Annotated in this window: 184 protein-coding genes and 4 pseudogenes (1 of these 188 cut by a window edge); 124 read left to right on the forward strand and 64 right to left on the reverse strand. The window is 72.7% G+C overall.

Annotated features, from left to right (window positions below; translation table 11 throughout):
• Nucleotides 1-906, forward strand: a 906-nt coding sequence (locus LG396_RS12765; protein WP_225794859.1) for a polysaccharide lyase family protein, incomplete at its 5' end; no start/stop codon positions are given.
• A 200-nt stretch (nt 907-1,106) separates the two neighbouring features.
• Nucleotides 1,107-2,021, forward strand: a complete 915-nt coding sequence (locus LG396_RS12770) for an NAD-dependent epimerase/dehydratase family protein (protein ID WP_225794860.1) — start codon at nt 1,107-1,109, stop codon at nt 2,019-2,021.
• 31 nt (nt 2,022-2,052) lie between these two features.
• Here the strand turns inward: LG396_RS12770 and pspAB are convergent, their stop codons facing one another.
• The 6 genes from pspAB to LG396_RS12800 form a co-directional block, all read right to left on the reverse strand.
• Nucleotides 2,053-2,631 carry a PspA-associated protein PspAB gene (gene pspAB / locus LG396_RS12775; protein ID WP_225794861.1) on the reverse strand — a complete coding sequence of 193 codons (579 nt, stop codon included), beginning with the start codon at nt 2,629-2,631 and terminating at the stop codon, nt 2,053-2,055.
• A 17-nt stretch (nt 2,632-2,648) separates the two neighbouring features.
• Nucleotides 2,649-3,563, reverse strand: a complete 915-nt coding sequence (gene htpX / locus LG396_RS12780; RefSeq protein WP_225794862.1) for a zinc metalloprotease HtpX — start codon at nt 3,561-3,563, stop codon at nt 2,649-2,651.
• Nucleotides 3,563-4,333 (reverse strand): PspA/IM30 family protein, encoded by a 771-nt coding sequence (locus LG396_RS12785; RefSeq protein WP_100299072.1) that lies wholly within the window; start codon nt 4,331-4,333, stop codon nt 3,563-3,565. The genes htpX and LG396_RS12785 overlap by 1 nt, the downstream gene beginning before the upstream one ends.
• A 292-nt stretch (nt 4,334-4,625) precedes the next feature.
• Entirely contained in the window at nt 4,626-5,297 is a 672-nt protein-coding gene (locus LG396_RS12790) for a hypothetical protein (RefSeq protein ID WP_225794863.1), read from the reverse strand.
• Between the two features lie 183 nt (nt 5,298-5,480).
• Nucleotides 5,481-6,683 carry a PP2C family protein-serine/threonine phosphatase gene (locus LG396_RS12795; RefSeq protein WP_225794864.1) on the reverse strand — a complete coding sequence of 401 codons (1,203 nt, stop codon included), beginning with the start codon at nt 6,681-6,683 and terminating at the stop codon, nt 5,481-5,483.
• Between the two features lie 277 nt (nt 6,684-6,960).
• Nucleotides 6,961-7,875, reverse strand: coding sequence for an AraC family transcriptional regulator (locus LG396_RS12800; RefSeq protein ID WP_225794865.1), 915 nt, complete (start codon nt 7,873-7,875; stop codon nt 6,961-6,963).
• Between the two features lie 73 nt (nt 7,876-7,948).
• Here LG396_RS12800 and LG396_RS12805 point away from each other — a divergent pair, with 73 nt between their 5' ends.
• A complete protein-coding gene (locus tag LG396_RS12805) occupies nt 7,949-9,094 on the forward strand; it encodes an SDR family NAD(P)-dependent oxidoreductase (protein WP_225794866.1) in 1,146 nt (381 codons plus the stop codon).
• Here LG396_RS12805 and LG396_RS12810 read toward each other — a convergent pair.
• A complete protein-coding gene (locus LG396_RS12810) occupies nt 9,061-10,554 on the reverse strand; it encodes a DUF4246 domain-containing protein (protein ID WP_225794867.1) in 1,494 nt (497 codons plus the stop codon). The genes LG396_RS12805 and LG396_RS12810 overlap by 34 nt on opposite strands.
• A 156-nt stretch (nt 10,555-10,710) precedes the next feature.
• Between LG396_RS12810 and LG396_RS12815 the strand changes: the two genes are divergently transcribed.
• Nucleotides 10,711-11,139: a DUF5959 family protein gene (locus tag LG396_RS12815; RefSeq protein WP_037740588.1), complete on the forward strand. Its 429-nt coding sequence runs from the start codon at nt 10,711-10,713 to the stop codon at nt 11,137-11,139.
• 18 nt (nt 11,140-11,157) lie between these two features.
• On the opposite strand, the gene LG396_RS12820 is transcribed toward LG396_RS12815, so the two are convergent.
• Both LG396_RS12820 and LG396_RS12825 read right to left on the reverse strand, forming a co-directional pair.
• Nucleotides 11,158-11,577: a nuclear transport factor 2 family protein gene (locus tag LG396_RS12820; RefSeq protein ID WP_225794868.1), complete on the reverse strand. Its 420-nt coding sequence runs from the start codon at nt 11,575-11,577 to the stop codon at nt 11,158-11,160.
• A gap of 119 nt (nt 11,578-11,696) precedes the next feature.
• Nucleotides 11,697-15,089 carry a CHAT domain-containing protein gene (locus LG396_RS12825; RefSeq protein ID WP_225794869.1) on the reverse strand — a complete coding sequence of 1,131 codons (3,393 nt, stop codon included), beginning with the start codon at nt 15,087-15,089 and terminating at the stop codon, nt 11,697-11,699.
• Nucleotides 15,090-15,258: 169 nt separating this feature from the next.
• On the opposite strand from LG396_RS12825, the gene LG396_RS12830 reads away from it, so the two are divergent.
• The 8 genes from LG396_RS12830 (at nt 15,259) to LG396_RS12865 (ending at nt 30,162) form a co-directional block, all read left to right on the forward strand.
• Entirely contained in the window at nt 15,259-15,660 is a 402-nt protein-coding gene (locus LG396_RS12830) for a hypothetical protein (protein ID WP_225794870.1), read from the forward strand.
• Between the two features lie 93 nt (nt 15,661-15,753).
• A complete protein-coding gene (locus LG396_RS12835) occupies nt 15,754-16,197 on the forward strand; it encodes an RrF2 family transcriptional regulator (RefSeq protein WP_100299063.1) in 444 nt (147 codons plus the stop codon).
• A gap of 87 nt (nt 16,198-16,284) precedes the next feature.
• Nucleotides 16,285-17,481, forward strand: a complete 1,197-nt coding sequence (locus LG396_RS12840; RefSeq protein WP_225794871.1) for a globin domain-containing protein — start codon at nt 16,285-16,287, stop codon at nt 17,479-17,481.
• 158 nt (nt 17,482-17,639) lie between these two features.
• Nucleotides 17,640-19,661, forward strand: coding sequence for an N-6 DNA methylase (locus tag LG396_RS12845; protein ID WP_225794872.1), 2,022 nt, complete (start codon nt 17,640-17,642; stop codon nt 19,659-19,661).
• 40 nt (nt 19,662-19,701) lie between these two features.
• Nucleotides 19,702-20,637 carry a serine/threonine-protein kinase gene (locus tag LG396_RS12850; protein WP_225794873.1) on the forward strand — a complete coding sequence of 312 codons (936 nt, stop codon included), beginning with the start codon at nt 19,702-19,704 and terminating at the stop codon, nt 20,635-20,637.
• Between the two features lie 92 nt (nt 20,638-20,729).
• Complete coding sequence (locus LG396_RS12855; protein WP_225794874.1) at nt 20,730-22,391, forward strand: serine/threonine-protein kinase; 1,662 nt, start codon at nt 20,730-20,732, stop codon at nt 22,389-22,391.
• Nucleotides 22,392-22,528: 137 nt separating this feature from the next.
• Complete coding sequence (gene drmD / locus LG396_RS12860) at nt 22,529-25,804, forward strand: DISARM system SNF2-like helicase DrmD (protein WP_225794875.1); 3,276 nt, start codon at nt 22,529-22,531, stop codon at nt 25,802-25,804.
• Nucleotides 25,801-30,162 carry an Eco57I restriction-modification methylase domain-containing protein gene (locus LG396_RS12865; protein ID WP_225794876.1) on the forward strand — a complete coding sequence of 1,454 codons (4,362 nt, stop codon included), beginning with the start codon at nt 25,801-25,803 and terminating at the stop codon, nt 30,160-30,162. The genes drmD and LG396_RS12865 overlap by 4 nt, the downstream gene beginning before the upstream one ends.
• A gap of 19 nt (nt 30,163-30,181) precedes the next feature.
• On the opposite strand, the gene LG396_RS12870 is transcribed toward LG396_RS12865, so the two are convergent.
• Nucleotides 30,182-30,571, reverse strand: coding sequence for a hypothetical protein (locus LG396_RS12870; RefSeq protein WP_225794877.1), 390 nt, complete (start codon nt 30,569-30,571; stop codon nt 30,182-30,184).
• A gap of 113 nt (nt 30,572-30,684) precedes the next feature.
• Here LG396_RS12870 and LG396_RS12875 point away from each other — a divergent pair, with 113 nt between their 5' ends.
• The 7 genes from LG396_RS12875 to LG396_RS12905 all read left to right on the forward strand — a co-directional run bounded on the left by LG396_RS12875 (nt 30,685) and on the right by LG396_RS12905 (nt 40,345).
• The gene (locus LG396_RS12875; RefSeq protein ID WP_225794878.1) at nt 30,685-31,494 is read left to right on the forward strand and encodes a helix-turn-helix domain-containing protein; all 810 of its coding nucleotides are present in this window, start codon (nt 30,685-30,687) and stop codon (nt 31,492-31,494) included.
• A complete protein-coding gene (locus LG396_RS12880; RefSeq protein ID WP_225794879.1) occupies nt 31,487-31,711 on the forward strand; it encodes a DUF397 domain-containing protein in 225 nt (74 codons plus the stop codon). Before LG396_RS12875 ends, LG396_RS12880 begins: the two co-directional genes overlap by 8 nt.
• 192 nt (nt 31,712-31,903) lie before the next feature.
• Nucleotides 31,904-34,393 (forward strand): hypothetical protein, encoded by a 2,490-nt coding sequence (locus tag LG396_RS12885; RefSeq protein WP_225794880.1) that lies wholly within the window; start codon nt 31,904-31,906, stop codon nt 34,391-34,393.
• Nucleotides 34,368-34,610, forward strand: a complete 243-nt coding sequence (locus LG396_RS12890) for a hypothetical protein (RefSeq protein ID WP_225794881.1) — start codon at nt 34,368-34,370, stop codon at nt 34,608-34,610. Before LG396_RS12885 ends, LG396_RS12890 begins: the two co-directional genes overlap by 26 nt.
• A gap of 200 nt (nt 34,611-34,810) precedes the next feature.
• Nucleotides 34,811-39,370: a DUF6531 domain-containing protein gene (locus LG396_RS12895; RefSeq protein WP_225794882.1), complete on the forward strand. Its 4,560-nt coding sequence runs from the start codon at nt 34,811-34,813 to the stop codon at nt 39,368-39,370.
• Nucleotides 39,371-39,447: 77 nt separating this feature from the next.
• The gene (locus tag LG396_RS12900) at nt 39,448-39,819 is read left to right on the forward strand and encodes a hypothetical protein (protein ID WP_158693835.1); all 372 of its coding nucleotides are present in this window, start codon (nt 39,448-39,450) and stop codon (nt 39,817-39,819) included.
• Between the two features lie 97 nt (nt 39,820-39,916).
• Nucleotides 39,917-40,345, forward strand: a complete 429-nt coding sequence (locus tag LG396_RS12905) for a DUF7919 family protein (protein ID WP_225794883.1) — start codon at nt 39,917-39,919, stop codon at nt 40,343-40,345.
• Between the two features lie 307 nt (nt 40,346-40,652).
• On the opposite strand, the gene LG396_RS12910 is transcribed toward LG396_RS12905, so the two are convergent.
• Complete coding sequence (locus LG396_RS12910) at nt 40,653-42,893, reverse strand: UvrD-helicase domain-containing protein (protein WP_225794884.1); 2,241 nt, start codon at nt 42,891-42,893, stop codon at nt 40,653-40,655.
• 198 nt (nt 42,894-43,091) lie between these two features.
• On the opposite strand from LG396_RS12910, the gene drmA reads away from it, so the two are divergent.
• The 6 genes from drmA (at nt 43,092) to LG396_RS12940 (ending at nt 51,547) form a co-directional block, all read left to right on the forward strand.
• A complete protein-coding gene (gene drmA, locus LG396_RS12915; protein WP_225794885.1) occupies nt 43,092-46,976 on the forward strand; it encodes a DISARM system helicase DrmA in 3,885 nt (1,294 codons plus the stop codon).
• A complete protein-coding gene (gene drmB, locus LG396_RS12920) occupies nt 46,973-48,880 on the forward strand; it encodes an MrfA Zn-binding domain-containing protein (protein WP_225794886.1) in 1,908 nt (635 codons plus the stop codon). The genes drmA and drmB overlap by 4 nt, the downstream gene beginning before the upstream one ends.
• Nucleotides 48,881-48,887: 7 nt before the next feature.
• The gene (gene drmC / locus LG396_RS12925) at nt 48,888-49,658 is read left to right on the forward strand and encodes a DISARM system phospholipase D-like protein DrmC (RefSeq protein ID WP_225794887.1); all 771 of its coding nucleotides are present in this window, start codon (nt 48,888-48,890) and stop codon (nt 49,656-49,658) included.
• Between the two features lie 416 nt (nt 49,659-50,074).
• Entirely contained in the window at nt 50,075-50,626 is a 552-nt protein-coding gene (locus tag LG396_RS12930; RefSeq protein ID WP_225794888.1) for an RNA polymerase sigma factor, read from the forward strand.
• A complete protein-coding gene (locus tag LG396_RS12935) occupies nt 50,623-51,318 on the forward strand; it encodes a hypothetical protein (protein ID WP_225794889.1) in 696 nt (231 codons plus the stop codon). The genes LG396_RS12930 and LG396_RS12935 overlap by 4 nt, the downstream gene beginning before the upstream one ends.
• Before the next feature lie 55 nt (nt 51,319-51,373).
• Nucleotides 51,374-51,547: a hypothetical protein gene (locus LG396_RS12940; protein ID WP_225794890.1), complete on the forward strand. Its 174-nt coding sequence runs from the start codon at nt 51,374-51,376 to the stop codon at nt 51,545-51,547.
• An 84-nt stretch (nt 51,548-51,631) separates the two neighbouring features.
• On the opposite strand, the gene LG396_RS12945 is transcribed toward LG396_RS12940, so the two are convergent.
• Nucleotides 51,632-52,414, reverse strand: a complete 783-nt coding sequence (locus tag LG396_RS12945; protein ID WP_225794891.1) for a M23 family metallopeptidase — start codon at nt 52,412-52,414, stop codon at nt 51,632-51,634.
• Nucleotides 52,415-53,027: 613 nt separating this feature from the next.
• On the opposite strand from LG396_RS12945, the gene LG396_RS12950 reads away from it, so the two are divergent.
• Nucleotides 53,028-54,443: an MBL fold metallo-hydrolase gene (locus LG396_RS12950; RefSeq protein WP_225794892.1), complete on the forward strand. Its 1,416-nt coding sequence runs from the start codon at nt 53,028-53,030 to the stop codon at nt 54,441-54,443.
• 40 nt (nt 54,444-54,483) lie between these two features.
• Nucleotides 54,484-55,230, forward strand: coding sequence for a sulfite exporter TauE/SafE family protein (locus LG396_RS12955; protein WP_225794893.1), 747 nt, complete (start codon nt 54,484-54,486; stop codon nt 55,228-55,230).
• 18 nt (nt 55,231-55,248) lie between these two features.
• Here the strand turns inward: LG396_RS12955 and LG396_RS12960 are convergent, their stop codons facing one another.
• Nucleotides 55,249-55,536: a metal-sensitive transcriptional regulator gene (locus LG396_RS12960; RefSeq protein WP_018839344.1), complete on the reverse strand. Its 288-nt coding sequence runs from the start codon at nt 55,534-55,536 to the stop codon at nt 55,249-55,251.
• Between the two features lie 82 nt (nt 55,537-55,618).
• Here LG396_RS12960 and LG396_RS12965 point away from each other — a divergent pair, with 82 nt between their 5' ends.
• Nucleotides 55,619-56,200, forward strand: a complete 582-nt coding sequence (locus LG396_RS12965; RefSeq protein ID WP_037740632.1) for a rhodanese-like domain-containing protein — start codon at nt 55,619-55,621, stop codon at nt 56,198-56,200.
• Nucleotides 56,201-56,225: 25 nt separating this feature from the next.
• Here LG396_RS12965 and LG396_RS12970 read toward each other — a convergent pair whose 3' ends face one another.
• The 3 genes from LG396_RS12970 to LG396_RS12980 form a co-directional block, all read right to left on the reverse strand.
• Nucleotides 56,226-56,885: a response regulator gene (locus LG396_RS12970; RefSeq protein ID WP_037740635.1), complete on the reverse strand. Its 660-nt coding sequence runs from the start codon at nt 56,883-56,885 to the stop codon at nt 56,226-56,228.
• Nucleotides 56,882-58,033 (reverse strand): sensor histidine kinase, encoded by a 1,152-nt coding sequence (locus tag LG396_RS12975; RefSeq protein ID WP_225794894.1) that lies wholly within the window; start codon nt 58,031-58,033, stop codon nt 56,882-56,884. The genes LG396_RS12970 and LG396_RS12975 overlap by 4 nt, the downstream gene beginning before the upstream one ends.
• A gap of 89 nt (nt 58,034-58,122) precedes the next feature.
• A complete protein-coding gene (locus LG396_RS12980) occupies nt 58,123-59,079 on the reverse strand; it encodes an alpha/beta fold hydrolase (protein ID WP_225794895.1) in 957 nt (318 codons plus the stop codon).
• Between the two features lie 219 nt (nt 59,080-59,298).
• Between LG396_RS12980 and LG396_RS12985 the strand changes: the two genes are divergently transcribed.
• Nucleotides 59,299-60,540 (forward strand): hypothetical protein, encoded by a 1,242-nt coding sequence (locus LG396_RS12985; RefSeq protein ID WP_225794896.1) that lies wholly within the window; start codon nt 59,299-59,301, stop codon nt 60,538-60,540.
• 27 nt (nt 60,541-60,567) lie between these two features.
• Here the strand turns inward: LG396_RS12985 and LG396_RS12990 are convergent, their stop codons facing one another.
• Nucleotides 60,568-61,575, reverse strand: coding sequence for a glycoside hydrolase family protein (locus tag LG396_RS12990; RefSeq protein WP_225794897.1), 1,008 nt, complete (start codon nt 61,573-61,575; stop codon nt 60,568-60,570).
• Nucleotides 61,576-61,827: 252 nt separating this feature from the next.
• A complete protein-coding gene (locus LG396_RS12995) occupies nt 61,828-65,019 on the reverse strand; it encodes an AfsR/SARP family transcriptional regulator (protein ID WP_225794898.1) in 3,192 nt (1,063 codons plus the stop codon).
• Between the two features lie 190 nt (nt 65,020-65,209).
• Here LG396_RS12995 and LG396_RS13000 point away from each other — a divergent pair, with 190 nt between their 5' ends.
• The 9 genes and pseudogenes from LG396_RS13000 (at nt 65,210) to LG396_RS13040 (ending at nt 73,718) form a co-directional block, all read left to right on the forward strand.
• Nucleotides 65,210-66,373 carry a helix-turn-helix domain-containing protein gene (locus LG396_RS13000; RefSeq protein ID WP_225794899.1) on the forward strand — a complete coding sequence of 388 codons (1,164 nt, stop codon included), beginning with the start codon at nt 65,210-65,212 and terminating at the stop codon, nt 66,371-66,373.
• Between the two features lie 417 nt (nt 66,374-66,790).
• A complete protein-coding gene (locus LG396_RS13005; RefSeq protein ID WP_037740651.1) occupies nt 66,791-67,642 on the forward strand; it encodes an SAM-dependent methyltransferase in 852 nt (283 codons plus the stop codon).
• A gap of 185 nt (nt 67,643-67,827) precedes the next feature.
• On the forward strand, nt 67,828-70,092 hold the full coding sequence (locus LG396_RS13010; protein WP_225794900.1) for a glycosyl hydrolase: 2,265 nt from the start codon (nt 67,828-67,830) through the stop codon (nt 70,090-70,092).
• A 279-nt stretch (nt 70,093-70,371) separates the two neighbouring features.
• Nucleotides 70,372-70,452: pseudogene (locus LG396_RS39240) on the forward strand (hypothetical protein); the annotation flags it as partial.
• A 321-nt stretch (nt 70,453-70,773) separates the two neighbouring features.
• Nucleotides 70,774-71,004: pseudogene (locus tag LG396_RS40020) on the forward strand (transposase); the annotation flags it as partial.
• A gap of 33 nt (nt 71,005-71,037) precedes the next feature.
• On the forward strand, nt 71,038-71,535 hold the full coding sequence (locus LG396_RS13025) for a DinB family protein (protein WP_225794901.1): 498 nt from the start codon (nt 71,038-71,040) through the stop codon (nt 71,533-71,535).
• Nucleotides 71,536-71,834: 299 nt separating this feature from the next.
• Entirely contained in the window at nt 71,835-72,116 is a 282-nt protein-coding gene (locus LG396_RS13030; RefSeq protein ID WP_263979091.1) for a polymorphic toxin-type HINT domain-containing protein, read from the forward strand.
• Between the two features lie 389 nt (nt 72,117-72,505).
• A complete protein-coding gene (locus tag LG396_RS13035; protein WP_037740666.1) occupies nt 72,506-72,865 on the forward strand; it encodes a hypothetical protein in 360 nt (119 codons plus the stop codon).
• A 544-nt stretch (nt 72,866-73,409) separates the two neighbouring features.
• Nucleotides 73,410-73,718, forward strand: a complete 309-nt coding sequence (locus LG396_RS13040; RefSeq protein WP_225794902.1) for a hypothetical protein — start codon at nt 73,410-73,412, stop codon at nt 73,716-73,718.
• A gap of 53 nt (nt 73,719-73,771) precedes the next feature.
• Here LG396_RS13040 and LG396_RS13045 read toward each other — a convergent pair.
• Nucleotides 73,772-74,319, reverse strand: a pseudogene (locus tag LG396_RS13045) (site-specific integrase); the annotation flags it as partial.
• A gap of 42 nt (nt 74,320-74,361) precedes the next feature.
• Here LG396_RS13045 and LG396_RS13050 point away from each other — a divergent pair.
• A pseudogene (locus LG396_RS13050) lies at nt 74,362-74,529 on the forward strand (transposase); the annotation flags it as partial.
• A 145-nt stretch (nt 74,530-74,674) separates the two neighbouring features.
• Here LG396_RS13050 and LG396_RS13055 read toward each other — a convergent pair.
• The 6 genes from LG396_RS13055 to LG396_RS13085 form a co-directional block, all read right to left on the reverse strand.
• Nucleotides 74,675-75,883, reverse strand: coding sequence for an NAD(P)/FAD-dependent oxidoreductase (locus tag LG396_RS13055; RefSeq protein ID WP_225794903.1), 1,209 nt, complete (start codon nt 75,881-75,883; stop codon nt 74,675-74,677).
• Nucleotides 75,880-77,265, reverse strand: coding sequence for an FAD-dependent oxidoreductase (locus LG396_RS39680; protein WP_308190099.1), 1,386 nt, complete (start codon nt 77,263-77,265; stop codon nt 75,880-75,882). The genes LG396_RS13055 and LG396_RS39680 overlap by 4 nt, the downstream gene beginning before the upstream one ends.
• Nucleotides 77,266-77,411: 146 nt before the next feature.
• The gene (locus LG396_RS13065; RefSeq protein WP_225794905.1) at nt 77,412-79,535 is read right to left on the reverse strand and encodes a molybdopterin oxidoreductase family protein; all 2,124 of its coding nucleotides are present in this window, start codon (nt 79,533-79,535) and stop codon (nt 77,412-77,414) included.
• 229 nt (nt 79,536-79,764) lie between these two features.
• Nucleotides 79,765-82,068 carry a protein kinase domain-containing protein gene (locus LG396_RS39255; protein WP_308190100.1) on the reverse strand — a complete coding sequence of 768 codons (2,304 nt, stop codon included), beginning with the start codon at nt 82,066-82,068 and terminating at the stop codon, nt 79,765-79,767.
• Nucleotide 82,069: 1 nt separating this feature from the next.
• Entirely contained in the window at nt 82,070-84,499 is a 2,430-nt protein-coding gene (locus tag LG396_RS13080; protein WP_225794906.1) for a protein kinase domain-containing protein, read from the reverse strand.
• Nucleotides 84,500-84,649: 150 nt separating this feature from the next.
• The gene (locus tag LG396_RS13085; RefSeq protein ID WP_225794907.1) at nt 84,650-85,132 is read right to left on the reverse strand and encodes a hypothetical protein; all 483 of its coding nucleotides are present in this window, start codon (nt 85,130-85,132) and stop codon (nt 84,650-84,652) included.
• A gap of 197 nt (nt 85,133-85,329) precedes the next feature.
• Between LG396_RS13085 and LG396_RS13090 the strand changes: the two genes are divergently transcribed.
• From LG396_RS13090 to LG396_RS13145, 12 genes are all read left to right on the forward strand, one after another.
• Nucleotides 85,330-86,166 (forward strand): IclR family transcriptional regulator, encoded by an 837-nt coding sequence (locus LG396_RS13090; RefSeq protein WP_037740682.1) that lies wholly within the window; start codon nt 85,330-85,332, stop codon nt 86,164-86,166.
• Nucleotides 86,167-86,336: 170 nt separating this feature from the next.
• Complete coding sequence (locus tag LG396_RS13095) at nt 86,337-87,080, forward strand: maleate cis-trans isomerase family protein (RefSeq protein ID WP_018839369.1); 744 nt, start codon at nt 86,337-86,339, stop codon at nt 87,078-87,080.
• Nucleotides 87,081-87,145: 65 nt separating this feature from the next.
• Nucleotides 87,146-88,129, forward strand: a complete 984-nt coding sequence (locus LG396_RS13100) for a membrane dipeptidase (RefSeq protein ID WP_037740684.1) — start codon at nt 87,146-87,148, stop codon at nt 88,127-88,129.
• A gap of 82 nt (nt 88,130-88,211) precedes the next feature.
• The gene (locus LG396_RS13105; protein ID WP_225794908.1) at nt 88,212-89,951 is read left to right on the forward strand and encodes a phytoene desaturase family protein; all 1,740 of its coding nucleotides are present in this window, start codon (nt 88,212-88,214) and stop codon (nt 89,949-89,951) included.
• Nucleotides 89,948-91,609 (forward strand): ABC transporter substrate-binding protein, encoded by a 1,662-nt coding sequence (locus tag LG396_RS13110; protein ID WP_225794909.1) that lies wholly within the window; start codon nt 89,948-89,950, stop codon nt 91,607-91,609. The genes LG396_RS13105 and LG396_RS13110 overlap by 4 nt, the downstream gene beginning before the upstream one ends.
• Before the next feature lie 50 nt (nt 91,610-91,659).
• A complete protein-coding gene (locus tag LG396_RS13115; protein WP_018839373.1) occupies nt 91,660-92,649 on the forward strand; it encodes an ABC transporter permease in 990 nt (329 codons plus the stop codon).
• The gene (locus LG396_RS13120; RefSeq protein WP_018839374.1) at nt 92,643-93,590 is read left to right on the forward strand and encodes an ABC transporter permease; all 948 of its coding nucleotides are present in this window, start codon (nt 92,643-92,645) and stop codon (nt 93,588-93,590) included. Before LG396_RS13115 ends, LG396_RS13120 begins: the two co-directional genes overlap by 7 nt.
• A 12-nt stretch (nt 93,591-93,602) precedes the next feature.
• Complete coding sequence (locus LG396_RS13125) at nt 93,603-94,607, forward strand: ABC transporter ATP-binding protein (RefSeq protein ID WP_027766548.1); 1,005 nt, start codon at nt 93,603-93,605, stop codon at nt 94,605-94,607.
• On the forward strand, nt 94,604-95,656 hold the full coding sequence (locus tag LG396_RS13130; RefSeq protein WP_225794910.1) for an oligopeptide/dipeptide ABC transporter ATP-binding protein: 1,053 nt from the start codon (nt 94,604-94,606) through the stop codon (nt 95,654-95,656). The genes LG396_RS13125 and LG396_RS13130 overlap by 4 nt, the downstream gene beginning before the upstream one ends.
• A complete protein-coding gene (locus tag LG396_RS13135) occupies nt 95,653-97,149 on the forward strand; it encodes an aldehyde dehydrogenase family protein (RefSeq protein WP_225794911.1) in 1,497 nt (498 codons plus the stop codon). Before LG396_RS13130 ends, LG396_RS13135 begins: the two co-directional genes overlap by 4 nt.
• Before the next feature lie 34 nt (nt 97,150-97,183).
• Nucleotides 97,184-97,474, forward strand: a complete 291-nt coding sequence (locus LG396_RS13140; RefSeq protein WP_225794912.1) for a muconolactone Delta-isomerase — start codon at nt 97,184-97,186, stop codon at nt 97,472-97,474.
• Nucleotides 97,475-97,590: 116 nt separating this feature from the next.
• Entirely contained in the window at nt 97,591-98,181 is a 591-nt protein-coding gene (locus tag LG396_RS13145) for a Uma2 family endonuclease (protein WP_225794913.1), read from the forward strand.
• A gap of 26 nt (nt 98,182-98,207) precedes the next feature.
• On the opposite strand, the gene LG396_RS13150 is transcribed toward LG396_RS13145, so the two are convergent.
• Nucleotides 98,208-100,640: an ABC transporter permease gene (locus tag LG396_RS13150; protein WP_372483501.1), complete on the reverse strand. Its 2,433-nt coding sequence runs from the start codon at nt 100,638-100,640 to the stop codon at nt 98,208-98,210.
• 14 nt (nt 100,641-100,654) lie between these two features.
• Nucleotides 100,655-101,500 (reverse strand): ABC transporter ATP-binding protein, encoded by an 846-nt coding sequence (locus LG396_RS13155; RefSeq protein ID WP_225794915.1) that lies wholly within the window; start codon nt 101,498-101,500, stop codon nt 100,655-100,657.
• A gap of 252 nt (nt 101,501-101,752) precedes the next feature.
• Here LG396_RS13155 and LG396_RS13160 point away from each other — a divergent pair, with 252 nt between their 5' ends.
• From LG396_RS13160 to LG396_RS13170, 3 genes are all read left to right on the forward strand, one after another.
• Nucleotides 101,753-103,330 (forward strand): histidine kinase, encoded by a 1,578-nt coding sequence (locus tag LG396_RS13160; RefSeq protein WP_225794916.1) that lies wholly within the window; start codon nt 101,753-101,755, stop codon nt 103,328-103,330.
• Nucleotides 103,331-103,338: 8 nt separating this feature from the next.
• Complete coding sequence (locus tag LG396_RS13165; protein ID WP_026276574.1) at nt 103,339-103,797, forward strand: RrF2 family transcriptional regulator; 459 nt, start codon at nt 103,339-103,341, stop codon at nt 103,795-103,797.
• Nucleotides 103,798-103,877: 80 nt separating this feature from the next.
• On the forward strand, nt 103,878-105,104 hold the full coding sequence (locus tag LG396_RS13170) for a hypothetical protein (protein ID WP_225794917.1): 1,227 nt from the start codon (nt 103,878-103,880) through the stop codon (nt 105,102-105,104).
• A gap of 100 nt (nt 105,105-105,204) precedes the next feature.
• Here the strand turns inward: LG396_RS13170 and LG396_RS13175 are convergent, their stop codons facing one another.
• Nucleotides 105,205-106,056 carry an NAD(P)H-binding protein gene (locus tag LG396_RS13175; protein ID WP_225794918.1) on the reverse strand — a complete coding sequence of 284 codons (852 nt, stop codon included), beginning with the start codon at nt 106,054-106,056 and terminating at the stop codon, nt 105,205-105,207.
• A gap of 226 nt (nt 106,057-106,282) precedes the next feature.
• On the opposite strand from LG396_RS13175, the gene LG396_RS13180 reads away from it, so the two are divergent.
• From LG396_RS13180 to LG396_RS13190, 3 genes are all read left to right on the forward strand, one after another.
• Nucleotides 106,283-107,278 carry a M64 family metallopeptidase gene (locus LG396_RS13180; RefSeq protein ID WP_225794919.1) on the forward strand — a complete coding sequence of 332 codons (996 nt, stop codon included), beginning with the start codon at nt 106,283-106,285 and terminating at the stop codon, nt 107,276-107,278.
• Between the two features lie 138 nt (nt 107,279-107,416).
• A complete protein-coding gene (locus tag LG396_RS13185) occupies nt 107,417-108,277 on the forward strand; it encodes an ABC transporter ATP-binding protein (protein ID WP_225794920.1) in 861 nt (286 codons plus the stop codon).
• Nucleotides 108,278-108,280: 3 nt separating this feature from the next.
• A complete protein-coding gene (locus tag LG396_RS13190) occupies nt 108,281-109,615 on the forward strand; it encodes an ABC transporter permease (RefSeq protein ID WP_225794921.1) in 1,335 nt (444 codons plus the stop codon).
• Between the two features lie 103 nt (nt 109,616-109,718).
• On the opposite strand, the gene LG396_RS13195 is transcribed toward LG396_RS13190, so the two are convergent.
• The 3 genes from LG396_RS13195 to LG396_RS13205 form a co-directional block, all read right to left on the reverse strand.
• Nucleotides 109,719-110,477: a MerR family transcriptional regulator gene (locus tag LG396_RS13195; protein WP_037740716.1), complete on the reverse strand. Its 759-nt coding sequence runs from the start codon at nt 110,475-110,477 to the stop codon at nt 109,719-109,721.
• 94 nt (nt 110,478-110,571) lie between these two features.
• The gene (locus LG396_RS13200) at nt 110,572-111,348 is read right to left on the reverse strand and encodes a PIG-L deacetylase family protein (RefSeq protein ID WP_225794922.1); all 777 of its coding nucleotides are present in this window, start codon (nt 111,346-111,348) and stop codon (nt 110,572-110,574) included.
• 167 nt (nt 111,349-111,515) lie between these two features.
• The gene (locus tag LG396_RS13205) at nt 111,516-112,907 is read right to left on the reverse strand and encodes a glycoside hydrolase family 18 protein (protein WP_225794923.1); all 1,392 of its coding nucleotides are present in this window, start codon (nt 112,905-112,907) and stop codon (nt 111,516-111,518) included.
• Between the two features lie 182 nt (nt 112,908-113,089).
• On the opposite strand from LG396_RS13205, the gene mgtE reads away from it, so the two are divergent.
• The 5 genes from mgtE (at nt 113,090) to LG396_RS13230 (ending at nt 119,235) form a co-directional block, all read left to right on the forward strand.
• Nucleotides 113,090-114,424 (forward strand): magnesium transporter, encoded by a 1,335-nt coding sequence (mgtE, locus tag LG396_RS13210; RefSeq protein WP_037740721.1) that lies wholly within the window; start codon nt 113,090-113,092, stop codon nt 114,422-114,424.
• 250 nt (nt 114,425-114,674) lie between these two features.
• A complete protein-coding gene (locus LG396_RS13215; RefSeq protein ID WP_018839392.1) occupies nt 114,675-115,427 on the forward strand; it encodes a GntR family transcriptional regulator in 753 nt (250 codons plus the stop codon).
• Between the two features lie 213 nt (nt 115,428-115,640).
• Entirely contained in the window at nt 115,641-115,835 is a 195-nt protein-coding gene (locus LG396_RS13220) for a hypothetical protein (protein ID WP_018839393.1), read from the forward strand.
• A gap of 243 nt (nt 115,836-116,078) precedes the next feature.
• Complete coding sequence (locus LG396_RS13225; protein WP_225795062.1) at nt 116,079-116,510, forward strand: ATP-binding protein; 432 nt, start codon at nt 116,079-116,081, stop codon at nt 116,508-116,510.
• Nucleotides 116,511-116,727: 217 nt separating this feature from the next.
• Nucleotides 116,728-119,235, forward strand: a complete 2,508-nt coding sequence (locus tag LG396_RS13230) for a SpoIIE family protein phosphatase (protein WP_225794924.1) — start codon at nt 116,728-116,730, stop codon at nt 119,233-119,235.
• 118 nt (nt 119,236-119,353) lie between these two features.
• On the opposite strand, the gene LG396_RS13235 is transcribed toward LG396_RS13230, so the two are convergent.
• Complete coding sequence (locus LG396_RS13235) at nt 119,354-120,103, reverse strand: PspA/IM30 family protein (RefSeq protein WP_225794925.1); 750 nt, start codon at nt 120,101-120,103, stop codon at nt 119,354-119,356.
• Between the two features lie 85 nt (nt 120,104-120,188).
• On the reverse strand, nt 120,189-122,306 hold the full coding sequence (locus tag LG396_RS13240) for a TPM domain-containing protein (protein WP_225794926.1): 2,118 nt from the start codon (nt 122,304-122,306) through the stop codon (nt 120,189-120,191).
• Nucleotides 122,307-122,486: 180 nt separating this feature from the next.
• On the opposite strand from LG396_RS13240, the gene LG396_RS13245 reads away from it, so the two are divergent.
• Both LG396_RS13245 and LG396_RS13250 read left to right on the forward strand, forming a co-directional pair.
• The gene (locus LG396_RS13245) at nt 122,487-123,482 is read left to right on the forward strand and encodes an ArsR/SmtB family transcription factor (protein WP_225794927.1); all 996 of its coding nucleotides are present in this window, start codon (nt 122,487-122,489) and stop codon (nt 123,480-123,482) included.
• Nucleotides 123,483-123,587: 105 nt separating this feature from the next.
• On the forward strand, nt 123,588-124,049 hold the full coding sequence (locus tag LG396_RS13250) for a hypothetical protein (RefSeq protein WP_225794928.1): 462 nt from the start codon (nt 123,588-123,590) through the stop codon (nt 124,047-124,049).
• Between the two features lie 102 nt (nt 124,050-124,151).
• Here LG396_RS13250 and dacB read toward each other — a convergent pair whose 3' ends face one another.
• From dacB to LG396_RS13275, 5 genes are all read right to left on the reverse strand, one after another.
• Nucleotides 124,152-125,726, reverse strand: a complete 1,575-nt coding sequence (gene dacB, locus LG396_RS13255; RefSeq protein WP_372483494.1) for a D-alanyl-D-alanine carboxypeptidase/D-alanyl-D-alanine endopeptidase — start codon at nt 125,724-125,726, stop codon at nt 124,152-124,154.
• An 85-nt stretch (nt 125,727-125,811) separates the two neighbouring features.
• Complete coding sequence (locus LG396_RS13260) at nt 125,812-126,597, reverse strand: succinate dehydrogenase/fumarate reductase iron-sulfur subunit (RefSeq protein WP_018839401.1); 786 nt, start codon at nt 126,595-126,597, stop codon at nt 125,812-125,814.
• Nucleotides 126,594-128,582 (reverse strand): fumarate reductase/succinate dehydrogenase flavoprotein subunit, encoded by a 1,989-nt coding sequence (locus LG396_RS13265; protein ID WP_225794929.1) that lies wholly within the window; start codon nt 128,580-128,582, stop codon nt 126,594-126,596. The genes LG396_RS13260 and LG396_RS13265 overlap by 4 nt, the downstream gene beginning before the upstream one ends.
• 41 nt (nt 128,583-128,623) lie before the next feature.
• The gene (sdhC, locus tag LG396_RS13270) at nt 128,624-129,457 is read right to left on the reverse strand and encodes a succinate dehydrogenase subunit SdhC (RefSeq protein WP_018839403.1); all 834 of its coding nucleotides are present in this window, start codon (nt 129,455-129,457) and stop codon (nt 128,624-128,626) included.
• Nucleotides 129,458-129,575: 118 nt separating this feature from the next.
• Nucleotides 129,576-129,866 carry an Rv0250c family protein gene (locus LG396_RS13275; protein WP_018839404.1) on the reverse strand — a complete coding sequence of 97 codons (291 nt, stop codon included), beginning with the start codon at nt 129,864-129,866 and terminating at the stop codon, nt 129,576-129,578.
• A 356-nt stretch (nt 129,867-130,222) separates the two neighbouring features.
• Here LG396_RS13275 and LG396_RS13280 point away from each other — a divergent pair, with 356 nt between their 5' ends.
• From LG396_RS13280 to LG396_RS13320, 9 genes are all read left to right on the forward strand, one after another.
• Nucleotides 130,223-132,472: an ABC transporter family substrate-binding protein gene (locus LG396_RS13280; RefSeq protein WP_225794930.1), complete on the forward strand. Its 2,250-nt coding sequence runs from the start codon at nt 130,223-130,225 to the stop codon at nt 132,470-132,472.
• Between the two features lie 172 nt (nt 132,473-132,644).
• Nucleotides 132,645-132,923 (forward strand): hypothetical protein, encoded by a 279-nt coding sequence (locus LG396_RS13285; RefSeq protein ID WP_225795072.1) that lies wholly within the window; start codon nt 132,645-132,647, stop codon nt 132,921-132,923.
• A gap of 183 nt (nt 132,924-133,106) precedes the next feature.
• A complete protein-coding gene (typA, locus tag LG396_RS13290; RefSeq protein WP_225794931.1) occupies nt 133,107-134,978 on the forward strand; it encodes a translational GTPase TypA in 1,872 nt (623 codons plus the stop codon).
• Nucleotides 134,979-135,191: 213 nt separating this feature from the next.
• The gene (locus LG396_RS13295; protein ID WP_225794932.1) at nt 135,192-136,835 is read left to right on the forward strand and encodes a peptide ABC transporter substrate-binding protein; all 1,644 of its coding nucleotides are present in this window, start codon (nt 135,192-135,194) and stop codon (nt 136,833-136,835) included.
• 67 nt (nt 136,836-136,902) lie between these two features.
• Nucleotides 136,903-137,826, forward strand: coding sequence for an ABC transporter permease (locus LG396_RS13300; RefSeq protein WP_018834953.1), 924 nt, complete (start codon nt 136,903-136,905; stop codon nt 137,824-137,826).
• Complete coding sequence (locus tag LG396_RS13305; protein ID WP_225794933.1) at nt 137,819-138,781, forward strand: ABC transporter permease; 963 nt, start codon at nt 137,819-137,821, stop codon at nt 138,779-138,781. The genes LG396_RS13300 and LG396_RS13305 overlap by 8 nt, the downstream gene beginning before the upstream one ends.
• Before the next feature lie 7 nt (nt 138,782-138,788).
• A complete protein-coding gene (locus LG396_RS13310) occupies nt 138,789-139,796 on the forward strand; it encodes an ABC transporter ATP-binding protein (RefSeq protein WP_018852991.1) in 1,008 nt (335 codons plus the stop codon).
• A gap of 15 nt (nt 139,797-139,811) precedes the next feature.
• On the forward strand, nt 139,812-140,933 hold the full coding sequence (locus LG396_RS13315) for an ABC transporter ATP-binding protein (RefSeq protein ID WP_225794934.1): 1,122 nt from the start codon (nt 139,812-139,814) through the stop codon (nt 140,931-140,933).
• 130 nt (nt 140,934-141,063) lie between these two features.
• Nucleotides 141,064-141,972: an LPXTG cell wall anchor domain-containing protein gene (locus LG396_RS13320; protein WP_225794935.1), complete on the forward strand. Its 909-nt coding sequence runs from the start codon at nt 141,064-141,066 to the stop codon at nt 141,970-141,972.
• 99 nt (nt 141,973-142,071) lie between these two features.
• On the opposite strand, the gene LG396_RS13325 is transcribed toward LG396_RS13320, so the two are convergent.
• From LG396_RS13325 to LG396_RS13345, 5 genes are all read right to left on the reverse strand, one after another.
• Nucleotides 142,072-144,237 (reverse strand): peptidoglycan binding domain-containing protein, encoded by a 2,166-nt coding sequence (locus LG396_RS13325; protein ID WP_225794936.1) that lies wholly within the window; start codon nt 144,235-144,237, stop codon nt 142,072-142,074.
• Nucleotides 144,238-144,398: 161 nt separating this feature from the next.
• On the reverse strand, nt 144,399-145,073 hold the full coding sequence (locus tag LG396_RS39685; protein WP_225794937.1) for a DUF6113 family protein: 675 nt from the start codon (nt 145,071-145,073) through the stop codon (nt 144,399-144,401).
• Nucleotides 145,070-145,987 carry an N-acetyl-1-D-myo-inositol-2-amino-2-deoxy-alpha-D-glucopyranoside deacetylase gene (gene mshB, locus LG396_RS13335; RefSeq protein ID WP_225794938.1) on the reverse strand — a complete coding sequence of 306 codons (918 nt, stop codon included), beginning with the start codon at nt 145,985-145,987 and terminating at the stop codon, nt 145,070-145,072. Before mshB ends, LG396_RS39685 begins: the two co-directional genes overlap by 4 nt.
• A gap of 39 nt (nt 145,988-146,026) precedes the next feature.
• Nucleotides 146,027-146,221, reverse strand: coding sequence for a hypothetical protein (locus tag LG396_RS13340; protein ID WP_018834960.1), 195 nt, complete (start codon nt 146,219-146,221; stop codon nt 146,027-146,029).
• 195 nt (nt 146,222-146,416) lie between these two features.
• Nucleotides 146,417-147,385, reverse strand: coding sequence for a hypothetical protein (locus LG396_RS13345; RefSeq protein WP_225794939.1), 969 nt, complete (start codon nt 147,383-147,385; stop codon nt 146,417-146,419).
• Between the two features lie 486 nt (nt 147,386-147,871).
• Here LG396_RS13345 and LG396_RS13350 point away from each other — a divergent pair, with 486 nt between their 5' ends.
• The 16 genes from LG396_RS13350 to LG396_RS13425 all read left to right on the forward strand — a co-directional run bounded on the left by LG396_RS13350 (nt 147,872) and on the right by LG396_RS13425 (nt 169,335).
• On the forward strand, nt 147,872-148,924 hold the full coding sequence (locus tag LG396_RS13350) for an ABC transporter permease (protein ID WP_225794940.1): 1,053 nt from the start codon (nt 147,872-147,874) through the stop codon (nt 148,922-148,924).
• A 122-nt stretch (nt 148,925-149,046) separates the two neighbouring features.
• Nucleotides 149,047-150,813, forward strand: coding sequence for an ABC transporter substrate-binding protein (locus LG396_RS13355; protein ID WP_225795064.1), 1,767 nt, complete (start codon nt 149,047-149,049; stop codon nt 150,811-150,813).
• Nucleotides 150,814-150,912: 99 nt separating this feature from the next.
• Nucleotides 150,913-151,890 carry an ABC transporter permease gene (locus tag LG396_RS13360; RefSeq protein ID WP_225794941.1) on the forward strand — a complete coding sequence of 326 codons (978 nt, stop codon included), beginning with the start codon at nt 150,913-150,915 and terminating at the stop codon, nt 151,888-151,890.
• 10 nt (nt 151,891-151,900) lie between these two features.
• Nucleotides 151,901-152,962, forward strand: coding sequence for an ABC transporter ATP-binding protein (locus tag LG396_RS13365; RefSeq protein WP_037740780.1), 1,062 nt, complete (start codon nt 151,901-151,903; stop codon nt 152,960-152,962).
• Nucleotides 152,963-152,978: 16 nt separating this feature from the next.
• Nucleotides 152,979-154,109: an ABC transporter ATP-binding protein gene (locus LG396_RS13370; protein WP_225794942.1), complete on the forward strand. Its 1,131-nt coding sequence runs from the start codon at nt 152,979-152,981 to the stop codon at nt 154,107-154,109.
• 163 nt (nt 154,110-154,272) lie between these two features.
• On the forward strand, nt 154,273-157,482 hold the full coding sequence (locus LG396_RS13375) for an AfsR/SARP family transcriptional regulator (protein ID WP_225794943.1): 3,210 nt from the start codon (nt 154,273-154,275) through the stop codon (nt 157,480-157,482).
• 216 nt (nt 157,483-157,698) lie between these two features.
• Nucleotides 157,699-157,857, forward strand: coding sequence for a hypothetical protein (locus LG396_RS13380; protein ID WP_158693838.1), 159 nt, complete (start codon nt 157,699-157,701; stop codon nt 157,855-157,857).
• Nucleotides 157,824-159,242, forward strand: coding sequence for a YcaO-like family protein (locus tag LG396_RS13385; RefSeq protein WP_078572657.1), 1,419 nt, complete (start codon nt 157,824-157,826; stop codon nt 159,240-159,242). The genes LG396_RS13380 and LG396_RS13385 overlap by 34 nt, the downstream gene beginning before the upstream one ends.
• Nucleotides 159,221-159,844, forward strand: coding sequence for a TOMM precursor leader peptide-binding protein (locus LG396_RS13390; protein ID WP_225794945.1), 624 nt, complete (start codon nt 159,221-159,223; stop codon nt 159,842-159,844). The genes LG396_RS13385 and LG396_RS13390 overlap by 22 nt, the downstream gene beginning before the upstream one ends.
• Before the next feature lie 19 nt (nt 159,845-159,863).
• Nucleotides 159,864-161,564, forward strand: coding sequence for a nitroreductase family protein (locus LG396_RS13395; protein WP_225794946.1), 1,701 nt, complete (start codon nt 159,864-159,866; stop codon nt 161,562-161,564).
• A 154-nt stretch (nt 161,565-161,718) separates the two neighbouring features.
• A complete protein-coding gene (locus LG396_RS13400) occupies nt 161,719-162,192 on the forward strand; it encodes a hypothetical protein (RefSeq protein WP_225794947.1) in 474 nt (157 codons plus the stop codon).
• A gap of 31 nt (nt 162,193-162,223) precedes the next feature.
• Nucleotides 162,224-163,201, forward strand: coding sequence for a JmjC domain-containing protein (locus tag LG396_RS13405; RefSeq protein ID WP_037740791.1), 978 nt, complete (start codon nt 162,224-162,226; stop codon nt 163,199-163,201).
• Nucleotides 163,202-163,246: 45 nt separating this feature from the next.
• The gene (locus LG396_RS39690) at nt 163,247-164,200 is read left to right on the forward strand and encodes a 2OG-Fe(II) oxygenase family protein (RefSeq protein ID WP_158693839.1); all 954 of its coding nucleotides are present in this window, start codon (nt 163,247-163,249) and stop codon (nt 164,198-164,200) included.
• A 398-nt stretch (nt 164,201-164,598) separates the two neighbouring features.
• Nucleotides 164,599-165,855 carry an FxsB family cyclophane-forming radical SAM/SPASM peptide maturase gene (locus LG396_RS13415; RefSeq protein ID WP_225794948.1) on the forward strand — a complete coding sequence of 419 codons (1,257 nt, stop codon included), beginning with the start codon at nt 164,599-164,601 and terminating at the stop codon, nt 165,853-165,855.
• A 25-nt stretch (nt 165,856-165,880) separates the two neighbouring features.
• Entirely contained in the window at nt 165,881-168,376 is a 2,496-nt protein-coding gene (locus tag LG396_RS13420; RefSeq protein ID WP_225794949.1) for a lantibiotic dehydratase family protein, read from the forward strand.
• Nucleotides 168,373-169,335, forward strand: a complete 963-nt coding sequence (locus tag LG396_RS13425; protein ID WP_225794950.1) for a thiopeptide-type bacteriocin biosynthesis protein — start codon at nt 168,373-168,375, stop codon at nt 169,333-169,335. The genes LG396_RS13420 and LG396_RS13425 overlap by 4 nt, the downstream gene beginning before the upstream one ends.
• Before the next feature lie 39 nt (nt 169,336-169,374).
• Here LG396_RS13425 and LG396_RS13430 read toward each other — a convergent pair whose 3' ends face one another.
• Both LG396_RS13430 and LG396_RS13435 read right to left on the reverse strand, forming a co-directional pair.
• Nucleotides 169,375-170,274 carry a transglutaminase-like domain-containing protein gene (locus tag LG396_RS13430; RefSeq protein WP_225795065.1) on the reverse strand — a complete coding sequence of 300 codons (900 nt, stop codon included), beginning with the start codon at nt 170,272-170,274 and terminating at the stop codon, nt 169,375-169,377.
• A 162-nt stretch (nt 170,275-170,436) separates the two neighbouring features.
• The gene (locus LG396_RS13435; protein ID WP_225794951.1) at nt 170,437-171,435 is read right to left on the reverse strand and encodes a GNAT family N-acetyltransferase; all 999 of its coding nucleotides are present in this window, start codon (nt 171,433-171,435) and stop codon (nt 170,437-170,439) included.
• Nucleotides 171,436-171,546: 111 nt separating this feature from the next.
• Between LG396_RS13435 and fdxA the strand changes: the two genes are divergently transcribed.
• Together fdxA and dapC are read left to right on the forward strand one after the other, a co-directional pair.
• A complete protein-coding gene (gene fdxA, locus LG396_RS13440) occupies nt 171,547-171,873 on the forward strand; it encodes a ferredoxin (RefSeq protein WP_026276100.1) in 327 nt (108 codons plus the stop codon).
• A gap of 99 nt (nt 171,874-171,972) precedes the next feature.
• Nucleotides 171,973-173,079, forward strand: a complete 1,107-nt coding sequence (dapC, locus tag LG396_RS13445; protein ID WP_225794952.1) for a succinyldiaminopimelate transaminase — start codon at nt 171,973-171,975, stop codon at nt 173,077-173,079.
• Nucleotides 173,080-173,272: 193 nt separating this feature from the next.
• Here dapC and LG396_RS13450 read toward each other — a convergent pair whose 3' ends face one another.
• Both LG396_RS13450 and LG396_RS13455 read right to left on the reverse strand, forming a co-directional pair.
• Nucleotides 173,273-173,641 (reverse strand): hypothetical protein, encoded by a 369-nt coding sequence (locus tag LG396_RS13450; protein ID WP_037740808.1) that lies wholly within the window; start codon nt 173,639-173,641, stop codon nt 173,273-173,275.
• Between the two features lie 284 nt (nt 173,642-173,925).
• A complete protein-coding gene (locus tag LG396_RS13455; protein WP_225794953.1) occupies nt 173,926-174,867 on the reverse strand; it encodes a heavy metal transporter in 942 nt (313 codons plus the stop codon).
• Between the two features lie 169 nt (nt 174,868-175,036).
• On the opposite strand from LG396_RS13455, the gene dapE reads away from it, so the two are divergent.
• Entirely contained in the window at nt 175,037-176,110 is a 1,074-nt protein-coding gene (dapE, locus tag LG396_RS13460; RefSeq protein WP_100300775.1) for a succinyl-diaminopimelate desuccinylase, read from the forward strand.
• A gap of 160 nt (nt 176,111-176,270) precedes the next feature.
• Nucleotides 176,271-177,011, forward strand: a complete 741-nt coding sequence (locus tag LG396_RS13465) for an LOG family protein (protein WP_018834974.1) — start codon at nt 176,271-176,273, stop codon at nt 177,009-177,011.
• Between the two features lie 28 nt (nt 177,012-177,039).
• On the opposite strand, the gene folP is transcribed toward LG396_RS13465, so the two are convergent.
• Nucleotides 177,040-177,900 (reverse strand): dihydropteroate synthase, encoded by an 861-nt coding sequence (gene folP, locus LG396_RS13470; RefSeq protein WP_225794954.1) that lies wholly within the window; start codon nt 177,898-177,900, stop codon nt 177,040-177,042.
• A gap of 221 nt (nt 177,901-178,121) precedes the next feature.
• On the opposite strand from folP, the gene LG396_RS13475 reads away from it, so the two are divergent.
• A complete protein-coding gene (locus LG396_RS13475; protein WP_225794955.1) occupies nt 178,122-178,694 on the forward strand; it encodes a DivIVA domain-containing protein in 573 nt (190 codons plus the stop codon).
• Nucleotides 178,691-179,272, forward strand: a complete 582-nt coding sequence (locus LG396_RS13480) for a DNA-3-methyladenine glycosylase I (protein ID WP_308190101.1) — start codon at nt 178,691-178,693, stop codon at nt 179,270-179,272. Before LG396_RS13475 ends, LG396_RS13480 begins: the two co-directional genes overlap by 4 nt.
• Before the next feature lie 161 nt (nt 179,273-179,433).
• Here the strand turns inward: LG396_RS13480 and chcB are convergent, their stop codons facing one another.
• A complete protein-coding gene (chcB, locus tag LG396_RS13485; RefSeq protein ID WP_100298995.1) occupies nt 179,434-180,237 on the reverse strand; it encodes a 2-cyclohexenylcarbonyl CoA isomerase in 804 nt (267 codons plus the stop codon).
• Between the two features lie 340 nt (nt 180,238-180,577).
• On the opposite strand from chcB, the gene LG396_RS13490 reads away from it, so the two are divergent.
• A complete protein-coding gene (locus LG396_RS13490; protein ID WP_018834979.1) occupies nt 180,578-180,745 on the forward strand; it encodes a DUF3117 domain-containing protein in 168 nt (55 codons plus the stop codon).
• A 170-nt stretch (nt 180,746-180,915) separates the two neighbouring features.
• Here the strand turns inward: LG396_RS13490 and LG396_RS13495 are convergent, their stop codons facing one another.
• A complete protein-coding gene (locus LG396_RS13495) occupies nt 180,916-181,491 on the reverse strand; it encodes an O-methyltransferase (protein WP_165440377.1) in 576 nt (191 codons plus the stop codon).
• A 354-nt stretch (nt 181,492-181,845) separates the two neighbouring features.
• Between LG396_RS13495 and sigE the strand changes: the two genes are divergently transcribed.
• The 5 genes from sigE (at nt 181,846) to LG396_RS13520 (ending at nt 188,053) form a co-directional block, all read left to right on the forward strand.
• Nucleotides 181,846-182,649 (forward strand): RNA polymerase sigma factor SigE, encoded by an 804-nt coding sequence (gene sigE / locus LG396_RS13500; protein ID WP_199787587.1) that lies wholly within the window; start codon nt 181,846-181,848, stop codon nt 182,647-182,649.
• Nucleotides 182,646-183,455 (forward strand): anti-sigma factor family protein, encoded by an 810-nt coding sequence (locus tag LG396_RS13505; RefSeq protein ID WP_225794956.1) that lies wholly within the window; start codon nt 182,646-182,648, stop codon nt 183,453-183,455. Before sigE ends, LG396_RS13505 begins: the two co-directional genes overlap by 4 nt.
• Nucleotides 183,456-183,674: 219 nt before the next feature.
• On the forward strand, nt 183,675-186,608 hold the full coding sequence (locus LG396_RS13510; RefSeq protein WP_308190102.1) for a trypsin-like peptidase domain-containing protein: 2,934 nt from the start codon (nt 183,675-183,677) through the stop codon (nt 186,606-186,608).
• Between the two features lie 156 nt (nt 186,609-186,764).
• The gene (locus LG396_RS13515; RefSeq protein ID WP_037740845.1) at nt 186,765-187,241 is read left to right on the forward strand and encodes a sec-independent translocase; all 477 of its coding nucleotides are present in this window, start codon (nt 186,765-186,767) and stop codon (nt 187,239-187,241) included.
• 164 nt (nt 187,242-187,405) lie between these two features.
• Nucleotides 187,406-188,053, forward strand: a complete 648-nt coding sequence (locus LG396_RS13520; RefSeq protein ID WP_018834985.1) for a hypothetical protein — start codon at nt 187,406-187,408, stop codon at nt 188,051-188,053.
• A 127-nt stretch (nt 188,054-188,180) separates the two neighbouring features.
• Here LG396_RS13520 and LG396_RS13525 read toward each other — a convergent pair whose 3' ends face one another.
• Nucleotides 188,181-189,317, reverse strand: coding sequence for an Mrp/NBP35 family ATP-binding protein (locus tag LG396_RS13525; protein WP_078523852.1), 1,137 nt, complete (start codon nt 189,315-189,317; stop codon nt 188,181-188,183).
• A 95-nt stretch (nt 189,318-189,412) separates the two neighbouring features.
• Here LG396_RS13525 and LG396_RS13530 point away from each other — a divergent pair, with 95 nt between their 5' ends.
• A complete protein-coding gene (locus LG396_RS13530) occupies nt 189,413-190,132 on the forward strand; it encodes a hypothetical protein (RefSeq protein ID WP_100298991.1) in 720 nt (239 codons plus the stop codon).
• Between the two features lie 141 nt (nt 190,133-190,273).
• On the opposite strand, the gene LG396_RS13535 is transcribed toward LG396_RS13530, so the two are convergent.
• Together LG396_RS13535 and LG396_RS13540 are read right to left on the reverse strand one after the other, a co-directional pair.
• Nucleotides 190,274-190,792 carry a hypothetical protein gene (locus LG396_RS13535; protein WP_225794957.1) on the reverse strand — a complete coding sequence of 173 codons (519 nt, stop codon included), beginning with the start codon at nt 190,790-190,792 and terminating at the stop codon, nt 190,274-190,276.
• Between the two features lie 115 nt (nt 190,793-190,907).
• Nucleotides 190,908-192,017, reverse strand: a complete 1,110-nt coding sequence (locus tag LG396_RS13540; protein WP_027744300.1) for a magnesium and cobalt transport protein CorA — start codon at nt 192,015-192,017, stop codon at nt 190,908-190,910.
• 483 nt (nt 192,018-192,500) lie between these two features.
• On the opposite strand from LG396_RS13540, the gene LG396_RS13545 reads away from it, so the two are divergent.
• The 4 genes from LG396_RS13545 to LG396_RS13560 all read left to right on the forward strand — a co-directional run bounded on the left by LG396_RS13545 (nt 192,501) and on the right by LG396_RS13560 (nt 195,588).
• Nucleotides 192,501-193,109 carry a suppressor of fused domain protein gene (locus LG396_RS13545; RefSeq protein ID WP_225794958.1) on the forward strand — a complete coding sequence of 203 codons (609 nt, stop codon included), beginning with the start codon at nt 192,501-192,503 and terminating at the stop codon, nt 193,107-193,109.
• A gap of 190 nt (nt 193,110-193,299) precedes the next feature.
• Entirely contained in the window at nt 193,300-193,935 is a 636-nt protein-coding gene (locus LG396_RS13550) for a DUF6758 family protein (RefSeq protein WP_063610476.1), read from the forward strand.
• A 110-nt stretch (nt 193,936-194,045) separates the two neighbouring features.
• Nucleotides 194,046-194,891 (forward strand): PHP domain-containing protein, encoded by an 846-nt coding sequence (locus LG396_RS13555; protein ID WP_225794959.1) that lies wholly within the window; start codon nt 194,046-194,048, stop codon nt 194,889-194,891.
• 91 nt (nt 194,892-194,982) lie between these two features.
• Complete coding sequence (locus LG396_RS13560; protein WP_018842390.1) at nt 194,983-195,588, forward strand: MarC family protein; 606 nt, start codon at nt 194,983-194,985, stop codon at nt 195,586-195,588.
• Between the two features lie 16 nt (nt 195,589-195,604).
• On the opposite strand, the gene soxR is transcribed toward LG396_RS13560, so the two are convergent.
• The 3 genes from soxR to LG396_RS13575 form a co-directional block, all read right to left on the reverse strand.
• Nucleotides 195,605-196,060, reverse strand: a complete 456-nt coding sequence (gene soxR / locus LG396_RS13565; protein WP_018834994.1) for a redox-sensitive transcriptional activator SoxR — start codon at nt 196,058-196,060, stop codon at nt 195,605-195,607.
• Between the two features lie 52 nt (nt 196,061-196,112).
• On the reverse strand, nt 196,113-196,976 hold the full coding sequence (locus LG396_RS13570) for an alpha/beta fold hydrolase (protein ID WP_225794960.1): 864 nt from the start codon (nt 196,974-196,976) through the stop codon (nt 196,113-196,115).
• A 339-nt stretch (nt 196,977-197,315) separates the two neighbouring features.
• Nucleotides 197,316-198,776 carry a DEAD/DEAH box helicase gene (locus LG396_RS13575; RefSeq protein WP_372483495.1) on the reverse strand — a complete coding sequence of 487 codons (1,461 nt, stop codon included), beginning with the start codon at nt 198,774-198,776 and terminating at the stop codon, nt 197,316-197,318.
• A gap of 472 nt (nt 198,777-199,248) precedes the next feature.
• On the opposite strand from LG396_RS13575, the gene LG396_RS13580 reads away from it, so the two are divergent.
• The gene (locus tag LG396_RS13580) at nt 199,249-200,022 is read left to right on the forward strand and encodes a ferritin-like fold-containing protein (RefSeq protein WP_037740857.1); all 774 of its coding nucleotides are present in this window, start codon (nt 199,249-199,251) and stop codon (nt 200,020-200,022) included.
• A gap of 126 nt (nt 200,023-200,148) precedes the next feature.
• On the opposite strand, the gene LG396_RS13585 is transcribed toward LG396_RS13580, so the two are convergent.
• From LG396_RS13585 to LG396_RS13600, 4 genes are all read right to left on the reverse strand, one after another.
• A complete protein-coding gene (locus LG396_RS13585) occupies nt 200,149-200,421 on the reverse strand; it encodes a hypothetical protein (protein WP_372483496.1) in 273 nt (90 codons plus the stop codon).
• Between the two features lie 160 nt (nt 200,422-200,581).
• Nucleotides 200,582-200,809, reverse strand: coding sequence for a DUF3107 domain-containing protein (locus tag LG396_RS13590; RefSeq protein WP_018834999.1), 228 nt, complete (start codon nt 200,807-200,809; stop codon nt 200,582-200,584).
• A gap of 123 nt (nt 200,810-200,932) precedes the next feature.
• Nucleotides 200,933-201,574, reverse strand: a complete 642-nt coding sequence (locus tag LG396_RS13595; RefSeq protein WP_026276101.1) for a TetR/AcrR family transcriptional regulator — start codon at nt 201,572-201,574, stop codon at nt 200,933-200,935.
• Nucleotides 201,575-201,736: 162 nt separating this feature from the next.
• Entirely contained in the window at nt 201,737-201,988 is a 252-nt protein-coding gene (locus tag LG396_RS13600; protein ID WP_225794961.1) for an Rv3202a family protein, read from the reverse strand.
• Between the two features lie 160 nt (nt 201,989-202,148).
• Here LG396_RS13600 and LG396_RS13605 point away from each other — a divergent pair, with 160 nt between their 5' ends.
• From LG396_RS13605 to moeZ, 7 genes are all read left to right on the forward strand, one after another.
• Nucleotides 202,149-203,156, forward strand: a complete 1,008-nt coding sequence (locus tag LG396_RS13605) for an alpha/beta fold hydrolase (protein ID WP_225794962.1) — start codon at nt 202,149-202,151, stop codon at nt 203,154-203,156.
• A 419-nt stretch (nt 203,157-203,575) separates the two neighbouring features.
• Nucleotides 203,576-204,979 carry a DUF3152 domain-containing protein gene (locus tag LG396_RS13610; RefSeq protein WP_372483497.1) on the forward strand — a complete coding sequence of 468 codons (1,404 nt, stop codon included), beginning with the start codon at nt 203,576-203,578 and terminating at the stop codon, nt 204,977-204,979.
• 155 nt (nt 204,980-205,134) lie between these two features.
• Complete coding sequence (locus tag LG396_RS13615) at nt 205,135-206,829, forward strand: DUF3492 domain-containing protein (RefSeq protein ID WP_225794964.1); 1,695 nt, start codon at nt 205,135-205,137, stop codon at nt 206,827-206,829.
• Nucleotides 206,830-207,401: 572 nt separating this feature from the next.
• On the forward strand, nt 207,402-208,526 hold the full coding sequence (locus LG396_RS13620; protein ID WP_225794965.1) for a hypothetical protein: 1,125 nt from the start codon (nt 207,402-207,404) through the stop codon (nt 208,524-208,526).
• A complete protein-coding gene (locus LG396_RS13625) occupies nt 208,523-209,602 on the forward strand; it encodes an SDR family oxidoreductase (RefSeq protein WP_225794966.1) in 1,080 nt (359 codons plus the stop codon). Before LG396_RS13620 ends, LG396_RS13625 begins: the two co-directional genes overlap by 4 nt.
• Nucleotides 209,590-210,420 (forward strand): spherulation-specific family 4 protein, encoded by an 831-nt coding sequence (locus tag LG396_RS13630; protein WP_225794967.1) that lies wholly within the window; start codon nt 209,590-209,592, stop codon nt 210,418-210,420. Before LG396_RS13625 ends, LG396_RS13630 begins: the two co-directional genes overlap by 13 nt.
• Before the next feature lie 61 nt (nt 210,421-210,481).
• Nucleotides 210,482-211,660, forward strand: coding sequence for an adenylyltransferase/sulfurtransferase MoeZ (moeZ, locus tag LG396_RS13635; RefSeq protein ID WP_018835008.1), 1,179 nt, complete (start codon nt 210,482-210,484; stop codon nt 211,658-211,660).
• A 75-nt stretch (nt 211,661-211,735) separates the two neighbouring features.
• Here moeZ and LG396_RS13640 read toward each other — a convergent pair whose 3' ends face one another.
• Nucleotides 211,736-213,307, reverse strand: a complete 1,572-nt coding sequence (locus LG396_RS13640; protein WP_225794968.1) for an alpha/beta hydrolase — start codon at nt 213,305-213,307, stop codon at nt 211,736-211,738.
• Between the two features lie 129 nt (nt 213,308-213,436).
• Here LG396_RS13640 and LG396_RS13645 point away from each other — a divergent pair, with 129 nt between their 5' ends.
• Nucleotides 213,437-213,712 (forward strand): YciI family protein, encoded by a 276-nt coding sequence (locus LG396_RS13645; protein WP_018835010.1) that lies wholly within the window; start codon nt 213,437-213,439, stop codon nt 213,710-213,712.
• Nucleotides 213,713-213,735: 23 nt separating this feature from the next.
• On the opposite strand, the gene LG396_RS13650 is transcribed toward LG396_RS13645, so the two are convergent.
• On the reverse strand, nt 213,736-216,558 hold the full coding sequence (locus LG396_RS13650) for a lysylphosphatidylglycerol synthase transmembrane domain-containing protein (RefSeq protein WP_225794969.1): 2,823 nt from the start codon (nt 216,556-216,558) through the stop codon (nt 213,736-213,738).
• A 161-nt stretch (nt 216,559-216,719) separates the two neighbouring features.
• Between LG396_RS13650 and LG396_RS13655 the strand changes: the two genes are divergently transcribed.
• The 5 genes from LG396_RS13655 to nudC all read left to right on the forward strand — a co-directional run bounded on the left by LG396_RS13655 (nt 216,720) and on the right by nudC (nt 225,986).
• A complete protein-coding gene (locus tag LG396_RS13655; RefSeq protein ID WP_225794970.1) occupies nt 216,720-217,097 on the forward strand; it encodes an MGMT family protein in 378 nt (125 codons plus the stop codon).
• 228 nt (nt 217,098-217,325) lie between these two features.
• Nucleotides 217,326-220,685 carry an ATP-dependent helicase gene (locus LG396_RS13660; RefSeq protein WP_372483498.1) on the forward strand — a complete coding sequence of 1,120 codons (3,360 nt, stop codon included), beginning with the start codon at nt 217,326-217,328 and terminating at the stop codon, nt 220,683-220,685.
• Between the two features lie 91 nt (nt 220,686-220,776).
• Nucleotides 220,777-221,487: a hypothetical protein gene (locus LG396_RS13665; protein ID WP_018835014.1), complete on the forward strand. Its 711-nt coding sequence runs from the start codon at nt 220,777-220,779 to the stop codon at nt 221,485-221,487.
• A 110-nt stretch (nt 221,488-221,597) separates the two neighbouring features.
• On the forward strand, nt 221,598-224,930 hold the full coding sequence (locus LG396_RS13670) for an ATP-dependent helicase (protein WP_225794972.1): 3,333 nt from the start codon (nt 221,598-221,600) through the stop codon (nt 224,928-224,930).
• A 105-nt stretch (nt 224,931-225,035) separates the two neighbouring features.
• On the forward strand, nt 225,036-225,986 hold the full coding sequence (gene nudC, locus LG396_RS13675) for an NAD(+) diphosphatase (RefSeq protein ID WP_027744320.1): 951 nt from the start codon (nt 225,036-225,038) through the stop codon (nt 225,984-225,986).
• A 72-nt stretch (nt 225,987-226,058) separates the two neighbouring features.
• Here the strand turns inward: nudC and LG396_RS13680 are convergent, their stop codons facing one another.
• Nucleotides 226,059-226,316, reverse strand: coding sequence for a mycoredoxin (locus LG396_RS13680; protein WP_018835018.1), 258 nt, complete (start codon nt 226,314-226,316; stop codon nt 226,059-226,061).
• Between the two features lie 272 nt (nt 226,317-226,588).
• On the opposite strand from LG396_RS13680, the gene LG396_RS13685 reads away from it, so the two are divergent.
• The 4 genes from LG396_RS13685 to LG396_RS13700 all read left to right on the forward strand — a co-directional run bounded on the left by LG396_RS13685 (nt 226,589) and on the right by LG396_RS13700 (nt 230,004).
• Nucleotides 226,589-228,724 carry an ATP-dependent DNA helicase UvrD2 gene (locus tag LG396_RS13685; RefSeq protein ID WP_225795068.1) on the forward strand — a complete coding sequence of 712 codons (2,136 nt, stop codon included), beginning with the start codon at nt 226,589-226,591 and terminating at the stop codon, nt 228,722-228,724.
• 169 nt (nt 228,725-228,893) lie between these two features.
• Complete coding sequence (locus LG396_RS13690) at nt 228,894-229,217, forward strand: hypothetical protein (RefSeq protein ID WP_037740911.1); 324 nt, start codon at nt 228,894-228,896, stop codon at nt 229,215-229,217.
• Between the two features lie 113 nt (nt 229,218-229,330).
• Complete coding sequence (locus LG396_RS13695) at nt 229,331-229,696, forward strand: WhiB family transcriptional regulator (protein ID WP_018835021.1); 366 nt, start codon at nt 229,331-229,333, stop codon at nt 229,694-229,696.
• Nucleotides 229,693-230,004, forward strand: a complete 312-nt coding sequence (locus tag LG396_RS13700; protein ID WP_026276104.1) for a putative WhiB-interacting protein — start codon at nt 229,693-229,695, stop codon at nt 230,002-230,004. Before LG396_RS13695 ends, LG396_RS13700 begins: the two co-directional genes overlap by 4 nt.
• A gap of 121 nt (nt 230,005-230,125) precedes the next feature.
• On the opposite strand, the gene LG396_RS13705 is transcribed toward LG396_RS13700, so the two are convergent.
• Nucleotides 230,126-230,686, reverse strand: partial view of an ABC1 kinase family protein gene (locus tag LG396_RS13705; protein ID WP_225794973.1) — the 3' portion only. The gene runs 840 nt beyond the window's last position; only the last 561 of its 1,401 coding nucleotides appear in the window; the start codon falls outside the window, past its right edge; it ends in the stop codon at nt 230,126-230,128.

The raw sequence follows: 230,686 nt of genomic DNA on the forward strand, positions 1-230,686 counted from the left end.
TCCGGGCTGCACCGCATCGCGATCTCCGGGCAGGCCGCCGACGGCACCGAACTGCCCGACGCCATCGCGTACGTCAACGTCGCACCCGTGCTGTCGATCGAGACCGTCCCGGAGCGGCTGATCCTGCTCCAGGACACCCCGTCGACCGTCCAGGTACGGGTGAACAGCAACGACGTCGACCGGGCCCACACCGCCGACGTCGGGGTGCGGGCACCGGAGGGCTGGACCGTCGAGCCCGCGACCCGGTCGGTCGACGTGCCCGCCGGCGCCAGGACCACGACCACGTTCACCCTGACCCCGCCGGCGGACGCGACCGGCGAGCAGACCCTGACGCTCACCGCCGGATGGGAGGGCGGCGACTTCAGCAGCGAGCTGACGGCGACCGTGAGCCGGAAGGTGGCCCTGATCGGCGCCGTCGACCTGGCCACCGGGGAGTTCGCGCTGGCGCCGGCCCGCTACGGCGACTTCCCGGAGACCTTCCCCGACGGCGTCGACTTCACCGTCGGCAGCAGCGACCCCGCCACCGACTGGAGCTACATCCACCCCGGCCCCAGCGACGGCTGGGCCGGCGCCCGGCCGCACACCTTCACCCTCCGCTTCGACCTCGACCGGGCGCCCGCCGCCGGCCTCGCCCTCACCGCCTGGCTCATCGACACCCACGAGTCCGGGCCGCCGACCGTCGAGCTCGCCCTCAACGGCGAGCCGGCCGCCACCGTCACCGTTCCCAAGGGCGGCGGCCAGGGCTACCACTGGGGCGACGGAGAGGACGGCCCCATCCGCCCCGGCACCCTCGACGTCACCCTCCCCGCCGACCGGCTCCGTACCGGCCGGAACACCCTCACCCTCACCACCGCGGCAGGCTCCTGGATGGTCTACGACGCCCTCGCCCTCCGCGAACTCCCGTGACCGGCTGAGCCGGCGGTCCCCGGCGCCCGCCCCGCAACGGGCGGGCGCCCCTCGCCGGGGCCCGCCGCGGGAACCGCCGCGCCCCGCCCCGCCGTGGGCATAGTCTGAGCCACCCAGGTGTCCGGCGACCGGGCCAGTGCCGTACGTCCAGAGGTTGCCGCACCCTGGCACCGAGCCCGCCCGGAGCCCTGGAGAAGCCCATGTCCCTCGCCGTCGTGGTCGGTGCCGGTAGCACCGGCGTGGCCACCGCACGCCTGCTCGCCGACGCCGGCCACCGCGTCCGCCTGGTCACCCGCGGCGGCGGCGGGCCCGAGCACCCGTCGATCGAGCGCGTCGCCGCCGACGCGTCCGACGCCGACCGCCTCTCGGAGGTCGCCTCGGGCGCCGACACCCTCTACAACTGCGCCGCCCCGCCGTACCACACCTGGACCAAGGCCCTCCCGCCCCTGGCCCAGGGGCTGCTCACCGCGGCGGAGCGCACCGGCGCCGACTACGTCATGCTCGACAACCTCTACGCCTACGGGCCGGTCGACGGACCCATGACCGAGGACCTGCCCCTGGCCCCCTCCAGCGTCAAGGGCCGCGTCCGGGCGGAGGTCTGGCGGCAGGCCGACGCCGCGCACTCGGCCGGGCGGGTGCGCCTGACCACCGTCCGCGCCTCGGACTTCATCGGCGCCGGCGCGGTCTCCGTCTTCACCCTCGCCGTCGCGCCCAAGGTGCTGGCCGGCAAGCCCGCGCTGGTGCCCGCCGACCTCGACGCCCCGCACAGCTGGACGGCCACCCGCGACGTCGCCCGGGCGCTGGTGACGGTCGCGCAGGACGAGCGCGGCCGGGGCCGGGTCTGGCACGCGCCCACCCCGCCGCCGCTGTCCGTGCGCGAACTCGCCGTCCGCCTGGCCCGGCGGGCGGAGGTACGCGAGCCGCGGCTGCGCGCCATGCCGGGCTGGATGCTCCGGGCCGGCGGGCTGTTCTCGCCCGCGGTACGGGAGTTGCCGGAGATGCAGTACCAGTTCCAGCGGCCGTTCGTCCTGGACTCCTCCGCGATCGAGGAGACCTTCGACCTCCGCCCCACGCCGCTGGAGGAGGTGCTCCAGGAGATGATCACGGCCGGCTGAGCGCCGCCGCGGCCACCGCCGGCCCCGTTCCTCACAGCCCGGGGGCGCCCCACAGGGGGAACCAGCGGGTCAGGTCCTGCTCGACCCGCAGGTCGTCGTCGACCACCGCCTTGACCTGGAGTTCCAGCGGGTTGTCGCGCTTCTGGCCGGACAGCGGGGCGAACGGGTAGAAGGTGCCGCGCTTGTAGAGGTAGACCAGCGCCAGGGACCGCGAGTCGGCGTCGCGGAAGGTCACCAGGGAGCAGAGGAGCTGCGGCCCGAACCCGCTGTCCTGCAGCGCCGAGTTCACCGCGTGCAGGTCGCCCACGAGCGCGGGCAGGTCGCCGGGCTCGCGGCGGGAGAGCAGCCACGAGTACCCGTAGTCGTCGCGGCTGAACTCCACGGGCACGCCGACCCGTTCGGAGTCCGCGTCCAGCAGGGCCCGTACCTCCCGCTGGACCTCCGCGAAGGCCCCGCCCTCGATCGAGGCGAAGCACACCGAGCCCGCGCCGGTCGGCGTGAAGCCGACGGCCGCCTGGAGCGTGATCGCCGCCGAGGGCAGGCCGAAGAGCTGGTCCAGGTCGGGCTTGACCGGCTTGGACCGGCCGAACAGGGAATCCAGGAATCCCACGTGGTCTCAGCTCCTTCTCACGGCGTCCCGCCGCCCGGTTCGCCCAGCTCGGCGGAGATCTCCGCGAGGGCCTCCAGACGGCGTTCCAGGCTGGGGTGGGTGGAGAACAGGTTGGCCACGACGGTGCCGGGGCCGAGGGCGGGGGTGAAGAAGAACGCGTTGAACGCCTGGGAGGTGCGCAGATCCTGCGTGGGGATACGGGCGATGTCCCCGCTGACCTTGGTCAGGGCCGAGGCCAGCGCGGCGGGCTTCGCGGTCAGCATGGCTCCGGCGCGGTCGGCGGCCAGTTCGCGGTAGCGGGAGAGCGCGCGGATGAGCAGGAAGCTGATCGCGTAGACCAGCGCGGAGACCGCCATGACGGCGGCGAGGACGACGACGGTGTTCTGGTCGCGGCTGCGGCCGCCGAAGAGCTGGGAGTAGAAGGCGAAGCGGACGACGAGTCCCGCGATCACGCCCAGGAACGAGGCGATGGTGATCACCGCCACGTCGCGGTGCGCGACGTGGGACAGCTCGTGGGCGAGGACTCCTTCGAGCTCCTCGGTCGTCAGCCGGCGCTGCAGTCCCGTGGTGACGCAGATGACGGCGTGGTCGGCGTTGCGGCCGGTGGCGAACGCGTTCGGCAGGTCCATCTCGGAGACGGCCACGCGGGGTTTGGGCATGTCCGCGGTGGCGCACAGCCGGTCGATGATGCCGTGCAGCTGGGGCTCCTCCTCGGCCGTGACGAATCTGCCGCGCATGGCGTACAGCGCGATCCGGTCCGAGTACCAGTACTGAGCGACCAGCAGCCCGCCGGCGATGACGATCACCAGGACCACGGACTTGAGCAGCACGATCAGCGCGCCGACGAACACCACGTACACGAGACCGAGCAGGAACATCGTGACCACCATGCGCATGGTCAGCTGCCGGTCGGGTTCGAAGCGGCTGCGCATCAGTCCTCCTCTCCCGAGCCGTCCTTCGGGGCACCGGACTCCCGCGCCGCCTCCGTACCGGAGCCCGCGGGCAGCTGCGCCTTCATCCGGGCCAGCTCGATCTCCACGTCCTGATCCGCGCTCACCCGCTCCAGCTCGGCGTGGATGTCGTCCTCGCCGGCCGGCTGGGTGGCGTCCTCCAGTGCCCCGGAAGCGATCAGCTCGTCCAGCGCACCGGCGCGCGCCTGCATCTGCTCGGTCTTGTCCTGGGCGCGCTGCACGGCGTAGCCGACATCGCCCAGCTCGTCGCCGATGCCGCTGACGGACTCGGTGACCCGGGTCTGGGCCTCGGCGGAGGTGTACCTGGCCTTGATCGTCTCCTTGCGGGTGCGGAACGAGTCGACCTGCTGCTGAAGGCGCTCCGCGGCCACCGTCAGCTTCTCCTCCTCGGCCCGCAGCGACGTCTGCTGCTCCTCCAGGCCGTCGACCTGCGAGGCGGCGGCCGTCCGGCGGGTGAGCGCCTCCCGGGCCAGGTCTTCCCGGCCCGCCGCGAGCGCCTGCTGCGCCTGGTCGCCCAGCTTGTCCGCGGACTGCCGCAGCTGGTCCGCCTGGAGCCCGACGCGCTTGCGGCTGGTCGCGACGTCCGCCAGCCCGCGGCGTACCTTCTGGAGCATCTCCAGCTGCTGCTCGTAGGAGTAGTCGAGGACTTCGCGCGGGTCCTCGGCCCGGTCGAGGGCCTTGTTGGCCTTGACCCGGAACAGGTCGGCGACACGTTGAGTGATCCTGGCCATGACGACCGCCTTCCTCTCGCCTGTCGACTCTTGCTGATGCGCGAGGGACCGGCCGGGCGGTTGCGGTTACGTGCGCGGCAGAACCTGCCACGTAGGGTCACAACCCCGACCTGGCACTTCCATTGTCCCGCACCCGCGCGGTCCGGCACGTCCGGCGGCCGGGAGGCAGGCAGACGGGCGGCCGCGGAGGGCCCGGACCCCGGCAGCTCGCGGACCGCGCGGCTTCGCCTGGGGCGGTGAACCGCTCACTCGGAGTGACATCGGTTCTCCGGCCGGAAGGGGGTGAAGCCGGTCACGACGCGGCCCTGGGCGCGCGCGTGCGGACGGTGCCCGTACGGCGCCTCCGCCAGTACGCGAAGCAGACCGCGGCCAGCAGCGGGCCCCACAGCAGGAGGGGGGCGTAGGTGGCGTTGAAGAAGGCGAGTTGCCAGCCGTGCATCATCTCCATGGGGTGGTCGTCCGGGAGTTGCCTGCCCTGGATGGTGAGCCCGGCCAACGAGGTGACGAAGGCGGTGGTCCACAGAGCGGTCAGGACCACGGCGCCGAGGGCGGCGGGCAGGACGGCGGCCAGAGGCGGCACTCTGCGTCCGCCCAGCAGCGGAATCCAGCGCGGGACGACCTCTCCCCACGAGGCGATCAGCCCGATGGCGGTGAAGGCCAGCAGCTCGGAGACCACGGACAGGGCGACGACGTACACCGGAGCCGGCAACCACGACGGGAGCTGGCCCGCGCCCTGTCCGGCGTCGTCGCCGACGTGGAAGACGACCGTCATGATCCGCCACAGGCCGGAGGGAAGCACGGCGAGGGGGACGGCGTACGCGGCGACCCGGGCCCACCGGGGGACGCCGGGCACGGGGGCGTGCGCGCTGTTCCAGGCGGCGCGCAGTCGCTCGGCTGCGGTGGGCGCGGTGCGCGCGGGGGGCGCGGGTGCCGCGGCGGGCGCCGCGGCATGGTGGGCGGTCATGCGTGCTCCTCGGACCATCAGATGTCGCTCGCTTGAGCGGTATCAACGGTCACAGCCGTCCCCGCCCGACGAGTCGCCCACCGGATTGAACCCCCGTACGCTTCGCGGGGGAGAAGGCCACTGGTCCCGTAGGCCCTGGGACTGAGCACGCAGGGGACGGGTCCGCCGCGCCCGGGCGGGCGGTCAGATGGGCGGGTAGGTGGCGTCGGGGAGGCGGTCGATGTTGCCGTGCCACTGGCAGAGCAGGACGGTCGCGTCGTCGTCGAGCTTTCCGTCGTGGTAGTCGAGGACGGCGTGGATGAGGCGGCGCAGCGTCTCCGGCACGGGCAGCGCGTCGCTCTGGTGGCGGATGACGAAGTCGACGAAGCGATCGCGTCCGAACTCCCGGCCTTCGGCGTCGCGCGTCTCGGTGATGCCGTCGGTGTACAGCAGAACCCGGTCTCCCGGCTCCAGTTGCACCTCGCACACATGGACGGGGAGGCCGAGGGCGGTTCCCAGGGGGTGCGAGGGCGGACACGTCAGCTCCGACGTCCAGCGTCCGCCGCGGACCAGGACCGGCGGGTGGTGACCGCAGTTGACCCAGGTCAGTACCCCCGTGACCATGTCGAGTTCGGCCAGGATCCCGGTCGCGTAGCGGGTGTGGGTGTAATGGGTGATGAGCACGTCCTCGATGGCCGCGCAGGTGTCGGGCAGGGCGGCGCCCTGGCGGCGCTGGTTGCGGAACGTCGCCATGGCCAGGTTGGCGGCCAGGCCGGCGGCGGTGTCGTGGCCCATGGCGTCCAGGATCGCCAGGTAGGTGGTCTCGCCGGCGATCCCGTAGTCGAAGGCGTCCCCGGCGGCGGCGTAGGCGGGTTCCATGGCCGCGGCGAGGGTGACCCGGTCGTTGGAGAAGCTTCGGGGCGGCATGACGGGCCACTGCATCTCTGCGGACACCGTCATCCTCGTGGTCCGGATGAGCCGCGCGTAGGCGTCGCTGTTGGTTCGCTTGCCCGCCAGCAGCAGGGACACCAGCGAGGTCAGGTCCTGGATCGCCTCCCGGGACGCTTCGTCGCTGTGGTCGGTGTCGACACTCAGTACCCCCAGGCGTTCGGCGCCGTTCAGCAGGGGGATCCAGTGCCGGAAACGGCCCTCCTCCTCGGCCCGGACCGTGATCAGCCTGGTCTCGGTGTAGGCGGTCCCCGGCACGGTGGTCAGGATCCGGAACTCCTGTCCGCCCCGCCCCGCGTCGGAACCGCGCCCGGTCACCTCCCGCAGCACTTCCCCCTGGAGGTCGGTCACGAAGATCCTCGCCTGGTGCAGGTCCGCGGTCTCGGCGTGCCGGGCGACCAGGAGGGGCATCTGCTCGAAGGTGGCCAGGTGGCCGGCGCGCAGGAGCGCACGCTGCATCCGCGCGGTGGGCTGAGAAATCAAAGCAGGAACCCCGGAGAACAGGGACGCCCCGCGTCCGTCCACCCGCGGTCTCGCCGAGTGTACGAGGTACGTTCCCCTCTGTCGGGTCACGCGGAAACGAGGAGCCCGGGCGGCCATTACCCTGGCCAGGGTACGGACCGTATGCCCTTGATGGGCGTTTTCGGGCTATTTAGCATGGCTACGGTCGGCATGAGGAAGTGGGATCGGTGCTGACAACTGCTGCTGAGGCCCTCGCAGGCCTGCCCCCGGCCCGTCACGTCCCTCGTGCGCGGTGTCGGTAGCGCAGGGGGGATTCGCCCGCCTCCCGTTTGAACGCCGTGCTGAACGCGCTCGCCGAGGCGTACCCCAGCTCCGCGGCCAGTGCGGCGACCGGTGCGTCGCCGTCGCGCAGGGCCCGTTGCGCCAGCAGCATCCGCCAGCGGTGGAGATAGGTCAGCGGCGGTACGCCCGCCACCGTACGGAAGCGTTCCGCGAACGTCGTCCGCGACATCGCCGCCGCGTGCGCCAGTTCCCGGAGCCCCCACGGCCTTCCCGGGTCGGCGTGGATGAGGTCGAGCGCCGGCCGCAGCCGTTCCTCGGTCAGCAGCCGCAGCCACCCCGGGGGCAGCCCGGCCTGGCCGGCGTAGGCGCGCAGCACTTCGAGGAGCAGTAGCTGGCCGTGCTGGCGGATCGCGAACGCGGCCCCCATGCGGTCCCCCGTCACCTCGTCGAACAGCCGGTGCAGGCTGCCGCGCAGGTTGGCCCCCGCGGCGGCCGACCCGCGGACGTGCGCCAGCGGCGGGAGCGAGTGCACGAGCAGCGCCCGCCCCGCCGGGTCGAGGTCGACATGGCCGCCGACGACGATGTCGGTGCCGCGGTCGCCGCCGAGCAGTCGGGCTGAGGTGAAGTCCGCGTCGGGCACGATCTCCTGCCGGGGCCCGTCGCCGGTGCCGCCCTCGATCCGCAACCACGACCGGTCGTTGAGTACCGCGACGTCGCCCGGCTCCAGCTCCACCGGGTCCTCGACGCCGTCGGTGGTCAGCCGGGCCCGGCCGCTCACCACCGCGGTGAACTTCAGCCCCTCGACCGCGGCGCGGGACACCCACGGGCCCCGTACGGCGAAGCCGCCCGAGACCACGCCGCGGACCTCGATGAGATCGAACGCCTCCGAGAGCCGATCAGCTGCCATGCCCGTACTCTCACGCAAGAAAGGCGGACCGACAAGTATTCATCGTCCGGCAGATCGCGCACAGAGTGGACGTATGACGGACCACACCGCACACAGGCAGCACCCCATCGGCACCGGCTTCACGGCCGCGTCGACGACCGCCGACGTACTGGCGGGCATCGACCTCACGGGTACGAACGTCGTCGTCACCGGTGGCCACAACGGCCTCGGCCTGGAGACCACCCGCGCACTCGCCGGGGCGGGCGCGTCCGTGACCGTCGCCTCGCGCAACCCCGGCCGCGCCGCGGCGAAGCTCGCCGGGATCGCCCGCGTCGAGACCGCCCGGCTGGACCTGCTCGACCCCGGGTCGGTCGACGCCTTCGCCGCCCGGTACGTCGACTCCGGGCGCCCGCTGCACGTGCTCCTCAACAACGCCGGCCTCATGGGCGGCCCGCTCGTCCGGGACGCGCGCGGCTACGAGTCGCAGTTCGCGACCAACCACCTGGGCCACTTCCAGCTGACCCTGGGCCTGCTGCCCGCGCTGCGCGCCGCCCGCGGCGCGCGGGTCGTCAACCTGACGTCCGGCGGCCACCGCCTCTCCGGCATCCGCTGGGACGACCCGCACTTCACCGCCGGCTACGACGACATGGGCATGCTGGCGTACGGCCAGTCCAAGACCGCGAACGTGCTGTTCGCGGTCGAACTGGACCGCCGCTGGGCCGCGGAGGGCATCCGCGGCTACGCCGTCCACCCGGGCATCGTCGTCGGTACGGAACTGGGGCCCTGGCGCGCCGCCGACGGCGACGGCGACGGCGCCGACGGCGCGCCCCGGGCGCCGTGGATGGGCGACGAGGCGCTCCGGGCGATCGGGCTCATCGACGACTCCGGCCGCCCCGTCATCGACCCCGGCCGCGAGAAGAAGACCCTGCAACAGGGGGCCAGCACCAGCGTGTTCGCGTCGACCAGCCCCGCGCTCGCGGGGATCGGCGGCGTCTACCTCAAGGACAACGACATCTCAGAACTGGACGAGGACCCCGAGCCCATCGACTTCGCCACCGAACAGCACCCCCGGGCCACCGTCGTACCCCACGCCGTCGACCCCGGGTCGGCACGGCGGCTCTGGGACCTGAGCGAACGCCTGCTCGCACGCCAGGCCGCCGAGGTGCCGCCGGCCGCTCACGGGGATGCGTGCGACCCCGGAGGGCGTCAGTGCTCGCAGAGGGAGAACTCCCGTTCGTAGAGCTGCTCGTTGTGCTCGTCGACGAAGAACTTCCTTTCCTGCATGAGCTGCTCGCGGTAGTCCCTGGCCTGTTCCAGCGTCATGGTCGACGTGTCGGACCACGGCTGCTGCGGCGGCACGTCGGAGGTCGAGACGATGTTCTTCGACGGGTCGATGAGGAAGAACACGAGTATCTTCCGGTGCCCCGGGCGCGTGGGGTCCGCGAGGCGGAACTCGCCGACGCGGTGCTGGAGGATGTTCGGGAACGCCAGGCACCGGCCCGCCGGGGTCGGCGCCGATCCCAGCACCTGGTTCAGGGCGTCCTCGTTCTCCAGGCCGTAGACGTCGCGTACGCCGTTGTCGTCGTTCTGCTCGTACCGCGGCTCGGTGAGTGCCGTGCGGAAGCTCAGGGTGCTGTCGGTGATGTTCTCGCTGTCCCAGTAGTAGATGCCGGTCGAGACGATCCGCTCGTTCATCATCCCCTCGACATGCCAGGACCCGCCGGCGTACTCGGGCCTGTCGGGGGTGAGGTGGATGGAGGCGAGCTTGACGATGACCTGGAGGCGGCGGCCGCGCAGGTCGACCCGGGCGGTCTCGTCGGGCGGCTCGGGCGGGGTGAAGTCCGGGGCGTCGGGGAGGACCGGGCTGCGGTCCTCCTCCCAGGTCATGACGGCCTCTTCGTACGCGTCCTCGTCGCTGTAGTCCTCCTCCTCGGGATAGGCGTCCTCGACCGACTCGTCGTACCAGCTGTACGGGTCCACCTCGATGCGCGGCGGCCGCGGATGGCGCAGGTCGGTCAGCACGTTCTCCAGCAGCGGGCGCAGCCGGGCGAACATGTCCGGCAGCACGGCGGAGAGTTCGCTGTGCTTCCCGGGGTGGACGTTGTTGACGTACGAGCGGAAGGCGACCTCGCCGTCCCCGCTGACGTCGACGTCCGTGGGCAGCCACTGGAACTTCTCCGAGAACTCGTACTTCGACCAGCGGTCCGTCGGGTTCTCCCAGGCCCGCTCCGGCCCGCCGCTCGCCTCCCGTACGAGGCAGAAGAGCGACGGGTGCACCAGATCCAGCACCTGCCCGCCGGACCCGGGATGCCAGTCCAGCTCCGCCTCGGGGACCTCCTCCAGCACCCGGACCGCCTCCCGCAGCCGGGACCGCAACGCGTCGTCGACCAGCGTGTCCGACTGCCACACCCCGTCGACGGCGGACACCTCGATGCCGGTGCCCGCGTCCCGGAGCGCGGCGTAGTGCGCCAGCTCGGCGAGCACGTAGCGGACCTGCGCTTCCGTGAGGCCCTGGGCGACCGCTTCCTCCGTCCACCTGGCGACGATGCCGGAGTCGTTCATCTTGTCGAACCACTGCGGCTTCGCCCGTATATGGGCGCTGCACTGCATCATCTGGAGTTCCCGCAGGGTCCGGGGCGTCGCGAACGTGTGGGAACGCGCCGCCTGGAAGGGCAGCGGGAACGTGGTCAGGCGGCTCAAGTCTCTTGGTCCTCCCGGTCGAAGTGCGATGGCCGGGAAGGCTACTTCAGCGCACTGACACCCCCGCCCGTGCGCCTCGTCGGGCTCCCCGCAGCCGGCCGCTGTCAGTGGCGGCCATTAGTCTGCGGCGACACGCGTGAGCCGGGAGGGCTAGTCATGGCTGAGGATCCGATCGACCTGATCCGCCTGGAAGGGGAGGGCAACAGCGTCATCCTGCGGATCGCCGGGAAGGAGGAGCGGAAGCGTCCCGACGAGGACGATGTGCTGGTCGGCGAGTTCGTGGTCGACACGGGGTTCGTCCGCGGCACGCTGAAGACCTGGGTCTTCCCCGAGGACCTGACGGAGTGGCAGCAGGCTCTGGACGCGCTCGACGCGGGCCACGACATCGCCTGGCGCGAGGGATCGCGTGCTCCCTGGTTCTTCATCGAACTGGACGACGACGAGCGGTGCCGTGTCAGGATCAGGGACCACGCCATGTCCCTGACCTCGGTGACGGTCACCGTCCCCCTCGCCGACGACTGGTTCGACGACGCCTACCGACGCCTGGACCTCGTCTGGGAGACCTGGCCCACGAGCGAGGAGTGAACCGCGGCCGGCGGACCGTCAGTCGGCGCGCGTCCCGTCGCCGGTGTCCGGGGATCCTTCGGCTACGAAGCTGGCGTGTGCCGCGATGATCCTCCAACCCGTCGCCCGGTCGCGATGCCAGGTGCGGGTGTAGCGCATCCGCGCGCGCATCGGCTGCCCGCCCACGGAGCCCTCCAGCGTGCCGAGGAACCAGGTGACGCCGGTGTCCGCGGTGGCGAAAACCTGGACGTCTTCCTCTTTGAGGCTCGTCAGGATCTGCTGGCCCGTCTCGTGGGCGCGCAGGTCGTCGTCCTTCGTGTACACGCTTCCGTCCGGGCCGGTGAACCGCATCGCGTCGTCGATCAGTTCGTCCAGCGCGGCGGTGTCGGAGGCGAGCTGGGCGGCCTGGAGGCGGCGTTCGGCGGTGCGGAGGCTGTCGGTGGCGTCGTCGTTCGGCATGGGGCCAGCATGGCAGCCCGGTCGCCGGTGCGGTATCCCGTCTGCTCCGGGCAGACCGCCTGGCCAGGGTCCGCGGGTCAGATGTCGCTGCTCAAGTGCCCCGGCTCGGCTGCCCTGGGTCAGGTGCCTGCCGGGCCCGGGTGGCCCTGGTGGGTGAAGGCGGCCCAGGCCGCCGGGTGGTCCAGTCGCGGGACCTTGCCGAGTTCGTGGAGGAGCCTGCCGCCGAGCGACTCCAGCTTCCGGCGGTCCGGGTCGAGCATCCACCGCTGGGCGGCCCTCAGGGCGTCGACCGGGCTGTGGCCGTCGACCCGCAGATAGTGGTGGAAGGCGGCCATCATCAGGGCCGCGGCCGAACTCTGCACGGCCCAGCGCGACCCGACCACGTCGCGTGCCCCGCGCGAGAGGAACGCGGTCGTGAGCGTGAGGGCCTCGTCGTGGTCGCGGTTGCTGAGGTCCGTCTCGCAGGCGCTGAGTACGACCAGGGGGCCGTCGGCTGCGTCGTCTTCCCGGCCCCGGCCCCGGTCCTGGCTCCCGCCGTGCTCCCCGTCCCGGTGCTCCAGCAGCCGGGCCACCGTGAGGTTCTCCGCGGCCGGCCGCGTGCCGGTGCCCGGTTGCGCGAGTTGCAGCGCGGAGGCCGTCGGGCTGGTGCCGGCGGAGCCGTGGCAGGCCACGTGGAGCAGGGACGGGGTGCCGTCGAGGGCGTGCAGGACGTCCTCGGGGGTGCCGGACGCCTCCGGTTCGACGGGCGGCTCGTACAGCTCCCCGAGGAGGCGCGCCCGCGGGTAGCAGGCGTCGTAGAGCGCGGTCACCTCCAACTCGACGTGGGGCAGGGTCAGGCTGGGGTCCGCCACGAGCACGGGATCGGCTTCGGGCGCCCTCCGCGCGCGCCGCACCGAGTCGGCGAACTGGCGGCCGGATGCCGCGTAGCTGATCACCACCGCCTCGCAGGCGTACCTCCGCGTCGCTCCGGAGGGGATGCGGGCCGCGTGCCACGGGACGATGCCGAGGCGGCCGCACGGCACCAGGACGAGCCGGGCGGGACCGGGCCGGCCGCGGCGGCGGGCCCCGTCGGCGGCGAGCCGTTTCGCGACGCCGGTCAGGACGGGGACCACGGCCGCTCCGGCCGCCCAGTCGCAGAGTTCGACGAGCGCGTCCTCCCAGGCCCGTACGGCGGACTCGGCGCCCGTGCGCTGCCGCTCGGCGGCCGCGTCGAGGTAGCGCTCCAGCGGGCCGCTCGCCTTGCGGGACAGCTGCGGCAGCGCCCGTACCTGCGTGCCGTCCGGGCCCACGACCACCGCCATGCCGGGCAGGTCGTCCTGCCCGGCGAGGAGGTACACCAGCGCGTCGGCCCCGCCCTGCGCGACCGCGGCACCGAGTTCGCCGACCGTCGGCGTACGGAACAGCTCGCCCTCGGGGTCCCGGTGGCCGAGGGCCCTCAGCGCCCGGTGGCGCAGCGAGCTGGGCAGTTCGCGGGGGAGCGCGCGGGAGTCCGGGTCGCCGTCCGCGCCGTCCGCGCCGGCCGAGCGCCAGGCCCGGGCCAGCTCCGGATGGCCGCGGTCCTCGAGAAGCTCGGGTACGGCACGAGAGGTGGAGGCCGCCTGGAGCACGAGGGCACGGCCGAGTTCCAGCGCGGCCACGGCGTCCGCGACGCGCCCCTGCGACGCCGCCCAGATGGCGGTCCGTACACCCAGGTCGGCGCCCTCGCGCGCGGTGAGCAGCCCGTGCTCGGGGCCGGTCTGCAGGACGACGTCGCCGGCGAGCGCCTGCAGGGACTCCAGCGCCGCCTGTGTGGCGGCCTCGCGGTCGGCGGGGTCGTGGGTGAGCGACAGGCGGGTCCGGTAGTTCTCCGCGAGCTGCCGGAGGGCGTCGGCGGCGAGGTGCGGGCTCCGGCCCTGGCGGACGGCGTGGCGGACGTGCTCCAGGCCGCCGATGGCGGCGTCCAGGTCGGCCGGTTCGCGGGTGAGGGAGTAGCGCACGGCGGCGGCGAGGGCGGCGCCGTAGTGGGACTCCGTGGAGGCCTCCGGCGGCACCGGGGTCTGCGCGGGCAGGAGGCCGCGGTCCTGGCCCAGCCAGGCGTCGGCGGTACGCAGCCCGTTCTGCAACTGCGCCGTCAGGTCGCCGGGGAGGCCGAGGTGCGCGGCGCGGGCGAGGCCCTCCTCCTGCTGGGCGATGCCGCGCCGGATCTGGTCCTTGTCGCCGGTGCGCACGGCGAGCGTGCTGCGCGTGGAGCCGAGGGCGAGCAGCGCCATCCAGCGGAAGGGGTGGTCGGCGGGGACGGTGCGTTCCAGGGCCTCCAGTTCGGCCGTCAGCCTCTCCAGGTCGGGCTGCGAATCCGCCTGCTCCGCCCGGTGCGCCTCGGTGAGGAGGGCTATGAGCCGTGCCCCGACGCCGAGTTGGGCGGCCGGGTCGAAGTCCGGTCCCTCTTCGAAGTAGCCGACCATGCGGCCCAGGTGGTCGCCGGCGACCTCCTCGTCCTGGCGGCTGGCGCTGAACATCCGGCCCATCTGCAGCACCAGGCGCATGAGGTTCTGTATCTGCGCCCGGTCGCCGGGGTCCGCGGGCTGGTCGAGTTCGGTGCCCAGCCGGCCGAGGGTGCGGTTGAGGGACTCGGGGTCGCCGGTGCGGAGGGTCTCGACGGCGCCCACCATGGAGGAGAGCCACGAACTCAGGACCGGGTCGAGGGGCACGTCCTTCTGCTCCGCACCGGCGTCCGCGTCGGGCTCCGTACCGGCGTACGCCGCTGGGTCCGCATCGGTCGCCGGGTCCGCGTCCGTCGCCCGGTCCGCGTCCGGCTCCGGGGCGGGGCCGGCGGGCGGCGGTGCCGTACCGGGCACGCCTGCGAGGATGCCGATGATGCTGCGCAGCTCGTCCCGGAAAGGGAAGTCCGGCGGCAGCATCGCCAGGAGCGCCTGCGGGTCGGACAGCCCGCCGTTCTGCACGGACGAGACGATGCCGTGCATCTGCCGCAGCTTCGCCACGGCGTGCGGGGGCAGCGGCAGCTCTGCGGCCTCCTCCGTCAGTGCGACGAGTTCCGCCCCGCCGGCCGCGATGGTGCCGGGCTCCGCCTGCCGGATCTGGTCGAAGACCGGCCAGAAGCTCGCCGGCACCCCCGGGCTGCCGCCGGGAGCGGCGAGGTCCGAGGCCATCAGCAGGAAGAGTGCGGCCCACCGCTTCTCCTCCGCGGGTACGTCCTCGCCGGCCGGCGCCGACGGGTCCCGTACCTCGCGGAGCAGGAGTTGAGCCCGCTTGCGGTCCTCCCGGGTGCCCTGCCCGGTGGCGTGGCGCAGCGCGAGCAGCGCGCCGAGCCGCGCGGTGACCAGGCCCAGGAGGCGGCGGTCGCCGCCCTCCAGGAGCGTACGCAGCGCCGACAGCTCGGCGACCGCCTCCGCCACTTCCCCGGGGGGCGCCGAACCGCTCCGCATCTCCTCGACCAGTACGGCCGTGCGCCGGCTCGCCCGTTCGACCCTGGCCCGCAGCTCGGGCGGGCCGCCGCTCGTTTCGCCACCCACCACGTCCCCGCTCCCGTCCGCCGTCGAACGACTCCGCTCGGTGGCTTCATCATGGCGCCGGACCGGTCGTTTCCGGGGCAGTCGTCCCGTAATTCCCGGGCTATGACCGGAAGTCGACCCGGAAGCGACCTGCCGGCTTGCTTTGCTGGAACGGGGAGGGAGGAGGCATCCCATGAACGACGGAGACGACCCCGCCGGATCGGCGTACCGCCTGCTCATCCTGATCTGCGAGCACGCCGACGGCCTCCGCGACGCGCTGGACCCGGAGCAGTACGCGCTGCTCCACGCCCGGCTGACGGAGCTCGTGGAGACGGACCCGGAGGACGGCAGAGGCATGCGCAGGGCGCTGAGGGATGTGCATCTGGCCCTGCTGCCGCTGCCCCTGGACCACCGGGTGTACCGGGCGCTGGACGCGGTACGGTCCGTTCCGCCGGGGCCGCCCGGCCGGGCGGCGGCCGTCACCGGGGCGCGGGAGCTGCTGGCCCGGCTGCCCCGGCCGCGCCCGGCAGACCCGGCGCCCGCCGCCGACGAGGCCAGGGCGGGACGCTGCGGCCAAGCCCCGCCGGGCGGTTGACCGGACCGCGGAGCCCGTACGGCCGCGGCGGAGTCGGCACTTCCCCAGGGGGGTGAATCGGAATCACCAATGCGTATTTGTTAGCGTGGCGCCGTGCGGTTGACGAAGTTCACTGATGCCGGCCTGCGGGCCGTGATGTACCTGGCCGTCGCGGACGAAGGCGTGTCCCTGACCACCCGGGAGGTCGCGGAGACCGTGGGCATCACCTACAGCCACATGGCGAAGGTGATCAGCCGCCTGCGGCACCTCGACGTCGTCGAGGCCAGGCGCGGGCGCAGCGGCGGGCTCGGCCTCACCTCCCTGGGGCGGCGCGCATCGGTCGGCTGGCTGGTCCGCGAGCTGGAAGGGGGCGGGGAGGTCGTCTCCTGCGAGGGGGACACGCCCTGTCCCTTGCGGGCCGCGTGCCGGCTGCGGCGGGCGCTGCGCGACGCGCAAGAGGCCTTCTACGCCTCCCTCGACCCCCTCACCGTCGGCGACCTGGTGGCCGCGCCCACCGGCCCGGTCCTCGTCAGCCTGACCGGCCCCCGCCCCGGCTGACCGGCCCCCGCCCCCGCGGACCCTCCCTCCGCCTTGGGGATTCGTCCCGTCCATAATTGGAATCCCAAACGACAATTTGGAGGTCCTGTGCTCTCCGAGCAGGCCACCCCCGTCATCCGCGAGACCCTGCCCGCCGTGGGCGGCGCCATCGAAGAGATCACCGAGCTCTTCTACGGGAAGCTCTTCACCGCCCACCCCGAGTTGCTCCGCGACCTGTTCAACCGCGGCAACCAGGCCAACGGCGAGCAGAAGAAGGCGCTCGCGGGGTCGATCGCCGCCTTCGCCGGCGTACTCGTCGAACACCCCGGCACCCGCCCCGACGCGATGCTCGCGCGCATCGCGCACAAGCACGCCTCCCTCGGTGTCACCGCCGACCAGTACAAGATCGTGCACACCCACCTCTTCGCCGCCATCGCCGACGTCCTCGGCGACGCCGTCACCCCGCCGGTCGCCGCCGCCTGGGACGAGGTCTACTGGCTGATGGCGAACGCGCTCATCGCCCTCGAATCCCGCCTCTACCAGCAGGCCGGCGCCGCCGACGGCGAGGTCTGGCAGGAGATGGCCGTCACCGAGCGGCGGACCGAGACCCCCGACGTCGTCTCCCTCGCCCTCCGCCGCGCCGACGGCCGCCCCCTCGCCGTCCCGCGCGCCGGGCAGTACGTCAGCGTGCGGGTCGAACTCCCCGACGGCGCACGGCAGATACGGCAGTACAGCCTCACTTCCGCCCCTGACGAGGCCGCGTGGCGGATCACCGTCAAGCGCGTACGCGACGAGGGGCTCCCCGACGGCGAGGTCTCCTGCCACCTCCACGAGCACGCGCAGGCGGGCGACACGCTCACCGTCTCCGCCCCCTTCGGCGACCTCGTCGTCGCCCCCGGCGACGGCCCCCTCCTGCTCGCCTCTGCGGGCATCGGCGTCACCCCCATGCTGGCCATGCTCAAGGACATCGCCGTCAGCGACCCCACCCGCCCGGTCACCGTCGTCCACGCCGACCGCAGCCCCGCCGACCACGCCCACCGCGAGGAGCTGCACAAACTGGTGGCGGCCCTCCCCGACGCCACGCTCCACCTCTGGTACGAGCACGTCGACGGCCCGCCGCCCGCCGGGACATCCGCCGGCCACGCCGACATCGCGGCACTCGACATCCGCGCGCACACCACCGCGTACCTCTGCGGCCCGCTGCCCTTCATGCGCACCGTCCGCGGCGACCTCCTGCGCCGCGGCCTGCCGGCCGAGGCCGTCCACTACGAGGTCTTCGGCCCCGACCTCTGGATCGCCGGGTAAACCCCCAGGCCGACGGCCGCGGCCCCGCAGCCACCACTCCTGCACGTATCCGCTGCGATCGGCGTCTTGGCGTTCATGAACACAGTCAAGACATCCACTGGTGTGTGATCCCCACGGCGACTAGCCTGACTGCGCGACCCCCCAGCCATGGAGCGATCATGCCGAGAGCCAGGAGCGATGCCACGGTGACCCTGGCCGGCATCGCGCGGATCGCCGGTGTGGGACGGGCGGCTGTGAGCAATTGGCGCCGTCGCCACGACGGCTTCCCCGCTCCCGTGGGCGGGTCCGACGCCAGTCCGCAGTTCCCGCTCGGCGAGGTCGAGCGGTGGCTACAGGAACAGGGCAAGATCCGGTCGGCCGGTGGACCGGCCCTGCTGTGGCCCCAGATCGAGGCACTGGGCGACCGGGACGCCGCGGGTACGGTGATCGCCGCCGTCGGCGCGCGCCTCGCCGGGGCGGACGCCCGCCGGGATCTTGGCGTCTCGCCGTCGCGCGAACAGCGCCAACTGGTCGGCCGTGCAGCGGATCTCGCGGCGCGGGAAGGCTCGAAGGAAACGTTTGAGCGACTGCTGAGCCGTTGGCTTCAGACGCACGTTCGTCAGATCGCGACGACGCCTGAACCGCTTGCCGACCTCATGGTGCAGATCGCCGACGTCGCCGGCTCTCCGCACCCCCGCACGGTCCTGGACCCCGCCTGCGGCACGGGCACCCTCCTGCGCGCCGCCGCCCGGCAATGGGGCGATGCGAACGCCGTACGCCTCCGGGGCCAGGATCGTGACCCCGTGCTCGCAGCGATCGCCGCCGCGCGGCTGCTGCTCGCCGGTGCCGTCTCCGCCGACCAGGCAGGTACGTCGGTGACCGCCGCCGACACACTCCTGGAGGACGCCCATACGGGCCTCGAAGCCGATGTTGTCCTCTCCAACCCTCCCTCCAACGAACGCGACTGGGGCCACGCCGAACTTGCCACCGACCCGCGGTGGGCCTTCGGCCAACCACCCCGCACTGAGCCCGAGCTGGCCTGGGTGCAGCACGCCGTCTCGGCCCTCGCGCCTGGCGGCACCGCCGTCCTGCTGCTGCCCCCCGGTGTGGCCACCCGCCGCGCCGGCCGCCGGATCCGAGCCGCCCTGCTTCGCTCCGGCACGCTGCGCGCCGTCGTCGCGCTCCCGCCGGGCGTGGCACCCCCGTACGGCCTCGGACTGCATCTGTGGGTGCTGTGCAACCCCGCTGAGCCACCCGCCGACACCGAGCTGCTGGTCGTCGACGCCAAGGACCGCACGCTGCCGACCACTTCCGGGCGGCCGGAGATCGACTGGCCCGGTCTGCACGACCAGGTCCTCCGTGCGCTCGCAAGCAAGGGCGCATCGGTGCGGGGCGCCAACTCCCTCCCGGTCATCGACCTGCTGGACGAACAGGTCGACCTCACGCCCGCCCGCTACGTACCCGCCACCGCCGAGGCACTGGGGAGCGATCTTCGGGCTGGATGGAAGCGCCTGGGCGCCATGCTCGACGAGTTGAGCGGGCTACGCGCCGCACTCGCGGCGGTTGAACCGGGCCCCGCCGACGGCCCGGCCGCCGAGACCGGCACCACGACCCTCGCCGAGCTGGAACGCGCCAACGCCGTCGAGCTGCGCGCCGGCCAGGCCGTCGACGAGGATCAGTTGCGCAGGGGAGACCGGCCGCGGACCGGTGTTCCGGTCCTGCTCGTCGCCGACCTGCTGCTCACCGGCACGCCCGGCCAGTGGATGGCAGCCAAGGCGGTGTCTGCCGGCTCCCGCGCGGGGGCGGTGACGACGGCACGTCCCGGGGACATCGTCGTCAGCGGTGCCGCGCGCAGCTTCGACGCCTGGGTCGTGACTGACGAGTCCGTGGTGCTCGGCCCTCAGCTTTACGCAGTCGGCATCGAGTCGGCAGTCCTGGAGCCCTGGTTTCTCGCCGGCTGCATGCGCGCCCCCGCCAACAAGAGGCAGGCGGGCACCCACGCCTCCACCTCTTCCCGCGTGGACGTGAGAAGGCTGCGGGTACCGCGCCTCGGCCTGGCGGAGCAGCGATCCTACGGCGAGACCTTCCGCAAGATCCACGCGTTCGAGCGACTGCTCCGCGACCTCGGTGCCGAGGGCACCGAGCTGCTGCAGTCGATCAGTGACCTGCTCGCTGCTGGGCGGGCCGTTCCGACGCGTTGACGGGGCCCGCTCCAGGATCAACAGAACCTCAGGGAGTGCCATGCATCCGGTCACCCGCGGCACCCTGCTGCGTGGGCGCTACCGCCTACTTGCTCCCCTCGGCCGCGGCGCTATGGGCCAGGTCTGGGAAGCGGTCGACACACACCTGGACCGGCCGCTGGCCGTGAAGCTCGTGGCCGCCGACCTGACTGGGGACGAAAGGCAGCGTGCCCGCGCCCGCCGCCGGTTCGAGCGTGAGGCAAAGGCCGCAGCGGCACTCGACCACGCCAATATCGCCACCGTTTACGACGCCGACATCACCTCCGGCACGTACTGGCTCGCCATGCAGCTCATTCGTGGCGCCACCCTTGCCGACTTGGTCGCGGAGCGCGGCCCGCACTGTGTCGAAGCCGCAGCGGCCGTCGCTGCCCAGCTCTGCACCGGGCTGGCCGCCGCCCACGCCGCGGGCCTGGCACACCGGGACCTCAAGCCCGCCAACGTCATGGTCCGCACCGACGGCGTCGTCACGATCCTTGACTTCGGACTCGTCAAGCCGCTCGCCGCCGACGCCACCCGCCTGACCGCAACCGGTGAGGGCCTCGGCAGCGCCGCATACTCCGCGCCCGAAGTCCTCATGGGGGAGCGGGAGACGGACGGCCGCGCCGACCTCTACAGCGTGGGCTGCCTGCTGTACCACCTGCTGACCGGCGCCCCGCCGTTCCCGGCCCCGGAGCCCGCCCTGCTGTTACGGCGCCGGCTGACCGAACCGCCGCCGACCCCCGCGGACCACGGTATCGACGTCCCTGCCGCGCTGACCGGTCTCCTCACGGGCCTCCTCGCCCCGGCAGCCCACGACAGACCGGCTTCCGCGGCCGCCGTACACGGCGCGTTGAGACCCTTCCTGCCGCGCCCCGAAGACGGTGCCGCCCCGTGCGGCCCGGAGGATCCCCGCCGCCCGTTCGTCCTGCCCATGAGCCCGTACCCGTATCCGACTTGACGACTCCCCGCCACATCGCGGTCACGCAGTGACAGGATGTGGTGGCATCACACACCGGGTCGGAACGACCAAGCCCGAGGCGGGGGCAGCGGATGACGCAGACGGCACAGACGATCCTCGAACGCTACGAGCTGACGCACCTCCTCGGTGCCGGCGGCATGGGCGAGGTCTGGGCCGGCTACGACAACCGGCTGGATCGCCGCGTCGCCGTCAAATTCCTCCGCCCGCACGGCTCCCCGGAGACCCTGCAGCGGCTGGAGCAGCGCTTCATGCGCGAAGCCCGGCTGACCGCCCGCCTGGACCATCCCGGCGTGCCCGTACTGCACGACGCCGGCCGGCTCCGGGACCGCCGCCTGTTCCTGGTCCTGCAACTCGTCAACGGCCACAGCCTGGGGCATGTCCTCCGGCACGCCGGCAGGCTCCCACCCGGCTGGGCCATGGGCGCCGCCGCCCAGATCGCCGAAGCCCTGGCGCACGCCCACGCGGGCGGTGTCATCCACCGGGACCTCAAGCCGGCCAACCTCATGCTCACCCCGGCCGGCACCGTGAAACTCCTCGACTTCGGCATCGCCGCCGCACTCGATCCCGGCCCGGGCGAGCCGCGGCTGACCGCGGTCGGCGAGATGGCCCCGGGCACCCCCGGCTACGTCGCGCCCGAGCAGATGCTCGGCCACCGCGCCTCCGCCCGCAGCGACCTCTACGCCCTGGGCTGTGTGCTGTACCAACTGCTCACCGGGGCCGAGGTGTTCACCGGGGCCACTCCCTGGGTGCTCTTCGACCGGCACCTCAACGAGACGCCCCGCCCCGTGACAGACCTGGCACCGCAGACCCCGGTGGAGATCGCCGGCCTGGTGGCCCGGCTGCTCGCCAAGAACCCTGACGACCGCCCCGCCTCGGCGGAGCAGGTCGCCCGGGAAGCCGCCCGCCGGGCGGCGGCGCTGCGCGCGACCGAACGGCAGGCGGCCGGTGAGGTGGGCGCGTTGATCGCCGCGCTGCCCCCGCCTCCTGCACACGGCGGCGCGGCGCAGGATCCCCCGACGCACCCGTACGATCCGACACGCCCCTTCACCCGCGGCACCCCGGAACCACAGCCCGCGACAAGCCCCGGCGTCGTGCCCCGCTCCAGGCACGCCCCCGCCCCGCCACCCGCGGCCGGGGCGCCTCTCCCGACCGAGCGGCAGCAGCAGTGGGCCGCGGCCCGCGCACGCGCCGGCGGGCTGGCCGCCGAAGGCCGCTACTCTCAGGCTGCGGAACTCCTGGAAGAGTTCCTGGACCGCGAAGCCCCGGACACCACAAGCCTTCTCGACGCTCCCCATGCCGTTCCGATGCGGCTCCAGCTCTACGGCATCCTCGCCAAGGCCGGTTCCCCGGCACGCGCCCGCGACGGCTTCGCCGCCCTCGGCGCAGCCCTGCGCCGCACCCGGCCCGCCACCGACCGTGACGTCCTCGTCTGCCGCGCCGGTGAGGCCCGCGCGCTGGCCGGCCTGGGGCGCACCACGGATGCGCTGCGGGAGTACGACCAGCTCCTGCCCGACCTCGTGGCCGCGCTGGGACCCGCACACGAGAAGGTCTTCGACGTCCGGTACGAGATCGCGGCGCTGCGCGCCGGTGCCGGTGAGCACCGCACGGCACGAGCACTCCTGGCCGGGCTCCGCGACGACCAGCGCGACGGCCTCCCGGTGGCAGACGACCCGCGCCACGCCGCGGTGCAGAACCTGCTGGAGCGCCTCGATCGTCTCCTGGCCGACTCCTGACCGACCAAGATAATAGTCGTGAACTATGTTCACGATCCAAGCGGGCGTACTACAGTAACCCTCTCGTCCGGGGGGAGCACGACCTCCCGTATTGTCTCTTCGGCCCGGAGTGCGTATCCAGGGAAGGCGGGTCATCGATGACGACCACAGCGCGGCGCGACCACTCCGGAACCGCACAGACCACGCACCCCGCGACCGACCCGCTGCCGGAAGAGGGCCGCCTGGTAGAGGTCCGTGGCCAGACTTGGGCAGTCGCGCGCGTCGAGCCCACTCCGCCCCGTACGGACGGCGGCGGGAACACCGTCGATGCCCCAGGTGCGCCCCGGGCCACGCTGGTCCACCTCCAGTCAGTCGCCGACGGCCGCTTCGGTGACACCCTCACCGTCATCTGGGAGGTCGAGCCCGGGCGCCGTCTGCTGCCCGCCGGCTCCCTCCCCGATGCCTCCGCCGGCGCATACGACACGCCGGCCCGGCTCGCCGCCTTCCTCGACGCCATCCGCTGGTCCGCCGTCGCCTCCGCCGACACGAGAACCCTCCAGGCCCCCTTCCGCTCCGGCGTCGCCGTCGAGCCCTACCAGCTCGAACCCGTCTCCCGAGCTGTCGGCGCCCCCCGGGTCAACCTCCTCCTCGCCGACGACGTCGGCCTCGGCAAGACCATCGAAGCGGGCCTCGTCGTCCAGGAGCTGCTGCTGCGCGGCCGGGCCCACCGCGTGATGGTCGTCTGCCCCGCGGGCCTCACCCTCAAGTGGCGCGACGAGATGGCGGAGAAGTTCGGCCTTGACTTCACGATCGTCAACGCCGAGCACTGCGCCCGGCTGCGCCGCACCCACGGCAGTGCGGCCAACCCCTTCCGCGTCCACCCGCTGACCATCGTCTCCCTGCCCTGGCTGCGCGGCCCGAAGGCACAGCGACTCCTCGACGAGATCATCCCCACCGGCTCAGGAGCCGCCGACGACGAGAGCGAAGGCACCCACGGGCGCTTCTTCGACCTCCTCGTCCTCGACGAGGCGCACCACGTCGCACCGGCCGCCCCCAAGCAGGTCTACGCCGTCGACTCCCACCAGACCAAGCTCATCCGCCGCATCGCCCCCCACTTCGAGCACCGCCTCTTCCTCTCCGCCACCCCTCACAACGGCTACCCCGAGTCCTACACCGCCCTCCTCGAACTCATCGACAGCCAGAAGTTCCTCCGGGGCATCGAACCCGACAAGGAGGCCCTCGGCGGCACCGTCGTCCGCCGCCTGAAGTCCCAGGTCACCGACGACGACGGCAACCCCCGCTTCCGGAGCCGCGTCACCCGCACGCTCGACGTCGACTACACCCCGGCGGAGCGCGAAGTCCACGAGCTGCTCACCGAGTTCGCCCGGCTGCGCAAGACGCGCATCGCCCGCGGCGCCCGCGGCGGCCGACGCGCCGCCGACCTGGTCACCCTGCTGCTCAAGAAGCGTCTCTTCTCCTCACCGGCCGCTTTCCTGCAGACCGTACGCGTCTATCTCTCCCATCTCGACGACACCGCCGGCCGCCGCCGCGCCGCCGCCGACGAGGTCCCGGAGTGGCTGGCGGACTACGCCGACGAAATCGCCGATCTCGACGACACCGGCCTCGCCGACGCCGAGGACGCCGCCCTCACCCGCTCCACCAGCCTCACCCCCGAGGAAGACGGCCGGGAGCTGGCGCTGCTACGGGACATGGAGAACTGGGCGATCACCCACGAGGCCGCCGCCGACTCCAAGGCCCGGGCGCTGCTGGACGAACTCAAGGCCGTCTGCCGCCCCGGCGGGTTCTGGAGCAACGAGCGCGTCATCGTCTTCACCGAATACCGCGACACCCAGCGGTGGCTGCTCGACCTGCTGCGCCAGGAGGAGCTGACCGACGGCGGCCGGGTCGCCCTGCTGCACGGCGGCCTCAGCGCCGAGGAGCGCGAGCACATCCGCCTCGGCTTCCAGGCCGAACCCGCAAGCGACGAGGGCAGAGTACGCATCCTGCTCGCCACCGACGCCGCCGGCGAGGGCATCGACCTGCAGAACCACTGCCACCGCCTGATCAACTACGACATCCCGTTCAACCCCAACAAGATCGAACAGCGCATCGGCCGTGTCGACCGCTGGGGCCAGCGCAAGGACCCGGTCGTCGCCCACTTCATCGGCACCGGCTGGGAGCACGCCGCACCCGGTTCGTATGAGGACGACCTGGAGTTCCTCTCCCGTATCGCCGCCAAGGTCGCCCGTATGGAGGCCGATCTCGGTGCCGTCAACGCCGTCCTCGCCGACGCCGTGCAGCGCCGCATGACCGGCGACACCACCCCCGTCGACCTGGAGGACACCGCACCGCGGCAGATCCCCGGCCGCCGCACCGGCGGCAGCGTGGCCCCCGAACAGAACGTCACCGGCCAGGTCCAGCGCCTCGCCGGCCAGTACCGCGACACCGTAGACGCGCTGGGCCTGACCCCCGCCAACATCAAGCGGGTCGTCGACACCGCGCTGGCCCTCGACCACCAGCCGGCCCTCACGCCCCACCACAGCGCGGACTTCGACGGCGGTCTGTACAACGTGCCGCCGCTCTCCGGCACCTGGGAACAAGCCACCCAGGGCCTCGCGCACAAACTCCGCCCCGACGAGCCACGGCCGGTCACCTTCGAGCCCCTCGTCGCCGCGCAGGGCCGCGAGAACGTCGTCCTGGCCCACCTCAAGCACCCCCTCGTCGCCCTCTCCACCCGGCTGCTGACCGCGGCCGTCTGGAACGCCGACTCCGTCGGCCTGCACCGGGTCACCGCCGTCGTGACCGACGATCCGGCCGTACGCACCACCTTCGTCTCTGCCTACGCCCGGTTCGTTCTGGCCGGTGCGGACGGCACACGGCTGCACGAAGAAGTCCTGTACGCGGGCGGTCTGTTCGGTGACACCGGCCGCTTCCGCCGCTGGGAGTCCGTACGCGACCAGGGCGCCGTCCTCGCCCGCGCCCTCACCGACGGCACCGAGGCGGCCCCCCACCTGCGCGCGGAACTCACCGCAGCCTGGCCGGAGCTGCAGCAGAAGCTCTACGACTCGCTGGCCGCCCGCGCCCGCGAACGCAGGGACTCGCTGAAGAAGGCCCTCGCCGACCGCCGCGCCGAGGAGGAGCGCCGTATCCACGCCACCCTCGACCGCTTCGCCGCCACCGTGCGCGCCAAGCTGAAGGAGGAGGGCGACGGGGCCGGCGAGCAGATCGCCATGTTCGCCGAACGCGAGGTCAGCGCCGTCGAACAGCGTCAGTACCGCGAGGACCGCGAACGCTGGCAAGCCCGCCTTGAGGCTCTGGAAGCCGAGCGTGCCCGCGAGACCGCCGCCATCGCCGCCCGCTACCGCGTACTCAACCCCCACCTCTTCCCCGTCGCCGTCGTTTTCGTCATCCCCGCCCGGGAGGCCCGCCGATGAGCCGCCGCCGCTCCTCCTCCCTTCCGCCCGGCCTCGCCGCCGCCCGCGCCCACGCCCTCGACGGCCGCGCCCGGCACCAGGAGTGGCTGGACCTCACGGAGGTCTCCGGGCCGTTCCTGACGATGCCGGTGCTGTTGGCGGCCTGGCCCCAGCTCGACTCCCTGGAGAAGACCGAGCGGACCCGGCTGCGTGCCCGCCACGCCGACTGGCAGGCGGATCCGGTTGCTTCGGATGTACGCGACGAGTGGATCGCCTACGTGCTCGGCTCGCTGCTCGAATGGGGCGACGCCCTGATCCTGCGCCGGGGCGAGGACGACGACCTGGCCCTGGACCACTTCACGCTCGACCTCCCCGAGCACGGAGCCCGCCTGCGTGCGGCATTCGCCCTGGGTGAGCCGGGCGGGGACGGGAGCGCAGCCGACCATGTCGGGGCCGAGCCGGATGCCGAGTCGGCCGCCAAGCGCGTACGTGTCCTGGGCATGACCCTGCCCGCCGGCACCGTCCCCACCGTCCGCACCGACCCGGGCGACGGCTGGCTCACCACCCCCGCCGACCGCCTCGCCAAGCTCCTGCGCCATCACCGCATCCCGCTCGGCCTCGTCACCGACGGCCGCTGGTGGTGCCTGGTCTGGGCCCCGCACGGCGGCGTGACGACAACGGCTCTCTTCGACGCCATCACCTGGAACGAGGCCGCCGAACGTGTCGTCGTACGCGCCTTCGCCTCGATGCTGTGCCGCCGCCGCTTCTTCGAGTACCCGGAGGATCAGACCCTTACAGGGCTGCTGAAGAAGAGCCTGGAGGCCGGCGAAGAGGTCACCGAGGCGCTGGGCGTCCAGGTGCGCCGGGCGGTGGAGTTGCTGGTCGACGCGATCGGGCGGGCGGACGCCCGCGCCATGGAGCACGGGGCGGCGGGGCTGCGCGCTGACGACGTATCGGCTTCGGAGGTCTACCGCGCCGCTGTCTCGGTGATGATGCGCGTCGTCTTTCTCTTCTTCGCCGAGGAACGCGGCCTTCTGCCGGCGGACCGTGAGGTCTACGCCCGCGCTTACTCGGCCCGTACGCTGCGCACGGAGCTGAGGGCCCGGGCCGACGCGGAGGGCGAGGCGTCGCTGGAGCACACCACCTCCGGCTGGCACCGGCTGCTCGCCCTCTTCCACGCCGTCCACGGCGGGGTGGCCCATCCGGAGCTGCCGCTCCCCGCCTACGACGGCTCGCTTTTCGACCCGGACACGTACCCCTGGCTGGAACGGCGCACGCCGCTGCTGGCCATCGACGACCGCACGGTGCTCCACATGCTCCAGGCGGTGCAGGAGGTGCGCGTCGGTGCGGGGAGGCACCGGGAGACGCGGACGCTGTCGTTCCGCGCGTTGAGCGTGGAGCAGATCGGCTACGTCTACGAGGGCCTGCTGTCGTTCGACGGCGAACGGGCGACGGAGACGATGGTCGGCCTCATCGGCCCCGAGGGCTACGAGCACGAGGTGCCGCTGCGGGAGCTGGAGGGGCTGGCGGCAAGGGCGGGCGCGGGTGCGGGCTCGTCGTCGGTGAAGACGCTGGCGAAGAAGATCCACGAGACGTGGAAGGACCCCAAGCCGCCGGCGTCGGCCGCCCGGCTGGAGAAGCTACTGACCCCCCTGACGGGCGAGGCCCAGGCGGAGGCGCGTCGGCTGCTGGGCGCGGCGGCCCGGGATGTGGCGCTGGTGGAGCGGCTGCTGCCGTTCGCGGGGCTGATCCGGCCGGACCTGCGCGGGCTGCCGACGGTGATCCCGAACGGCTCGCTGTTCGTCACGGAGTCGTCGCTGCGGAAGAACACGGGGACGCACTACACGCCGCGGGAGTTGGCGGAGACGCTCGTCCATCATGCGCTGGAGCCGCTGGTCTACGTGCCGGGGCCGTTGCAGACGGCGGACACGGATGCGTGGGTGCTCCGGCGACCGGAGGAGATCCTGTCGCTGAAGGTCGCCGATGTGGCGATGGGGTCGGCGGCGTTCCTGGTCGCGGCCTGCCGCTACCTGGCGGACAAGCTGATCGAGTCGTGGGACCGGTACGAGGGCCGGGAGGCTGCGGTCAAGTACCGGGCGGAACGGGCGGGAGGCGCGGCTCCGGCGGGGGACGTGGACTCGGACGGGGTCGTGATCGAGGCCCGCAGGCAGATCATCGAACACTGCCTGTACGGGGCGGACATCAACCCGATGGCCGTGGAGATGGCCAAGCTGTCGCTGTGGCTGGTGTCGATGGACCCGGAGCGGCCGTTCACGTTCCTGGACGACCGGCTGGTGACGGGGGACTCGCTGCTGGGGGTCACGTCGGTGGAACAGTTGGGGGCAGTGCATCTGGATGTGGAGGCGTCGGACCTGGGTGCAGGGCTCGCGGACATCGATTCGTTGGTGGCAGCGCTGGCCGCAGAGCGGCGGGCGATTGCGGAGCTGGGCGACGACCTGGCGGGGGTGGAGGAGAAGCGGGCGCGGCTGGCCGAGGTGCGCAAGCACACGGAGCGGTTGCGGTTGATCGGGGATCTGGTGGCGGGGGCCGGGCTGGCGACGTGCGCGTCGGGTCGGGTGGCCTGGTACGAGGAGGACGGTGGGGAGCGGCTGCGGGATCTGTTCCCGCGGGCGGCGGAGCTGGCGCGGCGGATCACGCCGGATGTGGGGCAGGAGCAGGACGGGGAGGCGCTGGCGGAGGCGGAGACGGCGGCGCGGGAGTGGCTGGCGAGCGAGTTGCCGGACGGGGCGTTGGAGCGGGTGCCGCTGCACTGGCCGCTGGAGTTCCCGGAGGTGTTCACGGACCGGGGCGGGTTTGATGCGGTGGTGGGGAACCCGCCGTTCTTGGGCGGCCCTAAAGTCTCAGCGGCGTTCGGACCTTCTTACCGAGGTCAGCTTGTTGACTATATTGCCAATGGCGTAGGTCGAACGAATGCAGACCTTGTAGCGTACTTCTTGCTGCGAATCGCACAGCTGACGCGCGAGGGAGGTCAGGCGGGGGTAATTGCAACGAGCACGGTGGCGCAAGGTGACACGCGGGAAGTGGGCTTGGACCAATTGGTTCGCCGCCATGAAATCCGCAGAGCGATTAAGAGTGCGCGATGGCCATCAAGATCTGTATCCCTCGAATATTGCGCCGTCTGGTTTTCTCAGGGTGAGGTCTTGCCGGAGATTCCTCGGAATCTGGACGGTGCTGATATCAATGCCGGAATCACAGCGGCGCTGAACCCGGAAACTCGCACGAAGCCGTGGGTTGAGAGATTGGAGAGCGCGAAGGGCGTCTCATTTAACGGCGCCAACCTCATTGGCGAAGGGTTCCAAGTGTCAGGCGAGCAGGCGCGGTCCTGGCTGTCTACCGGGCGGGGCTACGAGCGAATCATTTTCCCGTACCTGAACGGGCGGTCACTGAACTCCGACTCAAGGCAAGGGACGGACCAATGGGTAATCAATTTCGGGGAGATGGGGGAAAGTGAGGCGCGTGAATACGTAGAAGCTTTTCGCCACCTGGAGCAGACGGTGAAGGAGGAGCGTGCCCAGAACAGTCCTTCCGCCTATCCGGGACTCATGGAGCGGTGGTGGCAATATTGGCGCCCAAGGGGGGCTATGTTTCGCGCCCTTAGAGGCTTGGATAGCTGTCTCGTGATGGCGCTTGTCAGTAATTCCGCGATCCCAGTCCGGGTTTCCGCGAAGCAGGTTTTTACGCACGCTCTTGCGGTCTTTGCGGAAGATGGTGTCGCACTGCTCGCACTGCTGAGCAGCGCACCGCACTACTGGTGGGCAGTTGAAAACTGCTCCACAATGAAACGCGACCTTCGTTATGCGCCGACGGATGCTTTCGAGACTCTTGTACGGCCTCAACTGACCACTATGCTCGATCGGCTGGGCGGGAGGCTCGATGAGTTCCGCCGCGAGTTGATGCTGACCCGCGACATCGGCCTTACCGCCACCTACAACCTCGTCCACAACCCCGACTGCGACGAACCCGACATCGTCGAACTCCGCCGGATCCACACCGAGATCGATCGCGCCACCATCGCCGCCTACGGCTGGGATGACCTGCTCGACGACACCGGCGGCACCCCGCCGGCCGATCCGACCCACCGGACCGTGCCGCTCGATCACGGCTTCCACGACACCGACCAGGGCACCCGCTACACCATCGGCCTCCTCGCCCGTACCGAGATCATCGACCGGCTGCGGCAGCTCAATCATCAGGCGTACGCCGACGAGGTGCTCCTGGGCCTGCACAAGAAGCCCAAGGCGCACCCTGAGATGCCCGCGGCGTCTGCAGAAGCGCATCGCCTCAAGGCCGAACAGCGGCGCATTGGCGGCAACGCAGAGGGCGACTTCGGCCCTCCGCCCGAAGACGCCATCTGGTGACGTCGCCGTTCCTCCTGCCTCAGACGCCGTAGTGCCGCGCGTACCTATCAAGGCTTCGGCCTCCGTCGAGTAGGAACTGCAACCGCGCACACAACTGCTCGGCGTCGCTACGGCTCAACTCCAGGTTGCTGGTCTGGCCCGGTTCTCCCCGGAGGGGGACGACCACCCGTGCGCCGTCGTCGGCGGTGAAGGGCAGGAGCCTGGCGTCGCGTCGGAGGACGTGGCCCAGGACGACGTCGGTGCGGACCTCGTCCTCGGGCCCGTAGCCTTCCGCTGAGTGCTCCTCTCGCTTGTGGCGCTTGACAAGCACACGGGCGTCCGTCTCCTTGGAGCCGTCCCGCGTGGTGATGGCGTTGCGCAGATGCACGGCGAGTCGCAGGCATTCCCTGCACTGGCTTTCCTCAGCCATGAGTTCGCTCTTTCTGTCGAATTACCGCTTTCCGTGCATCAAGCATGACTTGGTGCGACTACGGTGCACCAGAGTTGTTCGGCTGACGATGCGTTGTTCAAGTGGGAGGCAAGATGGAGACGTGCAAGACCCCGCGTCAGAAGTACGGCGAGGAGCTGAGGCTCCGGCGGCTGGCGAAGGGGATGACACAGGAGGCACTGGCTGAGGTGGTGGTGTGTTCTCCCACGCTGATCAGCCATTTCGAGGCGGGGCGGAGGCTGCCTCGGATGGACGATGCCCACCGGATCGACCAAGCCCTGGGTACCGATGGCTTCTTCGCGCGCTGGCTCGTGAATCTTGAGAGCCCGTACGCCGACCACTTCTCGGAAGCAGCGGAGCTAGAGCAACTGGCAGTTGTCATTCGCGAGTTCGCTGTATCGGCGGTGCCTGGGCTGCTCCAGACGGCCGACTACGCTCGCGCGATCTTCATGTCCGGTGAGCCAAACGACACGGGGGAAGGGCTTGAAAGGCGGGTCGTCAACCGACTTCAGCGTGCCCGGATCCTCGACAACCCGTTGTCGCCAGCCGTGTGGACCATCCTCGATGAGGCGGTCATCCGGCGGCCGGTCGGTGGGTCCATGGTGATGGCTGAACAACTGGAGCACATCGTGACGTTGGCCGAGGCCAGGCGCATCCGGCTGCACGTGCTTCCCTTCTCTGCGGGGGCATACGCGCTGATGGAGGGCATGCTGAGCCTAATGTCGTTCGACGACATGGCACCGGTGGCTTACATTGAGGGCGTAACCACAGGGCAGTTGCTCGACGACCCGGCGCGGGTGGCTACGTGCCACACCTACTACAGCCTCGCGCTGGGGGACGCACTGTCGCATCGTGCGTCGATCGCTCTCCTACAGGCGACAGCAGAGGAATTACGAAATGCGTGATCATGTCATCGCCGTGGCGTCCACCCTGTCGTCGTGGCGCAAGTCCAGCTACAGCGGGGCCAGTAACGGGAGCTGCGTCGAGATCGCCGACGGCCACCACCCCACCGTCCCCGTACGCGACTCCAAGGACCCCCACGGCCCCGCCCTCGTCTTCACCGGCGACGCCTGGCGGTCCTTCGTCGCGGCGGTCAAGGCGGACGAGTTCCCCACCGCCTGACCGGCTCATCCACCCACCAACACGGCCCCGGAACCGCTGGCGGAACGCCACCGGCCGGGGCCGACCCGTGGTCATCCGCCAACAGCCCGGCACGGCCCCATGCCTCAAACGCCGATTGTCCTCGTCTCGTAAGCCCCTCTAATCTCGTGTGTCACTTTGCCGTAGCGCACAGTGACGCCAGGGGGAGCGCTCGTGACGTTCATCATGGTCGCATCCGCGCTCTACGGCGTCCTCCAACTCGCACTGCTCTCGTGGCCGCTGAGGTCCACCGGCTGGGGTGCCGTCCTGGCGTCGTTCGTCGTCGGGATCTACGGCAGCGGCGTCGCCGCGGTCGCGGCGGAGTACGCCGCGGTGCGCGGGTACACCGCCGCCTCCGGCGAACGGACGCTCGATCCGGCGGTGGATGCGCTCTCGTACACCTTCGTGCCCGTCGTCGAGGAGCTGGCGAAGATCGCGCCCCTCCTCATCGCCGCCATCAGCGTCAAGGTCCGCCGCCAGCTCGGCCTATCCGACTACGTCGTCCTCGGCGCCGGCGCCGGGGCGGGGTTCGGACTGCTGGAGGTACTGCTCGCGCGGGTCACCGACGCGCAGAAGGCGGAGGTCTTCCCCGGCGGCGGGTGGATGATCCCCGGCGGCATCAGCCTGGACCTCACCTACGTGCCCGACTTCAGCGAGGTACTCACCGCCTGGCTGCCCGCCTCGATCGGCACCGTGAGCATTGGTGCACTGAACCCCCAGCTCGACGCCTCTCTCCATCTGGTGTGGGGCGCCCTCGCGGGCCTCGGCGCAGGTCTTCTGCTACGCGGGCCGGGCGCGACGCGGCGCCTGGCCGGGCTGATACCGCTCGGGCTGGCGATCGGGCACCACGCGCTGTTCAACTACTCCGGCTACGCCGCCCGCCGCGACGGCGATCCGCCGGGCTGGGCGACGGACGTGCTGGAGCGGCTGGGCGATGTCCTGGGCTGGCTGCCCGTGGTCGCGCTGGCGGTCGCGATGACGCTCGACTACAGCCAGGTCCGCCGCGGACGCCGGGCACTGCCGTACACCCTGCTCACCGCCGAACACCAAGGCCGCACCGGCACCATGGCGCTGGCGAGCTTCGCGGCCTACTGCCTGCCCTGGACCGCGACGATCGCCGTCCGCTTCGCCCGCGCCCGCCGCGCCCTCCTCTACACCGCACCCCACGAGTCCGACGCCCTCCACCAGACGGTCGCCGAGGTGGCCCAGCGCATCAATGAGGTCAACCGCGACGAAGCCTGGGACGCCAAGCGTGTACGAGCCCACCTCCGAGCCGATCCGGCCACCCGGACCGTGCGACACCGACGTTGGCTGTACCTGATAACCCTCCTGCTCGCCGCCCCGGCGGTGCTGGCCCTCGGCGTCGGCTCGTACCCCCAGACCACCGACCTCCAGAACTGGTTCACATCCGGCACCGGCTACACCCTGCTTCTCGCATGCGCTGTCGCCGGACTGGTCTGGCTCATCCTCCAGATGGTCCTGATGCTGCGCACCCGCCGCGCCATCAGCGACCTCCCCCAGGGCGAACCGCTCACCCTGCTACGCCTGCGGCTGTACGGCATGGCCGGCGCCCTCGTCGTCAGCGCGCTGCTGCTCGCCCTGCGACTGAAGGGCTACGAGGCCGACGACAGAGTCGTCGACCCGGTCGTGGCGGCCGCCCTGTTCGCGGCGCTGATGGAAGCCCTGATGTGGGCCGGTATCGCCCTCGCCCTCGCCTCCGTGTTCCTCTTCCCGCCCGCGGGCGGTGCCCTGGCCTTCGTCACCATCGGTGGCGCCATGCGCGTCGGGACCTTCGCCCTGTCCATGGAGGGCCGTGCCCTCCTCGGCAGCAGTGCCGTCGCCCTCGCCGGCGCCGCCGGCGGCGGGGACGCGGCCGGGCGGTCGGGACAGGCGCCATCGAGTGGTGAGGGCGGGAAACCGCGTTCCGACCGTGTGGGCGCGCGGCGCGAGGAGAAGGTTGCCGAGCTGGCGAACGGCCGCGTCACGGCCACTGAGCCGGGCAAGCGCGGCATGGTGGTCAAGCAGCCCAATTGCCCGCAGCACGGACGTCGACGTCATCGCAGGGGACGGGTCCTACGTCGCCGTGGGGGGTCCCGCCAAGGCGAAGGATCTGGCGAAGCTCGGGCAGAAGCTGAACATCTTGAAGTATGCGGCCCAGCAGCGGGGCGTGGGTGCGCAGGCATATTTCGAGAGGGGGACTCCGGATGCCGCTGTGAACCTGGCGAAGAGAATACTCGGGGACGGCAATGTACGTATATTCGGTTGAGGGTGGTGCGCGGTGAGCGACGGATTCTATTACTGGTACCGGCAGGCGTGGGACACCTCGCGAGCCCTGCACCTGATCGACACCCTCGACCGCCTGGAGCTGCGGACGGTGAACCCTGGCACCGGTCTCATCACCAGCCTCACCAGTGGACCCGATTCGTGGGGAGAGCAGGAACCGATCACCATGCGGGAACTGGGTCCTGCCGCCGGCCTGGTCCACGGCGGGACCTTCAGCCTCCAGCTGTGGATCGATTCGGGCGCAGACGTCTACGTGCGATTTCGAGCTCTGCCCTACGGCGGTGCCACCATCGAGTTCGGACTGGACGGGCTCGGAGAGCGGCAAGACCGGGTAGTGGATTCCCTCTCCCGCGTCGTGCACAACTCTTGGCAGGAGACTGAAGGCTACGTCATCGACCGCTCCGGGCGCACCGAAGAAACGGACTGGGACGGAGTGATCCTCGACGGTGCGGAGCGTATCGGCACGTGGCCCGATGAAATCGCCGTCCGGGAACCGATCGCCGCTCGTCATGTGCAGTTGGCCGGGGCAGGAGGAGTGTCGCATCCACCGCTGGTCGTGTTCGAGCAGCCGATCTCGACCGACGGCACGTCAGGCTGAGAGCGTGCCTCACGTGGTGTCAACTGATGCGGCAAGATGCCATGGCGTCGCTACGGTCCCGTTGCGACGGTCGGTCCCCGCGGCCTCGCACCTGGCAGCAATCGCCTCTGCGCCCCCCGTCGTTCGACCGTGGCGGCGGCGGGCAGCAGGCCGTCAGATAACTTCGATGGAGACCACCTACCGCCGCCCGTGGAGGAACTGTGGGTAACCGTCCCACCGACTGGCACGTCCTCGACCTGGATGAGGACCCCACGCCGGGGAATCCGGACCGGGTAAAGCAACTTGCGCGTGAGTTACATGACTTTGCGGAAGACGTAGGGGACGCGTTACGCCAGATCAAGGGGATGGCCGGCGAGGATGCGCTGCTGCGGTGGGCGGGAAAGACGGCGCAGGCGTTCCAGGACGAGTTCGATGAGGTTCCGAAGAACCTCAGGAAACTGCAGCGCTCCTACGACCTGGCGGGCGACGCCCTGGCGGCGTACTGGCCGAAGCTGGAGCGTGCCCAGTCGCTGGCCGACAAGGCGTTAGCCAGGGGTCGCGAGGCTCGTAGCGAACTGACGTCCGCGACCGGCCGGCTGGACTCGGCCACCTCCTGGGTCGAACGCGCCACAGCGAAGACCGAGGAGTACGACGAGAAAGAGGGCAAGGACAAGCCCGACGAGTCCGAAGTACGGGCCGCCACCCGCAACGCCACGGATGCCAAGTCCGCCCAGACCAGCGCGCAGACGGCGGTGGACAACGCCGAAGGCGGTCTGGAAGCGGCGAAGAAGATGGCCGCGGACGCGAAGAAGATGCGTGAGGACGCGGCGTCCGAGGCGAAGGACAAGCTGGAGGACGCGTCCGACGCGGGGATCCAGAACCGTAAGTGGTGGGAGAAGGCGGTCGACTGGGTCAAGGACAACTGGGACACCATCGTCAACGTCTGCAAGGTCATCGTCGCGGTCCTCGGGATCGTCGTCTTGATCATCGGCGGCCCTCTGGCATGGGTTGTTTTGGCCGCCGCCCTCGTCGTCCTCGCCGACACCCTCGTGAAATACCTGAACGGCGAAGCGAGTCTGTGGGACGTGGCCTTCGCCGCCCTCGACTGCATCCCGGGGATGAAGGGGCTGACCACCCTCGGCGGACTGGCGAAGATGGCCAAGGGCGGCATGAAGGCCATGAAGGGCCTCAAGGCCATGAAGGCCGGCGTGCTGGGCCTCGCCAAGCGCGGCCGCACCGTGCTCAACGACGCGGCGCGAGGCGCCCGTGACCGGTTCAAGAGCGTCGTCAACAAGCTCACGGACCCGATCGACCTCGCCACCGGCGAGATGTACCTCCCCCAGACCGACATCGAGTTACCCGGTCTCCTGCCCCTGTCGTTCAACCGCCGTGTCGGGTCGGCGTATCGGTGCGGGCGGTGGTTCGGCCCCACCTGGACCTCCACCGTCGACCAGCGGCTGGAAGTCGACGAGCAGGGTGTCGTCTTCATCACCGAAGACGGACGACTCCTGGCCTACCCCCACCCCTCCGGCCCCGACGAAGCTGTTCTGCCCGCCTCCGGGCCTCGCTGGCCCCTGGCCCTTCTGGAGACGGGCGCCTACACGATCACCGATCCGGCCACCGGGCGTACCCGCTGTTTCACCGGCCCGGACGGCGACGGTCTCGCCCTGCTGCACCAGATATCCGACCGCAACGGCCACACCCTCACCTTCGCCTACAACGACGCGGGCGCTCCGACCGGCATCCGCCACTCCGGCGGCTACCACCTCCGCCTGACGACGGAGGACGACCGGGTCACCGCCCTCCACCTCGCCGGTGCCGCGGCGGACGGCAGCGATGTGGAGATCAAGCGCTTCGGGTACGACGCGGACGGCAACCTCACTGAGGACTACAACTCCTCCGGCCTCCCGCTGACCTTCAGCTACGACGACCGCTTGCGCGTCACTTCCTGGACAGACCGCAACAACCACTCGTACGCCTACACCTACGACGAACATGACCGCTGCGTCGCCGAGGGCGGCGAAGCCGGTCACATGGCGCTCACCCTCACCTACGGCACCACCGACCCCGACTGGCCCGGCTGCACCCTCACCACCCTCACCGCGACCGACGGCTCGACCACCCGCTTCGTCATCAACGACAACTCCCAGGTCGTCGCCGAAATCAACCCGCTGGGCGCGATCACGCGCACCGAGTACGACCCCCACCACAACCTCATCGCCTTGACCGACCCCCTCGGTCACACCACCCGTTACGCCTACGACGCCGACCACCGCTGCACCACCGTCACCCGCCCCGACGGAAGCGAGACCCGCGCGGTCTTCGACCGCCACCCCACCCCCGTCGAACTCGTCAGTGCAGACGGCACGAGCTGGCGGCAGACCCTCGACGAGCGGGGCAACCGGACCGCGCTGTCGGACCCGGCCGGCCACACCACCCGCTACGCCTACGACGACGCCGGCCGACTGGCATCGGTGACCGATCCCCTGGGCGCAACCACCGCCGTGGAGTGCAATGCCGCCGGCTTGACCACCCGTATCACCGATCCCACCGGCGGCATCGCCGCCTACGAGTGGGACGCCTTCGGCCGCCTGATCTCCGCCACGGATCCCACCGGCGCCACCACCCGGGTGGAATGGACCGTCGAAGGACAGCCCGCCCGCCAGACCGGTCCCGACGGCGCCGAGCGGCGGTGGACCTACGACGGTGAAGGCAACTGCCTGACCCTCACCAACCCCGCCGGGCACACCACAGGGTTCACGTACACCCACTTCGACCGGGTCGCCACCCGGACCGACCCCGACGGCACCACCCACACCTTCACCCATGACCACCACCTGCGCCTCACCCAGGTCACCAACCCCCAAGGACTGACCTGGGACTACGCCTACGACCCCGCCGGCCGGCTCGTGGCCGAATCCGACTTCGACAACCGCCACGCCACCTACGAACTCGACGCCGCCGGCCGGCTCAGCACCCGCACCACCCCCCTCGGCGCAACTCTCACCTACCGGCGTGACGCTCTCGGCCGTCTCACCGCGAAAGACACCGGCGACACAGTCACCCGCTACACCTACGACGAGGCCGGCCGACTCGCATCAGCCACCGGCCCCGACGGCGAACTCAGCGTGCAACGCGACCTCCTCGGACAGATCACCGCGGAGGTGTGGAACGGAAAAACGGTCGCCTTCGCCTACGACCCCGCAGGCCGCCGCACGCACCGGACCACTCCGTCCGGCCACGTCAGCACGTACGCCTACGACACCGCGGGCCGCCGCACCAGGCTGACGACCGGCAGCCACGCCGTGGACTTCGCCCACGATGCCGCCGGCCGTGAGACCGAACGCAGCATCGGCGCCCTCACCCTCGCCTCGGACTGGGACCCGGCTGGCCGCCTCGCCCGGCAGACCCTCACGGCGGGGGTCGCTCCTGTCCAATCCCGCGCCTACACCTACCGCCCGGACGGTTACCTCCTCGCCCTGGACGACCTGGTATCCGGCCGGCAGACCTTTGACCTCGACCCGGTGGGCCGCGTCACCCAGGTCTCCGCCGCCAACTGGACTGAGACCTACGCCTACGACTCCCTCGGGGCCCAGACCACCGCCACCTGGCCGGCCCAACACGCCGCCCCCGATGCGACAGGGCCGCGCACCCACACCGGCACCACCCTCACCCGCGCCGGCCGCTACAGCTTCCAACACGACGACGCCGGACGACTCATCCGACGCACGCGGTCCCGCATCTCCAAGAAGCCCGAGACCTGGCGATTCGCTTACGACACCGAAAGCCGCCTCACCCACGTCGCCACCCCCGACGGCACCGAATGGCGCTACACCTACGACCCCCTCGGCCGCCGACGCAGCAAGACCCGCCTCGCCCCCGGCACCGACGATGCGGCCGAAACGATCACCTTCGCCTACGACGGCCCCACCCTCGCCGAACAGACCACGCACGCCCTCGACCTCCCCCACCCCGTTACCCTCACCTGGGATCACGACGGCATCGCCCCGATCTCCCAGACCGAGCGCATCACCGACGCCACCACCCAGGACGAGATCGACGCCCGCTTCTTCGCCATCGTCACCGACCTCGTCGGCACCCCCCGCGAACTCGTCACCCCCGACGGCGACATCGCCTGGCGCACGCGTACCACCCTCTACGGCACCACCGCGTGGAACCGCGAAGCGACGGCCCACACCCCACTCCGCTTCCCCGGCCAGTACGCCGACCCGGAAACCGGCTTCCACTACAACCTGCACCGCTACTACGACCCCACCACCGCCCACTACACCACCCCCGACCCCCTCGGCCTCGAACCCCACCCCAACCCCACCACCTACGTCCACAACCCCCACACCTGGGCCGACCCGCTCGGGCTTGCCCCATGCATTGCTCTCGGTCTGAGTCAAGGTGGCGGCTTGGTTGAATTCGCCAGACGGAATTCCTTTGAACACTTCATGGGGTTGTCCCTTGAGGACGCGCTGGCCAACGTCAGACACGTCGCCCACGAGGAACCGCAGAGAAGGATCCATGTCCTGCTCGACGGGTTCCAGACCAGGAATATGAACCCGTCGCCACAAGAGCAGTTCGAGCACTTCTACCAAGAGGGCATGGCGGGTGCGAACTGGATCACGACTCAGCGGGAAATGAACATCGTTGGTGAATCTATCCGACGCGGCAGTAGAGAATGGTCGTCCATCACGTTCTGGCGCGATGGGGAGATCCAGGATCTAGTGGAGCCCAACTTTGACGAACTCCGCAGATCCTCTGGGCTGGGGTAGCTCGACGCCATGTCGAAGATGGGTCATACTTCAAGGCGGGGTCATCCCGAGAATTCAGGTGAAAGGATTTGTCATTCATGATGCTCGCCAGTTGGGAGCGAAACTTCAAGGTCTGGCATTACACCTTCAGTTGGTCTCGGCTACTGCTCAGGAGTGGGCGCCGGAATGAAGATGAGACAAGGGTCGAGGTTCTCTTTTCGAATGTCATCTACCTGCAGATTCCTATGGTGCTGAGCAGGTTGGAAATCTCAGAAACCCCCCTCTCCGAAATTGATCTCCCGGAGGGGGTGAGTGAAGAGCCTGGTCGGCCATGCAAGGTATTCCATCTCAATCAGGGTGCGGGCACGGTGATCGCGACGCATTGTGAATGGCGCGAGGATAACGAATTTTTGGACGGCCCTACCTCTTTCAGTCCCATGCGCGGAGTTCCGGGAAATGAGGTTGACTGACTTTCCGTCGGGTGGACTCTCGCGCAGATTCAGAAAGTCTGCGCCGCTTCTCGTGCACTGGGCGGCGTGTGGAAGTGTCTTCTGGCGGAGTGGTGACATGACAGAATTCGACGATCTTTCACCGTACTCTTACCTTCCTGACAGCGTCCCATCGGGCGTTTCCGTCCTCAACGTGGGCTGGCTGGACCCAGGTCAAGAATTTCCGATGGGGAAGGTGCCCGAGGGTTTCCTTGATAAACTTGGCGCCCTCTGTGCGGACCATACGCAAGCCAGAATGCGGGGCTGGTACTCGTGCCAACTGCCTCATGCGAGCGGTGCCCCTCTATATCCGATCACCATCGAGGTCGGAGATCAACCGGTGGCGCTAGGGAGGGCTGAGATTCGCGTCGTCGGTCGCAATGGCGCCTGGCTGGCCGCTCCAGATCTGATCTACCACTACGTGGAGGCGCATGGTTACCTTCCTCCGGACGCGTTCATCGACGGGGTGATGTCTGACAGATTGCCCGACGAGGTGCACAACCAGTGATTCCAGCATCGCGCAGACGGCGCCCAGCCTCGGCTTGAGTGGCTGCCGATCTCGTTGCGGCGACGCACTGCCGAATGCCCGAGATCAGCTTCATCCACAGCAGGTCCGGCACGTCCGCGTCGATCCGCTGCGGGTCGAGTCCGCGGGCCGCCGCGGACGCGGGCTCGCGGCGCGGCGCGGGGAGGGGAGCCCGCGCCAGCTCGGCGAGGAGCCGGTGCTGCGAGGACGTCAGAGAGAAATGGGGGACGGACATGCGGCATGCCTAGCACACAGGGGCGCCGTGCATTCTCCCAGTTGACCGGCCGTGTCACTGCACGGTGCTGTCCCCCGACGTGCCTGATTCGGCGTTCCCCTCCGCCACATGCCGCAGGAACGGGCTCGGCGTCCCGTGGCAGGAAACCAGCAGTGCCTCCCGTGCCCGGGTGCAGGCGACGAAGAGCAGGCTCAGCTCGCTGAGCACGTCCTCCTTGTGCTGCTGCGGGTCGATGTCCGCGGGGGCGAGGGCGCTGCGCATCGGCAGGACGCCCTCGTTGGCGCCCGCGACCGCCATGCAGCGGAACTCCAGCCCTTTCATCCGGTGCATCGTGGCGATCCGTACGCCGTTTTGCTCTTCGCTGTGCCCGCGCACGCCACCTGTCCTGGGCGCGGGGGCGCCAAGCACCGTCGCGGGGATGTCTGCGTGCTCCAGTGCCCGCGCGAGGTCCCGGCCGAGTTGCAGGAACCGGACCGCCACGCCGATCTCCGCCGGTGCCACGCCCTGCGCGAGCCACGTGGCGATCTGGTCGGTGACGGCGGCCAGTTCCGCCGCCTTGGACGCGGTGCGGACCAGTCGGGGCGGGTCGCCGTGGACGTCGGAGCGGTAGCCGGAGAAAGTCTCGGCGCCGCCGTCCATGTCGTCGACGATCTCGCCGGAGAGGAGGCCGACGGCCCAGGTCAGGATCTCACCTGTCGTGCGGTAGTTGATGCGCAGACGGGTGGAGCGGCCCGTCACACCGATGCCGAGGCTGCGCAGCGACACCTTGTTGCCGTAGATCCGCTGGTGCGGGTCGCCGGCGATGAAGAGGTCGTCGGGGCCCGGGGCGACGAGCGCACGCAGGAAGCGCCACTGTGCGGGGTGGAAGTCCTGGGCCTCGTCGACGATGACGTGACGGTACGGGCGGCCCTCGCCCGTACCGGAGCCGTCCGCGGCGTCCAGTGCTCGGGCAGCTTCGGCGCAGACCTGGAGGAACGTCCGCTCGCCCGCCGCGCGCAGCTCCTCGGTGAACGCGCTGACGGCACGCCATATGTGCGCGCGCTTCAGTGGGCCGAGCGCCGTGCCGCGGCCGGTGCGGGCTGCCTGAAGGTAGTCCTCGGCCGAGCCGAGGTCCTGGGCGAGAACGACGTGGCGCCACTCCTGGTCCAGGAAGGAGTCGGTGACGTCCAGCTCCAGGCGGCGAGCGATGCGCCCCCAGCGCACGAGGAGATCGCGCCGGTCGGGAACGATCTTTATCGGCCCACCGCCGAGGTGTTGGCGAAGCGAGTGGTTGGCGAGCGCGTCGACATTGGTGATGTGCACCTTTGCCCGCAGGGCCGGGTCGGGGACCAGGATCTCCAGGCTGCGCTGCAGATCGGTGGCGAGATCCCGGGTGTACGTAGTGAGCAGGATGCTGCCGTCCGGGGCGCCCGCCGGCAGGCGGCCCGCCAGATACGCCGCGCGGTGCAGGGCGACGACCGTCTTCCCCGTGCCTGGGCCCCCGCTGACGCGGGCGGGGCCCGAGTAGGAGGGGCGGTAGGCGACGCGGTGCTGACTGGGGTGGAGGAAGACGCGCCACGCGTCGAAGGGGCGGGCGAGGATGTCCTGCAGCTCGTCCGGGCCGGAGACCAGCGCGATGCGTCCGCGGGAACGGGCCATGGCCGCCGCCAGATTCTCCGCCGCCGCGGCCGGCACGTCGGCCGGGGAGGGTTCCGCCGCCAACTGGGCTTGTACGACCTCCCGCCAGACCTCTTCGGGGGACAGCCCGGCGGCGAGGCCCGCCAGCACGTCGTACTGCTGCTCGGGCAGGTACTTGCGCAGTCCGTCCAACTGCGCCTCGTCGGTGAAGGACCGCACGACGGGCAGCACGTCGGCGTCCACGCCCAGCCGGGTCAGGTCGGCATCCGAGACATCGCCGAAGAGCCGTCGTCGTTCCGGCGCAGCCTCCGCAAGTGCGCGGAAGCCTGCCGTGGCCCGCTCCAGCGTGTCGTCGTCGCGCAGTTCGATGCCCTGCGTGGCGCTGTTGTACGTCGCCCGGCGCCTGACCGCCCAGTCGATGGCGTCGTCGTGCGGCAGCACCTTGAGCAGCAGATACGCGTCCCCGGCGGCGGGTGCGAGGACCACGCCGCGCCAGAACCTGTCGACCCGCACGGTACGGATGCGGTCGTCGCGGGCGCCCGCCAGCTTCTCCAGGTGAAGTCCGGCGTGCCGGTGCTGCCTGAACTTGTCGAACATCTCGGCCACCCGCCGCTGCACGGGCTTCTCCAGGGCGGCGAACTCCAGCAGAAAGTCCCGATGCAGCCCCAGCGTCGCCATGGAACGGGATGCTACCGGGGCTGGAGCGGAGGGTTCAGGCCGTTGGCACCGACGTGCGGCCGTATGGCGAACCGAAGTTGATTGTGAACGCAGTCAACGAATGCAATACTCTTCCTTCCGACGCGAACTCCGCACTCGACCGGTAATCTGAACGACCGGTCTCATCCGGGACGAAGCCATCCCGAGAGGGACGAACGCATGACGCCTCCGCCCACCCCGGCCCCGACCGTGCCGCATCCGCTCGACGTGCCCCAGACCTTCCTGCCCGGCCCGTCGCACGACGTCCGCGACGCTCTCGGGAGCTACATCAGCAGGGATCTGCTGGGCCCCTGGGACGGTCCGGCCGAGAAGCTGCCGCACCACTCGGCCGGACCGGGCGACCGCTATCTCGTCGGCAGGCTCGGCCCGCGCGGCAGCGATGCGCGCACCCGCGAGGAACTGCAGCGAAGTGCCGCCCAGGAGGCCGACGTCGAGCCGGGGAGCGACGCCGACGGCCACGACCCCGCACCGGCGGACCAGCTCACCCCGCAGGCCGCGGGCAGCATGTTCGCTTCATCGATGGGGTTGTCCTTCGTGGTGCCCGCCGCCATCGGCACCCTGACGGTACGGGCGAGTTGGGGCCGCTACGCGCTGAGCCAGTCGGCCGGCGACGAAGGCCGGCCCGTCAGCGTGTGGGCCCGCGAGCAGGTCGACCGCGAGTGTGACGTCGACGTCACCGCCCCCGGCGACCACCGGCGGGTGCTGGACGGGGGCGACTCCCAGGGACCTGACACGCCAGGTGTCAAGCTCCACGTCCAGGTGCGCCGGCGGCAGACCGGCAGCGACGGCGAGGACCTGCGGGTCCTGGAGGTCACCCTCGTCAACGCCCTGCCCGAGGCCCGCGACCGGCGCGACGCGAACTGGCTCTTCCAGACCCGGCTGGAGGTCACCGCGTTCCCCGACGAACGGGCCGCGGTGTTCCTGCCGATCGACGACCCACTGAGCCCGGGCGCGGGCCCAGCACCCGACGATCCGGAGGAGCAGCGTCTTCGCCTCCTCTACCGTGACAGCCTCCGCCACGCCATCGGCCGGAATGTCGCCGTCCACGCACGCGTACGCGACGGCGAGCGCCGGGCGCACAAGCTGGAGACGACCTGGCTGCCCGAGTACGACGTGCCGGTCACGACCGCGCCCACCGCCGCCGACCAGCAGCTGCTGGCCGGGCTCGAACTCGGCATGGACGAACTGGCGGAACTCGCAGTCCCGGACCGTACCCGCGAACTCGCCGCGGCCCTCGCACCGCTTGCCGACGGCTACCACGCCTGGCTGCAGGAGCAGCGGAGCAAGGCGCAGAGTCTGCCCGAAGACCTGCGGAAGGTGGCCGACGCGGCCGTCGACGAGGCCGAAAAAATCTGCCACCGCATCACGCTGGGCATCGACCATCTGCGCGTGGATCCCGACGCGCTGGAGGCATTCCGGTTCGCGAACCGGGCAATGGCGCTGCAGCGCCGCAACACCTCGATCGCGGCCATGAGGGCCGGCCACGAGCACGACCCCGCCTCGTACGCCGAGGCCCGGGCGCAGGTGTACGGGGAGAACGAGCCCGACGACGCCGCGCGCGCCGCGGTGAAGAAGCAGGCGGCGAGCTGGCGGCCGTTCCAGCTCGCGTTCGTTCTCCTCAACGTCGCCTCTCTCGCGCAGCCGGGCCACGAACACCGCGGTACCGGCCGCGAGGCCGTGGTGGACCTGCTGTTCTTCCCTACCGGCGGCGGCAAGACCGAGGCGTACCTGGGCCTGGCTGCGATGACGTTCGCGCTGCGCCGGCTGCAGGGCACCCTCGGCACCGGCGAAGACGCGCGCAGCGGTGCGGCCGGTGTGGCCGTGCTGATGCGGTACACCCTGCGGCTGCTGACGGCACAGCAGTTCCAGCGTGCCGCTGCCCTGGTATCCGCGGCCGAGGTGCTGCGGCGTGAGGAAGTGGCAGCCGGTGACGAGCGGTGGGGTAAGACCCCATTCCGTATCGGTCTGTGGGTCGGTACCTCGGTGTCGCCGAACTGGTTCGGAGAGGCGCGCGAGCAGGTCGCCGCAGCCGTGGACTCCGCCGATGACAAGTACGCCCGGGTCATCCAGGTGCTGAGCTGCCCGTGGTGCGGCCAAGGGCTGACGGCACATCGCAACATGGAGGCGGACGAGGGCCGGCGGCGGGTGCTGCTTTACTGCCCGCGCGGCGAAGGCGAGGACCGCTGCCCCTTCTCCCGGCTCGCCGCGCCGGAGGAGGGCATCCCCGTGCTGACCGTCGACGAGGAGATCTACCGGCTGGCCCCGGCCATGCTGATCGCCACCGTCGACAAGCTCGCCCAACTCCCCTGGAACGGCTATGCGGGACTGCTTTTCGGGCGGGTCACCGAGTGGTGTCCCCGCCACGGCTTCCGGCACGACGACCTCGACGCCGAGACCGGCTGCGGCCGACGGCACAACGCCAAGGCGCGACTTCCGGCCGTAAGGTCCCAGCCAGTCCCGCGGCTGCGCCCGCCGGACCTCGTCATCCAGGACGAGCTGCACCTCATCTCCGGCGCGCTGGGCACCACGGTCGGTCTCTTCGAGGCGGCGGTTGACCAGCTGTGCACCTGGAGCGTCATCGGGGCAGACGGCACCCGCCGCGAGGTCGGGCCGAAGATCGTCGCTTCCACCGCGACCACCAAGCGCGCGGCCGATCAGGTCCGGGGAGTCTTCGGCCGCAAGGTCGCCGTCTTCCCACCACAAGTGGTGGACGTCGGTGACACGTTCTTCTCGCGCCAGGTCGAGCTGAGCCGCGACCACCCCGGGCGTCGCTACCTCGGTGTGTGCGCTCACGGCACGCGGCTGAAGGCAGCCGAGATCCGTGTCGCCGAGATCATGCTCCTCGCCGGGCAGCAGCTCTTCGACACGTACGGCGAGGCCGCCGATCCGTACATGACGCTCGTCGGGTACTTCAACGCCACCCGTGAACTCGCGGGCATGCGGCGCTACCTGGACGACGACATCACCACCCGGATCCGGCAGAACGGGTCCCGCAAGGGACACGAGACCATCGCCGACCGCCTGATCGGCCCGTCCGACATGTTGACCATCCAGGAGCTGACCTCCCGGATCTCCTCGTCGGACATCAGCGCCGCGCTCAAGCGGCTGGAGACCGGTTTCGACGCCGAATGGAACACCTCGGTGCGGCGGCGGGCACGGCTGGAGGAGGTCAGGGAGGCGGCGCGGGACAAGCGTGAGCCCCGCGTCCCGTCACGGAACAAGGTGCAGAGCGCCGTGGACGTGGTGCTGGCCACGTCGATGCTTCAAGTCGGCGTCGACGTCTCGCGGTTCGGGCTTATGCTGGTCGTCGGCCAGCCGAAGAACACCGCAGAGTACATCCAGGCGTCCTCGCGTGTCGGCCGCGACGTGCGCCGCCCCGGTCTGGTCGTCACCCTCTACAACTGGTCGCGGCCCCGCGACCTCGCCCACTTCGAGGACTTCGAGCACTACCACGCCACCTTCTACCGCCAGGTCGAGGCGCTGTCCGTGACTCCCTTCACCCGCCGTGCGCTGGACAGAGGCACCGCACCCGCGTACGTGGCTGCGCTGCGGCAGGCGGCGTACGAGCACTCGCGCAACACCGACGCCGACGGCCTCGACCTGGAGGGCCCGGTGGCCGCGGAAGTGGAGCGGCGTCTGCTGGAGCGCGCCGAGACCGTCGGTGGAGTTCGGGCCCGCGGATACCTGAGCGAGCGCCTCGAAGCCCTGAAGGACCGGTGGGCGGAACGGCGCGAGATCGCCGGCGCCCTGCTCGGCTACCGCGCGGAGAAGAAGGACGGCGTCCAGGTCACCGGTCTGCTCAACCGGGCCGACGGCGGCCGGTGGGACGAACTCACCGTGCCGATGTCGATGCGCGAGACCGAGAACGAGATCAACCTGCTGTTCTCCGCCGGAGCCCTGGTCGACCAGCCTTCAGGAAGCGGCCCGGCATGGACCTTCGGAACGCCTGACGACTCCGGCCCTGCCGCAGCCGACGCCGTCATCGACCCAGATGCGGACAGCGACGAACTCGGCCCCAGCCCTGCCGGAAAGGGACAGTCGTGACCAGCTACTACAACCGGCGCGTGGGCTCCGTACGCCCCAGCCACCTGATGTTCACCGCGGGCATCGGCTCCCTCGTCGACCTGCCCAATTTCTCCGTCCTCGTCAAGGGTCTGGACTCCTGGACGTACGAGGGGCTGCCAGGCGACTACGTCATCGACGAACCCCGGCTGCGCACCGCCGTCAACCGCTCTCTGCAGCTCTACGGCAACGCGCAGGTCACCGAACTCCGTTCCGCGCCCTGGGCGGAAGGCGCGGACACCCGCCCCAAGGACTGGCCGGCGCAGGGCGTAGGTGTGCCCGTCACCCCTTTCCCGCAGTGGCTGCGCTGCACCGCCTGCAACGTGCTGGCTGCCGTCGACTCCGACACCTTCGAGTTCCGCAACGGAAACCCGCGGGCGCCCCACGAGGCGAAGTTCATCCACGACTGCCGCCGCGGGCGGTTGAAGCCGCTCGCCGTCGCGGCCCGCTTTACGCTGGCCTGCACGGACGGGCACCTCGACGAGTTCCCTTACATTCCCTTCGTGCACCACGGAAATCCCTGCACCAAGGCGCCCCGCCCACAGTTGCGGATGCGTGACCACGGCGGTAACCAGGCAGCCAACGTCACTATCCAGTGCATCAGTTGCAAGAAGAAGCGGAACATCCGCGATGCCATGGGCGAGCGCGGTGCCGCGAACCTGCCGCGCTGCCGGGGACGTCACCCCCACCTCGGGACCTACGCAGACGGCGGCTGTGAGCAGGAGGCGACTCTGATGGTCGCCGGCGCCTCCAACCAGTGGTTCCCCGTCACCCTCAGCGCCCTCGCCCTGCCGCCCAACAGGACCGCGGACGTGGTCAGGCTGGTGGAAGAGCGCTGGGAAGAGCTGAAGGCCATTACGACGCGCGAACTCTATGACGCCATCTCCAGCCTCCCCCAGTACAGATACCTCAAGGAGTACGAGGCGCAGGACCTCATCGATGCGGTCGCCGCTCGCAAAGCCGCGCTAGACGGCCGGCCCTCCGAGGCGCCCGCCGGGCCCGTCGACCTGCTGAGCCCGGAATGGGCCGTGCTCTCCGCTCCCCGCCCGCCGCAGGCCACTTCGGACTTCACCCTGGTCGAGGTCGATGACGTGCCCCCGGCGGTCACCGGGCTGTTCTCCCACGTACGCCAGGTGGAGCGGCTGAGGGAAGCCCGCGCCCTCGTCGCGTTCACTCGCCTCGACGCACCCGACCGCGAGTCGCCGGAGATCGCCGAGGAAGTGCGGCTGTTCCGCTCGTCCCCCGGGTGGGTGCCTGCAAGCGAGGTGCGGGGCGAGGGGATCTTTCTGCGCGTACGGCAGGACCTGCTGGCGGACTGGGTGGCGCGGGTGGAGAAGACGCCGGTGCTGGCGGCGCACCGGGAAGCGTTCGCCAGGTTCCGCACGAACCGTAAGTCCGACCGCATCACCGGAGAGTTCGAGCCGATGGCGGGTTGGCCCGGCGAGGCCTACCTCGCCCTGCACACGCTCTCGCATGCGCTGATCCGCACCATTGCGCTCGAGTGCGGCTACAGCTCCGCCAGCCTCGCCGAGCGCATCTACGCGGACACCGCAGAGGAGCGTCGCAGCGGCATTCTGATCTACACGGCGGCGCCCGACTCCGAGGGCACACTCGGCGGGCTCGTCACCCTCGCCGAAAGCCCGGACTTCGAACGCATCCTGCGGCGCGCGCTACGGGACGCGGCGCACTGTTCGTCGGACCCGCTGTGTGCGGAACGGCTGCCCAAGTACCCGGCGGACTACCTGCACGGCGCGGCGTGCCACGTCTGCATGTTCGTCTCGGAGACCACCTGCGAGCGCGGCAACCGGTTCCTCGACCGCCGCTTCCTCGTGCCCTTGGAGGACGATTCCGACCTGGTGCTGACGCCGGCCGGTCTTCTCGCGTGAGCCGGCCGTGAGCCGACGCCGGTTCGAAGCCGCGGCGGCGACCGCCGTCGCGGCCCTCGGTTACGCCCGCACCAAGGACCTCGCAGGTCTGCTGGCCCGTGGACGAGGTCTGGAGCACGTGCTTCTCGCGTTGCAGGATTCCACGGCAACGGAGGCGGTCACGGCACTCTACGCAGCCGCGGAGCGGGAGCGGGTTCCCCATCCCGAGGCCGCCGCGTACCTGCGCGGCTACGTCGCCGGAGCACCGCGAACCCCGGACGAGACGGAGGTACGCACCTTCTGGAGCGGCCCCGCTACTCCCGCCGTGCCCGCCCGGGCAGCGGCCAGGGTGCTCATGCAGGTGGTGACAGAAGCCCGTACGGAGCTGCTGGCCATGACCTACTCGGCTCGTGCGTACGCACCGCTCGTCACCGCCCTCCGGGAGGCCCTGGCCAGAGGAGTCGATGTGCACGTGGTGGTGGAGACCCTGGAGGGCGCGGCCGGCCTCCTCGTCGGGCGCGAGCCTGCCCGGGCGTTTACGTCGATACCCGGCGTCAAGCTGTGGCACTGGCCTCCGGCCCATCGCCCTGACCACCGGGGGCTGCAGCACGCGAAGCTCGCGGTTGCCGACGGCACCCTGCTCTGGCTGGGCAGCTCGAACCTGACGGAGTCAGGGGTGCGGCGGAACCTCGAAGCCGGGCTCCTGGTGCGCGGCGGATCAGCTCCGCGGCGGGTGGCGGAACACATCCGGGACCTTCAGCGCAGAGGGATTCTGGAGCGTCTGGAGTATGGCGATTGATTCGCCGTATACACCCGGACTTCACGTGGCATGATTCCGTGCTGCGTTTTGCGCGGTGCATGCGTCGGCCCGGCAGATTCGGTCTGCAAGTGGGCAATGGCGGGCGCATGGTGGTCTGGTTTGGTCTCCGGCTCTGGCTGAAATTTCAGGGCTCAGGGCACAGGTTGCACTGTGAGGCACATCACGCTGTCGGAGAGGTGTAGACCGCCGTACCGCCGGATTCCCGAACATGCAGTTCGTGTGGCGTTACCGCGAGGTAAGTATCCGGCCGTGGCGCGGAATCCATGATCGCCACGTGAAATTCGTGAGCTGCTCATGCGTGTTCGCTCAGGTGGTCGGGTTGGGTGGGTGCAGAAAGTTCATCGGGTGACACAGGTGTCACCCGATTCGTATCCGCCCCCGCCCGAAGAGGATTCATGACCGAGGAAGCCCCCGCAGAGGATCACAGCAGCCCGGTGACGCACGCCATGCTGGACGTCCCGCCCGTGTGCGAGGCGCTGTACCTTGCCAACGCGGACGCCTACTTCAGCTATGCCCAGCACTGGCTCGACGACGAGACCGCGGAAGAGGCAGTTCACCTGGCGTTCCATCAGATCCGCAACCGCTGGGAGGAGTTGGGGCGGCACGGCGACCTGCGGCAGCAGGCGTGGGCGATTCTGCGCCGGGTGGTCGCCTCGTACGTCGAGGAGTCGGCGGTCCGGCGCGAGATCGCGCACGTGCTGGCCGTGTACCAGGAGCTGCTGGAGCAGCAGAACGCGGGCGTCGGGCTGTACGAGGCGATAGCGAAGCTCTCGCCGCGGCAGTTCGACGTGGTGGTCCTGCGCTACCTGTGCAAGTTCCCCACCGACCGGATCGCCTGGTACCTGGGTGTCACGGCCAGCACCGTCGACTACCACTGCCGCCGCGCCACGAGGCGCCTGGAGCGGGATCTCGCGCAGTTGCTGAAGACGGACGGTGGCACGAAGTGAGCGATCAGAGCGCGACGGTGGAGCAACTCCTCGCGGGGGCGGGGGAGATGATGCTCGCGGGCCGTCGGCGGTTCGACGTGGCTGCCGGTCTGCGGCGGCTGCGGGAGGGGCCGGCCGGGTACACGGGGCCCGGTACGGACGCCTCGCCCGTGGTGCAGGCGCGGGACGAGCTGTCGGTCCTGGTGCGCTGGACCGTCAACCGGGCCGGGGCGACCGGGTTCGTCGGCCGGCTGGCCAGCCTGCTCAGCGACCACGGGCCGCAGTGCCACGAGGTGTGGCTGGAGGTGCCCGACATAGACGGGGCGATCCACGGGATGCAGGTCTTCGCCTGCATGCTGTACCAGGCCGATCACCGGGAGAGCGCGCAGTTCTGGTGGCAGCTCGCCGCCGGCGCCGGCAGCGGTGCCGCCGCGTACTGCCTGCACCTGCACCACCTCGGCCTGGGCGAGCCCGCCGAGGCCGGCCACTGGCGTACGCAGCTCCAGCAGGACGGCGGACCCGACGACGAGTTCATATCCGGCGTGCGGCTCTTCGCCGACTACGTCGACCGCAACTGCACACCCGGCTGGGAACCGCACATGCACCGGGAGATACAGCGTCTGGCTTCCCGCGCGGACGTCCGCGACGCGCTGGTCTGCCGGCCGGAAAGCGAGATCGCCGACCGCTTCGAACGCTACTGCGAGCAGCACTGAACGGAAGAAGGGTGTCCCGGTGCCGAAACCCACGCGCCCGCCGGTCAATTCCGCCATGCGTCCGAGGAACGGGCAGCCCTGTGCCCACCACGCTCCCGCCTGCCGGCGGAGCTGCCGGTGCCGCAGCCGCGGCAGCGGTGCCGACACGCACCTGCTGCACGGCCTGTACTACGGCCTCGGTACCGGGCTGGCGGGCCTGCTCTTCTGGTGGATACAGCAGATGATCTAGCCCAATCCCCCCGCCACACCGGGCGGCGCCGCGCCGCAGACCTCCGTGCGCGGTGCCGCCCGGCTGCCTTTCCGGGACGGGTGTTCAGGTGGGGTTCGAGACTGTTACGCCGTGGTTCTCCAGCCAGGTGACCGGGTCCTTCGCCGATCCGTACTCCGGTGTCGTGCGGACCTCGAAGTGCAGGTGCGGGCCCGTGACGTTGCCGGTGGCGCCGGACTTGGCGATGGCCTCGCCCATGCCGACCGAGGTGCCCGCGGAGACGTCGATCTGCGAGAGGTGGGCGTAGTGGGTGTAGTCCCCGTCGCCGTGCTTGACGACGATCTGGTAGCCGAAGGAGTCGTCCCAGCCGGCGGTGACGACCGTTCCCTTGGCCGCGGCCTTGACCGTCGTGCCGGTGGGTACTGACCAGTCCTGGCCGGTGTGGCCGTTCTCCCAGTTCGCGCCCGACGCCTCGTACCCCGCCGTGGGGGTGCTGCCGTCGACGGGCATGACGGCGGTCGGGTCGTCCGCTGTGGTGTCCGTGCCGTACGAGGCGTTGTCGGCGTCCGTGCTGCCGGAGCCGTCGGCCGCGGGGCCGTCGAGGGAGAGCTCCGTGCCGGGGGCGATCAGGTTCGGGTCGTCGCCGATGACGGACTTGTTGTTCTCGTACAGCGTCTGCCAGCCGCCGTCCACGTCCTGCTCCGCCGCGATGACGGAGAGGGTGTCGCCGGAGGCGACGGTGTAGGTGGTGTCCTCCTCGGCGAAGGCACCGGACGCGCCGATGACGGGCAGGGCGAGCGTGGCGCCGGCTGCCGACGCGCGGGTGGCGAGCTTGCGGGCGCTGCCGGGGCGGCGCCGCCCTCGGTGGCGGCCGTGAGGGGATGACATCTGTCGGGCCTCTTTCTCCGGACGCCTGCGGGGTGAGCTGTCGGGTTCGGGCTGGAGCTGCCCGGCCGCCGGCTTCGGCGGGCCTCACCCCTAGCCGTCCGGAGGGACGGCGCGGTCCGGTGGTGGCCGGACCCGTGGGTCCCCCGCTCCTGCCCTGCGGTGGGAACTGATCGGCGGGTACCGCGGCGCCGGGGGCAGGACTCGGCGGTCCGGCGCACGTCGGGCGTTCGACTTCCGAACGGGCAGTCACGCTAGGGGGCTCGTGTGTTCGATGACAAGGTCATCGCGCATTCCGGCGGAACAATTGACTCCGCGTCGCGGTGAGTTGACCTGGCGCAGCCGCCGGACCCGGGCAAGGGCTGATTTGCCCGCGGCGATCCGACAAAGGGCGCCCCTGGTGGCGATGCGCCGACATGCCTGAAGCGCGCTCCCGCCATCCGCGTCCGGTCCCGTCGCGCCTCGCTCCGGTCCGTCCGGCCCGTCGGGCCCCGGCGCTGTACGGGGGATTCCCGGCCGCGGGCCGTGTCCGAAAAAATACCCCCCCGGGTAATTGTGTTACGGTCGGCTGTATACCCCCCGGGGTACTCAGTCAGCCACTGGAAGGGAGCACGGCGTGTTCTTCCTCGACACCATCGAGGTGCCCGGCCTCGGCAATCGCAGCTATCTCGCCGGCGGCGAGCACACCGCCGTCGCCGTCGACCCGCCGCGGGACGCCGATCGCATGATCGCCGCCGCCGCGCGGCGCGGGGTGCGGATCTCGCACGTCGTCGAGACGCACGTGCACAACGACTACGTCACCGGCGGGCTGGAGCTGGCCCGGATGACCGGCGCCGCGTACCTCGTGCCCGCCGGGGCGCGGGTCGCCTTCTCGCGCGTGCCCGTGCGCGACGGGGACCGTACGGAGGTCGATGCCGCCTCCCGCCTCGTGCTGCGCGCGCTGGCCACGCCCGGCCACACCCCCCACCACACCTCGTACGTGCTGGAGGAGGACGGCGTGGCCGTCGCGGTGTTCACCGGGGGTTCCCTGCTCATCGGGACCGTCGGCCGGCCCGACCTGGTCGAGCCGCGGCTCACCGAGTCGCTGGCCCGGGCGCAGCACGCCTCCGCGCGGCGCCTCGCCGACGAGCTGCCCGAGGAGACCGCCGTGCTGCCCACCCACGGGTTCGGCAGCTTCTGCTCCTCCGGCCAGGCCACCGGCGGCGACACCACCATCGGGCGGGAGAAGGCCGTCAACGACGCCCTGGTCCGCGACGTCGACGCCTTCGTCGCCGACCTGCTCGCCGGGCTCGACGACACCCCCGCCTACTACGTCCACATGGGCCCCGTGAACGCCGCGGGACCCGCCCCCGTCGACCTCACCCCGGCCGCGCCCGCCACCGCCGCGGAGATCGCCGAGCGGCTCGCCGCGGGGGAGTGGGTCGTCGACCTGCGCAACCGCGTCGCTTTCGCCGAGGGCCACGTCGCCGGCTCGGTCAACTTCGAGGCCGCCGGGCAGCTCGCCACGTACCTCGCCTGGCTCATCCCGTGGGGCAAGCCCGTCACCCTGCTCGCCGAGTCCGCGGAGCAGCTCGCCGACGCCCAGCGCGAGCTCGTACGGGTCGGCATCGACCGCCCCGCCGCCGCGGCCACCGGCACCCCCGCCGACTGGGTACGCGACGGCGACACCCCGGACTCCTTCCCCCGCGGCACCTTCGCCGACCTCGCCGGGAGGGCCGGGCAGGCCGCGAAGGCCGGGCAGGCGGACGAAGCCTCCGCCACCCCCGCCGGCACCGTCGTCCTCGACGTACGCCGCGACGCCGAGCGCCGCGCCGCCGGGTACGTCGAGGGGTCGGTCCACATCCCCATCCACACCCTCCCCCAGCGCCTCGCCGACGTCCCCGCCGGCGAGGTGTGGGTGCACTGCGCCGGCGGCATGCGCGCCGCCATCGCCGCCTCCCTGCTGGACGCCGCCGGCCGCGACGTCGTCGCCGTCGACGACTCCTTCGACTCCGCCGCGCAGGCGGGGCTCACCGTACGGACCACCGCCTGATGGGCGCCCGGGGAGGCCGGGCACGCCCGGGTGCCGTGCCGTGACCGGCGTCATACTCGCCGTCGCCGCCGGGGCCCTCATCGGCCTCGCCCTCGGCGCCCTGGGCGGCGGCGGCAGCGTGCTGGCCGTGCCCGCGCTGATCTACCTGCTCGGCTTCGGCCCCATCGGGGCGACCACCGCCGCTCTGGTCATCGTCGCCCTCACCTCCGCCACCGCGCTCGCCGCGCACGCCCGCGAAGGGCAGGTGCGGTGGCGTACGGGGCTGCTGTTCGCGGCGGCCGGAGTGCTGCCGGCGATACTCGGCGGGGCGCTCGCCGCACACGTCCCCGGGGCGCTGCTGACGGCGGCCTTCGCCGTGGTCGCGGGGGCGGCGGCGGTGTGCATGCTGCGCTGCCGCCGCCGCGCCGGGGCCGCCGGGGCGGTACGCCCCGGGCGTGCCGTCGCGGCCGGGGCGGGGCTCGGCGGGGTCACGGGGTTCGTCGGCGTCGGCGGGGGCTTCCTCGCCGTACCGGCGCTGGTGCAGGTGCTCGGCATGCGGATGAGGGCGGCGGTCGGGACCAGCCTGCTGGTGATCACCGTCAACTCGCTCGCCGCGCTCGCCAGCCGGGCCGGCACGGTCGCGGACCTCGACTGGGCGGTCGTCGGCCCCTTCACCGGCGTCGCCGTCCTCGGCGCCTCGGCCGGCAAGCGGCTGGGCGCCCGGGTCTCCGGGGACGCGCTGCAGCGGATCTTCGCCGTCGTACTGCTCGCGGTGGCCGCGTTCATGCTCGTCGACGCGGTGGCGTGAGCCGGCCGCGAGGAGTGATCATGCCAGCGACAGGAACAGCTTCTCCAGCCGGGCGCGCATCGCCTCGGGGTCCTCCCCGTTCCTGCGGCCGGACTCCATGTCGGTCACGCACTGCTGCAGCCCGGTCGCGATGATCGCGAACCCGGCGCGGTCCAGCGCCCGTGAGGCGGCGGCGAGTTGCGTGACGACGTCCTCGCAGTCGCGCCCCTCCTCGATCATCCGGATCACTCCGGAGATCTGGCCCTGGGCCCGGCGCAGGCGGTTCAGCACGGCCTTGAGGTCCGCGCCCTCCAGCTCCAGTTCCACGCTCACTCCTCGGAATAAATACCCCTAGGGGTACTGTACGTCCCGGCCCGGGACGTAGTCGAACAGTAAGGACAACACCGCCATGACCAGCATTCCCGCCACCCTCGCCACGGACCAGGCCCGCACGCGGCTGGACCGGCTCGTCGTCATCGACGTGCGCACCCCCGCCGAGTACGCCTCCGGGCACCTGCCCGGCGCCGTGAACATCCCCCTGGACCACGTCCGCCGCGCGCTGGACGACATACGCCACGCCGCCGAGCGGCGCGACCTGCTCGTCGTCTGCGCCTCCGGAGCCCGCTCCGAGAACGCCTGCAAGCTCCTCGCCGAGGAGGGCATCACCGCCGCGACCCTGGTCGGCGGCACCGGTGCCTGGGCCGCGGCCGGGCACGACCTGCACACCCCGGCGGCCTGCGACACCCGGGCCGGCTGGAGCATGGAGCGCCAGGTGCGCTTCACCGCGGGCAGCGTGGTGCTCCTCGGCCTCCTCCTGGGCGTCCTCGTCCACCCGGCCCTGCTGCTGATCCCGGCCGGCATAGCGGGCGGCCTGGTCTTCTCCGCGCTGACGAACACCTGCGGCATGGCGGCCGTCCTCGGCAAGCTCCCGCACAACCGCCCGCGCACGGCCGACCTCGACGCCGCCCGGACGGCGCTGCGCGGCAGCTGAGCGCGGGGGCGCCGAGGGCGCGCCGTCAGGTCACCAGGCCCTGGCGGTACGCGTAGACGACGGCCTGCACCCGGTCCCGCAGATCGAGCTTGGTCAGGATGCGGGACACGAACGTCTTGACCGTCTCGTGGCTGAGCTGGAGGGACGCGGCGATCTCGCCGTTGGACAGGCCGTCGGCGATGAGGCGCAGGACTTCGAGTTCGCGCGGCGTCAGCGGGATGTCGCGCGGGGCGCCGTCCGCGGGGCGGATGCGAGCGGCGTAGCGGCCGACGAGCTGCCGGGTCACCTCGGGGTCCAGCAGGGCCGCGCCCCTGGCCACGGTGCGGATGCCGTGCAGCAACTGGGCCGGCGGCGCGTCCTTGAGGAGGAAGCCGGCGGCGCCGGCGCGCAGGGCCTCGTACACGTACTTGTCCAGGTTGAACGTCGTCAGGACGAGCACCTTCGCCGGGCGCGGCACCCGGGCGCCCGCCAGCAGGCGGGTGGCCTCGATGCCGTCGAGCACCGGCATGCGCACGTCCATCAGCACGACGTCCGGGCGCAGCCGGCCGGCGAGGTCGACGGCGCTCTGCCCGTCGCCGCACTCCCCGGCCACCTCCAGGTCCGGCTGGGCGCCGATGATCGTCACCAGGCCGGTACGGACCAGCACCTGGTCGTCGCAGATCAGAACCCGGATCGGCGCGGTCACGAGGCGCTCCCCGCCGGGATCCGGGCCCGTACGACGAAGCCACCGCCCGTCCCGCCGCCCGCGCTGAACTCGCCGCCCAGCACGTCCACCCGCTCGCGCAGCCCCGCCAGCCCCCGGCCGCTGCCGCCGGGGGAGGGGGACGGGGCGGCGGCGGCCGTGCTCACCTCCACGGTGATCTCACCCGCGCCGTGGTGCACCGCGACCGCCGTGGCGCTGCCGCGCGCGTGCTTCAGGGCGTTCGTCAGCGCCTCCTGGACGACGCGGTACGCGACGAGGTCGGCGCTGCCCGTCGACTCCGGCGGCGTGCCCTTCTCCGTGAACTCCACCGGCTGCCCTGCCAGCCGCGTCTGCTCCACCAGCGTCAGCAGCCTGCCGACGGACGGGATGCCGCCGTCGCCGTCGTAGCCGGGGTCGAGCACGTCGAGCAGGTGCCGCAGGTCCGTGAGGGCGCGGCGGCCGGTGTCGGTGACCGCCCCCAGGGTCGCGTCGAGGCGGTCGGGCGCGGCGGACAGATAGCGGGCCGCCTCGGCCTGCACGACCATCGCGGTCACGTGGTGGGTGACGACGTCGTGCAACTCCCGGGCGATGCGGGTGCGTTCCGTGGTACGGGTGTCCTCGGCGACCCGGCGCCGGTGCGCGGCCTCCGCCGCCCGGGTCGAGCGCAGCCACGAGCCCATGCCCCACACCAGGGCCATCGCCAGGTAGTACATGACGAACTCGCTCGGCCCCTCGGTCCCGCCCACCGCGACGAGCGCAACGGCCAGTGCCGCGTACGCGGCGGAGAACAGCAGCGCCAGGGGGCGCCGGTGGCGCTCCAGGTGGGCGCCCGCGCTCATCAGGGCGATGGCCTGCGCGGTGCCGGCGAGGGAGTGGTAGCCGCGGAGCTGGTCGACGGCGAAGCCGGCCGTCACCAGGGTGAGGCAGAGCAGCGGCGCCCGGCGGCGGATCGCGAGCGGCAGGCACTGGAACGCGACCGCGGCGACGGCGAGGGCGTCGAACTCGCGGCCCGGGAGGCCGCCGAGCTGGGTGCCGTGGGTGTGCGACGCCGGGAGGAGGGCGGCGAGGAGGATGAGGAGCCCGAGCGGGAGGTCCCGGACCGTGACGTCGAACCGGTGCCACAGCTCCGGGAGTTGCCGAGGACTCGTCACCGCTGGAGTGTAGCCGCGGCGGCGCGGGCCGCCGCGGCCCCGTGGTCCCGGCACGACCGGCTTCCGCCCGCCCCGCCCCGTACCGGCGCCTAGCCCTCGGCCGCGATGTCCTCGGCCGCCTCGTCCGCGACCTTGCGGATCGCCGCCACCGCCACGTCGGGCTCGTCGGCGTAGATGTAGTGCTCGCTGTTCTGCGCCGTGCTCAGCTCGCTCCGCTCCGACACCGCCAGCCACTTGCGCTGCCCGGCGAGCCACGCGCGCTCCAGCCCCGGCCCGTACTCGGGCACCGTCGCGAGGTGCTCCTTCCCGTGCCGGACCACCTCGACCGGGATGTCCCCCGCGGACCGCACCTCGCCGTCGGTCACCGTCAGCTTCTCCGCCCCCTGCCCGCCGAGGACCGCCAGCGTCTTCTCGCGCAGGTCGACCGCCGGGCCGGTCGCCGACTCGGGTATCTCCTCGGCGAGGTCGGCGTTCTGCGTCGGCGAGGTGGCGTCCATGAGGACGAGCCCCCTGACCCGGTGGGTGTGGTCGGGCGCGTAGCGGGCGGAGATCAGCCCGCCCAGCGAGTGCCCCGCCAGCACCACGGGCCGGTCGCCGGCGACCTGCTCGATCACCCCGGTCAGCACCGTGCCCGTGCTCTCGATCGTCTGCGGCCCGGCCGGCTTGTCGCTGGCGCCCTGGCCCAGCCGGTCGTACGCGCACACGCGGTCCTTCTCGCTCAGCGTCTTCTGGATGCCGGCGAGTTTCGTCAGGTCGTCGCCGCCCCCGGAGAGCAGGACGACCACCGGGCGGCCCTCGGCGGCGGTGCCGGAGCAGGAGACGTTCACCGACTGCCCGTCGACCTCGATCTTCTCGGCGCCGGTGGGCGGTTCGCCGTCCGCCGTACGCTCCTGGGCGGCGGCGCCCGCCCCGTCGCCGCCGCCGTCGGCCGGGTCGGAGGAGTCCGAGCAGCCGACGAGCCCTGCGCCGGCCGCCGTGCAGCACAGCCAGACCAGTGCCGTCGCGGTGGCGTTGCTGCGGAAGCTGCGGAACACGTTGTCCTCCAAGGAGCGGGAATCCGGGCCCGGACCGGCGGGTCCGCCGCGCTCCGGGTCCCCAGAACGCTAGGGACCCGGCGGCCCCGGAATCGTCACCGCAGGGAGGACACCTGCGCGTAGCTCGCACGGGGGACAGCGGCGGGCGCGCGCGGCCGGTCCCGCGCGGCGGCGGGGGGTGTGCGGACGTTTCCCGGTGCGGCGGTGCCGCGCACGGCTACGCTCGCGCACATGAGCGCTGGGAGCGGTGCGAGCGGATGGATACGTGCCGCCGGCGGGTCGCTGCGCAGGCGGCTGCCCGCGGTGGCGGGGATCGCCGGGCTGCTCGTCGGGGCGGCGGCGACGTGGCTGGTCGCGGACTCCGGCGGCGACGACCCCGACCCCGTTCTCGACTACGCGGACGCGGACGAGGGCCTGGTGCGTACCGCCGCAGACGCCTGGCGCGCCGCGCCCCCCGAGGACCGCCCGCGCGGCGGGATCTCCGTCGTCCACGCCGGCCGCGCCGGCGACCGCGACGTCGTCGTCCTGCTCGACGAGACCGGCCTCGGCAGCGCCTACGTGCGGCCAGCGGAGGGCGACGGGGCCGTGGAGTGGGTCACGCCGATCGGCTCGGCCGCGGACGACGAGGAGCCCGCGCGGGTCGCCGCCCGGTCGCTGCTGCTCGGACCCGCCGACGGGCCGGGCGACATCTGGGTGGGCGGCGGCTCCTCGCCCGGGCGCTACGAGGCCGCGGTGCTCGACGGGGACGGCGTGCGGTGGCGGCCCGTCGACGTCGAGGACGGGGTGGCGCTCGGCGTACCGGAGGCCGGCCCGGATGGCTGCGGGCTGCGGGTCGTAGCCGACCGGGGCCGCGGGCTCCTGCACGCCGTACGGTCCGGGCGCAGCCCCGTCGGGGCCGTGCTCCAGGGCGACGTACGGCCGCTGGACGGCTCCGGGCGCCGGCCGCCGGCGGACCGGCCGCGCGTGGGGGAGCGGGAACTCGACGCCGCGCAGCTGCGGTTGCTGTCCCGCTTGGCCTGCGTCGACACGAACGACACGCGGGAGCCGCTTACCGGCCTGTGGTATGTCTCGGAGCTGTGGCGCGGCGAACTGCCCGCGGGCGGCACCGGTTCGCTGCTCACCCTGGGCGCGGTCGAGGAGAACCTGCTGCTGCTCGCCTCGGACGACCGCGACCGGGGCGGCTTTGTGCGCCGCGGCGGCGTGGAGGGCACGCAGTGGCGCGACGCCGCGGTGGCGTCCTGGTACGACTCGACGGACCCGGCCGAGGACGGCCCGTACCGGCACTGGATCGTGGTCGCGGGCACGCAGGAGGTCGAGCGGATCGAGGTCGTCCTCGGCGACGGCAGGCGGATCACCGGGCAGGGCAGGTATCTGACCGTCGACCTGGAGGAGTACGGGATCGACAGCGGCACGACCGCGTACGAGGTGACGGCGGTGGACGGGGACGGGGACCCGGTGCGGGTGCTGCGGTAGCCGGTCGCCGTCCCCGCGCGCCGCGCGTCAGCCGCGGGCCATGGCGATGACGCCGGAGAGGCGTTCGCCGGCCTCGTAGATCATGTACGGCACGCCGCGGTCGGTGCCGAACGCGGGTGCGGCCGCGCGGCCGTTCTCCGGGCCCGCGGCGCGGGAGTCGTAGAAGACGCCGAGGTGGTTGCGGTGGGAGAAGTCGGCGCCGACCTCCGTGATGAGGATGTTCCCGCCGCTGCCCTTGTCGGTGTGGTAGACGACGTACGCGCTGCCGCCGCGCTCCAGCAGGTGGGCGCCGGAGACGTCGGAGGCGCCGACGGCGGCGTGGTCGATGAGCGGCGCGGGGTCGAACGTCCAGCTGCGCCCGTCGGCGGACCAGCCCCAGCCGATGTCGCGGTGGTTGCTGCGGTCGTTGCGCATGAACAGCATGACGTAGTGGGCGCCGCGGCCCGGGAGTTCGTACGGGAAGACGCGCGCGTAGGACGTCTCGGTGGTGCCGGCCGGGAGCATGGCGGTGGTCAGCACGGTCTTGTCGTACGTGAAGCCGATGCCGTCCTTGGAGCGGGCGAGCCGGGTGGTGTTGTTCTCGCCGTGGAAGTAGAGCCACAGCTCGCGGCGTCCGGCGTGCCACATGACGTGCGGCGAGGAGACGTGGCTGACGCTGTAGTGCGGGGCCCACACGTTCTTGACGACCGGGTTGCGCGGGAACTCGGTGAACGGCCCCTCCAGGGAGTCGCCGTAGGCGAGGCAGATGCCGCCGGGGTTCTCGTGGGGGGCGTAGTAGAGGTAGTAGCGGCCGAGGGGGGCGGGGAGGCGGTCGTAGACGCCGCGGACGCAGGGGAAGATGATCTCGCCGCTGGGGTTGTAGGAGAGCTGCCCGGGGACGAGCAGGGTGCGCACGTAGCGGTAGTCGGGGAACCCGCCGGGCGCGGCGGCCGCGGGGGCGGCGGCGGGCCCGCCGAGGGCGAGCACGCTCCCGCCGGCGGTGACGGCGGACGCGGCGGAGGCGGTGCGCAGGAAGCGGCGGCGGTCGAATGCCATGGCGTGGGGGCTCCTTGTCGGCGACGCGTGCTAATACGTATTAGCTCAAGGGCGTGAACCCAGAGGGCAAGTGCCTGTGCGGATGCCAGGACTGTGCCGCCGCCCCCGGACCCCGTCAACCCGGCCCGCAGGCTAATCACGGGTAATAACGGCCGGCCCCGGTGGAGACGGCGGAACCGTGCTGCGGCGGAACCGTGCTGCGGCCGGACCGGCTCGGCCGGACCGGCCGCGGCCGGACCCGCTGCGGCGGGACTATGTGTCCGGGCAGGGGCGGTAGCGCGTCTCCTCTTCGATGCGGCGGGCCTCGGCCCTGTGGCGGGCGGCCCGTTCGGGGTCGTCCGCCTCGGCTATCGCCGCCAGCGCCGTCAGGGCGCGGTGCTCCGTCAGCGGCAGGTCGAGTTCGCGGGCCGTGGTCAGCGCGAGGTCCGCGTGGTCGGTCGCCGTGGCCGCCTCGCCGGCGGCCAGGTGGAGGGACGCGAGGGCCGCGTGCGCCTCGGCCTGCTGGTGGCGGAAGCCGTAGCGGCGGGCGATGGCCATGGCCGCCGTGAGGTGGCCGGCGGCCGGGGCGAGGCGGCCGCGCAGGCGGTGCAGTTCGCCGAGGGTGAGCAGGGAGTCCGCCTCCTCGCTGGGGTCGCCCACCTCGCGTGCGGTGCGCAGCGCCTGCTCCGCGTGCGGCTCGGCGAGGTCGGGGCGGCCGCTGCCGAGGCGGGCGCGGGCCAGCGCCCCGTGGGCGCCGGCGTCGTGCTGGCGCGTGCGGTGCTCGCGGGCGAGCCGCATCGCCTCGTCGGCGTCCGCGAGCGCCGCTTCGTACTGCCCGAGGCAGGTGTGGATCAGCGACCGGTTGATCAACGGGCTGATGGTGCGCGGCGGCTGCCCGTGGGCCAGGCAGACCTCGATCGACTCGGTGGTGCGCTCCAGTCCGCGGTCGAGCTGGCCGAGGTAGGCGTGGACCAGGCCCAGGGTGTTGAGCGACCCGCCCAGCTGTACGGGCTTGTCCAGGCCGCGCAGCACCTCCATGCCGAGCTGCTGCCAGTGCAGCGCCCGGCGCATGTCGCCGCGCTGGCCCGCGTGCACCGCGAGGTTGCTGAGGATCGCCGCCTCGCCCGCCTCCAGGCCGGTGTCGCGGTAGTCGTCCAGCGCGCGGTGCAGGGCATCGAGCGCGGCGGCGGAGTCGCCGCTGTTCTGCCCCAGCAGCCCCAGGCTGTGGTACATCGCCCCGCGCGCCTGCACCTCGCCGTGCTCCTCCGCCGCCCGCAGCCCCGCGGTGGCCGTCGCCTTCCACTCGGGCTGGTGGCCGCAGTAGTAGAAGAACATCCGCAGCTGGTCGGCCAGTTGCCAGGACAGCTCGTACGGGCCGGCCGCCGCGGCGCGGATGGTGACGGCGACGAGGTTGGCCCGCTCCTCGTCGAGCCAGGTGAGCGCCTGCTGCCGGTCGCGGAACCGGCCGGAGGTGTGCCGCGGCCTGGGCAGCTGGGCCAGGCCCGTGAAGTCGAAGGCCGTGGCGGCGTCCGCGGAGGCCAGATACCAGTCGCCCAGCCGCCGCCACGCCGCCTCGCCGTCCGGGTCGGCGGCGGCCCGCTCGGCGGCGTACAGCCGCAGGAGGTCGTGGAAGAGGAACCGGTCCGCGCCCGTGTGCTGCACGAGGCCCGCGGTGGCCAGCCGGTCCAGCGGCTCCTCCGCCTCGGCGGGGGCGCAGCCGAGCAGCGCGGCGGCCGACGCCGCCGTGAAGTCCGGCCCCGGGTGCAGCCCGAGGAGGCCGAACAGCCGCGCCGCGGCCGGCTCCAGGGCGGCGTAGGAGTGGTCGAAGGCGGTACGGACCGCGGCCTCGCGGTCGCCGGCGATGGACAGCTTCGCCAGCCGCCCGTCGTCCGCCAGCTCGTCCGCGTACGCGCCGAGGGAACGCCCCGGCCGCGCCGCCAGGTTGGCCGCGCCGATCCGCAGTGCCAGCGGCAGCCGGGCGCACAGCTCCGCCAGCCGGCCCGCCGCCGCGGGCTCCGCGGCGACCCGCTGCTCGCCGAGGATGCCGGCGAGCAGGTCGGTCGCCTCGCCGGGGCGCAGGACGTCCAGCCGTACGGGGTGCGCCGCGTGACTGGCCGTCAGCCCCCGCAGGTCGGAGCGGCTGGTGACGAGCACCGCCACGCCCGCGGTGCCGGGCAGCAGGGGGCGTACCTGCTCGGCGTCCGCCGCGTCGTCGAGCACCAGCAGGACGCGGCGGTCGGCGACCCGGCCGCGGAACGCCCCGGCCCGGTCCTCCAGCGACTCGGGGATGGCGGCGGCGTCCTCGCCGGAGACGCGCAGCAGGCCGGCGAGGACGTCGGCGGGCTCCCGGGGGCGTTCGCGGGTGCCCTGGAGGCGTACGTACCACTGGCCGTCGGGGAACGCCCGGCGCAGCCGGTGGCCGAGGTGGACGGCCAGCGCCGTCTTGCCGACGCCGGGGGAGCCGGAGACGACGACGGGCGCGGCGTCGGGGGACTCCAGCAGCTCCGCGAGGCGGTCGACGAGGCCGGTCCGGCCGGCGAAGCCCCGTACGGCGGGCGGGAGCTGGCACTGCGCGAGCCAGGCGGGCGGGGCGGACGACGGCCCGCGTACGGCGGCGGACCGCACCGACTGCGGGCCGCCCGGCCCGGGCCCGCCCGGCCCGGGCCCGCCCGGCCCGGGCCCGCCCGGCCCGGGCCCCCTCGTCCCTGGCCCTCCCGGCTCCGGGCCGCTCAGCTCCGGGTCGCCGCCCAGCACCGCCAGGTGCAGCTGCTGGAGCTGCCGCCCCGGGTCGATGCCCAGCTCCTCGGCGAGCAGGCCGCGGACGCGCCGGTAGTGGTCGAGCGCGTCGGCCGGGCGGCCGCAGCGGTACAGGGCGGTCATGTACTGGGCGGCCAGCCGCTCGTCCAGCGGGTGGACGGCGCTGCGCTCGGCGAGCGCGGCCAGCAGCGCGGCGTGGTCGCCGAGGCGCAGCCGTACGTCGGCGCAGTCCAGCTCCGCGGCGAGCAACTCCTTGGCGAGGCCGTCGCGTACGCCGTTGAACCACGGGGTGTCGACGCCGGGGAACGGCGCGCCGCGCCAGAGCGCGAGCGCCTCGCGGAAGAGGCCCGCCGCCCCGGCGTCGTCCTGCGCGGCCCGGCCCAGGGTGAGCAGCAGGCGGAAGCGGTGTACGTCCACGGTGTCGGCGGGGCCGACGGCCAGTCCGTAGCCGTCCGAGCCGCGGGCGAGGGTTGCCTGCGAGCCGGAGAGGGTACGGCGTAGGCGGGACAGGTAGCTGTACAGCGTCTCCCTGGCCCGCTGCGGCGCGGTGTACCCCCAGACCCGGTGGACGAGCTGCTCCGTGGGCACCGCGCGGCCCGCGTCCAGCAGCAGCGCGGCGAGAACGCTCCGCTGCCGTGCGGGCCCGAGATCGACCGGACGGCCGTCGTCCGCCACGGCCTCGATCCCGCCCAGCAGTCGAAACTCCATGCACGTCCCTCGTCTGCCCGGCCGCCCGCCCGGCGGCGCCACCAGCGGATTCTAGGTGCCTGCAAGGTTCTTGCCAGGTCGGTTCCGCATCGTGGATGTCATCACCGGCCGCGGGGCCGTCACACGGGGGGACGGCCGCGTGATCGACGATGCTCGCGCGGGGCCGGGTGCCATCGATCGGGGGACGATCATGCTCCGCATTCACTTCCGCGACGCCGACCTGGTCAGGACGCGCGTCGCCGACGCGCCCGACCCGCTCTGGGAGATCGTCGTCAGCCTGCACCGGCTGCAGACCCGCAGGGGCCGGTACGTGCACGCCGCGTGGTACCGCATGGCCCGCCGGATGCTCCGCGAGAAGGGCCTGGAGCGCGCGGTGCGCGAGACCCTCGTCCCGCTGTACCCGCGCGCGCGGTACTTTCCGGACTTCCTGACGCCCGGTCAGGCGCCCGGCGAGGCCGTGACGTCGTTCCGCGACGGCGCGGAGCTGCTGCTCGCGGCGCCACCCCGCCGGGTACGCCGCGAAGTCGGCCGCCTCGCCCGTACGGTCGGCGCCCCCGCGTGGGCGCCGCGGCTCGCGGAGACGGCGGAGCGCAGGGATTTCGTACGCCTCCTGCGCGCCTACTACGAAGCCGTCGTCGCCCCCTGGACCGACCACATGCAGGCCCGGCTGGAAGCCGAGCGCACCGCCCGCCTGCGCGGGCTGCTGCACGGCGGCGCCGACGGCATGCTCGCCGGCCTCGCCCCGGCGATGCACTGGCGCGCGCCGGTGCTCCAGGTGCGCTACCCCGCCGGGGTGGACCGGGACCTTCGGCTGGACGGGCGGGGTCTGACGCTCGTGCCGTCGTACTTCGCGGACGACGCCCCCGTGAGCCTCGCCGACCCCGAACTCCCGCCTGTCCTCTGGTACCCGGTCCACCACCGGCAGGCCCCCGTACCCCCCGACCGCGGCCGACCGCCGGAGGAGCGACTCGGAGCACTCCTCGGCAGGGCCCGGGGGGCCGTTCTGCACGCCGCCGCGTACGGCGCGACGACGGGCGAACTCGCCCGCGCCACCGGCGTCTCCGCCTCCGCGGCCAGCCGCCACGCGGGCACGCTGCGCGACGCGGGGCTGATCACCACGGTCCGCGACGGCAGCTCGGTCCTGCACACCCTGACCCCGGCCGGCGCGGCGGTGCTGCGCGCGTCAGGTGCGTCGGGTGCGTCCGGTGCGTCCGGCGCGGTGCCCGCCCGGCGGGCCGGGGACGGGAGCGGGCCCGCCGGCCCGGCCCCCGGCCCGCCGCGGTGCGGCTGCGGTGCGGGCGGTCAGCAGACGGTCAAGGAATCCGCCTTGTCGTTCTTGGAGTTGCCGACGTAGGAACTCGACGACGGGGCCGTGGAGATCCACAGGGTCGACCAGCCGCTGCTCGTCCAGTTGTAGACGTAGGTCTTGGTGCCCCTGGACTGCCCATGATGTGAATCCTCCATTCCTGCACTCCCCGCACCCCCTGCGCGGGGCCCGCAACCGGAGGACCGGGCCGTGTCCACCCGGCCCTCCGTGTTGCGGCCACCACGATCACCCGCCGGGCCCCGCGCGGACCACCCCCTTGCTCCCCACCGCAAACCCCCCGGCCACGGCCCCGCGCCGGCCGCGTACGGCCGCGGCGAGGTGCCCGGCCGGGTAGGGGCCCGGGTGCCGCATTGGCCGTATGGTTCCGGGAAGTCGGCAGTGGATAGGCTCAACTCTCCGCGTACGTAAGCAAGTTCGACCGTTGCGAGACGAGGAGTGTGGGCAGTGACGCCTGACGAAGGACCCGCGATACCCGGCATCCCGACCGACCGTCCGACCTCGGCCCGCGTCTACGACTGGATGCTGGGCGGCAAGGACAGCTACGAGGTCGACCGCGACATGCTCCGGGTCGGGCTGAAGCGGTTCCCCGAGGGCGTGGACATCACCCGGCAGAACCGGCAGTTCCTCTACCGTGCGGTGCGCTACCTCGCGCGCGAGGCCGGGATCCGCCAGTTCCTCGACATGGGCTGCGGCCTGCCCACGAACAACAACGTCCACCAGGTCGCCCAGGAGTACGGCGAGTCCCCCAGGGTCGTCTACGTCGACATCGACCCCATCGTCCTGGCCCACGGCCGCGCGCTCCTCGCCGACGACGACTCCACCGTCGTGATCACCGCCGACATGCGCGACCAGGAGGTCGTCCTCGGCCACCCGGACCTCCAGCGGCTCATCGACTTCGACGAGCCGCTCGCCGTGCTCTTCCTCTCGGTGCCCCACCACCTGACCGACGCCGACGACCCGCGCGGCATCCTGCGTACCGTCATCGACGGCGCCGTGCCGGGCAGCTATCTCGCGCTCTCCCAGGTCGTCTCCGAGGACGAGGAGTACGCCAGGGCCACGACCGAGTACATGAACACCACCCGCGTCCCCTGGGTGACCCGCACCCCCCAGCAGATCGACGCCTTCACCGACGGCCTGGAGCCGGTCGACCCCGGCATGGTGAACCTCGTGAACTGGCGCCCGGACCCGACCCAGCCGCCGCTGCCGCCGGTCTCGCCGGAGCTGGAGGCGTACGTGGGCGTCACGAAGAAGAGCGACAAGCTGTACGAGTACGGCGGCGTCCTCCGCAAGCCCTGACGCAGGCCGGGGGCGGTACGGCCCTCCGGAGTGCGTTCAGAAACTGAACGCGGAAGAGCAGACCTCGGGTTGAGTCCTGACGAGAGGTGTTGACAGCGGTTTCGGGCGGCTCTAGTTTCCTGCACGCCCCTCTGAGAGCGCTCTCACCCTCCTCTGTCCCCCACTCATTGCGAGGTACGCAGCTCGTGGGACCACATCCGAAGCGCAGGCGCACCCTCCTGGCCCTCACCGCCGCCACCGTCGCCGTCGGGGCCGCACTGCCCGCCGGGTCGGCCAGCGCCGCCGAGATACCGGTCGGGCAGGGGAGTTACTCCGACACCCGGCCGCCCGGCACCTCCGGGCCCGTCGACAACGCAGGGCAGCCGGTGTCGCCGAAGGTGACCGAGCGGGTCGCGGACCGGCCCGTACCGACCAACGACTGGTGGTCGTCGCTCGCGTTCCAGCGGGCCGCCGACAACCCGTACTCCCTGCCCATGTTCGGCCACCCGCTCAGCTACCGCGCCGTGGCCGGCGGGCTGGAGGTCGGGTACGCCACCGAGCACGTCGTCGTCGGGGGCGGCGCGCAGTACGAGTTCCAGCACAAGGCCGACCTGACCCTCGGCGTCGACGGCCTCAACTCGCCCGACGCGAAGGCGGACGGCTGGTCCGACTGGACCGTCAGCCCCTACTGGTCCGGCGGCGGCCGCACGCTGCGCGCCACCATCGGGCACGGCAGCCCCTTCGTCTACGCCGAGGCCACCGGCGGCGCCGCGCGGATCACCGCCGCCGCCGCGCCCGAGGTCTTCGCCGACGACGGCAACGCCCTCGGCATCACCGTCGGCGGCAAGCACTACGCGCTCTACGCCCCCACCGGCAGCGACTGGACGGTCTCCGGCAGCACCCTCAGCTCCGACCTCGGCGGCAAGGACTACTACTCCGTCGCCGTCCTGCCGGACACCGGCGCCTTCGAGACGTACGGCCGCTACGCCTTCAGCTTCGTCACCGGCTCCCGCGTCGACTGGGACTACGCGCCGGACCAGGGGCGGATGAACGCCACGTACACCCTTCAGACAGAGGCCCGCGAGGGCACCGAGACCGGCACCCTCCAGGCGCTCTACCCGCACCAGTGGAAGCACACCTCCGACCAGCTCACGGCGTACGAGTACGTCTCGCCGCGCGGCACCATGAAGGTCCGCGAGGGCGCCTCCTTCACCACCTCCCAGGACGTCACCGGCGTCCTGCCCGCGCTGCCGGAGTCTGACGGCGTGGACCGGGGGCAGCTGACGGCCTTCGTGAACGAGGTCGCGGACACCGCCTCGATCGGCCGCGCGGACACGTACTGGACGGGCAAGGCCCTCGGCCGCCTCGCCCAGGTGGTGCCGATCGCCGACCAGATCGACGCGACCGCGGCGCGGGACAAGATCCTCGGGGTGATGAAGTCGCGGCTGGAGGAGTGGTTCACGGCGGGCGGCGAGACGGAGTTCTCGTACGACGCGGTGTGGAAGACGCTCACCGGCTACCCGGCCTCGTACGGCAGCGACACCGAGCTGAACGACCACCACTTCCACTACGGCTACTACGTCATGGCCGCCGCCGTCGTCGCCCAGTACGACCCCGCCTGGGCGGCGGACTCCGCCTGGGGCGGCATGGTCCGCGAGCTGATCGCCGACGCCGCCAACCCGGCCCGCGACGGCGACCGCTACCCGTTCCTGCGCGGCTTCGACGTCTACGCCGGCCACAGCTGGGCCGCCGGCCACGCCGGCTTCGCGGCGGGCAACAACCAGGAGGCGTCCTCCGAGTCGGTCAACCTCAGCGCTGGCCTGATCATGTTCGGCGCCGCCACGGGCGACACCGAACTGCGCGACCTCGGCGTCTACCTGCTGACGACGGAGTCGGAGGCCGTACGCAACTACTGGTTCGACGCCGACGAGGACGCCTTCCCCGCGGACTTCCAGCACAACACGCTGGGCATGGTGTGGAGCGCCGGCGGCGCGCACGCCACCTGGTGGACGGGCAACCCGGAGGAGATCCACGGCATCAACGTCCTCCCGGTCACCGGTGGTTCACTGCACCTGGCCCGCGACAAGGCGGCGATCGACCGCAACCTCGCCGAGATGGAACGCGAGAACGGCGGCCCGGCGGTCGAGTGGCGCGAACTGCTCTGGGAGTTCCAGGCCCTCAGCGACCCGGCCGCGGCCCGCCAGGCGTACGCGGCGGGCGGCGGCGGCACGTACGCGCCGGAGGCCGGCGACTCGTGGGCGCACATCTACCACTGGATCCACACCCTCGCGGCGACGGGCGCGCCGGACACCGCGGTGACGGCGGACAGCCCGACGGCGGCGGTGTTCGCCACGGGCGGCACGAAGACGTACACGGCCCACAACTACGGCTCCACGGACCAGACGGTGACCTTCTCCGACGGCAAAACCCTCACGGTCCCGCCCCGCTCCTCGACCACAGAACAGGGCTGACCCACCGGCCCCCCACCCGTGCCCCGCGCCGCCCTCGAACCCCGACCCCGCGGGGCGGCGCGGGGCGCACCTTTGGGCGGAGGAGGCGGCCGGGGGAGATCGCACGCGTGTGACCGGATCTCTCCCGAAGTGTTCTGACTCAGGCCACCCGCTACTTCGGCCTCGGCGGCGGCCACCAGGCGGTCGAGGAGGACGACGGCAGCGTTTCGTTCACCCTGGCCGGACACCCGCGGCTTCGTCGGCGGCACCGACGACACCGCCAGCACAGGACTGCAGCACCTGGGCGCCCGCGAGTACGACCCGAAGCTGGGCCGCTTCATCAGCGTCGACCCACTCCTCGAACTCGACAAACCCCAAACCCTGAACGGCTACACCTACGCCGCCCAGAACCCCCTCACCTTCAAGGACCCCACCGGCCTGGGACTCGACTGCGGCAGGGGCTCCCCGAGCGACGTGACCTGCGGAAGCGCGCAAACCCGCGCGGACGGCAGCCGCGGTGGCCCGAAGGGGAGACAAACGGGCGGCGGTGTCATGGGCCCACCGGCTGTGAGCCACCCCTGCAACAGCAACTGCTCCTCCCAGAGCCCGGCCCAGACGATCGACTTCGAAGTGAAGGACAACGAACTCTGGATCGAAGGAATCCGCCTGCCCGCCGCCCAGGAACTGGAATTCCGCTACATCCACCGAGACCGGCTGCGCGAGCGAGGCATCGTGCCGGCCATCGCCCGCCGCGGCACCCGGCACGGCAGCGGTCTGGGCACCTATCGGTGGGTGGTCGAGCGGACATTCGCCTGGCTCCACGGCTTCCGACGCCTACGAATCCGCTGGGAACGCAGAGCCGACATCCGCGAAGCCTTCCTCAAACTCGCCTGCTGCCTCATCACCCACCGACAACTCAGCTCATTGCATTAGCGGATATCAGTGGGGCCGCATAGGGTCCGGCCCATGGCTGACACTGAACTGACGACGCTACTCGGCGTCCTGAACAGCAAGCGCAAGCATGTCCTGGGCATCTTGGAGGGCCTGGACGAGGAGGCGCTGCGGCGCCCGGTTCTACCGTCCGGCTGGACATGCCTTGGGCTGGTGCACCATCTCGCTCTGGACGACGAGAAGTTCTGGTTCCGCGCGGTTGCTGCCGGGGAACAAGCCGCGATCGAAGAGATCCTCGGGTCCGGGGAGAACGCGTGGCAGCCCGCCCCGGAGAAGACAGCCGAGGAGGTCTTCGCTCTCTACCGCAAGGAAGGGGAGCTTGCCGACGCCTTCCTTGCCGGCGCCGACCTGAAGGCGGCCCCGAGCTGGTGGCCGGATTTCTTCGGTAACTGGCGCCTCGACAACCTGCGCGAGGTCATCCTGCACGTGATCACCGAGACCGCCACGCACGCCGGCCACCTGGACGTCGTGCGCGAACTCATCGACGGGAGGCAGAGGTTGGTTCTCCCTTGACGGACAAGCCACTCCGCTGTGCCCACCAAGACCGTCGAACGCGAGGTCCAGAGCTCAACTCATTCTGAAACGATCAGCTAAGGCGGCGAAGAAGTGCCACAGCTTCGTCCCTGGCACGCGGGTGTTGCTGGCTGACGGCAGTTACAAGCCATCGAGGACCTCGAGATCGGCGACAAGATCACCGTCACCGATCCTGAGACAGACAAGACCACGATTCGCGAGGTCGTGGCAGCGATCACCACGGAAGACGACAGGACTTCGTCGACCTCACCATCACAGCAGACGGCAGCACCACCACCCTGACGTCCACCACCCACCCGTTTTGGGTACAGGAGAACCACGGCTGGGCGAACGCCGGCGACCTCACCCCCGGCCACACCCTCCGCACCCCGGACGGCACCACCGCCACCATCCAGGACGTCCGCCACTGCACCAAGCGCCAACGCACCCACGACCTCACCATCAATGACATCCACACCTACCACGTCCTCGCTGGCGAGACCCCTGTCCTCGTCCACAATCAAGGTGCACCGCCACCGGGGCCGTACGACGACAAGAAATTCTACGGAGATTACTCATAGCGCCTTGATCCGGTTCCGGGAAATTCTGGACAGTTCGAGATTCACGTGCACCACAGGGATGTCGAGGTTGGGTTTTGTGGAAGTAACGGGTGGTTCGACAAGCACGGACTGAAAGGCTCGTCCGCTGTCAGGTCTGCTGACCTCCCACAAGTGGAAAGCATCCTCAAGGGAATCTCCGTCGACTGCATGCGTAGGTCTGGGGCGCTGGGCAAGGGGGATAGGATCAAGGGTGACAACTGGAAGCGCCCTCGATATTAGGTGGCTAGTAGATGGAGCTCCGTTACAGTCGTATCGATCGGCTCTCGGATGGATTTCGAGTCGACTCTCGACCCTATGTCAGTGCACTTGTCGACCTGAGAGGTTCCTTGCCTGACGGTGCATATAGATTTGTGAGTGATCCGGAACACTATGACTTTCATTCGGAGCGGTCGGTCAAGGATCTGAAGGTCGAGCGGCTCACGATGGTGGACAGTTTTGCTGCGCTTGGTATCAAGTTGGACCTTGCGTACAACGACCTGCCGAACGTTCCTCGATTGTCGATCGACTACAGTGAGGTGTTTGATCTGTCGATTCAGGTCAGGTCCGGATATGAAGCGCGACGCGATTGGATCGGCGCTCACACCAAACGCTTGGGGGACATCTTGACGGACGAAGTCCACCCTGACGAAAAGGGCTGCGTGCATGTAATCGAAATGATTCATGGCACACTTTGTGTCACGTGTCGGGACCTTGAGGCGTCGTGGAGCTGAATTGATACAGTACTCCACGGCGTCCACCCCGCACACCCGTGTTCTGGAAGCAGGAGTAGAACGATTGTGCGAACGTCACGACCCGGCTTCTAGCTAGATCCTGCGCACCCCGGACGGCGCCACCGCCACCGTCCAGGACGTCCACCACTATACGAAGCGCCAGCGCATCCACGACCTCACCATCAACGACATCCGCACGTACTATGTGCTGGCGGGCAGGCGCCGGTCCTGGTTCATAACTCCGGTGGTTGCATTCCGTGGTCGAGTGGGCGTTTCTAGGGCGTCTAAAAGAGTCGTTCGGAAGCAGAAGAGCTTTTCCTTCGGACGTATCAAGGAGACGGCTACAGAAACGCGTCTGGAATGGACAGTGTTGGGACGAAACAATACTACGGAACTAAGCGCGGAACGTATCACTCGGGTGATCGGCTCGGGGGGGACGGTCGAGTCCTTGGGCGCGGCGCCGGAAATCGCGATGGAGATCTTGCGCACCTTCGAGTCCACACATTTGACGGTCCAATCGTTCGAATCTTCTGGGAGCCCTAACATGCAGATTCAGGCGGTGAACAGGCTTCTCATGTCAAAATCGGAGGTCGGTGCCCGCAGGGCGTCTAGTTCCGCAGAGAGCGAGTCTTGGATCTGGGTCATCCCACTCCGATCCGGAGAATTCAGAGTCCGGGCATTTGAAGTTCTTCGCGATCTGTTGGTCGACGACAACGACATCTGTGATGGGAATATTTCCATCGTTCATGACGAGATCGTCTCGTCGATTGACGATGTTGACGAGTCGGTCATCCGGGCGGGTGTTGATCCCGAAGAGCTGGATGTGCCGTGGAAATGCGACTTTCCGCTTTAGCTGACTCGTGAGATTCTGCAGCCCTGTGGTGAGGTCCTGATGCGAGGTTTTCATCAGGGCCTCACCACAGGGCTTCTGTGGTGCTTGACGGCAACGCTGACGGCAATGTCAGCGGACGACGGCTGCGGCGGGTCGGTCGTCGGGCGGGCCGGGGGCGTTGTGCCTGGTCCCATGAGCAGGGTGGCAGTCGAGTGCCGTAGGTCGTGGAAGCGGATCGGGCGGAGCCCCGCGCTCTGGAGGAGGCGTCGGAAGCGGCGGGTGAGGTCGGTGGGGTCGAGCGGCCTGCCCTGCGGGGTGGTGAAGACGAGGCAGTTGTCCGTCCAGTTCGTTCCTGCCGCCTGGCGCTCTTCCTGCTGCCATTCATGGTGAATCTCAAGGAGTTGATGCATGCGGTGGGGAAAGCGAGGCGCCGTTCGGAGGCGATGGTCTAGGTATTCAGGACCGTCAAGCCGCCGCTGCGGGTGCGCTGGAGGGAGCGGTGGAGGGTGGCGGTGCCGCCGTCGAGGTCGAGGTCTTCCCAGTGGAGGCCGAGGAGCTCGCCCTTGCGGAGTCCGGTGCGCAAGGCGAGTTCGTACAGCGCATGAAGCCGGTCGCCGCTGGCCCGGTGGCCCGGGTGGGGACAACGCCGCCGGCGGTGCCCCCGTTCGCGGTGGTCCCGCGTCGCGGGGTGGTGGAGCGAACGTTCGCCTGGCTGGGACGGTGCCGCCGCCTGTCCAAGGATTACGAATACCCAAGTCTCTGTTCAGAGAACGCCATCTACCTCGCCCTGGCCATGCTCCTGGTGCGTCGCCTCGCAAGTCCAGCCCGCTGAACAGGCATTTCAGACGCCCTCCAGCGTGATTGCGACCTTTCAGAGGTGCGACTTGGGCGCGTCACGCCCTTCCGGCAGACTTGATCAAGGGGCAGATCGAGTGGCTGCGTGAGGCGCAGGACGCCGGGCGGGGGTGAGGTTCCGGTCAGGTGAGGAGTTGTTCTGCGGGGGACGGGAGTTCCCGGCCTATCAGGGCGTGGAGGCGGGGGTAGGCCGTTGGGTGGCCCAGGAGGATGGCTGCCCGGAGGGTGTTCGCTTCCGGGTCCAGGATGAGTTTGGCGTAGCGGGGAGCCGGGGCGGGGTGGGCGTAGGTGAGTTCTATCGTGCCGTCCCCCGCGGCGTGGGGGTCGCCCATGCTGGCCACCTCTACGCCCGGGAGTTTCAGCACCGTTGAGGGTTCCGCCGGGGACAGCGGGGGCGGCGGGGTGGGGTTGCCGGTGAGGTGGCCTGCCACTGTGGCTGCCATGTGGTGGCCCGGGGCCACCGTGCCCGTGCGGCGGCCGTGGATTGCCGCGCAGTCGCCGATGGCCCAGATGGCCGGGTCCGGGGTGCGGCAGTCTTCGTCCACGAGGTAGCCGCCCCGGTCGGCCCGGGGGAGGTCCGCGGTCGCCGCCAGGTCGTCGCGGGGGCGGGTGCCCGCGGTGAAGACCACCAGGTCTGCTCTGAGGCGGGTTTCGTCCGCCAGGGTCACTCCCGTGGCCGCCCCGTCCGGTCCCGCGTCGACGGACCGGAGCGGCAGCCCCGCGTGGAGGTGGATTCCCCTTCTCCCCAGGCCCGTTGCCAGCAGTTCCGCCGCCGCCGGGTCCAGTTGCGCCGGCATCAGGTGGCGGGCCGCCTCCACCACGTGCGGGCGTACGCCCAGGTGGCGGCGGAGCGCCTCCGCCGTCTCCAGGCCCAGGAGGCCCCCGCCCACGATGACCGCCCGTTTCCCGGGTGCGGTCTCCGCCGCCCTGCGGATCGCGTTGACGTCGTCCAGCGTCCGGTAGACGTAACAGCCCCGCAGCTCCGCCCCCGGCAGCGGCGGTCGCGCGGGCGCGGCTCCCGTCGCCAGCACCAGGGCGTCGTACGGCAGGCGTTCGCCCTCCGCCGTCACCACCTCGTGTGCCCGTCTGTCGATCGCCGCCGCTCTCGTGCGCGTACGGACCTGGATTCCCCGGTCGTCCTGGCCCCTCAGCTTCAGGTCCGCTTCCCGTACGCCCCGCAACCTGTCCGTCAGCGCTATGCGGTTGTACGCCTCGTGCCGCTCCTCGCCCAGCACCGTGATCCGCCAGCGGTTCCCCCGGTCCCGCGAGCGCACCTCCTCCACCAGGCGGTGCGCCGTCATTCCGTAGCCGATGACCAACAGGCGGTTCATGCTTCGACCTCTGCGAACTCGCGGCACAGGACCTTGAGGTCGTCCGCGCACGAGCCGCAACCCGTCGTCGCCCTCGTCGCCTCCGCCAGCGCTTCCCGCGTCCGGGCGCCCTCCTCCCACGCCGCCGCCAGCGCCCCCTTCGTCACGTTGTTGCACCGGCACACCACCGCCTCCGGCGGCAGTTCCGGCAGCGGGCCCCCGCGCGGGGCGGGGCGGCCCAGGAGGAGGGCCAGGCGGCTTTCCGGGAGGGGGGTGTCCGTGGCATAGAGCTGGGTCAGGGTGGCGAGGGCCTGGGGGAGGCCCGTGAGGACTCCCGCCCTCAGGCGGCCGGTGGCATCCAGCGACAGCCGGGCGTAGCGGCCGCGGGCCGGGTCCCGGTACGTGACGATCTCGTCCCCCGCATCCCCCTTCCCCTCGCCCAGCACCCCCAGCGTCAGGCCCGGTACCCGCAGTCGGAACACCGGGCGGCGGGCCGCCGTCCCGTGGGGTGCCGACGCGCCCGTCAGCGATCTCGCCACCGTCTCCGCCTGCTCCCAGCCGTCGTACAGCGAACCCCCCGGCTCCGCGCAGTCGCCCACCGCGCGTACGGCCGGGTCGTTCGTCCTGCCCTCCGCGTCGACCAGCACCCCGGTCCGTACCGCCAGGCCAGCCGCCTCCGCCAGCCGGGTGCGGGGGCGGACGCCGGTGCAGCACAGGAGGGTGTCCCAGGGCAGCAGCCACTCGTCGTCCAGCGCGATCTTGCCGGGCCGCACCTCCGCCGCGATCCGGCCCAGCTCCAACCCGACGCCCAGCCCCGCCAGATGCCGCGTCAGCACCTCGCCGGCCCCGGCGTCGAGGCGGTCGTCCAGCGGGTACGGGCCCGGGTGCACCAGCGTGACCCGCCGGCCCGCGCGGCGCAGCGCCGCCGCGGCCTCCACGCCCAGGGGGCCGCCGCCGAGTACGACGATCTCCTCGCCGCGCACGCGCGCGCAGTCCGTACGCGAACGCAGGCCGGTCACGCCGTCGATCAGCCAGCCGGAGGCGTGGCGCAGCCCGGGGACGGGCGGGAGGTGCGGGCGGGCGCCGGTGGCCAGCACGAGGGTGTCGTACGGGAGCCGGTCGTGCTCGGTCGTACGCACCTCCTGCCGCCGGCGGTCGACACCGGCCGCCGAGACGCCGTGGCGGACGGTCACGCCGGGCAGGTCGTTCAAGTCGTTCAAGTCGTTCAGATCGGGCAGGTTCAGGTCGGCGGGGGTGAGGCTGCCGTCGAGGAGGGCGGGGAGGAGGACGCGGTGGTAGGCGGGGCCGGGTTCGGCGTCGAGGAGGGTGACGGGTCCCTCGTGGCCGTGGTGGCACAGCCGTTCGGCGACACGGTGACCGACCGGGCCGCCGCCGACGATCACGATCCGGGCCCCCCTTCCCGTCGACGCGCCGCGCCCCGTCCCTGCCCCCGTCGTCGCGCCGCCTGCGGTCCCCGTCGTCGCGCCGCCCTCCGGCCGCTTCGTCGCGCCGTGTCCCGCGGCCCTCGCCGCGCCCTTCCTCCTGGCCCTCACCCCGCCGCGCTCCGTACCGCCGGTTCCGGCACCGCCGTCTCCAGCACCTCCACCGGCTCCACCCGCACCGCGCTCACCTTGAACTCCGGCATCCTGCTGCGCGGGTCCAGCGCCGTCCCCGTCAGCAGGTTCGCCCGCCCGTGCCCCGGGAAGTGGAACGGCAGGAACACCGTGTCCGTCCGCAGCGTCGCCACCAGCCGCACCCGCGCCAGCACCGCCCCCCGCGCCGAGCGCACCCGCGCCAGCTCGCCCTCCGCGAGGCCCGCCCGCGCCGCCGTGTCGGGGTGCAGCTCCACCGTCGCCTCCGGCGCGGCCCGTACCAGCTCCGGCACCCGGCGGGTCTGCGCGCCGGACTGGTAGTGCTGGAGCTGCCGGCCCGTCGTGGCCCACAGCGGGAAGCGGTCGTCGCGCGCGTCGGCCGGCTCGCGGTGGTCGACGTCCTGGAAGCGCGCCCTGCCGTCCTCGTGGGCGAAGCGGTCGAGGAACAGCCGCGGGGTGCCGGGGTGGGGCGCGGCGCCGTCGGGGGCCTCGGGGCAGGGCCAGTGGAGCGCCTCGCCGGCGTCCAGGCGCGCGTAGCTGATGCCGCTGTAGTCGGCCGGGCCGCCGCGGGAGGCGCGGCGGAGTTCGTCGAAGACGCGGCGCGGGTCGGCCGGGAAGCGGTCGGGCGGTTCGCCGAGGCGGACGGCGAGTTCGCGGAGTACGGCCAGGTCGTCGCGTACGCCTTCCGGCGGCGACAGGGCGCGGTGGCGGCGCAGGACGCGGCCCTCCAGGTTGGTGAGCGTGCCCTCCTCCTCGGCCCACTGGGTGACCGGCAGCACGACGTCGGCCATCGTCGCGGTCTCCGACGGTACGAAGTCCGCGACGACCAGCAGGTCCAGCTCCGCCAGCCGGCGCTGGACCCGCGCGGCGTCCGGCGCGGAGACCACCGGGTTCGAGCCGAAGACCAGCAGCGCCCGCGGCCCGCCGGCCGTGCCCAGGGCGTCCAGCAGCTCCGCCGCGCTCAGCCCCGGACCCGGCAGGCTCTCCGGGGCCACGCCCCACACCTCCGCGACGTGCGCGCGCGCCGCCGGGTCCGTGAGGTGCCGGTAGCCGGGCAACTGGTCGGCCTTCTGGCCGTGTTCGCGGCCGCCCTGCCCGTTGCCCTGCCCGGTCAGGCAGCCGTACCCGGAGCCGGGCCGCCCCGGCAGCCCCAGCGCCAGCGCGACGTTGACGAACGCCGCCACCGTGTCCGTCCCCTTGCTGTGCTGTTCGGCGCCGCGCCCGGTCAGGACGTACGCGCGCCGCGCCCCGCTCAGCAGCCGTACCGCCTCCCGCTGCGCGTCGGCCGGCACCCCGGTCACCAGCTCGACGCGCTCCGGCCACCAGCCGGCGGCATGACGCCACGCGGCGTCGAATCCGGCGGTACGGGCCCTGACGTACTCCTCGTCGACCAGCCCCTCGGTGACGGCGATGTGCAGCAGGCCGAGCGCGAGCGCGAGGTCGGTGCCGGGGGCGGGCGCCAGGTGGAGCGCGGCGCGCTCCGCGGTGGCGGTGCGGCGCGGGTCGACGACGACGAGGGCGCCGGCCTTGTTGAGGTGGCGCATCAACGGGGGCATGGTCTCGGCGGGGTTGGCGCCGGCGAGGAGCACGGTGTCGGCCTCGCCGAGGTCGGTGACGGGGAACGGCAGCCCGCGGTCCAGGCCGAAGGCCGCGATGCCGGCCGCCGCGGCGGAGGACATGCAGAACCGGCCGTTGTAGTCGATCATCCGGGTGCCGAGCGCCACGCGGGCGAACTTCCCGAGCAGGTACGCCTTCTCGTTGGTCAGCCCGCCGCCGCCGAAGACGGCGACGGCGTCGGGGCCGTGCGCGGCGCGTATCTCCGCCAGCCGGGCGGCGACCGCGTCCAGGGCGGTGTCCCAGCCGGCGGGGGCGAGGAGGCCGTCGCGGCCGCGTACGAGAGGGGTACGCAGCCGGTCGGGGGCCCGGAGGACGGCGGGGGCGGTCCAGCCCTTCTGGCACAGGCCGCCCCGGTTGACGGGGAAGCCGGCGTCGGGCTCGACGCGCAGCGGCTCCTCGGGGCCGGCGCCGGGGTGGAGGCGGGTGCCGCACTGGAGCGCGCAGTACGGGCAGTGCGTGGCCACCGCGGCCCCCGGGGCCGCCGCGGCCCCGTCGGCCGCCCCGGGACCGGAAGGCGGGTGCGGGGTCGGCGAGTTCGGTGCGCGCGAGGAGCCACTGCCCATCCGGATACCCCACTTCAGGCGTCACCGCTTCGGAGCCGTACGGGCATCATCGCCCGCGGGCGGCGTCCAGGGGATTGGCAGATTGCTGTCAGTTGCCATATTCCGACTGTGAGGTCGGACATTCCAGGCGTCAGGTCGGGAGGTAGCCGGAGAGCGCGGTGCCGTCGTCGTAGACCACGAAGACGGCTCCGCCGGAGACCAGGACGGCGACCGGCAGGGCCACGTCCTCGGGCTCGCTCCCCTTGAACTCCACCGCGAAGCTCCGCCTGGTGACGGCCCCGTCCGGGTCGCCCGCGGGCGTCGCGTAGACGGTGGCGCCCTGGTACGCCAGCAGCCGGCCGCCCGCCTGCAGCACGGCCTCGGGGGGCGAGTCGGTGATCCCCTCCCTGTCCCACACCCGCTCGCCGGAGGCGAGGTCGTAGCGCGCGAGCCTGCCGTCTTCCTGGTTCAGCAGGAGGGTCCCGTCGTCGTCGAGGACGGGCGGTGTGCGCACGGGCACGTCCGGGGCGATCGTCCGGAGCTTCTCCAGCGTGTCGGCCGTCCGTACCGTCGCGCCCGTCTCACCGGTGAGGTCGGGCGGCTCCCAGCAGACCACCCAGGTGTCCCGGACGGCGAAGTCGCGGCAGCGGGTACGCCCCGTGCGCTCGCCCGAGCGGAGGCCGACGGCGCTGACGTCCGCGGCGTACCCGGCCGACGGGTCGCTCGGGGCCAGCGCGTGGGTGAGGTAGGCGCGGCCGTCGACGGCGGAGACGGTGAAGACCATCTCGTCCTCGAACGACCACAGTTCCTTCCGGTCGCCGGCGGTCCGCAACGCGGTGACCGTCGACATGCCCTCCGGTGCCAGTTGCGACATGACCAGCACACCGTCGAGGACCGCGAGCCCCTGCACCTGCTCGCCCGACCCGGGTTCGTCCCACAGCGGTTCGCCCGACCGGAGCTCCACGGCGGTGACGCCGTCGTGGTGGGGCAGGTAGGCAACGCCGCCTTCGATCACCGGCGGCGGGTACATCGCGGTGTCCTCGTTCTCGCGCGAGCCCGGCGCGGTCCACATCCCCGTGCCGTCGGACGCGTCGAGACCGACGGCGCCGCCCTCGGCGGTGGTGCAGACCAGGACGCGGCCGCCCAGGGCGCAGCCGTTGACGCGGGGCAGGGAGGCGTTCCAGGGGCTCCAGCCCGGCGGGCGGCGCTCCGGCCGCAGGGCGTCGTCGCCGAAGTCTCCCGTGCGGACGGCCGCGCCGCCGTCGGTGACGACGGGCGGCCCGTCCTTCTCGGCGCCGCCGGCGCCGGAGCCCCCGCCGCCGCTCCCGCCCGCGCCGCCGGCACCGGCCCCGCCGCCGCCCGCGGAGCCCCCGCCCTCGCCCCCCGCCGGCAGGGTCGCCAGCAGCACCACCGTGACCACCGCGGCCACGGCGGCCACCGCCGCGAGAGCCCACCGGGCGCTCGCCCCGGGCGGCCTGGCCGTACGGGCGGGCCTCCCGGGCACCGCGGCCGGCCGGTGCGGCGGCGGCGCGGGCGTCGCCGCGGCGATGCCGGCCGCCGTCCGCTCGTACCCGGTGATCAGCTGCCCGACCCGGGGCGGCCACGGGAAGCCGCTGTCCGGCGCCGCGACGGGGGAGTCCGCGCCGAGCACCGCGGCCAGGGTGCCGACGTCGATGCGCTCGTCCGGGTCCCGGCGCAGGCACGCGGCGATGGTCTCGCGCAGCGGTTCCGGCACCCCGCTGAGGTCCGCCTCCGCGCGGGCGATACGGAAGATGACGGCCGCGGCCTCCTCGTCCTCGAACGGGCCGTGCCCGGTCGCCGCGAAGCACAGCACGGAGCCGAGGCTGAACACGTCGCTCGCGGGTCCGATCACCTGCGCGCCGGTGACCTGCTCGGGGGACATGAAGCCGGGGGTGCCGACGACCATCCCGGTGGCGGTGAGCGCTGTCGCGTCGAAGGCCCGGGCGATCCCGAAGTCGATGACCCGCGGACCGCCGGCGGCGAGCAGCACGTTGCCTGGCTTGAGATCCCGGTGGAGCACCCGCGCGGCATGGATGCTCCCCAGCGCCGCGGCCAGTTCTGCGCCCAGCATCCGCACCGCGCCGTACGGCAGCGGCCCGCAGGTCCGCACCGCGTCCGCCAGCGCGGGCCCCGGCACGTACTCCGTGGCCAGCCAGGGGCGCGCCGCCCGCACCTCGGCGTCGAGCACGGCCGCCGTACGGGGGTCCGTGACGGCCCGCGCCGCCTCGACCTCGCGCCGGAACCGGATCCGGAACTCCTCGTCGGCGCCGGCGTCCCGACGGATCGTCTTGACCGCGGCCAGCTCCGGCTCCCGCGCTCCCGCGGCGCGGCGGCGCGCCAGGTACACCTCTCCCATGCCGCCGGCGCCGAGTCGCGCCAGCAGCTGGAAGGGGCCGATGTACCCGCCCCGGCCGGGCGGCAGCGGTTCGAGCACGTCAACTCCCCGCGCGCCGGGGCGCGTCCGGCAGCGGCACCGAGACGATCGTCCCCCGGTCGTAGACGATGTGGACCACGCCGCCCAGCGGCAGCACCCAGGGGTGGCGGGGGATGTCCGACACGGCGAGGCCGTCGCTGATGCTCCACTCCGGCCTGGGCCGGCCGCCCGGGGCGCCGTCGATCCTCACGCGGAGCGGTTCCGCACCGGGGTCGTCGAGCGGCAGCACGTACAGCTCGGAGGCGTCGGCGAAGACGATGCGGTCGTCGGCGATCAGCGGGGGCGGCACCAGGGGATACGGCCCGAGTGACTCCTCGCCGAACGGGAACCGCCGCTGGACCCGGGCGGTTTCGCGGTCCATGACGAGGATGTCGCCGCCGAAGAAGTCGGACGCGATCACCGACGATTCACCGACCGAGCCGATCAGCGTGTTCGTGTCGATGCCGGGCGCCCGGACCGTCGCCTCGGGCCGCAGGGTGCGTGCGTCGTGCCGGACGAGCGTCCACGTCCAGTCGTCCCCGCCCTCCTTCAGGGCCGTCGCGCAGTACGCGCCGTCGCCCTGCACCCGCACCTGGTCGCAGCCGTCGTCGTACGGCGGGGACTCGGCCAGGGTGTCGCCGGATTCCGGGTCGTAGGCGATCAGTCCCAGGTCGGTACGGGCGTAGAGGCGGCCGTGCGCGTACGTCGTCGCCGCGAACGTCTTGACGCGGCGCCCCGCCATGGGGAGGTCCTCGTTGGTGAGGTTGCGGCGCCACAGCTCCCGGCCGCTGTCGAGGTCGTAGGCGACGACCTTCTCGCTCGCGGTGGCGAACACCTTGCCGTCCGCCACCACGGGGCGGCCGAAGTTGTCCCCCTTGTAGCCGCCGACCGCGTCCTTGTGCCGCTTCTGCCAGCGGAGGCGCCCCGTCGCGGCGTCCCGCACCTGGAGGCGGCCGAAGGTGCCGAAGGCGGCGACGCCGTCGCGGACCGTGGGGAACCCGCCGTCTCCCGGCATGAAGAGGTTGCCCGCGGCCCCGGCGTACGTCGCCTCCCTGAAGCTGCCCTTGCTGCCGGGCTCGGCGCCGGTGCGCCACAGGGGGTGCCCGTCCGCCGCGCTCACCCCCTCGTACGAACCGTCGACCAGCTGGCAGACGATGGCGGCCGTGTCGGCGGCGCAGCCCATCGGCGGCTGGGAGAGCTTGCCCCGCCACTGCCGCCACCCCTCGGGGCGCTGGCTGCGGTCCTGCGGGATCACGCCGGAGCCGTCCACGCCGCCCAGTGCGTCGACGCCGTCGACCAGGGCCCTTGTCCCGTCGCCGCCGTCTCCGTCCTCCTCCCCGGCGCCCGGACCGGCGGAGCCGCCGCCGGAGCCGTCCGGCGAGAACGGGTCCAGCACGACGACCCCGCCGGCGAACAGCGCGGCCACCGCCAGCCCCGCGGCGCCGACCAGGACCGCGCGCCGCCAACGCGGCGGCCGGGTCCGCCGGGGTGCCCCCACCGGAGGCGCGGACGGCTGCGTCGGCAGGTGGTGCAGCGAGCCGCCGGGGACCCGGCGCAGCCGGTCGGCGGCCTCCTCGTACTCGGCGATCCGGGCCCGTACGGGCGGAGGCCACGCCACCGTGCCGGGGGCAGCGTCGAGGCCGGCGGCGAGGCCGGTCGCGAGGTCGTCCGGCGTGGGGCGCTGCCCGGGGTCCTTGTCCAGGCAGCGCGCCAATAACTCCCGCAACCCCGCGGGCACCCGCTCCAGATCGGGCTCCTCCGCGGCGATGCGGTAGAGCACCGCCGCCGGCTGGCCCTCCCCGAACGGGCCGTGCCCGGTCGCGGCGAAGCACAGCACGGCGCCGAGGGAGAACACGTCCGAGGCCGCGACGACCGATCTGCTGCCCGCGACGTGCTCCGGGGACATGAAGCCCGGGGTGCCGACGAGCGAGCCCGTCGACGTCAGCGTGGTCACGCCCCCGGCGCGGGCGATACCGAAGTCGATCACCCGCACGCCGGCGGCGGAGAGCAGTACGTTGGCCGGCTTGAGGTCGCGGTGCAGCACCTGCGCCGCGTGGATCGCCCGCAGCGCCGCGGCGAGCCCAGCGCCCAGGGCCCTGACGGTCCGCTCGGGCAGCGGGCCGGTGCGCCGCACCGCCTCGCCGAGGCCGGGGCCGGGTACGTACTCGGTGGCCAGCCAGGGGGGTTCGCCGTCCGCGGCACCGCCGAGCAGCTCGGCAACGTGCGCGCCGCCGACCCTTCCCGCCAGCTCGATCTCGCGGTGGAACCGGCGCCGGAAGGCCGCGTCGTCAGCCAGCTCGGGGCGTACGGTCTTGACGGCCGCCAGCCGGTCCCGGCCGCCGGCGGACTCCCGGCCCACGTAGACCTCGCCCATGCCGCCGGCGCCGAGACGCGCCAGCAGTTCGTACGGGCCGATGTGGCGTGGCGCGTTCGCGTCCAGCGGCTGCAGCAAGCCCCACTCCTCCGCACGGACCGGACCGACGCACCAAGTCTGGCACGCGGCCGACCCGTTGCCACCTCACGTGCCTCGCCACCGTCCACGTCCTCGACACCCGCCAGTACCGCAGCGGCCAGACCACCACCCTCGGACAGGCCGGCGACGCTACGAGCTGAAGCTTGCGCGGAGGTCGTTGAGGACGGTGCCGGAGAAGGGGTCGGTGGCCGGGTCGTCGGGGGTGAGGAGGGTGACCACGAAGAACCCGGTCAGCATGAGGCCGATGGACTCGACCGACTCGGCGACCGGCTCCGGGACGCCGGAGACGCCGGTGACCGCGCGGGCCGTCAGGGGACCGCCGTGGCGCGAGTAGAAGAGGGCGAACGGCCCCTCGCGGGTGCCGTCCAGCGCGTACCCCTCGTCCTCCCAGTGCTGCTCCATCGCGGCGTCGCGGGCGAAGCCGAGGATGTGCGACCCGGACGCGCCCGGCTCCTCCGGCAGTTGCCAGCTTGCCGGCGCGGCGTCGTCCAGAGGCGTCCCGTTCAGGGAGAGGCGCGGCCAGCGGCGCGTCCGGCGTACGAGGAACCGCCGCGCGGCCTCGGGGAAGCCGAGGTCCGCGAGGAAGTCGGTGGGGTATCCGGTCAGGTCCACGGTTGCTCCTGTTGCGATGCCGGCTCAGGGTTCCAGCATCCTGCTCCCGGAGCGGCCGGGCCGTGTCGGCGGGGCGCCGCGCGCGTGCGGAGCACCCCGCTCCCGGGGGCGGGCGTGGGTGTGAAGTGACTGCTCATGGGGCCTTGTGTGATACTTCCTGGCGGTGCGGAGAGGCTGCGAGGAGAGGACCGGGCTCGATGGCGACCGGAGAGGCGTCGGAGCCGGCGGGCCCGGCCGGGCGGGGCGGCGCGGAGGCCGCCGCCGGTGCGGGGCGGGGCGCGCAGGGGCCCGGGACCGTGCAGATCGTGGACCACGCGCTCATGGTGCTCAAGGCCATCGCGGAGGCCGACCGGCCGCGCGGTGTGCGTGAGCTGAGCCGCGACCTGGAGATCAGCAAGAGTTCCACGCAGCGCATCCTCGCCTCCCTGGAGAAGGTGGGCCTGGCCGTCGCCGACGAGGCCACCCGCAAGTACGTCGTGGGGCCCGCCGCGCTCACCCTCGCCTGGAAGCACGCGGACAACAGCGACCTGGTCAGCGCCGCCACCGGCACGACCGCCCGGATCGCCGCCGTGACCGGCGAGACCGCCTGCATCTCCACGATCGTCGACGGCCGCCGCGTGACCGTGCACGAGGCCGAGAGCTCGCAGCCGCTGCGGCTGATCACCGGCGTGGGCCGGCCCTACTCGCTGTTCTCCGGCGCCACCGGCCGGGTCCTCATGTCCCTGCTGCCCGCGGACGAGCTGGGCCGGCTGGTGGCGGAGCATGTCGCCGGCGGTCCGGACGAGACGGCCGGGGACCGGATTCTGGGACAGGTCGCCGAGGTCCGCGCGAACGGTTACGCGCTGAGCCGCAGCGAGTGGATCGCCGGCGGCTGCGGCGTGGCCGTACCCATCGGCACGCAGGGCAGCCTCGTCGCCGCCCTCAGCATCTACGGGCCGGAAGCCCGGCTCACCGACGAGCGCATGGCGGAGCTGGTGCCGGCGCTGCAGAAGGCGGCGGCCGAGATCGCCCTCCGCTGGCGGCAGCCCGCCTGAGCCTGCGACTCACCAGCGATTTCCGGCCGGTCCGGCGCCCCGTAGGCGTCTGACCGGCTTTTTCGTGCCCGCATCCTTCTCTTCACACCCCATTGACCTGCCCAAAAGCGGAAGGTACGGTGTCCCAATCAGTCTTGGTACAGTGTCCCAGAACTTGAGGTGAGCCTCTGATGTTGCTCGGCTGGCGTGCACGAATCGGGCAGATACGCCCCGCGACGGCGATCGAAGGAGCGGAGGAGTGGCGTGAAGTAGCGCCTACGGGCGTCGCGTTCGCCGACGCCCGGACCATCGTCCCGCGCGTCGACGCCGCCGGGCTGCGGGAGATGATGAGCCAGGTGGTCGAGGCGTCGCGGCAGCTGGCCACCGCGAAGGTGGACCTGATCGTGCAGTGCGGCGCCCCCGGCACCTTCATCCCGGGCCCGGGCACCGACGAGAAGGTCACCGGCGAGATGACCGCCGCCACCGGCGTACCGGCGATCACGATGCAGCAGGCCACCAACGACGCGCTCCGCGCCCTCGGCGCGACGAAGGTCGCCGTCGGCACCATCTACACCGACGAGGTCAACGAGTCCCTGCGCACCTACCTCACCGCCCTCGGCTTCGAGGTGGTGGCGATGGAGGGCCTTCAGCTCACCGACCCGTACGAGGCCAGCGTGCACGACGCCGACAGCGCGTACCGGCTCGGGCGCCGGCTGCACAAGGCGGCGCCCGACGCGGACGCGCTCCTCATCTCCTGCGGCACGTTCCGGACCTTCGAGGTGCTGCCGTACCTCGAACTCGACACCCAGACCCCGGTCGTGACGAGCAACCAGGCATCCCTGTGGCGGGCCCTGCGCCACCTCGGCCTGCGGGACGAGCTGCCGGCCCTCGGCAGGCTCGGCGGCATCCCGGACCTCTCCGGCCTCCCCGGCTGAGCCCACCGCCCGGGCCCGCCGGCCCGACGAACCACACCCCACCGCACCGCAGAGGAAACAGGACCGTGCTCGTAGACGCACTGCAGTTCAACAAGCCCGCCCGCGAACGCTTCGAGGAGTGGCGCGCCGCCGGGCTCACCGCCGTGCACGTCACCGTGGCCATCTGGGAGGACTCCACCGAGACCATGCGCGAGGTGGGCCGCTGGCAGCGCCACCTCGCCGAGCACGCCGACCTGCTGTGCGAGGGCCGCACCGCCGACGACATCCGCGCCGCGGAGCGCGACGGCCGCACCGCGGTGGTGCTCGGCTTCCAGAACAGCAGCCCGTTCGAGGACGACCTCGACCTCGTCGGCGCGTTCCACCAGGCCGGCGTGCGGATCGCCCAGCTCACGTACAACACCCAGAACTCCGCCGGGGCCGGCTGCTGGGAGGCCGACAACGCCGGGCTCTCGCGCACGTACGGCGTGAACCTCATCCGGGAGATGAACCGCGTCGGGATGCTCGTCGACATCTCGCACTGCAACGAGCGGACCTCCCTGGAGGCGATCGAGACCTCCGAGCGGCCCGTCATGATCACGCACGCCAACCCGCGCGCGTTCGTCGGCGAGGACGTCGAACTCGCCTTCCGCAACAAGTCCGACACCGTGCTGAAGAAGTCGGCGGAGCAGGGCGGCGTGGTGGGGCTGAGCATGTACCCGCGGCTCGCGCCGAACGGGCAGGCGTGCACCGTCGCCGACTTCTGCGACATGGTCGCGTACGCCGCCGAGCTGATCGGCGTCGAGCACGTCGGCCTCGCCTCCGACTACTACGCCGGCCAGGGCGACGAGGAACTGCACTGGTGGCGCCAGGGGCGCTGGAGCCGCAAGCCGATGGTGCCGATCTCCGGCCAGGTCGACTTCCCCGAGTGGTTCGCCGCGGGCAGCGGCTACGCCGACGTGCTCGCCGAGCTGCGCCGCCGCGGGTTCGGCGAGCAGGAGATCGAGCTGATCTCGGGCGGCAACTGGGTCCGGGTCTTCGACGAGGGCTTCCGTCCCGGCCCGCAGGGCTGACCGGCCGGGACGTACCGGACGCAGGCAGCAGGCAGCAGGAACACAGGCAGCAGGAAAGGTCGACGGAGGGGACGTGTGCGCAATGAGGCGCCTTGACGCGGTCGTCGTGGGCGGCGGCCACAACGGTCTGGTGGCCGCGGCCTACCTGGGCCGGGCGGGGCTGCGCGTCGCGGTCGTCGAGGCGCGCGACCGCCTCGGCGGGCCGTGCGGCCCGTACGAGTTCCTGCCCGGCCGGACCCTGTCGTTCACCAACTCGCCCGGCTCGCTCAACCCGGCGGTGGTCCGGGAGCTGGGACTCGCGGACCACGGCCTTGAGTTCGTACGGGCCGATCCCACCGTCGTGCACCGCTTCGCCGACCGCAGCTTCGCCGGCTGGCGCGACCAGGGCCGCGTCGACGCCCAGCTCGACGCCCTCGCCCCCGGTGAGGCCGCCCGCTACCGCGAGCTGATCACCGGCCTGGACCGGCTCGGCGCCGCCCTCGGCGTCTCGCTGGACGAACCGCCGCCGGCCCTGGACGAGTTGCGCGGCCGGCTGGCGGACCCGGACGACCGCAAGCTCTTCGACGCCGTCTTCGACGGCAGCCTGCGCGGCCTGCTGGCCGAGCGGCTCGACTCCGAGCAGGTCGGGGGACTGCTCGGGATGCTGGCGCTCAACGCCCAGCTCGTCCCGCCGTCGGCGCCGGGCACGGCGATCGGGCTGATGATGCGCCCGTTCGCCCGGGCGTCGGCGGCGGGCCTCACCGGCCCCGGCGACGCGGAGCGGGTGGCGCTGCGCGGCTCGACCGGCCTGCCGGTCGGCTCCATGAGCGCCATCGTCGACGCGCTCGAGGCGAGCTGCCGCGCGTACGGCGTCGAGTTCCGCACCGGTACGCCCGTCTCCCGCATCCTCTACGACGAGCGGGGCGGCGCCGTCCGCGGCGTGGTCACCGCGGCCGGCGAGGAGCTGGCCGCCGACCGCGTCGTCGCCGCGGTCAACCCCGTCCACCTCTTCCGCGACCTCCTCGACGACGGTGCGCTGGGTCCCGGTATCCGCGCGGACGTGGCGGGGCAGCGGATGCGCGGCTCGGCGTTCAAGCTGGTGCTGGAGGTCGACTCCCTGCCCGCGTACGCCGGCCTGCCCGAGGACGCCGACCCCGAGGCGGCGCGCGCCTGCCAGTTCCGCTTCGGCGACTCGCTCGGCCACATCGAGGAGTCCGTCACCGCCGCCCTCGCCGGGCGGACGTCGGAACGCCCGCTGATGTGGGGCCTCGTCCCCACCCTCACCTCGCCCGGTCTCACCCCCGGCGACACCCACCTGATCAGCGTCAACGCCTGGCATGCGCCGTACGCGCCCGCGGACGGCGGCTGGGACGGGGAGCGCGTCGAGGCGTTCGGGCGCCGCTGCGTGGCGGTACTGGAGGAGCTGATGCCGGGCCTCGGCGACCGGATCACCGACCACCGCTTCATGGGCCCGGTGGAGATCGAGCGCGAACTCGGCCTGCTGGAGAGCAACATCACGCACGGCGACATGCTCCCCGCCGGCCTCTTCGGCGCCCGCCCGCACCCCGCCGTCGCCGGCTACCGCACCCCGCTGCGCGGCTTCTACCTCTCCGGCGCCGGCACCTGGCCCGGCGGCTACGTCACCGGCACCCCCGGCCGCAACGCGGCCCGCGCGGTGCTGGCCGACCTGCGCGAGGGCGGCGGCCCCGGCGACCGGAACACGGGCCCGGGCGCCGGACTCCGCGCCCCGGCCCGGAACCCGGGCCACGCCCCGGCCCAGGACCCGACCGACGACCCGACCGACGACCCGACCGACGACGACGAGCAAAGGCGACCGGCATGAGGTTCACGCACCGCCCCCGTCCGCCCCGTCCGCGCCGCGCACCCCGCCGGGGCCTGCGCGCCGCCGCCGGCTGCGCGCTGGCCGCCGCCCTCCTCCTCGCCGGCTGCAGCGCCAACCCGTCCTTCGGCCGCGACTCCGACACCCTGGTCATCGGCGCCGAGGGCGAGATCCCCCCGCTCGACCCGCACCGCATGTCCGGCACCGTCGGCCTGCGCATCGTCGACGCCCTCTACGACCCCCTCATCCGCGAGGACCTCGGCGCCGGCACGGACCGCGCCCCCGCGCTGCGCCCCGGACTCGCCGAGTCCTGGAAGTCCGCCCCCGACGCCCTCAGCTACACCCTCGAACTCCGCGAGGGCGTCACCTTCGCCGACGGCGCCCGCCTCGACGCCGACGCCGTCAAGCTCAACTTCGACCGGATCATGGACGAGGACTCCCCGGTCCACGACGCCACCGCCGCCGGGAACATGACGTTCCTGACCCGCTGGATCGAGCGCGTCGAGGTCACCGGGCCGTACGAGCTGACGCTGCGCCTGACCGAGCCGTACGCGGGACTCCCGCGGCTGCTCTCCGACCGGCGCATGTCCATCGTCAGCCCCACGTCGCTGAACGCGGGCAAGCCCGACGACATCGGCCTGCACCCCGTCGGCACCGGCCCGTTCACGCAGGGCGCCGCCGACCACGGCCGGCGCATCACCCTGGAGCGCAACAGCGGCTACTGGGGCGGCGAGCCGCGCACGCCCACCATCGTCGTCGAGTCCGTCACCGACCCCACCACGCTCGCCATCGCCGCCGAGACCGGCGAGGTCGACGCCATCCTCAGCGCCGGCGCCCAGCAGGTGCACCAGCTCACCCACGACGACGCGATGAGCGTGCAGTACCCGGACGCGGCCAACCAGTACTTCCTGCGGCTCAACGCCCGCATCGCGCCCACGGACGACCCGCGGTTCCGGCAGGCGCTCAACTACGCCGTCGACCGCAAGGCGATCGCCACCCTCACGCAGGGCCAGGTCGCACCGTCCACCGGACCGCTGCCGCGCGGCAACGAGGCGTACGACGAGGCGGCCGCGGACACGGACGGGGAGGGCAGCTCCCCGTACACGTACGACCCGGAGCGCGCCCGGCAGCTCATCCGCGAGAGCGGCGTCGCGACGCCCGTACGCATCACGCTCCTCGCACCCGACAGCGGCCCCGGCTTCTCGCAGGCGACCGAGATCATGGCGCTGCTGGAGCAGGACCTGAAGGCGGTCGGGGTGTCGCTGAAGGTGCGCTACATGGAGTTCGCGTCGCTGGTCGCCGAGGAGGGCAACGGCTACGACGACCGCACCCACGGCTCGTTCAACGGCTGGACCACGGGCGCCGACGCCGCCGACTTCCTGGAGCGGATGTTCAGCGGCCAGGCGCACCCGCCGGAGGGTGTCAACCGCGGCTGGTACGCGAACGACGACGTCGACGCGCTCTTCGACCGGGCCAGGGGCGAGCCGGACACGCCGCGCCGCATGGGGCTCTACCGGCAGGCCGCCGACGAGATCGCCGCCGACGCCCCCTGGGTCTTCCTCTACCAGGACCGGCTGCCGCGGCTCCTCGCCGACGGGGTCGGCGGCGTCGCGCCCGCCGCCTCCGTCTACATCGACTACACCACCATCCGCCGCCGGTGAGGGACGGGAGAAGTGAGACAGGTGCCGAGAGAAGTGAGGGGAGAACAGCCATGAAGGCCACCGCGGCAGCACCACCGGGAGCCGCGGGCCCGCCCGCCGCCCGCCCGGGCCCGGGCTCCCGCCCGCGGACGCGGACGCGCACGCGCGGCCGGCTCGCCCGGCTCTCCGCCGGCAACGCCACCGCGTACCTCGGCGGCGGCATCGTCGCCGCCACCGTCCTCGTCGCGCTCCTGGCCCCGCTCATCGCCCCGCACGACCCGCTGGACACCGACCCCGCGGCCATCGGCCTCGGCCTCTTCAGCGACGGCCACCTGCTGGGCACCGACGAGGTGGGCCGCGACATCCTCAGCAGGCTGATGTACGGGGCCCGGATGGCGCTGCTCGTCGCGATCCTGCCGACGCTCCTCGCGCTGGCGGTCGGCGGCTGCATCGGCCTGTTCTCCGGCTACGTCGGCGGCTGGGTCGACAGCGTGCTCATGCGGATCTTCGACGTGATGTTCTCGTTCCCCGGCATCCTGCTGGCGCTGGGCATCGGCGTCGCGCTCGGGCCGAGCACCACGTCGCTGATCGTGGCGGTGGTGGTCGTGACCATCCCCGAGTTCGGCCGGATCGTCCGCGGCAACGTCGTCTCGCTCCGGCAGGAGCAGTACGTGGAGGCCGCCTCGGCCCTCGGGTACGGGCACGGGCGGATCGCGTTCCGCCACATCGCCCCGAACCTGCTGGGCGGCGTGGTCGTCTTCGCCACCCTGCAGACCGGCCGCAACGTCATCCTCAGCGCCAGCCTCGCCTTCCTCGGCCTCGGCGCCCAGCCGCCGACGCCCGACTGGGGCCAGATGCTCAGCGGCGGCCGGGCGCTGCTGGTGACCTCGCCGCACGTCGCCACGCTCCCGGGCCTGGCGGTCGTGGTCCTGGCGGTGGGCTTCAACCTCCTCGGCGACGGCGTACGGGACCGGCTCGACCCCCGCTCGCGGCGCTCCCGGGCGGCGAAGAAGGACGACCGAGCGGCTGACGGCGGCAAGACGGGAGACGCGGCATGCTGACCTTCATCCTGCGCCGCGGGCTGCAGATGATCCCCGTACTCCTCGGGGTGACCGTCGCCACCTTCGGCCTCGGCCAGATCATCCCCGGCGACCAGGCCACCGCGCTCCTCGGCCCGACGTCGTCCGAGGAGGACCGTGCGGCCCTGCGCGCCGACCTCGGCCTCGACGAGCCCGCCGTCTCCCGGTACTTCACCTACCTCGGCAACCTCTTCAGCGGCGACCTCGGCCGCTCCCTGTCCTTCGGCCGCCCGGTCTCCGAGGTGCTGTCCGAGCGGCTGCTGAACACCCTGCTGCTCTCCGGCACCGCCATCGTCGTCGCCGCGGTCCTCGGCGTGGCCATCGGCACCTGGGCGGCGCAGAAGCCCGGTTCCGTACGCGACCGGGGGCTGACCGTCGGCGTCCTCTTCCTCAACTCGGTGCCGTCGTTCTGGCTCGGCCTCGTCCTGATCGTCGTCTTCTCGCTGCAACTGCGGATCCTGCCGGCCACCGGCATGACGTCGATCGCCGGCGGCGGCGCCCTCGACACCGCGGCGCACATGGTGCTGCCCGTCATCACCCTGGCCGCGTGGTCGCTCGCCGTCATCGCCCGCATGACCCGCTCGGCCGTGCTCGAAGTCATCGACAACGACTACGTGCAGACGGCGCGTTCGCGCGGCATCGGCGAGTTCCACGTCGTCGTACGGCACGTGCTGCCGAACGCCATGCCGTCGGTGGTCACGGTGATCGGCCTCCAGGCCGGGTTCCTGCTGAGCGGGACGGTGCTCACCGAGACGGTGTTCTCCTGGCCGGGCGTCGGCCTCGCGCTCCAGCAGGCCATCTCGTCCCGCGACATCCCCCTCGTGCAGGGCGGAATCCTCGTCATCGCCGTCGCCTTCGTGCTGATCAACATGCTGGTCGACGTGGCGCAGGCGTACTTCAACCCCAAGATCAAGCTCGCGTAGGGAGGCATCACCGTGAACGTGCTGGACGTAGCGCACCTTGAGGTCACCCACCCGGGCCACGACCACGACTCCTCGCTGACCACCGTCCGCGACGTCTCCTTCCGGGTCGCCGCCGGCGAGTCGCTCGGCGTCGTCGGCGAGTCCGGGAGCGGCAAGAGCCAGACGATGCTGGCGGTCCTCGGCATGCTGGGGCGGGCCGGCGCCACGGTCTCGGGCCGGGTGACGTTCGACGGCACGGACCTCACCGCCCTCACCCAGAAGCAACTGCGCGGGATCCGCGGCTCCGGCATCGGGCTCGTCTCGCAGGACGCCCTGTCCGCGCTCAACCCCGCCATGAGCATCGGCAAGCAGATGGCCGAGCCGCTGATCCGCTACGACGGCCACAACCGCAGGACCGCCGCCGACCGCTGCGCCGAACTCCTCCAGCTCGTCGGCATCCCCGCCGCCCGCGAACGGCTGCGCGCGTACCCGCACCAGCTCTCCGGCGGCATGCGCCAGCGCGTCCTGATCGCCATGGCGATCAGCCGCGAACCCAAGCTCCTCATCGCCGACGAGCCGACCACCGCGCTCGACGTCTCCATCCAGTCCCAGGTGCTGCGGCTCATTGACCGGCTGCGCCGGGAGCTGGACATGGCGCTGGTGCTCATCACCCACGACCTGGGCGTCGTCGCCGGCGTCACGGACCGGATCGCCGTGATGTACGGCGGGATGATCGTCGAAACGGCGTCGACCGCCGAGCTGTTCGACGCGCCGGGCCACCCGTACACGCGGGCCCTGATGCAGTCCGTACCGCGCATGGACAGGAAGCCCGGCGACCGGCTCCCCGCCATCCCGGGCCTGCCGCCGCACCCCTCGGCGCCGCCGCCGGGGTGCGCGTTCCAGCCGCGCTGCACGCTGGCGCGGGACGAGTGCGGGGACAGTGTCCCACTGCTGGCGGAGCCGGATCCGGCGCGCGCCGGGCACCTGGTCCGCTGCCCGGTCACCGCCCCCGTACCCGCGGAAGGAGCCCGCACATGACGGCCGCCGAGAACACCGCCCCGCCGCCCGCCGCCGCCGTGGCGGACCTGCGGGTGGACTTCCCGGTACGCACCGGGGTGCTGCGCCGCGTGACCGGCATGACCCACGCCGTGGCCGGCGTCTCCTTCACCGTCCCCGAGCGCAGCATCGTCAGCCTCGTCGGCGAATCCGGCAGCGGCAAGACCACCACGGGCCGCGCCCTGCTCGGCCTGTCGCCCGTCACCTCCGGCAGCGTGCGCCTGCACGGGCGGGAGCTGGGCGAGCTGCGCCGTGACCGGACGCTGCCGCGGGTGGCGCAGATCGTCTACCAGGACCCGTACGCGAGCCTCAACCCGCGGATGACGCTGCGGACGATGCTCCGCGAAGTCCTCACCGTGCACCGCACGGTCGAGCCCGGCGCCGTCTCCGGGCGGGTCGCCGAACTCCTCGACCAGGTGGGCCTGCGCGCGCAACTGGCCGGCCGCTACCCGCACGAGCTGTCCGGCGGGCAGCGCCAGCGGGCCGCGATCGCGCGGGCGCTGGCGGTGGAGCCGCGGTTCATCGTCTGCGACGAGATCGTCTCGGCGCTCGACGTGAGCATCCAGGGCCAGATCCTCAACCTCATCCAGGACCTCCGCCGCGAGCGGGACGTCAGCTTCCTGTTCATCTCGCACGACATGGGGGTGGTCCGGCACATCTCCGACCACGTCGTGGTCATGTACGGCGGGAAGGTGATGGAGAGCGCGCCGTGCGACGAACTGTTCGCGGCGCCCCGGCACCCGTACACCCGGGCGCTGCTGCGGGCGGTGCCGGTGCCGGACCCGCGGGCGCGCCCGGATGCCGCACGTACGGACCCGGAGGGCCCGCGGGCCGAACCCCCGGACCCGTCCGCGCCGCCCCCCGGCTGCCGCTTCCAGTCGTCCTGCCCCTTCGCCACCGCCGAATGCCGGGAGGGCGACTCCCCGCCGCCCGCCGCGGTCCCGGCGGCCGCCGGCCACACCGTGGCCTGCCACCACCACGACACCCCGGCCGTCCGCGCCGCCCTCGCCGAAAGGACCCCCGCACCATGACCCCCGCTGCTCCGGCGGCCCCCGCCGCCACCGCCGAGTACACCTCCCACACGGAGGGCCGCCGGCGAGCGCCCGCGGGCACGTCCGTACCGCTGACCGACCCGGCGACGGGCCGGGTGTGGGCGCTGGCCCACGTCGACCCGGACGCCGCGGCCGACGCGGTACGCGGCGCCCGTACCGCCTTCGCCGACGGACCCTGGGGCGGCCTGCCCGCGCACGCCCGCGCCGACCTGCTGCACCGGCTCGGCGACGTGATCGTGGACCACGCCGACGAACTGGCCCGGCTGGAGACCCTGGCGAACGGCAAGCCGCTGGCGGCCACCCGCGGCGAGGTGGGGGCACTGGCCCGCTGGTACCGCTACTTCGCCGCCGCGGCCGAGACCCTCGACGACCGGCACCGCACGCTGGGCGCCACCACGGACGCGCTGATCCGCCAGGAGCCGCTGGGCGTGGTCACCGCCTTCACCCCGTTCAACGGCGCCCTGTCGCTGGGCTCGTGGAAGCTCGCCCCGGCGCTGGCCGCGGGCAACACCGTCGTCCTCAAGCCGCCGCCGCACGCCCCCGCGTCGTCCGTACGGCTCGCGGAACTGGCCCTCGACGCGGGCCTGCCGCCCGGCGTCGTCAGCGTCGTCATCGGCGGCGCGGAGGAGGGCGCGCGGCTGGTGGACCACCCGGACGTCGCGATGGTCACCTTCACCGGCAGCACCGCGGTCGCCCGAACCCTCGGGGCGCGCGCGGCGGGCCTGATGAAGCGCTACGTCTGCGAGGCCGGCGGCAAGTCGGCCCACATCGTCTTCGCCGACGCCGACCTGGACGCCGCCGTCACCGCGGCCCGCCAGGGCGCGTTCTCCGCCGCGGGCCAGACGTGCGTGGCGGGCTCGCGGATCCTCGTACAGCGGGAGGTCTACGACGAGTTCGTCCGCCGCTACGCCTCGGCGGTGCAGCGGTTGCGGGTGGGCGACCCGGCGGACGCGGGGACGCACGTGGGCCCGGTCGCGTCGGCGGCGCAGCTGGAGCGGATCGAGGGCTACGTGGACGACGCCCTGGCGGGCGGCGCCCGCGCCCTGGCGGGAGGCCGCCGCGCGCCGGTGGCGCCGGACCTGAAGGGGGGCTACTGGTACGAGCCGACGGTCCTCGTCGACGCCGCCCCCGACGCGGCGGTCTGCCGCGAGGAGGTCTTCGGCCCGGTCGTCACCGTCCACCCCTTCGGCACCGACGACGAGGCGGTCGGGATCGCCAACGGCGTCGAATACGGCCTGGCCGCCGGCCTCTGGACCCGGGACGCCGCCCGCGCCCACCGGCTGTCCCGCCGGCTCCAGGCGGGTGTGGTCTGGGTGAACACGTACCGCCTGCTGCACTGGAGCGTCCCCTTCGGCGGCTACAAGCAGTCCGGCCTGGGCCGGGAGAACGGCGTCGAGGCGGTCGCCGAGTTCCTCCAGACGAAGTCCGTGGTCACCGAACACGGCACGCCGGCGGACCCGTTCGGCGCCTGACGCTTTCCCCGCACGACGAGACGACAGGAACCCCATGGAATTCCTCATCAACATACGCATCACCTGGCCGGAGGGCATGGACCCGGAGTACAAGGACTCCGTCTCCCAGGCCGAACGCCGCCGCGCGGCGGAACTCGCCGAGGCGGGCCACCTGGTCCGCATGTGGCGGGTCCCGGGCCGCACGGACAACTGGGGCCTGTGGCGGGCGGCGGACCCGACGGAGATGCACGCGATCATCTCGTCGCTGCCGGTATGGCCCTGGATGGACGTCACGGTCCACGCCCTGGCGGTCCACCCGGTGGACCCCAGGGCGGCGGAGGTGTGAGAAGTGGGGCAGAGCCGAGTCCTCAGTGATCACTCAATGGAGTGACTCATCACGTAATGTGACCCATCCGTGGTCGGGGCGGGTGAAGCTGGCGCCCACCTGGAAAGGAGGGCACCATGACGGTTATGGCCGAACGCACCACGTCTCACATGTTGGTAGAGGAGTTCGAGGAGATCGCCTCCGCCGCGCCCGAGACCGTCACGTTGGAGTTCCTCAACGGACGGATCGAGGAGAAGCGTGTGCCGGACGGAGACCACGACGAGATCGTCAGGTGGCTGCTAAGGCGGTGCATGCAGCAGCGACCCGATCTCTTTCTCTACCCCGCCGGGCGGGGGCTGAAGGTCGAGGAGTACCGGAAGGGGCGCGCCCGCCCGGACGGGGTTCTGGCACCGGACGGGCACTTCGCCGGCGAGGGCGAGTGGTCTGATCCCGAGGGCGTGCTGATGGTCGTGGAGGTCACGTCGCATGACGGGGACACCGACCGCCGTGACCGGCAGGACAAGCCGGCCGCCTACGCGGCAGCCGGCATCCCCGTCTACCTCCTGGTGGACCGCGACGCCGGCACGGTCGTCGTGCACACCAACCCCGATGCCGAGCGCGGCTGCTATCTGGATACCCACCGGGCTCCCTTCGGCGAGGAGGTCGTCCTTCCCGACCCGGTGGGTATCACGCTCGACACGGATATCCTGAAGAGCTGGGTCGGCTGACCCTCGGCCCGTTCACGACGGCACCCTCACTCCGAGCGCAGGGCCGTTGCCGTGCGGGTGGCTGCTGCCCAGGTGGCGGGGAGAAGCGCGCCCGCGGTGGCTATCGCCACACCCGCCAGAGCCAGGAGGAGCAGGTGCGCGGGCGTGTAGATGTCGACCAGGGCGTCCGGGATGTTCGTGCCGACCGAGCGGCCCATCTCCGGGACCACGTAGTGGTGGAGGGCCACGCCCAGGGGCACGCCCGCCGCGCCCGCGGCCAGGCCGATGCCCGCGACCGACGTGAGGACCATCGCGACCGTCTGCCTCGGGCTCATGCCCAGGGCCTTGAACACGCCCAGGTCGTGGACCCGTTCGCGGGTGTCGAGGACGACGGTGTTGAGGACGCCCAGGCAGGCCACCGCCACCAGCATCGCCGTGAGCATCGCGATCAGCGCCTGCATGGCGACGATCACCGGCGACTGCTCGTCGTCCTCGGAGAAGGTCCCCTCGGCGCCCAGCGGTTGGAGGTCGGCGTTGAGCGCTTCGAGGTAGGCGCTCCGGTCGGTGCCCGGGGTCAGGTCCACCGCCCACTCGGCGGGTTCGAGGTCGGGGACGAGGGCGGCGACGGAGGCGTACGCGGTGCGGACGGCCATGCCCTCGTCGCCGAGGTCGAAGACCTCGCCGACGATGCGGAGTTCGGCCGTGCGGCCGCCGTCGCGGAGGGTCACGGTGTCGCCGATCTCGGTGCCGGTGGCCGCCAGGAAGCGGGCGGGTGCGACCGCCTCGCCGCGGGCGGCGAACCAGCGGCCGGCGGCGAGGCGGTGGCCGTCGGCGGGGGCCTCGCCGCGGTACGTGACCAGGGGTACGGCGCCCTTCCGGCCGGTGACCGCCACGTCCGCCTCGGCGGTGGCGAAGTAGTGCTCCGTCTCCTCGCGGGCGCCGATCGCCGCCGCGATCTCCTTGGCGGAGGCGGCGGATCCGGTGGATCCGGCGGGGGAGGGGGGTGCCGGTGAGGGGGCCGGTCCCGCGCCGGGGGGTGCCTCTTCGTGCTCGCCCGAGACGCCCGGTCCGCCCGGCGCACCCGGTGCGCCCGGGCCCACCATCCGGTGCACCATCACATCCCCCGTCGCGTCCGGCGTCCCCTCCCGCTCCAGCGCCAGCAGCGACGTCCCCAGCCCCACCGCGAACGTCACCGCCAGCGCCCCGAACGTCACCGCCGCCGCCATCGTCGCCGATCGCGCCGGCCGGGCGAACGGGCCCGCCAGGCCCAGCCCCACCGCCCGCGGCAGCGGCAGCCGGCCGACCAGGTGCCGTACCCGGCGGCCCCGCGCCGCGCGCGGTGTGCGGCCGACGCTGAGCGCCGCCGTCGTACGGAGCCGGGCCGCCCGCAGCGCCGGGCCCAGGGCCGTCGCCGCGACGAGGACGAGCACCGCCGCCGGCACCGCGAGCGAGACCCAGAGGGGGATGAGGATCCGCCCCGTGCCGTACGCGGTCGCCACCTCGTGCATCAGCGGCACGGACAGCGCGTTGCCCGCGACCGCGCCCAGCACCGCCCCCACCGCCGCCGGGATCACCGCCTGCGCGACGTACGCCCGCCCGACCTGCGGCGGCGTGAAGCCCAGCGACTTCAGTATCCCGATCCGCCGCGTCGCCGCGCCCACCGCGCCGCTGACGACGATGCTCACGATCAGCACCGACATCGCCAGCCCCAGCAGCGCGAAGGCGGTCACGAACGGGATGAAGGCGGCGGTGTTCTCGTCCGCGAGCTGCTTGACGTCCAGGTACGACTGCGACCCCGTCAGCGCCCCCGCGGGCGCGGCGGCGGCCACCGCCTTGCGCCCCGCCGCGACGTCGGCGCGGGAGCCGGCGTCGTCGAGGCGGTAGAGCATCTGGCGGTCCGGGCGGGGGCCGTCGGGCGCGGTCAGCCCGCCGAGCTGCGCCGGTACGACCCAGCCGTCGGCGCTCTCGCCCACCGACTCGGCGATCCCGACGACCTTCAGCGTCGGACTGCCCGGCACGCCGTCGACCCGCACCCGCGCGCCGAGCACCATGTCCGGTGCCCGCGCGCCCGACTCGATCACGATCTCGCCGGGCGCCCGCGCCCAGCGGCCCTCCGTGACGTCCAGGTCGTCCACGGGACCGCCGGCCGACTTCCGCCCCGCGACCGTCAACGGCGGCGACATGGCCCCCGCGGGCGCGGTGGTGACGCGCAGCCGCAGCGAGGTGATCCCGTACGGGCCGGAGGCCGCGGCGACGCCCTCGGCGCCGGCGGTGGCCGCCACCTGCGCGGCCGTCGCCTCCGCGGCGGCGAACTGCCCGGTGAGGTGGGCGCCGTGCTGCCGGTCGAAGGCGTCGTCGAACGGCGCCCGGGAGCCGACGAGCAGCCCGGTCGCCAGCACGGCGGCGGCGACGGTGAGCAGCGTGGTCAGCACCATCACGGTGGTCTGCACGCGCCGCCGGCCGACCCCGGCGCGCACCACCCGGCCCAGGGCGCTCATCGGACGGCCCCGGGGCGGCCGCCCCGCGCGGCGGCGGCGCCGTACGAGGTGCCCGTGGCGCCGGCCGCAGCACCGCCCGCGGCACTGCTTGCGTCACCGCCCGCGGCACCGCCCGTGCCGCCGGCCGCGCTGTCCCGCGCGATCCGCCCGTCCACCAGCTCCACCGTCCGCGTCGCGCACGACTCCGCGAGCGCCAGGTCGTGCGTCACCAGCACGATCGTCTGCCCGTCCGCGTGCAGATCCCGCAGCAGCTCGCGGACTTCCGCCCCCGACGCGGTGTCCAGCGCGCCCGTGGGCTCGTCGGCGAGCAGCAGCGGAGGCCGGTTCATCAGCGCCCGCGCCACCGCCACGCGCTGCCGTTCGCCGCCCGACAGCCGGCCGGGGTACGCGCGGGCGTGCCGCTCGATACCGAGGTACGCGAGCAGTTCCGCGGCCCGCGCGGCGGCCCGGGCGCGCGGCATCCCGGCCAACTGGGCCGGCAGCAGCACGTTGTCGGCGACGGTGAGGTCGTCCAGCAGGTTGAAGAACTGGAAGACCATGCCGACCGACGCCCTGCGGTACTTCGCCGACGCGCTCTCGCTCAGCCCGTCCACGCGCAGGCCGTCGACGCCGACGGTGCCGGCGTCCGGCCGGTCCAGGCCGGCGATCAGGTTGAGCAGCGTCGACTTGCCGCTGCCGGACGGGCCGAGGACGGCGAGCGCCTGCCCGGTGGGCACCGCGAGGGTGAGGTCGTCCAGCGCGGGCGGGCCCTCCTCGTACGTCCTGCTGACCCCGCGCAGGTCGATGAGTACCTCGGCACCGCGGTCGCTCTCGGTGCGGACGGTGTGCGGTGGTGCGGTCATGGCCCGGGTCCTCCCCAGCTCGGCGGCCGGCGCGTGCGCCGTACGTCGTGGTGTCGTACGACGCAGTCGTGCGTCGTGCCGCCAGACGCTAGGCGCGGCGGGGGAGCGGGCACGTCCGCCGCGGTGCGGAAGGTCCGTACCGCATCCGGCCGATGCGGGGCGGCGTCATCCGCGCGATGTAGGCGCCGGGTGGACGAGGGGTGGGCCCCGCGGTGGATCCGGTGGCCGGGAACGGGTTGGCACACTGAGGCGGTGACGTGGGCGGGTGCGGTCATCGGGCGGTACGGGCGCGGAGCGGGGCGGGCGCGCGGGTGGTTCGCGCGGGCGCGTACGGGCGGGGGCGTGCCGCCGCGGCTGTCCCGGTGGGCCTGGACCGCCGACGTGGCGCTCGCCCTGGTGCTGTCCGTGGGCACGGTCGTCGCCGACCTCGACCGCTCGTTCTTCGAGCCGCGCCAGGACGCCCCGCAGGAGATCGGACCGAACGGTGTCGGCCCGCGCGAGATCGGGCCGCCGCCACCCGGCCGGCCGGGGATCGCGGAGCCCGGTTCGCCGCTGTTCCCGGAGCCCGGTTCGCCGCGGGTGCCCGAGCCCGGTTCGCCGCTCTTTCCGGAGCCCGGTTCGCCGGGGGTGCCCGAGCGCGACGGGACCGGGCGGGAAGTGCCGCCCCCCGCCTACGAGTACCCCCCGCCACCGGTCATCGAGCACGTGCTGCCGCCCGCCCGGAGCTGGGAGTTGGCGCTCGCGGCGCTCACCGCGCTGCCGCTGGTCCTGCGCCGCCGCTACCCGCTCACCGCGTTCTGCGCGGTGCTCGCCGCGGCCTCGGCGTTCCACCTGGGCGAGGTGGCCCGGGGCGCGACGGCGTTCGCGTTCGCCGCCGGGGTGGTGGGGGCGTACAGCGCGGTGATGTACAGCCCGTACCGCAGGAGGGCGCTGGTCGGCCTGGTCGCCGGGGTGCCGCTGTTCGCGGCGGCGGGGGTGGTGCCGGAGGTGGGGCGCGGGTTCGTACCGCTGCTGGTGCTGCTGCCGATAGGGCTGGCCGCCAACGCGATCCACACCTGGCAGCAGCGCCTGCGCGCACTCCAGGAGCAGCAGGAGGCGGCGACGCGGCTGGCGGTGGACCAGGAGCGGTCGCGGATCGCGCGCGAACTGCACGACGTCGTCACGCACAACGTCAGCATGATGACGATCCAGGCGGGCGCGGCGCGCAAGGTGCTCGACACGTCGCCGGAGCAGGCGCGGGAGGCGATGAGCGCGGTGGAGGCCGCCGGGCGGGCGGCGATGGCGGAGCTGCGGCACGTGATGGGGCTGCTGACGATGGCGGCGACCACCGACCCCGCCCTCGACGTCGACCTGGCCCCCCAGCCGGGCCTCGGCCAACTCGCCGCCCTCGCCGGGCGCGTACGCGACACGGGTGTGCCCGTCGAACTGTCGGTGACCGGCACCCCCGAGGCGCCGCTGCCGGCCGGCGTCGACCTCGCCGCGTACCGCGTCGTGCAGGAGGCGCTGACCAACGCCGTCAAGCACGCCGCCGGGGCCTCCGTCGCCGTCGCGGTGGCGCACGCGCCGGGCGAACTGCGCGTCGAGGTGACCGACACCGGCGGCCGGACCACCGCCCGCGCCGCGGCCGGCAGCGGCCGCGGCCTCATCGGCCTGCGCGAACGCCTCGCGGTCTACGGCGGCACACTCCAGGCCACCCCCCGCCCCCACGGCGGCTACCGCGTCCGCGCCCTGATCCCCCTCCCGGACCCGCCACCCGAGGAAGAGCCCGCTCGGCACGGACCGGGCGGTGGGCATGCCCCTGGCTTGGACGGGGGTGCCGTGCAGACATAATGACCGGCATGCGGATCTCGGCACGAGCAGACTACGCGGTGCGCGCGGCACTGGAGCTGGCGGCGGCGACGGAGGACGCGCCGGTCAAGGCGGAGGCCATCGCGGACGCGCAGGGTATTCCGCACAAGTTCCTGGAGAGCATCCTCGGCGACATGCGCCGCGGCCGGCTGGTCGTCAGCCAGCGCGGCGGCCGCGGCGGCTACCGCCTCGCCGCGCCCGCCGACGAGATCACCATCGCCGACGTCATACGGGTGGTGGAGGGGCCGCTGGTCTCCGTGCGCGGGGCCCGGCCGCCGGAGCTGTCGTACGTGGGCCCCGCCGAGTCGCTGCTGCCGCTGTGGATCGCGCTGCGCGTGAACGTGCGCAACATCCTCGGGGAGGTCACGCTCGCGGACGTGGCGTCGGCGCGCCTGCCGGGGTACGTGCACGAGCTGGCCGAGGACCCCGACGCGTGGACGAACCCCTGAGGGCGTAGCGCACACGCGGCGCTCCGTGCCACAGTGGCGGTCGCGTCTCCCCCCACGGACACCCGACTCCGAGGAGAGACGTGCCCGAGAACCGGCACATAGGCAGGCGGACGCTGCTCACGGGCGTGGCCGCGGGCGGTATCGCGGCCCTGGTCCCGCGGCAGGCGGCGGCGCTTGGCCGGCGCGTGGTGGCCCGCCCCCTGGCGAACGCGGACGGCTCGCTGCCGATGACGCTCCTGTCGTACGTCCACCCCGCCGGCCGCGCCGTGGGCCGCGCGCTCGGCCCCGACGGCGAGGAGGTGCAGGCGGCGTGGCACGGCGGGCGGGTACGGCGGCCGCGCGCGCTGCACGCCTCCGGTTCGTACACCCTCCAGGGCGTCAACGCGCGCGGCGCGCTCGTCGGTTACCACTACCTGCCGGACGAGGACCGCACCCACGCCGTCGCCTGGACCCGCGGGGGCGCGCCCCGGCGGGTGCTGGCGGGCGGCGACTACCGCGCGTGGGGCTCGCACATCGACGACCGCGGCCGGGTCCTCGTCCAGACCCAGACGGAGTTCCAGGCCGACCCCGAACTCCCCCCGCGCGGCGGCCTGTACGTCCTGCGCCCCGCCGCCTCCGCCGATCCCGTACGCATCACGCCCCCCGACCCGGAGGCGGTCAACGCGGCCCCCGACGCGCTCGGCGCGGGGGGCCACGTCATCGCCGGGCAGGTGCGCTTCATGGCCTGGTCGCGGGACCCGTTCCTGTGGCACCGCGGCGAGGTCACCGAACTCACCCGCCTCACGGGCGCGTACCGCCCGGTCTTCGGCGCGGGCGTCAACGCCCGCGGCGTGGTGGCCGGTTCTGCGGAGGGCGACACGGGGGAGTGGCGGGCGTTCGTCTGGGACGGCGAGCGCCTGACGGACTTCACGCGCTTCGACGGCGGCGCCAGCAGCGTCCCCCTCGACGGCCGCTTCCTCAACACCCGCGGCGACGTCATCGGCCGCAGCGACGCCACCGACGGCCCCTTCCTCTGGACCTCGCGGCACGGTCTGAAGCCCCTCCCCACCCTCCCGGAAGCCCTCTACGGCACCACGGCCACGGCCCTCAACGACCGCGGCGACGCGGCCGGGCACTGCTTCACGGAGGAGGGCCAGCGCGCGGTCTACTGGCGCCACGGCGAGGTCGTCGACCTGGGCCTCCCGCGCGGCGCGGTGGAGAGCGAGGCCAGTTGGCTGACCGACACCGGCGAGGCCCTGGGCACCGCCTCGTTCCCCCACCCCTCGGGCGGCACGGTGACCCGCTGCTACCGCTGGACGGTCCGCTGACCGGCGGCCCGACGACCGGGCCGCTGATCAGCGGCCCGGCGACCTGCCGGCCGGCCCACGGCGCGCGCGACCGCGGGTGCGACGGCGCGCGCCGAGGGGGTCAGGCGCCGAAGTCCGCCGCGTGGTCGCGGGCCCACTCCGCGTACGTGCGGGCCTTGCGGCCCGTGACCTCCGCCACCGTGTCCGTCACCGGCTCCGGGTGCGTCACCAGCTCGGCGTGGGCCTCCAGGATGCCGTCCGCGAACGACGGGGGCAGGCCCGCCGCCACGTACGCCTCCCGCGCGACGGAGGGCGGGGACTCCTCGAAGCGGACGTCGCGGCCCAGTGCCGCGCCGATCGTGCGGACCTGCTCGGCCTGGGTCAGGGTCTCCGGGCCCGTCAGGTGGTACGTCTGGCCGGCGTGGCCCTCGTGGGTCAGTGCGCGCAGGCCGACCGCGGCCACGTCGGCCTCGTGGATGAGGGAGCGGCCCGCCTGCGCGTACGGGGCGTGCACCACGTCGCCCGCGCGGATCTGGTCCGCCCAGTGCAGGGTGTTGGCGGCGAAGCCGCCCGCGCGCAGCAGGGTCCACTCCAGGGGCGAGGCCCGCAGCAGGCGTTCGATGGCGGTGTGGAAGCCGAGGATGCCCTCCGGCTCCTCGTCCGGGTCGTCCGCGGCGCCCCAGGCGGAGACGTACGCGATCCGGCGTACGCCCGCCGCGATCGCCGCGTCGAGGACGGCGGGGGCGGTGTCGGCGGTGGGCAGCGGCCAGACGAGGAAGACCTCCGAGACGCCGGCGAAGGCCGCGCCCAGCGTCGCCGGGTCGGCGAGGTCCCCGCGTACGGCCTCCACCCCCGCGGGGAAGTCCGCGCGGGCGGGGTCGCGCACCAGCGCGCGTACCGGCAGGCCCGCCCAGTGCGCCTGCGCGACCGCCTGACCTCCTACGTTGCCTGTTGCTCCGGTCACCAGGATCACAGTTCTTCCCTTTCGTCGGTGGCACCCCCCACCCTCCGACCTGAACCGCACTTGAGGTCAAACGAGCATCTGTGGCTTGTCAGGCCCGCGTCATCTCACTAGCGTGAACCGGCGAGTTGTCGCACTGACTTGCGACTCACGGCATCCCCGCACGACCCCGTCCACGGCCGTGGTCCGCCCCGGACCCCGGCCGTCACCCCCCACGAGACGGACTCGGAGGGCGCTGATGCGCCGAAAAGGTTCCCTTCTGCTGACCGCGGCCCTGCTGTGCGCCGCGGGAGTCGCCGCCGTACCCGCCCCCGCCGGAGCCCAGGACCCCGCCGGCTCCGCGGGGCCGACCGAGTGGCGGGAGGTGTTCTCACCGGACGGCACCGCCACCCGCGTGGAGATACCCGAGCAGGCCGAGGACGCCCCGAGCCCCGCCGACCTCCGGGCGGCCGCGGCGGCCGAGGTCGTCCCCATCCAGGACACCGGGCCGCCCGGCTCCCGGTTCGACCTGGTGATGGTGGGCGACGGGTACACCGCCTCGGAAATGGGCCTGCTGCGCGAGCAGGCCGAGGCGAAGTGGCAGGAGATCGCCGCCACGGCGCCGTGGGACAAGCACCGCCAGAACACCAACGTGTGGCTGGTCAACGTCGTCTCCGCGCAGTCCGGCGTGGACAACGACCCGACCCAGGGCATCAACCGCGACACCGCCATGGACATGGGCTTCTTCTGCGCCGGCATCGAACGGCTGCTCTGCCTCAGCGAGTCGAAGGCGCAGGCCTACGCCGCCGAGGCCCCCGGCGCCGACGCGATCGTCGCCCTCGGCAACACCGCCAAGTACGGCGGCGCCGGCTACCCCAGTCTCGCCACCGTCGCCGGCGGCAACGCGCGGGCCGGACGCATCGCGATCCACGAACTCGGCCACTCCGTGGGCGGCCTGGCCGACGAGTACTACACGCCGGGCACCACCCACCCCGGCGGCGAACCCCGGGAACCCAACGTCACCACCGACCCCACCGGGTCCAAGTGGGCGTCGTACCTCGGGCAGAGCACCCCCGACGGCGGCGTCATCGGCGCCTACCAGGGCGGCAGCCAGTACGAGTACGGCATCTACCGGCCCTCCCAGGACTCCCTCATGCGCACCCTCGACAAGCCCTTCAACCTCGTCGGCCTCGACGTGATGGACCGCGCCATCGGCTCCGAGATCAGCGGGGTGGCGGCGCCCGGACGCAGGTAGGCCCGCACCCGGGTGCACCCGGGATGGTGCACGTAACACCACCCCCCATTGGGGTCGTGCGCCCAGTGCCCGCGCCCGTCACCGTCCGTAGCTTCGTAGTCAGGCACAGGGAGTGCCGCCTGACGAGGGGTGAAGACGATGTTCGGACGCAACGGGCGCCGCGGGACCGCCGCCGGAGCCGTCGACGGCGGCGCGCCGCACGAGGCGCTGCGACTGGTCAAGGTGACCAAGGTCTACGGCACCGGGGGTGCCGAGGAGGCGGCCGTCACCGCGCTCGACGGCGTGACGCTGAGCCTGCCGGCCGGGTCGTTCACCGCCGTGATGGGGCCCTCGGGGTCCGGGAAGTCGACGCTGCTGCAGTGCGCCGCGGGGCTGGACCGGCCCGACAGCGGCGTGGTGATGGTCGACGGCGCGGAGATGACGGGGGGCAGCGAGACGGAGCTGACGAAGTTCCGCCGCGAGCGCATCGGGTTCGTCTTCCAGCAGTACAACCTGCTGCCCACCCTGAACGTCGCGCAGAACACCGTGCTGCCGCTCAAGCTCGCCGGCCGCCGCGTCGACCGGGCCCGCGTCCGCGAGGTGCTGGCCCGCGTCGGCCTCGCCGACCGGATGCGGCACCGGCCCGACCAGCTCTCCGGCGGCCAGCGGCAGCGCGTCGCCATCGCCCGCGCGCTCGTCGCCGCGCCGAGCGTGGTCTTCGCCGACGAGCCGACCGGCGCCCTGGACACCCGCAGCGCCCGCGACGTGCTGGGCCTGCTGCAGGAGACCGTGCGCGTCGACGGCCGCACCGTGGTGATGGTGACGCACGACCCGGTGGCCGCCTCGTACGCGGACTCCGTGCTCTTCCTCGCCGACGGCCGGCTGGTGGGGCAGCTGAACGCCCCGACCGCCGACGCCGTCGCCGAGCGCATGACGCACCTCGGCGACATGTACGAGGCCGAAGGCCCGCACCGGGCCCCGCACCACGACCCGCGCAACTCCGCGCCCATGGGGGTCTGACCGATGTTCTCGCTCGCGATGCGCTCCATCCGGCAGCGGCCCGGCCGCTTCGCCGCCACGCTCCTGTCCGCCTTCCTCGGCGCGACCATCATCATGATGTTCAACTCGCTCCTCGACACCGCGGGCGCCGACGGCGTGGACGACGTCAGCTCGGAGTCCCTGTCCACCGCCGCCATGGTCGTCGGCGGCTACGGCTCGCTGCTGGTGTTCTTCGCCGTCGCCTCGACCCTGACGGTCGCCGTACGGCAGCGCACCACCGAGATCGACCTGCTGCGCTCCACCGGCGCCACGCCCGCGCAGATCACCAGGATGATCGTCGGCGAGGCGGCGGTCGTCGGCCTTGTCGGCTCGCTGCTGGCGATCGTGCCCGGCATGCTCGGCGGGCGGATCCTGCTGGACATGTTCCAGGACAGCGGGCAGGTCGCGGACGACGTCGACCACGCCTTCGGCACCATCGCGCTGATGTCCGGCATCGACATCACGCTGCTGGCGTCGGTCGGCGCCGCGTTCCTCGCGGTGCGCAGGGCCACCAGGGCGCGCGAGCAGCGTGCCCCGCGCCGCCGGCTGCGCACCTGGGGCGGCTACGCCGCGCTGGGCCTGGGCGCGGCCCTGTGCGTGACCGGCTTCGCCATGGGCGACGCGGGCCCGGAGGCCATGGCGCCGCCGGCGTACGGGGCGATCCTGCTGTCGGTCGGCTTCGCGGCGTTCTCGCCGGCGCTGCTCGGCGGGCTGCTGCGGCTCACCGGCGGGCTGCTGACGGCGTTCGGCGGGGGCAGCGGCTACCTGACGGTGCACGGGCTGCGACAGCGGGCCGCGCAGCTGTCCGGGGTGCTGATGCCGATGGTCCTCTTCGTGGGCATCTCGGTCGCGACGCTGTACATGCAGTCCGTCGAGAACGACCACATCGAGGCCGCCGGGCTGACGCAGTCGGTGGACGACAAGAACCTGGAGACGCTGAACTTCGTGGTCGTCGGGATCATCGCGGTCTTCGCCTGCGTGATGCTGATCAACACGCTGTACGCGGCGACCTCGTACCGCAGCCGCGAGTTCGGCCAGCAGCGGCTGGCGGGCGCGACGCCCGGCCAGGTGCTGGCGGGCGTCGGCCTGGAGGGGCTGCTGCTGACGCTGACCGGGGTGTTCTTCGGGACGCTCGCGGCGGTGGCCGGGGTCGTGCCCTTCACGGTGGCCCGCACGGACGACGTGCTGCCGTCGGCGGGGTACGGGATCTGGCTGGCGGTCGTGGGAGTGGCCGCGGCGGCGACGATGGCCACCGCGCTGGGCACCGCGCGGCGGGTGCTGCGTACGCCGGCGGTCGAGACGGTCGCGCTGGCGGCATGAGGGGGCGTGGGGAAGGGCCCGCCGACGACGTCGGCGGGCCCTTCGGCGTGCCGGGGGCCGCGGGACGGGGCGCCCGTACGGGCGCTGCCCGCCCGCATGCCCGCTACTCCAGGTTGCGCTCCGCGTAGACCCGCATCGCGTCCCGTACGAACACGGCCGTCCCCTCGCCGTGGCCGTCGTAGTGCGCGCCGAAGCGCGGGTCGTCCACGTACATCTGCCCCAGCCCCGCGAACGCCTCCGCCGAGGGTCCCCGCCCCTGCCATCCGGCGCTGATCCACTCGTACTGCCGCCGGGTGATCGCCTGCGCCTCCTCGCCGTCCGGGGCCTCGCCCGCGGCGTGCGCGGCGGCGAAGTCGCGGGCGATGCCGCGCTGGCGGCGCTGGAAGCCGGCCCGCTCCTCCGCGCTCAGCGAGCGCCACCATGTGTCGCCACGCTCGTACGCCGCCTTCCCCCAGCGACGCGTGACCTCCTCCTCGTACCGGGTGTGGTCGAACCCGTCGAGCACCTCTTCCGCCATGAGCGGCTCACCTTCCCTCAGCTTCCGCAGTGTGGTCTCCACCGACGCGATCTGCCGCCCGATCCGCCGCTGTTCCTGCACCAGCAGCTCCAGGTGCGTGCCGAGCGCGGCCGCGGCGTCCGCGGGGCCGGCGCCGTCGAGCACGTCGGCGATGGCCGGGAGGCCGAGGCCCAGCTCGCGGAGCAGCAGGATGCGCTGGAGCCGGACGAGGGCGTGCTCGTCGTAGTAGCGGTAGCCGTTGGCCGCGACGCGGCTGGGGCGGAGCAGCCCCAGCTCGCCGTAGTGGCGCAGGGTGCGGCTCGTGGTGCCCGCGGTGCGCGCGATCTCCTGGATGGACCACTCCATGGCGGTGCCCGCTCCTCGCTCCGGTCGGCCGCTCGGCCGGTAGGTCGGTCGGTGGGCCTTCACCGTAGAAGTTGACGTCACGTCAAGGTCAAGCTCAGTCCTCGAAGCTGTGGGGGACCAGCTCGAAGGCCACGGCGAGGTCGGCGCCGCACTGCTTGCCGCCCTCGGTGAGCATCCCCTCGGTGAGCTTGCGGGCGTACTCGTGGGGGTCCTCCTCGCCCAGCCCGACGATGTACGCCCGGTGCTCGGTCAGCGACGCCACCGCCCGCTCCAGGGCGTCCCCGGTGACGGCCTCGGCGTGCGTGGGGTACGGGGAGCCGGCGACGGCGGTCCAGCGGACGCCGCCCCACGGCAGGAGGCCCTGCTCCAGCAGCTCGGGGAAGATCCAGCGGTTGCCGGCGTCGCCGACGGCGTCCAGCACGGCGCGGCCGACGGCGCGGTGGTCGGGGGTGTTGCGCGGGGCGCCGGGCCCCGCGCCCCAGGTGTCGTGGTGGTTGATGGTGACGATCAGCTCGGGGCGGTGCCGGCGGATGGCCGCGGCGAGGTCGCGGCGCAGCGGCAGGCCCTCCTCGATGACGCCGTCGCGGTGGTCGAGGAACTCCAGCGCCGTCACGCCCACCACCGCGGAGCTGGCCCGCTGCTCCTCCTCGCGGACCCGGGCGCACTCGCCGGGCTCCAGCCCGTCGATCCCGGCCTCGCCGCGGGTGGCGAGCACGTACGCCACCTGCTTGCCGGCGCCGGTCCACTTCGACACCGCGGCGGCGGTGCCGTACTCCAGGTCGTCCGGGTGCGCGACGACCGCGAGGGCCCGGTGCCAGTCGTCGGGGAGGGATGCGAGGGACGCCGCCTCGGCGTGAGCGCTGTCGGTCATGCCGCCATGGTCACATGACGGGGCGTCACGACCCCGTCCGGCCCGTCCGCGGGGAGCGGGAGGAGGCGAACGGGGCGGCGGGGGAGCGGGACAGACGGAAAGGACGGAAAAGGCGGGAAAGAGGCGGCGCCGGGCCCGGACCCGGCACCGCCTCGTCGGGGGACGGGTCAGTCCAGACCGCGGTCCAGGACCCGGTACAGCTCGCCGTCGTCGTCGCCGTCCAGGGACCAGACCATCGCGCCGCCCAGGTTGCGGTCGTCGATGTACTCGGCCTTCTGGGCGATGACCTTCGGGTCGTCGTACGTCCAGAACGTGCTGCCGTCGAAGAGCCAGGCGTGGCCGCTCTCCTTGTCGCGGTGGACCTCGTACTCACCGGAGGCCGCGAACTCCTTCAGGACCTTGTAGTCCTCGAAGCCCGCCTCCCAGGTGCCGGGCGCCGCGCCCCCGGCGGGCTGGTTGTAGCCGTCGCCGCCGCCTTCGACGCCCTGCCAGCCGCGGCCGTAGAACGGGATGCCGAGGACCAGCTTGTCGCGCGGTGCGCCGCGCCGCAGCCAGTCGTCGACGACCTGCTGGAGGCTGTCGTCGGGGGAGTGGATGGCGGACTGCTGGTTGGTGTTCTTCTCCCAGGCGCCGTGCAGGTCGTAGCCCTGGAGCGTGGCGTAGTCCAGCTTGGGGAAGAGCTTGCGCGTCTCGTAGCCCGCGTCCATCGCGTTGGCGTTCGCCGGCAGGAACGCGGTGAGCAGCAGGTGCCGGCCGCGGCCCTCGCGCGAGCGCTCCACCTGGTCGAGCTGCCGGCGGAACTCGGCGACGACCGCGGTGAAGTTCTCCTTGTCCTCGGGGCGGTAGACGGTGTCGACGTCACCGGGGTAGTTGGGCCACTCCCAGTCCAGGTCGATGCCGTCGAAGACGCCCGCCGCGCTGCCGGGGCCGCCGCGGCCGTCGATCCGCGGGAGGTCGCCCTTGATGAACAGGTCGATGCAGGAGGACACGAACTCCTTGCGCGACTCGGGCGTACGGACCGCGTCCGAGAAGTGCGTGGACCATGCCCAGCCGCCGAGCGACATCATGACCTTCAGGTCCGGGTACTTCTCCTTCAGCTCGCGGATCTGGTTGAAGTTGCCCGCGAGCCGCTGCCGCGGCGAGTCGGCCCGGCCGTCGACGGACTCGGCGGCGGTCATCGTCCGCTGGTAGTCGGTGAACGCGTCGCCCTCGCCCGGGATGTTGTCCTCGAAGCACTTGCCGTCCGGGCTGACGTTGCCGAAGGCGTAGTTGAGGTGCGTGAGGCGCTTGGCGGTGCCGCTGGTGACGAGGTCCTTGACGAGGAAGCCGCGGTCCCTGGCGCCCCACTGGGTGAAGTAGCCGACGCGCCGGGCCTCGTCCCGGCCGCCGCGGTCGCCGTGCCCGCCGTGGCCGCCCTTCCCGGCCTGCGCGGCCTGCCGGTCGGCGGCGGCTCCGTCCGGGGTCGCGGCGGTGGCGCCGGCCGTGGTGAGGCCGGGGGTGACCAGGAGGGACAGCGCACAGCCGGCCACGGCCAGGCGGCGCACGAGTCTTCGGTGCATGGAAACCCTCTTCTCGGGAGATCGCGCTTCTCTCGGGTGCGCCGAACGCTATTGGCCTAGACCAATAGGGGTCAAGGGTTCGTACGCGACGGCGCACCCGGCGGCATGCCCCTGCTCAGCCCGGTAATCGGCACGTTCTAGGGTGAAGCCGGACAGCGGCCGGAGCGGTGGGAGGTACGGGCATGACCGCGGACACCGACCTCGGCTCCCTCCTCGACGGCAACGACGTCGCCGGGCTGCAGCGGTGGCTCGCCGACCACCCCCCGCACGTCGTCGCCGACGAACTCGCCCGCGCCGACGAGGTCACCGCCGTCTTCTGCTTCCGGCTGCTGGAGAAGGACCGCGCGGTCGAGGTCTTCGAGGAACTGGGCGCGGGCGACCAGCAGAAGATCCTCGAAGGGCTGCGCGACCAGACGTTCCGGCACGTGGTCGAGGAGATGGACCCCGACGACCGCGCCCGCCTCCTCGGCGAGGCGCCGGCCAACTTCACCCAGCGCGTGCTGGCCGGCCTCAGCCCCCGCGAACGCGCCCTGACCGCCCCGCTGCTCGGCTACGAACAGGACGCCGTCGGCCGGTACATGTCGCCCGAGCTGGTGCGGCTGAAGGAGCAGTCCACCGTCGCCGAGGCGCTGGAACGGGTGCGCGCCCAGGGCCCGGACGCCGAGACCGTCTACACGCTGCCCGTCGTCGACGACCGCCGGCACCTGGTCGGCGTCGTCTCCCTGCGGGAGGTGGTGCTGGCCCCGCCGGGCCGCCCGCTCATCGAGCTGGTGGACACCGAGTTCCCGCGCGTCTACGCCACGGACAACGCCGAGACCGCGGCCCGGCTGATGCAGGAGGCCAACCTCGTCGGCCTGCCCGTCGTGGACAGCGAGGAGCGCGTCGTCGGCATCCTCACCGTCGACGACGCCATCGAGCTGATCGAGGAGGCGGACACCGAGGACGTGGCCCGCCAGGCCGGCGCCGAGCCGGTCGAGGGCCACTACCTGTCGGTCGGGGTGTTCCGGCTCGCCCGCGCGCGCATCATCTGGCTCTTCCTGCTGATCCTCGCCGCCACCCTCACCGCGGGCGTACTGCAGGCCTTCGAGGGGGAGCTGGCGGAGGTGACCGAGCTGGCGGTGTTCATCCCGCTGCTCGTCGGCACCGGCGGGAACGTCGGCGCCCAGGCCGCGACGGGCGCGGTGCGCGCGATCGCGGTCGGCGAGCTGCGCCCGGGAGACGTGGCGCGGGTGGCGTGGCGGGAGTGCCGGGTGGGGTTCCTGCTGGGCGTGGGGCTCGGCATCGTGGGCATCGTGCTGGCGACGGTCATGACGGACGGCCGGATCGCGCTGACCGTGTCGCTGTCGCTGGTGCTGATCTGCGCGTGGGCGGCGTCGGTCGGCTCCGTGATGCCGCTGCTGGCCAAGCAGTTGGGGATCGACCCGGCGGTGATCTCGGCCCCGCTGGTGACCACGCTGGTCGACGCCACGGGGCTGGTGATCTACTTCCTCCTCGCCCGGGCGGTCCTGGGTCTGTGAGGGAGTCCGCCGGCGGGCTGTGAGAGGAGTCCGCGAGCGGGCCTGCGAGCGGCTCTGCGCGTGCGCGGGCGCACGCCGCGGCCCCCAGCGCACACCCGCCGGTGAACACGCCTCGTAAAGCTCTCCCCTCGGGTTGCGGGCCCCGGGCGCGGGTTGCCAAGCTTTCGCGGGTGTTCAGGCCGGCAACGGCGCAGGCCGGAGACGGCGCGGGCCGGGACGGCGACCGCCGCGACGGGGGTGTGAAGAAACGGTGCCTCTAGGTGAGCAGCCGGCCTATCTGCGGGTCGCCGCGGACCTCCGCCGGAAGATCGTCGGCGGTGAACTGCCTCCGCACGCACGCCTGCCCTCGCAGGCCAGGATCCGCCAGCTCTACGGGGTCTCCGACACCGTAGCGCTGGAGGCCCGCAAGGTGCTGATGGCCGAGGGCCTGGTCGAGGGCCGGTCCGGGTCGGGCACGTACGTACGCTCCCGGCCCGAGCCGCACCGGCTGGTCCGTACCGGCTACCGCGGCCTCGGCGACCTCACGCCCTTCCGGCAGGAGCAGGCCGACGAGTCGGTGGCCGGCTCCTGGGAGTCGCGCAGCGCGCAGGAGCACGCCGAGGGGGCGGTCGCCGCCCGGCTGCACCTGGGCGCCGGCGACCCCGTGATGCGTACGCGCTACGTCTTCCGCTCCGCCGGCGAGCCCGTGCTGCTGTCCACGTCCTGGGAGCCGCTGGCCCTGACCGGCCGCACGCCCGTGATGCTGCCGGAGGAGGGGCCGCTCGCGGGCCGCGGCGTGGTGGAGCGGATGGCGGCCATCGACGTCGTCGTGGACAACGTCGTGGAGGAGGTCGGCACCCGCCCCGGGCTGGCCGACGAGGCGCAGGCGCTGGGCGCGGTGCCCGGGCAGCCGGTGCTCTGCATCCAGCGGACGTTCTACGCCTCGGGGCGGGCGGTCGAGACGGCGGATGTCATCGTTCCGGCCGACCGCTACCGTGTCAGCTATCACCTGCCCGTCAAGTAGTCCGGGCCGCGGGCCGCTTCTCCGGATCTTCCCTGTCCTGATTCCCCCTTCCCGATTCGAACTTTCGGCCGAGAAGTGTACTTCTCGTGTAAAGCCGTATGCGGGGAGTGAATGCCGGGCGTAAGCTCTGGCATATTCGGCAGGCAAGCAGGGTGCTCCGGGGCCGCAGTCGTCCCGTGTGTGCCCTGGGCAGACATTCCTGGGGTGGGCTTTATGGGTGCGGGTGACAGTGGCGCCGCACGCCCGTGGGTCATCGTCCGCGAGGACGGCAACGGCAACCATTACCGCGTCGGCCGGTACGCCACGCGTGACGAGGCCGAGCGCGCGGTCTCCCGTTTCGGGCCCGCGGAGCAACGGCAGATATACCGGGTGGAGCATGCCGGCGGCGGGGACGCCAACGCCGTGTAGCTTCCCGTGCGCATGTAGGTGATATTTTCGCCCAAAGCGGGTATGTACCTATCACTCCCCTTAAGTCGGACAAATCCGACAGAACTGCGCTGGGATGTGGTAGGCGTGAGCAACCCCCCGTTCCTCCGCCACGCCGCGGTGACGCCGTTCCCCCCGCTTCCCGATCCCTCCGCCCTCCCCGGCTTCGGCGATCCCGCAGCCCCCGCCGGGACGCCCCCCGCGGCCGGCCTCTCCGGCCCCGCCGTGCCCGCGGTACCCGCCGGTGCCGCCGGACTCGCGCACGCGGCCGGCCTCGCCGAGTGGACCTTCCCCGCCGACCCCGGCTGCGTGCGCACCGCCCGCGCCGTCGTCCGCGACACCCTGCGCACCTGGCACCTCGACCCCGTGACCGACCTCGCCGTCCTGCTCGTCAGCGAGCTGGTCACCAACTCCCTGCGCTACGCCCCGGGCCCCGTCGGCCTGCGCCTGCGCCCCCTCGGCGGGCCCGACGCCGCGGGCGGCGTCCGCGTCGAGGTCTCCGACCCGCTGCCGGTGCCGCCGCTGCTCCGTACCGCCGCACCGGACGAGGAGGGCGGCCGCGGACTGCTGCTCGTCGCCAGTGCGGCGCTCCGCTGGGGAACCCGCTGCGGTGGAATGGGCAAGACGGTGTGGTTCGAGCTGGGGTCCGCTGGTTAGAACGTACGAGGGAGGGTTCTTCGGCGTACGGAAGGGGGCGTGCGGGGGCGTAGTGCAGGGTGCCGGGCGGGCACCACTTCGCAGACGCAGCGGTGAGCGGGACCGGAAGCGGTGGGGCGTTCCGAACCCGTGACCTGACGACCATGTTCCGGATACGGATCTTCCCGCATACTCTGCGGTGCGTACCCGGAGCAGGATCAGCAAAGGGGGCGGTCGCGTGGGAGCACCGTTCTGGCAGAGCAGTCCGCCGGGCTCCATCTATGACCACATCAAGGTGGCCTCCTTCGCACTGGACGCGGAGGGGCACATCGAGCAGTGGAGCGCCCGTGCCGAGGAGCTCCTCGGCATCTCCGCCGCCGAGGTGCTGGGCCGCGATGCCGTAGAGGCGCTGGTCCCCGAGGAGCTGCGGGCCGACGTGGGCGAGAAGGTCGCCGAGATCCTCGACGGACGGGAGTGGACCGGCCTGCTGCCCTACCGCAGACCGGCCGGACCCGGCGGCGCCGGGCAGCCCCCCGTCGACGGCATCGCCGAGCTCTACGTCATGCCCACCACCGGCATCGGCGGCACCCGCGGCGCGGTGTGCCTCACCCTCGACGCGTACGCGCTGCGCCGGGTCGAGACCGACCTTGCCGCCTCCCAGGCCGTTTTCGGCCAGGCCCCGATGGGGTTCCTGCTCTTCGGCACCGACCTCAGGCTCGTCCGCGTCAACGAGCGGGTGGCCGCCGCCTTCGGCGGCAGCGTCGCCTCCCACACCGGCCGCACGCCCCGCGACTACCTCCCGCGCAGCGAGGCCGAGCGCGTCACCGCCGCGCTCAAGCAGGTCCTCGACACCGGCGAGCCCGTCACCGACATGCAGATCCTCGGGCCCGCCCCCGAGGACCCCCAGACCGGCTCCGCCGCGCCGTCCGCCCGCGAGGGGCAGCCGGGCAGCCTCAGGTGGTCCATATCGCTCTACCGCGTCCACAGCCGTACGGGCCGGCCCCTGGGCGTCGCCGCCGTCGTCTCCGACATCACCCGGCGCCGCCGCGCCGAGAGCGAGGCCGCCAGCGCCCGCCGCAACCTCGCGCTGCTCAACGAGGCCGGCGCCCGCATCGGCAACTCGCTCGACCTGGAGACCACCGCCCGCGAGCTGCTCGGCGTCACCGTCCCGCAGTTCTGCGACATGGCCTGCGTCGACGTCTACCAGAGCCTCCTCGACGGCGACGAGGGCCGCCCCGGCCTCGCCGACGGCAGCGCCGAGCTGCGCCGCGTCGCCTTCGCCAGCGCCGTCTCCGACGCCCCCGTCACGGCCGTCGGCTCCACCCACCGCTTCGACTTCCACTCGCCGCACGCCGCCGCGCTGCGCACCGCCCAGGTGCGCCGGGTGCCCGGCGGCGACAGCGGCCTGGTGCAGACGACGCTCGCGGTGCCGCTGGTCGCCGGGGACACCGTCGTCGGTCTCGTGCAGTTCTCCCGCGCCCGCGGCAGCGAGGACTTCGGCGAACGCGACGCGGCCCTCGCCGCACAGCTCGCCGCCCGCGCCGCCGTCTGCATCGACAACGCCCGCCTCTACCGCCGCGAGCACTCCCGCGCCCTCATCCTCCAGCGCAGCCTGCTCCCGCCCGGCGACCCCGAGGCCGCGGGCCTGGACATCGCCTGCCGCTACCTGCCCGGCAACACCGCCACCGAGGTCGGCGGCGACTGGTTCGACGTCATCGAGCTGCCCGGCCACCGCACCGCGCTCGTCGTCGGCGACGTCATGGGCCGCGGCCTGCGCGCCGCCGTCGCCATGGGCGAACTGCGCACCGCCGTACGCACCCTCGCCATGCTCGACCTGGAGCCCGCCGAGGTGCTCGCCGCGCTCGACGAGATCGCCGGCGGCCTCGGCGGCGTCTCCGACGAGGTCTACCTCGCCACCTGCGTGTACGTCGTCTACGACGCGGTCACCCGGCGCTGCACCTTCGCCAACGCCGGCCACCTGCCGCCCGTCGTGGTCGAGCCCGGCGAGCCGCCGCTGCTGCTGGAGGTGCCCGCGGGGATGCCGCTCGGCGTCGGCGGCGAGCCGTTCGAGGAGGTCGAGGTCGAGCTGCCGGACGGCGCCCTCCTCGCGCTCTACACCGACGGCCTCGTGGAGTCCCGCGACCACGGACTGGACGAGGGCCTGGAGGAGTTCCGCAAGGCGCTCTGCGACCCCGCGCAGCCGCTGGAGGACGTCTGCGACCACGTGCTCGACACGCTCTACACCCGGCACGGAGAGGACGACATCGCCCTGTTGATGGCCCGTATCCGCGGACTGCCCGCCGACACCGTCGGCGACTGGCTGCTGCCCGCGGAGCCCCGCTCGGTCGCGCTCGCCCGCGAACACGCCCGTACGCAGCTGGCCGCCTGGCAGTTGGAGCCGCTGATCGACACCACCGAGCTGCTGGTCAGCGAGCTGGTGACGAACGCGCTCCGGCACGGCGAGGGCGGCCGGAGCGGAGGCGGCGAGCCGGAGATCCGGATCCGGCTGCTGCTGGGCCGCACGCTCGTGTGCGAAGTGTGGGACAGCAACCTGGTCCAGCCGCGCCGCCGCCGCGCCCGGGACACCGACGAGGGCGGGCGCGGACTCCAACTGGTCAGCATGCTCAGCAAGAACTGGGGCAGCAGGCGCACGCACCGCGGCAAGACCGTCTGGTACGAACTGGCGCTGCCCGGCAGCGGCCCGGGCGCCGAACTGGACGAGGAGGCCCTGCTGTCGGCGTTCTGAGCGCGCGCGCCCTCCCGGCGGATAACTTTCCGCAGCGGGGCAGTCGTGGCGAAGGCGGGGCCGTACCGGTGGCCGAGCAGCTGAGCGGCGCAGCCGCGCACGCCGCGCGCGGCGGCGGTCAGGCCGCCGCCCGGCCGTCGCCGGCCGACGGTGCACTGCCGTTCTTCAGCCGCGCCAGCCGGGCGTCGACCTCCGCCTTCTTGCCCAGGTCGTCCAACCGCTCGAACTGCGCGTCCAGGGGCGAGTCCGCCGGCTCCGCCCGGCCCGCCGCGCGGGCCTCCTCGCGGCGGATCTTCGCCTCGAAGCGCCCCAGGTCGGCGGTGGGGTCGGTGACGTCCATGCTCGCGACGGCGTCGAGCATCCTGGTCTGCGCCTCCGCCGTCCCGGTGCGGGCGAGGAGCTGGTCGCGCCGCGAGTCCAGGCCGACCAGCTTCTCCCGCATCGCGTCGAGGTTCCGCGTCAGCTTCTCCACGACCTCCGTCTGCGCGGCGATCAGCGGCTCGGCGGCCATCGCCTCGCTCTCGGCCGTGATCTGCCGCTCCAGCGCCTTGCGGGCCAGGTTGTCGAACGTCTCGGCCTGCGCCGCACCGCCGCCGGCGCGCAGTTCGTCCGCCTTGCGGCTGGCGGCGAGGGCCCTGGCGCCCCACTCGTCGGCGGCGACGGTGTCCTCCTTGTGGTCCGCCTCCATCAGGCGCAGGTTGCCGATGGTGCCGGCGACCGCCTGCTCGGCCTCGCGGATGCTGTTGGAGTAGTCGCGGATGAGCTGGTCGAGCATCTTCCGCGGGTCCTCGGCCTGGTCGACGAGCGCGAGGACGTCGGCGCGGGCGAGCCGGAGGGTGCGGCCGAGGGTGGTCTGCTTGCCGGGCATGGGTAGGTCTCCTTCGGTGTGGTGGGGGGCGTACGCGCGTGCCGCAGGCCGCCGCGTACCGCGGACTCCGTAGAAAGGGAAGCTCCTAGAAGCGGTCGCCACCGCCCATCCGCCCCCGTGTGCCCCCGCCGCCGAAGCTGCCGGGTCCCCGGCCGGAGCCGCCCCCGAAGCCGGCGCCCCGGCTGCCTCCGAAGCCGTTGCCGAGCATGCCGCCGAGGATGATGCCGCCGAGCAGCCCCGTGCCCATGCCGCCGCGTCCGCCGCCCCCGTAGCCGGCGCCGCACGGGCCGCCGAAGGGCCCGCCGCCGTACGAGCCGTCGAAGCCCCGGAGGTCCAGCTCCGCCAGCCGGCGCGCCTCGCGGCCGAGTTCGTCCGCGCGCTGCGCGTGCCGCAGGGCGCCGGCCGCGTCGGTGCCGGCGTGCTCCTCGGCCTGCCGGAGGTGCCGCTCGCCCTCGCCGAGGCGGGTACGGGCCGCGGGGCCGATGCCGCCGCGGCGGGTGGTGACGAAGTCCCGGGCGGCGGCCACCGAGCTGCGCGCGCCGACCAGGGCCCGGTCCAGCAGCCGGCCCGCCCGCCCGGCGTCCGCCCGCTCCCGGGCCCCGGCGAGCGCCTCCTCCAGCGCCGCGTCCGCCTCCTCCACGCGGCGCAGCGCGGCGAGCGGATCGAAGGGGCCCTCCACCATCTCCCGGGTCACCTCCGCCAGCACCGCCTGCGCCCGTGCGACCCGCTCCCGCAGACCGGTGTCCGGCTCGTCCGCCGCCGTGCTCCGCAGCGCGCCCTGCGCGTCGGCGAGGTCCGCGCGCATGTCGCGCAGTGCACCGGTGAGCCGCGCGGCGGCCTCGTGCAGCTCCCGCTCCCGGCGTGCGACGGCCTCGACGAGGGTGCCGGCCTGGTCGACGGCGCTCTCCGCGGCCCGTACGTGGACGGCGGCGGTGGCCGGGTCGTCGGCGCGCAGCGCGGTGCGGGCGCGGGCGAGGTTCCCGGTGGCGAACCGCAGCCGGTCGCGGGCGGCGCCGGGGTTCCCGGCGACGGCCGCGAAGGACGCGGCGTCGTAGGCGCCGGCCAGCGTGGTGAGCGTGCCCTCGGCGGCGCCGATACGGTCCGGGAGCAGCCGCGCGGCGGCCTCGGCGGCGGCGAGGGCCTGCGGGGCCCGGGGCACCCGCGCGCGCAGCCGGTCGAAGGCGTCGGACTCGGCGTCGAGCCGGGCGTTGGCGTCGGTGCAGTGCGCGAGGATCTCCTCCAGCATGGCGCGGCGCGCGGCGTCGTCCTCGGGGGACGCGTCGTCCAGGGCCTGCCGCAGGCGGAACGCGGCGGTCAGTTCGGCCCCGGCCTGTCCGACGGCCTCGGCGAAGGGCCGGGCGGCCGCCTCGCCGAACCGGTCGGCGACGATGCCGAGTTCCTCCTGGCTGGTGCGCACGGCGTCGTCGGTCTCGACGAGGAGTTCCCTGGCGCGGGCGTCGAGGTCGGGGGTGCTGACGCCGTCGTGGGGCCAGTGCGGCGGAGCCTGGCCCGCGGCGCGGCGCCGCCGGGAGAAGTACAGGGCGGCGCCGAGGGCGACGGCGAGCACGGCGGCGGCCGGCACCACGAAGTCCGTGGGGCTGACGTCGCCCTCGGCGGACTCGCCGCGGGGCGCGCCGCCGGGGTAGGTGGGCCCGGGGGTGACGTCGGGCGGGGGCACCTGCCGCCCGTCGAGCACGGCGGCGTACCCGCCGGCCGCGCCGATGGCGGCGCCGGCCCAGTCGTTCTGCCGCAGGGCGGGCTCGACGGCGCGGGCGTCGACGGCGTCGGTGTCGCGCGCGGAGATCCCGGAGCCGGCCGCGGCGGACACGGCGTGCCGGCGGTCGCCGGTGGCGACGGCGAGCAGGACGTCGTGCCGCCCGAGCCCGTTGCGCTCGGCGGTGGCGTCGGCCCAGGCCTGGGCGGAGAAGTCGGAGAAGTCGCGTACGTAGGCGACGAAGAGCCGGGTGCGCTGCTCGCGGTCGAGCCGTTCGAGCGCGTCGGCGACGTCGCCGCGCCGGTCGCGGAGGGCGTCGACGCGGTCGGTGACCTGCCCGTCCCGGTCGAGGGGGAGGGGGTCGACGAGGGGGCGGGCGGGCGCGGGCGCGGCGGACGCGGGAGGCGCGGCGGAGGCCAGGAGGGCGAGGGGCAGCAGTGCTCGGAATCCGGCAGCGCAGAGCCGGGCACCCAGCCGCCGAATCCGCATCCGTACGCCTCCGCACCACCGCGCGCCGTTGTCCCGGCACAGCCCTGTACGGGAGGGTATGCGGCTTTCGCGCGGATCGCACCCGAGGCCCTTCGGCGACTGCCGGAATCCTGTGTTCCGTTGCCCGGGTGGAGCAAGCTGACTGCCAGGATCCGCCTTCGGGGGCACACGGGGGAAAAAATGCTGCGAATCCACTTCACGGGCCGGGACCTGGAGCGCATCCGGCTCTCCGCTCGGCCGGACCCGCTCTGGGAAGTCGTCTGCAGCGCCTGCCGCCTGCAGACCCGGGAGGGGCCGCAGGTCTTCGACCTGTGGCGGCGCGGGGTACGAAGACAGCTGAGACACGGGGGCGCACCGCTGCGGGCCGTTCGGATGCTGTGCGGCCTGGTCCCGTTCGCCGCGTACTTCCCCGACTTCCTGACACCGGCCGCCGAGGGCCGGGGCTTCGGCCTGGACGAGGGCGTCGACCGGGTGCTGTCGACGCCGCGGCGAAGGATAGAGCGGGAGATCGGGCTGCTGACGGCGAGCGGCGGCCGCCCTCGTGCGGGAACGGCGCTGGCGCGCGGCGAGCGGGAGGCGCTGCACGTCCTCGGCGCCGCACTGCGCGAATACCACACCTCCTTCATCGCGCCCGTGGGGCAGGCGGTGGACGCGGCGGTCAGCGCGGACGTGGACTGGCGCTCCCGCGCCCTGCGCGAGGGCGGGATCGAGGGGCTGTGGGCCACCTTCGGGCCGATGGCGCGATGGCAGTCGCCCGCCCTGGAGGTGGCCTATCCGGTCGACCGTGATCTGCACCTGGACGGACGCGGGCTGCTGCTGGTGCCGTCGTACTTCTGCTGGCGGCGTCCGGTCGCCCTGGTGGACGACTCGCTGCAGCCCGTGCTCGTCTACCCGGTCGAGAAGCCGGCGCCGACGGTGTCCGCCGCCGGGCCGGCCGAACTGTCCGGACTGCTCGGCCCGACCCGGGCGGCACTGCTCCAAAAAGCCGCTTCGCCCGCCTGGTACTCGACCTCCGAGATGGCCGCGGCCACCGGGATCTCCCTGTCCAGCGCCAGCCAGCAACTCGCGGTCCTCCGCCGGACCGGACTGCTCACGAGCCGCAGGGACGGCAAGCACGTGCTGCACTCGGCCACGCCCCTGGGGCGGCGACTGCTCGGCGGTCCGCCGGCGGAGTGATCGATTCGGCTGGGGCCAAAGGGTGGTGCGCCGCGGCGACGGGCACCGGAGGATGCCCGCAGCGGTGCAGCCGCTGCTGCGCCGACGCCACCAGAGGGGGACACCATGCGGAGGACCTGGGCACGCCGTCTGACGGGGATCGCCACAGCGCTCGCCATCGCCGCCGGGATCGGCTTCGTCACGCAGCCGACCGCCGCGGCCGCCGGATACTGCAGTTACAAGAACGACTGGGCGTCCGCGGAGGACCCGGGCGGCCGCAACGCCGTGGCCGTGCTGTACCGGTGTGAGACCACGAAGGAAAACTACGACTACCGGGCCTTCTTCGTGGCGGAGGGCGAGAAGCTGATCCTCGAGGACCGGTGGACGGACGGCGCCGAAGTCTCCTCGAACCTCTTCGTGATGAGGAACGGGGAGAGGATCGACACCGACTACTTCAGGGGCGCGGACAGTTACAACCTGGGCACTCCGGACGGCTCCGGCGACATCGCCGAGGGCCTCACGGTCGAGTTCCGGGTGTGCGCGATAGGCATCCAGTGCAGCACTGCCTGGGTGTACGGAACGGCCTGAACCCCGGTCCGCCGGGTGGTCGCCCGGCGCGGGTGCGGTACGGGATCCGGGTACCGCACCCGCTCCCGCGGGGCCCGGAGGGGCCCCGCGGTCAGGCCGGTCTCAGCACCGCACCGGCTTCAGCCAGGCGCACTCCACGTCGGCCGGGCCTCCCGCGTTCCGGTCGGCCGGCGCCCGCAGCTCCGCCGCCTCCGTGTCCGCCCCGTGCCCGGCCAGCGTCGTGACCACCGCGTCCTCGATGTCCTTCACCGAACCCGCCAGGTAGTTGTTCAGCACCACGCTGAACACCAGTTCCCTGCCGTCCGCGTCCGTCACGTACCCCGACAGGGCAGAGGCCCCCGTCAGCGACCCCGTCTTGGCCCGGGCGTTGCCCTCCGCCGGGGTGTCGCACATGCGCGTGCGCAGCGTGCCGCCCACGAAGCGGTCCTCGCCGCAGGCCACCGGCAGCGCCTCGTACCAGGCGTCGAACCACGGCTCGTCCTGGACCGCCGTCAGCAGCTTGACGAACTCCCGGCTCGGGATCGTGTTGCCGCGCGACAGCCCCGAGCCGTCGACCTGGCGCAGGGTGGACGTGTCGACGCCCACCGACTTCAGGTACGACGAGACGCCCCGCAGGCCCGCGCTCCACGTGCCGGCGTCCGCCGTCTCCACGCCGATCGTCTTCGTCAGGATCTCCGCGTGGCCGTTGTTGGAGAGCTTCATAAACGGGACCATCAGGTCCTTCAGCGGCATCGAGCCGTGGCTCGCGACCGTACGCGCCCGCTCCGGCGTCGCCCGCCCCAGCTGCGTCTTTCCGTCCACCTCGACGCCGTGCCGCTCCAGGGCGTCCCGGAAGACCGCCGCCGCGTAGCCGGTCGGCTCCCAGACGGAGATCCATTCCTTCGTGGCACTGGCCTTCAGCGGGATGTCCCCGCTGACGACGATGGTGTTCGAGCCGTGCTCCCGCGAGATGCCCAGCGTGTCGCTCTCGCCCGCGGCGACCGTACGGCCCCGGTTGTCGATCTTCACGTAGCCGGTGGCCGGCGTCACCTTCACCGTCGGCCGGTCGCCCGCCTTCTTGCCGGGGTACGCCTCCACCACCACCGTGCCGGAGTCGTAGTCCGTGTCGGGGGCCACCGTCAGCGCGGAGATCTGCATCGCGTAGTAGTCCGACTCGTAGTCGGCGGACCAGCCGTTGCCGATCCGCTGGGAGTCGAAGCGCGTGTCGTCCGCGACGAGCCGGTCGACCTCGCCGACCCCCGCCGCCGCGACCTTCGCGGCCAGCGCGTCGTAGTCGGCGGCCAGCATCGTCGGGTCGCCGCTGCCGCGCAGGTACAGGTCGCCGCCCGCGGTGAGGGCGTCCGTGGACCAGGTGTAGTCGGGGCCCAGCAGCTCCATCGCCGCGGCCGACGTGGGCAGCTTGGTGTTGGAGGCGGGGGTGAGGCGGGTGGCGGCGGACTGCTCGTACAGCGTCTCGCCGCTCGCCGCGTCGGCCACGACGACGGACGCGAGCGCGCCTTCGAGGCGCTCGTCCGCGAGGACGTTGTCCAGCGCCTGCTTGAGCCCGTCGTCGTCGGGGTCCGCCCCTGCGGGGGCACCGCCGCCGAGGCCCAGTGCGAGGAGGGCCGCCATCGCGGTGGCGGCCGGCCAAGTCCACGTACGCGCCGTCGACTTCGGGCGCCAGGAGGATCTGCTCATGACAGTGGAGCATGGCGAACCGGGACACGGGCAACAAGTACCTTGCCGCCCGTGTCATTGGTCCGACCGGTGATGACCCGGCCCGCTACTCCTTGCGGCGGAAGATCTTGTTCCCCAGCCAGACCAGCGGGTCGTATTTACGGTCCGCCGCCCGCTCCTTGAGCGGGATCAGCGCGTTGTCGGTGATCTTGATGTGCTCGGGGCAGACCTCGGTGCAGCACTTGGTGATGTTGCAGTACCCGAGGCCGTGCTCGTCCTGCGCCGACGTCCTGCGGTCCAGCCCCTCGTCCTTCGCCGCGTCCAGCGGGTGCATGTCCAGCTCCGCGACCCGCATGAGGAAGCGCGGCCCGGCGAAGGACGCCTTGTTCTCCTCGTGGTCGCGGACCACGTGGCAGGTGTCCTGGCACAGGAAGCACTCGATGCACTTGCGGAACTCCTGCGAGCGGTCCACGTCCTCCTGCTGCATCCGGTACTCGCCCGGCGCCAGCTTCTCCGGCGGCACGAACGAGGGGATCTCGCGGGCCTTCTCGTAGTTGAAGCCCACGTCCGTGACCAGGTCGCGGACCACGGGGAAGGCGCGCAGCGGGGTGACCGTGATGGTCTCCGCGCGGTCGAACACCGACATCCGGGTCATGCAGAGCAGCCGCGGCCGGCCGTTGATCTCCGCGCTGCACGAGCCGCACTTGCCCGCTTTGCAGTTCCAGCGCACGGCCAGGTCGGGGGCCTGCGTGGCCTGGAGCCTGTGGATGATGTCGAGGACGACCTCGCCCTCGTTCACCTCGACCTCGAAGTCCTCCAGGCCGCCGCCCTCGTCATCGCCGCGCCAGACCTTGAAATGTGCGGTGTAGCCGGTGGTGGGTGCCGTGGTCACTCGGTCAGCTCCTCGTCCGTCAGGTACTTCACCAGCTCGTCCTTCTCGAACAGGTCGAGCAGGTCGGGCCGGATCGGCGGCATCTCGCGCTTCTCCAGCCGGATCTGGCCGCGCTCGGGGTCGGGGACGTCCGCCGCCGGCAGGGCGCCGCCGGCCGGGTCGGCGAGGCGGCACACCAGGTTCTGCTTGCGCCAGTCGCGGTCCATGGCCGGGTGGTCGTCGCGGGTGTGGCCGCCGCGGGACTCGGTACGCTCCCGGGCCGCGCGCGCGACGCACTCGCTGACCAGCAGCATGTTGCGCATGTCCAGCGCGAGGTGCCAGCCGGGGTTGAACTGCCGGTGGCCCTCGACGCCCGCCCGGCGGGCGCGTACCCGGAGGTCGCCGAGGCGGTTCAGGGCCTCGCTCATCTCCGCCTCCCGGCGGATGATGCCGACCAGGTCGTTCATGGACTGCTGCAGTTCCTGGTGGAGGGTGTACGGATTCTCCGGCGGCCGGGTGCCGCCGTCCGCGTCCCCGTCCTTGCCCGCGGCGCCGGCACCGGCCTCCGCGCTGAACGGGCGCAGCGCCTCCGCGGACGCCGCCGCGATCTGCTCCTCGTCGACCTCCGCCCGCTTGGCGCCGGAGCCGGCCGCGTCGCGCGCGTACTCGGCCGCGTACAGCCCCGCGCGGCGCCCGAACACGAGCAGGTCCGACAGGGAGTTGCCGCCGAGGCGGTTGGAGCCGTGCATGCCGCCGGCGACCTCGCCGGCCGCGAAGAGGCCCGGCACGCCCAGCGCCGCCGCCGTGTCCGGGTCGACGTCGACGCCGCCCATCACGTAGTGGCAGGTCGGGCCGACCTCCATCGGCTCGGCGGTGATGTCGACGTCCGCCAGCTCCTTGAACTGGTGGTGCATCGACGGCAGCCGGCGCTTGATCTCCTCGGCCGGCAGCCGGGTCGAGACATCCAGGAAGACGCCGCCGTGCGGGGAGCCGCGGCCGGCCTTGACCTCGGAGTTGATGGCGCGGGCCACCTCGTCGCGGGGCAGCAGTTCGGGCGGGCGCCGGTTGTTGTCCGGGTCCTCGTACCAGCGGTCGCCCTCGTCCTCGCTCTGCGCGTACTTCTCCTTGAAGACGTCCGGGATGTAGTCGAACATGAAGCGTTTGCCCTCGCTGTTGCGCAGGACACCGCCGTCGCCGCGGACCGACTCGGTGACGAGGATCCCCTTGACCGAGGGCGGCCAGACCATCCCGGTGGGGTGGAACTGGACGAACTCCATGTTGATCAGTGACGCCCCGGCGAGCAGCGCGAGCGCGTGCCCGTCGCCGGTGTACTCCCAGGAGTTGGACGTCACCTTGAACGACTTGCCGATGCCGCCGGTCGCCAGCACCACCGCCGGCGACTCGATCACGAAGAACCGGCCCGACTCGCGCTCGTAGTAGAAGATGCCGGAGACCCGGCCGTCGGGCCCCTTCAGGATGCGCGTGACCGTGCACTCCTGGAAGACCTTGATCCGGGACTCGTAGTCCCCGGTCTCCTTGAAGTCCTGCTGCTGGAGGGAGACGACCTTCTGCTGCAGCGTGCGGATCAGTTCGAGCCCCGTGCGGTCGCCGACGTGGGCGAGGCGCGGGTACTCGTGGCCGCCGAAGTTGCGCTGGGAGATCCTGCCGTCCTTGGTGCGGTCGAAGAGCGCACCCCAGGTCTCCAGCTCCCAGACGCGGTCCGGTGCCTCCTTGGCGTGCAGCTCCGCCATCCGCCAGCTGTTGAGGAACTTGCCGCCGCGCATCGTGTCGCGGAAGTGCACCTGCCAGTTGTCGCCCGCGTTGACGTTGCCCATGCTGGCGGCGATGCCGCCCTCCGCCATCACGGTGTGGGCCTTGCCGAAGAGCGACTTGCAGATGACGGCCGTGCGCAGGCCCTGTTCCCGGGCCTCGATCGCCGCCCGCAGCCCGGCGCCCCCGGCACCTACCACGACGACGTCCCACTGCTGCCGTTCGACTTGCGTCATTTTCTGTGCTTCGCCTTTCCCATCGGTCGGCTCGCTGCGCCTCAGAACAGCACCGGGTCGTCGAACGCGCCCGAGGCCAGCAGGTATACGTACAGGTCGGCGAGTCCCACGCTGATCAGGGACGCCCAGGCAAGCAGCGCGTGGCGCTGGTTCAGCTTGCCCACCCAGCCCCAGGCGCGGTAGCGCAGCGGGTGCTTGGAGAAGTGCCTGAGCCGGCCGCCGACGATGTGCCGGCAGGAGTGGCAGGAGAGGGTGTAGAGCCAGATGAGCACGACGTTGATCCAGAGCACGATGGTGCCGAGACCCACGTGGCCCCACTCGTACTCGCTGTTGCGGAAGCCGAGGACCGCGTCGTACGTGAGGATCGCGGCGACCACCAGCGCGGCGTAGAAGAAGTAGCGGTGCGCGTTCTGCAGGATCAGCGGGAAGCGGGTCTCGCCGGTGTACGTCTTGTGCGGCTCGGCGACCGCGCAGGACGGCGGTGACGCCCAGAAGCTGCGGTAGTACGACTTGCGGTAGTAATAGCAGGTGAACCGGAAGCCCAGCGGGAAGATCAGGATGATCACCGCGGGGGACATGAACCACCAGTCGCCGAAGAGCGCGAAGTTCGGGCCGCCCTTCATGTCCACGCACTCGGAGCCCAGACAGGGCGAGTAGAACGGTGAGACGTAGGGCGCCGCGTAGTAGTCGTCGTTGATGAGGGCGCGCCACGTCGAGTAGACGATGAACACCGTCAGCGCGGCGAAGGTGGCGGTCGGCTGCAGCCACCAGCGGTCGGTGCGCAGATGGCGCGCCGAGATGGCGGCGCGGCCCGGGGCGCGGACACCGCCCGGCTGGTCGGGGCTCGGTGGGCGTTCGGTTGTTCCGGTGGCCAAGGTTGTCTCCGGCAGGAGGGGGGAGTGGGTCGGGGATGGACGGGGGTGCGTCGGCGGGCCGGGGCCTGACGGGGCCGCGGCCCGCGGTCGCGGGCGGGGGTTCCGGCCGGCTGCCCGGCTAGGGGGCGTGCCTGCCGCCGGCGCCGAGTCCCTCGTCGTCGGCGTCCCGCCACAGGGTGTGGTCGTACGGCTGGTCGGGGATGGGGACCAGGGTCGGTCCCTCCTTCTCCGGGCCCTGGGCGGAGACCTCGCGCAGCAGGGCGAGGGACTCCCGCAGGTGGTCGGCGTCGGTACGCACGCGGCGCAGCTCCAGCGCGCCGGCGCCCATGCGCTGCTCCAGACGGCTCACGGTGCGTACGAGATCGTCGACGCAGCGCTGCGCTGCGATCAGTTCTTCGTTCAGGGTCATGACATGCCCTCACGTCTTCGGTCGGGCGGTGCTGACGGTGCCCCCGACGCGTCTTCGCGCACGGCGAAGGCGCGCCCAGGGCGCTGTGGGGGGAAGTGTCGCGCGTCTCGCGCTCGGTTGGGAAGGGATCTGCAGATTTCCCCCTGCGGGGGTGAAGCACGGGGCTGGATCCTGCCGATCAGTACGCAAAACACACGGCCCGATGTCCCTCATGGCTGGGCCGGACGGGTTGAGTTGTGCGGCGCGCCCGCCGTGTCGCCGCGGGGTCCGGGGCGGGCTCGTTTTAGGTGGCGGGACAGGAGAAGTGTGATGAGCGGCAAATGACGCCGAAAGTGTGCATCGCGGAGGTATCGCACATGTCCCTTCACAGCCGCAGGCGCTACGCCGCCGTGCTGATCGCCGCGGGCGTCACGCTGCCCCTGGCGGGCTGCGACACCTCCCCCGGCAACGCGGCCGGCGCGGCGCACGACATCACCGCCGTCTCGCGCGAGCAACTGCGCCCCGGCGGCACGGTCCGCTGGGCCGTGGACGAGGCGCCGGAGACGTTCAACGTCTTCCAGGCCGACGCGGGCGAGGCGACCGACCGCGTGGCGGGCGCGGTGCTGCCGCGGCTGTTCACCCTCGACGAGCACGGGCAGCCGAACGCCGACCCGGACTACCTGGAGAGCGCCGAGGTCGAGGAGCGCAGCCCGAAGCAGCGGGTGGTCTACCGGCTGAACCCGAGGGCGGTGTGGAGCGACGGGCGGCCGGTCGGGGCGGAGGACTTCGAGGCGCAGTGGCTGGCGCTCAACGGCGAGGACACCGCGTACTGGACGGCGCGCAACGCCGGCTACGACCGGATCGAGTCGGTCGAGGCGGGCGACGGGCCGGGCGAGGTCGAGGTCGTCTTCGACGAGCCGTACGCGGACTGGCAGGTGCTCTTCTCGCCGCTGTACCCGATGAGCGTGACGAAGACGCCGGAGGCGTTCAACGAGGGGTCGAGGAAGGGCATCGCGGAGGTCGCGGGCCCGTTCACGATCAAGGCGGACGACGGGGCGAAGGACGGCGGGAGGGACGGGAAGAAGGGCACGAAGAGCGGGAAGTACAAGGACGGCAAGAAGAACGACGGCAAGAAGAACGACGGCAAGAAGGACGGCCGGAAGAAGGGCGGGAAGAAGGACGGGAAGAAGAAGGGGAAGAAGGCCGGGAGCGACGCGAGCGAGCCCACGTCCGTGACGCTTGTGCGCAACCCCCGCTGGTGGGGCGACCGGGCGCTGCTCGACCGGCTGGTCTTCGAGGAGCTGCCGCGCGGCACCGGGCGGGAGAAGGCGCTGGACGCCGGCCGGCTGGACATCGCCGAGGTCGAGCGGGACGAGGCCCTGGAGGCGGCCCGCGCCGAGCGGGCCGCGGCGTCCTCCGTGCAGGTCGAGGGGACCGACCGGACGCAGGACGGCAAGCCGGCCGACCTGGTCTCCCTGCCGAAGGCCGGCCCGCGCCCGTACACCGTGCACCGGGCGCTGGAGCCCGCGTACACGCAGCTCGCCCTCAACGGCAGCTCCGGCCCGCTCGCCGACGAGCGGGTACGCCGCGCCGTCGCCCGCGCCGTCGACCGCGGCACCCTGGCCCGCAGCGTCCTCGGCCCGCACGGCCTGCCGGCGAAGCCGCTGGGCAGCCACCTGCTGATGCCGGGCCAGCCGGGCTACAGCGACCAGAGCGCCGCGCTCGGCCCGCAGGACGTGATCGCCGCGCAGAAGCTGCTGGCGGAGGCGGGCTGGAAGGGCGGCCCGCGGTCGGAGGAGGCGGAGGCGAAGGGCGCCGCGGGCCGCGAGGACCGCGACCGGGCGGACGGCGCGCACTCCGGCGACGACAAGCCGCCCGCCGGGATGCTGCCGACGTACGACCTGCCGCTGTCGGTCACGCAGCCGGCGCGGACCCAGCACGTGGTGCTGGGCCGGCAGGCGGAGCTGTGGGCGGCGGCGGCGGAGCACGGCAAGTCCTCGAAGCCGTACAAGAAGGCGGTGCGCGCGGCCCGGCTGGCGCGCGCGGCGCTGGCCGAGCGGGAGGCGAGCGTGGCGCAGCCGCCGCGGCAGCGGCCGTTCGTCAAGCGCGGCAAGCCGCTGACGCTGCGCTTCGTGGTCCCCGAGGGCCCGGGCACGGAGCAGCTGCGGTCGGTGGCGTCGCGGGTGGTGCGGATGATGGACAACATCGGCGTACGGACCGAGGTGGTGGAGGCCGACGAGCCGGGCTACTTCAAGGACTACATCGCGGCCGGCGAGTACGACATGGCGCTCTACTCCTGGCCGGGCACCCCCTACCCGGCCACCGACGCCCGCCCGATCTACGCCAAGCCCGTACCGTCCCCCGACGGCTCCCTGGTCGTCGAGCAGAACTACACCCGCGTCGGCACCGACGAGATCGACCAGCTCTTCGACCAGGCGGTCTCGGAACTGGACGACGAGGCGGCACAGGAACTCCTCACCCGCGCCGACGCCCGCATCTGGGCCGCGGCCGGCTCCATCCCCCTCTACCAGCGCCCCCAACTGGTCGCGACCACCCGCAACCTGGCCAACGCCGGCGCCTTCGGCTTCGCCACCCCCCGCTACCAGGACATCGGCTACCGCAACTGACACACCCTCCGCCGCGCCGGCGCCGGTAGTCTCGGGGGTCGTCGGTGCACACGACGAGCAGGATCCGGCTGCTTCTGCGCAGCACGGCGGCCGGGCCGTACGCGGGGCTGATCGACCCGTCCGCCTGGCCCTCCCCGGCGGACGTCCGCGACGCCCGGCACCGGTGGAGGGGGTGACCGCGGTGGATGCCCACCTGGTCCGGGTCGTGGCCATGCTGGAGGAGGCGTTTCCCGGGGGGATCGCGGACGAGGACCGCCTCCCTCTGCTGGCCGTGCTCTCCGAGGGGCTCAGCGAGTGGAACACGGGCGTGGTCGGCTCCGCGTTCCCGGGGGTCGAGCACCACCGGGTGATGAACGACGCGGCCCGTCCGCTGTCCCGGGCGCAGCGCGAGCGCGCCGGGGTGCTGCGGCGGCGGCTCGCGGGGGCCGGCTGGGACCCGGACGAGGACTGAGGCGGGCGCCTGGCGGGGTCCGAGGCCAGGTCGGGGCGGGGCCCGGGGCCGGGTGGCGGCGGGGCGGGCGGGCCGTTCGGCGGGATCGCGGCGCGCCGGGGTGTCGGAGCGGGCCCGTACGATAGGACGGCCGTGGTCGAATCGCCCGGCTGACCCCCTCTAGTTCGGGAGCACCGCCCAGTCATGCCGACGCGCCAGGACATTCGCAACGTCGCCATCGTCGCCCACGTCGACCACGGCAAGACCACCCTGGTCGACGCCATGCTCAAGCAGGCCGGCGCCTTCGCCGAGCACCAGCTCCAGTCCGTCGACGACCGGGTCATGGACACCGGGGACCTGGAGCGCGAGAAGGGCATCACCATTCTCGCGAAGAACACCGCGGTGAAATACCACCCCAAGGGCGGCGGCCCCGTGGTGATCAACATCATCGACACCCCCGGCCACGCCGACTTCGGCGGCGAGGTCGAGCGCGGGCTGTCCATGGTCGACGCCGTCGTGCTGCTGGTGGACGCCTCCGAGGGGCCGCTGCCGCAGACCCGGTTCGTGCTGCGCAAGGCGCTCCAGGCGCGGCTGCCGGTGATCCTGTGCATCAACAAGACGGACCGGCCCGACTCGCGCATCTCCGAGGTCGTGGACGACACGTACGACCTCTTCCTCGACCTCGACGCCGACGAGGAGCAGATCGAGTTCCCGATCGTCTACGCCTGCGCCCGTGACGGCGTCGCCTCGCTGACCCAGCCGGAGGACGGCACGGTGCCGGCGGACAGCGACAGCCTGGAGCCGTTCTTCTCCACCATCCTGGACTACGTCCCCGCCCCGTCGTTCGACGAGGGCGCGCCGCTCCAGGCGCACGTGACGAACCTCGACGCCGACAACTTCCTCGGCCGCATCGCGCTGCTGCGCGTGGAGCAGGGCGAGCTGAAGAAGGGGCAGACGGTCGCGTGGATCAAGCGCGACGGGACCGTGCAGAACGTGCGGATCACCGAGCTGATGATGACCGACGCCCTCACCCGCCGCCCCGCGCAGCTCGCCGGGCCCGGGGACATCTGCGCGGTCGCCGGCATCACCGAGATCATGATCGGCGAGACCCTCGCCGACCCGGAGAACCCGGTCGCGCTGCCGCTGATCACGGTCGACGAGCCGGCGATCTCGATGACGATCGGGACCAACAACTCGCCGCTGGTCGGCAAGGGCGGCAAAGGTCACAAGGTGACCGCCCGGCTGGTCAAGGACCGCCTCGACCGCGAGCTCGTCGGCAACGTGTCGCTGCGCGTGCTGACCACCGAGCGCCCCGACACCTGGGAGGTGCAGGGCCGCGGTGAGCTGGCGCTGGCGATCCTGGTGGAGACGATGCGCCGGGAGGGCTTCGAGCTGACCGTCGGCAAGCCCGAGGTGGTCACCAAGGAGATCGACGGCAAGGTCCACGAGCCCGTCGAGCGGATGACGATCGACGCGCCCGAGGAGCACCTCGGCGCCATCACGCAGCTCCTCGCCGCCCGCAGGGGCCGGATGGAGACGATGACGAACCACGGGTCCGGCTGGGTCCGCATGGAGTTCGTCGTGCCCTCGCGCGGGCTCATCGGCTTCCGTACGGAGTTCCTGACGCAGACCCGCGGCACGGGCATCGCGCACTCGATCTTCGAGGGGCACGAGCCGTGGTTCGGCGAGCTGCGGACGCGCAGCAGCGGGTCGCTGGTCGCGGACCGGACGGGTGCGGTGACGGCGTTCGCGATGACGAACCTGCAGGAGCGCGGGACGCTCTTCGTGGAGCCGGGCACGGAGGTGTACGAGGGCATGATCATCGGGGAGAACTCCCGCTCCGACGACATGGACGTGAACATCACCAAGGAGAAGAAGCTCAGCAACGTCCGGTCGTCCACGGCGGACATCGCCGAGTCGATCGTCCCGCCGCGGAAGCTGTCGCTGGAGCAGTCGCTGGAGTTCTGCCGGGACGGCGAGTGCGTGGAGGTCACGCCGGACACGGTGCGGATCCGCAAGGTGGTGCTGGACGGGCGCGAGCGCGCCCGGGCCATCTCGCGCGCAAAGCACGCCTAGCCCGTACGCGCCGTACGCGGTGCGCCGGCCCCCCTTGGGGGGCCCGGCCGCCCGCGGCCGTACACCTCGAACCCGCCACCCTCCGGACCGGCGCGCGGCACGCGCTCCATCCGGGGGGTTGTGCTCCCCCGATGGCGTGCCACCGGGAGCGCGAATGTCCTCTATGGGGTCTTATGTCACTTAAGTGATACTCGGGACCCCTGGGAGGCACCCATGCGCCGAGCGACCCGCGCCTCGTGGACGGCTTGCGTCGTCTGCGCCGCGCTCGCTGCGACCGGTTGCGGCAGTGACAGCGGTGATGGCGGTGGTTCGTCGGGCGGCGGAGGCGGCACCGTCAGCGCACAGTGGGGCGACCCGCAGAACCCGCTGGAGCCGGCGAACACCAACGAGGTCCAGGGCGGCAAGGTCCTCAAACTGATCACCCGCGGGCTCGTCATCTACGACCCGAAGACCGCCGAGCCGAAGAACATGCTCGCCGAGTCCATCAAGAGCGACGACCAGAAGAACTGGACCGTCAAGGTCAAGAAGGGCTTCCGGTTCAGCAACGGCGAGCCGGTCGACGCCAAGTCCTTCGTGGACGCCTGGAACTACGCCGCGAACATCAAGAACCGGCAGGTCAACAGCAGCTTCTTCAAGTACATCGAGGGCTACGACAAGGTCCACCCGACCGCCGAGGGCAGCGAGCCGAGCGCGCAGAAGCTCTCCGGGCTGAAGGTCGTGAACAACCGGACGTTCACCGTCAAGCTGTCGCAGAAGTTCGCCATCTGGCCCGACACCCTCGGCTACCCGGCCTTCGCGCCGCTGCCGCAGGCCTTCTTCGACGACCACGCCGCGTGGCTCGACAAGCCCATCGGCAACGGCCCGTACAAGATCGACTCGTACGCCAAGGGCACGTCGATGAAGCTCGTGAAGGACGACAAGTACACGGGCGACGACAAGGCCCAGAACGACGGCATCGAGCTGAAGGTCTACACGGACCAGAACACCGCCTACACCGACCTCCAGGCCGGCAACCTCGACGTCTCCGACGAACTGCCCGCCGGCCAGCTCGCGAACGCCGAGAGCGACCTCGGCGACCGGTTCATCAACCAGAAGGCCGGCATCATCCAGACCCTCGCCTACCCGCTCTACGACGATGCCTGGTCCGGCGCCGACAAGGCCGACCTGCGGCGCGGGATCTCCATGGCGATCGACCGCGAGCAGATCACCAAGCAGATCTACAACGACACCCGCGTGCCCGCCAAGGACTGGACCTCCCCGGTCATCGGCGAGAAGGGCGGCTTCGACGACACGATCTGCGGCGACCTGTGCACGTACGACCCGAAGAAGGCCAAGAAGCTCATCGACGGCGCCGGCGGCCTCCCCGGCGGCAAGCTGACGATCTCCTCGAACGTCGACACCGGCTCCCACCGGGAGTGGATGGACGCGGTCTGCAACAGCATCAACAAGGCGCTCGGCAAGGAGAACGCCTGCGTCGTCAACCCCATCGGCACCTTCGCCGACTTCCGCACCCAGGTCGTGGACCGCAGCTTCAAGGGCCCGTTCCGCTCCGGCTGGCAGATGGACTACCCGCTGATCGAGAACTTCCTGGCGCCCACGTACTACACCGGCGCCTCCTCGAACGACGGCGAGTACAGCAACAAGAAGTTCGACGACCTCGTCGACCAGGCCAACGCCGCCGACGACACCGCAGCGGCCGTCGAGAAGTACAAGGAGGCGGAGCGGCTGCTCGCCAAGGACGTGCCGTCGATCCCGCTCTGGTACCAGAACGGCATCGCCGGCCACTCCGACCGCGTGACCGACGTCTTCCTCGACCCCTTCAGCGTCCCGTACTACCCGGACATCAAGGTCAAGTAGTGCCGGCGCGGCGGTCCGCCGCGGCCGGCACGGAAGGGGCGGACACGCGAGGAGAGGAGGGGCGCCCATGGGCCGCTACGTGATCCGGCGGCTGCTGCAGATGATCCCCGTGTTCATCGGCACCACGTTCCTCATCTTCTTCATGGTCTACGCGCTCGGCGACCCGGTCACCGCGATGTTCGGCGACCGGGCGCCCGACCCCGCGACCGCGGCGCAGATCCGCAGGGACCTCAACCTCGACAAGCCGCTCTGGCAGCAATACGTGCTCTACATGGGCAACATCTTCACCGGCGACTTCGGCCAGGCGTTCAACGGCCAGCCGGTGCTGGACCTGATGCGCAGCGCCTGGCCGATCACCGTCCGGCTCGCCCTGCTCGCCGTACTCTTCGAGATGATCATCGGCGTCACCCTCGGCGTGATCTCCGGGCTCAGGCGCGGCCGGGCGGTCGACACCGGAGTGCTCTTCGCCACGCTCGTCGTCATCTCCATCCCCACGTTCGTCACCGGCTACGTGCTGCAGTACCTGCTCGGCGTCAAGTGGGGCTGGGTCACGCCCGCGGTGTCCTCGGGCGCGCCCTGGGACGAACTGATCCTGCCGGCGGTGGTGCTGGCGCTGGTGTCGCTGGCGTACACCACCAGGCTGACCCGTACCTCCGTGGCCGAGAACGCCCGCGCCGACTACGTCCGCACCGCCGTCGCCAAGGGCCTGCCGCGCCGCCGCATCACGGTCCGCCACCTGCTGCGCAACTCCCTCATCCCCGTCGTGACCTTCCTCGGCATCGACATCGGCAACCTCATGGGCGGCGCCATCGTCACCGAGCGGATCTTCAACATCCAGGGTGTCGGCTACCAGCTCTGGCAGGGCGTCCTGCGGCAGAACGCGCCCACGGTCGTCGGCTTCGTGACCGTCCTCGTCATCGTCTATCTGCTGGCGAACCTGGTGGTCGACGTGCTCTACGCGGTGCTCGACCCGCGGATCCGCTATGCCTGAGCGCTACGAGGAAAAGCAGCGGGCGGACTTCGGCAGCCAGGAGGCGGAGTCGCTGCCCGGCAGCGACGTCCTCCAGGCCGAGGCAGGCGGCGTGCCGGGGACGGACCAGCCGGCCCGCAGCCTGTGGTCCGACGCATGGCAGGACCTGCGCCGCAACCCCGTCTTCGTCGTCGCCGGGCTGCTGATCCTCTTTCTGATCTTCATCTCCCTGTGGCCCAGCGTGGTCGCCACCGGGAGCCCGTACAACTGCGACATCGCCAACCGCAACCTCGGCGCCGAGTCCGGCCACCCCTTCGGCTTCGACAGCCAGGGCTGCGACGTCTACAACCGCACCGTCTACGGCGCCCGCGCCTCGCTGACCGTCTGCACCCTGGCCACCCTCGGCGCCGCCCTCCTCGGCACCGTACTGGGCGGCCTCGCCGGCTACTTCGGCGGCTGGGGCGACGCGGTCCTGTCGCGGATCACCGAGGTGTTCTTCGGCATCCCGATCCTGCTGGGCGGCCTGGTCTTCCTCTCCGTCATCAAGAGCGGGTCCGTCTGGCCGGTGATCGGGCTGATCGTGCTGCTGGGCTGGCCGCAGGTGGCGCGCATCGCGCGCGGCTCGGTGATCACGGCCAAGCAGAACGACTACGTCCAGGCCGCCCGCACCCTCGGCGCCTCCACCGGCCGCATCATGCTCCGGCATGTGCTGCCCAACGCCGTCGCGCCGATCATCGTCGTCGCCACCATCGCCCTCGGCACGTACGTGGCGCTGGAGGCGACGCTGTCGTTCCTCGGCGTCGGCCTCAAGCCGCCGACCATCTCCTGGGGCAGCGAGATCTCCACCGCATCGCAGCAGATCCGCAACGCGCCGCACGCCCTGCTGTGGCCGGCCGGGGCGCTGAGCCTGACCGTGCTGGCGTTCATCATGCTCGGCGACGCGGTGCGCGACGCGCTCGACCCGAAGCTCAGGTGAGGTGCCCGTGACCGCACTGCTCGACGTCCGCGACCTGCAAGTGGAGTTCCGCACCCGGGAAGGGGTGGCGAAGGCCGTCAACGGCGTCTCGTACAGCGTGGCCGCGGGCGAGACGCTGGCGGTGCTCGGCGAGTCCGGCTCGGGCAAGTCCGTCACCGCGCAGGCCGTGATGGGCATCCTCGACTCGCCGCCCGGGTTCGTCACCGGCGGGGAGGTGGTCTTCCAGGGCGAGGACCTGCTGAAGCTGGGCCGCGAGGCGCGGCGCAAGGTGCGCGGCGAGCGGATGGCGATGATCTTCCAGGACGCGCTGTCGTCGCTCAACCCCGTGCTCACCGTGGGCTTCCAGCTCGGCGAGATGTTCCGCGTGCACCGCGGCGCGAGCCGGGCGGAGGCGAGGGCCAGGTCGATCGAGCTGATGGAGCGGGTACGGATCCCGGCCGCCCGGGAGCGCGTCAACGACTACCCGCACCAGTTCTCCGGCGGCATGCGGCAGCGCATCATGATCGCGATGGCGCTGGCGCTCGGGCCCGAGCTGATCATCGCGGACGAGCCGACGACGGCGCTCGACGTGACCGTGCAGGCGCAGGTGATGGACCTGCTGGCGGAGCTGCGCGAGGAGACGGGGATGGGGCTGATCCTCATCACCCACGACCTGGGCGTGGTCGCGGATGTCGCCGACAAGATCGCGGTGATGTACGCGGGCCGGATCATGGAGACGGCGCCTGTCCACGACCTGTACAAGGCGCCGGCGCACCCGTACACCCGCGGCCTGCTCGACTCCATCCCGCGGCTGGACCAGAAGGGCCAGGAGCTGAGCGCCATCCGCGGCACCCCGCCCAGCCTGCTGGCCATCCCCCCGGGCTGCCCCTTCAACCCCCGCTGCCCGCGCGCCCAGGACGTCTGCCGGACCGACCGCCCGCCGCTGTACGAGGTCACGGACGACGCGGGCCGCCCGCTGCCGGGGCGGGGGAGCGCGTGCCACTTCTGGAAGGACCAGCTGCATGACCGGCCTTGAGCAAGGACCAGTCGCATGACCAGCCCGGAGGTGACCGAGGCACGGCCCGGCGCGCCGGGCGGGGAGACGATCCTCGAGGTACGCGACCTCGTCAAGCACTTCCCGCTGACGCAGGGGATCGTCTTCCGCAGGCAGATCGGCGCCGTACAGGCCGTCGACGGCGTCTCCTTCGACCTGCGGCGCGGCGAAACCCTCGGCATCGTCGGCGAGTCGGGCTGCGGCAAGTCGACCATCGCCAAGATGCTGGTCAACCTGGAACGGCCCACGGCCGGCCGTATCCGGTTCAAGGGCGAGGACATCAGCCGGCTGTCCGGGCGCGCGCTGCGGGCCGTGCGGCGCAACATCCAGATGGTCTTCCAGGACCCGTACACCTCGCTCAACCCGCGGATGACCGTCGGCGACATCGTCGGCGAGCCGTACGACATCCACCCCGAGGTGGCGCCGAAGGGCAGCCGGCGGGGGCGGGTCCAGGAGCTGCTGGACGTCGTCGGGCTCAACCCCGAGCACATCAACCGCTACCCGCACCAGTTCTCGGGCGGCCAGCGGCAGCGCATCGGGATCGCGCGCGGGCTCGCGCTGCGGCCGGAGATCATCGTCGCGGACGAACCGGTCTCGGCGCTCGACGTCTCGGTGCAGGCGCAGGTGGTGAACCTGCTGGAGCGGCTGCAGAACGAGTTCCACCTGTCGTACATCTTCATCGCGCACGACCTGTCGGTGGTACGGCACATCTCGGACCGGGTCGGCGTGATGTACCTGGGCCGGATCGTGGAGTCCGGCACCGACGAGGCGATCTACGAGCATGCCACGCACCCGTACACGCAGGCGCTGCTCTCGGCGGTGCCGGTGCCGGACCCGGAGGGGCGGGAGACCCGGGAGCGGATCCTGCTCAGCGGCGACGTGCCGTCGCCGGCGAACCCGCCGTCGGGGTGCCGGTTCCGGACGCGGTGCTGGAAGGCGCAGCCGGTGTGCGCGGAGAAGGACCCGGCGCTGGACGTGCCGCCGTGGTTCCGGGAGGAGAAGGGGGCGGTGGCGCACCCGTCGGCGTGCCACTTCGCGGCGGAGTGGGAGGACGAGCCGGGTCCCGGGCGGCCGGGGGCGGGCCCGGGCGCGGGGGCGAAGCCGGGGGCGGGCGGGTAGGCCGACGGGGCGAATCTGCCGCGGCGGGGGAAGTCGTTTTAGTCGGTTTATCACGTATCGGTGATAGCCATGGTGGGCGTCGGCAGCTGATGCCCCGTCACCGAGCAGAGGGACACCCACCATGAAGCGTTTGTCACGCCGTCGGCTCCGCGTGCTGAGCGGGGCGCTGGTCGCCACGGCCGCCCTCGCGGGCGGCGCGGCCCCGGGGGCCTGGGCCGTACACCCGGTGACGACGGAGAGGCCGGGGGCGGCCGTGTCCGGGCAGGACCCGGAGTTCGCGGCGGACATGGAGGAGGCGTTCGCGGAGTCGGAAGCGGAGATGGAAGCGGGCGCGGAGGCGGCGGCCGGGGCCGGGGCCGGGGTCGCGGGTTCGGACGACGACTGCGCGGAGGAGGCCGGGGCGGGGGCGCCGCACGGCGGTGCGGAGCCCGCCGAGCCGGAACTGCCCGGTGCCGGGGCCCCGGCGGCGCGACAGGCCCCTGGCGCCAAGGCTCCCGGGTCCGAGCCCCCCGGTGCCCAGGTCCCTGCTGCCGAGGTCTCCGGTTCCGGGACCCCCGGTGCAGACTCCGCCGGCTCGGAAGCCCCCGCCGAGAACCCCGGGGCCGAGGCTCCCGCGTCGGAGGCCGCGGGCCCCGCGTCCGAGGCCCCGGCGGGCACGGGCCTCGGGGACGATTCCGCCGGTGCGGACGTTCCCGGTGCCCGGGCCCCCGGTTCCGAGGCCGCCGGGACCGAGCATCCAGGCGCCGAATCCTCCGGGGCCCGCGTTCCCGGGGCCGATCTTCCCGGGGCCGGCGCTCCCGACGTCGACGCGTCCGTCCCCGACCGTTCCGCCGGCGAGGCCGACCGTGCCGGTGACGGGTTCGAGCCGCCCGACAGCCGTACCGCCCCTTCCGGCTACTCCGACGACGCGCACGCGAGCGCCGGCCAACTGCCCCGTACCGGCGCCGACATCTGGCTCCCGCTCGCCTCCGGCGTCGGCAGCCTCGCCGCCCTCGGCACGGGGGCCGTCGTGGTGGCCCGCAGGCGCCGCAACGCCTGACGCCCCGTCGTACGACAAGGGCCCCGCGGCAGTGCCGCGGGGCCCTTCTCCGTACGCTCCCGGCCCGCCCCCGCCGGAGGCGGGCCCGCGCCGGAGGCGTCACGCGACGTCGATGACCCCCACCCGCTTCTCCGGGTCGGTCTCGCGCAGCGGGCCCATCATGGCGCTCGCCACGTCGTTCGGCGTGATCTCCGTCTTGCTGCCGTCGCCGCGCTGGACGAGGAGCCCGTCGAAGGTGCTGCCGTACAGCTCCTCCAGCTTCTCCAGGTCGAACTTCGGCGCCAGCTTGCCGTCCGGCGTCGCCTGCATCGTCAGGAACTCGGAGATCGAGCGCTCCGGGCTGAACTCGATGTAGCGGTCGCCCGCCTGCACCGCGACGTAGCCGGACATCGCCGTCTCGGCGAAGCCGTTCATCGCCGTGTCGAACTCCGCCTGGCTGACGGCCGGCTCCTGCTGCGAGACCGGGAGCGTCACCGGCTTGTTCGCGCCGCCCGCCGCCCGTTCGTCGAACGCCGCCTGCACCGCGCTCATCGACTTCTCCACGTCCACGGCCTCGTGCGGCTCGCCCTTCACGGGCACGGCCTTGCCGTCGACGAAGCGGATCATGCCGTCCTTGCCGCCGCCCGCCTCGTCGGCGATCTCCTGCAGCTGCGCCCGGAGCTTGTCGGTGTCGTCGACCATCGCCGGGTCCACCTCGCGGGAGCCGCCGAAGAGCGAGCCGATGACGGACACCGGGTTGTAGTCGCTGCCCATCGCCGAGCGGACGCTCTCCGCGGTGTCGATGCCGAGGCCGGCCGACTGCGGCGTCAGCTTCTGCTCCTGCTCGCCGACGCGGAGCACGATCGGCGCCTTCGTCCGCTCCTCGACGGCCTCGTCGAGCTTGGCCACCGCCTGGTCGCGGGAGCTGCCGCCGATGTCGACGCCGAGGACGGTCGTGCCCTTCGGCACGTCGTCGTTGTTGAGGACGAGGCCCGCGCCGTACGCGATGCAGAGCACCCCGAAGACGCCGGCGCCGGCCATGACGGCGAGCTTCTTGCGGTCGCCGCGGGCCCGGCCCGACGGGCTGCCGGAGCGGGAGCGGGCGGCGGAGGCGGGGGCGGGCGGCGGCACGGGCGGCCTGTCGCCGCCCGGTACGGGTGCGGGGCCGGGGGGCGGCGCGGCGGGGGTGAACCCCGGGGCGGGCGCGGCCTCTTGCGGGTACTGCGAGCCGCCGGGGCCGGGCTGCGGGATGCCGTGCGCCGGGGTGTGCCCGGGACCCGGGCCCTGCGGGCCGGCCTGCGGTACGCCGTGGGCCGGGGTGTGCCCGGGGCCCCGCGGCACGCCGTGCGACGGCGTGGGGTCCGGGCCGGACGGCACCGCGGGGATGCCGCCGACGGCGGTGTCGCCCATGCCGCCGGTGGGCGCCTGCGGCGCGGCGGAGCCGCGCAGGGTGCGCCCGCCCGCCGGGGCGGGCTTGAGCGGCATGCTGCCGGTGGCGGGGCCCGACGTCGGCCCCGAGGGCACGCCACCGGGCGGGCCGCCGGGCCCGCCGAGGCCGCCGCGCGGTGTGCCGCCGGCCGGAGTGGGGCGTACGGGAAGGGCGTTGGCCGGGTCGTCCCCGGCGAAGCCGTGGCCGCTCTCGCTCACCGGCACTTCCACGGAACCCGTGTCGCCGGGCGCCGGGTGCGCCTGCGGGACGCCGACCGGCGGGGTGTCCAGCGGCGCGCCCTGCTCGCCGGGCGGCGCGAAGGCGGGGAACTGCATCCCGGAGCCGTCTGTCGTGCCCGTGGGGCCCGAGGGCGGCGCCATCGGGGGCTGGGCCGGCGGCGGTCCCGCCGGCGCGGCCTCGGGCGCGCCCTGGGCGGGTGCCGGGTCCTTCGGCGCCTTGCGGGGCGCGAACCAGTCGCTCGTGGCCGGCTTGCCGGCGCCGGCGCCCTGCCCGTTGGCGGCCGGCGCCGCGGCCTCCGCCGTCCCCGCGGCCTGCGCGGGGACGCCGGCACCGCCGGCGGTGTCGGGCTCCTCCGCTCCGGCTTCGAGGGGCTGGCGCACCACGACGGGCGGGATCGGCCGGGAGCCGGGGATGTTGATCCGGATCCGGGTCGTCAGCGTCGTCTCGGTCGCGGGAACGCCCGCGTCGCCGTCCCGCACCGCCCCCGTGCCCGGAGCGGGCGCGGGGGGGCCGGCGGTCGGCGTGTCCGGTCCCGCGTACGGCGGGGTCCCCGACGGGTACGCGGCGTCGCCGCGTCCCTCGGGACCGGATGGCGGACTGTCATTCTCTCGGCTCACGGCAGGTCTCCCGTAGTGCTCCGCCGCCCGTCATGGCACCCGCGGGCAGCTCGGCGGCGCGCACCACCATACTTGTCCGCTCCGACACTGAGGCCCGACAACCGCATTAGGCCACCCGCGCGAAGGCGTACTTGACAGCATCCGAGGCCCAACAGAGCACGTCACTCGGGGAGTCGGGACGACGGGACGAGCACGGCGAGGAGCTGCGGCAAGGTGGTGCAGATCACAGCGGTCACCATCCCGCCGAAGACGAAGAGCTGCGGCCCGAGCCCGGAGGCGAAGACCACGTCGCCCTCGGGGCGGTTGAGGGACACGACGATCACCGCGAGGAACCAGCCGCCGCCCGCCGAGAAGCCCGCGCCGCGGCCGCCGGTGGCCACCCCGGCGCCGTAGCAGAGGCCGCCGAGGGCGGCGAGGGCGAGCAGCAGCCCGCCCGGTGACCACGCCGCCTGGACGAGTGAACCGGCGATCCCGACGAGCGCGCCGAGCACGAGGGCGGCCAGGTACGTGAGGACGCGCCCCATCGTGATCGGCCGCGCCAGGGCGCTGCCGGCGGGCGGGGCGGCGGGGCGGCGCGCGGGGGAGGCCGCGGCGGCGCCGCCGGCCCGGCCGCGCTTCTCCGCGCCCCCGCCGCCCGCGTCGGCGCCCTTGGCGGTGCCGGGGCCCTTGGGCTTCCCGGCGCCCTTGGCCGCGTTGCCGCCGCGGCGGCTCGCGCTCCCGCCGCTCCCGCCGTCCGTGCCGCTGCCGTTCGCACGTTCGCGGCTTGCGCCGGTGCTGCCCTGGTTTCCGCTACCTGGGGATGAATTGGGGCGTACGGCCCGCTTCTTGGCGCTCACGCCGCCACCTCCGCGAACAAGTCGGTCTCCACCGCGCCCGGATCGCGCCGCACGGCGTCCGCGCCGCCGGCGAGCCGGAACTGCTCGGTGGTCAGGATCGGCTGGCCCAGCCCGTTGGAGAGCGCGAAGGAGCCTTCGGCCACGGTGATCTGCGTCTCGTGCGCCGCCATGGCCCGCGCCTTCCGCGCCGCGTACGCGCCCCCGGCCACGGCCGCCGTGACCTCGCCGTCGTCGACCACGCCCGGCAGGTCGGCGACGGTCGCCGTGCCCGGGAAGGGGTGGCCGGCCGCGGCCAGTTCCGCGAGGCCCTTCTCCGCCGCGGTGCGCGCGACGCAGGTCCAGTAGATACGGGCCACCGCCCATGGCTCCGCGGCGCCGGCGGCGTCCGGGGCGCCGGCCGGCTCGTACGCGGCGTCCGCGGCCAGCTCGGCCGCGCGCGTCGCGACGCGGTGGGCCTGGATGTGGTCGGGGTGGCCGTACCCGCCCCGGGGGTCGTAGGTGACCAGCACCTGGGGGCGTACCTCGCGGATCACCGGCACCAGCAGCGCGGCCGCCTCGTCGACGGCGGCGGACCAGAATGTCCCCGGGCGTCCGTTCTGGTCGAGGCCGCTCATGCCCGAGTCGCGGAACCGTCCGGGGCCGCCGAGAAAGCGGTGGTCGGTGACGCCCAGCGCCCGCATGGCGGCGGCGAGTTCGCCGGCCCGGTGGGCGCCGAGCCCGTCGTCCCGCTCGGGTCCCAGGTGGGCGAGGGCCGGCGGAATGATCTCGCCCTCCTCGCCCCGGGTGCACGTCACCAGGGTGACGAGGGCGCCCTCGGCGGCGTACCGCGCCATGGTGGCGCCGGTGGTGATCGTCTCGTCGTCCGGATGCGCATGCACCAGCAGCAGCCTGCGCGTCGGAAGCTCCCTGCTCATGGAGGAAGCCTAGACGAGCGGACGGAGGGCCCCGCCGGGTCAGAACTTGATGCTCTCGATCATCCCCGCGACGTTCTGTGTCACGTCGTCGATGGTCGGCGCCATCGACGAGCTGGCGAGGTAGAAGCCGAGCAGGATGCAGACGACTGCATGCCCGCCCTTCAGGCCACTCTTCTTCACAAGTAAGAAGACGACGATCGCGAGCAGCAGCACTAGCGAGATCGACAGAGCCACAGCGGCTCACCTCCCGGGACCTGCGGTCGGGTCATCTGACGGGCACGTGATGCATGCCCGTCGCGCGCACGCATCATAACTATCGGTGCCCATGCATCGTTCGGCGCACCGGCGCATGGAGGGGTCGCACGCGCGGGGCCGGCGGGAGGCGGCGGCAGAGCCGCCGGGAGGGGCGGTGCGGCCGGCGCCCGGAGGTCACCAGGGAGGCGGCGAGGAGGGTTCCTGCCAGCGGGAGAGCGGCTCGGCCATGGGGTCGCGCTCCCCGCGCCCCGCGAGCGCGAACAGGATGACGAAGCCGCTGAGCAGCAGTCCGATTCCCGTGCAGGCCTGCAACTGATGTTCCGTGCCCAGGCTGCCGAAGTGCTCGAAGACCTCGTGCTTGAGGTAGACGGAGGTGTCGGCCGCCCCCCAGCCGAGCACGAGGGCGCCGGCGGTCATGCCGAGCGGGCGGGACAGCGGGGTGCGCTTGGCCGCGGCCAGGGCGGCCGCGAAGCAGAAGGCGGCGACCGCCCACTTGCCGTACGAGACCGGGGGCTGGAGCAGCGCGTACATGGTGTGCTCGCCGCTGAGGCGCCTGCCGTACGCGTCCCAGCCGACGACCGCGGCCCGGCGCAGCTCCCACGCCGCGAGCGCCAGCGCGGCGACGGCGAGGAAGACCACGCCGGTGGCCGCGGCGCCGCGGGCGGGGCGGCGCGGGGGCTGCTCGTCGGGCATCAGGTAGTCGGCGCCGGTGGACTCCGAGGGCCGGCGGCCGGCGGCGACGGAGATGAGCAGTACCGCGCCGAGGGTGACGGCGACGCCGGCGGAGAGCAGCGCGCGGTTGCGCAGGTCCTGGTCGACGTTCTGCATCCAGTCGGCCGTCAGCGTCCACAGCGCGGGGGCGCGCAGCAGGATCGTCACGGCACCGGCCGCGCCGAGGGCGCCGGCGGCGGCGGGGGAGTGCAGGGCGGTGACGCCGGCGACGGCGTACACGCAGACGAGGACGGGGTCGTAGAGGGAGGTGCCCCAGGTGCTCTCGGGGGCGGCCTCGGGCGAGCCCGCCCAGGACCACCACAGGTCGGGCAGGCTCGCCGCGACGTCGACGTCGCGGCCCATCCACAGGAGCGAGAGCAGGGCGAGGAGCGCGCAGCACACGGCACCGAAGACGCGTGCGCCGCGCCCCAATATGTGTCCTTGTTCCATCGCCGGAAGACCCCCGATACGCAACCGTGCGCCTTTTGGGCCCACACGGCACCCAGGTCTACACCTCTCCCGAGCCCCGGACAACACCCGCGGCAAGACCGGCCGGGCGGCGGCGCGCGGCGGACGGATCCCGGCCGGATCCGGCGCGCAGGCCGGACCCGGCCGGGGGACGGCACCCGCACGGCCGTACGCTCCCCAGAGTGACGCGTTCGTATATCGGTGATGCGACAGGTGGGTTGCCGACGTGTTAACGACCTTCGACGCTATATGTCGGACATGTCGGTCACTAAGGCGGCTTGTCAAGCACGTACGGACCTCAATCTGCAAAACATACGCTCAAGAAGCGATTCCGCACCTCGGCTTCCCCCGTCACCCCCTTGACTGGGGGATGAATCGGTTGCGAAAGTCCCGTCAACCACCGCAGCGTGCACGGGCGCTGCGGCACACCCGGTTCGGGAGCAATCACCTATGGACAGTCCGGTCCCGGCCATGGCGGAGGCGCCCAAAGGCGCCCCGTACGACCCCGCAGGACTCGAGCGGGGTTCGGCCGGCCCTGGTGGGCAGAAGACTGCCGAACACATCGGCAAATCGCCCGGTCAGCTCATGTGGCAGCGCTTCAAGCGCGACCGCGCGGGGGTCATATCCGCGTATGTCGTCGGCTTCTTCGTGCTTGTCGCGATCTTCGCCCCGCTGATCTCGAAGCTGTACGGGAAGTCGCCGTACACGCTGTACAACTCGGCGAGTGGCAAGCCCGAGCTGTTCGACGCCCTCGGCTACCCGATCAAGCCCAACGGCGGTATCAGCGGCGAGTTCTGGTTCGGCCTCGAGCCCATCCTCGGCCGCGATGTCTTCACGCTGCTGATCTACAGCATCCGGACATCGCTCGCCATCGCCGTCGCGGTGACGCTCCTCACGGTGACCATCGGCGTACTGCTGGGCGTGGCCGCCGGCTTCACCGGGGGGCGCACCGACACCCTGATCGGCCGCTTCACCGACCTGATGCTGGCGTTCCCGAGCCAGTTGTTCTTCGTGGCGTTCATGCCCGTGATCACCGCGATGTTCGTCGCTCCCGAGGACGCGACGCCGACCTGGCTGCGGGTCGCGGTGCTGATCGGCATTCTCGCGGCGCTGGGCTGGATGCGCATGGCGCGCATCGTGCGCGGTGTTGCGCTCGCCATGCGTGAGCGCGAGTTCGTCGAGGCCGCCAAGGTGAGCGGGGCGTCGAACTGGCGAATCATCCGCAAGGAGATGCTGCCGAACCTCGTCACCCCCATCCTCGTTCAGGGAACCTTCGAGCTGCCCACCGTCGTGACGAGCGCCGCGGGGCTGTCGTTCCTCGGCGTCGGCCTGGTGAACCCGACGCCCGACTGGGGGCTGATGTTCTCCAGGGCCGCGGACGTGTCCGAGACCGTTCCCACGTTCATGTTCTTCCCCGGCATCGCCATGGTGATCTTCGTGGTTGCCTTCAACCTGCTGGGGGACTCCGTCCGCGACGCGTTCGATCCGAAGGCCGCGCGCTGACGTTCGTACCGCCGCCAGGGTGCGACCGCCGTGGCAACGGGTGAACACGCACACAGCAACTCAAGACCGACAGACAGGGTGGTTAGACAGTGAGAATCAGGGGTGCACGCAGATCGCACGCCATGGTGGCGGCGCTCGCAGCGGGGGCCTTGGCCCTGAGCGGTTGCAGCAGCGGTTCCGAGAACGACGAGGCGAGCCAGGACGAGAAGGACAAGGCGCAGAAGCAGCAGGCGCAGATCCCGTTCGCTGACGCCAAGGCGTCCACCGGCCCCGCTGCCGAGGTCAAGGGGGCCCAGGAGGGCGGCACGGTCTCCGTCATGCAGCGTGACAGTTACGCGCACCTCGACCCGGGACAGATATACGTCTCGGACGAGGGCTCCCTGTCGCGACTGATCCACCGCGGGCTGACCGGCTACAAGGCCGACGCCAGTGGCAAGCAGTCCCTCGTCGGCGACCTTGCCACCGACAGCGGCAAGCCTTCCGACGGCGGCCGCACCTGGACGTACACGCTCAAGGACAACATCAAGTGGGCCGACGGCACGGACATCACGTCCAAGGACGTCCGGCACACCTTTGAGCGGCAGTTCGCCGAGTTCATCAACGACGGCCCGGTCTTCATCCAGCAGTGGCTGGCGAACACCCCCGGCACCGAGTACCGCGAGATGCTGCCCAAGGGCCCGTACGACGGTGACCACCTGCCGGACTCCGTCCTGGAGACGCCGGATGACAAGACCATCGTCTTCAAGTTCGAGGACCCCAAGCCCGACCTCCCGTACGCCCTGGCGATGCCGGGCTACTCGATGGTCTCCGAGGCGAAGGACACCCAGGAGAAGTACGACAAGGCCCCGATGACGGCTGGCCCGTACAAGATCGAGTCCTTCAAGACCGGCAAGTCGATGACGCTGGTCAAGAACGAGCACTGGGACCCGGCGACCGACGTGACGCGGAACGCCTACCCGGACAAGTACGAGATCACGTTCAACATCCAGTACGAGACGTCCACCGAGCGGCTGATGGCCGACCAGGGTGCGAACAAGACCGCGGTCAGCTTCAACAACCAGGTGGACGCCGCCACGCTCCCGAAGCTGAACAAGGACCCCGAGGCCCAGAAGCGCACGGCCAGCGGCTACCAGCCGTACGTCTCCCAGATGGCCATCAACATGGACCGGGTGAAGAACAAGAAGGTCCGCGAGGCCATCGCGTACGCGCTGCCCATCCAGCCGTACCAGCAGGCGTACGGCGGCCCGCAGGGTCACGAGCTGGCCGGCGGCCTGATCAGCCCGACCGTCTCCGGCTTCGAGGACGGCTTCGACCCCTTCGGCAAGCTGAAGAAGCCGCTCGGTGACCCGGCCAAGGCCAAGAAGATCCTTGAGGACGCGGGCGAGACCGGTTACAAGCTCACCTGGGGCTACATCAACACCCCCGAGGGCCAGAACTACTCGCCCACGATGGAGGCGACCCTCGAAGAGGCCGGCTTCGACGTCCAGCGCAAGGAGATCTCCTCCGAGACGTACTACGACGAGATCGGCCTCGTCGACAACAAGTTCGACATGTACGTGAGCGCGTGGGGCGCCGACTGGCCGTCCGCCAGCACCGTGGTCCCGCCGCTGTACGACGGCCGGCAGATCCAGGACGGTTCGTCGAACTACTCGCACACCAATGACGAGCACATCAACTCGGAGATCGACCGGATCCAGAAGATCACGGACCCGGCCGAGGCCGCCAAGGAGTGGAACACCCTCTCCCAGTACGTGGTGAAGGACCTCATCTCCAACATCCCGATCACGTACTACAAGCAGATCCAGCTCCACGGCTCGAAGATCGGCGGCGTCCAGTACGACGACGTCATCGGTGCCATCGACCTGCGCAAGCTCTACGTGAAGCAGTAACACCACCTCCGGTGCGCGGGGCCCGCCCGATCGGCGGGCCCCCGCGTACCACCCTTCAGTCCACGTCGCCGCTTTGTCCTTCGAAAGCAGCCCACAGTCATGCTTCGTTTCCTGATTCGCCGGACAATCGGCGCATTGATCATCCTGCTGATCCTCAGCGCGGTCTGTTTCTTCCTCTTCTTCGCCATTCCGCGTGACCCCGCCCGCATCTCCTGCGGCGAGAAATGCACGCCGGAGAATCTGGAGCTGATCCGCAGGTCCCTCGGCCTTGACGATCCCGTCCCCGTGCAGTACTGGAACTTCCTCTCCGGAATTTTCGCCGGCCGTTCCTACCCGACGGGCGATTGCCCTGCGCCCTGCCTCGGCCGCTCGTTCGTGCACGACGAGAACGTCCTCACCCTCATCCAGGACCGTTTCCCCACCACGCTCTCGCTCACCATCGGCGCGGCCGTCGTCTTCCTCGTCTTCGGCGTCGGCGCCGGCATGATCGCCGCATGGCGGCGCGGTACGGCGCTCGACAAGTTCGTCAGCGGCAGCTCCCTGGTCATCGGCTCGCTGCAGATCTACTTCATCGGCCCGCTCGTGCTGTGGGCGCTGGTGTACAGCACGGGACTCTTCGGTGACCCGGCGTACAACGCCATTACGGAAAATCCATGGAAATGGATGGTCGGGCTGATCCTCCCCTGGGCAGTGCTCTCCACGATCTTCGCGTCGAACTACACCCGTATGGTGCGGTCCACGATGATCGAGCAGTTGCAGGAGGAACACGTCAGGACGGCCAAGGCCAAGGGCATGTCGAGTGGCACCGTCTTCTTCCGCTATGCCTGGCGCGGCGCCCTGATCCCGGTCGTCACGATCTTCGGCATCGACCTCGGCACCCTGCTTGGCGGTGCGATCATCACCGAGTTCACCTTCTCGTTGCCGGGCCTTGGCGCCCTCTCCATCGCGTCGGTGTTCAAGGCCGACCTGCCGGTCCTCATGGGTGTGCTGCTGTTCTCGTCCACCATGATCATCCTGATGAACGTCCTCGTCGATGCGGCGTACGCCTTCATCGACCCGCGCATCCGTCTGTCCTAGGAGAAGAGCAGTGACCACCCTGACCAAGGAATCGGAAGGCTCCGCGCCGTCCGCGGGCGGTGCCTTCCTCTCGGTGCAGGACCTGCGCGTGCAGTTCACCACCGAGGACGGCGTCGTCAAGGCCGTCGACGGTCTCTCCTTCGACGTCGAGCGCGGCAAGACCCTGGGCATCGTCGGCGAGTCCGGCTCCGGCAAGTCGGTCACCAACCTGACCGTGCTGGGCCTGCACAACCAGATGTTCACCAACGTCGAGGGCTCGATCAGCCTCGACGGCGAGGAGCTGATCGGCGCGCCCGAGCGCAAGCTGGAGAAGCTGCGCGGCAACAAGATGGCGATGATCTTCCAGGATCCGCTGACCGCGCTCTCGCCGTTCTACACGGTCGGCCGGCAGATCGCCGAGCCGTACCGCAAGCACATGGGCGTCTCCAAGCGCGCCGCGCACGAGCGGGCCGTGGAGATGCTGAACAAGGTCGGCATCCCCAACGCCAAGCTGCGCGCCGACGACTACCCGCACCAGTTCTCCGGCGGCATGCGGCAGCGCGCCATGATCGCGATGGCGCTCGTCTGCAACCCCGACCTGCTGATCGCCGACGAGCCGACGACCGCGCTCGACGTGACCGTGCAGGCGCAGATCCTGGACCTGCTCAGGAGCCTCCAGGACGAGTTCGGCTCCGCGATCGTCTTCATTACCCACGACCTCGGCGTCATCGCGAACGTCGCGGACGACATCCTGGTGATGTACGCGGGGCGCGCCGTGGAGCGGGGCAGCACCCGCGAGGTGCTGCGCAAGCCCGAGCACCCGTACACCTGGGGCCTGCTGAGCAGCATGCCGCGGCTGTCGTCGGACGTGAACGTGCCGCTGACACCGATCAAGGGCACCCCGCCCAGCCTGCTGAGCCCGCCGTCGGGCTGCCCGTTCCACCCGCGGTGCGGCTTCGTGGGGGAGGTCGGCGGCACGGCGTGCGGTGCGGACCGGCCGGCGCTCCCGGAGGGCCGCGGAGCCGCCTGCCATCTGAGCGCCGGGCAGAAGCAGGACATCTTCATCGAGCAGATCAAGCCCCGGCTGGGCTAGGGAGCGACTGACCATCATGAGCGAAGAACCCACCCTCCCCGCCCCCCGGGACAACACCCCGCCCCCGGCCGGCGAGGAACTGCTCACCGTCGAGGGGCTCACGAAGCACTTCCCGATCATGGGCGGCTTCCCGATCAAGCGGCGGGTCGGCGCCGTGCAGGCGGTCGACGGCGTCGACCTGGAGGTACGCGCGGGCGAGAGCCTGGGCCTGGTCGGCGAATCCGGCTGCGGTAAGTCGACGACCGGACGGCTGCTGACGCGGCTGCTGGAGCCGACCGGCGGCAAGATCACGTACAGCGGCCAGGACATCACGTACGCCAAGCGCAAGCAGCTGGCGCCGATCCGGTCCGAGATCCAGATGATCTTCCAGGACCCGTACTCGTCGCTGAACCCGCGGCAGACCGTCGGCACCATCATCAGCAGCCCGATGGAGGTCAACGGGATCACCCCGCCCGGCGGGCGGGAGAAGCGGGTCCGCGAGCTGCTGGAGACCGTCGGCCTCAACCCCGAGCACTACAACCGCTTCCCGCACGAGTTCTCCGGCGGCCAGCGGCAGCGCATCGGGGTCGCGCGGGCGCTGGCGCTGAAGCCGAAGCTGATCGTGGCGGACGAGCCGGTCTCGGCGCTGGACGTGTCGATCCAGGCGCAGGTCGTCAACCTCCTGCAGGAACTGCAGCGGGAGATGGGCATCGCGTTCCTCTTCATCGCGCACGACCTGGCGATCGTGCGGCATTTCTCGCAGCGCGTCGCGGTCATGTACCTGGGGAAGATCGTCGAGATCGGCAACCGGGACGACATCTACGCCCGGCCGCGGCACCCGTACACCCACGCCCTGCTCTCGGCCGTCCCGGAGGCGACCCTCTCGGAGGACGAGGAGGAGACGCCGCGGGAGCGCATCCGGCTGGCCGGCGACGTACCGTCGCCGATCAACCCGCCGTCGGGGTGCCGCTTCCGCACGCGGTGCTGGAAGGCGCAGGACCTGTGCGCCGAGAAGGAGCCGCCGCTGGTGCAGATCGGCGGCAACCGTGCCGGTCATCTGTCGGCGTGCCACTTCCCGGAGGAGCCGACTGTCGCGCGGGAGAAGGAGATCGTGCTCGACAAGGCACTGACGACAACGGATGCCGTGGGTAAGACGCAGGACAGCTGACGTGGAGCGTTCGGTGATGATCGCAGCCACCCTCTGCAAGGTGCCGTACAGAGGGCCGGATCACAGGTGAGGGGGGCAGTGCCGCCACCGGGCTGCCCCCGGTGGCGGCAGTGCCTGAACAGGTAATTGTCCGGCAAATGTGACCGGATTAGCATCGTCCGCGATGCCAACAGGAACGCGCTATTCTCTGCTCGGTCCGCTGGAAGTGGTCGTCGACGGCCGGGCAGTCGCGCTGACGGGCAGGCAACGTGCGCTGCTGACCATCCTCTTGCTGGACGCGGGCCAGGTCGTCTCCGTTGAACGAATCGCCGACCGCCTCTGGGAGGGCAGGCCGCCTTCCTCTGCTCCCGCTCGTGTGCGCGCGTTGATTGCAGAGTTGCGCCGTATGCTGGGGGTGCGGGGGCCGGAGATCATCGCCACTCGCAGTCCCGGTTACCTCATCCGGGTCGGTGCTGGCGAACTGGACAGCGTGACGTTCGCTTCACGCATCTCCGAAGCCTGCGTCGCCGCAGACGCGGGCCGGCTGCACGAGGCACTGGACCTGTACGACGAGGCGCTCGGCCTGTGGCGCGGAGAGCCGGCTCCGGCCGTCCTCGACGTCTCGTCCGCCGCCGAGTTTCAGCGGCTGTCCGAGCTGCGCGGCAGCGCGCTTGAAGGGCGCGCGGACGCGCTGCTGGGCCTGGGACAGTACGACACGGTGATTTCGGATCAGCGTGCCGCAGCCGCAGAGCAGCCGCTCCGTGAACGGCTACGGGGCCAGCTCATGCTGGCCCTGTACCGCGCGGGAAGAACGGCCGAAGCGCTCAAGACCTACCGGGATTTCCGGGACCTACTGGTCGCCGAGTTGGGGGCTGAGCCAACCCCGGGGCTGCAGCGGCTTCACCGGCAAATACTCGAGAACGACCCGGAGCTGGCGCCCCCGCGCGGCGCGCCGGTGCCTGCGTCCGAGCGGCCATCACCGCCGCGCCAACTGCCCCCCGAAGCGAGATGGTTCGTGGGGCGGGGAGCAGATCTGGAGGTGCTTGATCGGGCGCACGCCGAGGGAGACGGGCTAGTCGTCATTGCCGGTTCCCCTGGCGTCGGCAAGACGGCCCTTGCCGTGCACTGGGCCCGCCGCGCAGCCGATCTCTTTCCTGACGGCCAGCTCTTCCTCGACATGCGGGGCTTCACCGAGGGCGAGTCCGTCTCGGTGGCACAGGTGTTGCCCCAGCTGCTGCAGGGGCTCGGATGCTTGTCTTCGGACATCCCCGTCGCCGTCGAGGCGCAGATTGCCGCCTACCGCTCTCTCCTGGCCGATCGCCGGATTCTCCTGGTGCTCGACGATGTCACCGAGCCCGCGCAGGTCCGAGCACTGCTCCCTACCGGACTCGGCTGTATGACCGTAGTCACCAGCCGGGACCGGCTCAGCGGGCTGTTAGCGCTGGACGGGGCACGGCGGCATCATCTGGACGTACTGTCGGAACACGAGGCTCTCCAACTGCTTGCGCACGGGGTGGGTGAGCAACGGCTGCACCACGAACACGCTTCCGCCGTCGAGTTGGCCGGGCTGTGCCAGTACCTGCCACTAGTGCTGCGCGTGGCCGCCGCGCGGCTCAGCGACCGGAGGCACTGCACGATCGGTGACTACGTACGGGATCTGCGTGAACGCGGGCGCTTGGAGCGGCTCGACGCCGACGGCGACGGACGGACCACCATCCGCGCCGCCCTCGAAAAGTCGTACGAGACACTCAAGCCCGCCTCACGGCGGATGTTCCGGCTGCTGAGCCTCGTACCCGCACACGACGTCAGTGTCTCCGCCGCGGCCGCGCTCGCCGGCATCCCGCGTGCACAGGCGGACGACCAGCTCGACGACCTGGCCCGGGTCCATCTGCTCACACAGACCGAGGCTGACCGCTACACCTGCCACGACCTGCTGCTCGAGTACGCGGCCGGATGCGCCCGGCGGGAGGACAGCGAGGCTGACCGCGAGGAGGCCGTCGTCCGGCTGCTGGAGTACCTGATGGAGTCAGTGCTCAACGTTGTCCGCACAGCGGGTCTCGTGCACAGCCTTCCGCAGAATCCGGCTCCGGCCGGTGTCGGACAAGAGTCCTTCCCAACCGAAGAACAGGCGTGGGCGTGGGTCACGAAAGAGTTCGACAACATCGTGGCGGCGCTTACGCACGCCGCAGAGCATGGGCCCCGCATGTACGCATGGCTGCTGGTTGATGGTGTGCAGGACGTACTCCACCACCGCAGAACGCTCGTGGAGTGGCTGCGCATCGCCGACATCGGGCTGCAGGCAGCACGTGCCGAGGGCGACCTGACTGGGCAGGCTGCCATGCACCTCTCTCTCGGACATGCGCGCTGGCGGCTCACGGAGCTGCACACGGCGCTACGGGAGTACGAGCAAGGGCGGACCCTGGCCCGCGCGGCGGCCTGGCGCAAGGGAGAGGCGATCGCGCTGATGGGCGGCGGCGTTGCGCACAAGCAGTTGGGATGCCTCGCGGACGCGGTCGGCAGGTACGAGCAGTCCGTCGCCGTCTACCGGGAACTGGGCCACGAGTACGGCGAGGCGCTCGGACTGAGCAATCTCGCTTCCGCCAACTTCGAACTGGCGCACCTGGAAGAGGCGGAGAGCGGACTACTGGCCGCCCTGCGACTGACCGACAGATGCGGCAGCAAGAACCTCGAAGCACTGACTCTGGTGAACCTCGGTCGGGTACGTCAGGAACAGCACAGGCCGACTGAGAGCAGGCGTGCCCATGAGCAGGCGCTGCGCGTGGCGGCCGACGCGGCTTTCCGGTACGCCAGGGCCGAGGCGTGCAACGGCCTGGGCAGGATCCTCGTCGGCGAAGGCGCCTTCGAGGAGGCCGCGGCGATGTACGGCCTCGCCCTGGAGCTCGCCAGAACGCTTGAGAGCGTGAAGTGCCAAACAGACGCGCTGGTCGGTCTGGCAGAGGCCGAGCTCCGCCAGAGCGGGGTCGGCAGCGCGACGCGACGCCTCCGCGCCGCGCTGGTGCTTGCCGACCACGCTGGATATCGGGCCGGCCAGGTCGAAGCGGGTCTCGTCCAGGCGGAGATCCACCGTGTTGCGGGGGATTACGCGCAGGCGGGTGAGGAGGCGAGACGTGCGCTGGACCTCGCCCAAGCTGCGAGGCCCGTGGCCGTGGCCAGCGCGCACTGCGGACTCGCGGAAATTCACCGTTCTGCGGGAGACCTCCGAGGGTGCGTCACGGAGTGCGAGCGCAGCCTGCGTGTGTCCGCCAGAACCGGTCAGAGGCTGGTGCAGGCCAGGGCACTGGTCGTGCTTGCCGCCGCGCGCTGGGATGCCGGCGACGAACGCACCTCTCTGCGTTGCCGCTCCCGGGCGGCCAGGCTCAGTGAAGAAGCCTGAGCGCTGCGCGCACGCAATCCCCGGCAGTGACTTCCCTACCCCGACGTGCCCTGGCAGCGGAGTGACTCGGCCGCGATACGGCTGTCGATGCCATTCCCATACGTGATCCGTGCAACTTCCATGCAGGCGGTCTGCAGACTCACTACTGAGGTTCATGAAATCCACCAGGCGTGCGGTGTCCAACCGCTTGCGCTTACACGAGAAGGGAGCGTCACGATGGAGTCGACGACTCTGGAAGAGCTGGACCTCTACGCGGATCCCGTCGATGAGGACCTGGCATTCGCCCTCGTCGGGCCGGAATGCGTCCAACAGTGCACGTGCGGCTCGGCCTGCTGCAACGGATGCAACTGGAACTGCTCCTACCGCGAGGTCTGAACCGCATCTTCGGTCAGTGCGGCGCACCGCCCCGGAAACGGGTCGGTGCGCCGTACGCAGACGAGAGGTCTCCCGCCTTGACTGCTCGGCACACGGATCACCAGGTCGACCTTGAGCCCCTGCTCTCGCCTCTGGGTGTGGTCGCCAACGTGGTACGACTGGACCGGAGATGGCGGAGCCCCTTGCCGTTTGCGCATTACGCCGCCACTGTCGGCAGCGGCAAACCCGGCGCGGGGGTACGACTCCGGCACCACACCTTCTGCAGTGGCAGGGCCCCCGTCGAGGATGCGGAGCACGCCCGGTTCGTCTCCCTCGCCGAGGGCGCTGAGCGTTACGCCATGGCCAATCGCCAGACCGGGGAGACCAGGCGCGCCTCGGCCAGGGAGCTTGCGGGCGAGTGCCTGGAACCTGCGCGGTATCCCCGGTGTTCAGCGGCTGAGTTGACCACCCCGGGGTGCAAGGCGAAGCCGTTCGACGAGTCTGCGGACATCCGGTGGTCCCGGGCCACCGACATGGTCACGGGCAGACAGACCTGGGTGCCTGCGGTCATGCTGTCTCCCTTCCTCGACGATGTGGAGGAGGCGGAGAAGTTCACCCATCAGATCTCGACCGGATACTCCGTGCACAGCGACCCCGTGGAGGCCATGCTCGGTGCGATCTGTGAGATTGCCGAGCGCGACAGCCTCGCGGTCCTGTGGCTCCAGAAGCTGCCGCTTCCACGGGTGGACTCCGCCGCAATCTCCGAGACGGCCGCAGAGATCATCGAGTGGAACCGTCGCCGCTTCGTCGATGTGCATCTCTTCGACGCCACGTTGGATCTCGGCGTGCCCACCGTGTACTGCGTGCTGTCCGCGGAACACGACCAGCGGGTGCGCAGAGCCGTGGGCGCCGGAACCGGACGCCGGATGGTGTCCGCCGTCGAGAAGGCGGTCATGGAGGCCACCGGCATTACGGGTTCGTTGCGCAGCAACGGCGACGATCTTCGCAAGCCCTACTCCGACTACCATTCAGTGGACGACGGCGCCCGTTTCATGGCGCTCCCCGAGAACGAGCAGGCATTCGACTTTCTTACCGGCGTGCCGCACACCGAGGTGTCGGCTGGTCCGGTGCCGCTGCCGGAAGACCCGCGGACCGCGCTGGATCTGCTCGTCGCAAGACTGCACGGGGCGGGTATGCGACCTGTCTTCGCCGACCACACCACACAAGAGCTGCGACATGTGGGTCTCACAGCGGTCCGGGTCGTGATCCCCGATCTGCAACCGATGAGCGTGGACCCATTGATGCAGTTCAAAGGCCACGTCCGGCTCTATCAGGCGCCCGCCCTCATGGGCTATCGGTCGCTGCCGGAGGAGGAACTGAACCCATGGCCACAGCCACTGGCGTGAGTGACCGCCCTGCCCACTACTCCTCACCGACCTTACTGGCCCGGGGGCAGTTCGCGCTCCACGTGGTGCGAAGGCTGGTGACGAGATTTCCGGGCGGCCGCGTGGCGGAGATCGACGGCCAGGCGCCCTCGCTGTCCGAGGAACCGGAGTTCCTGATCGTCGTTCTTTCCCGGCCGGCACCCGGCCTCTGCCTGGACGTGGACACCCATGTGCACCGGGTCGGCGGCGCGGCGCTGTTCGTCGTCATGGAGGACAACGACATCAGGGTCGGCCCCTTCGTCGCACCGGGCCGGCAATCGGCGTGCTTCCACTGCTATCTGGCAAGGCGTATTCAGCACGACACACAGGCGGAGACCACGCACCACCTTTACGCGGCCCTCGACAAGGGAGGGTCGACCAGCTCGCCGGGATTCCTCCCGCATCACGTGCGGCTGACCGAGGGAGTGACCGCCGGCTTGGTGGCCGCCGCGACCGGGGTCGACGGCGCCGCGGCCGGCACCTCCGTCGTGGTGAGGCTCGACACGACTACGCCCGCGATGGAGATGCAACCAGTCGTCGGCTGTCACGGGTGCGCCAGATGCGGCGCGAGGCCCGGCGTTTGATCGCCGGAAGGGAGTGGGAATGCGCGACTGGACAAGGTATGGCCGCACCGTGTCGGGGCGCCTGCGGCTGTGCCAAGGGCTTGCGATCGTGCCGTTCGAGAACGGACTGTTGCTCGCAGGGGGACCACGGCGCCACGTCTTCCGCGGGAGGGCGGCCGTCGACGTTCTCCCGAAGCTGCTTCCACGATTGGAGGCCGCCGAGCCGCTGGACGAGATCATGGGCGTGCTCGGGCTCAGCGAGGGGCAGCTGAACCAGGCCGTCGACATCCTCGACGAGCGCGGGCTCATCGAGATCGTTCCCGAGTCGGGGATACTCCCTCTGACCGAGCCGGAGACCTTCTTTTCGCGTCGCCACGGCAGGACAGGAGGCTACCCGGGCGGACACGCGGTACTCCGCGCCGTCGGTGCCGGCACGGTCGGCATCTGGGGGCCTCATCAGGTGGCTGGCGGTATCGCTGAGGATCTGCAAAACACCGGAGTGGGGGAGGTCTTCACGGCCGGCCGGGACCCCGCTGCCGCACAGGGCCTCGCCGGGCTCGACGGCCAGGTGCTCGCACTCGTCGTGGAGGACGGTGCCTCCCCCGGTCTGCTATCGGAAGTGACAACCGCGTGTGCTCCGTTCCGGGTTCCCGTGCTCCGCTGCTCGGTCAGTGGAGACGCCATCGAGTTGGGCCCGTACTTCATGCCCCCCGCCACGGCCTGCCCCGCCTGCTTCGAACAAAGCAGGCGGGAGCGCGGCTGGGCAGATCATGCGCCGGTCCGCTGGGAGGGCGGCGCCGCGGTTCTCGCCGCCCTCGCCACGACGGAGGCGTTGTCGATGCTCGCCAGGCTGCCCGACGTATCGGAGCAGCGGACCCTCCTGCGCTTGCCCGTGGGTGGTGGCGCCGCGAGCCGCTGGTTCATCGCGCCCTACAGCGCGTGTGAGTGGTGCGGCAGCCGCGTGTACGGTGCGAGCGGCCATGCGGAGACCGGCGATGTCTACGCGTGGTCGGTGGCCGCGGTGCCGCCGACTCTGACCGCCGGCCGCGCGCTGAACCGTGCCGACCAGTCGGGTATGTCGGCTCTGGAGGCCGCCAGGGCCGATTATCCCGCGCATCCTCGCCGTCGTTTGCCGCCCGGCCGGATCCCGCTCCCCGGCGTGTTCAACGAGCCGAGTGCAGGGGAGCACGATGTGGCGGACGTAGCCCTTATCGCCTCGTTGCTGCGTATGACGGTGGGGTATGCGGATGGGGACGGGACGGGCCCCGGCACACTCAGATACACCGCCAGTGGTGGCAACGCCGGCTCCGTCGAGATGCTGTGGATCGCGCGCGAGGCGGCGCCGGGCCTTCCCGGAAACGTCTATCGCTATTCGGACAACGAGCACGCGCTGGTGGCGGGCTCGCCGGACCCGGTGCCCGTGGACGAACTGCTCCGCCACATCGATCTCCAGATGACGTCGACGCCGGCCGTGTTGGTACTCCTCGGTCAGCACGGTCGTTTGGAGCCGAAGTACACGCAGTTCGCGCCGCAGCTCGCGCTCCTTGACTCTGGCTGCGCAGCAGCCCAGCTGGCCGCGCTGTCGGATGCATATGGCCTCCGGGCCGAATTCGCACTCGGCTGGTCGGACCGGGTAGCGGAAATGCTTCCCATCGATTCCCGGCACGAATTCGTGGCGGCCGTCATCGGCCTCAGCAGCCTGGGCAAGCCGCCGGAGAGGAGCACCGTTGCCGGCGTATGAACTGGATGAGATAGCGGGAGCGGTCGTTCGGGATTTGGCGGCGGGGGAACCTAGCCGGCAGCGTGGAGGCCGGCCGGAGCGCATCACCGAGGGGCATGACCGCTCTGACGTGCGCCCGCTGCAGCAGGTAGTCGACAGTCGGCGCAGTGTGCGTGTGCTGGGTAAAGACCCGCTGGACCTGAAGGACCTGATGGACGTCTTGCGCGAGGCGGAGTCGTTCCACGGCCGCCACTGGGGGCGCCAGGGTGAACCCCCGCAGGTGCTCATCGCCTCGTTCGACGTACCCGGTCTGCCCGGCGGTCTGCACCAAAAGGTGCCTGGAGCCGACCAATTCGAGTCGTATGGGGCGCCACTGTGGCTCCCGGAACTGCTGGAACGCTATACCAAGGCCCCCTGCCTGGCTCTGGTCTGCGTGGGCCATGGGCCCCCGGTGGCCTCGTACCGCAGTCGAGTGGTCGGCGCTGGCGCGTTCGGATACGGGCTCTGGCTGGCCGCGCGGACCTTTGGCCTTGAGGCGTCGGCGTACGGGCGTTCCTACAACGAGGTGTCGTGGGAGGGGCAGCGGCAGGCGCCGCTACGCCACCAGTTCTGCATCGCCATCGGTCACCCGAGGGCGCAGTCCATCTGACGCGCGCACGACGAACAGTGGAGGTAGGGGAATGCAGATCACCGAGAGGGCCGTGGGTGAACCCCGGACGACCGACGGGCTTGGCTTCCTTGTCGACCCACTCGACGAGAGCGAGTTCCTGCAGGAGCACTTCGGTAAACAGGCGTTGCTCGTGAGGGGGGCGGCGGACAGGTTCCAGGGACTGTGCGATTGGGGAGTGATCAACGACGTCCTGTCCTCGACCCGCTTTGAGGCGGACCGGATGCACGTGAACCGCGACGCGTCCTCCGTTGATGCGGCCGAGTACACGGAAATCACGCCGCAGATCGCCAGGCGCGGATTGTCGCGGCGCTTCGCGCCTCGCGGTCTGGCCGAGGTCCTCGACGCCGAGGGAACCCTTGTCATTGACTGCTTCGACGAACTCCACCGCCCGTTGCGCCGACTCGCGGGACGGATCGAGCAGTGTGTCGGGTCGGTCGTCGACGTGAACCTTTATGCGAATCAGAAGAGCGCCGTCCCCGGATCCGAGCGGCACTGGGACGACCACGAGGTGATCGTGGTGCAGATCGAAGGTGCGAAGCGGTGGGAGGTGGCCGCGCCCACGGAGGCGGACCCAGTGGTCGCCCTCACCAGGCCGACGCTGCCCGGTTCGGATACCGACTGGTGGACGGGCGTACTGACCAAGGGGGACGTGCTCTACATCCCCCGCGGCTGGTGGCACTATGTCCGCGCCACCGAGGGACCCTCCGTCCACTTGAGTTTCAGCTCCCGAATTCCGTGGGCGGGGCAGATTCTGCGACGTTTGGTACAGCGCATAGTCGCGGACGTGCCCATTGCCCGGGCCGATCTGCCGGTGTTCGAGGAGAAGACCAGGCAAGCGGAGTTCTACGACGACTTCCGCAAGGCGATCATGACTGCCACGTCGCAGGATGGGTTGATCGAAGAGTTGGCGGAGCAGATGACTCGCGTGCCCGCGGAACGCCCCGTCTTCCGGCTCCCTCACGGAGTTGATGAGGCACACGCATCGTAGCGGTGCACGGTCGTCGTTTCCGTTCCGATGGCGAAAGGGGAAGTGGTGAGCAGGCAGACACCGGCGATGGAGCAGACTCTGCGGCCGGTAGAACTCCCAGAACTACCCGGCGACGGCGCGGAGTCATCGCGGCTGCCCGAGTTGAGGATGCAGCGTGCTCGGGTGGCCGGTGGGCAGTTGCACTTTGATGGTGCGACTGCATTAGACGAGGCCCTCCGTCACGGGATCTTCTCCGTCGAGATACCCCCGGAGATGGCGATGACGGCGGGGGACCTCTTCGCCCACAACTTCTTCCGGGCCAAGGAGGGCGACGAGCTCGACGAGTTCCGCGGGTATCGCGAGGTACATCTTGAGGCCGGCTACGAGGGATTCGTCGACCACGAAGTAGATCAGTGGGAAAACTTCTATGCGGAACGGCGAAACTGGCCGTGCCTGCCGGACGGTGTTGTCCGACTGGGGGAGCAGCTATCCGAACTCGGTGTCGTGGTGCTCCGTAGCGTGCTTCGCCATGCCGCTGTGCCCGAAGGGGACTGGCCGAAGGTCACGGGAGGGGTGACAGAGGGGCTGGGCCATCACATGCTCGGCTTCAACCACTTCCGGCCCGAGAAGCCCGTGCGCGGAGCGAAATTCCATCGTGATTCCGGTTGGGTCACCCTCGTTCGTGCCACTGATCCCGGTCTCGTGTGTCTCGTGGGCGACCGGATGTTCCGGGCCTCAACGCCGCCGGGCCACCTGGTTGTGAATTTCGGCAGCTCCATGGAGGTGCTGACGCAGCAGCTGCAGAGGCGGGTCCACGCGGTCGTACACGGAGTGGCACGAACCGAGCGGCGCCCCGGTGCACGCCACCGGACTTCCTACGTGTTGTTCCTCGACTCAGACTTGCGTGCGGCGATCTACCGGTACGACGACGAGGGCGTAGCCCATCGGGTCGCCCGCAGAGGCAGCGCGAAGGAAGCGGCCAGGGTGCTTGCCCGACCGGTGCACTCCTCGGAGAGCTGATGCCTTCCCGTGCGAAGCCGCCGGAGAAGTGCGCCTCGGGGTAATTGACCGGACGTCTGGCTGACGAAGACGTCCTTCGAGAAAGGAGAAGGAATATGTCCGACCGTAAGAGCAGGATCATCCAGAGGGCGGGGGCAACCGCGGGCGCCGTCGTGGCGTTCGGCGCAGTTGCGGCGGGTGCGGCAGCGGCTGCTGAAGCCGAACCTCAGGCGGCATCCGGCGCGACCGTGGAAGCGCACAGCGCGCTCGCACACGTCCTGGACCGAGTGGCCGACGAGGACACGGCCGTAGGCCCGTTGCAGGACCACGCGAGGTAACAGCCCGCCTCTTCTAAGGCGCGTGATGCGGCCGCCCGCGTGCGGCCGCATCACGTCGCCACACCGACCGAGGGATGCTGCATGACCGAACTGCCCATCGTCGACATTGCCGCTGCAGGTCGTGAGTGGCCCACCCCGGACCTGGTGTCCAGGGTGCGGGCCGACGGAACGTGGCAACCACTGCCGTTCCGGGAGTTCATCGTCAAGGTGCACGGTCGCTGCAATCTGGCCTGCGACTACTGCTACATGTACGAGATGGCCGACCAGAGCTGGCGCACGAAGCCGGTGCTGATGAACCGTGCGACGCTGGATCAGGTTGCAGCCAGGCTCGGGGAGCATCTCGCTGTGCACGCCGAAGACCTGCAAGAGGTGACTGTCAAGATGCACGGCGGTGAGGCGCTGCTGGTGGGCGCTGACGAGCTCGACCGAATGGCAGGGCTCTTCCGCGCCGCGGGGCCACCCGGTGTGGTGGTGAACCTGGCGGTCACCACGAACGGCATCCTGCTGGACGACCCCCGCATTCTGGAAGTGCTGTACAAGCATGGAATACGCGTCAACGTGAGCTTGGACGGCGACCGGCGCGCGCACGACAGGCACCGCGTCTACGCTAACGGCCGGGGAAGCCACGAGGCGGTGCTGCGAGGGCTATCCGCGCTGTGCAGGCCACCGTACAATTCCCTTTTGAACGTCCTGCTGTGCACGATTGACATCGCCAACGACCCTATCGACGTCTACGAGTCGCTCGTCGCCGTGGGCGCTCCGTACATCGAGTTCGAACTTCCGCTTGGAAACTGGTCGGATACCCCGCCGGGTTGGGACGCTCGGCGCACCGCCTACGCTGAGTGGCTCATCCAGATCTTCGACCGCTGGTACGACACGGTGCCGCTTCCGACGGTCGTGCGCAGCTTCGAGAACATCATGGCGCTCGTGCTCGGCGGCCGCAGCCGGACCGAGGGCTACGGGATAGGGACATTCCAGACGCTGACCGTGGAGACGGACGGTTCTATCGAACTCGTCGACAGTCTGAAATCCACGTTCGGCGGTGCACCGGACACCGGTCTTGACGTGTTCCGCGACTCGTTCGACGCCGCCAGGTTCCACCCGGGAGTCGTCGCTCGTCAGATTGGCCCCGCCGCTTTGGCCGATGAGTGCAATGCGTGCTCGATTCGCGACATCTGCGGCGGGGGTGAGTACAGCCACCGTTATCGGCGGGGCAGGGGATTTCGCAACCCCTCCGTGTATTGCGCCGACCTTACCGAGCTGATCGTGCACATCCGCGACCGCGTGCGTGCCGACATGCGTCGGCGGGACATGCCGGTCGGCGGCCGGCAGGACTGACACCGTGATCCCTGAACCTGTATGGGTGCTGCGCGGCAACCCGCTGCGTCGTACACGTCTGGCCGACCGGGAGTCGACGGTTCTGCTGGCACGGTTGGTCGAGGCCGAGCGTGAGGCGGTGTCTCTGGCCCGGAAGTGCTCGGAGGAGCTGTACGTTCAGATCGGCCGGACACGAGGCGGCAAGCGGTCGGTGCTGGTGGCGCTCCGCCGCGACATCCACAATGGACGCTCGCCGCAACCGTCCGCCGTGTCCCTGAGCGCGACCGCGTCACCCGCGGTGGGCCGATGGGTCCGGCACAGAGAGCGGCTTGACGTCCTGCGCGCAGAGGTACGGGTCGGTCACGAGGCCGCCCTGGCCCGCGAACGGGCCTGGCTGGCTGTCATGCTGGGCGACGAGGACCTGCGTCGGGCACTCGCCCTCGTCGCCCCGCAGGTGGACGCCGCTGCCCGACGCTACCGACGGGACTGGGCGTCGGGCGGCCCGCTGGGCGCGTCCCTGCTCAAGTCGGAGCGTGGCCTGCTCCAGTACGTGACGCGGGCCATGATGCGTACGAGTCCGCTGTCTCGCTTCACCGCCGTCGGGCTCGCTGTTCCCGGACGCTCCGGCGTCGACGTGGGAGAGGCAAGTCCGTGTCCTGCGATCTCCGTGCTCTCGCTCGACCGCGCTCTCGCCACGTACGTGATGGCCGGGCTGCCTGGCATGACACCGGTGGAAGCGGACGACGACACCTGGGTACAGCAACCGCCGACCTCGGTCTATGACGTGGAAAAGGGTCGCTATTCCTTCAACCGGGCGGGAGAGGGGGAAGGCCGGAGGGTTTCTGTTCGGCCCACGGTGGCACTGAGTGCGGTGCTGCAGCTTACGGATATGGGCCCGCGTCAACTCGGCGAGGTCTCTGACGGCATGGCTCGTCTCCTCGCCATCCCACGCTCGCAGGCGAACCGCACCGTGCTCGGCGCAATCCGTTCCGGCGCGATATGCACAACGATCGCTCCGGAGAAGCACCAAGCTGACCCGCTCACCCCGCAGGGCGGCGCCATGTCTCCCGACGTGCGTGCGGCGCTAGGTACCGTACGGGAAGGGCTGAGTCTGCTCGGCCGCGGGTCGGCTGCGGATCGGGGCCCAGTCCTCGCGGACGTCCGCGGCGCCGCGGACGTGCTCCAACGCGTGGCGGAGCGCCCGGCGCCGCTACCTGTCCAAGAGGACTTCGTACTGCCACCGGTTAAGATCACGACGCACCGGTGGCGGTCCCAGTTGGATGATCTCGCGGCGGTGGTGGAGTTCGAGAGCGCCTTCGACCGACTGCATGAGGTACGTGCCCTGCTGACGGCGGCATTCGTGGCCCGCTTCGGGCCAGGCGCCGTCGTACCGCTGTGCGACCATGCGGCGTCGCTGGTCCGCGAGGTCTACGAGCGCGAGATCCGGTACCGCTTGGGGGGCGAGGATGGACTCGGGCCCGACGACGGCTCCTTGGGGGCACTCAGGAAGCTGCGAGAGAGCGCGCTCATCAGTCTCTCCGCGGAGGTGGATCGCCACGGCTGCAGTGCCGAGGAAGTGCGATGGCGTCCCAGCGAACTCGTCGGGCTGGTTACCGCGCTGCCGGAGCGGTTCCGGCGTATGCCGCTGTCCTACGGCGCGCTCGTGCAGCCCGCTGGGAACCGGCTGATCTTCAACACCGCCTACGCCGGGCACGGACCACTCTACGGCCGTTTCCTCGGCCCGGACAGGGAGTTGGGCGGTACCGCAGCACAGCGACTGGCCGCTCGGCTGACCTCCCGCTACGGCACCGACGGCGCATTGGTGGCAGAGGATATCGGTCTGTACCGTCCCGGTCTCAACGCCCACCTGCCCGTGCTCGACACGAGGCTCGGGGCGGCGGACTGGCCAGCGGTGCGCCTGGTCCACGTGAAGGACACGGACAGACTCCGCATGGAGACTTCGGAGGGCAGGGAGTTGCGGGTGATTTCTCTGGGCGGCGGGTTCCCGGACTTCCATCCCCCTCCACTGCGTATTGCGACATGGCTGACCAGCGGCGGACGGCTGATCAACGATCTCGCCGGGCGACGCTACAGGCTGCGTGACCCGGAATCGGAGGCGTTGTACTCTTGCCCGCGTCTTGTAGCCGGGGACACCGTGTTCTCCCGACGACGCTGGTACCCCGACGGAGGGTTGAGCGAGGCACTGGAGGCGCCCTCGTCGGCCGAGCGGCTGCTCGCCCTGGCCGCATGGCGTGCGAGGCACGGGATCCCTGCCGAGGTCCTGATCAAGAACGCCGCCGACCCCCGCCGGCGCCCTGAGGCACGGGAGCGCCTGAGACAGAAACCGCACTACCTCGACTTTGACAGCGCGCTGATGACGCGCGTACTGCCGCAGGCACTGCGGCGCCGGGGCACTGACGCAGACACGCTGTACATCGAGGAAGCACTTCCTGACGCCGAGGCATCCCTTCGGGCGCGCGAGTGGATCGTGGAGATCGACCGTGCGCCTGGCGGCCTGTTCGGCTACGCGAGGGCCGGATGAATCAGCTTCCACCGAACGCCTTCCCCGTCCGCGGCCACGATCCCGCCGCCTGGTCCAGCTGGCACCTGCATCTGTCGTCGTACGCCCCATCCGTGTACGACCGAGTGGTACGGGACGTCATCCGCCCCACCGTCGCCGACAATCCCGACTGTGCGTGGTTCTTCCTGCGATACCTGCGCGGAGGACCACATCTGCGGTTGCGATTCCATCGTCTGCCCTCTGCCGCCATCGCCGTAACGGAGGAACGGTTGCGCGAGCGATTGGCCACAGCCGGCGTCCTGCGGGGCGACGAGGAGGTGGTGAGCGCGGCGGTCCACAGACGGCAGACCACCCTTCAGGCCCGTACCGACGCTGTCGGCGTCGCGCCGGAGGCATCTGGAGGGCCACTGCCCGCGGGCGTGTACCGGACGGCCTACGTACCGGAGTACACACGTTACGGCGGCTACCGCTTGATGAGTCTGTCCGAGCGGCTGTTCACTGTCAGCAGTGCACTCGTACTCGACTACCTCAGGCGTACTCGTGACCGCCAGGAGCGAATGGCGATGGCACTGCGGGCTTCCGCCTGCGCGGCCCTCACCCTGGCCGACCGCGACGAGGCGGCCGCTCTCTTCGTAAGGGATAGTGCTGTCTGGCGGCGGTGGCTCGTCTCCTACGGCCATCAGGAAGCCGAAGTTCAGCGCTGGGCCCACGCGGCGCGCTCCGCGGCCCTGGCCGAACCTCAAGCGCGAGCGTTGCTCGCGGCGCCGCACAGCGGTCCGCTCACCAGTTGGCACGCTGCCTGCAGCGAAAGTGTCGCCGCGTGGAGGCAAGTGCCGGACGTGGCAGCCGTTCGCGTGCTCTCCTCGCACCTGCACATGCTCTACAACCGGCTGGGACTTGGGCCGGTCGACGAGATGCGCGTCCACTCCGCGCTTGCCGCCTGCTTCCAAGAGGCGAGCGTGCGTGGGACACACCCGTGAACTTCACGCGCGAGGCGATGACCGGCCCGCGCCGGGTGCTCAGTTGAGGCGGGCGCGGGCGGCGCGGGCCTGGCGGCGCAGGGTGTCGGCGGCCTGCGGCTCCATCGCCGCTATCACCGAGGCGTACTCCTCCAGCTCCGCCGCTCCGGCGACGAAGTCGCCGCGGGCGACGAGGAGCTGCGCGCGCTCGTGGCGCAGCCGGGCGGGGTGGCTGGGGAGCAGCAGGGCGAGTTCCACGGCGGCGAGCTGTATGCCGGACTGCTCGGGGCGGGCGGCGGCCCAGGCGCGGATGTTGTTCAGGATCCGCAGCACGATGTCCAGGGGGTCGGCGGGTACGAGCATCGCGGGCGACAGCGGTTCGCCGCCGGTGGCCTCCGAGACGAGCAACTCGGCGTCGGCGGGGGAGAGGAGCCGCCCGCCGTCGAAGGGGTCGGCCAGCACGGATTCCCCTGCGGCGGGCAGGACGGGGCGGGCGCCGGCGGGGGCGCCCGCGGGCGGGGCGGCCGCCGACGGTCCGACGGGGGGTGGGCCGAAGCCGACGACGAAGTGCCCGGGGAGGGCCACGCCGTACACCGGGGCACCCGCGCGGCGGGCGACCTCCATCCAGATCACGGAGAGCATGATCGGCAGCCCGCGGCGGCGCCGCAGCACCTCGTGCAGCTGGGACGACTCCAGCCGCCGGTAGTCGCCGGGCGTTCCGCGGAACCCGAAGCGCTCCCCGAGCAGCTCGGCGGCGGCCTGCGCCCAGGCGCGGGGCCCGCCGGGCGCGTACGGCAACTGCCCGGCCAGCTCGTCCAGCTCGATCTGCACGGCGTCGATCCCGCCCTCGTCGAGCCCGGGATCGGTCTCGGCCGCGACGAGCAGGCAGAGCAGCGCGAGGTCGGGCCGCGGCACGCGGGCCTCCTCCGCGAACCTGGCCCGGTCGCCGACGCCGGACATGCTCATGCCCCCATTGTGCGACCTGGCAGGGCGCACGTCCCGCGCAAATGTGAGACCGGTGGGGAAGGAGCGGCTGGCGGGGCATCTCACAGGGTGGCGGCGGGGCGGGTGAGCCGAGCGGTGCGGCCCCGCGCTGCTGCGGCGGCGGTGGTCAGACAGGGCTCAGGTCGTCGGGTGGTGGCGGTAGTGGTAGGTGTGGTGGGTGGTGAAGTCCAGGTCGGCGTAGAGCGACAGGGCAGGGGCGTTGTCCGGTTCCACCTGGAGGTACGCCGCCGAGGCGCCCTCCGCCAGCGCGCGGGCGGCGAGGGCCGCCATCACCGCCGTGGCCAGCCCGCGGCGGCGGTGGGCCGGAGCGACCTCGACCGCCGCGAAGCCCGCCCAGCGGCCGTCGACCACGCAGCGGCCGATCGCCGCCGGGCCGCCGTCCGGGTCCGGGACCGTGGCGAACCACACGGACGGGCCGCCCTCCAGCACCGCCCGCGCGGCCGGCGTCGGCTCCGCGGCCCGGTTGTAGAGCGAGAACCACGCCGCCGATGCGGTACGGGACAACTCCACCCGCTCCGCGCCGCCCCGGTCCGCCACCGGCGCCAGCTCGCCGACCTGCACCAGCGCCGTCCGCTGCACCGTCCAGCCCCGCGCGTCCAGCTCCGCCGCCAGCGGCTCCGCCGTGCCCGGCGCCCCCGTCGCGACCTGCACCAGCGCCGGCAGCCCCCGCTCCCCGTACCACCGCGTGACCCGCGCCAGCGCCGCGTCCAGCGGCAGCCCCGGGTCGCCCAGCGGCAGCACCGAATTGGCCCGGCTCGTGAAGCCGTCCGAGGCCCGCAGCGTCCACTCGCCCAGCCGCTCGGCCGTCACCGGCGGCCACCCCCGTGCCGCCACACGGGTCAGCTCCGCCGCCGTCGCCGCAGGTCCGCGCCGCCGCGCCGGTGCCGCCGGCACGACCTTCCCCGCCACCACGGCGGCCTCCGGAATCCGGACGACCTGACCGTTCCGCCGCGTGACACGCAGCTCGCCCGCGTCCCACGATGTGAGCACGCCCACCGCGTCCGTGAACCGCGCGTCCTTCTCGGTGGCATCTGTCAGCCGCCGTACCGAAACGCGTTTTCCCACGTCAGCGGGGGTGATGCGGATTTCGAGCCGCGCCCCAGTGGTGAATTCCACAGCTCTCCACGCCCCTCTTGTTCGCTCCGTGCCCGGGAACGGAGATACTAGGTGCGGGCATCGACACGCCGCGCTCCCGCGCCGCCAGCCTGATCGAGGAGGAACGACAGCGTGACCTACGTCATCGCAGAGCCTTGTGTGGACCTCAAGGACAAGGCCTGCATTGAGGAGTGCCCCGTCGACTGCATCTACGAGGGCCAGAGGTTCTTGTACATCCACCCGGACGAGTGCGTCGACTGCGGTGCGTGCGAGCCGGTCTGCCCCGTGGAGGCGATCTTCTACGAGGACGACACTCCGGAGGAGTGGAAGGACTACTACAAGGTGAACGTCGAGTTCTTCGACGACCTCGGTTCGCCCGGTGGCGCCTCGAAGCTCGGCCTGATCGAGCGGGACCACCCGATCGTCGCGGCCCTGCCGCCGCAGCAGCACGACGAGTAGGCACGAGCAGACCGAGCACCACGGCGATACGCATCGCCCCCGCCCCGTCGGCCCCGGGCTGAGCGGCGGGGGCTGTCGCGTCGATTGAGGACAGTGAGAGTGCGACCCGTCACCTCCCGGCTGCCCGTCTTCCCCTGGGACCGGCTGGAGCCGTACAAGACAGCCGCCGCCGCCCACCCCGGCGGCATCGTCGACCTGTCCGTCGGCACCCCGGTCGACCCGGTTCCCGGGGTGGTCAGGGCCGCGCTCGCGGACGCCGCCGACAGCCCCGGCTATCCGCTCGCCTGGGGGACCCCGGCGCTGCGCGAGGCCATCGCCGGCTGGTTCGGCCGGCGGCTCGGGGCGGACGTCGGGCCGGACGCGGTGCTGCCGGCGATCGGCACCAAGGAGCTGGTCGGCTGGCTGCCGACGCTGCTGGGGCTGGAGCCGGGGGACCAGGTGGCGTACCCGCAGCTCGCGTATCCGACATACGAGATCGGCGCCCTGACGGCGCGGGCGGAGCCCGTGACGTACGCCGATCCGGTCACGGACCTCGACCGGGAGCGCGTCAAGCTGCTCTGGCTCAACACCCCGTCGAACCCCACAGGGCGCACCATGGACGCGGCCGAGCTGCGCCGCGCGGTGGAGTGGGCGCGTGGGCACGGGGTGCTCGTCGCCTCCGACGAGTGCTACCTGGAGCTGGGCTGGGAGGCGGAGCCGGTCTCGGTGCTGCATCCGTCGGTCTGCGGCGGCTCGCACGAGGGACTGCTCGCCGTCCACTCGCTGTCGAAGCGCTCCAACCTCGCCGGCTACCGCGCGGGGTTCGCCGGCGGTGACGCGGCGGTGGTGCGCGAGCTGGTCGCGGTGCGCAAGCACACGGGGATGATGGTGCCGAAGCCGGTCCAGCAGGCGATGATCGCCGCGCTGGGCGACGGACGGCACGTGGCCGAGCAGCGCGAGCGCTACGCGCGCCGGCGGGCGGCGCTGCGCGAGGCGCTGGCGGGGGCGGGCTTCCGGATCGAGCACAGCGAGGCGTCGCTCTACCTGTGGGCGACGCGGGACGAGCCGTGCTGGGACACGGTCGCCGAGCTGGCGAAGCTCGGGATCGCGGTGGCGCCGGGGGAGTTCTACGGGTCCGCGGGGGAGCGGTTCGTACGGGTGGCGTTCACGGCCACGGACGAGCGCGTGGCTGCCGCCGTGGAGCGGCTGGCCGCACTGCGGGGCTGAGGGCGCCGTAGCGAGGGCGCCGTAGCGCCCGCGGGACGGCCGTGCGCGGTGCTGACGGGCCGCCGGGCCCGCGGAGGACGGCTCCGCGGGCCGCCGGCGGCCTCGTGGGTCGGCCGGACGGCTCGGACCGCAGGCCCCAGCCGGACGGGCTCGGACCGGGCGGGCCGGGCCGGGAAGGCCCGGGCCCGGTGGGTCAGAGGCCCAGGGCCGACGTGGGCAGCTCGGGGCTGAGGTTCGCGGCGGCGTCGCCGACCGCGCCCTGGCCCTGGTCGACGGTCTTGCCGGTGGTGTCCTGGACCGTGCCCAGGGCCTTCTCGGCGGTCGGGGCGGCGCTCTCGCCGAGCTGGTTGGCCGTCTCGGTACCGGTGGTGAGCACCTCGCTGCCGGTCTGGGAGGCGGTCGCGGGCAGCGAGCCGGTTTCCAGGGCGCTGACCGGGTTCAGGCCGTTCGTGCTGGGCAGCTCGACGGCGCTGGCGGCACCCGCGGCGCCGACGACCGGTGCGGCACCCGCGGCGACGACGAGTGCGACCCGGGCGAGGCGGCGCTTCAGGGGGTGGGACATGGTGCTCCTTTGAGGAGGGTTGCTGATGGTCGTGCCCGCGGTGCGGACGCTGTGACTACCGCGTGAGGCGCCGGAAGGTTGCGGCCGTCCCACGTAAAGAGTTGGTAATGCGTCGCATAATCTGCTTCGCCAGAAAACCGGGCAAAGCGGGTCGCTCCGAGCGTCGTTCGACGGGGTGGGGACCGGCGCTCACCGGGGATTTGTCGGATCGTGGAAAAGAACGGGAAGCGGCGTCCCGCCGTCAGCGTGCGTTGACCGGGTTCGCCCGTACGGGGCGGTGCGCGCTACGGCTCCGTGACGATGCGGACCGATGCCGCGCCCGCCTCGGCGTTCGCACCCTCGGCCTTCCGCCAGCCCGCGGACGAGTCCTCGGCCCGCCACTCGCGGCCCGCGAAGGACACCTGCGCGACGCGCAGCCGCGGTGCCTGCGCCACCGCCCAGTGCGCCAGCTCCCAGCCGCGGCCCGCCGTGTCGACCTCGCCGCCCGCGGCGTCCCCGGTGACCGGCAGCACCACGACCTGCCCGCCGCCGCCCCGGCTCGCGCCCCCGGACCCCTCGCCGGCGCCGGCCGTGCCCGGATCAGGCAGCACGCCGGCGCCGAACTCCCGTTTCACCGCCCTGCGCAGCTGCGCAGGGTCGCCCGAGCGGGTGTCGCCCTTCGCCGTCGTGCACGTGAAGGCGGCGCCGTGGCGGCCCGTCAGCGCGGCGGACAGCCGGGCGGCGGCCGTCTCGTGCTTCGCGTACGCCTGCGGGAAGCCGCTGCGCTGCACGCGCTGCGCGGCCTCGGTGAGCGGCAGCCGGGAGTAGCCGGGGATCTCCGCCAGGTGCTCGTAGAACTTGCCGGTGGAGTACACCGGATCGAGGATCTGCTCCTCCGTGCCCCAGCCCTGGGACGGGCGCTGCTGGAACAGCCCGAGCGAATCGCGGTCGCCGTGCTCGATGTTGCGCAGCTCCGACTCCTGCATGGCCGTGGCGATCGCGATGGTCACCGCGCGCTCGGGCAGCCGCCGGGAGGACGCCACGGCGCTTATCGTCGCGGCGTTGGCGGCCTGCTCCGGATCCAGCTCGTACGCCCCGCCGTCGCCCTTGCCGCGGACCTCGCAGCGCGGCGCGGGCCCGCCGCCGGTGCTGAGGTGGATCAGCAGGTACGCGCCCACGCCGCCGAGCACCGCGAGCGCGACGAATGCGCGGAGGAGGCGGCGGCGGAGGACGTCGGAGGCGGGCACGGGCCCACCGTAGCGTTCGCGGCGGACAACCGCGGCCGCCGGGAGCGCGGCGGGGCGGGGGCCGCCCGCGCGTACGCGGGCGGGGGCGGCCCACGGGGGTGCGCAGGGCGTACGGGCGGGCGTACGGAGGCGCGACGGGCCCGGCGCAGCGGGCCGTAGGGTCGTCGCCATGGACTTGACGCTCGATGCCGCACGGCTCACCGCCCAGCTCGTCGACACCGCCTCCGTCAGCGGCGAGGAGAAGCAGCTCGCCGACGCGGTCGAGACCGCACTGCGGGCCCTCGGCCACCTGGAGGTCGACCGCGACGGCGACGCCGTCGTCGCCCGGACCCGGCTGGGCCGCGCCGAGCGCGTCGTGCTCGCCGGACACCTCGACACCGTGCCCATCGCCGGCAACGTGCCCTCGCGCCTCGACGGCACGTACGAGGACGGCGTCCTGTGGGGCTGCGGCACCTCCGACATGAAGGCCGGCGTCGCCGTCCAACTGCGCATCGCCGCCACCGTGCCCGCGCCCAACCGCGACCTCACGTTCGTCTTCTACGACAACGAGGAGGTCGACGCCTCCCGCAACGGCCTGCGCCGGCTCGCCGAGCGCCACCCCGACTGGCTCGCGGGCGACTTCGCGGTGCTGCTGGAGCCGTCCGACGGCGAGATCGAGGGCGGCTGCCAGGGGACGCTGCGCGTCGTCCTCCGTACAGAGGGCGAACGCGCCCACTCCGCGCGCAGCTGGCTCGGCGCCAACGCCATCCACGCCGCCGCCCCCGCGCTGGCCCGGCTCGCGGCGTACGAATCGCGGCACGCCGTCATCGACGGCCTGGAGTACCGCGAGGGCCTCAACGCCGTCCGCGTCTCCGGCGGCGTCGCCGGCAACGTCGTGCCCGACGTCTGCGAGGTCACCGTCAACTTCCGCTACGCCCCCGACCGCTCGGAGGAGCAGGCGATCGCCTTCGTACGGGAGTACTTCGACGGCTGCGGCGTCGCGGAGATCACCGTCGAGGACAGCTCCCCGGGCGCGCTGCCGGGCCTGGCCCACCCCGCGGCCGCCGCGTTCACCGCCGCGGTCGGCGGCACCCCGCGGCCGAAGTACGGCTGGACGGACGTCGCCCGCTTCACGGCGCTGGGTGTGCCCGCGGTGAACTACGGACCCGGCGACCCGAACTACGCGCACAAGCGCGACGAGCACGTGCACACGGCCCGTATCCACCACTGCGAGGAGCGGCTGCGCGCCTGGCTCACCGCGTGAGCGCGGGCCGCGTCACCGGCTGTTCCGCCGTGGTTCCCGCCGGGGTTCACATGCCTTCGAGCGGCTTCGCCTAGCCTGGGCCCGGAGATCGTCGTACGGGAGGCTTCGTACGGGGAGAGTCTTACGGAACACGAGGAAGCACGACGAAGGGAGCCCGCCCGTGGCCAACCGCGAGGAGTTCGAGGAGCAGCGGCTCGGCCCCGTCATCCGCCGCCGCAGCCGCATCCAGCGCGGGACGATGGACCAGCACCTGCTGGACACCCGGGAGCGGGCCGCGGAGTACGTGCACGAGGACCCGTGGCGGGTGCTGCGGATGCAGGCGGAGTTCGTCGAGGGGTTCGGCGCGCTCGCCGAGGTCGGACCGGCGATCAGCGTCTTCGGCTCGGCCCGTACGGCACCGGACAGCGCAGAGTACGCGCGGGGCGTCGCGATCGGCAAGGGGCTGGTCGACGCCGGCTTCGGGGTGATCACCGGCGGCGGGCCCGGCGTGATGGAGGCGGCGAACAAGGGCGCGCTGGAGGCCGGCGGGCTGTCCGTGGGCCTCGGCATCGAGCTGCCCTTCGAGCAGGGGCTCAACAGGTATGTCGACCTGGGTGTGAACTTCCGCTACTTCTTCGTGCGCAAGACATGTTTTGTGAAGTACTCCCAGGGCTTCGTGGTGCTGCCCGGCGGCTTCGGCACGATGGACGAGCTGTTCGAGGCGCTGACCCTGGTGCAGACGAAGAAGGTGACGCGGTTCCCGATCGTCCTCTTCGGCAGCGAGTACTGGGGCGGGCTCGTCGACTGGCTGCGCAAGACGGTCGTGGACGGCGGCAAGGCCGCGGAGCGGGACCTCGACCTGTTCCACATCACGGACGACGTCTCGGAGGCCGTGGGCCTGGTCACCAAGGAGACGCCGTAGGCCCGGCGCGCCGGGCCTGGGGTCTGTCCTAGGCGAGTCCGCGGCGTGCGACGGCCGGGGGGCGGTGGCCGGCGATGGCGGTCACCATGTCCAGCACCTGGCGGGTCTCGGCCACCTCGTGCACCCGGTACACCTGCGCCCCCAGCCACGCCGAGACCGCCGTGGTGGCGAGGGTGCCGACCAGCCGCTCCTTGACCGGCTTGTCGAGCGTCTCGCCGACGAAGTCCTTGTTCGACAGCGAGACGAGCACGGGCCAGCCCGCCGCGGTCATCTCGCCGAGCCGGCGGGTGGCCTCCAGCGAGTGCCGGGTGTTCTTGCCGAAGTCGTGCCCGGGGTCGATCAGGATCCCGTCCCGCCGTACGCCCAGCTCCGCGGCCCGCTCCGCGAGCCCCAGGGTGACCCGCAGGATGTCGGCCATCACGTCGTCGTACGCGACCCGGTGCGGCCGGGTGCGCGGCTGCACGCCGCCCGCGTGGGTGCACACGAGCCCCGCGCCGTGCCGGGCGGCGACCTCGGCGACCAGCGGGTCGACGCCGCCCCAGGCGTCGTTGAGCAGGTCCGCGCCCGCCTCGCAGGCGGCCTCCGCGACCTCGTGCCGCCAGGTGTCGACGCTGATGACGACGTCCGGGTGGCGGCGGCGCACCTCGGCGATGAAGCCCGCCGTACGGCGCACCTCCTCCGCCGCCGACACCTCCTCGCCGGGACCGGCCTTCACCCCGCCGACGTCGATGATCGCGGCGCCCTCCGCGACGGCCTGCTCGACGCGCGTCAGCGCCGGCTCGTCGCGGAACGTGGCGCCCTGGTCGTAGAAGGAGTCCGGGGTCCTGTTGACGATCGCCATGATCACCGGTTCGTGCGCGGCGAAAGTACGCGACCCCAGTCGCAGCATGCTGCCTCCTCTGACACCCTCCGGGACAGCGGCCCCGGGCTCCTCCCGCGACCATAGCCCGCGGGCGCGGGCGCGGCCGGGCGCCGGGGCAGGCGGGCGGTGCCGCGGTGGTCCGTGCCGGGGCCGTGGGGGCTGTCACAGGCCCCGGCTATGGTGGGGCGCAGCCACCCGGCGTACCGGGCGCGGCCATCCGGCGCCCCGGCTGTCCACGGGGAGACATCGTGTTCTGGTTCATGCTCATCGCCATGGTCGCGGTCGTCGCCGCGGTCACCGTCGTGCTGGCGGGGAACGGCGAGGAGGAGCTCACCGAGCCGCACCCGGACCGGCTCCACGACCCGCTGCCGCCCGACCGCCCGCTCGGCCGCGCCGACATCGACGCGCTGCGGCTGCCCGTCGCCGTGCGGGGGTACCGGATGGACGACGTGGACGACGCGCTGGACCGCGTCGCCGCGGAGCTGGCGGAGCGGGACGCGCGCATCGCGGAGCTGGAGGCCGCGCTGGCGGGCGCGCACGCGGCCGCGTACCGCGGCGCCCGGCCGGGCGCCCAGGGCTACGAGGACGCGCCGCCCGCCTCCGCGGACCACCGGGGACCGGGCTTCGGCGCCGGCGGTGCGGACCTGGGCGGCCGGAGCAACGGCGACGGGGACCCGGGCACGCGGAACCTGGGCCCGCGGGACCTGGGCGGCGGGGGCAACGGCGGCACGGACTGGACCGGCCGGGACCTGCGCGGGGAAGTACTGGGCAACCGCGGCCACGGCGACGCGGACCCGGACGGCCGGGGCGGGCGGGCGTGAGCGCCGACGGCGGGGCCGTGGCCGGGCCCGACGGGCTGCTGCGCTGCCCCTGGGGGCTGTCCGCCGAGGACTACGTCGCGTACCACGACGAGGAGTGGGGCCGGCCCGTGCACGGCGACGACGCGCTCTTCGAGCGGCTGTCGCTGGAGGCGTTCCAGTCCGGGCTGTCCTGGCTGACGATCCTGCGCCGCCGCGAGGGCTTCCGGGCGGCCTTCGCCGGCTTCGCGATCGCGGGGTTGGCCGAGTTCGGCCCCGAGGACGAGCACCGGCTGCTCGCCGACACCGGCATCATCCGCAACCGGCTGAAGGTGCAGGCCACCATCGCCAACGCGAAGACCCTCGCCGGCTGGGCCCCCGGCGAGCTGGACGGCCTGATCTGGTCGTACGCCCCGGACCCCGCCGGCCGCCCTGCGCCGCGCACGCTCGCGGACGTGCCTGCGGTCACGCCGGAGTCCACGGCGCTGGCCAAGGAGCTGAAGCGGCGCGGCGTGCGGTTCGTCGGGCCCACGACGGCGTACGCGCTGATGCAGGCGTGCGGGCTGGTCGACGACCACCTCGCGGACTGCCACGCGCGCTGACCCCTGCCGGGGCGGCATGCGGTTCGGTGTGCCGGGTCGCCGGGACGGGGCACTTGCCGCTCCGGTGGCCCCGGCGCGTGCATGCCCCGTACCGGGGGCGTTGCCGGGACCGGCCCTGACGTGCGCGGGCCGGGTCCGGCGGACGCCCGCCCGGCGGGGGCTCAGCGGCCCGTGAAGCGCGGCTCCTCCTTCGCCACGAACGCCTCCACCGCGATCCTGTGGTCCTCCGACGCGCCCGCCCGGGACTGCAGCTCCGCCTCCTTCGCCAGCGTCTCCGCGAGCCCGTGCCCGGCGCCGTACGCGAGCGACTCCTTGATCGCCGCGTACGCCCCCGTCGGCCCCGCCGCGAGCCTGCGGGCCACCGCCGCCGCCTCGGCGGCCAGGTCCGCCGCCGGCACGACGACGTTCGCGATGCCCAGCGCCAGCGCCTCGTCCGCGGGGATCCGGCGCGGGAAGAGCAGCAGGTCGGCGGCCCGGCCGTGGCCGACGAGGCGGGGGAGCGTCCAGGAGACGCCGGAGTCCGCGGTCAGCGCGACGCCCGCGAAGGAGGTGTTGAACGACGCGCTGTCGGCCACCACCCGGTGGTCGGCCGCGAAGGCGAAGCCCGCGCCGGCCCCGGCGGCGACCCCGTTCACGCCCGCGACCACCGGCTTCGGCATTTCCGCGATGGTGGCGGCGATGGGGTTGTAGTGCTCGGCGACGGTGTCCATCGCGTGGTCCGTGCGCTGCGCGGCCCGGGCCGCCGCGAGGGTGCCGATGTGCTCCTTGAGGTCCTGCCCCACGCAGAACGCCCGCCCGGCGCCGGTGAGCAGCACGGCCCGTACGGCGTCGTCCTCCGCGGCCTGCCGCAGGGTGTCCCGCAGGGCGTTCTTGGTCCCGGTGTCGAGGGCGTTCATCGCGTCCGGACGGTTGAGGGTGACGGTCGCGAGCCCGTCGGCGACCTCGTACAGCACGGTGTCCGCCATGTTCTTCCCTTCGCTACGCCCCGGGGTCACCGGGACTGTGCCGCGTCTCGTCGGTGCCGTCAGCATGGCGGAGATCACTGCCTCGCGACATGTGACGTGCGTCAAATGGAAACGCGGCGCGCCCCTGCCGGGAAGGGCGCAGTATCGCATCCCTCTGGCGGGAATTGGGAGGTTTTGCGGTCGGACGTCGTCGAGAGGATGCGGACCGATGTTGGTCATCAGGACCGGCAATGCGGGATAATGGGCGAGAAGCACTGTGTTCGATGCCGGTGGCGACGAGCCTGTCCACGGGCCGTCGAAGCTTCTCAACGAAGAGCTGGTTTCAGGAAGGGGAACGAGCATGGCGGCCATGAAGCCGCGGACGGGCGACGGCCCGCTCGAGGTGACCAAGGAGGGGCGGGGCATCGTCATGCGCGTTCCGCTCGAAGGCGGCGGGCGGCTCGTCGTCGAGCTGACCCCCGATGAAGCCGACGCGCTCGGCGACGCCCTGAAGAAGGTCGTCAGCTAGTCGGACCGAGGTCCGGAAGAACCCTGTATGCGCCCCGGCCACGTGGTGGCCGGGGCGGATCGGTCTCGGGGCCGGGATCCGCCCGCGCCCTCCCGCGCTCGTCGAGAGGCCCGGACGCATGTCCTGAACGGCTGTGACGTGCGTGATACCCGTCACGTACGTCGTGCCCCTCAGGCCTCGCGCTTGACGGCGCACAGCAGCCCGTCCCCCACCGGCAGCAGCGCGGGCATCAGCTCCCGGCTCTCCTTCACCGCGCGCAGCAGCTCGCGCAGCCGCTGCACCTCGTCGGGCTGGGCCGCCGAGTCCACCGTGCGGCCGTCCGCGAAGACGCCCTCGAAGCACACGACGCCGCCCGGGCGCAGCAGGCGCAACGATTCGCCCAGATATTCCAGGCACTCCATCGGGTCGCCGTCGCAGAAGACCATGTCGTACGAACCGTCCGCCAGCCGCGGCAGCACGTCCAGCGCCCGGCCGACGATGATCCGCGCCCGGTTCGCGGCGAACCCCGCCGCCCGGAACGCCTGGCGCGCGAACTGCTGCCGCTCCGGCTCCGGGTCCACGGTCGTCAGCACCCCGCCGGGGCGCATGCCCTGGAGCAGGTGGATGCCGGAGACCCCGGTGCCGGTGCCGATCTCGACCACCGCCTTGGCGCCCGCCGTCGCGGCCAGCAGCCGCAGCGCGGCTCCGGCGCCCGCGGACACCTGGCGCAGCCCCGCCTCCAGGGCCCGCTGCCGGGCCCAGTGCAGCGCTGCCGTCGCCGAGCCCTGCGCACGCGTCGACGCCGCCGGGTCGCCCGGGGTAACCCCGGCCCGGCCGCTGTCGGCGTCCGCGGCACCGTCCGTGCCGTACGCCTCCGCGAACGACCAGCTCGCCAGCCGGTTGCCGGTAATCGCCTTCTCCTGTTCCCCGTTGGCACCTGCACCTGCATCCGTCGCAAGCGTGACTGTATCCGCTGCCCCTGGGAACCTGCTGGCCGGACCGTGCGTTGGGGGAGACGGAAGTGATACGGACGAGGTAAGGATGCCGGCGGGGATGGTTCCGCTGAATGCGGGAAAATACCGGTCGGAAGAGCTTATCCGGAGCTAACGGGCGAGGTGGATATGGTAGGGGGCCTACTGGACACCACCAGAGCCACCAGGGGAGGTGCGGCCGCGTCCGGCGAACGGGGCGCTCTGCGGCGATTCCGCCGCGGCGGCTCCCAGGCACCGGATGAGCCGAAATCCGTGACCGACAATGCTGATGACCGCAGCCACGCCACCGACACCGTGACCGTTGCCGGATTCTCCGCGTTCCCGGCCGACGACGCGTCGTCCAAGGGGTGGACTCCGCCTTCCTGGGAGGAGATCGTCAGCACCCACAGCGGTCGCGTCTACCGTCTCGCGTATCGCCTCACCGGGAACCGGCACGATGCCGAGGACCTCACGCAGGAGGTCTTCATCCGGGTCTTCCGGTCGCTGTCGACGTACACCCCGGGGACGTTCGAGGGCTGGCTGCACCGCATCACCACGAATCTCTTCCTCGACCAGGTGCGGCGCAAGCAGCGCATCCGGTTCGACGCGCTCGGGGACGACGCCGCGGAGCGGCTGCCGAGCCGCGAGCCGTCGCCGCAGCAGCACTTCAACGACACGCACTTCGACGCCGACGTCCAGCAGGCGCTGGACACCCTCGCGCCCGAGTTCCGGGCCGCGGTGGTGCTGTGCGACATCGAGGGCCTGTCGTACGAGGAGATCGCCGCCACCCTGGGCGTCAAGCTGGGCACGGTCCGCAGCCGGATCCACCGCGGCCGTTCCCACCTGCGCAAGGCGCTCAAGCACCGCTCCCCGGAGGCGAGGGCCGAGCAGCGCTCGCTCGCCGGGGCGGGGCAGGGCGCCTACGGCTCGGACGAGGAGGGCGGAACGCTGTGAGCAGCGTGGGCGGGCTGTCGCCCGCCGAGCAGCACCTGGGCGAGGCGCTGGCGGCGCTGGTCGACGGGGAACTGCCCCACGACTCGCGTGATCGCGTGCTGGCGCATCTGGCGACGTGTCCGCGGTGCAAGGCGGAAGCCGACGAGCAGCGTCGGCTCAAGAGCGTGTTCTCCGCCGCCGCCCCGCCGGCGCCCTCCGACGGCCTGCTGGCCCGGCTGGAGAACCTGCCGGGCGTCGACCTCGACGACGCCGCCCGCCGGTCGCCCTTCGCGGGCCCTCCCGGCGGCGCCGCGAGTACGGGCGGCAGGGCCGGCGCCCGGACGGCCCGGTCCGGCGGCTTCGGCGGTGGTGCGGGCGGCAGCGTCCTCGACGGGGGCGTGCTCGACGGCGGCCCCGGGTTCCCGATCCACGAGGTCGAGCGGCCCTCCGTCGCCCGCGGGCGGCGCTTCGCGTTCGCCGCCGCCGGCGCGGTCTCCTTCGCCGCCCTCGCCCTCGGCGGTGCGCTGCCCATCGAGTCGACCGTCGACCCGGCGGGCGGCTCCCCGGCGGTCACCCCCGGCGACCGCGGCGAGCCCGCGCGCTACTCGTACGACCCCCAGCTCTCCACCTCCGGCGGCGCACAGGACGCCGGCCCGGTCCAGCCGTACACGACGCAGAGCGGGCCGCTCCAGATGGCCGCCTCCGCGACGGCGGCGACGACCGCGACGCCGCAGCCGCCGCTGCTGTCGGTCTTCGCGGTCACCAAGCCGGCGACGTCCGCGCCGCAGACCGCCCTGAGCGGGATGAACACCCCGTCTCCGCAGTGACTGCCGGCGGGGACCGGCGAGGCGTCGGTCCCCGGGCGATGCGCCGGACCGCATGCACCTGATTGAATTGCCAGGGCCCTTTCGTCAATCTTCCGCCGTTCGCCCACAGCGCCGCAGGCCGGAGACTGGCGACAGGCCTAGGGCCTGCCCGGCGGGTGAGCAACAACTGCGGGCCGCGTCGGTCCGCGCCCAGTCGCATGCGGAACGTGTGGGGAGAACATGGACCAGGGGAAGCCGAGTTGGTGGAGGCAGGAGCCCGGCGAGCCTCCGCGCGAGGCCGAGTCGGACACCGCCGGACCGCCCACCGACTCCGACGCCTCCGCGCCACCGGCGGCCCCGCCGGAGGACGCGGGCCCACCACCGGGATACGACCCGGAGGTGGACCAGTTGCGCCGGGTGCGGGAGGCGCTGCGGGAGTGGCGCGACGGGGAGGACGAGTACCACAGGGACCGCAGTCGGAGTGCGGCCTCCCCCGAGCAGGCTGCTCCCGGGGCTCCCCCGGCTCCCGAGAGGGCCGTGGCGGACACCCCGACGACCCCCGCGGCGGGTACGGAGACGGCTGCGGCCGATGACGCGGCAGCCCCTGCGACGGGCGCGCAGCCGGCTGCGCCGGCCCCGGGGAGCGGCATCCCGGAGCCGGGATCGGACACCGCGTCCGTGACGGATCGGGTAGAGGGCGCCGACGCGCCCGGTTCCGCACCGGACGGTGCCGCAGCCGCGGACCCGGCCGCGGACCTTCCCGTCGCGCGGGCCGCGGAGACCGGCGCGCCGGCCACGGAGGCGGACGCGGGCATGCTCCCGACGCGCCCCCGCGGGGCGGACGCCCCCGGCCCGGCGGCAGCGGCGGACCGGGCCCCGAAGACCGACGGGCAGAGCACGGAGCCCGGTGCCCTCCCGGCCCGGCCCGGGACCGGTGCGGCCGGCCCGGCGGCGGATATGCCGTCGGCGCGGCCCCCCACGGCCCCTTCCTCCGCCACGGGGCAGGAGGAGGACGCCGCCGCGGCGGACACGGGTCGCGGCGCGGGCGCCGAGGACTCGGCGGAACGGCCCTGGGAGGTCGGCGTACGGCCGTATCCGGGTGCCGCGGACGCCGGGGCCGAGGGCACGTCGGGCGGCAGGGGCATACCCGCCGCGGTGTCCGCCGTAGCGGGCGCCAGGGCCGGCCGTGCCGCCCTGCCGCGGCACGGCGACGGGGACGCTCAGGGGACCCGGGCGGAGCCCGCGGACGGCCCGCAGGACGCCGCGGAGCCCGCGCGGACGCGCGATGCCGCGGGCGGGGCCCGTACAGCCGTGAACGACGCACAGGCGCCGGCGGACGACGCGGCCGGCCGGCAGGCCGCCGATGCCGGGCGGCCCGGCGCCGCGGGCGGTCACGGCGCTCCGCAGCCGGGCGAGCGCTCCGGCGACGCCGACCGCGACCGCACCGGGGACCCGCGGGGTGGGCCTGCGGTGGAGGACGACGACACCACGCAGCTCGCCGTCATCTCCGACTCCGACGCCCCGCCCCCCGGCGCCCGGTCCGCCGCCGAGGACCTCCCGGGACAGCGGCGGCCGGCGGCCGACGCGCCCGCGGCGCCCGCCGCGGCGGCCGGGGGAGCCGGCGACGGCGTACCGCGCAGGCCCCCGCCCGCCGACTCCCGCCACCCCGCTCCGCAGCCCGGCCACCCCGGCGCGCCCCGCGGCGCCGCCCCGCAGGGCGGGGCCCGCGCGCCGTACGGGCCGGGCGCCCAGACCCCCGTGCACGGCGCGCCACCGCCCGGCGGCGGGCCCGCGCCCGGTGGGTACGGCCCCCACGGTTCCGGGCGGCCCTCCGGCGCGCAGCCGCCCACGGCGCACGGCATGCCCGGCGCCGGCCCCGGCCCCGCCGCGTACGACGGCCCCGGACGGCACGCGGGCGGCCCCGGCGGCCCCGGCGGGCCCGGTGCGACCGCGCCGTACGGCACGCCTCCGCAGGGCCCCGGCCAGAGCGGCCAGTGGCAGCGCTACGACCCCTGGGCGCCCGCACACGCGGCGCACCCGCCGGAGCGGCGCAGAGGGCGCCTGGGCACCCTCGTCGGGGCCCTCGTCATCGCCCTCGTCGCCGGCGGCATCGGCGGCGGCATCGGCAGCTACATCGAGCGCAACGGCACCGCCGGCCAGGTGGAGCTGGACCAGTCCTCCGCCGCCGATGACGGCGGCAAGCGCCCGCCCGGCAGCGTCGCCGGGATCGCCCGGTCCGCGCTGCCCGGGGTCGTGACGCTGCGCGTCAGCGGCGTCGCCGAGCAGAGCACCGGCACCGGCTTCGTCCTCGACAAGCGCGGGCACATCCTGACCAACAACCACGTCGTGCAGCCCGCCGAGGAGGGCGGCGACATAACGGTGACGTTCAGCGGCGGCGAGTCCAAGTCCGCAGAGGTCGTCGGCGGCGACGCCGGGTACGACCTCGCCGTCGTCCGCGTCAAGGGCGTCTCCGGGCTGAAGCCGCTACGGCTGGGCAACTCGCGCTCCGTCGCCGTCGGCGACCCCGTCGTCGCCATCGGCGCACCGTACGACCTGCCCAACACCGTCACCTCCGGGATCATCAGCGCCAAGGAGCGCCCCATCACCGCGGGCGGCGAGCAGGGCGACGGCAGCGACATCTCGTACGTCAACGCCCTGCAGACCGACGCCCCCATCAACCCCGGCAACTCCGGCGGCCCGCTCCTCGACTCCGAGGGCCGCGTGATCGGGATCAACAGCGCCATCCGCGCCGCCGACAACGGCGGCGGCGAGCCGCAGACCGACCAGGGCGGCAGCATCGGCCTCGGCTTCGCCATACCGGTCAACAAGGGCGCGGAGGTCGCCGAGGAACTGATCAACACCGGCAAGGCGACGCACCCCGTCATCGGCGTCACGCTCAACATGCAGTACACCGGTGACGGCGCCCAGGTCGGCTCCTCCGCGGAGGAGGGCGGCACCGAGCCCGTCACCCCGGGCGGCCCCGCCGACACCGCGGGCATCCAGCCGGGGGACGTCATCACCGGCGTCGACGGCCAAGCCGTGCACAACGGCGAGGAGTTGATCGTCAAGATCCGCAGCCGCAGCCCCGGCGACAAGCTGAGCCTGACGGTGGAGCGGGACGGCGAGGAGCTGACCGTCGACCTCACCCTCGGCGAGGGCGAGTCCTCCGGCTGACCCCGTCAAAAACCGCTAAAACCCCGCAAGGGCCGCGGTGGAGCAGTCCACCGCGGCCGATGCGGTACTCCCGGTGGGGCGGGGTCGCCAGGTACCGTGAGAGTCGCCCGGACCTGCCGGCAGCGGGCCGACGGACAGGACAGCAAGGAGTGCCAGGTGTTCTTCGACATAGGACCCCTCGAGCTGATCGCTCTCATCATCCTGGCCACGATCGTCTTCGGCCCCGACAAACTGCCCAAGGTCATCCAGGACACCATGCGGTTCGTCCGCAAGGTCCGGGAGTTCTCCGACACGGCCAAGGAGGACATCCGCAAGGAGCTGGGCCCGGAGTTCAAGGACTTCGAGTTCGAGGACCTGAACCCCAAGAACTTCGCCAAGAAGCACCTCCTCGACAACGACGACCTGGGTCTGAAGGAGATCCGTAACGGCTTCGACCTCAAGAAGGAGGTCGCCGAGGTCGGCGAGGCGGCGCGCGCCGTGGGGGACATCGAGGACGACGGCGCGGGCGGCGGCAAGCCGCTGAGCCTGACGAAGGACGGCGGCAGCGGCACCGGCGGCAAGAGCGACGCCGCAGGTGAGGCCAAGAGCACGGCCACGGCCGAGCGCCCGCCGTACGACTCGGACGCCACCTGATCGGCTCACATATCAGACCACCTGCCTGTCCTAGCGTATGCAGGTGGATATCCTCCCGTGTGTCTGGGTGAGCGCCCGGCATGCGGTGTGCCAGGCGGGGCGTGCGCCCCGGCGGGGGGCGACCGCCGACTGACAGGTCCAGGCCACGAGGAGGCACCACGCTGATGGAGATGACGAGCGAGGCGGAGCCCGGGGGGACGGTTCAGGAGTCCGAGCCACGCCTGGTGGACAGCTTTCTGCGGGCGTCCTTCCCCTGGTACGGGCTGGACGGCGCGTTCGACGGCCCGCGCTGGCTGCAGACGACCGGCGGCGGCGACGGCGGGGTGGAGCACGGCACGGTGGGCCACGGGGACGTACCCTCGTACCTCGCCGAGGCCGGCATGCGCGAGCACCGCTTCGCGGTGGTCGTGACCGTCGCGAGCCGCCCGGTGCGGCGCAGCGCGGACGGCACCGGGGTGCTGGAGGCGACGTCCGTGTCGTCCGCGGCCTGGCTGGCGGGCTCCGGGCTGCTGTCGTGCACCTGGCCGACGCAGATGGAGCGCCAGATGCGCGAGGAGTGGCTGGACCAGCAGACGTCGGTGGCCTGGGAGCTGGCCGACGACCTGGAGGGGTCCGGCTGGTCGGCGCTGTCGCTGCCGGTGGACGGCGAGGCGACGCAGTTCCACTACCGCGAGTCGGAGTTCGGCTGGGTGCTGGCGGGGACGACGCAGAACCAGGTGCACCTGGGCGCGTACGGCCGCGGCATGAGCGCGTACGGGCTCGCGTTCTCGGTGATCAAGGACATCACGACGTACGAAGACCGCCGCGCGTAGCGTCTCGCGGCGGTCCGGGGCGCGGATCGCGTACGCTCCGCGCCCCCTGCTCCGCAGCGCCGGGGGCGTGCGCCCCTGCCCTGCGGGTGCCGCTGCGCCCCGCGCCGTACGGCCCGGGGCGTAGCGCTCAGAACTTGTTGCGCGGCGTGACGCCCAGCGACATCCCCGCGAGGCCCCGCGGCCGCCCGCCGAGCCGCGCCGCGATGTCGCGCAGCGCCGATCCCGCCGGGGAGTCCGGGTCGGTGAGGACGACCGGCTTGCCCTCGTCGCCGCCGGACCGCAGCGTCACGTCGATCGGGATCGCGCCGAGCACCGGCACCTCCGCGCCGGTCGTACGCGTCAGCCCTTCGGCGACCTGCTTGCCGCCGCCGGTGCCGAAGACGTCGACCATCTCACCGCAGTGCGGGCACGGCAGGCCCGACATGTTCTCCACCACGCCGACGATCTTCTGGTGCGTCTGCACGGCGATCGCCCCGGCCCGCTCGGCGACCTCCGCCGCGGCCTGCTGCGGCGTGGTGACGACGAGGATCTCGGCGTTCGGCATCAGCTGCGCGACGGAGATCGCGATGTCGCCGGTGCCCGGGGGCAGGTCGAGGAGCAGCACGTCGAGGTCGCCCCAGAAGACGTCCGCGAGGAACTGCTGGAGCGCGCGGTGCAGCATCGGGCCGCGCCAGACGACCGGCGCGTTGCCCGGGGTGAACATCCCGATGGAGATGACCTTCACGTCGTGCGCCGTCGGGGGCATGATCATGTCCTCGACCTGCGTGGGCACGTCGTCGGTGCCGAGCATGCGGGGCACGGAGTGGCCGTAGATGTCGGCGTCGACGACCCCGACCTTGAGCCCGTCCGCCGCCATCGCCGCCGCGAGGTTGACCGTCACGGACGACTTGCCGACGCCGCCCTTGCCGGACGCCACCGCGTACACCCGGGTCAGCGAGCCGGGCTGGGCGAAGGGGATCTCGCGCTCCGCCTTGCCGTCGCGCAGGGACGCGGCGAGCGCCTTGCGCTGCTCGTCGCTCATCACGTCCAACTCGACGGTGACGGACGTCACACCCGCGACGTTCTCGACCGCTTCGGTGACCCGTGAGGTGATCGTGTCCCGCATCGGACAGCCGGCGATGGTCAGGAAGACCCCGACGGCAACCGAGCCGTCTGTCCCGATCTCGACCGACTTGACCATGCCGAGATCGGTGATCGGCCGGTGAATCTCCGGGTCGTTCACCGTCGCGAGCGCGGCGCGCACCGCCTCTTCTGTGACAGCCATGGCACCAGCGTACGGCCGAGTGCCACGGGCGGGGAAAGCCAGGTGCCCGGCCGCCGGGTACGCTGCCGCACGTGATGAGGAGATCGGCCTTCCGGATGGTGCTGTTCGCTGTCTCCGCCACCGTTCTCGCGGGCTGCGGCGAGGACGGTCCCCAGGCGGGCGAGAACGGCGTCGGAAAGCTCTCTCCCGAGAGCATCAGGTCCAAGGCGGAGAAGGCCGCGGCGGGCGCGGGCTCGGTGCGGCTGGCGGGCACGCTGGTGAGCAACGGCCAGCCGGTCAAGCTCGACATGAGGCTGTCGTCCGCCGGCGGGGTCGGCGAAGTGTCCACCGGCGGCACGACGTTCTCGCTGCTGCGCGACGACGAGGACCTCTTCCTGAAGGCCGGCGACGAGTTCTGGCTGCACCAGGACGAGGGCAAGGACGGCGACGGCAAGCCGTCGGAGTCCGACATGGCCGCGGCGCAGAAGCTCGACGGCAAGTACGTGAAGGTGCCGCCGGAGGACACCGCGTACAAGCAGCTCAGCGGCTTCACCGAGATGAAGCTGCTGCTCGACGGGCTGCTGAAGCTCGACGGCGAGCTGGCCGTGGAGGACAACGGCGAGGTCGACGGAGTCCCCACGATCCGCGTCACTGCCGACGACGGCGCGGGCGGGGCGCTGGAGGTGGCCCTGGAGGGGCGGCCGTACCCGCTGCTGCTGGAGCGCGCGGGGGACGCGGGCGAGCTGCGGCTCGTGGACTGGGACGAGGAGTTCGAGGTCAACGCCCCCCGCAAGGAAGAGGTCGTGGACTACGGGAAGCAGATCTCGGCGAGCTGAACCGGCCCCGCTCGCACGCGGCTCGAGGCCGCCGTACGGGTCCCGCCGCCTGACAACCGCTCGTTGCGCACGTTCCGTACGAACCGTGCCCCAGTAACTACTGCCGTACGGCAGCTTCGTACCGTACGCGCCGCAGCCCTGTCAGCCGCGTCGCCGCCTGAACAGCAGCCGCGGCAGCGCCGCCGGCGCAGGCTGCCGGGTCGTCGCCGGGGTCGCCGGCGGCGGGGCTGCCAGCGAACCGGACGGCAGCGCGTCCCCCGCGACCGCCGCGCCGTCCCGCGTCAGCCGCACCACCCGGCTCTCCCGCGCCCAGCGCTCGGTGACGTGGTCGGCGTCCACGGCGTTGAGCCGCTTGCCCTTCAGCTCCTCCACCGCCGCCCGCCACCTCTCGCTCTCCGGCGCCTCCTCGGCCACCCGGGCCGGCCACGCGACCAGCCGCCCGCCCTTGTCCTTGCTGCGCGCGTGCACGGTCACCACCGCCCCGTCGGTCAGCCCGAGCCCGTCGAGCGGCTGCTCGGCCGGCCCGTCGCCGACGATCACGACGGCGCCGTCGAGCCAGACGTGCCACAGCGCGCGCTGTGTGCCGTCGGGGCCCTCGATCCACACGAGCCCGGACTTCCTGGCGGCTTCTTCTGCGAGGGCGGCGGCGATCGGCTCCATGGGGCGAGCGTAGCGGCCGGGCCCGCGGGGAGTACCGCTCCGGCGACCGCCAGGGTCTGCCGTTCGGGTCTTGCCGGATCAGCCGCGAGCCCCGCGGAGATCCGAACGACAGGCCCTAAAGCCAGCCGTTGCGGCGGAAGCCGCGGTGCATGGCGAGGCAGATGCCGAGGATCAGGGTGAGCACCATGGGGTAGCCGAACTCCCACTGGGTCTCCGGCATGTGGTCGAAGTTCATGCCGTAGACCCCGGCGATCATCGTCGGCACCGCGAAGATCGCCGCCCACGACGTGATCTTCCGCATGTCCTCGTTCTGCGCCACCGTGGCCTGCGCCAGGTTGGCCTGGAGGATGGAGTTGAGCAGCTCGTCGAAGTTGGCCACCTGCTCGTGCACGCGCGCCACGTGGTCCGCGACGTCGCGGAAGTACTTCTGGATCTCCGGGTCGACGAACCGCATCGGCCGCTCCGACAGCAGCTGCATCGGCCGCAGCAGCGGCGCCACGGCCCGCTTGAACTCCAGCACTTCGCGCTTGAGCTGGTACACCCGCCCCGCGTCGCTGCCCCGCCCGCTGCGGCCGTCGCTCGGCGAGAACACGTCGATCTCGACCTCGTCGATGTCCTCCTGGACGGCGTCCGCGACGACGATGTAACTGTCGACGATCTGGTCGGCGATGGCGTGCAGCACCGCGGAGGGGCCGGTCGCCAGCAGTTCCTGGTCCTGCTCCAGCCGGGCGCGCAGCGCGCGCAGCGAGCCCTGGCCGCCGTGCCGGACGGTGATGATGAAGTCCTGGCCGGTGAAGCACATCACCTCGCCGGTCTCCACCACCTCGCTGGTGGCGGTGAGTTCGGCGTGCTCCACGTAGTGGAGGGTCTTGAAGACGGTGAACAGCGAGTCCTCGTACGGCTCCAGCTTCGGCCGCTGGTGCGCGTCGATCGCGTCCTCCACGGCCAGCGGGTGCAGCCCGAACTCCTGGGCGATGCCGGCGAACTCGCGCTCCGTCGGCTCGTGCAGCCCGATCCAGGCGAACCCGCCCCCGCCGCGCACCTTGCGCATCGCCTGGGCGGGGGAGAGCCGCTCGCTGATCCGCCGGCCGCCCCGGTAGACCGCGCAGTCGACGACGGCACTGACGGTGGCCGGGTCGCGGGTGGGGTCGTAGCCGTGCGGGGACTGGCTCCGGCGCTTGCGGGCGGGACGAACGACGGCCCGCAGGTCACGGATCATCGACATGGGCGAACTCCTTCACGCTCCTGCCGGGGCGCGGGCCAACGCTGCCGGGAATGGGGATCTACGCAGAGGTACACCCACAAAGCGGGCACCGCTGAGCGCGCCTACGGCACGTCAGTGGACAACGACGGAAAAGTGCGTGCTCAGCCGCCGGACGCCGAACGGCGCGGCCGGGAGCCGACCGGGAGATCCCCGCGACTCTGCGGAGGGAGGTCAGCGAAGGTCAGCGAGTGCCGGGCCGGGCGGGAGAGCTGTCGGTACTGCAAGGTCGGCTGGGATCCACCGCAGTCCCCACCTCCTCCGGCCGGGCCCTGTCGAAGGGCGTATGTGTCGAAGCCGTTCGCGTGCTGCTCATGTGCCTTGCGTGTCGGGGCCGATGCCCGCGTCGTACGTAGGACGCGCATCAGACCGACACGCAAGGTTACCAGCCGCGGGTGAACCGCCCGGCCCACGTTGACGGCTCCCCGGCGCCCTAGGCTGGACCGCATGGCGTACGACGACGTGCTCGCGCAGGTGGAGCAGCAGCTCACAGCGGCTTTCGGCGAGCCCGGCGCGCGGGCCGCCGTGACCTTCATCGGCACGGACCGCATCGAGGTGGTGCGTTTCACGTCGGCCACCGCCGAGGGCGAGCCGCTGCTGCGCTACGCCACCGTCGGCATGTCCGGACAGCCCATGGCCGACCCCGCGCAGGTGCTGGCCGACCCGCTGCGCGGCCCCCGCGCCGAACTGGTGCTGACCGTGCGGGCCGGGCACGCCGACACCGACAAGGTGCTCCGCCCGCTCGCCGTCCTCGCCGCGTCGCCCCAGGTGGAGGGCGTCGTCGTGGCGCCGGGGGCGTCGCTGGAGGTGGGCGGGCCGCTGTGGCCGGGGGCGCCGTTCCGCGCGGTGCTCGTCGCCGAACCCGGCGGGCTCGTCGACGACGTGCTGCTGCCGGAGCCGCGGGACCCGGTGCGGTTCCTGCCCCTGCTGCCGATGACCCCGAACGAGGCCGCGTGGAAGCGGGTGCACGGCGCGGCGGCGCTGCGCGAGCGCTGGCTCGCGGCCGGCACGGACCTGCGGGACCCGCTGCGCCGCGGGGTCGACCTGGGCGCGTAGCGGCGTAGGCCGTACGGGCCCGGGGCGCACGCGTCGTACGGGGAGGGTGCGGCCGTCGTACGCGGCCGGGGGGCGTGCGTCGTACGGGACGGGCGGCGTCTCCCTCCCGCGCGCCGGCCGCCCGGCCGGGCGGCCCCGGACGGGTGATCGTCCTTGACGACGCGGCGGCCGGAGAGGACCGTAAGTTCCTATGAGGGGCGAACCCAGTTGCCCGAAGTGCGGCGGGCGGGTCCGGGCGCCCGGTCTCTTCACCGACTCGTGGCAGTGTGAGCGGCACGGACCCGTGCAGCCGCTGCAGCCCGTCATACCGCCCAGCGTCGAGGCGCTGGGGGTGGTGGTGCACCGGGCGCAGGTGCCGGTCTGGATGCCGTGGCCGCTGCCCCTGGGCTGGCTGTTCACCGGCGCCGCCAACGCGGGCGACGACCGCAGCGGCGGCCGTGCCACCGCCGTCGCCTGCTCGGGACCCGGTCCGCTGGGCGGGCCGGGCGAGCTGATCCTCGTCGCCGAGGAGCTGGGCGTCGGCCTCGGCGCGCGCTTCGCCGGCGTCCAGGGGCCCGACCCCGGTCCCGGGATGTGCACCGACAAGCCGCCGGACGCCAAGGTCATCGCGGCCGGCCGGCCCACCCCGCTGTGGCACGTCGGCGGCGTGCCCGCGGACCGGGCCGTTTTCGCCGGCGAGGCGCGCGGGTTGTGGCTGTGGGCTGTGGTCTGGCCGGAGCAGTCCGGGCTGCTGCTCTACGACGAGCTGGTGCTCACCGATCTGCGCGACGCCGGCGCGGAGATCGAGCTGCTGCCGTGCGGGGCGCTGTCGCCGCGGCTGCTGTGACGGGGCGCGCAACGGGTGCCGGGGAAGCCGCACCTTCTCGGTTGGACACCCGCCCCGGCCCGTAAGCTGGGGGCTTCCCAGCGACCCCGAGCCCGTGCGAGGTACCGTCCGTGCGCATCGACCTGCATACCCACTCCGCCGATTCGGACGGTACGGACACCCCCGCCGAACTGGTGCGCAAAGCGGCGGCCGAGGGCCTGGACGTCGTCGCGCTCACCGACCACGACGGCGTCGGCGGCCACGCCGAGGCGATCGAGGCCCTGCCCGACGGGCTGACCCTCGTCCCCGGCATGGAGCTGTCCTGCGACCTCGACGGCGTCAGCCTGCACATGCTGGCGTACCTCTTCGACCCCGAGGAGCCGGAGCTGACCCGCGAACGCGACGCCGTGCGCAACGACCGGGTGCGCCGGGCGCGGCTGATGACGGAGCGGCTGATCGAGCTGGGCGTGCCCATCACCTGGCAGCGGGTGCAGGAGATCGCCGGCGAGGGCGCCATCGCCCGGCCGCACGTGGCCAGCGCGATGGTCGAGGCCGGCGTCGTCGCCTCGGTGCAGGACGCCTTCACCGACGAGTGGATCGGCTCCGGCGGCCGGGCGTACGTGGAGAAGCACGAACTCGACCCCTTCGACGCCATCCGCCTTATCAAGGGCGCCGGCGGCGTCACGGTCTTCGCCCACCCGCTGGCGGTCAAGCGCGGCGTCTGCCTGCCGGAGGGCGCGGTCGCGGAGCTGGCCGCGGCCGGGCTCGACGGCATCGAGGTGGACCACATGGACCACGACGAGGAGACCCGCGCCAAGCTCCGCGGCACGGCCGCCGACCTGGGTCTGCTGGCCACGGGCTCCAGCGACTACCACGGCGCCCGCAAGACGTGCCGCCTCGGCGAGTTCACGACGGCCCCCGAGGTCTACGAGCAGATCGTGGACCGCGCCACGGGCGCGTCCCCCGTCAAGCGCTAGCCGGACGGCCGGCAGGCCGGCGCGCCCCGGGGCCGGGGCGCACGGCCGCCCGCCGGGGTTCGATCCGCGCGGGACGCCTTAAGCTCCTCGCGTGTTCGATCTCGCCCTCTTCGGGTCGGTCTTCGTCACGCTGTTCGTGATCATGGACCCACCCGGTACCACGCCGATCTTCCTCGCGCTCACCTCGGGCCGCCCCCTGAAGGTGCAGCGCAAGATGGCCATGCAGGCGGCGGCCGTCGCGTTCGGCGTGATCGCGGTGTTCGCCGTCGGCGGCCAGCAGATCCTCGACTACCTGCACGTCTCCGTGCCGGCGCTGATGGTCGCGGGCGGGCTGCTGCTCCTGCTGATCTCCCTCGACCTGCTCACCGGCAAGGCCGAGGAGCCCACCCAGACCAAGGACGTCAACGCCGCCCTCGTACCGCTGGGGATGCCGCTGCTCGCCGGGCCCGGGGCGATCGTGACCGTCATCCTGGCGGTGCAGGACGCGGACGGGGTGAAGGAGGAACTGGCGGTGTGGGCGGCGATCGTCGCCATCCACCTCGTGCTGTGGGTGACGATGCGCTATTCGCTGCTGATCATCCGGCTCATCAAGGAGGGCGGCGTCGTCCTGGTGTCGCGGCTGGCCGGGATGCTGCTGGCGACGATCGCGGTGCAGCAGATCGCCAACGGGGTCACGGAGTTCATCCGGCAGGCGTGAGACGCGTACCGCCTCGTCACACCCCGAGGCCGCGGGCGCCCGGGCCGCGTTCGCCGAGCCGGTCGTCGGTGTTGGCCAGCGCGCACTTGTCGAGCGACAGGCAGCCGCAGCCGATGCACTCGGTGAGGTTGTCGCGCAGCCGCTCCAGCCGGCGGATGTGGGTGTTGAGGTCCTTGCGCCAGCCCTCCGACAGCTGCGCCCAGTCGGCGCGGTTCGGCGTGCGGCCCTCCGGGAGCACCGCGAGCGCCTCGCGGATCGCCGCCAGCGGGATCCCCACGCGCTGCGAGGCGCGGATGAACGCGACCCGGCGCAGGGTGTCCCGGGAGAAGCGGCGCTGGTTGCCGGAGGTGCGGCGGCTGCTGATCAGACCCTGGCGCTCGTAGAAGCGCAGCGCCGACTGCGGGACTCCGCTGCGGTCGGACAGCTCGCCGATGGTGGCTTCCTTGGCCCGCGGGGACAGGTGGTGCGTCATGCCGCCAGCGTAACTTGACCTCAACCGCGGTTGAGGTTGGACGATGTCCGGTTCAGCCGGCGGCCAGGTCGGCCGACCAGAACGCGGCGAGCGCGGCGGCGGTCTCGGCGGGGCGGTCGACGTTGGGGGAGTGGTCGGCGCCGCCGACGACCGTGCGGTGGGCCCGCAGCCGGCACGCCATGTCGTCCATCTCCGCCACGGGCCAGACGTAGTCGGACTCGCCGGTGAGCACGTGGACGGGCAGCGGCACGCCGGCCAGCTCGGCGGTCCTGTCGGGCTCCTCGCACAGCTGCCGGGCGGTGGCGGCGAGCTGCGCTGGGCGGGTGCCGAGCCAGCGGCGGTGCAGGAAGTCCGCCACGTCGGCGGGAAGCACGGGGGTCTCTGGCGGGTCGAAGGCGCGCATGGCCTGCCAGACGGTCTCCATGTCGTACGTGGTCAGGGCGTCGGCGAGGAGCTTCGCGCGGGACTGCTGCTCGTCGCAGACGATCCCGGGGCCGCTGCTCATGAGGGTGAGCGAGGCGAACGCGCCGGGGGCGCGGAGGACGGCGGCGCGGGCGACGTGGCCGCCGTGCGAGTGCCCGAGGAGGTGGGGCGGGGGATCGCCCGCCGCGCCGAGCGCGGCGCCCAGCGCGAGGACGTCCTGCGCGAGTTCGTCCTGCGTGTACGCGTCCTCGTCCTTCGGGCCGTCCGACTCGTACTGCCCGCGGCCGTCGACGGCGACCACGCGGTAGCCGGCGCCGGCGAGGGGTTCGAGCAGGGCGATGAAGTCCTCCTTGCTGCCCGTGAACCCGGGCACCAGGAGCGCGGTCCCGCGGACGGGCCGCCCGGCCCGCAGCGCGGCGAACGCACCCCGCGGGGTCTCGACCCGCAGGGCCTCGGCCCCGGCCGGCAACGCGACGAACGGCGGCTTGCTCATCCCCCGACCCTAGCCCCGCCCGTACGCGCCCTTGCCACCTACCCCGCTCCGCGGGTGAGGGAGCGGAAAGAGGGGGACGCCGGCTCCGGCGCCGGGCCGGACCGCCGCGGCACGCCGCGCGGGCCGGCGGGCAGCCGCCTTCGCCGCGCCGCCATGGCGGGGCACCGGAGGCCGTGGCGCCCGACACCGTCCCGCGGCACGGATACCGGTCGCCGGCCGCTCGTGCGGCTCACCCTCCGGTCCGCGGTGCACGTACGACGCCCCCCGCCCCCGTTCGCGGACACACCTCGGGCCCGGGTCGTACGTCGTGACGTACGGCCCGGGCCCGGAAGGGCTCTGCTACTCCGCCGCAGGCGCGCCCGCGTTGCCGCTGCGGGTGCGGCGACGGCGGCGGCGCGGCTTGCGGGCCGCGGCGTCCGCCGCGTCCCCGCCCGCGCTCGCGGCCTGCTCCGGTGCGGTCTCCCGCTGCTCGGCGGCCTCCGCCGCCACCGGGAGTCCGCTGCGCGTGCGGCGGCGCTGCCGCGGCGTACGGCTGCGCTTCGGACGCTCCTCGGCCGCAGCTCCCCGCGAGCCAGAGCCGCGCGAGCCGGCGCCACGGCGTCCGCCGCCCGTCTCGCCCAGGTCCTCCAGCTCCTCGGCGCCGAGCCCGGCCCGGGTCCGCTCGGCGCGCGGCAGCACGCCCTTCGTACCCTCCGGGATGTTCAGCGCCTCGTACAGGTGCGGGGAGGTGGAGTACGTCTCCTCGGGGTTCTCCAGGTCGAGCTCCAGCGCCTTGTTGATCAGGTGCCAGCGCGTGATCTCGTCCCAGTCGACCAGGGTGACCGCCGTGCCGGACGCGCCCGCGCGGGCGGTGCGGCCGATGCGGTGCAGGTACGTTTTCTCGTCCTCCGGCGTCTGGTAGTTGATCACGTGCGTGATGCCGGTGACGTCGATGCCGCGCGCCGCCACGTCCGTGCAGACCAGCACGTCGACCTTGCCGTTGCGGAACGCCCGCAGCGCCTGCTCGCGCGCGCCCTGGCCCAGGTCCCCGTGGACCGAGCCGGCGGCGAACCCGCGCCGGGTCAGCTGCTCGGCGACGTCCGCGCAGGTGCGCTTCGTACGGCAGAAGATCATGGTCAGTCCGCGGCCGTCGGCCTGCAGGATGCGCGCCAGCATCTCCGGCTTGTCCATCGAGTGGGCCCGGAAGGCGTGCTGCTCGACGGCGGCGACGGTCGCGCCCTCGTCGTCCGGCGCGGTGGCGCGGATGTGGGTGGGCTGCGACATGTAGCGCCGGGCGAGGCCGATGACCTGCCCCGGCATCGTCGCCGAGAACAGCATCGTCTGCCGCTTGGCGGGCAGCTGCTGGATGATCTTCTCGACGTCCGGCAGGAAGCCGAGGTCGAGCATCTCGTCGGCCTCGTCGAGCACCAGCACCTTGATCTTCGACAGGTCCAGCTTGCGCTGGCCGGCGAGGTCGAGGAGGCGGCCGGGGGTGCCGACGACGACGTCGACGCCCTTCTTCAGCGCCTCCAGCTGGGGCTCGTACGCCCGGCCGCCGTAGATCGACAGCGCGCGGACGTTACGGACCTTGCCGGCGGTCAGCAGGTCGTTGGTGACCTGCACGCACAGCTCGCGGGTGGGGACGACGACGAGCGCCTGCGGGGCGTTCGTCAGGGCGCCGGTGTCGGCGCGACCGGACTCGACGTCGGCGGGGACGACGACCTTCTCCAGCAGGGGAAGGCCGAATCCGAGCGTCTTGCCGGTACCGGTCTTGGCCTGGCCGATCACATCGGTGCCGGCGAGGGCCACGGGAAGGGTCATCTCCTGAATGGGGAAAGGAGTGGTGATTCCCACGGCCTCCAGGGCCTCAGCAGTCTCGGGGAGGATCCCCAGGTCTCGAAACGTGGACAGGATGCTTGCCTCTTCTGTCGGTCGCGGCGAGCGGCGGGGGACGGGGGTCGTACCGCGCGGGTGGCGCGGGACCACTTCTTCCGTCTCTCGGGCGCTCCAGCCGCGAGAATTCCCTCCGGCGGTGTGCGTACGGCGGGACAGGCCGCACGGTCTCCGCTGAGAGCGGTCGGGGTCGGAGCCGATCGGGCCACCGACCGGGCATCCTTCAGTACATGCTTCCCACGCGCCTCCGGACTCACGCCCGCGGCATGGGGAACCCGCCGTGACCGGCGAGTGCTATACCACTCTACCTAAAATCGTGCAGCCGTGTTGTGCGATGTCTCATAGTCCACGGGCTGACCAGGCTCTTCCCAGGTCCCCACGGGCCGCTATATTCCGCTCCATGGACACTCCCCCTGCCGACGCAGCCGCACCCCAGGACACCGGAGAGACCGGTGACGCCGGAGACACCGCCGCCGCATCCGGCGTAGCCGCCGAGGACTGGGCGCAGGCCGCCGCCGACCCGCAGTACCGGGCCGCGGTCGTGGACCTGCTCGGCGCCCTCGCCTACGGCGAGCTGGCCGCCTTCGAGCGGCTGGCGGAGGACGCGAAGCTGGCGCCCGGCGTGGAGGACAAGGCGGAGCTGGCGGCGATGGCCGCCGCCGAGTTCCACCACTTCGAGCGGCTGCGGGACCGGCTGGCCGAGATCGACGAGGACCCGGCCCGCGCGATGGAGCCGTTCGCCGCCGCGCTGAACGAGTTCCACCGCCAGACGGCGCCCTCCGACTGGCTGGAGGGGCTGGTCAAGGCGTACGTCGGCGACTCGATCGCCAGCGACTTCTACCGCGAGGTCGCCGTCCGGCTGGACTCCGACACCCGCGGTCTGGTGCTGAGCGTGCTGGACGACACCGGGCACGCGACGTTCGCCGTGGGCAAGGTCCGCAGCGCGATCGAGGCCGATCCACGGGTCGGCGGCCGGCTGGCGCTGTGGGCCCGGCGGCTGATGGGCGAGGCGCTGAGCCAGGCGCAGCGGGTGGTGGCGGAGCGGGACGCGCTGTCGATGATGCTCGTGGGCGGGGTCGCCGACGGGTTCGACCTGGCGGAGGTGGGGCGGATGTTCTCCCGTATCACCGAGGCGCACACCAAGCGGATGGCGGCGCTGGGGCTCTCCGCATAGCGCGGCGCCCGGGCGGTGGGCCCGGGCGCGCGCATGTTCCCGTGCGTCGGAGCGGTCCTGAGCGGCTCCGCTCCGATCCGGGTGGGCCGGAGCGGAGCCGAAGGCCTCGGTACGTCCGCCGGCGGCTCAGCGCACCGGGCGGCCCGCCAGGTACGCCGCCGCGGGGCGGCTCCGCTCCCGGTTCTTGACCAGCAGCGACAGCATCGCCGCCGCGAAGGCCCCGGCCACCGGCAGGACGATCGGCAGGTTCCCCGCGCCCAGCACCGTGTGGGCCAGGGCCGCGCCGAGGACGGCGGCCCCCGGTCCTGTGGCCAGCGTGAGGTTCCGGTGCCGGAACCGGTCGGGATAGCGGGAGAGTGCGGCCAGCGCAATCGCCAGGCCGATGACTGCGGAACACACGGCTGTCAGGATCATCTCGCGCCCGCCCTTCGTTGGGCCCCCACTGCTGGGGCGAATCGGACGCTCCGGATCTACCCGCATGGATCCGCGGGCAAACGACGGCCCCCCGGTGTCGGACACCGGGGGGCCGGACGAGCTGGGAAGGCGGGAACAACTGCCCTCAGAGGGCGCCGAAACCCACCTTGCGCGCCGTCGGCGCGCCGATCTCCACGTAGGCGATGCGGCCCGACGGCACGAGGATCTTCCGGCCGCGGTCGTCGACCAGGGTCAGCACCTCCGACTTGCCGCCGAGCGCGTCCGCCACCGCGCTCTCGATCTCTTCGGCGGACTGCCCGCTCTCCAGGCTGATCTCACGGGGGGCGTGCTGCACGCCGATCTTGACCTCCACGGCCTGATCCCTTTCGGTCAGTTGGATGTACGTGTGCACACTAACCCGGCGTGCACACCCCGCGGGACCGATGCCTGCACGCCCGCAGCGAACACGCTGCGGGCCGTGCCCCGGGGGCCGGGCCTACGGCTGGTCCGGGCCGCCGTGCAGCGGGAAGCCGGCGATGCCGCGCCAGGAGAGCGAGGCGATGAGGCGCGCGGCGGCGTCCCGCGGGATGGACCGGCCGGAGCCCAGCCAGTACCGCGCGGTGATCTGCGCCATGCCGCACAGGCCCACGGCGAGCAGCATCGCCTGCTCGACCGGCAGGTCGGTGTCCTCCGCGATGACCTCGCTGACCGCCTGCGCGCAGTCCAGGCTGACCCTGTCGACGCGCTCGCGGACCGCGGGCTCGTTGGTCAGGTCGGACTCGAAGACCAGCCGGAAGGCGCCGCCCTCGTCCTCGACGAAGGCGTAGTACGCATCCATCGTGGCGGCGACGCGCTGCTTGTTGTCCGATGTGGACGCGAGCGCCGCGCGCACCGCCTTCAGCAGTGCGTCGCAGTGCTGGTCGAGCAGCGCGAGGTACAGCTCCAACTTGCCGGGGAAGTGCTGGTAGAGCACGGGCTTGCTGACCCCGGCGCGGTCCGCGATGTCGTCCATGGCGGCGGAGTGGTACCCCTGGGCGACGAAAACCTCCTGGGCCGCACCGAGGAGCTGGTTGCGGCGCGCGCGACGGGGAAGCCTCGTACTGCGTGGACGCGTCTCCGCCTGCTCCATGGCTGTCACTGCGCCTCCTGGTTCCTGAGATGATCGCCCCCGGGACGCCGGGCCTGTCCGGCGGGCCGACCGCAGGTGCCATCGTACGTGCGGGTAATCGTCCGGCGCTCCGTCGCTGCGCGAAATTTCATCGCCCTCGGCCCTGGCCGAACCGGGGCAATACCGTGCACGTCACCGGTATTCGTCCTCATCCTGTTCGACGGCGCGGGCCTGCTCGGCGGCGTCCGCCGGGTCCGCCTCGGCGCCGTCGCGCCCGGCGGGCCCGGTCTCGTCGTCGCCCCGCCCCACCTCGGCGCGCTGCTCCGCGGCGTCGGCCTCCGGGGTCTCGTCGTCCGGTCCCCCGGGGGCGTCCGCCGCCCGGGCCCGGCCCGTACGGCGGGCGGGCTCGTCGAAGGTGTCCGAATCCTGCGGGTCGACCGCCATGGCGTCGTCTCCCTCTCCGCGTCGTCCGTCACCCTGACTTCGGGCACAGTTTCGGTTGATGTCCTCCATACGAGCCTAAGAGAGGGTGCTTTCGGCCGCGAGGCGGCCTGTGAGCGCGAACACATGAACCACTGCGTGACTGTCTCGTAACATTGCCCCCATGCCGTCGACAGAGCCCTATCTGGCGGGTGACGAAGCATTCCCGGCGAGCGGCTCGCCCGGGACCGTGCCGCCCTCCCACCCCGAAGGCCGGGGCGGTGTCACGCGACGGCAGGTGACGCTCCCCGGGCTCACCCTCGCCGTCCGCGGCCACCCGGCGGCACGCGCGGGACTGCCGCCCGCGGTGTACGTGCACGGGCTCGGCGGCTCCGCGCTGAACTGGGCCGGCCTCGGCCCCCTGCTCGCCGGCCGCGTCGACGGCGACGCCGTCGACCTCCCCGGCTTCGGCGACTCCCCGCCCCCCGACGACGGCGACTACTCCCTCTCCGGCCACGCCCGCGCCGTCATCCGCTACCTCGACGCCGGCGACCGCGGCCCCGTACACCTCTTCGGCAACTCGCTGGGCGGGACCATCGTCACCCGCGTCGCGGCGCTCCGCCCCGACCTGGTGCGCACCCTCACCCTTGTCTCCCCGGCCCTGCCCGAGCTGCCCCCGCAGCGCACCGCGGTGCCCACCGCGCTGCTCGCCGTGCCCGGCGTCACCGCGCTCTTCGCGCGGCTGACCCGGGACTGGACCGCGGAGCAGCGCACCCGCGCCGTGCTGGGCCTCTGCTACGGCGACCCGGGCCGGGTCAGCCCGGAGGGCTTCGCCGAGCACGCGCGCGAGTACGCCAGGCGCATGCGGCTGCCGTACCACTGGGACGCCATGGAGCGGTCGGCCCGCGGGGTCGTCGGCGCGTACACCCTGGGAGGGCAGCATTCGCTGTGGCGGCTGGCAGAACGGGTGCTGGCCCCTACGCTGCTCATCTACGGCCGCCGCGACCAACTCGTATCGTTCAGGATGGCGCGGCGGGCGAAGACCGCGTTCCGCAACTCGCGGCTGCTGGCCCTGCCGGCGGCGGGGCACGTGGCCATGATGGAGTACCCGGAAGTGGTGGCCAGGGCGTTCACCGAGCTGTTGGACGAGTACGAGACAGGGGTCGCGGATGCGAGCCCCGGTGGGAGCTGACACACACGGTGGGCAGGCACAGCGCGGCCGGCAAGGGCAAGAAGAAGGCGCGGGACGGCGGGGGCAGGACCGGGGCGAGGTCCGGGTCCGGTTCCGGGCCGGACGCCGGCCCGGGTTCCGCTGCCGGTCGCCGGTCCGGCTCAGGTTCCGGCTCCGGCTCCGATGCCGGGCCGCGTCCGCCGCTGCCGCGGCGGGGGGACACGGGGCCCATCCCGCGGATCAGCGACACGGGCCCGATCCCGCGGGTGACGGACACCGGCCCGGTGCCGCGGGTGCCGGGCGGAGCCCGGACGGTCAGCGGTACGGGCGAGATGCCGAGGTTCCGCGACACGGGTCCGGTGCCGCGAGTGGGCGGTACGGGTCCGATCCCACGCGTCTCCGACACAGGGCCGGTGCCTCGAGTCGGCGGTACGGGTCCCATGCCGCGGGTCTCCGGCACCGGCCCGATCCCGCGGGCCGCGGGGACGGGGCCGATCCCCCGCGTTTCCGGCACCGGACCGATTCCCCGGGTCACCGACACCGGGCCGACCCCGCGGGTCGCCGACACCGGGTCGATGCGGCGCGTCGCCGCCCCCGGCGGGCCGCCGCCCGCGCACGGCATGCCCGGCCCGCCCCGCACGCCCCGCAGGGCCCCCATGGACGACACCGGCGAGCGCCCCCTCGGCCACCCCGAGCACCGGGAGCCCGGCGGCGGCTGGGGCTCGCCGCCGTACGAGCAGCCCGCCCGCGGGCTCGGCACCGCCACCGTCGCCGCCACGCCCACGCCCGTACGGCAGGACTACCTCGACGCCTTCGACGGGCCCGGGCCCGGGCACGCCGCCGCCCCCGCCCCGCGCCGCGCCGGCGAGGTGCCGGAGCCGGCTCCCGCCCCCGACGACTACGGCCGGCCGCCGCCCGACGACGGCGACGGACCGCCCGACGACTTCGCCGCCGCCCTGCAGTCGACCGGCGGCAGCCACCGCCGCCGGCAGCGCACGACCAACCGCGGCCGCGTCGCCACCGGCGTCGCCGCCGCCGTCGTGACGTGCGCGCTCGCCGCCGCCATCGCCGGCCAGGTCTCCGACGGCCGCGCCAAGCGCGCCGACGCCGCGGCCGCCGACGAGCGCAAGCAGCGCGCCGGTGCCGACGACTCCGCCTCCCGCTCCGGCGACCGCGACGACCCGGCCGGCTCCGGCGGCTCGGGCGACTCGGGTGCCGACGAGGACGCGCGGGCCGTCCCCGCCACGTACACCGAGAAGATGGCGACCACGTACCCTCTCAGCCGCGACCTCACCGGCTCCGGCAAGCTCACCGCCGTCCCCGGCGGCGACAAGGCGCCCGGGCGGGGCGAGGTCATCGCGTACCGCGTGGACGTCGAGGCGGGACTGCCGCTGGACGGCGAGCTGTTCGCGTCCGCGGTGCACAAGACGCTCAACGACGAGCGCAGTTGGGGCGGCCGGGGCGACCGCACCTTCGAGCGCGTGGGCCCCGGCGAGGAGTCCGCGTTCGTCATCACCCTGGCCAGCCCGGGGACCACGGACGAGTGGTGTGCCAAGTCGGGCCTGGACACCAGCGACGAGGACGTGTCCTGCGACTCCGCCGCCACCGAGCGCGTGATGATCAACGCCTTCCGGTGGGCGCAGGGTTCGAAGACCTACGGCGACGACATCCACGCGTACCGGCAGATGCTCATCAACCACGAGGTCGGCCACCGGCTCGGGAACGGGCACGTGGGGTGCTCGCAGGACGGCGCGCTCGCGCCGGTGATGATGCAGCAGACGAAGTACCTCTCGACGGACGGCGCGACCTGCAAGCCCAACGCCTGGCCGTTCCCGCGCGACTGACTCCCCGCGGCCGCCCGTGGGGGTCAAAACGCCCCAGAGGCTGAATAGTCACGGGTATTCACCCCTTCCGGTGGTGCGACGGACAACCGTCCATCGCGCAGCCCTGCCGCGTGCGTACCGTCCTCCCACCGGATGGAGCCACAGCAGTTTCGGGGGTGTTCTCGTTGCGCATCGGCCTTCTCGCGGAGGGCGGATTTCCGTTTGCCGCGGGCGAGTCGCCGGGGTGGTGCGACCGGCTCGTACGCGGGCTCGCGCACCACGAGTTCGACGTTTTCGCGTTTGCGGTGGACGCGGCGCAGGAGTCGTCGGGCCTCGTACCGCTGCCGCCGCAGGTGCGCGCGGTGCACGTCGCGCCGCTGTGGCGCCCGGCGCCGGGCGAACGCCGCTACGGGCGCGCGGAGCGGCGCCGGTTCGCCGAGCACTTCGCGGAGTTGGCGGGCGCGCTGGCGGCGGGAGCCGCCGGGGAGGAGCCCGGGCAGGACCGTTTCGCTTCCGGGCTGTACGGGCTGGCGGAGCTGGCCAGGGAGGCGGGCGGGCCGGGGCGTGCGCTGCGTGCGGAGCAGGCGGTGCGGATCCTGGAGCGGGCCTGCCGGGCGCCGGGCGCGCATCCGGTGGTGCGGGGGGCGCGGGTCGCGGAGTTGCTGGCGGTGGCGGCCCATCTGGACCGGGCGCTGCGGCCGTTGGGCACGGGGTGGTACGCGGAGGGCGGCGCCTCTCTGGCGGCGGCCGACCTGTGCCACGCCCTGTCCGGCGGCCCCGCGGCGCTGCCGGGGCTGCTGGCGCGGCGGTTCTTCGGCACGCCGCTGCTGGTGACGGAGTACGGGGTGCGGCTGCGGCGGCACTACCTGGAGAGCGGCCGGGGAGCGTACGCCGGCGGGTCCGTGACCGTACGGACGCTGGTGGCGGCCTTCCACCGCCGGCTCGCGGCCGAGACGTACGCCGAGGCGGAACTCGTCACCCCGGGCAACGCGCACGCGCGGCGCTGGGCGCTGCGGCTGGGCGCGGAGGGGCACAGGCTGCGGACGGTGTACCCCGGCATGGACGCGGCGCGCTTCACGGAGGCGGACGACGCGGCTGCGGCGGGCAGCCCGACCGGGGAGGACGGGGCGGCCGGGGCGGACGACATGACCCTGGTCTGGGCCGGCCGGATGGAGCCGGCCGGCGACCTCGTCGCGCTGCTGCACGCCTTCGCGGAGATCCGCAGGGAGGAGCCGGCCGCCCACCTCGTCGTTGCGGAGACCGGCCCTCCGGCCCCTGCCCACGCGGGCTACCGCGACCACTGCCGCGCGCTCGCGGCCCAGCTCTTCCCCGACGAGGCCGCCGACGCCCACGCGGTGGGCGCCAGCCCGGTGTCGTTCGCGGAGGTCGGAGAACCGGCGCTGCCGGACCGGGCGGCCGCGTACGCGGCGGGCGGGGTCGCGGTGCTCTCCAGCGTCGTGGCGGGCTTCCCCGTCGGCCTTGTCGAGGCGATGTTCTGCGGCCGGGCGACGGTGTCGACGGACGTCGGCGCGGTACGGGAGGTCATCGGCGGCACCGGGCTCGTGGTCCCGCCGCGGAATCCGCGCGCGCTGGCGGACGCCTGCCTGGCGCTGCTCCGCGACCCGGCACGCCGCGCGCGCCTGGGCGCGGCGGCGCGGGCGCGGGCGATGGAACTCTTCTCTGCCCAGCGGAACGTGGGGGCGTTCGGCGGCATCTACCTGGAGCTTGCCTCCCGCGCCCCGGCCACCGCCCAGGCCCCCGCCTTGCCGCACCCCTTCGCGCACCCCCCGGAGGCGCACCTGCTGGCTGCGCCGGCACCGGAGCGGGACCGGGTGGGCGCGGGCCCCGTGCTTGAGGGGGCCGACCGATGACGGACGGTCCGAGAGCGACCTCCGACCCCCGGACGCGGCTCCCCGGAGGGGAAACCGGGGAGCCGCCGCGCCCGACGCCGGCAGAGGATCTGGCGGAAGCGCTGGAGGAAGCTTTCGGCCCGCCCGCGGCGGCCCCCTCCGCGGCGGCCCCCTCCGACCGCGGCGCAGACGCCGACGCGGCCCGCCCGGCGTCGCCGGCCGCGCCGGGGAAAGCCGGGGACCGGCCCCCGGACGGGAGGGCCGCTCCCGCGCCGCCGGAGGGGCGGGAGCAGGCCGCGGACACGCTCGCGCCGCCCGCCGCGGCCGGCGCAACGGCGGCAGCCGGCGGACCCGCCGCCCGGCCCTCCGCAGGCGCCGCGGCCACCGGCCACATGCCCCCGCCGGCTGCCGACTCCGCGCCCGCCGCGCCCGCGGCGCCGACGCCGGCCTCCGCGGGGCCCCATCCCCAGGCCGGCCCCGGTGCCGTCCCGTCGGACCCTGCCGGCCTCCTGCCGACGACGTCCGCCCGCGCCCCCGCCCGGGGCCGCGCCGGGGGCGGGCGGCGGGGGCCCGCCGATCCCGTGCGGGGGCTCATGTACCGGCATCGCGACCTCTGCCGGGACGCCGTCGATCCGCTGGAGATCGCCGCCGGCCTGGAGGCGCACGGCGTCACCGACCGGACCGCCGTGCGGTACCGGCACAGGGACGTCTTCTCCCTCGCCGAGGAGATGTACGTACGGACCCGCCGGCCCGCCGCCGCGCCCCCCGCGCCCGCCGGGCCCGAGCCCCGTACGCGCCTCGCCCTCCTCGCCCACCTCCTGCCGCTCGGCGGCGGGCTGCTCGTGCTCGCCGCCGCCGGGCTGGACGGCAGGCCGCAGGCCGCGCTGACCGCCGCGGGCGTCGGCTGGGCCGTGGTCGCGCTGGTGCTCGGGTCGCAGCGGGGCCCCCTGCGGGTCGGGGCGGGGCTGCCGGCCGGGGCCGGTCTGGCCGTCGGATGGCTGCTGGCGTATGCGGTGTACGGCGACTGGTTCCTCGGCGAGTTGCTCGGCGGCGCCACCGGCGTCACCCGCGCGCCCGCCGTGCCGTACGCCACCGCCGCCGCCCTCGCCGGGCTGACCGCCGCCGTGCTGCCCGCCGCGGCCGTCGCGCGGTGGTTCGCCGCGCGGGCCCGCGGCAGCCTGCGGGACAGCCGCGACCTGGCGGAGTTCCGCGCCCGCGTCCGCCCGCTGCTCGCCGCCGCCGTCGCCGCCGTGCTGGCCGTCCTCGTGGCGCTGCAACTCGTCGCCGCGGTCGCCGGACCCCTCTTCGGGCGGGCCGTCCACGAGCCCGCCGCCTCCGCCTCCACCTACGCCGCCGCCTGCGCGCTCGGCGCGCTGCTTTTCCTCGCCCGGCTGCTCGCCGTGCACGGCTTCCCCCGGGCCGCCGCGTACGGCGTCGCCGCCGCCTGCGCCGCGCAGGTCACGGCGCTGCTGCTGGTCCTGGCCGCCCGGGTTCCCGGGCTGGCCGCGCTCGGCCGTCCGGTCGAACTGCTGGTCGCCGGCCCCGCTGGTTTCCGTATGGCCACCGTGCCTGCGGCCGCCTGCGGCGCCGCCGCGCTCGCGCTGCTGGCGTACGCCGGCCGCGCACTCACCCGAGCATCGGCTCACCGCAAGGAGCACAACGAGATGACCGCACCACCACTGGCCACGCCCTCCTCGGACGACGGGGGTGCGCGATGAGGGTGTTGCTCATCGGCGGCACCGGCTTCGTCGGCCGCTACGTCGCCGACCGCCTGCTCGCCGACCCCGCCGTGCAGCTCACCGCGCTCGGCCGCGGCGACGACGCCGACGTGCGGTTCGACCTGTCGTCCGGCAGCCCCGGCGCCCTGACCCGGTTCCTCGACGCCGTGCACCCGGGCGTCGTCGTCAACTGCTCCGGCACCACCCGCGGCGGTGCCCGCGACCTGACCCGGCACAACACCGTCGCCGTCGCCACCCTCTGCGAGGCCATGCGGCGCAGCAGTTGCTCGGCGCGGCTGGTGCACGTCGGCTGCGCCTCGGAGTACGGGCCGTCGCCGGCCGGCTCGTCGACGGCCGAGGACGCGCTGCCGCGCCCCGGCGGCCCGTACGGGGTGAGCAAGCTGGCCGCGACCGAGCTGGTGCTCGGCTCCGGGCTGGACGCGATCGTGCTGCGGGTCTTCTCGCCCGCCGGCCCCGGCACCCCGGCGGGCTCCCCGCTCGGCCGGCTGGCGGAGGCGCTGCGGCGGGCGATGCAGCAGGGCGACGGCGAGCTGAAGCTCGGCGGCCTGGGCGCGCAGCGGGACTTCGTGGACGTACGGGACGTGGCGCGCGCGGTGCACGCCGCGTCGCTGTCGGCGGCGCAGGGCGTGGTGAACATCGGCGGCGGGCGCGCGGTGCGGCTGCGCGACGGGGCGGCGGCGCTGGCGCGGATCGCGGGCTACAGCGGCCAGCTGCACGAGTACGACACCGCGCTGACCGGCCGGATCCCGCAGCCCGCGGGCGCCGGCCACGGCCTCGGGCACGGCGGCCACGGCCCGGGTCACGGACTGGGCCACGGCCTGGGGCACGGGCCGGGGCACGGCCACGGACCGGGCCACGGACCGGGCCACGGCACGAACGGCGGCCCCGGCACGGAACCGGCGGCGGTCGCCGCGGCGTATCCGTATCCGGACGGGTGCGGAGCCTGGCAGCAGGCGGACATCAGGACGGCGCGGGACCGGCTCGGCTGGCGGCCCCGGATCGGAATCGAGGAGAGCCTTGCCGATATCTGGATGGAGGCGGCATGCCGCATCTGAGCGCTGACGGGCCCGGCACCCCGGCCGGCCCCGCCGCGGTCCTGCGCGACCTGCGCGGGCTACGGCACCTGCCGGGCGCCCCGCCCGCGCCCGAGGGCCGGTGGCAGCCCCCGCCGCAGCCGGCCGAGACCCCGCTCCGCCTCGCCGTCCCCGGCTACGCGCACCCCCTCGTCGCCCCCGTCGAGTGGGGCGAGCTGACCCGGCCCGCCGCCGCCGGGGCCGTCCACTGGACGGTGCTCGACGTCGCCGGCGGGCCCGGCGCCCGCCCCGACCCGCACTGCCTGGAGGCCGCGGGCCGGCTGAAGTCGGCGGGGGTGAGCACCCTCGGCCGGCTCGATCTGCGCCACGGCCGGCGTCCGTTCGGCGAGCTGATCACGGACGCCCAGCGGTTCCTGGAGTGGTACCGCGTCGACGGCTTCTACCTCGGCCGCTGCCCCGCCGACCGCGACCGGCTGGCGGAGGTCCTGCGGGTCACGACGACGCTCGGCGCGCTCTCCCCGCGCGCCCACACCGTCCTCGGCATCGGCACGCACCCGTACCCCGGCTACGCCGAGGCCGCCGACCAACTCGTCACCTTCGCCGGCCCGTGGGCGGACTACCGCTGGTCGCAGGTCGCCGAGTGGACCGCGGAGCAGCCCGCCGAGCGGTTCTGCCACCTGGTCCACGGCGTACCGCCGACGCATCTGGACGAGGCCCTGCGGGTCGCCCGCTGGCAGGGCGCGGCCTCGGTCTTCTTCACCGACCGGCCCGGATGGGAGGCCCTGCCCGGCTACTGGGACGACCTCGTCTCGCGTCTCGGACAGGGTGTCTCGGAATGAGGAGGTGCGTGGCAGTGTTACGGGAAGACCCACTGTGCTCTCACACGCTTACGGAGTCCCCGTGTCGCTGCCACCGCTGGTCGAGCCCGCCCCCGAGCTCTCCGTCGACGAGGTCCGCAGGTACTCGCGCCACCTGATCATCCCCGACGTCGGGATGGCCGGCCAGAAGCGGCTGAAGAACGCCAAGGTGCTCTGTGTGGGCGCCGGCGGCCTCGGCTCGCCCGCGCTGATGTACATGGCCGCGGCGGGTGTGGGCACGCTGGGGATCGTCGAGTTCGACGAGGTCGACGAGTCGAACCTGCAGCGGCAGGTCATCCACAGCCAGGCGGACATCGGCCGCTCCAAGGCCGAGTCGGCCCGCGACACCGTGCTGGGCATCAACCCGTACGTGACCGTGCAGCTCCACCAGGAGCGGCTGGACTCCTCGAACGTGATGGAGATCTTCGCCGAGTACGACCTGATCGTCGACGGCACGGACAACTTCGCCACCCGCTACCTGGTCAACGACGCGTGCGTGCTGCTCGGCAAGCCGTACGTGTGGGGCTCCATCTACCGCTTCGACGGCCAGGCGTCGGTCTTCTGGGCCGAGCACGGCCCGTGCTACCGCTGCCTGTACCCCGAGCCCCCGCCGCCCGGCATGGTGCCGAGCTGCGCCGAGGGCGGCGTGCTCGGCGTGCTGTGCGCGTCGATCGGCTCGATCCAGGTCAACGAGGCCATCAAGCTGCTCGCCGGCATCGGCGACCCGCTGGTCGGCCGGCTGATGATCTACGACGCCCTGGAGATGCAGTACCGCCAGGTCAAGGTCCGCAAGGACCCGGACTGCGCGGTCTGCGGCGAGAACCCGACCGTCACCGAGCTGATCGACTACGAGGCGTTCTGCGGCGTCGTCTCCGACGAGGCGCAGGAGGCCGCGGCCGGCTCGACGATCACCCCGAAGCAGCTCAAGGAGTGGATCGACGACGGCGAGAACATCGACATCATCGACGTCCGCGAGCCCAACGAGTACGAGATCGTCTCGATCCCCGGCGCCCGGCTGCTCCCGAAGGACGAGTTCCTGATGGGCAACGCCCTGGAGGGGCTGCCGCAGGACAAGAAGATCGTCCTGCACTGCAAGACGGGCGTCCGGTCCGCGGAGGTCCTGGCGGTGCTGAAGTCGGCGGGCTTCGCGGACGCGGTGCACGTCGGCGGCGGCGTGGTCGGCTGGGTGAACCAGATCGAGCCGGAGAAGCCGATCTACTGACGTACTGCCTGCACGTGTGACGCACCGTGCCGCCGCCGGAGGGCTTCCGGCGGCGGCACACGCAGGTGCGGGGGGCTACTTCCGGCAGGTCGTGTCGTTCTGCGGGGCGCGGCCGTCGAGCAGGTACGTGTCGACCGCCTTCTGTGTGCACTCGTTGCCGCTGCCGTACGCCCCGTGCCCCTCGCCGACGCGGGTCACCTTCACCGCCACGTCGCCGCCGAGCGCGTCGACCATCCGCTGGGTGCCCTCGTACGGCGTCGCCGGGTCGCCGGTGGTGCCGACGACCAGGATCTTGTCCGCGCCCTCCGCGCTCACCTGCGGCGTCGAGCGCTTGCCCGTCACCGGCCAGCCGTCGCACGACGCCATGCCCCAGGCCATGAAGTCGCCGAAGACCGGCGACGCCTCGCGGAACTCCGGCAGCCGGCCGCGGATGTCGTCCGTCGAGTAGCGGTCCTTGGTGTCCGCGCAGTTGACGGCGAGGAACGACGACTGGAGCGTGGTGTAGTGCCCGTCCGGCTCGCGGCCGTTGAGGGCGTCGGCCAGGAGCAGCAGGGTCGCACCGTCGTCGCCCTGCGCCTGCTCCAGGCCCTGCGTCAGCAGCGGCCAGAGCTGCTTGGAGTACAGCGACTGCGCGATGCCCCCGGTCGCCAGCGACTCCGTCAGGTCGCGTCCCGAGGTGCCCGGGATCGGCTTGCCGTCGAGCCGCTCCAGCAGGTCCGCGACGTCGGCGGTGGCGGCCGCGGGCTCGCCGGCGCCGGCGTCGCCGAGGGGGCACTGCTCGCCCTGCCGCGCGCAGTCCTCGGCGTAGTTCTCCAGCGCCCGCTGGAAGCCCTTCGCCTGCGCCAGCGAGCGCTGCGCGCTGTTCTGCGTCGGGTCCACGGGGCTGTCGAGCACGGCCCGGCCGATCCGCTCGGGGAAGAGGTGGGCGTAGACGGCGCCCAGTTCGGTGCCGTAGGAGATGCCGAAGTAGTGCATCTTGTCGTCGCCGAGCGCGGCGCGCATGAGGTCCATGTCGCGGGCGGCGTTCTCGGTGCCGACGTACGGCAGGATCTTGCCGGACTTCTTCTCGCAGGCGTCGGCGAAGCCGTGGATCCGGTCGAGGTACGCCTTCTCCTCCGCCTTGTCGTCGGGGGTGTTGTCGGCGGCGAAGTACTTGTCGAGCGCACGGTCGCCGAGGCAGTGCACCCCGTCGCTGCGGCCGACGCCGCGCGGGTCGAAGCTGACGAGGTCGTAGCGCTCGTTCAGCGTCCTGTACTGGCCGGCGAGGCCCGGGAGGGTGTCGATGCCCGAGCCGCCGGGGCCGCCGAAGTTGAAGAGCAGCGAGCCGACGCGCTCCTTCCCCGGCCCGGTGGCCTCGGCGCGGATCATGGCGATGCCGATCTTCTCGCCGTCCGGCTTCTCGTGGTCGAGCGGTACGTCGAGCGTGCCGCACTGCCAGTCGGTCTTCGCGGCCGGGGCCCCCGGCGCGGGCTTCGGGAGGTTCTTGCACGCCCCCCACTGGATGCCCGCGGCCGCCGCGCCGTCCTCCAGCCCGCCGGCGCGCTCGGACGACGACGCGATGCCGCAGCCGCCCGCGGCCAGGGCGGTCAGCAGGACGGTGGCGGCGGTGACGGCGGTGGCGGCGGTGGTCGGTCTGGTGACCCGCACGTAGGCTCCCGGTCTCGGCGGTGGCGGACTGCCATCGTCCGGCGGTGCGCGTACGGCCGCGCGCTGCGCGGTGCGTACGGGTGAGTACGGTGGGCCCGTACCGTTCACCCCCGCCGCCCGGGAGGCCGCGTGTCCTACTACGTCCTCGACTACTCGTACGTCGACGACTACCTGGAGCGGCGGGACTCCTACCGCCAGGCGCACCTCGACCTCATCCGCGAGTGCCACCGGCGCGGCGACCTCGTCATGGCCGGCGCCATGACGGAGGCCCCGCCGCGCGGCCTGATCGTCTGGCGGACCGACGGCCCCGGGCCCGCCGAGGAGTTCGTCAGGAAGGACCCGTACGTCGCGAACGGGCTGGTGGACGAGTGGAGCATCCGCCCCTGGAACGTCGTCGACCTCTGAGCCGCACGCGCCCCCCCCGCGCGCTACAGCGCGCCCTTGCGGGTCAGGTGCGTGAACGACAGCCACCCCGGCAGTACCGGCATCCAGAACGTCAGGAGCCGGAACAGCAGGACCGCCGACAGCGCCGTGTCGCTGGGCATCCCCGCCGCCGTCAGACCTGCCGTCAGCGCCAGTTCCACCGCGCCCACGCCGCCCGGCGTGGGCGCGGCCGAGCCCAGTGCGTTGCCGGCGAGGAAGACGACGGCGACGCTCGCGAAGCTGAGGTCGCCGCCGAAGGCCCGTACCGAGGCGTCCAGGCAGAGCACGAACGACAGCGTCATCAGCACCATGCCGCCGATGCCCGCCGCCAGCTTCTGCGGGCGCTGGAGCACGTCCAGCATGCGCGGTACCACGCCGGCGAACAGCGACCGGATCCGCGACGAGACGGCCTTCCGCAGCAACGGTACGGCGGTGATGATCAGGATCAGCACCGCCGCAGCGAGCAGCCCTGCGATGACCGTGCGGGACGGGGAGAGCGACGGCGTCCGCTCGGTCCCCGTCAGATAGCCGAAGGTCAGCAGCAGCAGGATGTGGCTGCCGAGCCCGAAGAGCTGCGACGCGCCCACGCTGGCGACCGCCAGGCCCGGCCGTACGCCCGACTTCTGCAGGAAGCGGGTGTTGAGCGCGACCCCGCCGACCGCCGCCGGCGCGACCAGCTTGACGAACGAGGCGGCGACCTGCGCCAGCACCGTACGCCCGTACGGCACCCGCTCGGGGACGAAGCCCAGCAGCGACAGCGCGGCGGCCAGGTAGGTGGCGGCGGAGAAGACCGCGGCCAGCGCCGCCCAGCGCCAGTTGGCCTGCGACAGCACGTCGTCGATCTTGACGTGGGTGAGCTGCGTCAGCAGGAAGTACGCGGCGAAGACGCCCGCGATGATGCTGACGAGCGTGCGCGGCCGGATCCGCTCGATCCGTACCGGCTCCACCGGCGCCTGCGGCCGGATCAGCAGCACGTGCTGGCGGATCTGCGTGAGCACGTCCTCCTCGCGGGCCTCGTCCAGGGCGCCCTCGATCGCCCTCTTCTCCGCCTGCTTGGCTTTCCGCATGCTCTTGCGGTCCCCGGCCGCCTGGCTCCTGCGCGACCGCGACGCCTCGATGACCGCCTCGCGCTCGCGCGCCGCCCGCTCGCGGGAGAGCCGGCGCAACTCCGCGCGGGTGTCCCGGGTCAGCGCGATGGGCTGCAGCAGCGGCAGCGCGTCGGCGACCGCGTCCGGCCCGAGCACCTCCACCGCCGCCGCGACCGCCCGCTCGGCGCCGATGCGCAGCGCGAACGTGGTGAGCAACTGGGCGATGTCCATGCGCAGCACGACGTCGCCCGCGGCGATGTCGCCGTTGCTGAGGTCGGTGAGGATCACCTTGCCCGAGCGCGCCACCAGCACCGCGTCCGCGTCGAGCCGGCGGTGCGCGATGCGGCGCGACTGCAGCGCCCTGACCTGCCGCCAGGTCTCGCACATCAGAAGGTCGGTGATCACCTCGTCGGGGACGGTGTTCAGCGGCCGGCCGCCGGTGTGTTCGTAGACGAGTATGACCGCGTCGGGGCCGAGGTCCGAGGTGGCGATGAGCTTGGGGGCGTTGGCGCCGGCGGCGATCGCGGCGTACGACAGCAGCGCCTCCTGCTCCAGCGCCTGGCGCAGCGACTGCATGCTGCGCCGCTGGTAGACGCCGCGCAGCGACAGGCGGCGCCAGGCGCGGTAGAAGAAGCCCTGGGCCTGCTGCTCGCGGTCGACGACGGTGACGTCCAGCGGCGGGCCGTCCTCCAGCGTGACGACGAACCGCCGCCCGCGGCCGTCGCCCTCCAGGTCCGGCTGCTCCTCCGGGACCAGCGCGCTGACGGGCCGGAAGCCGACGCGGCGCAGGCCGGCGAGGAGGTTGCGGCCGGTGGGGCGGACGTTGGGGGAGCCGACCGCGTACATCGTGCCGTAGGCGACGGTCCAGCCGATCAGGACGGTGAGCAGGATGGCGAACGGGGTGGTGTAGCCGCCGACGAGCACCGCGAGGCCGTCGAGCACCAGGACCGTCCACATCAGCACGCGCCAGCGGGCGTGCCTGGCCATGCCGACGGCGGTCATGTACGCGATGACGGGGGCGAGATACCCGTGCACGGGGTCGGTGCGCTCGCCGTCGCGGGCGATCTGCGTCAGCGCCCCCTGCACGGAGCCGGGGGCGGCCTCGGACACCCAGAGCGAGACGGCGAGCCCGGCGCCGTGCGCGAGGACGGCGGCGAGCACGCCGTCGGCGATGCGCAGGCCGTCGCGCTTGACGAGGCGTTCGACGGCGAAGGCGACCGGGACGATGAGGACGGCGATGCTGGAGGTCAGGCCGCCGAGGGTGACGACGAACGAGGGCGTGTACTCGGCGCCCTTGGTGATGTCCTCCTCCAGGCCCTCGGTGGTGGCGTGCGCGACGGTCGCCAGGCCCAGCACGGCGGCGATGCCGAGAAGGCCGAGGAGCAGCCGCATGAGGTCGGAGGGGCGGTGCACGCGGGCGGGGAGGAGGGGGTCGTCGCCCTCGATGGGGCCGGGGGCGGCGCGGCGGCGGGAGTCGTGGCGGTTGGGGGCGGCGGGGGAGTGGGGGCGGGGGCCGTCGGGGCGGGGGGTGTCGTAGAGGCCGCGGGGCGGACCCTCCCGGCCCTTCCCGTCTCCCTCGTCCGCCCTGCCCTCGCTGCCGTTCCCGTCCTCCCTGTCCTGCCTGCCCTGCCTGTCCCGCCTTCCCTTGCTCTCCCCCTCGTCACCTTCCCGGCGGGCAGGACTCTGCGCCTCCGTGGCCGGCTCTGCCGGCGGAGGCTCGGCCGCGCGGTCGCGCCGCATGCCCTGGGTTGTCCCGTCTTCGTCTCGTATCACCAGTCACCGCCCGCACGATGGTGGCACGAGCATGTCTTTGATGGTCGCATCCGGGTGGCCTTGGCAGCGGTGCACCCTGTGCCTGCCGCCGCGCCGGACTGTCGGCGCTCTGCGGCAGGATGGGTCGGATGGACGACGCGACGCCTTCCGCCGGCGGCCCGGGGCCCGACGCGGCCCTTCTCGACGAGTACGCGGATCTGGTGCTCTCCGTGGCAGAGGGCATCCCGCCGGGCCGCGTGATGACGTACGGGGATGTGGCGGAGTTCATGGAGCGCGGCGGGCCGCGGCAGGTGGGCCGCGTCATGGCGCTCTACGGGAGCTCCGTGCCCTGGTGGCGCGTGGTGCGCGCGGACGGCCGGCTGCTGCCGGGCCACGAGCGCGAGGCCCTGGAGCAGTACCGCATGGAGGGCACGCCGCTGCGCGCCACCACCGCCGGTGAGCAGCGCATCGACATCCGCCGCGCCCGCTGGGACGGCAGCGGCGGCGGTGTCGGGGGTCATATCTGACAGCTTCCGACACCGGGCACCAAACGGCCCGGGCCGCCGCCCGTACGGAGTACGGTTCGGCAACCGGCACCTGAATCCCGTCCTCTGCCACCGGCGATACATGTGAGCACTTTGTCCGTCTCCTCCCCGGCCTACCGGCTCGTCCGCACCGCGCCCGTGCGGCCGGTCCCCCCTGTGCCGGACGCAGCGCAGCGCGCGGTGGTTCATCACGGGGAGGGACCGCTTCTCGTGCTCGCCGGGCCGGGGACGGGCAAGACCACGACTCTGGTGGAGGCCGTCACCGAGCGGATCAGGCGCGGCACGGACCCCGAGCGGATCCTCGTGCTGACGTTCAGCCGCAAGGCGGCGGTGGAGCTGCGGGACCGGATGGCGGCCCGGCTGGACGGCGCGCCGGCGCCGCAGGCGAGCACCTTCCACTCGTACTGCTACGCGCTGGTGCGGGCGCACCAGGACGCCGAGATGTTCGTCGAACCGCTGCGGCTGCTGTCCGGCCCGGAACAGGACGTCGTCGTACGGGAACTGCTCGCCGGCCACGACGGGGACGGCGCGCGGGCGCGGGTGTCCTGGCCGGCCGAGCTGCGGGCCTGCCTGACGACGCGCGGGTTCGCCGACGAGGTGCGGGCGGTGCTGGCGCGCAGCCGGGAGCTGGGCCTGGGGGCGGCGGCGCTGGACCGGTTCGCGGCGGCGTCGGGGCGGCCGGACTGGGCGGCGGCGGGGGAGTTCCTTGCGGAGTACCTGGACGTGCTCGACATGCAGGGGGTGCTGGACTACGCGGAGCTGGTGCACCGGGCGGTGCTGCTGGCCGAGACGGAGCGGGTGGCGGCGGACCTGGCGGGGCGCTACGACGCGGTGTTCGTCGACGAGTACCAGGACACGGACGTGGCGCAGGTGCGGCTGCTGCGGGCGCTGGCGGGCGGCGGCCGGACGCTGGTGGCCTTCGGCGACCCGGACCAGTCGATCTACGCGTTCCGGGGGGCGGACGTCGGCGGGATCCTGACGTTCCCGGAGGTCTTCCCGCGGCGGGACGGCTCCCCGGCGCCGGTCTCGGTGCTGGGCACGTCGCGGCGCTCGGGCGCGCGGCTGCTGGCGGCGACGCGGCTGCTCACCCGCCGGATGCCGCTGCCGCGGCTGCCGTCGGCGGCGGTACGGGCGCACCGGGGGCTGGCGCCGGTGCGCGACGGGGGGCGGGTGGAGGCGTACACGTACCCGACGGCGAGCGGCGAACTGGACAACGTCGCGGACATCCTGCGCCGGGCGCACCTCGAAGACGGCGTGCCCTGGGGCGAGATGGCGGTCCTGGTCCGCGCGGGGGCCCGTACGATCCCGTCGGTCCGGCGCGCCCTGACGTCGGCGGGGGTGCCGCTGCACATAGCGGGCGACGACCTCCCCCTGCGCCACGAACCGGCGGTCCAGCCGCTGCTGACGGCGCTGCGCACCACGGCCACCGCCGCGATCCCGCCTGCGGCGGGGCCCGGCGGACGACCGGCCTCCGGCGAACCGGGCGCCGCCGATGCCACGGACGCCGTGGAGTCCGGTGCCGGTCCGGCGACGGGGCGTACCCCGGCAACGGGTGGGCGGGAGGGGGACCCGGCGCCGGAGGCACCGTCCGGCGCGGCGGAGGCCGCGGAGCCCGACGGGGGGACGGGCCCCGACGAGCCCTCCGCCGACCCCGCACCCAACGGTGAACCGCCGAGCGGCCCCGGCGCCACCGCAACCGATCCCCCCTGGATCCCCGCCGACGTCGCCATCTCCCTCCTCTCCTCCCCCCTGGGCGGCATGGACGCCGCCGACCTCCGCCGCCTCGGCCGCGCCCTCCGCGAGGAGGAACGCGCCGCCGGGCGGTCCGTACCGCGCCCCTCCGACGTGCTCATCGCCGAGGCGCTCGCAGAGCCCCGCCGCCTCGTCGTCCACGACCGCGCCTACGCCGGCGGCGCCCACCGCCTCGGCGTACTCCTGCGCAAGGCCCGCGACCTCCTCACCCGCGGCGGCACCGCCGAGGCCGCGCTGTGGGAGCTGTGGGACGGCACCCCCTGGCCCGCCCGGCTGCAGCGCGCCGCCGCCCGCGGCGGTCCCGCCGGGCGCAACGCCGACCGCGATCTCGACGCCGTCTGCGCCCTGTTCGAGGCCGCCGCCCGCGCCGAGGAGCGCACCGGCGGCCGCGGCGCCCTCAACTTCCTCGAAGAACTCGACGCCCAGGACATCGCCGCCGACGTCCTCACCCGCCGCGCCGACGACCCGGCCGGCCCCGACGCCGTACGCCTCATGACCGCGCACCGCGCCAAGGGCCTGGAGTGGCGGCTCGTCGTCGTCGCCCAGGTCCAGGAGGGCCTCTGGCCCGACCTGCGCCGCCGCGGCTCCCTGCTGGAGGCGGACCGCATCGGCCGCGACGGCCTCGCCGAGCCGCTGCCGCCCGGCGCGATCCTCGCCGAGGAGCGGCGGCTGTTCTACGTCGCCGCCACCCGCGCCCGCGAACGGCTCGTCGTCACCGCCGTGAAGGCGCCCGCGGAGGACGGCGACCAGCCCTCGCGGTTCCTCGCCGAACTCGGCGTCGAGCCCAAGGACGTCACCGGCCGCCCCCGCCGCCCGCTCTCCGTCGCCGCGATGGTCGCCGAACTGCGCGCGACGACCGTCGACCCCGAGGCGTCCGACGCCCTGCGCGCCGCCGCCGCCGAGCGGCTGGCCCGGCTGGCGGCGCCGGCGGACGACGGCCGTCCGCTGGTGCCCGCCGCGCACCCGGACCGCTGGTGGGGCCTGGAGGAGGCGACGGAGAACGTGGTGCCGCTGCGCGACCGGGACCAGCCCGTGGCGCTCTCCGGCAGCGCCGTGGGGCAGTTGGTCGACACGTGCGCGCTGCAGTGGTTCCTCGGCCGCGAGGTACGGGCCGACGCGCCGGCCTCCGCCGCCCAGGGCTTCGGGCTCGTCGTCCACGCCCTCGCCGACGAGGTCGCCTCCGGCCGCACCCCCGCCGACCTGGACGCGCTCATGGAGCGCCTCGACGGGGTCTGGGACGGCCTCGCGTTCGACGCCCCGTGGAAGTCCGCGCAGGAGAAGGAGAACGCCCGCGCCGCGCTGGAGCGCTTCCTGCGCTGGCACGTGCTGGAGCGCGGCCGCCGGCCGGTGGCCAGCGAGCAGGACTTCGACGTCACGCTGAAGGCCGGCACGTACGAGGTGCAGATCAAGGGCACGATGGACCGGGTCGAGGAGGACGCGGACGGCCGCGCGTACGTCGTGGACTTCAAGACCGGCAAGTCGCGGCCGACCGGCCCCGAGGTCGCCGAGCACGCGCAACTCGCCGTGTACCAGGCCGCCGTCGCCGAGGGTGCGGCCGGCGCGGACCGCACCGTGTCCGGCGGCGCCGAGCTGGTCCACCTGCGGATCGGGGCGCCCGTCCGGGAGGGCGGCGACGCCCTGCCGAAGGTGCAGCAGCAGCCACCGCCGGAGGGCGACTGGGTGCCCAGGATGCTCGCCACCGCCGCCGCCCGGGTACTGGACGAACGCTTCGGGCCGACGCCCGGCGACCACTGCGCGCAGTGCTCCTTCCGCAGCTCGTGCAGCGCCCGCCCGGAGGGCCGGCACGTCGTGGAGTGAGACCACACTGTGAGACCCGGTGTGACACCGCCAGCTTGTATGTGGTCGTATGACCAATCGGTCAGGCGTAAGCAACAAGTAAGGATTGACTGTGCGGAAGAGCGTGGTGGCGGCGGCTCTGGTCTCGGCCCTCGGTGTGACGGCCCTGTCGGCGTGCGGCAGCGAGGACAGCGGTCTCGCGGGCAAGTCGGCCGAGGAGATCCAGGACGAGACGGTGGACGCCATGCGCTCCGCCAAGTCGATGACGCTGGACTTCAAGCAGACCGGCACCCAGCAGACGTCCATGAACCTGGCGCTCACCAAGGGCGGGGAGTGCAAGGGCAGCATCGGCCTCAACGGCGCCAACGCCGAAGTCCTGCGCGTCGACGGCAAGTCGTACATGAAGCCGGACACGAAGTTCTGGGAGCAGAACGCCGGCAGCCCGGAGCAGGCGCAGCTCATCGCGGCGACGGTGGGTGACCGCTGGGTGGAGACGGGCAGCACCGGGCAGGACGACTTCGGCGCCTTCTGCGACCTCGACACGGTCCTCAAGGGCCTGGACGAGGACAAGGGCGACAAGAACGACAACACCGAGAAGGGCGACGAGGGCGAGGTGCGGGGCACCCCGACCATCACGCTGATCACGAAGAAGGACGGCGAGACCACGACGGTGCACATCGCCACCGAGGGCGAGCCGTACATCCTCAAGATGGAGATCGAGGGCGGGGACGAGCCGGGCTCGGCCGAGTTCACCGAGTTCAACGAGAAGGTCGAGGTCACCGCGCCCACCGACGCCGTCAACCTGAACGAGCTGGGCGGCTGAACCCCCGGATGGCACCGGGCGCTCACGCCCCGTAGCACAGCACCCGTCCCTTGCACCCGCCGGCAGCCGCGCGACCCCGGCTGTCGGCGGGCGCCGCTACGCTCGCTGGAATGCCGGCCCGTATCACCCACCCCGACCAGCTCAAGGAGCTCCTCGGGATCCCCTTCACCGCGGAGCAGACGGCGTGCATCACCGCACCGCCCGCCCCGCAGGTCATCGTGGCGGGTGCGGGGTCCGGCAAGACGACGGTGATGGCGGCCCGGGTCGTGTGGCTGGTCGGCACGGGGCAGGTGGCACCGGAGCAGGTGCTGGGGCTGACGTTCACGAACAAGGCGGCCGCGGAGCTGGCGGAGCGGGTGCGCCGGGCGCTGGCGCAGGCGGGCGTCACGCCCGCGGACGGGGCGTACGGCGAAGGGGCGCCCGGCGGCGGGCCGTTCGCCACCGCGGACCCCGGCGACGGCTCCGCGGAGCCCGGCGAGCCGCGGATCTCCACGTACCACGCCTTCGCCGGCCAACTGCTCAAGGACCACGGCCTGCGCGTCGGCCTCGAACCCGGCGCCCGCCTCCTCGCCGACGCCACCCGCTACCAGCTCGCCGCCCACGTCCTGCGCACCGCCCCCGGCCCGTACCCCGCGCTGACGAAGTCCCTGCCGACGCTCGTCAGCGAACTGCTCGCGCTCGACGCCGAGCTGGCGGAACACCTCGTGGAGCCCGACGCGCTCGCCGAGTTCGGCACCGCGCAGCTCGCCGAGCTGGACCGGGTCCGGCTCACCAACGACGAGCTGCGCAAGGCCCCCAGGGCCGCGCAGGCCCGGCTGGAGCTGCTGGACCTCGTACGGGCCTACCGGCGCGAGAAGCGCCGCCGCGACCTGCTCGACTTCGGCGACCAGATCGCCCACTCCGCGCTGCTCGCCGAGAACCACCCGGCGGTGGGGCGGCAGCTGCGCGAGGAGTGCCGGGTGGTGCTCCTCGACGAGTACCAGGACACGTCCGTCGCCCAGCGGCGGCTGCTCGCGGCGTTGTTCGGCGGCTCCGGCGGCTCCGGCGGCTCCGGCGGCGGCGCGGGGCACGCGGTGACCGCCGTCGGCGACCCCTGCCAGGCGATCTACGGCTGGCGCGGCGCCTCCGTCGCCAACCTCGACGACTTCCCCGTCCACTTCCCGTACGCCGACGGCACCCCCGCGCGCCGCCAGGCGCTCGGCGAGAACCGGCGCAGCGGCGGGCGCCTGCTCGCGCTCGCCAACGGCCTCGCCGCCCCCCTGCGCGAGCGCCACGTCGGCGTCGAGGCGCTGCGCCCCGCCCCCGGCGCGGAGCGGCACGGCACGGTGCGCTGCGCGCTGCTGCCGACGTACGCGGCGGAGCTGGAGTGGCTGGCGGACTCGGTGGCCCATCTGGTGCGTACGGGCACGGCCCCCGGCGACGTCGCCGTACTGTGCCGCACCGCGGGCGACTTCGGCGACATCCAGGCGGCGCTGGTCGCCCGGGACGTACCCGTGGAGGTCGTGGGGCTGGCCGGGCTGCTGGACCTGCCGGAGGTCGCGGACCTGGTGGCGATGTGCGAGGTGCTCCAGGACCCGACCGCCAACGCCGCGCTCGTCCGCCTGCTGACCGGCCCGCGGTGGCGCGTCGGCGCCCGCGACCTGGCCCTGTTGGGCCGCCGCGCGCGGCTGCTGGTGGCCACGGCGGGCCCGGACGGCGAGCCGGACGCCGACGAGCGGCTGGCGCAGGCCGTCGAGGGTGTCGACCCGGCGGAGGTGGCGTCGCTGGCCGACGCGCTGGACACGTTCCTCGAAGCCCGCAGGACCGACGACGGGCTGCCGTTCGGCGCCGCCGCGCAGCAGCGGTTCGCCCGGCTGGCGACGGAGCTGCGCGAGCTGCGGCGGTCGCTGGCGGACCCGCTGATGGACGTGCTGCACCGGGTGCTCGGGGTGACGGGCCTGGAGGTCGAGCTGTCCGCGTCGCCGCACGCGCTGGCGGCGCGGCGGCGCGAGACGCTGTCGCGCTTCCTCGACGTCGCCGCCGACTACGCCTCGTCGGCCGCGCTCGACGGGGAGGCGACGCTGCTGGGTTTTCTGGGCTTCCTGCGGACGGCGGCGCAGTACGAGAAGGGGCTCGACAGCTCGCTGCCGGGCGACGGGCGGGACACGGTCAAGGTGCTCACGGCGCACAAGGCGAAGGGCCTGGAGTGGGACGTCGTGGTGGTGCCCGGGCTGGTGGAGAAGCACTTCCCGAGCCGGCAGCCGCGCGAGTCGTGGGTCACGCAGGGCAAGGTGCTGCCGCACGCGCTGCGGGGGGACGCGGAGACGCTGCCCGACGTGGCGGAGTGGACCGCGCGCGGGCTGAAGGACTTCAAGGCGGCGATGCGGGAGCACCAGGAGGTGGAGGAGCTGCGCCTCGGGTACGTCACGGTGACCCGCCCGCGGTCGCTGCTCCTGGGCTCGGGGCACTGGTGGGGGCCGACGCAGAAGGAGGCGCGGGGCCCGTCGGCGTTCCTGCACGCGCTGCGGGAGCACTGCGAAGGCGGCGGCGGGGAGGTCGAGGCCTGGGCCCCGGAGCCGCCGGCGGAGGCGGAGAACCCGGCCCTGGCGGAGCACGCGGCGGAGCGCGCCTGGCCGCTCCCGCTGGACCCCGCGGCGGCGAAGCGGCGCCGCGAGTCGGCGGAGGCGGTCGAGGCGGCGCTGGCCCGCCGGGCCGCGGCGGAGGAGCACTCCCCGGACGCCGGCGCCTCCGAAGGCGCCCGCCCGCACCCCCTCGGGCCCGCGGACGTACGGGTCGTCGAGTCCTGGGACCGGGACATCGACGCCCTCGAAGCCGAACTGCTCGCCGCCCGGCAGCCCGTCCGCGACGTCACCCTGCCCGCCTCCCTCACGGCCTCGCAGCTCCTGCGGCTGGCCGCGGACGCCGAGGAGTTCACGCGGGAGCTGGCCCGGCCCATGCCCCGTCCGCCGATGCCCGCCGCGCGGCGCGGGACGCGGTTCCACGCCTGGGTCGAGTCGCGGTTCGAGGCGCTGCCGCTGCCCATGCTCGGCCCCGACGAGCTGCCCGGCGGCGAGGAGGACGCCCCGGAGATCGCCGACGAGCGGGAGCTGGCCGCGCTCAAGGAGGCGTTCGAGCGGTCCCCGTACGCCCGGCGCACCCCGTACCGCCTGGAGGCCCCCTTCCAGATCGGCCTCGCCGGCCGCCTCGTCCGCGGGCGCATCGACGCGGTGTACCGCGCGCCCGGCGGGGGCTACGAGATCGTCGACTGGAAGACCGGCCGCAGCGGCAGCGCCGACCCCCTCCAGCTCGCCGTCTACCGCCTCGCCTGGGCCGAGCAGGAGCGGCTGCCGCTCGCCGACGTCACCGCCGCCTTCCTCTACGTACGCACCGGGGAGATCGTGCGTCCCGCCACACTCCCGGGCAGAGCGGAGCTTGAGGCCCTGCTGGCCGGCCGGACGGATTAGGCTCGGGGGCATGAGCATCACCCCCGGCAGCGTCGCCGACCCTTCGGCGTACCTGCGGGACGAGCGCGCGGGGGCCGTGTGCGGCGCGGCGGAAGGGGAGCAGCAGTGACCACGGGCATCGACCGGGCGCCCTCGGGACCGGTCTCCTTCACGGCGGACAGCGGCGTCGACCGCGCCGCCCACCACCGTATCGACGAGGCGTGGCTGGCGGCCGCGTGGAGCCATCCGACGACCCGTGTCTTCGTGGTCTGCGAGGGCCAGGTGCTCATCGACGACACCGCGGAGGGCGGCACGAGGCTGGTCACGACGCCGGCGTTCGAGGCCCCGCCGACCGAGCAGCACCGCTACTTCCTCGGCACCGACTCCGGCGGCGTGCGCTACTTCGCGCTGCAGAAGGACTCGCTGCCCGGCCGCATGGACGACACCGCGCGCCCGGCGGGGCTGCGGGAGGCGGGGCTGCTGCTGTCGGAGCAGGACGCCGGGCTGATGGTGCACGCCGTCGCGCTGGAGAACTGGCAGCGGCTGCACCGCTTCTGCTCGCGCTGCGGCGAGCGCACGGTCATCGCCGCCGCGGGCCACATCCGCCGCTGCCCGGCGTGCGGCGCGGAGCACTACCCGCGGACCGACCCCGCCGTGATCATGGCCGTGACGGACCCGGAGGACCGGATCCTGCTGGGCCGCCAGGTGCACTGGCCGGAGGGCCGCTTCTCGACGCTCGCGGGCTTCGTCGAGCCCGGCGAGTCGCTGGAGCACGCGGTGCGGCGGGAGGTCTTCGAGGAGGCGGGGGTGGTGGTCGGCGACGTGGAGTACGTGGCCAGCCAGCCGTGGCCGTTCCCGTCGAGCCTGATGGTGGGCTTCCTCGCGCGCGCTGCGGACGCCGAGGGCGCGCGGATCCAGGTGGACGGCGAGGAGTTGCACGAGGCGCGCTGGTTCTCGCGCGAGGAGCTGGGCGCCGCGTACGAGAGCGGCGAGGTGCTGCCGCCGTACGGGATCTCGATCGCGGGACGGCTGATCGAGCTGTGGTACGGCTCGGACCTGCCGCGGCGGCCGGGGTGACGGCCGCCGCGGGTCCTGCGGGCCGCTGCCGGCGGGGCGGCGGTGCCGGTGCCGGCGGCCCCGTGGCGGCGGTCAGGCGCCGAGGGCGGCTTTGACCTGTGCCAGGGAGGGGTTGGGCATCGCGACGGACTCGCCGCCCTGCCGCGGCACGACGACGACGGTGGGCACGAGCTGGTTGCCGTTGTTGACGCTCTCGACGTAGGCGGCGGACTCCGGGTCCTGCTCGATGTTGATCTCCTCGAACGAGATGCCCTCGCGGTCCATCTGGCTCTTGAGCCGACGGCAGTAGCCGCACCAGGTGGTGCTGTACATCGTGACGGTGCCCGCCATGTCGCTGCGCTCCTTTGGGGGTCGGCCGGGTCGCGGCGTGATCTGTTCCGGAAGGTGAACGTACCCGGGAACGCGGCCATTCCCGTAGCCCCGGCCGCTATCTGTGGACAACCCGGCGGCTCGCAGCGGGCCTGTGGACAACGGCACACCCGTCCCGGGGGACCTGGCAGCATGGCGGGGTGACAGCAGCACCGCAGCCCCCGCCGTCCTCGCAGCCCTCCCTGTCCCCGGAGTCCACGGAGTTCCCGGACGTCCCGGGCTCGGCGGACGAGGTGCTGGCCGGGCTCGACCCGGAGCAGCGCGAGGTGGCGACGGCGCTGCGGGGCCCGGTGTGCGTGCTGGCCGGCGCGGGCACGGGCAAGACGCGCGCGATCACGCACCGCATCGCGTACGGCGTGCGGGCCGGCGTGCTGCAGCCCGCGAGCGTGCTGGCCGTCACGTTCACGAACCGGGCGGCCGGCGAGATGCGCGGCCGGCTGCGCCAGCTCGGCGCCCCGGGCGTGCAGGCGCGGACGTTCCACTCCGCCGCGCTGCGGCAGTTGCAGTACTTCTGGCCGCGGGCCGTCGGCGGCGAGCTGCCGCGGCTGCTGGAGCGCAAGGTCCAGTTGGTCGCGGAGGCCGCGGCGCGCACCCGCGTCCGGCTCGACCGGAACGAGCTGCGGGACGTCACCGGCGAGCTGGAGTGGGCGAAGGTCACGCAGACCGCTCCCGAGGACTACGCGGCGGCGATCGCCAAGACCGGCCGCGACGCCCCCCGGGACCCGGCGGAGATCACCGGTATCTACCGGGGGTACGAGCAGTTGAAGCGCGACCGCGGCGTCATCGACTTCGAGGACGTGCTGCTGCTCACGGTGGGCGTGCTCCAGGACCGGCCGGACATCGCCGAGCAGGTGCACCGGCAGTACCAGCACTTCGTCGTCGACGAGTACCAGGACGTCAGCCCGCTCCAGCAGCGGCTGCTCGAGCTGTGGCTCGGCGGCCGGGACAGCCTGTGCGTCGTCGGCGACGCCAGCCAGACGATCTACTCCTTCACCGGCGCCACCCCCGACCACCTGCTGGACTTCCGCGTCCGGCACCCGGAGGCCACGGTCGTCAAGCTCGTCCGGGACTACCGCTCGACGCCCCAGGTCGTCCACCTGGCCAACGGCGTGCTGGCCCAGGCCACGGGGCGGGCCGCAGCCGCCCGCCTGGAGCTGGTCGCGCAGCGCGAGGCGGGCCCCGAGCCCGCCTTCACGGAGTACGCGGACGAGCCGGCCGAGGCCGAGGGCACCGCCCGGCACATCCGCCGGCTCATCGACGCGGGCGTGGCGCCCAGCTCCATCGCCGTGCTCTACCGGATCAACGCCCAGTCGGAGGTCTACGAGCAGGCGCTCGCCGACCGCTCCGTGCCGTACCAGCTGCGGGGCGCCGAGCGGTTCTTCGAGCGGCCCGAGGTGCGCGAGGCCGGGGTCAAGCTGCGCGGCGCGGCCGTGGGCGGCAAGAACGACGCGATGCTCGACGAGGCCGGCCGGGACGGCGACCTGGCCGCGCAGGTCCGGGCCGTGCTGGGCTGGTCGCCGGAGCCGCCGGCGGGCTCCGGCACCGTGCGGGACCGCTGGGAGTCGCTGGCCGCGCTGGTGCGGCTGGCCGAGGACTTCGGCCGGGCCAGGCCGGGGGCGACGCTGCGGGACCTGGTCGGCGAGCTGGCCGAGCGCGCGGCCGCGCAGCACGCGCCGACGGTCGAGGGTGTGACGCTCGCCTCACTGCACGCCGCGAAGGGCCTGGAGTGGGACGCGGTGTTCCTGGTGGGGCTCACGGAGGGCATGCTGCCGATCACGTACGCCAAGACGCCCGAGCAGGTCGAGGAGGAGCGCCGGCTGCTCTACGTCGGCATCACCCGGGCCAGGGTGCACCTGTCGCTGTCCTGGGCGCTGTCCCGCTCGCCGGGCGGGCGGGCCTCGCGGGGGCCGAGCCGCTTCCTGACCGGGCTGCGGCCGGGCTCCGGGCGCGGGGGCGGCGCCGGGGTGGTGTCGCAGGGCGGCGTGGAGCGCGGTGGTGCGGAACGGAGCGCGGCGGCCCGGCGCCGGCGCCGCGGTCCGGTGCGCTGCCGGGTCTGCGGGCGGACGCTCACGGACGCCGGCGAGATCAAGCTGATGCGCTGCGAGGACTGCCCGTCGGACATGGACGAGGGGGTGTACGAGCGGCTGAGGGACTGGCGCGCGGCCCAGGCGCGGCAGCTGGGACAGCCCGCGTACTGCGTCTTCACCGACAAGACCCTGATCGCCATCGCCGAGGCCGTGCCGGCCAACGAGCAGGAACTGTCGGTCATTTCGGGTGTGGGCAAGCGCAAACTCGACCGATATGGTGCCGATGTCCTGGATCTCTGCGCGGGCCGCGAGCCGTCCGGTGAGCCCGCGGAGGAGCCCTGACGGGGTCCGGAATAAAAGTCCCCGAAAAATGGTTTGCGAACGCCGGGACTGTCCTCATAGCCTTCCGGCACGGAAGAACAGCTCTTCACGGAGCCGGTGATTCCGTGTTGTACTAGGAGACCTTGGACCGGTCCGCCGGTCCGAAGAGACAGAGAGGAGGAGAAATCTCATGATCAGCATCACGAAACTCGAAGCTCGTGCCGTCGCCGGTCGCGAGGTCGTCTCCTCCTGCCTGCTCGCCGTCTCCAAGCTCCAGGTCCCCGCCACCGGTCTGTCCGGTGTCCGTGGCGGTCTGGGCGCCGAGATCCGTGACGAGCGACCGACTAAGGCACTCCTTGTAGCAGCGGCGCAGGCTCCGGCCTATGCGGCGGCGGCAGCGGGTGCCGACCTCCAGCAGGAGTGGGCCAATGGCGCCTTTGCGGGCGGCATTGCGGCCACGACGCAGCACATGCGGGCCTTCCGCGGGCCTGATCCCTGGAAAGAACCATCTTGATCAAATCGATCGAGACGGCACCTTCCAGGGCCGCGGAACCCGAACCGGGATCCGCGGCCCTTTTGATTTGCCCAACGCAGAACTTGATCAAGACGACGAGCAAGGACGGAACCGTGTCCCTCCCCGTGCACACCCCGCACAGGCCCACGCCCGACCCCGTGCCCGGCACCACCGACCTGGAGGTCCCCTTGACCCCGCTGACCGCTCTCACCGAGCTCGACGAGCGAATCGACGCGCTCGGCGACCTCGTGCCCTGTCGGAGCTACGACCCCGAGGTGTTCTTCGCGGAGACTCCGGCGGACGTCGAGTACGCCAAGTCCCTCTGCCAGACCTGCCCCGTCCGTGAGGCCTGCCTCGCGGGGGCGAAGGAGCGCCGCGAGCCCTGGGGTGTCTGGGGCGGTGAACTGTTCGTCCAGGGTGTGGTCGTGCCGCGCAAGCGGCCCCGTGGGCGTCCGCGGAAGAACCCGGTCGTGGCATGAACGCCCACGGCACGATCGACCGTCCACGCGCGCACGCACCGGCAGAGCAGGAAACGACGATGAGCCCGTCCACCGACGACCCCGCAGCACGCCACGAAGCAGGCGCCTACGACGAGCGCCAGAACAGGAACCTTCAGATGCAACTCATGCCAGAAGCCCTCGCCCGGGCCCAGTATCGGGACCGGGTGGAGGCCGCGGAACAGGAACGCAGGGCCATGCGCCTCATCGCCGCCCGGCGGATGCAGCGACGGGCCGAGCGCGCGCACATGCGCGCCCGGCGCGCGCTGGCCATGGCGGTCATGCAGTAACGGCCGGGCCGTCACCGCGAGGCGGCCGGCCGGCGGCGGCCACGGCTCCGGCCGCCGGCGGCCGGCCACCGCGCACCGACGCGGGCGCCGTCCGCCGGCCACCGCCGGGCCGCGGCGCCGGTCAGGCGGTCGCCGTCGCCGGGTCCTCCGTCGCAGAACCCTCTTGGGGGTCGTCCTCCGGACGGCCCCCTTCGGCGTACTCGGCGAAGCCCGGCAGCCACTCCGTCAGCTCCTCGCGCATCCGCACCTGGGCGCCGAGCTGGCAGAGCACCCCGATGGTGCTCAGCGTCACCCGGTGTATCAGCAGATACGACGGCGGCAGGTTGAGCTGGCGGCCCAACTGGTGCGCGGGGTTGCGGGGATCGGCGATCCGGGCCGCCTGCGTACGCATCCACTCCCGGCTGAAGGCGAACTCCGGCACCGCCGCCGGCTCGATGATCGGCACCAGATAGTCGATCACCGCCTCCGGGTCCAGCTCCACGTCCGGCTTCACGAACCCCTGCTCCCGCAGCAGCTCGTAGACGTCGTCCGCCTGGCCGTCGAGCGTCATCCCGAGGGCGGTGCCGATCTCCTCCGGCAGCCCGCCCGGCAGCCTGTCCACCGTGCCGAAGTCCATCACCCCGAGCCGCCACTCCTCCGGCTCGCCCTCCTTCACCAGCCGGAAGTTGCCCGGGTGCGGGTC

The sequence above is a fragment of the Streptomyces aculeolatus genome (assembly GCF_020400605.1).
In the GTDB taxonomy this organism is placed as follows: domain Bacteria; phylum Actinomycetota; class Actinomycetes; order Streptomycetales; family Streptomycetaceae; genus Streptomyces; species Streptomyces aculeolatus.

Coding starts and splice junctions, on each gene's coding strand:
- LG396_RS12770 (WP_225794860.1), top strand. CDS start 1,107: ATGTCCCTCGCCGTCGTGGTCGGTGCCGGTAGCACCGGCGTGGCCACC.
- htpX (WP_225794862.1), bottom strand. CDS start 3,563: ATGCGCAGCCGCTTCGAACCCGACCGGCAGCTGACCATGCGCATGGTG.
- LG396_RS12785 (WP_100299072.1), bottom strand. CDS start 4,333: ATGGCCAGGATCACTCAACGTGTCGCCGACCTGTTCCGGGTCAAGGCC.
- LG396_RS12790 (WP_225794863.1), bottom strand. CDS start 5,297: ATGACCGCCCACCATGCCGCGGCGCCCGCCGCGGCACCCGCGCCCCCC.
- LG396_RS12795 (WP_225794864.1), bottom strand. CDS start 6,683: ATGCAGCGTGCGCTCCTGCGCGCCGGCCACCTGGCCACCTTCGAGCAG.
- LG396_RS12800 (WP_225794865.1), bottom strand. CDS start 7,875: ATGGCAGCTGATCGGCTCTCGGAGGCGTTCGATCTCATCGAGGTCCGC.
- LG396_RS12805 (WP_225794866.1), top strand. CDS start 7,949: ATGACGGACCACACCGCACACAGGCAGCACCCCATCGGCACCGGCTTC.
- LG396_RS12815 (WP_037740588.1), top strand. CDS start 10,711: ATGGCTGAGGATCCGATCGACCTGATCCGCCTGGAAGGGGAGGGCAAC.
- LG396_RS12820 (WP_225794868.1), bottom strand. CDS start 11,577: ATGCCGAACGACGACGCCACCGACAGCCTCCGCACCGCCGAACGCCGC.
- LG396_RS12830 (WP_225794870.1), top strand. CDS start 15,259: ATGAACGACGGAGACGACCCCGCCGGATCGGCGTACCGCCTGCTCATC.
- LG396_RS12845 (WP_225794872.1), top strand. CDS start 17,640: ATGCCGAGAGCCAGGAGCGATGCCACGGTGACCCTGGCCGGCATCGCG.
- LG396_RS12850 (WP_225794873.1), top strand. CDS start 19,702: ATGCATCCGGTCACCCGCGGCACCCTGCTGCGTGGGCGCTACCGCCTA.
- LG396_RS12855 (WP_225794874.1), top strand. CDS start 20,730: ATGACGCAGACGGCACAGACGATCCTCGAACGCTACGAGCTGACGCAC.
- drmD (WP_225794875.1), top strand. CDS start 22,529: ATGACGACCACAGCGCGGCGCGACCACTCCGGAACCGCACAGACCACG.
- LG396_RS12865 (WP_225794876.1), top strand. CDS start 25,801: ATGAGCCGCCGCCGCTCCTCCTCCCTTCCGCCCGGCCTCGCCGCCGCC.
- LG396_RS12870 (WP_225794877.1), bottom strand. CDS start 30,571: ATGGCTGAGGAAAGCCAGTGCAGGGAATGCCTGCGACTCGCCGTGCAT.
- LG396_RS12875 (WP_225794878.1), top strand. CDS start 30,685: ATGGAGACGTGCAAGACCCCGCGTCAGAAGTACGGCGAGGAGCTGAGG.
- LG396_RS12880 (WP_225794879.1), top strand. CDS start 31,487: ATGCGTGATCATGTCATCGCCGTGGCGTCCACCCTGTCGTCGTGGCGC.
- LG396_RS12900 (WP_158693835.1), top strand. CDS start 39,448: ATGATGCTCGCCAGTTGGGAGCGAAACTTCAAGGTCTGGCATTACACC.
- LG396_RS12905 (WP_225794883.1), top strand. CDS start 39,917: ATGACAGAATTCGACGATCTTTCACCGTACTCTTACCTTCCTGACAGC.
- LG396_RS12910 (WP_225794884.1), bottom strand. CDS start 42,893: ATGGCGACGCTGGGGCTGCATCGGGACTTTCTGCTGGAGTTCGCCGCC.
- drmA (WP_225794885.1), top strand. CDS start 43,092: ATGACGCCTCCGCCCACCCCGGCCCCGACCGTGCCGCATCCGCTCGAC.
- LG396_RS12930 (WP_225794888.1), top strand. CDS start 50,075: ATGACCGAGGAAGCCCCCGCAGAGGATCACAGCAGCCCGGTGACGCAC.
- LG396_RS12940 (WP_225794890.1), top strand. CDS start 51,374: ATGCGTCCGAGGAACGGGCAGCCCTGTGCCCACCACGCTCCCGCCTGC.
- LG396_RS12945 (WP_225794891.1), bottom strand. CDS start 52,414: ATGTCATCCCCTCACGGCCGCCACCGAGGGCGGCGCCGCCCCGGCAGC.
- LG396_RS12965 (WP_037740632.1), top strand. CDS start 55,619: ATGACCAGCATTCCCGCCACCCTCGCCACGGACCAGGCCCGCACGCGG.
- LG396_RS12985 (WP_225794896.1), top strand. CDS start 59,299: ATGAGCGCTGGGAGCGGTGCGAGCGGATGGATACGTGCCGCCGGCGGG.
- LG396_RS12990 (WP_225794897.1), bottom strand. CDS start 61,575: ATGGCATTCGACCGCCGCCGCTTCCTGCGCACCGCCTCCGCCGCGTCC.
- LG396_RS12995 (WP_225794898.1), bottom strand. CDS start 65,019: ATGGAGTTTCGACTGCTGGGCGGGATCGAGGCCGTGGCGGACGACGGC.
- LG396_RS13000 (WP_225794899.1), top strand. CDS start 65,210: ATGCTCCGCATTCACTTCCGCGACGCCGACCTGGTCAGGACGCGCGTC.
- LG396_RS13025 (WP_225794901.1), top strand. CDS start 71,038: ATGGCTGACACTGAACTGACGACGCTACTCGGCGTCCTGAACAGCAAG.
- LG396_RS13040 (WP_225794902.1), top strand. CDS start 73,410: ATGCAGATTCAGGCGGTGAACAGGCTTCTCATGTCAAAATCGGAGGTC.
- LG396_RS13055 (WP_225794903.1), bottom strand. CDS start 75,883: ATGAACCGCCTGTTGGTCATCGGCTACGGAATGACGGCGCACCGCCTG.
- LG396_RS13090 (WP_037740682.1), top strand. CDS start 85,330: ATGGCGACCGGAGAGGCGTCGGAGCCGGCGGGCCCGGCCGGGCGGGGC.
- LG396_RS13095 (WP_018839369.1), top strand. CDS start 86,337: ATGTTGCTCGGCTGGCGTGCACGAATCGGGCAGATACGCCCCGCGACG.
- LG396_RS13105 (WP_225794908.1), top strand. CDS start 88,212: ATGAGGCGCCTTGACGCGGTCGTCGTGGGCGGCGGCCACAACGGTCTG.
- LG396_RS13110 (WP_225794909.1), top strand. CDS start 89,948: ATGAGGTTCACGCACCGCCCCCGTCCGCCCCGTCCGCGCCGCGCACCC.
- LG396_RS13115 (WP_018839373.1), top strand. CDS start 91,660: ATGAAGGCCACCGCGGCAGCACCACCGGGAGCCGCGGGCCCGCCCGCC.
- LG396_RS13120 (WP_018839374.1), top strand. CDS start 92,643: ATGCTGACCTTCATCCTGCGCCGCGGGCTGCAGATGATCCCCGTACTC.
- LG396_RS13130 (WP_225794910.1), top strand. CDS start 94,604: ATGACGGCCGCCGAGAACACCGCCCCGCCGCCCGCCGCCGCCGTGGCG.
- LG396_RS13135 (WP_225794911.1), top strand. CDS start 95,653: ATGACCCCCGCTGCTCCGGCGGCCCCCGCCGCCACCGCCGAGTACACC.
- LG396_RS13140 (WP_225794912.1), top strand. CDS start 97,184: ATGGAATTCCTCATCAACATACGCATCACCTGGCCGGAGGGCATGGAC.
- LG396_RS13145 (WP_225794913.1), top strand. CDS start 97,591: ATGACGGTTATGGCCGAACGCACCACGTCTCACATGTTGGTAGAGGAG.
- LG396_RS13155 (WP_225794915.1), bottom strand. CDS start 101,500: ATGACCGCACCACCGCACACCGTCCGCACCGAGAGCGACCGCGGTGCC.
- LG396_RS13165 (WP_026276574.1), top strand. CDS start 103,339: ATGCGGATCTCGGCACGAGCAGACTACGCGGTGCGCGCGGCACTGGAG.
- LG396_RS13180 (WP_225794919.1), top strand. CDS start 106,283: ATGCGCCGAAAAGGTTCCCTTCTGCTGACCGCGGCCCTGCTGTGCGCC.
- LG396_RS13185 (WP_225794920.1), top strand. CDS start 107,417: ATGTTCGGACGCAACGGGCGCCGCGGGACCGCCGCCGGAGCCGTCGAC.
- LG396_RS13190 (WP_225794921.1), top strand. CDS start 108,281: ATGTTCTCGCTCGCGATGCGCTCCATCCGGCAGCGGCCCGGCCGCTTC.
- LG396_RS13195 (WP_037740716.1), bottom strand. CDS start 110,477: ATGGAGTGGTCCATCCAGGAGATCGCGCGCACCGCGGGCACCACGAGC.
- LG396_RS13200 (WP_225794922.1), bottom strand. CDS start 111,348: ATGACCGACAGCGCTCACGCCGAGGCGGCGTCCCTCGCATCCCTCCCC.
- LG396_RS13205 (WP_225794923.1), bottom strand. CDS start 112,907: ATGCACCGAAGACTCGTGCGCCGCCTGGCCGTGGCCGGCTGTGCGCTG.
- mgtE (WP_037740721.1), top strand. CDS start 113,090: ATGACCGCGGACACCGACCTCGGCTCCCTCCTCGACGGCAACGACGTC.
- LG396_RS13220 (WP_018839393.1), top strand. CDS start 115,641: ATGGGTGCGGGTGACAGTGGCGCCGCACGCCCGTGGGTCATCGTCCGC.
- LG396_RS13235 (WP_225794925.1), bottom strand. CDS start 120,103: ATGCCCGGCAAGCAGACCACCCTCGGCCGCACCCTCCGGCTCGCCCGC.
- LG396_RS13240 (WP_225794926.1), bottom strand. CDS start 122,306: ATGCGGATTCGGCGGCTGGGTGCCCGGCTCTGCGCTGCCGGATTCCGA.
- LG396_RS13245 (WP_225794927.1), top strand. CDS start 122,487: ATGCTGCGAATCCACTTCACGGGCCGGGACCTGGAGCGCATCCGGCTC.
- LG396_RS13250 (WP_225794928.1), top strand. CDS start 123,588: ATGCGGAGGACCTGGGCACGCCGTCTGACGGGGATCGCCACAGCGCTC.
- dacB (WP_372483494.1), bottom strand. CDS start 125,726: ATGAGCAGATCCTCCTGGCGCCCGAAGTCGACGGCGCGTACGTGGACT.
- LG396_RS13265 (WP_225794929.1), bottom strand. CDS start 128,582: ATGACGCAAGTCGAACGGCAGCAGTGGGACGTCGTCGTGGTAGGTGCC.
- LG396_RS13275 (WP_018839404.1), bottom strand. CDS start 129,866: ATGACCCTGAACGAAGAACTGATCGCAGCGCAGCGCTGCGTCGACGAT.
- LG396_RS13280 (WP_225794930.1), top strand. CDS start 130,223: ATGTCCCTTCACAGCCGCAGGCGCTACGCCGCCGTGCTGATCGCCGCG.
- typA (WP_225794931.1), top strand. CDS start 133,107: ATGCCGACGCGCCAGGACATTCGCAACGTCGCCATCGTCGCCCACGTC.
- LG396_RS13295 (WP_225794932.1), top strand. CDS start 135,192: ATGCGCCGAGCGACCCGCGCCTCGTGGACGGCTTGCGTCGTCTGCGCC.
- LG396_RS13300 (WP_018834953.1), top strand. CDS start 136,903: ATGGGCCGCTACGTGATCCGGCGGCTGCTGCAGATGATCCCCGTGTTC.
- LG396_RS13305 (WP_225794933.1), top strand. CDS start 137,819: ATGCCTGAGCGCTACGAGGAAAAGCAGCGGGCGGACTTCGGCAGCCAG.
- LG396_RS13315 (WP_225794934.1), top strand. CDS start 139,812: ATGACCAGCCCGGAGGTGACCGAGGCACGGCCCGGCGCGCCGGGCGGG.
- mshB (WP_225794938.1), bottom strand. CDS start 145,987: ATGAGCAGGGAGCTTCCGACGCGCAGGCTGCTGCTGGTGCATGCGCAT.
- LG396_RS13350 (WP_225794940.1), top strand. CDS start 147,872: ATGGACAGTCCGGTCCCGGCCATGGCGGAGGCGCCCAAAGGCGCCCCG.
- LG396_RS13355 (WP_225795064.1), top strand. CDS start 149,047: ATGGTGGCGGCGCTCGCAGCGGGGGCCTTGGCCCTGAGCGGTTGCAGC.
- LG396_RS13360 (WP_225794941.1), top strand. CDS start 150,913: ATGCTTCGTTTCCTGATTCGCCGGACAATCGGCGCATTGATCATCCTG.
- LG396_RS13370 (WP_225794942.1), top strand. CDS start 152,979: ATGAGCGAAGAACCCACCCTCCCCGCCCCCCGGGACAACACCCCGCCC.
- LG396_RS13375 (WP_225794943.1), top strand. CDS start 154,273: ATGCCAACAGGAACGCGCTATTCTCTGCTCGGTCCGCTGGAAGTGGTC.
- LG396_RS13380 (WP_158693838.1), top strand. CDS start 157,699: ATGGAGTCGACGACTCTGGAAGAGCTGGACCTCTACGCGGATCCCGTC.
- LG396_RS13385 (WP_078572657.1), top strand. CDS start 157,824: ATGCAACTGGAACTGCTCCTACCGCGAGGTCTGAACCGCATCTTCGGT.
- LG396_RS13390 (WP_225794945.1), top strand. CDS start 159,221: ATGGCCACAGCCACTGGCGTGAGTGACCGCCCTGCCCACTACTCCTCA.
- LG396_RS13395 (WP_225794946.1), top strand. CDS start 159,864: ATGCGCGACTGGACAAGGTATGGCCGCACCGTGTCGGGGCGCCTGCGG.
- LG396_RS13405 (WP_037740791.1), top strand. CDS start 162,224: ATGCAGATCACCGAGAGGGCCGTGGGTGAACCCCGGACGACCGACGGG.
- LG396_RS13415 (WP_225794948.1), top strand. CDS start 164,599: ATGACCGAACTGCCCATCGTCGACATTGCCGCTGCAGGTCGTGAGTGG.
- LG396_RS13425 (WP_225794950.1), top strand. CDS start 168,373: ATGAATCAGCTTCCACCGAACGCCTTCCCCGTCCGCGGCCACGATCCC.
- LG396_RS13430 (WP_225795065.1), bottom strand. CDS start 170,274: ATGTCCGGCGTCGGCGACCGGGCCAGGTTCGCGGAGGAGGCCCGCGTG.
- LG396_RS13450 (WP_037740808.1), bottom strand. CDS start 173,641: ATGTCCCACCCCCTGAAGCGCCGCCTCGCCCGGGTCGCACTCGTCGTC.
- dapE (WP_100300775.1), top strand. CDS start 175,037: ATGGACTTGACGCTCGATGCCGCACGGCTCACCGCCCAGCTCGTCGAC.
- folP (WP_225794954.1), bottom strand. CDS start 177,900: ATGCTGCGACTGGGGTCGCGTACTTTCGCCGCGCACGAACCGGTGATC.
- chcB (WP_100298995.1), bottom strand. CDS start 180,237: ATGGCGGACACCGTGCTGTACGAGGTCGCCGACGGGCTCGCGACCGTC.
- LG396_RS13490 (WP_018834979.1), top strand. CDS start 180,578: ATGGCGGCCATGAAGCCGCGGACGGGCGACGGCCCGCTCGAGGTGACC.
- sigE (WP_199787587.1), top strand. CDS start 181,846: ATGGTAGGGGGCCTACTGGACACCACCAGAGCCACCAGGGGAGGTGCG.
- LG396_RS13510 (WP_308190102.1), top strand. CDS start 183,675: ATGGACCAGGGGAAGCCGAGTTGGTGGAGGCAGGAGCCCGGCGAGCCT.
- LG396_RS13520 (WP_018834985.1), top strand. CDS start 187,406: ATGGAGATGACGAGCGAGGCGGAGCCCGGGGGGACGGTTCAGGAGTCC.
- LG396_RS13525 (WP_078523852.1), bottom strand. CDS start 189,317: ATGGCTGTCACAGAAGAGGCGGTGCGCGCCGCGCTCGCGACGGTGAAC.
- LG396_RS13530 (WP_100298991.1), top strand. CDS start 189,413: ATGGTGCTGTTCGCTGTCTCCGCCACCGTTCTCGCGGGCTGCGGCGAG.
- LG396_RS13535 (WP_225794957.1), bottom strand. CDS start 190,792: ATGGAGCCGATCGCCGCCGCCCTCGCAGAAGAAGCCGCCAGGAAGTCC.
- LG396_RS13540 (WP_027744300.1), bottom strand. CDS start 192,017: ATGTCGATGATCCGTGACCTGCGGGCCGTCGTTCGTCCCGCCCGCAAG.
- LG396_RS13545 (WP_225794958.1), top strand. CDS start 192,501: ATGGCGTACGACGACGTGCTCGCGCAGGTGGAGCAGCAGCTCACAGCG.
- LG396_RS13550 (WP_063610476.1), top strand. CDS start 193,300: ATGAGGGGCGAACCCAGTTGCCCGAAGTGCGGCGGGCGGGTCCGGGCG.
- soxR (WP_018834994.1), bottom strand. CDS start 196,060: ATGACGCACCACCTGTCCCCGCGGGCCAAGGAAGCCACCATCGGCGAG.
- LG396_RS13570 (WP_225794960.1), bottom strand. CDS start 196,976: ATGAGCAAGCCGCCGTTCGTCGCGTTGCCGGCCGGGGCCGAGGCCCTG.
- LG396_RS13575 (WP_372483495.1), bottom strand. CDS start 198,776: ATGACCCTTCCCGTGGCCCTCGCCGGCACCGATGTGATCGGCCAGGCC.
- LG396_RS13580 (WP_037740857.1), top strand. CDS start 199,249: ATGGACACTCCCCCTGCCGACGCAGCCGCACCCCAGGACACCGGAGAG.
- LG396_RS13600 (WP_225794961.1), bottom strand. CDS start 201,988: ATGGCGGTCGACCCGCAGGATTCGGACACCTTCGACGAGCCCGCCCGC.
- LG396_RS13605 (WP_225794962.1), top strand. CDS start 202,149: ATGCCGTCGACAGAGCCCTATCTGGCGGGTGACGAAGCATTCCCGGCG.
- LG396_RS13610 (WP_372483497.1), top strand. CDS start 203,576: ATGCCGCGGGTCTCCGGCACCGGCCCGATCCCGCGGGCCGCGGGGACG.
- LG396_RS13620 (WP_225794965.1), top strand. CDS start 207,402: ATGTACCGGCATCGCGACCTCTGCCGGGACGCCGTCGATCCGCTGGAG.
- LG396_RS13625 (WP_225794966.1), top strand. CDS start 208,523: ATGAGGGTGTTGCTCATCGGCGGCACCGGCTTCGTCGGCCGCTACGTC.
- LG396_RS13630 (WP_225794967.1), top strand. CDS start 209,590: ATGCCGCATCTGAGCGCTGACGGGCCCGGCACCCCGGCCGGCCCCGCC.
- LG396_RS13650 (WP_225794969.1), bottom strand. CDS start 216,558: ATGCGGCGCGACCGCGCGGCCGAGCCTCCGCCGGCAGAGCCGGCCACG.
- LG396_RS13655 (WP_225794970.1), top strand. CDS start 216,720: ATGGACGACGCGACGCCTTCCGCCGGCGGCCCGGGGCCCGACGCGGCC.
- LG396_RS13670 (WP_225794972.1), top strand. CDS start 221,598: ATGCCGGCCCGTATCACCCACCCCGACCAGCTCAAGGAGCTCCTCGGG.
- LG396_RS13680 (WP_018835018.1), bottom strand. CDS start 226,316: ATGGCGGGCACCGTCACGATGTACAGCACCACCTGGTGCGGCTACTGC.
- LG396_RS13690 (WP_037740911.1), top strand. CDS start 228,894: ATGATCAGCATCACGAAACTCGAAGCTCGTGCCGTCGCCGGTCGCGAG.
- LG396_RS13700 (WP_026276104.1), top strand. CDS start 229,693: ATGAACGCCCACGGCACGATCGACCGTCCACGCGCGCACGCACCGGCA.